This window comes from Prevotella fusca JCM 17724 (assembly GCF_001262015.1).
GTDB lineage: Bacteria > Bacteroidota > Bacteroidia > Bacteroidales > Bacteroidaceae > Prevotella > Prevotella fusca.
On record NZ_CP012075.1, the window covers coordinates 173,014 to 403,699 of the forward strand.

Sequence of the window (230,686 nt, forward strand, 5' to 3'; positions counted from 1 at the left end):
GACTTTATATCATTCAAATCATAAGACCAAGTGTATGCCTTAACCTTCTCCCAGCATTCTTCTTTTTTTGACCACTCGATATAATGTGAAACAGGTGATTCATTGAGAATGAATTCATTTATCTGTTTCATTAGCTCATAAATGAAATCAGAAAGTGCGTTAGAAAGGCATTGGTTCTTCCAAATCTTGTAGAGGTTTAGCTTTCCCTTCGTTATGGTAGTTAATAAAGAAATAGCATAAGGAACAACTACTTGTTTCAACTCACCAATATTATTTCCAGATACTTTGGTACCATATCTTTTATCGGCAGTTCTGAATAATATCGTTTTGGCAATGGCATCTTCATAATAGATGCTATTGAGGTTTTTAATATTTTCAGGTAAGTTATTATTTATGAACTTACTGTAGTTCTTTTCGTTACCACGTACCACGATAAACGGACCGATTGAAATCTTTTTCCCATCATACACTTCTTCGTATGCGTTTATATATTTGGCAAGTTCTACCTTCGTAATAACCTGCTTCTTGGGATATTTCAAGTCAAAGGCAGTTTGGCGAGATTTGGTAAACCCCTCCTTTTGACGGAGATTTTTATATTGGCCTCTTGCTCTTTCAAAGAACCAATATGTCTGGATGTTTGAATCTTCTGTTATTGGTGTCATGATATATCGTGATAACTTCTCAAACGCAATAAGATGGGCATTATTGGCTGTAAAATCAGCGTCATTCACCTTGTTTTGTGTATTTGCATATCGAGAAATGCGTGATACAATATCGGCAAATTCTTCTGCTCTTTTGATCACCGAGATTTTAGCTTGAACAAAAATTCCAGAGATGTCAGCCTTATCCTTTTTCCATGTATGGTAGATAGATGCAGTTGTTTGACCGCCATTTACAATCTGTAAATTAGAAATCTTGACAATGTTTCTGCCTATAGAATCTAATTCGATGTGATCAGCAGTAGCCGCTAATCCATTATTGAAGGCCAAGAACATATGTGGCTCTTTTTTAATTGTATCTCTGATACCTTTGTTAATTTTTCCCGTAAATTGGAGGAAAGAACGGACATTTTGTTCCAATAATCTGGCACCAAACCTTTCATATAAATTGGCCAAACATATTCCAGGTATAATAGCTACATATGCTTGATAGTCTGGGTTTTCAGAAGCTGCTGATAAACATGGGACAGTATAGCCTTCCTCCATAAAATTAATCTCAATAGGCACGCGTGACTCTATTGTAACTTGGTAAAGATAGCGAAGGTCAATCACTCGGACGAATACTTTATATCCACAGATTTCTATATTAGCAGGAATTTCCCCTTTATATTCTCCATTAGTTAGGATAAAGGCATTAACTCTTACCAAATTCTCTTTTAATTCTTCATATGAAGATAGAGTATTTGCGAACTCGAATATTTCAGATGATTCTGCAACTTCATTTGCATAATCACCATATACAGCCTTTCTGAAGAAATTAATAATTCTGGTAGCAGCTCTATCAATTTCAGCTTTAGGAGTTGAAGATATGCTTTCTTCACACCCAAAAATAGAAATAAATAAGTCAACAGTTTCATAATTATCAGCTATTGCATAGCCATTAATTTTATGTTGCTTTTTTGTTCCTAAGTCTTTTTCATCAAAAGCTACTGTTGCATTTTCAGTTTCTCCAGCTTCTGATAATACATCAAGAACATATCTAGTAAATGTTTGTTCTTGATTATCGCCATCTTCATTAGATAGTTGGCGGGTTGCAATCTCTTGAATGAGAGATAGATAATATTTATTTATGTCATTATTCATGTCACTTTATGGTATTAAATAAAACACTTTCAGGAACTAAATATTCATCGCACATGCCGATAGAAATAGCATAAACGACATTACTAACTCCGTTTCTAAGCTCATTCTCCATGATTCTTGGAAAATCGGCTAATACTTTATAGTACTTTTCGCTCCTTTTTTTATAAAAACGCTCAGCATATAAGGATTCATGACAAGATATGTACTTCGCTTCAATGAGCTTTTCTTCGAAGATACATAGTGCAGGTACATTGCCACTGAGAAGGACCTTTATTTCTGACACAATCATAGGCAAACTTTCTCCATTAGTTTTGGATACTTCTAAAACTAAATGATAAACAAATAAATGAGCGACAAGTGAATTATCAAGTTGTCGTTCTCCGTTTATAATTATGAATTGAGCATTATTGGTAGATGTTGTTTTTACTTCAACTGCCCAATTATCGCCTTGAAAGTCCTTATTTGTTTTCTCAACTCCAGTCCACAATTGTAAAGTAGAAACATAGGTATCATTTGAACTTCGATTTAACAATTTTCTAAGGAAAACCAATTCTCCGTATAAACCTTGCTGTTCTTCTTTTGATAATCCTTCGAATTTAAGTTTTCCGAACAAATCCTTCCATCTATGTAATTGATTTACAACCTCTTGAGCCATTTCTTTTGTAGAAGATAGTGGTTTTAGAGTAGTTATCAAATCTTCACACAATGCGGCGAAAACTCTTTGGTTTACATTTCTCATCAGTTGAACATGGAGCATCTTTTGTCCTAGCATTGAAGCATCCAAAAGCTGCCTAATTCTTAATTCGCTCAAATTGCTTAAAGACGAAATATCAATCTTGAATTCTTTCGAGAAAGAGACCGCTATCCCAACTATATCATCGGGATAGCTATATGTGGCATATACTTGTATTGGTAATGATGTGTCATACAATTTCTTCACAACCCCTATAGTTGCAAGGCTTTTTAATGAGCTCCACAACTCTATAATATGATATTTATTCTCCATACTCATTGTCGTTTTCATTATCGAAATTGTCTTCAATATCAGCATATTCTCCTACCATATTCACTTTATAATTTACAGCTATAGATGTATCTGTTGCAGGAAACGAAATAGCGAACCCTACAAAAGGATCATCACCTACTGTAAACACGGTTGAACCTTCAACGGGCACGTTATTCTTCATAACGTTGGCACCAATAGGATTTAATGGATATATAATTAGAAGTGGTTGAGCTTTGGGTCTGAAATTACTACGTACAACTAATGGCTTGGGATATGCCTTTGCCCAAGTTTTACCACTATTAATAGCCTCTTGCTTTGTTGCTTCAAGAGCTTCATTTAGCACATTCTTATCTAAATCCACAAATTCATCGGCTTGATTACCTACTATATGATTCTTTCGAATAAAGTAAGTTTTGTAATCGGTATCAATAGCTCTATTACGATAGAAACAATTAACTTTATATTTGTTACAGAAACAATATTCCTTATTCGGTCCACTACCAGCCGTTTTGTTCATTAGAACTACGCTCCAATTCGTTAATTCGCCATATCCTTGTAACTCATTAATATACTTAACTATCAACTCAAGATTTACCTTTTTGAGAGATTCTGCAACAGTAAATTCATTGAAATAATCAGAGATTTGGTTTGCTGGAACGTTCTTCCAAAGATAGTCTCCGTCTTTGATTAGCGGCTCACCTAAACCAGATAGAAGCTCTTTGGTTGCAACAAGGTTTCTATTCTTTAATCCCTTGTCAATTGGCAATTGATACGTTTCAATGAGGCGAGAAGCCCATGATACTTGAATTTCTTTGGTATTTCTCATTTTATTAAGAGCTGTAATCTGCAGGCATCCTGGATGCGTACGCACCTTAAGGGCATACTTATCAGGAGTACTTCTCGATTCTGCAAGGTAGTTGAACTCATCACGCAACTCAGCACTAGCAACAGCTATGTGTCGATACCATTCACTAAGTTCCGCACTTGTAAATAATCGGCATAAATCAACATATCCAGGACGATAACCAAACCATCTGCCCATCTGCATTAATGTGTCATACATTTTAGATGCACGTAGGAAATAGCTTATTGAAAGACCTTCCAAAGTTAGACCTCGAGATAGTTTGTCTCCGCCTATAGCAATTACAGAAACCCCATTTTTAGAATTCAGTTGATAATCAACAATATCACCTGAAGATCCGTTAATGGATTTCACTTCAATTTTCTGAACAACTTTGAAAAGCAAAGGCTTAATATCTTCCCACTGGTGGACTTGCAAGCAATGATCAATATTGGAAAGCGACGAATTTTTAATATTATTGGTTGTTTCAGTATAGTCATTCTCTAGCAAATCTTGAAATTCACTGAGCACAGATGAATCGTTTGCTTCTATCTCTTGCTTATAATAAGAAAACTGCTGAGCGACCAATTCTTTAATCTCATTTTGCCATAGCTGATAGCGAGAAACGTGGATAAGCATAGAGTTATGCTTGTTTTCTTGGCCTCTTGCTATACGTATAGCGCATGTCAATATAAAGCTCTTAATAGCCGTCTTTAATGACTCTGGTATATCTGCAAATGTTGGCTTGGGATCATTCTTTTTGTGCCCCTCTGGTATGAAAGTCAGATAATCGCTAATAGGAACCACAATTGGCAACAAGTCTTCTTCATCCTCAACGTCCATACTTGTCCCAAATACTTTTTCAGGACCAATATAATTAGTTGGTGCAGGTAGATTGATAATGAAATCACGTGGAAATAGATCTGATTCGTCTTGTGCTATAAATATATTAGCAAAAGGGGTGGCTGTATATCCAACATAGGCAGACCTATTGAATTGTCCAATCAGCGTTCTAATAGCTTTATTAATTGCTGTTGGGTCTAAATTCTTATCTTTCTTTGTATTGATTGAAGCATTATCAGCTTCATCATCAACTAGTAGCAACGATTTATTGGCAATCTTGTGACCCCCAGCTTGAGCTTTTAGCCAAGTGTTCAAGCGCTTTAATACTGATGCGTTCTTTTTTACAACCAAAATTATAGGTTGCGGTGCATTGAAGTTGAAGCCAGCTGTATTTGCTGCCCTACTATTGAAATCGCCAGAATCCAAACTTGTGGTATAGGAATTAGCTATAGCGGAATCAAAACCAGGAATCAGTCCCACACCGATTTTGGTAGTATTATTGATATTATATGCTCGTTCGTATTGGGTATCAAATCCTAAAAAGCCCTCATCTATTCTACTTTGAGTTTGGCTTCTCAGATTATTCAATATGCCAGCTAGTACAACGATAAAATTGAAGCCAGCATCAGCAGCTTTGCAAATTAAGCCTGTGTAATTAGCTGTTTTACCAGATTGAACTTGACCTACAACTAACCCTTTTTTATCAATTGTGATATTGGTCAGCTGTGGATTAAACAAATTATCTAAAATGCGGTCACTCATATCGTCTAATTTTTGAATGACAAGTGGAGCAAAGCCTTTTTGTTCAGACAGATATTGTTTATATCTCACCCAAAAGTTCCAAGTAGATTTGCGTTCAGCTTTGAAATCTCTAAGCCAAGGTTGTCTTCTTTCATTTCCTTCTAGAATTTGAAAATCCTGAATTCTTACTCCATACAAGGATAGTAATTCGTTTTTTACTTGCGCAATATCCATATTGGGAAAGATTAGTGATACCCTTGCTATAGTATCATTAATCTGATCGTCTGTTACAACAGCATTTGGTCCGATTAGGACTCGGCACATATTAATAATTTGATTCTGCATAGCTATAAATTTTCGATTAAATCCTCAAAGATATTAAATGGTTCTACTGTTTTTAGATATGCTTTGGCTTGTTCAGATGTCTTTCCCATTTTAATTTGGTTATCATACATCATCCGCATCATATCTGTTATGATTGAAGGATTGATACCTGTAAAAGGTTCAAGTTGAGACTCTTCACCTTTTGCTTCATTGATATAAATAGTCTTAGTTGGTAACGTTTCCTCAATAAAACTAAGGAGAGTGTTAATAGCCTTCTCTGGGTTATCATGAGCCATACTTTTAATTTGCTGAATCATATCATGTTCACGATTAACCACAAAAGACCATTTGTTATCTTTTTTCTTCTCGCACCATAGAGGTTGGAAAGATGTACCAGCTTTCTGCTTCAGAATCTTTCCTCTATGTCGATATACTTCACAGCCAATTGATCTTACAGCTTTAGCGTAAGATTCAAGTTGACTTCTATTTTGCATTGGAGGATAGGCTCTTGATTTTTTAATATCAATCTGCCATTCAGTGTCCAATGTATTAGGTAAATCTATCTTAATTCGCACTAATTTATAGTGTTCTTCCTTTCTAAATAGCCCAAGCCAATCACCTGCTAAAAGTAATCTTTTTCCTCTATACACATAGAATCCCTGCTGAGCTGCCCATCCATTTATACCTTCGGCTTTAGTATAGGCTACTTCGCTAGAGAAAGCACTTTTATGAGGCAAAACATACCCCTTGACAGATATTCCACCAATAATATTCTCGGTGGGTCTTATCTGCGTCTTTGGTTCATCTTCACAGAATGGATTCCAAGGTTCTATCTCATGTTCACACCAGAAAATCTTCACAACTTTTTCTTCAATAAAACGGTGAAAAGTCATTGAAATGTGTCGTTTCACCTTATCTAATTGTGAAGAAAATTTAGCCTTTGAGTTAATATCAATCTCACTTGTTTCTGGGTTAATGATTCGGTCTAAACCTGACCATACAACCAAAGTGCCATGAGAAACATCATCAAGAGCATTTATATATTCATCAGGAATCCATTGAAGAAGTTCCCATTGGTTTGTTTTTGCAACATAGTCTAAGTCCCAAGTCCAATAAACGGGCTTGTAATCAGCCTTTTTGCTATATACGGTAAGTCTTCTACATTGAGAGAATGAGGCGGTTTTTAGTCCCAAACCAAATCGTCCTAAATCACTTTTTGAACGTTCTTCCAAAGGATTTTGAGAACCCGGTCTCATAGCTTCAATCAGTTCTTGGTGGTTCATTCCAATACCGTCATCTTTAATAGTTATAATGGATTGGCCACCTTTCCAGATTCTTGAAATCCAGATATTATTCGCTCCAGCTGATATAGAGTTATCTAATATATCAGCCATTGCTGTTTCCAAACTATAGCCCATAGCTCGAAAAGTCTCAACCATAGACGCAGCAGCAGGTGTAGCATTAGCGGTTTTGAGTTCTTCGTAATTCATCTTCATGAGCTAATATTTTTTTTATCTCTAAAGCAATCTTCTCTGCAAGTACTACAGGGACAGCGTTACCAATTTGTTTAAATGCGGCAGAGCGACTTCCTTCAAAGAAGTAGTCATCTGGGAATGATTGTATTCTTGCAGCTTCACGTATTGTAATAGAGCGTACATTATCCGTAGTTGGATTAGGAGTTGGATATATGTAATAATGTCCATCCATAGCGATATGCGCTACAACGGTGTGACATACCCCGTTAGGATCTACCACACAAAACCTATTTAAGAATGTCTGCGTATTTTTATGTTTTTGCAGTGAAGGGTCAAGCTTATCATACCGTAAACGTTTCCCTTCATTCCATTGTTCAACCGCTTGCTTATAGATTTCTCTATCTGTAGGATTGTTAGGACGTGCAATGTGCTGAGTGGTAAAGCTCAAGACTCCTCTAATTCCTGATTTTTTAAGGTATTCCATATCATTTAAAGGCTTTGTGTAATGAACAATTCCACAAAGTGTACCTTCACCAGCTTTGATTATAGGCAAATCACAAAACAAATCCCTCATTATTTTGTATGGCATTTGCTCTTCAAGAAGGTACGGATAGTGATACGAGGTATCTTCTTGTGTGTCTCTTTTATTTTGCCAACCAACAATAATGACCCTATGACGTTTTTGTAAAACGCCATGCTGTGATGCTATCTGTTCACGAAATTCTATATTGTAATCCAACTCACGCACCAATCGAATAAGATCCCTAAATGGCTCTCCACCTTTAGCAGTAAGAATTCCCAAAACATTTTCAAATACAAACATTTTGGGCTTATAATGCTTAAGGAAATCTACATAGAATTTATATAAGTCATTACGAGGGTCTTCTTCTATTTTCTTTCCTAATCTGGCACGGCCAGCGACAGAATATGCTTGGCACGGTGGACCTCCAATTATCATATCAACGGGCTTCCCATTACAAAGTTTGTCAACTCTTTCAAAAAGGCTTGGCAATGTTTCTTTCCCTATAGCTTCTTGAATTACAGAGTCAATCACAGATTTAGGAACTTTATTCCAAAGCCAACTTCCATCTGTCTTTTCCTTCTTATTTTTGAGGTATTCTTCGTATATTTCAAGTTTTCCGTTCTCCTTTAAATAATGAAATGCTGCACGAGTTTTCAATGAATCACAAGCATAGTGATCCATCTCAATATGTGCTATGGGTTCATAACCAGCTCTGATAAAACCTTCTGATAGCCCACCAGCACCTGCAAACAAATCTATAAATCTGTACTTCATACGTTAATCATTTTGTTTTATTAAGCAGTTCTGATACATCAACATCTAAGAGATTAGCGATCTCTATCAATTGGTGGACAGAAGGTTGTGAGCGGTTAGTACACCATCTGGAAACCGTCATGTCTGATTTTCCTAATTGATCAGCAAGCCATTTGCTTGTCTTGTGATTATCTGCCAATGCGGCTTTTAATCTATTGGGTATTTGTTTAACGCTCATATTCTCTTCTGAATTCCTTCTATTAAAACGGCAAAAATACTCATTTATTGTTTATTTTCCTACAGATTTTTAATATTTAACCCTAATCAGCTTGCTTTTTTAAGCTCATAATGAACTTATACTCGTTGATTATGGCTGCAAAGTTCCTAATGAAATAGGCTTTAGATAGAATATTAAAATACCATTTTCTGGTAGTATAATACCATTTTACGTATTGATAATCAACGGTATAAAATATAAAGTAAGGTCCATCAGTGCAAGGTGCAAGACCTGTCTATATATATAGGCTTGCACCTTGCACTGAAAATTGTAGCCAAAGAATCTATAAAACATTTTCTATCAAATATTTGGAGCATGTTCATTTTTTAGTACTTTTGAACTCAAGAAACACAAGAGCGTGTTTCGAGCAGCAGTATCCACGTGTACTCTCAAAATACTCTGTTATGGCTACAATTTGGCTACACAGAAAAGAAGAAAGTTTATAAAGAACTATGATACAAGGAGATGCAAGGAATATTCATTTCCCTCTCTAACTTCATCTCACGACAAACAAAACGTATTCATTCCGTTCATATGTTGGTAGTACTAGTTGTACGTAGTCGTGTCGTAGTAATACGCACAAGTAACCATCAGCTACAACGTATTCCTTTCTTTTTCACCGTATTATCTTGTGTTGTAGTGATGTAGTAAGACAACAATGAAAGAAAAAGGATTGATACATTATTCAGTTATTGACATCCTTGCCATATATGATGATTGGGGTAAGTGCATTCCTTGGACGCATCAACTCACTGCACACATGCTTTCTGAACAGGTGGGCTTCTACGCTGTCAAGCAAGAAGGAAAGGGCGATAATTGTAGGTAATGGGTAGAGCAGTGCGTAGCTCCTTACCTCCTTATCCGTGACTATTTTCCTTTCGTCTGCGCCCCTTTCTTCTGGATGCAGGACGGATTCTTCGGTTATCGTCCGAAGTCTGCCATTGACTTTTCTCCATGTAACTCCGAAGAACCTTGCAAGCTCGCCCTCGGTCATGGCTACTTCGCCTTTTCCCCTGCGGATAACCTGCATACCATTTCCCCACTCGAAGTAGCTGCGCTCCGTGTCCAGACGGATTGCAGCCTTGGTCTTTATTCCATCTTCCGTATTCATGCCGTTTCCTCCATGCTTTTGTTTCTGCCTGTGTTGGCAATAGCCATTGTCCCTATGGTAATAGTTTCCTTTACCGTTACCTTATCATCCTCTTTGTTCTTTTCCTGATGTTTGGCGATGAGTCTGTCCATATCCTCCGAAATCTTGCAGTCCGTTACCTGCGCATAAATCTGCGTACTGGATATAGAAGCGTGTCCCATCATCTTTGCAATGCTCTCAATGGGAATACCTGCACTTAGGCACATCGTGCCGAAGGTATGCCTTCCCATGTGGTAGGACAGACGTTGCTTGATACCACAAGCCTTGCCTACGATGCTTAGCTTTGCTGCTAACACACTTCTACTGCAACAAGACAGAAAGATAAGACGATTATTCATATTCGTGTTATTGCTTTCTTCTTTCACCGCTTGTAGCTGCCTTTGTTGCTCGATAATCGCCTTGGCTATGGGGTGTAACGGCACAACAAATTCCACCTTAGTCTTCTGACGCTCCTTTCTTATATACATCTTCCCGTCCGCTGCGCTCTTGATATGCCCAAACGTCAAGTGTTCCATATCCGTAATGGCTAAACCTGTGAAGCAGGAGAAGATGAACATCCGCCTTGCAAGTTCGGCATCGCTATCACACATCTTTATTGCCATCAGGTTTGCTACATCACTCTTACTAAGAAAGCGGATAGCCTTTTCCACCTTTTCATATTCCGCATGTTCAAATGGGTTATAACGAATGATGCGCCGGCTTACTGCACGGAACATCAAACGACTCAGCCAACAAAGATAATTGTTGATAGAAGACCCTTTCAACCCTTTCTTTTTAAGAAAGAATCGGTATTCCTCAAACAGTTCCTCCGTTACGCTTTGGATTTCTATATCCTTACCTCCTAAGTCCTTTATAAACTCGCATAACATCCTATTTGCATAGCAAAGGTTAGTGTATGTACCTTCTGCCTTAGACTTGCCCACACCTTCCTTTACCGATTGTAGTTCTGCATTACTAAGCTCCAACAAAGTTGTAGGAGAAGTTGCTATGCCTTGCAATCTGTTTTTAAGCAGTTCAGCGCTTACTACTCTGTCTTTTAGGAGCAGTTCCCGATAAGTCTTCTCTACCAGTTGTCTGAATGATTGCAGTCGAAGATTGATTTTCTTATCCGTAGTTGTCCCCTGCTTTGAGTTCCACTCCGCAGGCTTACATTCTTCGTTTATGGTAATGACAGAGTTCTTGCCATCTATCGTGATACGGCAGAGTATGGACGTCAGACCATTTGCCTTGGTCTTTTGTCTGTTGATATAAAACAGTGTCTTAAATGTACTTCTCATCATGATTTTAGTTTTAATGCTTCTATTCTATGGCTAAATACTCATCTGCATATCCTCCGTGAAAGAAAGGAAACGCTCAAATTCCACAAATAGTTTTTGTGGCGTAACCTTTGCATATCGCTCGGTCATACTCACATTGCTATGCCCCAACATCTTGCTTACCGTTTCTATCGGTACGCCTTGTTCAAGGGTAATGAGTGTGGCAAAGGTATGCCTTGCCGTATGTGTGGCAAAAGGAAAGGCTATGCTAGCTCTTAAGCGCAATGCTTTAAGATACGATTGATAGGTGGCATATTTCATCTGTGGCAATAGGCTTTCTCTTTCATCGCTTCGATACTTCTCTATTATCCTGATGGCTTCGGGCAACAACTTGATACGGCAAAGTACGCCTGTCTTCTGCCTATTGAACTTCAGCCAAAGACTTCCCTCATCATCACGGACAAGATGTGTCTTTCTTAATCCCATCAAATCACAATAGGCTGCACCCGTATGGCAGGCAAAGACAAACAAGTCCCTTGCTGTTTCCATTTCCTCCTCCAACTCTCCAAACTGTATGTTCATTAGTTTGTCAAGCGAACACCTGTCAAGAGCTTTGGGTAGCTTCTTATCTCCTCTTGCTATTTTTGCATTAGCAAACAACAAGGTGTCAGCCAATCCCTCACGGTATGCCAACCTACATACGGTCTTTATTTGGGAAGCTGCACCATAGAAACTGCTCTCTTGAAAACCTAATGTCCCCAAGAAAAAATCCCTAAAATCAAAAATAAAGTTTTCAGATAGTTGTGAGAAAGCTAAATCCTCTACCTTATATTTCTCTTCGATGAATGTGCGAAGATTGCTTCGTGTAGAGTGATAATTAGATAGCGTATCTTTCTTAATATCTATTCCAACGTGTTCTTCTTTCTCCCTGATAAGCCTATCAAGGCGTTCTATAAGCATACACCGAGATTGTACGCTCCCTTGAAACTGCTCCTTGATGTCCGTGGCAGTAAATGCCTGTCCTTTGGACAGCAATGTTTGATAAGCGGACTGAATGGAAAGTACTAAACTATCCAGCTTTCCGTTCACTTCCACCGCCTCACGGCTCTTGCCCCTCATTCTACTCTCACGAGGACTCCACAAATCTATATCGCAAGATAGCTTGCAACTAAACTGTGCTATACTCCTTCCAAGTGTGATACGTCCCATAATGGGAGCTTTACCCTGCTTATCCTTTCCGCTCTTTTTGAGGTAGAGCAACACCTTCATCTTTTCTGTTTTCATACGCTTTAATTTTTATGGACAAATTTACCCGAATTAAAGCGTTCCTCACTTATGCAGAAAACTGCCGACCAAAGCAACAAACACACGAGAGAAACAATTTCAGTTACCTACATCTGCATTTAGTTACCTACTTCAAATCTTGGTAATGATTTAGTAACTGAACTTTTGCCTATATCTGCATATTTCTACCCTTTACAAATAGAGCAGTTTTATGCAAATTGCCTCGTTTCCACCTCATTACCAATTAGTTTGCATATCTTTCGATATTTCTTCATTTTCCTTGATTAGTTACATGCCAAAAGGGCATCTGTTGGAGGTCAATTAGGCGTCTTTTAGAAGCCAAAAGAGCATGTTTTAAAATTTACGATGTGAATTTTTATTACAAATATGCTTTTGTTTGATGCTGTATCGAATCTTTTGTTTTTTGATTAGTCATTCACTGTTTTTTGAATGGTGTTGTATTTGCTTTGGATTTAAGGTTTGTGTATTCTTTGAGCTGTTATATAAAAAAGCCGTTGCTTCCTCACGAAGCAACGGCTTTTATATGTTTGAGAGATAAATCTCTTACTTCTGGATTGCAGCTACACCTGGGAGTACCTTACCCTCGATAGCCTCGAGCATAGCACCACCACCGGTAGATACGTATGAAACCTTGTCAGCAAGACCGAACTTGTTAACAGCTGCGACAGAGTCGCCACCACCGACGAGTGAGTAAGCACCGTTCTCCTGAGTTGCCTGTGCAACAGTCTTGGCAATCTCGCCAGTACCCTTGGCAAAGTTCTCCAGCTCAAATACGCCAACAGGACCGTTCCAGAGGATAGTCTTAGACTCGAGAATAATCTTCTTCCATGCCTCGATGCTCTCCTCTGATGCGTCCATACCTTCCCACTCATCAGGAATCTGGTCGATCGGGAATACCTGACGCTCTGTGTCGTTAGAGAACTCCTTGCCGCAGACTGTAGCAACAGAGAGTGAAAGGTTTACGCCCTTCTCCTTAGCTGCAGCCATTACGTTCAATGCCTCAGGCATCAAGTCGTCCTCGTGGAGTGACTTGCCTATCTTACCACCCTGTGCCTTGATGAAGGTGTAACCCATACCGCCACCGATGATGAGGTTGTCAACCTTATCGAGAAGGTTCTTGATAACACCGAGCTTAGAGCTGACCTTTGAACCACCGATGATAGCGGTGAAAGGATGCTGAGCGTTCTTTAATACGTTATCAATAGCTGTAACCTCTTTTTCCATGAGGAAGCCCAGCATCTTGTGGTCAGCATCAAAGTAGTCAGCGATAACAGCTGTTGATGCGTGCTTACGGTGAGCAGTACCGAAAGCGTCATTTACATATACGTCAGCGTATGAAGCGAGCTTCTTTGCGAAGTCCTTCTGGCGGTCCTTCATCTCAGCCTTTGCAGCGTCGAACTCAGGAGTACCCTTTTCTACGCCTACGGGCTTGCCCTCCTCCTCTGGATAGTAACGGAGGTTCTCGAGCAAGAGAGCCTCGCCTGTCTTCAATGCAGCAGCCTCAGCCTCAGCGTTACCAGCGTCCTTAGCGAACTTAACCTCAACACCGAGAGCATTGCTTACGTTCTTGACAATCTGGCTCAATGAAAGCTCTGGCTTAACCTTGCCCTTTGGTTTACCCATGTGGCTCATCATGATGAGAGCACCACCGTCAGCCAGTACCTTCTTCAGTGTTGGCAGAGCACCACGGATACGTGTTTCGTCAGTTACATGACCATTCTCATCCAAAGGCACATTGAAGTCTACGCGGACGATAGCCTTATGTCCTGCGAAGTTAAAATCGTTAATTTTCATTTGTTTGTTTGTTATTTGTAACGTTATAATGTTCCTATCCGCAAAAATACTAATTTTTGATGGATTGGTGAAATCAAACACTATCTTTTTTGTAAATTTGCAGAAAAATAAGAAAGTAATGAAAGATTCGGTTATTATTGTCAGTGGTGGACTGGATTCCATCACGCTGCTTTATGATAAAGCGGAGTCAATCGCCTTGGCAATCTCTTTTGACTATGGGCAGAATCATGGGGCTAAGGAATTGCCCTTTGCTGCATATCATTGTGAGAAGCTGGGTATTCCTCATATTACGATTCCACTTTCTTTTATGCACCAGTATTTCAAGAGTTCTCTGCTTGATGGTGCTGAGGCTATCCCGGAGGGGCATTATGAGGAGGAGAATATGAAGTCTACGGTTGTTCCCTTTCGTAATGGTATTATGCTGTCGATTGCGACAGGTATTGCCGAGAGTCATGAGCTGAAGCGGGTGTATATAGCTAATCATGGTGGTGACCACACGATTTATCCTGACTGTCGCCCGGAGTTCATCCATGCGATGAATGGTGCTACGGAAGCTGGAACGTTTGTTAATGTGCGTGTTGAAGCACCTTATACGGAGGTGACCAAGGCTGAGATTGTTGCTCGTGGTGCTGCGTTGGGAATTGATTATTCCAGGACATGGAGCTGTTATAAGGGCTCTGATGTACATTGTGGTAAGTGTGGTACCTGTATGGAGCGGAGAGAGGCCTTTGAGAATGCCGGTGTGGATGATCCGACAACCTATTGCAAGGATTGAAAATATCTTCTTGTTATAGTTTCTCACTTGATTGTCTAAAACAAAACAGTCGGATTGAAACTTTCAATCCGACTGTTCCGTTAATTATGAATGATAGGCTTTAAGCCAGCAATTGTTCTGCCATATTTGCAGCAGCTCTTCTTCCGTCTCCCATAGCAAGGATGACCGTTGCTCCGCCACGTACAATATCACCACCAGCAAAGATTTCCGGCTGTGAACTCTGCATCTGTTCGTTGACAACGATAGTGTCTTTGCGACCTAATTCCAGTCCCTTTACAGACTTTGGTACCAATGGGTTAGGCGATACACCCACGGCAACGATAACTTGGTCGCAATCAACAGTGATAGTCTCACCTGTTAGCTCTGGACGGCGGCGTCCACTTGCATCAGGCTCTCCAAGTTTCATCACGTCTAAGACTGCAGCACATACGCGTCCCTTCTCATCTGCCTTATACTCCTGTGGGTTATGTAGTGTGAGGAAGTTAATTCCTTCTTCCTTGGCGTGCTTCACCTCTTCAAGACGTGCTGGCATCTCAGCTTCAGAACGACGGTAGACAAGCGTCACGTCAGCACCTAATCGTTTTGCCGTACGGCAGGAATCCATAGCCGTGTTACCACCGCCGATAACCAAGACTTTCTTGCCCATGATGATAGGTGTGTCGGTCTCCGGGTTAGCCGCATCCATGAGATTTACACGCGTCAGATACTCATTACTTGAAAGGATGTTGATGGCGTTTTCGCCAGGAATACCCATGAAGTTTGGCAGTCCGGCACCTGAACCAACGAAGATTCCCTTGAAGCCTTTTTCTTTAAGGTCTTCTATGCTGATGGTCTTACCCACGATGGTATCGGTCTGGAAGTGTACACCGATACGGCGGAGATTATCTATCTCGACATCCACAATCTTGTTCGGAAGACGGAACTCTGGGATGCCATATTTCAATACACCGCCAATTTCGTGCAGTGCCTCGAAGACATAAACCTCAAATCCACGCTTTGCCATGTCGCCTGCAAAGCTCAGTCCGGCAGGACCGGAGCCGATGACGGCAACCTTGATGCCATTAGATGGTGCTACGTCTGGCAGTGCCATGTGTCCGCTCTCACGCTCGTAATCGGCAGCGAAACGCTCAAGATAACCGATTGCTACGGCTGGTGAGTTCATCTTCAGATGGACGCAGCGGCTCTCGCACTGCTTCTCTTGTGGGCAGACACGACCACATACGGCTGGCAAAGCTGATGTTTCCTTGAGTATCTTGGCTGCTTCGAGGAAGTTGCCACGCTCAATATTCTTGATGAAATCAGGAATCTGAATGTTTACAGGACATCCTTCAACACAAGAAGGCTTCGGGCAGTCAAGGCAGCGTTTTGCTTCTTGCATAGCCATCTCAGGGGTCAGTCCGATATTTACTTCCTCCAGTCGGGTCTTCGCGCGATACTCTGGGTCAAGCTCCGGCATCTTCACCCGTTCAATAGCTATGCGCTCCTTCGGCTTGAGTGCCTTGCGCAATACGGTACGCCAATCGTCTCCTTGCATCTCTTCTGATAGGTGCCCAGTCGTATTTCCTTCTTGGCGGCTTGTTGCATCCTTTTCTGCATTACAACCAGCTCCTGCCTTTCCTTGACCCTCTTTTTCCTGCTTGTTTTCCGCCTGGCACTCCCCTCCTTCGGAGGGGTTGGGGGAGGTTTCAATCTCCTTGAACGTTCCCATTCGCTTGAACATCTCGTCCCAGTCAACGAGGTCACCGTTAAATTCTGGTCCGTCAATGCAGACGAAGCGAGTCTTTCCACCAATAGTCAGACGACAGGCACCACACATTCCTGTTCCGTCCACCATGATTGTGTTGAGTGAAACATCATTTGGAATACCGTACTTCTTTGCCAGAAGTGACGTGAACTTCATCATGATGGGAGGTCCGATGGCCAGTACTTTGTCCACATGCTCGCGCTGTATTACCTTCTCTACTCCTACGGTGATGACACCTTTCTCGCCGTATGAGCCGTCGTCGGTCATGATGATGACCTCATCGGAGTATTTCTTCACATCATCCACCATGATTACCAATTCCTTGGTGCGTCCGGCAAGAACGGATATAACCCTGTTGCCGGCTTGTTTCAGTGCTGTAAGGATGGGAAGGATGGCAGCAATACCGATGCCGCCACCAGCACATACAATCGTACCATAGTTCTCAATGTGTGATGGTGTGCCAAGTGGTCCGACGATGTCAGCCAGTTCATCACCAACATTCAGTTGGCAAAGTTTTGTGGATGAACGCCCCACTTCCTGAATAACCATGGTGAGTGTCCCCTTCATGGGGTCCGACTTAGCGATGGTGTAGGGTACACGTTCACTTTTTTTGTCAACACGCACGATGATGAAGTTGCCTGGACGGCAGCTCCGTGCAATGAGCGGTGCTTCCACTTCTAAGCAGAAGACCTTCTCAGAAAACTGTTGTTTGTGGATAATCTTGTTCATGGGTTGGTAATAGATAGATGATTTTCTCGCCCCCTTCTCTCTCTAAACTGAACGTTGACTGACCGTTAAGAAGTGTAGGAGAGGGAAGTATAATGTTTATAGGGTGAGGGTTTTATAGTTATTATTAGTTGTTCGCGATAGTCATGAAGCTGTGCCAAACTGCAAGGATGTATGGTTTGTTTGTCCGTATTTGACTTTTATTTACGAACGCACAATGCGTACACCCCTGCAGATTACAGCTGATAATCAGTTTGATACAGCTTCTTTTTCTAATTCATCTTGTCATCCAGCATCTCGAAGCCACAGTAAGGTACAAGTACCTTTGGGACACGGATGCCTTCTGGGGTCTGGTTATTCTCGATGATGGCTGCAACGATACGTGGTAGAGCAAGTGCTGAACCGTTCAGCGTGTGACAGAGTTCAATCTTCTTGTCATCCGCACGGCGGTAACGGCAGTGCAGGCGGTTTGCCTGATAGCTCTCGAAGTTTGAAACGCTTGAAACCTCCAGCCAACGCTCCTGTGCAGCACTCCATACCTCGAAGTCGTAGCAGATAGCAGAGGTAAAACTCATGTCACCACCGCAGAGACGGAGGATATGATAAGGCAGCTCCAGCTTCTTCAGCAGACCTTCCACGTGTACCAGCATCTCATCCAATGACTTGTAAGAGTTCTCTGGCTTGTCAATGCGTACAATCTCAACCTTGTCGAACTGATGCAGACGGTTCAGACCACGAACGTCCTTGCCATAGCTGCCTGCCTCACGACGGAAACATGCTGAGTAAGCACAACGCTTGACAGGCAGTTCCTGCTCATTAAGAATCTCGTCACGGAAGATATTTGTTACAGGAACCTCAGCTGTCGGGATGAGGTAGAGGTCGTCAAGATTTGCATGATACATCTGTCCTTCCTTGTCTGGCAGCTGACCAGTTGCAAGTCCAGACTCCTGGTTTACAACCAATGGTGGCTGTACCTCCAAATAGCCACTCTTACGGGCTTCGTCGAGGAAGAAAGCCTCCAAGGCACGCTGGAAGCGGGCCATCTTTCCGATGTAGAGCGGAAAACCGGCACCGGTAATCTTCACGCCGAGGTCGAAGTCTACCAAGTTGAACTTTTTGAGCAAATCCCAGTGGCACAAGGCGTCGGCAGGCAGGGCTGGTTTCTCACCACCTTCCTTTACAACAACATTGTCGTTGGCATCCTTGCCCTCTGGTACACTCTCGTGAGGAATGTTAGGAATAGTGAGCAGCACGTCCGTCATATCTTTCTGTGCCTTCTCCATAATCTCCTGAAGAGCCTTGTCGGCCGACTTCAGCTGTGCTACCTCTTCCTTTATATTGTCAGCTTCGTCTTTCTTTCCTTCTTTCATCAGTCCGCCGATCTGCTTCGAGAGCTGGTTCTGCTTCTGCTTGTTTGTGTCGAGCTTCTGTTGAGTCTCACGACGCAGGCGGTCATATTCCAATACTTTCTCAACTGCCTCACGTGCACCGCTGAAGTGTTTCTTCTCCAGTCCCTTGATGACGCGTTCAGTTTCTTCACTGATGAGCTTTAATGTAAGCATAACGTTTTGTTCTTTATTGTAATTTGTTTCTGAGAGCAAAGTTACGAAAAAACTTCTATAAGTCAAAGACATTTTTCTTACTTATTTTATCATGTGTTGAGCTGAGTGAACGACAGTTTTTGTCAGCTGGTATATCTGAAGATTTATTCTACTCGGTAATTATTCCCGGATTATGATGTTCAGGATGATTCTGTGCAGGGATGTTTCTGTGTTTTCTTGTTTTTCTTTTGATGAATTTTTATTACATAATTTGTCAATTGTCTGTGCTCAAAACTGACCTCTTGAAGGAGCTGTTTCTGTTTTTGTAATATCCAAATAGATAGGTGGTTACAGCTTTTTCAAAAGAAAAGGTGCTTAATTGGACTTCAATTAAGCACTAATAAACGCAGAAGGGATTACTACTGACCTCTATAAACGAGAAAACCGCAGGACAATGTCCTGCGGCCAATTTCTCTCTTTTTCTGTTCGTTCTCTGATTACTTAACAGAGTCAGCAGCAGCTGAATCAGCAACAACAGAGTCGCCACCAGCAACTGAGTCAGAGCTCATAGAATCTGTAACTGAGTCTGCTGTAGAGTCAGCGTTCTGAGCTGGCTTAGAGTTGTTACCACAAGATGCGAAAGAGATAGCTGCGATAGCTACGAACATTAAAACTAATTTCTTCATTTTCTTTGCTTTTTAAATCTGTAAAACAATCATTTGTTTGTTAAAACGTTGCAAAGGTAAGTACTTTTTTTATTCAACAATCATTTTTTAAGGACTTTTTTTATCTCCTTTTGTAACAAATATGTAAACTGCTGATAATCAGTGTTATATGAATGTTAAACAAATGTTAAAGTTATTTATGTGTGCCTGCACAGTTTTGTTTTTTATGTTTTTTGTGTAATTGGATAGAGCTTTCAGACGGGTAAAGATGTCTGTTTTGGGGATTATTTGTGGCATTTAGGATGAGTAAACGGTAGCTTTTCCTTGGTTTTGTCTTCATTTTACTGTAACTTTGCAAGTTATATGATAGATACAGCAGCATTTCAAGGCAAGACAGCCAAATTCTATACGTTGGGTTGTAAGCTCAATTTCTCAGAGACAAGTACTTTCGCGCGTACCTTATATAATATGGGCGTACGGGAAGCGAAGAAATCTGAGCAGGCAGACATCTGTCTGATTAATACTTGTTCGGTTACCGAGGTTGCCGACCACAAGTGTCGTCAGATCATTCATCGTATGGTGCGCCAGAACCCCGGAGCTTTTGTTATCGTTACAGGTTGTTATGCTCAGCTTGAGAGTGCGACTGTGGCTAAGATTGAAGGTGTCGACCTTGTATTGGGAAGTAATGAGAAAGCCGACCTCGTGCAGTATCTGAGTGATGCGTGGAATAAGATGGATGAAACCAAAGGGGAAGGAGCTTCACAGGGTGAGTACCACTCTGTCAAGACAAAGGATATTAAGACTTTCCAAGCAAGTTGCTCACGCGGTAACCGTACACGCTACTTCCTGAAAGTACAGGATGGCTGTAACTACTTCTGCACTTATTGCACGATTCCTTATGCCCGTGGCTTTTCACGTAATCCCACTATAGCCTCACTTGTCGGACAGGCAGAGGAGGCTGCGAGGGAAGGAGGCAGGGAGATTGTGCTGACAGGTGTGAATATAGGTGACTTCGGTAGGACAACTGGTGAGAGCTTCCTCGACCTTGTCAAGGCATTGGATAAGGTAGAGGGAATTCGTCGTTTCCGTATCAGTTCGCTGGAACCTGACCTGATAGATGACGAGTTGATAGAATATTGTGCACAGTCACGTGCGTTTATGCCACATTTCCATATCCCTCTTCAGAGCGGTTCTGATGAGGTGTTGAAGCTGATGCACCGTCGTTATGATACGGCACTCTTCGCCCATAAGATAAAGCTGATCAAGGCGAGGATGCCCAATGCTTTCATCGGAGTGGATGTAATGGTGGGTTCACGAGGTGAACGCCCGGAGTATTTCGAGGAATGTTTTAACTTCCTTGACTCCCTGCCCGTTACACAACTTCACGTCTTTCCATATTCAGAACGCCCGGGGACAGCGGCACTGTCCATTCCGTATGTGGTGGATGACCGTGAGAAGAAGCACCGTGCACACAAGCTCCTGAAGCTGTCGGACGAGAAAACCCGTGCCTTCTATGCTGCCCACATAGGGCAGGAGGCAGATGTCCTCTTTGAGAAGGCGGCACGTGGCAAGGCCATGCACGGCTTCACGGATAACTATATTCGAGTGGAACTGTCACCCGATCAGGCAAAGGAAGAGTATGATAATCAGATTATCCGTGTGCGTCTGGGCGGTTTCAATTTCGACCAAAGCTCATTAAAGGCAGAACTCTTATGAAAGTAGCAATCGTCATCTTGAACTGGAACGGACGGGGAATGATGGAGACCTATCTTCCTTCTGTGCTGAACTTCTCACGCAGTGAGGCTGAGGTTGTTATAGCAGACAATGCTTCAACGGATGATTCTGTGGCTTGGCTCAAGGCAAACTATCCTCATCTCCGTGTCATACAGTTGGATTGTAACTATGGCTTTGCAGAGGGTTATAACCGTGCACTCAAGCAGGTAGACAGTGAGTACTATGTGTTGCTGAACAGTGATGTGGAGGTGACGCATCACTGGCTAACACCGCTGATAGAGGAAATGGATGCACATGAAGATATAGCAGCTTGTCAGCCGAAACTGCTCTCCATTGCCAACCGTGATGCCTTCGAGTACGCTGGTGCTTCAGGTGGATTCATCGATCGTTATGGTTACCCATTCTGTCGTGGACGCATTTTTGACACAGTAGAGGACGATAATGGGCAGTATGATAACGCCGAGGAAATCCTTTGGGCAACAGGTGCCTGCATGATGATTCGTGCCAGTGATTACTGGGCTGCCGGTGGATTGGATGGCAGGTTCTTTGCGCATAACGAGGAGATTGACCTCTGTTGGCGTCTTCATCGTATGGGTAAGCGGATATTCTGTTTCCCTGAAAGTTACGTTTATCATGTGGGGGGAGGGACATTGCCTAAGTCGAATCCACGCAAGACTTTCCTCAACTTCCGCAATAATCTGACGATGTTATGGAAGAACCTGCCAGCGGAAGAATTGAATCATGTGATGCGTGTACGCTGGTTCCTGGACTATCTGGCTGCATTCCAGACCCTGATTATGAACCGGAACTGGGGCGATTTCAAGGCAATTTTCTCTGCACGTCGTGCTTTTAAGCAGTGGCGATACGAGTTTGAACGGGTGCCGGATGCTGCTGATAAGGCTGCAAAGCGCACTGCTGCTCTGGCTGGTTGCACGCATGACGGACGATGGAAATGTTCAGTTCTTTGGAAGTATTATGCAAAGGGATGTAAACAATTCAGTAGATTATCTGTGTGATAACAGGATATTATCGCATTTTGTTTTAACTTTTTTAGCATATTACTTGCTTTTGAAAATATTTTTTAGTAATTTTGCAGAGAATACTCAAATATTGTAAAAGAAGCCGGTGAGACATCTCTATTATATATTGTGTTTTGTTCTGCTTACCTGTGTCGGTTGTCAGTTCAAGCTGTCCTCTGATGATGAGAATGATAGTTCTCAGTTGTTAGTGATAGACCGCTATGACCGTTTGGAGTATCGTTATCTGACGACGGGTGACTTCTCTGCTCTGCAACAGATGAATACAGAGTATCCGATAGAGACCCGTACACTGATAGAAGACGTTGTAAAGATAGGCGAGATAACCGATCCGGATATTAATACTAAGTTCTTGAAGTTCTATCAAGATACCACATTGCAGTCTCTGATTGCTGCTGTGGAATCAGAGTATGCCAATACGGAAGACCTTGACCATCAGTTGAGCACTGCTTTCAAAAGACTGAAGCAGTCACTGCCTGGCATTGGAGTTCCGAAGGTCTATGCCCAGATATCCGCCTTGGATCAGAGTATTGTGGTGGGCAATGGTACGATAGGAATTTCACTTGACAAGTATCTTGGCTCCAATTATCCTTTGTATGCGAAGTTTTACTCACCTACACAACGCAAGCAGATGTCGCGTGAATACATCCTTCCTGATTGTCTGACGTTCTATCTTATGAGTATTTATCCCCTGCAGAACTTTGAGTCGCGTCCACAGTTGGAGCGTGATCTGCATATAGGAAAGATACAGTGGATAGTAAATCAGACGATGACGAAGCGCATCTATCACAGTCGCTATGAGGAGGCTGTGGAGACTTATATGAAGAAGAATCCCAAAACTTCTTATGAGGAACTTCTTCGTATGGCAGATTTCTCCAAGTTTAATGTCGTGGAGAATTAGAGGATACAGTTCGATAGAATAGAAATCATTTCATAATCCCCTCTCTGAACCAATGGTTATTGACCGTAAGAAAGGTTTTGGAGAGGGGATAATTGTATCTAATAGGTTATAGTGTTTAATCCCCAATAGACTTTTAAAGCCTAAGTGATTCCCAGCCAAGCTGTATATTACAAGGGAGTAAGCGCTCAGCACGAATGGTGCTAACCCTCCGCACCACCCGTGCTGGGCAAGAACACAATGGTTGATAACGAAATGTATGACTTGTTTGTGTCATTATCTTTATAGTAAAATACGACCGACAGACTTATACTTGAAGTGTTTGGCAGATAGCGTGAAACGATAGTCTTCTGCTAATAGCCTTAAACTTTTAACGGCGTATTTGTTGTGGATGATTAATATTATTGCTAAGTTCTGAAAAAATATCAGTTTGTTCTTGTTTATCTTCTTTTTTTTATATTTTTGTAGCAGAATCTTCTATAGACTAACGCTTAAATAATAATTTATGGAAAAAGGAAGAGAAATCTGTAAGGTATTGAAGAATGTTCGTCAGAAGATAGCAAATGAGAACGGAATAAGCTATCATCCTGAAGAGTGCCACCATAAGGGTGAATGTGCAGGTACGTGCCCTGCTTGTGAGGAAGAGATACGTTTTCTTGAGCGTGAGTTAAAAGTGCGCAAAGGTAATGGTTTCGGTATGAGGGTGGCTGGTATAGCAGCAGGAATCTGTGTTACGGTTATGCCTGTGACAGTTGCAGCGCAAAACGTTAGTCCTGATAGTGCATCTAAACCTTCTGTGCATACTACCAAGAATGATTCTGTAAAGGTCGTAGACTGTTCAGATGGTAATGCAGCTGCTGTGCTCGTACGTGGAATGGTAATAGGCAGTGATGATAAGGAACCATTGATAGGTGCTTCTGTCTTAATAGAGGGAACAAACAAGGGTGTGGCGACAAATATAGATGGTTTGTTTGCTTTGAAGTTGTTGCCAGATACTTCGTTGGTTATTTCATTTATTGGTTACAAGAAGAAAACGGTTAGTGTAAGTTCTCTTTTACGTTCTGATAATAATGTTATTATGCTTGAGGCTTATGATATGTCGGTGATAGCGGGAGGAGTTGGATATGTTTTACCAAACTACGATGATGTATATGGTCGTAGGACCTACAAGCCTAAGTCGCATAAGGAGAAGAATAAGAAGCGTAAGTAAATATTAAACTTATGACAAAAGGGAAGAGTACTTGTAAATTACTGAAGGATATTCGTCAGCAGATAGCAGATGCGAATGGTATCAGCTATCGGCCTAAGGAGTGTCACTATGAAGGTGAATGCTCTGGTACCTGCCCAGCTTGTGAGGAAGAGATACGTTATCTTGAGCGTGAGTTAAAGGCACGTAAGGGTAATGGCTTCGGTATGAAAGTGGCTGGTATAGCAGCAGGAGTCTGCGCTACGGTCATGCCCATGGCTGCTATGGTTCAAAGCGTTAGTTCTGATAACACATCGAATAGTTCTGTGCCTGCAACGATGAAAGATACAGCAAAATTTGTAGACTTTTCTAATGGTCGTGCTGGTGCCGTACTTGTTCGGGGACAAGTTATATTTGAAGATGATGAGGAACCTGTGATAGGAGCAAAAGTTCAAGTTATGGGTAGCGAGAATAGTGTTCTAACGGATTTGGATGGTATGTTTGCTGTTAAAGTTGTTCCTGATGCCTCGTTGCTCATTAAGTGTATAGGATGTGCTGACAGAATGGTTCGTGTAAAAGATCTATCTCATTCATCGATGAACTTTATTAAGTTGAGTAGTGAAGAAGTGATGTTGTTAGGAGAAGTCGTTTTCGTTAAGCCTAACTATGATGATGTGTATGGTCATAGGACAGACAAGCCCAAGTCACATAAAGAGAAGAGTAAGAAGAATAGATGAACTTTATATTAAGATTATGGAAAAAGGAAAGCTCACTTGTAAGATACTGAAAGGAATCCGTCAACAGATAGCAGATGCGAATGGTATCAGCTATCGGCCTAAGGAGTGTCACTATGAAGGTGAATGCTCTGGTACTTGCCCAGCCTGCGAACAGGAGATACGCTATTTGGAGACTCAGTTGAGAGAGCGGAACCGAAAGGGTTGGAGTATGAGGGTTGCTGGTTTGGCTGCAGGGCTTTGTGTGGCAACTGTTCCTCTTGCTTCTTGCAGTAATTCTTCAAAAACTGATAGTAAAGTACAGAAAACTCTTGATTCGACACTTCAAGAAGAAAATATAAATGAGGTGAAAGTCCTTAAACCAGATAAGAAAGATTCTGTCGTTATCAGTGGACAGACGGTGATGCAATTTTTAAATAACCCCCTTGATAATACCGTTGTTTGCAGATTAGGAGATAGAAGAGGGATAGTTTTGGGTGAGGATGGACGGTTTACCTTGAGAGTTAACCGCAGCGATACGCTTGTGTTCTCAAATTCAGGTTTTGAGGATTATAAACTGGTAGTTGATACAATTAAGAATCCAAATAATATCATTGTTTGTTTACAATGGGTTGATGGACCTGGAAAGTGTGGAGGCATCAGGGAGGAACCACTAAAATCAGAGAATGTTGATAATACCGGTCCCAAGTCACACAAAGAGAAATGCAATCAGAAATAATTGCACCGTTTATAGCTGTTAGCTGATACTGACTCACTATCGAATATTGTTCATTAAATGTATAGGATGTGCTGATAGAACAGTTTGAGTAAAAGAGCTATCCGATTTATTGATGAATTTTATTCATGTGGTAGTGAAGAAATGATGTTGTTTGGAGAAGTCGTTTTTGATAATATGGTCATATGACTGACAAGCCCAGGTCACATAAAAAGAAGAGTAAGAAGAATAGATGAACTTTATATTAAGATTATGGAAAGAGGGAAGCTCACTTGTAAGATACTGAAAGGTATCCGTCAGCAGATAGCAGATGCGAATGGTATCAGCTATCGGCCTAAGGAGTGTCACTATGAAGGTGAATGCTCTGGTACTTGCCCAGCCTGTGAACAGGAGATACGCTATTTGGAGACTCAGTTGAGAGAGCGGAACCGAAAGGGCTGGAGCATGAAGGTTGCTGGTTTGGCTGCAGGGCTTTGTGTGGCAACTGTTCCTCTTACATCGTGTCATAATTCTCCAAAATCTTGCAAAGTTGGGAATACAGTTCACAACTCTATTGATACGACAGTTAAAGGGGAACAGGTAAATGTACCAGAAGCATTTACATCAGAAATGAAAAACTCCATTGCCATTAGTGGACGTGTGATTAACGCTTTGACAGATAAGGTAGCTTCTGAGGTTTATGTTATGACATTGGGAGGTAAGAAGAAACTGGCTTTGGGCGAAGACGGAAGATTTGCCCTGCGGGTTAATCGCAATGATACCCTTGTGTTTTCATCGTATGGTTTTGAGGATAAGGTGATACCTGTTAAGTCTGTCCGTCACCCCAAGAATATAGAGGTTTGTTTAAAGCCCTCTCTTGAGTTAGTAGGAAAAGTAGATGTAAGGTGTTTAGAGGAAGAATTAGCCGACAGCACTGTCCCTCAATCACATAAAGAGAAATGCAATCAGAAATAATCGCACCGTTTATAGCCGTTAATCGGCACAGACTCACTACCGATGGGGAAGGCGTAACGACATTGGTTGCCTTCCACGGTTGTCCGCTCCATTGCCAGTACTGTTTAAATCCTCAGTGTTTGCAGGCTGATGGCGTATGGCGTAGGCTCACTCCCGGTGAGTTGTACAGTGAGGTGGAAATAGACGACCTTTACTTTATGGCAACGGGTGGCGGTATCTGTTTTGGAGGCGGTGAGCCCCTTCTTCGTTCAGACTTCATCAAGGCGTTTGCCGAGATAATGAACCCCGAATGGAAGTTAACGATTGAAACATCGCTTAATGTTCCACTTGAGAATTTAAAAGCTATCGTCTCGTTGGTGCAGATGTGGTATGTGGACATTAAAGACATGAGTTCTGATGTCTATAAGGCTTATACATGTAAAGAGAATAATCAGGTAATCAGCAATCTTGAGTGGATGGCAGCGAATGGTCATGCTGATAAGGTGATTATCCGTCTGCCCTTGATTCCTGAATATAATACGGATGAAAACCGCCGGCGAAGCCAGCAGCAGTTGGAGAAGATGGGTTTTACCGTTTTTGATCAGTTTAACTATATTGTGCGATAGTAAGATTAATGAGGGCTTACGTTATACGCAGGCAACAGTTTGAAAAATTATGACATAATTTCGGATAAAATATCTATAGATAAAGGCAAAAATACGTGTAAAAAGCAAGTTTGCAAGCAACAGTAAATCAGTTAGTTATAAAGTCATGCAAGAAAAGGTGCTTAGTTAGACTTCAAAAGGGCGTTAGTAGCATTGCAAAAGGGCATCTATTGGAAGGCAATAGGGCATCTTTTAGAAGCTAAGAGAGTATGTGTTGTGTTTGAGGTGTGCGAAAATAGTTTACAATACACTTTGTGTATAAGTGTGAATTTTAGTTCATCCGATATTTCACAAGATGTGTAGTTCTTTCAGTCTATAGAGTGACAAAGTTTACTAAAGTAATAAGAACATCTGTATGAGAGTTTGAAAACATTTTCTCTCACAGAATGACGCTCAATGTATAAACAATCTTTCGGGCTGGTGAAGACCTCTCTTTCCACCCGAATAGGGATTAGAGGTGAGGCTTCTTCTTATACAATATATCTCGCTCGTCTTTTGTTTTTTCCTTGAAAAGCATTATCTTTGCAATTAATATAAAAGAAATAAAGTATGAAAAAGTCACTTATTGTATTATCAATTATATTTTTGCTGTTGCCTGTTACAATAACTGCACAGAGCTTTGACGCATTGTGGAAGCAAGTTAATCAGGCACAGGAGAAGGATTTGCCCAAGACACAGATTAGTCTGTTGAAGAAGATTGAGAAGAAGGCACAGCAGGAGAAGGCTTATGGTCATCTCTTGGCGGCTGGTCTTCAGGCTTCTGAATTGCAGACCCAAATCTCTCCAGACTCATTAGAGGTGGAGATGAATAAGCTGAAGATTCAAGCAAAGGAGGCTGAACGGAAAGATGAAGTCTTGGGTGCTGTTTATAACTGCATTTTGGGTTCAATCCTCAGAAGTAAGAACGATAAGAATGCAGATGAATATTTCAAGAAGGCACTTGCTAATCCTTCTTTGTTAGCACGACAGAAGGCCGAAGACTTCAAGCCTTTGGTTGAAATTGGTGAGGATGATAGTATCTTTAATGGCGACTTGCTGCATGTCATTGGCATGCAGGTGGGCGACTATGAGAAGCTGACTCGCTATTATACAGAAAAAGGAAATCGTGAGGCTGCTTGCTATACGGCAATGATGGGAATTGACGAGGATGAGGAAAACGTCCCACGTCTTGATTCTCTGATACAGGTTTATGGTGACCTTCCTATCTGTGGTGAGGTGGCAGTGAAGCGATATAGATGTATGGACGAAGACGCTCCTGTAGCTGAGCGGATTGCCTTTATCGACAAGGCGCTTGCTCGCTGGGCATCTTGGAAAGGAATTACAGTGTTGCGTAATGTTCGCGAGAAATTGGTAAGACCGAAGTTTAATGTTAAGATGACTCGTCGAAGTGTGAGTTCATCGGAAGATAATAATAAGGTAAACCTTAATATTCGTAATTTATCCGATATAACACTCACGATAACTCGTACAACATTAGATGGCAATCACCTGTACAATCTTCGACATCCTGATGAATTGAAAAAGATAAAGGCAAGTCTGATTCCTTCAACCCAGCAGACGATTCGTCGTATTTTCTCTGGTCATGAGGATTACGAGGAGTTTGAAGACTCTTTCTTGATGCCAAAGCTGCCTTTAGGTGTTTATTTCGTTAAGGTAGAGACTTCTGATAAGCGTGTTGATGTTGATTATGGCTACTATTTTGTTAGCAATCTCTATGTAATGACAGAGCAGCAGCCTGACAATAAGTCGCGTTATGTTGTGGTAAATGTCGTTGATGGTCAGCCTGTAAGTGATGCTACGGTTCGGGTTAAGTATGCTGGTCGTTACGGGAAGGTCCCAATTGTCAAGACGGCTAAGACTGATAAGAATGGTGAAGTTCTATTTGTTTCTGAACCATCTACAGCTGATGTCTATGTCTATACGGCTAAGGATAAGGCTTTCTGTAGTACAAGTTTGAAGAGTTATTATAGTTTCAGTAACAATAAAGATGATGGAATTGTAACAAAGATCTTCACAGATAGGAGTATCTATCGTCCTTGTCAGACTGTTCACGCTTCTGTTATTGTTTACGAGAAAAACAAGGAAGGCTTTAAAACAAAAGCGCAGGTAGGGAAGACTTTTGATCTGATTCTGCGTGATGCTAACGGTAAGGAGGTAAGTAGGAAGTCGGTAACAACAGACCGTTTCGGTACTGCTGCAACAGACTTTGAACTTCCTGCAAGTGGTCTGACGGGGCGTTTCTCTATTTATGCTGATTATGCTTCAAAAGGGTTGAGGAGCTTCCAAGTTGACGAGTATAAGCGTCCAACCTTTGAAGTAAACTTTGACGAGTATAAGGAAAAGTATGCTATTGGCGACTCTATCAAGTTGGTTGGGCGTGCCAAGAGCTTTGCTGGTGTTCCTGTTCAAGGTGCAAAGGTACATTATGTCGTTACCCGCCACCCAAGTTATTGGTGTGGTTTCTATGAAAATAGTGAAGAGGTAAAGACGGGTGATGTTATGACAGATGATAAGGGAGAGTTCACTGTGACAGTTCCTTTTGTTCTGTCGGCTGATGTCATCAAGGAGATGAATTCTCCAAAGAGATATTATCCACGCTTCTATAATTTTGCTGTTGAGGCTTCTGTAACAGATGCTGCGGGTGAGACACGTGACGGTTATGCTTCATTGCCATTGGGAACAAAGGAGGCAAGGCTTTCTTGTTCTATTCCTGAAAAGAATCTGAGGGATAGTCTTAAAACTTTCAAATTCAATTATGTCAATGCAGCAGGTAATCCCGTTGAGGGTATGGTGAAGTATGTGATTGTGTCACAGCAGAAGGATAAGAGTAAGTATGTCTATAACAATTATAAGACGGTTAAGGCCAACGAGCCTGTTGTAGTGAAGGGATTGGACTCTGGTACTTATCGTATGCATGCTATCTGTGGAACGGATACTTTGGATACAGACTTCATTGTTTTCTCAATGGATGACAAACGTCCTGTTATAGAGACACATGACTGGTCCTATCTGAGTGAAACCACATTCCCACGTAATGGAGGACCTATCTATATGCAGGTGGGTTCTACCGATGATAATCAGCACGTTGTCTATTCTATCTATTCTGGTAATAAAGTGATTGAAACGGGTTCTTTCAATCAGAGCAATAGTATTCATACGCGCAAGTTCTATTATAAGGAAGAGTATGGAGACGGTATAACATTGAATTATGCTTGGGTGAAGAATGGTGAGTTATATAGCCATACTTGGTATATTTCCCGTCCGTTACCAGATAAGCGACTGATTGTGAAGTGGAAGTCTTTCCGTAACAAACTTATACCAGGGCAGAAAGAGGAGTGGACGGTAACGATTAATCGTCCTGATGGTAAGACTGTAGATGCACAATTGATGGCAACGCTTTACGACAAGAGTCTTGACGAGATAATGTCCCATTCTTGGAACTTCTCTCCCTCGTTCTCTCTTAATTATACAAGTGTAGATTGGAGATCTTCTTCTATCTCTGGTCTGTCGCTCTCTGCTTTGGCCTCTTTGAATCCTATGGATGTTTCAGATGTATCTATCTCACATTTTGATAATAGTTTCTTTATGTACTTCGATGAGGCGGATGTTGCGTTGTACAGTGCTATTAGTGAGAGAAATTTCGATGGGATGACACGTTCAGTGATGTCAAAGGCAGTGACAAAGGAAGAGGTTGTTACTATTGGTTATGGTTCTAAGAGTGTAGCGAGGGAGACTGCTTCAGACGTTCAATACGATCAGGAGATAAAGCTATCAGAAGAGAAGAAGAACGGAAAAGGAAAGGTCTCTATGCGTGAGAATCTTAACGAGACAGCCTTCTTCTATCCACAATTACAGACAGATGGCAAGGGGAATGTAAGCATCAAGTTTACGCTTCCAGAGAGTCTTACAACGTGGCGTTTTATGGGATTGGCACACGATGAGGATATGAACAGTGGTTTCCTTTCAGATGATATCATTGCTCAGAAGACATTGATGGTTCAGCCAAATATGCCTCGCTTTGTACGTATGGGTGATGAGGCGATGGTATCTGCTCGTCTGTTCAACCAGTCTGAGAAGGATATTAATGCAACAGCTAAGATAGAAATCCTTGACCCAGCAACTGAAAAGGTGCTCTTTAAAGATAGTAAAGCTGTGCTTCTCAAGGCTGATGGTAGTTCTTCAGCAACTTATAGCTTGGCTTCATTATTAGCAAAGAATGCCAATAAACTTACCGCTGACCAATCATTGCTGATTGTACGCTTCATGGTTGAGGGCAATGGTTTCTCAGATGGTGAACAGCATTATCTGCCCGTGCTTCAGAATCAGGAGTATGTGACGAACACATTTGCTTTCTCACAGAATGAAGCTGGTGTCAAGACGATTGATGTGAGTAAACTCTTTCCTAAGAAGAGTGTGGGGCAGAAACTTACAGTGGAGTATACCAATAATCCTAATTGGCTGATGATTCAGGCATTGCCTTATGTGGCGGATGCGAATGAGAAGAATGCTATCAGTCTTGTAACGGCTTATTATGTCAATAGCTTAGGTAAAAAGATTATCTCTACATCGCCAGCTATTAAGCAGACCATCGAACAGTGGAAGAAGGAGAGTGGTGCTGAAACATCAATGATGTCGGCTTTGGAAAAGAATCAGGAACTGAAGTCTCTGACACTTGAGGAGACCCCTTGGTTGCAAGATGCAAATAATGAGCGTGAACAGAAGCAGAAACTTGTTCGCTTCTTTGATGAGAATCAGTTGCAGAACAAACTGACGACAACGTTGACAAGTCTGAAGAAACTGCAAAATCCTGATGGTTCATTCTCTTGGTGGCCAGGTATGGATGGAAGTCTTTATATGACTGTTGCGGTGACAAAAACACTTGCCCGTCTGCAGAACCTTACAGGTCCAACTCCAGAGGTTACGAAGATGATCAATGCTTCTTTCCGTTATATGGATAAGAGGGTGGTAAAGTGTGTGGCTGAAATGAAGCGTGATGAGAAGAAGTATAATACTACATTATTCCCTGCTAATGAACTCTGTGATTATCTTTATACCAATGCTTTGTTTTACAATGATCGAGCAACAAATGATATAAAGTATCTCATCGATCGCTTGACGAAGAAGCCTGTAGATTTGACTATCTATGGCAAGGCAAACACTGCAGTGATTCTTCAGCAGTATGGTAAGGTTGACAAGGCGCGTGAATATCTCCAGAGTCTGAATGAATACACCGTATATAAAGAGGAAATGGGGCGTTACTTTGATACAAAACGTGCTTATTATAGCTGGCGTGATTACAAGATTCCAACAGAAGTGGCAGCTATCGAAGCTGTAAAAACGATTACACCGACTGATGGTAAGACGCTTGCAGAGATGCAGCGTTGGCTGTTACAGCAGAAGCGTACACAGGCTTGGGACACACCACTGAACTCGGTTGATGCTATTTGGGCTTTTATGAACAATGGTAATTGGTTGATGCAGAATGGTGAGCATACAAGTCTGATGCTTGATAACAAACCTTTGCAGACAACGCAGCCAACAGCAGGACTCGGCTATGTGAAGTCTACACAGCCTGTTGATTTCCACTCGGCTGAAAGTCATGATTTGGTTGTTAGCAAGGCAAGCACGGGTACAAGCTGGGGTGCTGTCTATGCACAGTTCTTCCAAACATCAACTGATATCTCGGATGCTGCGTCTGGTTTGAAGATTAAGCGTGAAGTTATGGTTGACAGCGTGCAATCAAAGAATGGTAAAGAGCTCAAGGTTGGTGACAAGGTGCGCATTCGTTTGACAATAGTTGCTGATCGTAATTACGACTTTGTGCAGGTTGTTGACAAGCGTGCTGCCTGCCTTGAGCCTGTAAGTCAGGTGAGTGGTTATCGTCGGGGATATTACATTGCTTCAAAAGATTACACGACTAATTACTACTTCGACCAAATGGCTAAGGGGAAGCATGTCGTAGAGACAGAATATTATATTGACCGTGCCGGTGTTTACCAGACTGGAACCTGTACAGCACAATGTGCATACGCACCAGAGTATAGCGGACGCACTGGTGCAACTGTGATTCAAGTTGATGAGTAGACGAGTTTATGAGTTGGCAAGTGAACAAGTTATGAGATAGCGTTATGGAGTAAGAGGTGTTGTCTTAACTCCCTCTCACTCCTTTATACAAAAAGAAAAAATGCTTCAAATAGAAATAGATAACGGCAGTGGCTTCTGCTTCGGTGTGACCACTGCCATTAAGAAAGCCGAAGAAGAGCTGGCAAAGGGCACAAGGCTCTATTGCTTGGGCGATATTGTACATAACAGCATGGAGGTGGAACGCCTTACTAAGAAAGGACTTATCACCATCAATCATGAGCAGATGCGAGAGCTTCACAACGTAAAGGTACTGCTGCGTGCACATGGTGAACCTCCCGAGACCTACGAACTTGCGAAGCGCAACAATATTGAGATTATCGATGCCACCTGCCCCGTGGTGCTTGCGCTTCAACGTCGTATCAAGACGCAGTATGAGAAAAGGCAGAATCCTGCTGATTGTTCTTTGGAAAGTAGCGAATCAGTTGTTACTCTTTCTTCAACGAATCAGACAATTGGGACAGGGCAAGGGAACGCTTGTTCTTCTTTGGAATCTACTTCTCCCGCCAATCAGAGAGGGATTGGCAGTGAGGCATCCATCGTCATCTTCGGCAAGAATGGTCACGCCGAGGTGCTCGGTCTTGTCGGGCAGACACATAGCCATGCCATCGTGATAGAGAAGTTTGAGGATGTGAAAGCATTGGACTTCAATCACGACATCTATCTTTATTCGCAGACTACGAAAAGTCTGGATGAGTTTCATAAGATTATTGAATATATCCAGAGTCATATTTCGCCGAATGCCAAGTTCCAAAGTTTCGATACTATCTGCCGACAGGTGGCTAACCGTATGCCGAACATCTCAGCCTTTGCAGCCCGTCATGACCTGATACTCTTTGTTGCTGGTCGTAAGAGCTCGAATGGTAAGGTTCTGTTCCATGAGTGTCTGAGTGTGAATCCGAACTCTCATCAGGTGGAGAGCGCAGATGAAATTGATATGAGTTGGTTTGCGGGTGTGCAGACAGTGGGTATTTGTGGTGCTACGAGTACTCCGAAGTGGCTGATGGAGGAATGCCGTGATGAGATACTGCGGCGTAGGGAATGAGTTGGCTGTAGTGGGGCGGATATGGATGCAGGTGATAGTCAGTGTGATATATCCAGTAGCTGGTTGTATCTTTTTAGATATATTGTTTGTTCTCTCCAAATGAGTTGACGACAGGAATGGTATAAGGGGACTGTAAGAGGATTGCTTCAATGCAGTCCTCTTTTTTAGGTTCTTCCGTTAAAATGCGTAGAGTGGAAACAAAATAAGGGCTTATACACCTGCATGGTATGACTATCCAAAATCAGATGGTTTCACAAAAAGGGATAAAGCGCAAGATAAAAATACAGAAAAGGCAAACAGAGACTATGTCTTTCCGTCTTCTACAAACAATTTATTCCCATGTCAACCAATGTTTGTAAACTATTTTCATGCAGTTCAAAGCTAACACATGGTCTTTTGGCTTCTAAAAGACGCCCAATTGGCTTGCAATAGATGCCCTTTTGAGGTCTAACTGACGCCCTATTGAAGTCCAATTAAGCACCTTTTCTTGCACTACCTTATAACTGACTGATTTACTGTCGGTTGCAGACTTGCTTTTTACACGTGTTTTTATCTTTATCTGCAGGTGTTCTATCCGAAATTATGTCATGATTTTTCAATCTGTTGTCTGTGTTTTCAAAGTATTGACATGAAAAGGTTTCCTGCATCGGAGGATGATAATAAAGTAGACAGCCAAGACAGTCTTGGCTATGTTTTTATTTAATAAATAACTCCGGTTCTTTCGTTAAAGCTATACGAAAAGTGTCCACTCATTTAACGGATGAACCTAAAGACAGAGGATGTAAAAGGGCTATGTGTATGCTATTTTAGTTTTAGATAACCAGATGGTTACATCATTATGGAACGAAGGGTATACTTAGTTTGACATCAATTAAGCATCACTTAGTCTTCAATTAAGCACCTGTTGGACGTCAATTAGTGTTTAGTTAGAGTGGTATTTACCATCAGCATCATTTTGATAGAGGAAATATTATTGCAAAACCCCTTCTGATGAGTTGGTTTGTTTTCATGATAGTATATTTGAAAATAAGAAAACAGACGTGTTAAAATGCAATGTTTACTTTTAATACGTCTGCTTTTGATTTATTGGCAAGAGGTTAAAGGAGTGAGAAGAGTTTAGATGACAATTTTGTTTTATGAGTTGTCTGGAGTTAGAAGGAGTTAAACCAAAACTTCGCGCCCAGCACTGTTACCTGTTAACTTGTTTACTTGTCAACTCGTTTACTCGTCAACTTGACCCTTATTTCTTTTTCTTGAACAGGCTGAATTTCTTGTTCAAGACACCGGCAGGTTGTTTTCCTCCAAACTTGCGGTAGAGCTTCCAGCCAAGGATAAGTCCGTCCAAAACACCTGCGCCAGTGCTGATCACACCCGAGAAGCGTTGTGTAGGTGTATTTTTGTCTTTCGGCTTATGCATGAGTTCATTCCACAACCCGGCAATCTTGTTGCTGTCCTTGGTCAGGTCGGTACGCAGCTGTGCCTTACGAAGGCGTATCTCGTCCAGTGACTTATAATTGGAATTAAAGAGAGTAGTCTGTTCAGTCATAAGCCTATTTTGACGTTAAGAGACTTCCCAGGAACCTTACTAACGGACGTTCAATGAGTTTATGACGTAGTAAGATAAAGATGAAAAGCAGTAGCAGATAGCCACCGCCGACGATGAGGAAAGCCCAGATGAGTGAACCCACCAGAGTCTGCAGTGCATAAACCGCAGCAAAGGAGAGGTATATAAGTGATATGAGGAGGATGATGCAGAATACTGTCACCACGGTAATCACCGTCAGCAGGCGCACCACCTTTTCAATTACATCGAGCTTCACGTATTCTGTTTGAAGCCCGATGTAATGTTTCAGCACCTCAATAAGCTGTGCTATTGTTTCTACGTTCTTGTCGTTTGAGAACATCCTCTATGAATTAGATAACTTCTGCAGCTGCGTCCTTGATATCTTCTACGAACTCGTCAGCTTCCTTGCGGCTGAGCTTGATGTCGTGTTTCTTGCAGAAATCATCAACAGCGTCAGCAATCTTTGTACGTGTATCAGTTCCCTTCTCTGGAGCCAACAGGAGTCCGAGAGCTGCGCCCGTGATGCTACCACAGAGGAATGCGCCAATGTAACCTAATGTCTTCATAATTCTTATTTTTTGTTGTTAGTAAAAACTTAACCTTTATCAATGGCAAATATAATCAAACTTTTGCATATCAGCAACACATATAAGTGTATTTTGTGTTAAAAAACTTGCAAATACTTTATTTAACAAACTTTAGAGGCGTTATTTTTTTACTTCTGCTTCTTATTTCGTAACTTCGCACGATAATTGATGTAGTAAATTAAAAGTATAATCAATAAATAACTAAGAGATTATGAAGAAGTTTATGGTTTTGGGAGCAGCTATGTGTGTTGCGATGGCTTTCACTGGTTGCAAATCAAGCGAGAGTGCATACAAGAAGGCTTACGAGAAGGCAAAGGCTCAGGAGCAGAGCTCTACAGATAATTACGACAATTCATCTCAGCAGGAGGCTGTTGTTGCACCTGTGGAGACACAGCCTGTTACTCAGGCTCCTGTTGTTGACAATTATGACAATGTACCTGTTCGCACTGAGACTGTTTCTGTTGTCGACGGAGCAGGTCTGAGATCTTACAGCGTAGTTGTTGGTTCATTCGGTGTTAAGTCTAACGCTTATGGCTTGCAGCAGCGTCTGAAGAATGCCGGTTATAATGCTCAGGTAGCTTACAATGCTGGTAATAGTATGTACCGTGTTGTTGCTGAAACTTTTGACAGTAAGGCTTCTGCCGTTCAGAGCCGCAATCAGCTTCGTGCTACATATGCTGATGCTTGGTTGCTCTACTCTCGTTAAATGAGCAGAATCTTAGCGATAGATTACGGAAAGAAACGTACGGGATTGGCAGTCACCGACCCATTGTGCATCATTGCCAATGGGTTGGCGACTGTTGCTACGTCTGAACTTTTCGAGTTTCTTACGCAATATACGGCAAAGGAAACGGTCAGTCAGCTTGTCATTGGCAAGCCGATGCAGCCCAATGGCAAGCCGAGCGAGAACCTTGCCCGTGTTGAGCAGTTTGTCAACCGTTGGCGTAAGGCGCACCCTGAGTTGCCCATTGATTATTATGACGAACGGTTTACATCGGTCATTGCCCATCAGGCGATGATTGCCGGTGGTGTGAAGAAGAAGGCACGCCGTGAGGACAAGGGGCTTGTTGATGAGATTTCAGCAACTATCATCCTTCAGGATTACATGAGGTCAAAGGGGCTTTAGATCGGCAAGTCCCCGTTTACCCTTGTCGGACTAAATTAAGAATAAAGACAAACAAATATGGTATTACCCATTTACACATACGGTCAGCCGGTGCTGCGTAAGGTAGCCGAGGATATTCCCCTCGATTATCCGAACCTTCAGGAGCTGATTCAGAACATGTTTGAGACCAACACTGCCAGCGATGGCGTCGGGTTGGCTGCACCACAGATAGGCAAGTCTATTCGTGTGGTTGTCATTGACTTGGATGTTCTTTCTGATACATTCCCTGAGTACAAGGACTTCCGCCATGCGTTCATCAACGGGCACATCCTTGAATTTGATGACTCCGAGACTGAGACGATGGAAGAGGGGTGCCTTTCCCTGCCTGGTATTCACGAGGCTGTTACACGTGCAAAGCGCATCTATGTGAAGTATCTTGACGAGAATCTTGTCGAGCATGAGGAGTGGATTGATGGCTATCTTGCCCGTGTCATCCAGCACGAGTTCGACCATCTTGAAGGTCGTGTGTTCACTGACCGTCTCTCGCCATTCCGCAAGCAGATGATCAGCAGCAAGCTCAAAGCCCTCTTGCAGGGTAAGATCCGATGCCATTACCGTGTGAAGGCTCCACGCAGGTAAGCCTATGTTGCGTGGTATCGTAGTGTCCTTGCTATGCCTGTTGGCATTGCCGTCCGCTGCCCAGTATAACATCAAGAAGATGATGGAGGAGGGGAGGCGGACGCTCGACCAGGGATACTACGTTACTTCCATGCAGATTTTCTCCCGTATTGTTGCCCTCAAGCCAAACCTCTACGAGGCGTGGTATTTGATGGCATTGTCAAAGTATCACCTTGAAGACTACAAGGGTGCTGGTGATGACTGTCGCCGTGCTTTGACCTTGCAGCCTTATATTGCTGACATTTACGAGCTTTATGGCATGACCAGCATACGTGTGGAGCGTTACGACAGTGCCATCATAGCTTATACCCATGCCCTTGATATAGCTCCCGATAACCGCGATTACTGGTTTAATCGCGCCTATTGTCTCTATCAGGTGGGCGATAGCAAGGCTGCTTTTCAGCAGTTGGATTATATCCTCAAACGGTGGAAGTCTTTTGATGCTGCCATCCAGCTACGTGCCGACATTGCTGCAGGTAGGAAGCCAAAGCAGCAACCAACGAAAGCTAACAATTTTCAAACCTATAAACTCCCCAGCCTTCGTGTAGAGAGCGACGACAAGCAGAATCCTATGAGGAATAAGCCCCTTCTGCATTTGCCACGTTAGGAAGGGTTGTTGGTAGTATAAATGTCAATGCGTATTTTATATTCTCACAAGGTTTCATTCTATGGTAACAGAGGAATATAGTTCTGCCTTTTGGGATTGCTTACAAATCTTGATAGGATTATAGTGTAAGAAATCTATTACTTATAGAACTACATTCATTTGTTACTCTGGCTATGATAGCACATTATACTATTGTTTCCTTGTAGTATCCATATCTTTATGTTATTCTGTCTTTGATAGAATTTTATATTATTCCGTCATTATTGTTTCCCTGTTATTATGTTATTTTATCTGAAGATTTTTCTTAAAGGTTATTGTCTAAAGGTATAAAAGTCTTACTTTTGCATTCAGTAACTGTTTTATGTTGCATACATTTATCTAAAAAATACTTAGGATGAAAGAAATTGATTATAAAGATTTGAGGTTCAACCCGTTCAACCTTTTAGGCAAGGAATGGATGCTGCTCTCTGCGGGTAATGAGCAGGATGGGTGTAACACGATGACCATTAGCTGGGGACATCTTGGCTGTCTTTGGGGACATAATGATCCGACAGCGGTTGTCTATATACGTCCCAGTCGCTTTACAAAGACCTTTGTAGACAAGGAAGAGTATTTTACGCTTTGTGTAATGGATTCGTCTTTCAAGAAGCAAATGGCTTATCTCGGTTCTGTTTCAGGTCGTGATGAGGACAAGATAGGGAAGAGTGGACTTACAAAAGTATTTGCTGACAACAGCGTCTATTTCAAGGAAGCCAAGTTGGTGCTTGTCTGCAAGAAAGAGTATGCAGCCGAACTGCAGGCAAGCGGTTTCATAGATAAGGATGTTCTCAAGCAGGCTTATCCAGCTAATGACTTTCATACAATGTATGTCGGCAAGATTGAGAAGGTTCTGGTGCGTGATGATGAGTATCTTAACAGATTGTGATTGTTTAATTTGTGTTTGGCAGTATTCTACCTAAATAGAATAAGCCATAATATGGTTATGAAAATAGGAGGATGTTTTGTTATCCTGTTCTTCCTTTCTTCGTGTAAGCCTTATGGGGACTATAAAGAACAGGGATGCTGGATGCAGTTGAAAGAGAATGAACGAATAGGTTTTTATTGGCGATATAATGATAGGATTTATGCAGCCTTAGGTGACTCGGCTATCCTTGTCAAGTATGTTAAGCCAATGGAGAGTATTGATATTAACAGTTTCTATGTGAATAAAGAAACTATTGATGGTATGGGGAACTACGCTAAGGATAAGAATAATGTTTACTATCCTTTGCGTATAATATGTGCTGATGCTGATACATACGGTTATGAGTATGCTACAGAGTCTATTGTAAAAGGAGCCTTTCCTTCTTCTTTCAGATATGTAGGGGAGGGGAAAGGGACGGATGGGTATACAATGTATAAATATGGTAGACCCGTTGATTAAAAAAAGTAAACGAGTAGACAAGTAAACGAGGTGCTTGTAATAAAAGATTATGTGTCATGATAAGAACATATTTTTTTATGCAAGCACCTCGTTTACTTGTCTACTCGTTTACTCGTCAACTTATTTAATATCGTCGTATGCACGGATAGCCTGAAGGAAACGTGCATTGATGTCATCGAAGGTGTATAGTCCATCAGCATTCTGGCTGAGACCTTTCAGTTTCAGAGAGAAAACCTGTGGAGCATGCTGGAGGTCGAGTAGGGACATCTGTTTAAGCTGGTCAGTGCTCTGATATACAAGGTTTATGGCTATATAAGCCTTTCCTGCAGCGTCAACCCACTTCTCAAACACAAGTTTAGAGCCGATAGGGGTCTTTTTCTCGATAGAGTTAGGTAGTGAATACTCTTCAACACCAAGTGCTGCATCTACGCTTGCAATGTTTGAATCGTGTCCACAGAGGAATGTAAACTTGCGGTCTTTGGCATTCAGCTCGTCGTACATATACTGCAGAAGTGGGTGAGCCACGTTTACAGCCACGATCGGAGCTGTGAAAAGTACATCACCATATACGTCCTTTACCTTTGCAATCTTCGTCCATTCGTCAAGTGTGAGTTTATGTCCGAAGCCTGCTTTTATGGCGTCAGGCTCTTCATAATACTGAAGAATAAACGCATCAGAGGCCGAGTTAGCATTCTTCAAAGACCCCTTCATGCCTGGTTCCTGGTTGAGTTCGAGCGTAATCCGGGTGTCATTATTAACGAAATCCTTTACTTCACCTTTCTTGTAGTATTCGCTCTGCTTCAAATCCAAAACCTTGGCAATGATGTCGTAGCTGTCGTTCAAACCCTTGTTTATTCCAACGAGTCCTTCCTTGCCACCCATGGCATTGATCTGCTTCATAGCCTCGGTACGGAAAGCCTCAGTGCTCTTGGTGAGACGTGGGAAGAATACAGGGTCCATCTTTGATGGTACGTAGCGGTGGTTTACACGCAGATTGGCTACAGGCATAAAGCCACCAGAGAAGTATTGTGCTGTGGCAATACAACGCTGCATGGAATTGGCATAGAGGCTCACCTCGTCAATTGTCGGTACATGATTATCCTTGAACAATCCTGCATCGATGGTCCATTTACGGAAGAACTGTCCCATCTCTGTCTCAAGGACACCACCTCTGAGTGTTAGTTCGCTGGCAGCTGATGACCAGTCAGTCCACTCGTGAGGAGTCATCTTGCTCAATGTAGAACCATTGGTAGACAGCGGTGAGCGTATGTTATGACGAGAGAGGATGACGACTTCTTTCAACTTATATTTTCCTTTGAAAGCATCAGAACGTTGAAGCTGCGCCTGTGCCAATGATGGGCAAACGATAGTCAGCACCAGAAGGATGAAGAGTGAATTAAGTTTTCTCATTGTAGCTGTGTTTTAGGTTTATGTTTGATTTTAGTTCAAAATTCACAATTATGATTGCCAGTGTTTGCTATAAAGGAGGGAGACGATCTGTCAGTAGTTAGTTGCTGATATGAATTCCGCAGTTAGCAACGATAGTAATCATAATTATGAATTTTGAGATATGAGTTTATTGGTGTCCGATAAAACTTCCCCATACAATATGGCTATCAGTGTCTTACTATATATTCTATAGTGAGAATAATAAACTTCTCTTCCCATCTTCAGCCGATGTGTTGTTGTCCAGCACAAGTGGTGTTGTTGGTAAACACCAATGGTGTCGAGTGCTGAACATCTTGCTGTATGTTGTCGGTGTAGAAGCAACTTGTTGTCAGAAAAGAGTTAGTATTGCCATAAGCAAATACGCCTTATTTTATTAAAAGGCTTACTTTCCCAAATCCAATGCGATATTGTCTGTTTAATATAGATTCCGCATTGGAGCGTATGCTATTCAAGTTTTATCGGACAGCATTGTTATGAATTATGAATTCACAAGAGTAATCATAATTATTAATTATGAAAGTTCTTTAGAATTTAATCTGCAGACGTGTCTCAAGGATAGAGAATGTGTTGTCGTTGAATGCAGAATTCTCTGTTGCACGTGTGATAGAGCCACGTACACGCCAGATCATGTACTTGTTCAGATAGTAGTTGAAGGTCAATGACCAGTCGCTGACCTTACCACCATAAATATTGGCATCCTTGTCAGTTAATAATATAGATTCCGCATTGGAGCGTATGCTATTCAAGTTTTATCGGACAGCAATGTTATGAATTATGAATTCACAAGAGTAATCATAATTATTAATTATGAAAGTTCTTTAGAATTTAATCTGCAGACGTGTCTCAAGGATAGAGAATGTGTTGTCGTTGAATGCAGAATTCTCTGTTGCACGTGTGATAGAGCCACGTACACGCCAGATCATGTACTTGTTCAGATAGTAGTTGAAGGTCAATGACCAGTCGCTGACCTTACCACCATAAATATTGGCATCCTTGTCAGTTAATGTTGAATAGTTGTAAGATGCAACAACCTCCATTGAGCCTGGGTCTGGGGTAGCAATACCAGCATTGGCCTTGGTGTATGTATAACCCTGACCGTTGAGCAGATAGCGTACGTTACCGTATGCACCCCATGCGCTATAGTTTGGCAAGGCGTTTTCACGCTTGATGCCAACATAGAAGTACTGTGCCTCAAGACCGAAGTTTCCACAAGCGTAGTTCATTTCTGGAGAGAACTTCCACAGTGCGGTAGCGTCAGTGATGGTTGCCTCCTGTGCCGATACGCTTGCAATACGTGTTGGGAATGGAGCCTTCAATGTGTATGACTTGTGGCTGATAGCAGCATTCTTGTTGTAACGTGGTGACTCGTAAGCACCGCTGATGCCAACGTGGAAAATGTTTCCGCGTTCTGTCATAGGACGCCATACCAGTCGTGTCATTGCACCCCATGCCTCATTGCCGAGCTTGTCAGAAGTCATCTTCATGGCATCATTCTCTGCAAAAACAGATGCTGTGGCGTGGAATTTCTCGCCAGCGTGAACGTACATGGCACCAAGCAGACGGCTGTTGAAGAAAGCCTGACTTGCCAGAGGCTCTTCCATTGAAATCTTGAAACTTGATGATGTACCACTCTGCAGACCATACTGATGGACGAAGTAACCCATACGGACCAGGTTCTCCTTATCGAAGTTATAGTCGATGTTGATGTCCTTCAGAGAAAGATTCTGGCGAGCATAGCCAACATCAATCTTTGCTTTCCACTTTCCGTATGTTGCGCCTAAGCCGACACGGAAGTCTGGAATGGCAACACCATCATTGAGTTTGTCATTGAGTGCATCGTCTGTTGAGTGCATCACACCTGCATCCATAAGGATACGACCAGATGGTTTAACAATCAACTTCGTCTCATCTTCCTGAGCGAAGGCACCTACGCAAACCATCAATCCGCAGGTTGCAATAAGGATAATTCTTTTCATAGACGTATGTATATTATCTATATTAATATTAGGTTTTTTCTTTTTTGAGTTATGAAGTTAAGAGAGTTGTAAAGAGTTAAGCAACTACTTCAGATGTGAATACAGACCATTTGGAAACAAAGCTGCTGTTTTAGCTTTCCTTGCCCGTGCTTAACTCCTTGAGATTAGTTTGATGCCTTGAAAGTACTCTTGGCAACCTTGCCCTCCTTCTGCAGCTTAGCAAATTCTTTCTTTGCTTTTGCCAACTGCTCCTGGAATGCTGGGTCAGCATGGAGGCGTGCTACAACTGCTGCACTTACGATGCGTGCTGCATCCACATCACTCTGCCAGTGATAACCGCAGATGACACGGCTCTGTCCCATCTGGTAACCACGTTCAAGGATTTCATTCTGACGGTCAATGTTGATTTCAGCGAGTACGAGAGCTGTAGCCCAACCGATTGCTGTATGACCGGACGGGAAAGAACCGTTGGTTGACAGTTCCTGCTGCTGCTCTGGGTTACAGGTCATTTCCTTATAGAAAGCAAATGGACGAACACGCATATAGTGATTCTTTGCACTACGTGTTGCCAGGTCACCTGCATCCTCACGCATGTTCAGCACGAGCTTATAGATTTCTGGAGTTGTCTCTTTGCTGATTTTTATACCGAATGCCTCTGAGAAAGCGTTAGGAACACCGTCACCACCTACACGTGCGTCTGATGCTGCCTGGTCGCCACGAGGAGTGTTGCGTTGCATCTTACCCCACTGGTACTGTGCTTCATCATATAAGAATTGTATGCTGCCAGGCTGTGGAGGAGCTGGAAGAAGGTCGAGTGAACTTGCCTGCTGGCCGTCCTGAAGGAAGAAGAGGTCAGGTTTCGTACGGACATCTTTGATTTTCGTTGCAGCTGTCTGTGCGAAAGTGGTTACTGAAAACATTGCCAGCAAACCGACTAATAAGGTTTTCTTTGTCATTGGTTGATTTTTTTAAGTTATATAAAGCTGTTTAATTCTAAGCAAGATAGTTATTTGTTGTTGCAAAGGTAGGAAAATGTTGGCTATAAAATAGTTGCATCCTGTTATTTACACGAAATAATAGGATGCAACTATTGTTAACTTGCTGATTTTCAAAGATTAGCTTTATTCTGATAATTTTAAGATATAATGCACTATACTTGCCGGATTTTGCCTGCAATATTCTGTGAGAGCAGTGTTGTTGTCGCCGATTTTGCTATGATAGAGCCGACTGACAACAGGGTTAAGGTTTCCGTAGATACCTAACATGCCCGGTAGGAGTGTGCGCTTTACACGGGGCATTGCCAATAGCAATATAAGCACACGTACCTGCTGGCTGCTGGCTGCCGTGAAATGAAATATTCCCTCACACACCTCTTTGTCAGTAGCAACAAACTTCTTGAAAAAGAGGTCTGAAGTTTCAGATATGCGGTCTGTAATATTTCGGGTGGCTGATTCAATGTCGGCGAAGAGCTTTGAGTTGAACTTCTTCATTCGTCGCTCCTCGTTCTCCTGTATGACACTATCGTGCACGGATGTATATTCCTGCATGAGCTGCTGCAGTGTTTTCAATTGTTGAATCTGCGTCATCCGGTCATCGATTGTCTGCAACAGACGGAGAAGGACTATGCGGTCACGGTTGTAGACATCTTTTTCTATTGACTGCAATTCATCCAGCAAGGCTTTTGTCATCAACTCATACCCTTCCTGCTGTTGCAGATAATTGATGCTGTCGGATATGTAGTTACGGATGGTCTTCAATCCTTCTGGTGTAAAGATATTCTCGTATTGTGTTTTGACAGCGATAAAGTCAGTATATACTTCTGCCATCGGGCGCAGCTTGCATTCATTAATAATATATTGGATGCGCTCTTTCATTCCGTCATTCAACCCCTTCAGCACAAGTGTATCCTGGGTTGAACGATGAAACTTCTCAAGTCGTTCCTTCAACTCCTGTATATGGTTGATCCATACCTCATTCCTTCGGCATTGTTCTATGATGACTTCAATCTTGTCAGTATTGCGTGCTTCTTCTGATTCATGTATCAGTATGTCACGTTCGTAGACCTCGAACTGCTGAATACGCCCTATCTGTTCGTTCAGGTATTTTACCATTTGGAGGGCTGTGTCTCTGTTCAGTTGGGCGATACGGGTTGATAGTGTCTTAAACTGTTCGTTGTTGGCATGCAGGCTTTGTGAGCTGATGTTAATACTGTCAATCTCATCGCCGATGCTGTCTATGGCATTGCGTTCGGCTTTAGTCAGCCTGTTCTTTAAGGTATCCAAGGCTGCCAGACGACGGTGAAGGTCGTCTTTGCTCATCTGAAGCTGGCGGTATGTCAATGTCCGATGACGGCGATAACTGATGAAAATGATACAGATGATGAAGATGACTGTGAATATGACGATACCGATAAGCTGCAGGCTGGGTACCTTGTCATCAAAGGTAACCCACTTGGTTGCATCTTCCTTCCCGGGTTCCAACTGCAGAATGCCGAGGTCGGAACCGATATGCAAGGTGTTGTTGTGTACAAATCCTGCCTGTGCATTGAAGTGAATGTCTGCAAAGAGACTGCCGCAATCAATCAGACGACCGTTTTTTATCTTGTACTTGTGTATGCCAGCTTCCGGTATAGTGTAGACAACGCTGTCATTGATGCAGAACATCCTGCTGCATCCATCGGCTCTGACAGAGTCTGAACCTTGAATCTGCAGGTGGTGGTTGGTGAGCAGGAGCAGGTGAGGATGTTGCTGACCGTAAGTAAGCAGGCTGCTGATAAACACCTTGTTCTGTGTTCCTGCAACACTCTGTATCTGTTTGTCATTCTCTACGAACACACCATGATTGAGCGTGGCTATATATATGTCTTCGCTGTTCTGTGTCTGATGGAAAGCCGTTGCATATTTGTTGTTCATCGCACTCACGGTGTCGGTCTTGTTGTTTTTCAAGTCGATAGACAGCAAATAGTCCTGTACACCAAGCAGTATTCTGCCCTGTGGGGCTTGAAGTGCCATTGACGTGATGCGTGTCTTGGGCTGTGCGAGTACATCCGGGCGCGCGAAGAGCTGATTGGTGAGGTAGTGGTTGCCGACGGTCAGTCTGCAAAGCTGGTTGTTGGTGTTGTAGTAATAAATGTCATCCCCTTTGGCATACATCTCTTTTGGGAGCTCGTCATTTTCAAAGTCGTATATCTTGGTTGCTGTTTGCTCTCCGGCTTTTTGGCGAAACAGTTCATGTCGGTTGTTTACATAGAAGAAGTCGTTGCCTGCCGAACATGCAGCAATGACTGGCGGATTGGCATTGAAGAAGCCGAGATGGTGGGGGATACGCCATACTGCATTCTTTGTGAGGAGAATGGAAAATCCATTTCCATCATCGGGAATGGATATCTTGTGCGGATTATCTGGAATGTTGTTTCTTAAAGGAATACTGACAAAACGCTCTAAGTTATCAGACAGCAGGATGCTTGATGCGGTTATGAAATAGTGTGTGGCACCTGCTTTGTAGAATGATAGTACGGGTTGGGGTAGTGGAAATGTCTTGGCATTGTTTCCGTCAAGCTGTTCTATTGTAAGCTGTTTGTCAGAAAGGATATGTAGTTTACCATCATAGATGGCAACGTTGCGTATGTTCTCACCTTTGTGACGGAGTGCTGTCTTTTGTGAAACTAAGTTTATACTTGCCAGTCCAGCCTGTGTTGCTGCAAATAGCCACTGATCTCCCGCATGACAAAGCTGGTTCACCAGAAAAGGTTTTCCCTCCTGGTCAGTGCAGCTGCCATTAGTAGGATAAACTGCTTTGAGTCCTTGCTGCCGGTAATCGAGCGGCATGGAGAAGAGACCCTGGGAAGTGGCAACAAGCAGACTGCTGTCTATGATGTCAATGTCATAGGGGGAATATCGGTTGCCTTTGCATGGTATGTTAAATGTCGCCTCATGGATGAGCGTGTCACCAACCATATTCCATAGTTGTAGTCCTTCATTACGTGCAGCAATCCATATCCTGTTTGTGCGGAGCGGGTCGCGTTCAATGTCATAGATGCGGTCCAACCCGGTATAAAAGCGTTTTCGGTTTTGTCCCTTGACATGCCATACAACACCCGTCTCACCCCCGATCCAATATCCATTCTTGTCAGTGGATAGGGCAGACAGCCGTTCATCGTAGTGGAATTCCCTCTCCGATAGCGACCTGGAAGCTGTTGTTTCCTTGCAGCTCGTGACGACAAGTAGTAATAACGTGCAGAACCAACCCACAAGAAGAAGGCTCTTGTTCCTTTTATTGTCTTTTATAGCCATTAGTTTCTTCTTTGTTTGCAAAGATAATGATTTCTTTGTTTATAAACTGCAAATCATGGTTGATACTTTTCCTTGTAATCCGTTTTTTCGTCTTGCCAGTAATAGTTCTGGGTCTTCAGGAATTTGGAGTGATAGTGTTTAATATCTGATTATCAATAACATTTATAATTTATATACTTTTATATCCCCTTTGTTTACTGATATTAAAGAATACAAAGTACTAATTTAAAGGTTACGAAAGTTGTTGTTGTATCACATGGGTTATACACGCTACAAAACGCTTATAATGAACTATTTACAAATTTTCTTTACTAACAAGTGGCATAAAGGACATCATCGCATCACTCCAAATTCCGGAAGAGCCATAGTTCTGGTAGGGTAGGAGCTGCGCTTTTCACGATAATCGCTTGTCTTTCATCGCTCGGTTTGGTATCCATGTGTTTGCACGTAAGCCTGTAGCGTGGCTGTTTATAGGGGGGGCTTTCCGTTAAATGCGTAGACGCCTCTACGCATATACATGGATATAGCCTCAAAGTGAAGTGTTCTTCATTTCTAAATCCATATCATTGAGACAACAAGGCTTTTATCTAAATTTGCAACTGTTCGCTTGTACCCTGTGAGATACAAAAGAAATACATTGGAAATATCTTGACAATTGTGCAGCTGTCAGGCTCAAAAAGACGTGCAAAAATGACAGATTTCAGCAACGTTGTAACCTACAGTGAATCAGATGTTTGTACAGTCTTGTTTCAAAAGGGCGTTAGTTAGGGTTCAAAAGGGCGTTAGTTGGACCTCAAAAGGGCATCTATTGCAAGCCAATTGGGCGTCTTTTCAAAGCCAGAAGAGCATCAGTTTGATTTCACGTTTTGAAATATTTGTACAAAAACGTTGTTTGGGTCACTATAAAGATACATAATGACAGCTTTTATACAAGCCGCTTCACCTATGAGTTGACCGATATGTGTGTCATTTCAGTTTGCGCCCCGACTTCTCTTGATGTCAGACCGTTGGACTTCAACAGTATGGCAGGCACGGCAAAGCATACGGAAGGCATGGCTCTTGCCATGGCGTAAGCCCTCTTCCAACTGTAGATGCTCTTTGTCTGTCAGGTCTATAACTTTAATCTTTCCGATAGTTGTATTGATTGTGTTACAATACTGATTTGCAGGAGTTTATAATAAAGACGGGGACAGTTGAAAAAGTCAACTGTCCCCGTCTTTGTTTTTCATCAGCCTAAAGAAACTACTGCAAATTCTTCTTACTTCCTGGAAAAGCTATCGCTGTTCTTCCCCGTTCCAGAATTCCCAGCTTGCGAAAGCCTGCAGAAGAAGCATCTCAAGCCCATTCTTTACAACTGCGCCACGTTCGCGACCTTTTGCCATGAACAGTGTTTCGTCCGGGTTGTAAAGCAGGTCATAAAGAAGTGTATGGCCGTCCATAGCCTCATAAGGGAGGGCAGGACATACCTCTGTGTTCGGATACATGCCAAGCGGGGTGCAGTTGATGATGACATTATACTCTCGGATTAACTTCGGGGTAATCTCATCATAGGTCAAAGTATCAGACCGCTTCGTGCGAGATACGAACTTCGTTTCCAATCCGAGCGACTTCAATCCATAGTTGATTGCCTTTGAAGCACCGCCAGTGCCGAGGATAAGAGCCTTCTTATGATGCCGTTCAAGCAGAGGTTCAATGCTGCGGGTAAAACCAATCACATCACTGTTGAAGCCTTTTAACAGTGTCTTGTTGCCCTTGTGTGTGACACGGATAACATTCACGGCACCAATGGCTTTTGCTTCTGGGCTGAGACTGTCAAGGTAGGGGATGACCTGTTCCTTGTAGGGGATGGTCACATTCAGTCCACGCAGTTCGGGGTTGGAGTCGACAACCTCGATAAAATTATCTATTGATGGGATTTCGAAATTGATGTATCGAGCATTAATGTGCTCGTTATCAAACTTCTCGTTGAAGTATCCAATAGAAAAAGAATGCCCCAATGGGTAGCCAATAAGTCCGTATTTGTCCATATCTTAACCTTGTTCTATAAATTATTTTTCTGCAAAATACATCGTACAGATACCGAAAGTCAGTCGGCGGAAAGAGCTTTTCGCAAAGCCTGCCTTATGAAATATCTCCATCATCCGTTCGCCCTGTGGGAATGCCTCGACCGTCTTGTTGAGATATTCGTAAGCGCTTTTATCCTTGGAAATGAATTTTGCGTAGTTGAGCAGCACTGTGTTGGAATAAATGCGGAAGAGCTGTTTCATTGGGAAACTGACAGGTGTGGTCAGTTCGACAATGCTAAGATGTCCGCCTTTCTTCAGCACACGGCAGATTTCGGCAAGCCCTTTGTCGAGGTTTTGGAAGTTGCGGATACCAAATGCCGCAGTCACAGCATCGAAAGTGTAGTCAGGAAAAGAAAGGTTGAGGCAGTCCTCCTTCTGGAAGGAAATCACCTCGCTAAGTCCGGCTGCTTTCACCTTTTCACGGCCGATAGCCATCATACCTTCAGAAATATCTGCACCGATAAGTTGTTCTGGTTTCAGCTCATTGGCGGCAAGAATGGCAAAGTCACCAGTTCCTGTGGCTATGTCAAGCATCTTCTTGGGACGGAACGGCAACAGCTGGCGGATAGCTTTCTTTCGCCATCCTTTGTCAATGTTTCCTGAGAGACGGTGGTTCAGTGTGTCGTAAGTCGGAGCGATATTGTCAAACATCTCTGCTATGAGTTTGCCTTTCTCGCCATCTCCGTCATAGGGTTTTATCTTCTCCTGGTCGTACATTGTCTTGTTTTGTTCATGATTCATAAACCTAAATTCATAATTATGATTACCATCTTTGGATATAGCACAAGTATTGTGGTAATATCAGATTAGATGTTTGTCAGTGAATAATATTAATCAAAATTATGAATTCAGGATTATGAATTTTGTATTTGTCTTTTACTTCCTTGAAGCCAGATACTGCTTTACGTTCTTCTCAATACGTGCAGCAATGTCGCCTTCTTCAACAGCCTTGTCAAATTTCTCGCCAGTGATATGCTCGTAAAGCTCAATGTAACGGTCGCTGACGCTTTCTGCATATTCATCTGTTATTTCAGGCATTGTCTGTCCCGGCTCGTTCATGAAGTTGTGTTCAATCAGCCACTGGCGGAGGAACTCCTTTGAAAGCTGCTTCTGTGGCTCGCCCTTTTCAAGTTTCTCCTCATAGCCTTCAGCATAGAAGTAGCGGCTTGAGTCAGGGGTGTGAATCTCATCAATGAGATAGCACTGACCGTCACGCTTGCCGAACTCATACTTTGTATCAACGAGTATCAGCCCCTGCTTTGCGGCAATTTCCTGACCACGCGCAAAGAGTTTGCGGGTCCAGTCCTCAATGATTGCATAATCTTCTGCAGAAACGATACCCTGCTTGATAATCTCTTCCTTGGAGATATTCATGTCGTGACCCTCGTCAGCCTTGGTTGTTGGGGTTACAATCGGCTCTGGGAAACGTTCGTTCTCACGCATGCCGTCAGGGAGCTTCACGCCACAGAGTTCACGGCAGCCATCCTTATATGCGCGCCATGCAGATCCCGTAAGGATAGAGCGGATAATCATTTCAACACGAAAGCCTTCACACTTCAGACCAACAGTTACCATTGGGTCGGGAGTAGCCAACTTCCAGTTAGGACAGATGTCGGTTGTCTGGTCAAGGAACTTGGCTGCAATCTGGTTCAAAACCTGTCCTTTGAACGGTATTCCTTTTGGCAGGACGACATCGAATGCAGAGATTCGGTCGGTAGCTACCATGACGATAAGATCGTCGTTGATGTCATACACATCACGTACTTTGCCGTGATACACACTCTTCTGTCCATCAAAATGGAATTCAGTCTTTGTTAATGCTTTCATTGTTTTTATGTTTATAGAGTCCTATCTCTTGTCCGCCTTATCGTATGCCTCGTAGGCGTTCACGATACGCGTAACTAACTTGTGCCTTACAATGTCTTTCTTGTCAAGATTGATAACAGAGATGCCATCCACGCCGCCTAAGATAGAAAGAGCTTCTTTCAGTCCGCTCTTTTCAGCATGCGGAAGGTCAATCTGTGTCAGGTCACCTGTTATGATCATCTTCGTGTTCCAGCCCATACGTGTGAGGAACATACGGATTTGTGCAGGTGTAGTGTTCTGTGCTTCATCAAGAATGACAACTGCATCGCTCAGTGTCCGTCCTCGCATGAAAGCCAATGGGGCAATCTGGATTATATGCTTGTCCATCATGTCCTGCAGTTTGACGGCGGGAATCATATCCTCTAAAGCATCATAAAGCGGTTGCAAATAAGGGTCAATCTTGTCCTTCATATCGCCCGGAAGGAAGCCGAGTTTCTCGCCAGCTTCAACAGCCGGACGCGAAAGGATAATCTTCTTTGCAGCCTTCTCCTTGAGTGCCTTTACCGCCAAGGCAATGCTAAGATAAGTCTTACCTGTTCCCGCAGGACCAACGGCAAATATCATGTCGCTCTTCTCAAAGGCATCAATGAGCTGCTGTTGATTCTCCGACCTACCTTTGATGGGCCTGCCCGATACGGAATAAACAAGGACGTCCTTTACCGCATCTGCTTTGGTCTTCCGACCTTTCACGATATCAAGGATGTCCTCTTCTGTAATGGTGTTATACCGTTCCACATGCTTGCGCATGGTTTCAATGTCTTCTTCAATCTTTACCATCTCTTCTTCATCTCCTAAGATACGGATAACGTTGTCTCTTGCAACTATCCTCAGCTTGGGAAAGAGCGACTTTATCATCTGGAGGTGACCGTTGCCAACTCCATAGAAGACCACCGGGTCTATGTCTTCAAGAACTATATGCTTTTCTATCAACTTTGTCTGCTTTATATTTGTTCGCAAAGTTACTATAAAATAGTGATACTTGCAAATTATTCTTAATTCATAATTCGCAATCATCAAAAACTTATTACCTTTGTATCAATGAAACGAAAAAGAAAGATAACAAAGAAGCGTTTTCTCTTGGGCTTCATCTCCATAACCCTTTTTTTAGCTGTCGTAAGAATACTGTTTCCATCCATAGCTCACGATAGGATAGTGGTGTTGTGTAAAACGGAAAGTGACAGTACTAAAGTAGTGGAAACTTCTGACTCCGTAAAAGTTAAGTCGCAGTCTACCACTGGTCAGATGCAGCTGTCTCATTTCTTCAGGGCAGACGGCTCTTTGAAGAAGAACAGGATTATCGGAGTAAGGGATTATGATGAGAGCTTCCCCGACTCCCAGTCGCAACAGTTGGAGGCAGCCTTGCGCTATGGCGTGAAACCAGTTGCCGACCGTGCTGGTGCGGAGAAGTGCAAGAGTGGGCTGGTTTATATAGGTAGTAATCCTTATTATAAAATGAAGAAACTGAACAGCAGCGTGCCTTATCTTGTGCCGCGTGCGGCTGTTTTGCTTCAGGACATTGCCCGTAACTTCATGGATAGTCTGCAGACAAAGGGTGTACCAGTAAACAAGCTGCTGGTGTCAAGCGTGCTGAGAACGAAGGAAGATGTTGAGAAACTTCGTCAGCACAACCATAACGCAACAGAGAACAGCTGTCATTTATATGGTACAACCTTTGATATAGCATACAATAAGTATGCCTCTGTTTCCCGCCCGGTAAGGGATGATACACTCAAGTGGGTGTTAAGCGAAGTGCTGAACGACCTACGTTCGCAAGGACGCTGCTTTATCAAGTACGAAAAGCGTCAAGGCTGCTTCCATATTACAGTAAGATGATGAGCGGTTTGGGCTAAACCCTATCTCCAGATAAAAGGCACAATGCAGTAAAATTGTCCGCAAAATACAGTTGCGATGTGTAATTTATGGTATGTGTATCAATATAATCATCAGATTATTTGGCTGTTAGAAAAAAAAGAAGTACTTTTGCAGCCGCTGTCACGAGATGGCAGCATTTAAATTCAAACCTTTAAATATTTATAAAATTTTATGGCAACAAAAATCAGATTGCAGCGCGGTGGTCGTAAGAACTATGCTTTCTACAGCATCGTAATCGCTGACGCTCGTGCACCACGTGATGGTAAGTTTACTGAGAAGATTGGTACTTATAACCCTAATACCAATCCAGCCACAGTAGATTTGAATTTTGATCGTGCTCTTTACTGGGTTGAGACAGGTGCTCAGCCAACAGACACTGCTCGCAACATCCTTAAGGGTGAGGGCGTTTACATGATGAAGCACCTCCGTGGTGGTGTTAAGAAGGGCGCATTCGACGAGGCTGCATGCCAGCAGAAGTTTGACGCTTGGAAGCAGGCTAAGGTCGCAGCTACAGAGGCTGTAGAGAAGCAGGTAACCGATGATAAGAAGAAGGCTGCTGCTCAGAACCTTGAGGCTGAGAAGAAGGTTAACGAAGCTATTGCTAAGAAGGTTGCAGACAAGAAGGCTGCTGCCGTTGCAGCAAAGGCTGAGGCTGAAGCAGCTCAGGCTGCTGAGGACACTGCCGCTGAGGCTCCTGCAGAGGAGGCGCCAGCTGAGGCTTAATCCTTCGTACCGTTAAAGTATAAGTCCATAGACTCTCCATGAGTTTATGGACTTTTTTGTTTTTAGCCCTTTGTGAAGCCATAGTCCTTTAAGGTTCAGTTAGGAAAAGATGGAGCACTGGCATTGAAAACTGGTGATAGTCTGTGTTGATTCAGTTATGCTATCTTGTTCTTTGCATGCGTTATGGAACAAGGTTTTACCGCTGAAAATCTTGAAATATGCTTACATGATTTGCTGTTGTTTCTGCTCGAAAGGTAGAAAAAGGGTTCTTCCGTTAAATGCGTAGATTGGAAACGGAATAAAGGCTTATACGCTTGCATGGTATGACTATCCAAAATTAGATGGTCTTACAAGGGGGGGATAAACTACAGAAAAGACAAATAAACACTTTGTCCATCCATTAGTATGCCTTTCCGTCTTCTACAAATCGTTCCCACACCAACCAATGTTTGTAAACTATTTTCACACACTTCAAAACCAATACATGGTCTTTTGGCTTCTAAAAGACGCCTAATTGACTTGCAATAGATGCCCTTTTGAGGTCTAACTAACGCCCTTTTGAAGTCCAATTAAGCACCTTTTCTTGCACGACTTTATAACTAACTGATTTACTGTTGGTTGTGAACTTGCTTTTTACACGTGTTTTAGCCTTTATCTGCAGGCATTTTACCCTAAATTATGTCATGATTTTTCAATCTGCTGTCTGCGATTTTCAAAGTATTAAAATGAAAAGGTTTTCTGTGTCGGAGGATGATAACAAAGTAGACAGCCAAGACTGTCTTGGCTGTCTATTTGTATAATGCATAACTACGGTTCTTTTGTTGAAGCTATACGAAAAGTGTCCACGCATTTAACGGAAGAGCCAGAAAAAAGGGGAGTTAACTTGGTGTAATTATAACGGTCAGATGTACAGTTGGTTAAGAAGCAGGTGCTTAATAGGACTTCAATTAAGCCTTAGTAAGGTTTTAACTAAGCACCTATTGGATGTCAATTAGTGCTTAGTTAGACCGTAGTTTATCGTCAATTAATTTTCAGAAGTGGAATTATTTTGATATAATTCGTTCTGAAACAGATAGCAGACATTGTGTGAGTCGTTCTTTTCCCTTTTACAGGCGATGTTCTCTTGGGCGGGCATATAGGTCTTGCCTTACTCTCTTTTTATGTTCGTCGGTTACTCCATCATCTACCAAACAGCTTACCCAAACAATGCTCTGAGTGCTTCTTCCACCTTTCTTACAGAGTGAAGCTGTATGTTGTATTTGCCAGTCAGTCCCGAAAGGTTATACTTGGGGATAATGATGTTACTGAAACCTAACTTTTCAGCTTCGGCAATACGCTGTTCAATACGGCTGACCGGGCGTACTTCTCCACTCAATCCAACCTCACCGCACATACACCATCCCTGTTCAATCGGTGTGTCAACATTCGATGAAAGTACGGCAGCGATGACACTTAAATCCATTGCCATATCTGTCACACGAAGTCCCCCGGCGATGTTCAGGAACACGTCTTTCTGCATGAGTTTGAATCCTACACGTTTCTCTAATACTGCAAGCAACATGTTCAGTCGGCGTTGGTCGAAGCCTGTAGCGGAACGCTGAGGCGTACCGTATGCAGCTGATGATACAAGTGCCTGTGTCTCAACAAGGAAAGGGCGTACTCCTTCAATAGTACTTGAAATAGCTACTCCAGATAATCCTTCATGGTCTTCTGTCAGCAAAAGTTCCGAAGGATTGCTTACTTGACGCAGTCCCTGCTGTTCCATTTCATAGATACCAAGCTCTGAGGTAGAGCCAAAACGGTTCTTGATACTGCGAAGGATACGGTACATGTAATGTTGGTCGCCCTCAAACTGGATAACGGTATCAACGATATGTTCTAATATCTTTGGACCGGCAATACTACCCTCTTTATTGATGTGCCCGATGAGTATGACAGGTACGCCACTCGTCTTGGCAAACCGCAGCAGGGCTGATGCACATTCACGTACTTGTGTGATACTGCCCGGGCTGCTGTCTACATCTTCTGTTGAAATGGTCTGGATAGAATCCACAACAACCAGTTCTGGCTGAACGTCACGGATATGTTCAAAGATATGTTCCAAAGACGTTTCCGACAAGATGATGATGTTTTCAGCGATGTTCTTGGTGATTCGCTCGGCACGCATCTTTATCTGATGGGGGCTTTCCTCACCACTGACGTAGAGCACACGCTGTGTCATGTGAAGAATTGTCTGTAACGTAAGCGTACTTTTGCCGATGCCTGGTTCACCACCGAGCAATACAATGCTGCCTGGTACCAGACCGCCACCTAATACCCGGTTCAGTTCGCCATCGTGCATGTCGATACGTGGCTCATCATGAGAAGATATGTCACGCAGGCGTTGTGGCTTGTTTGCCAATGCTGAAACAGAGCCTCCCGATGCCGCATTACGCAGCGTTGTAGCAGCGTTGCGGGCAGCCTGTGAACCCGTATCAGCTGCGATTCGAATCTCCTTGAACGTGTTCCACTGCCCGCAGCTGGGGCACTTGCCAATCCATTTTGTACTTTCCTGTCCGCAGTTACTGCAGACAAAAGCTATCTTGTCCTTTGCCATAGTGAGACAAAAGTAGTAAGTTTTTTCTTAGTTACAAAATTTATTCTTAATTTTGCAACTATATGAAACGTATTAATTACATACTCATACTGGCTGTGTTTGCACTTGTCAGCTGCGGAAAGAGCGACAAGGAACTGCAGGCTGAACGACAGAACCGGAAGTTGGCGGAGCGTGAGGCTTACCAGAAGGCCTACAAGGTGGCAGTCATGCCGACGATGGACTGTCTTCCTGCTTATCTCTTGAAGGACAGCTTGTTGTATGATACTGCTAAAGTGGATGTCAGACTTTGCAGGTTTAATGCCCAGATGGATTGTGACACGGCGATGGCAGGTGGAAGTGTACAGGCAGCCTTTACTGACCTTGTTCGTACAGAACGGTTGAAGCATAAGCGTAAGGTGCTGATGCACTACCTTACAGATACGAACCTCAATTGGCAACTTATAGCTGACAAGGGGTCAAAGTTGAAGAAGCTGTCCGACCTCAGTGATAAGATAATTGCTATGACCCGATACTCGGCGACAGACCTTTTGAGTGATATGGTTGTGAAGAAGGCAAAGCCAAAGTACCAGGTGTTTCGTGTTCAGATAAATGATGTGTTTGTGCGATTGTCTATGTTGCAGAATCATGAAATTGATGCTTATTGGTTTGCAGAGCCGCAGGCTACAAAGGCTTTGATGGGTGATAATAATGCTATCTTCAGTTCGGCTGATGCAGGAGTACACCTTGGTGTGGTCGCAATAATGGATAAGAAGCGTCGTAATGAGGAGGAAGCTGCCTTTGCTGCAGCATACAATAAAGCCGTAGAACTGATTGACAAGAACGGTGTGAAGTATTATGCTGATCTGATTAAGAAGTATATGAAGGCTGATGATGCTACAGTACGCGCATTGCCTGACATCAAGTACACGAAAGTCGGACCACCACGAAAGGCTGACTTGCTCATGGCACGCAACTATCTTACGGGTGGTAAGTAAGAAGACAGAACTGAATAGTAATTTAAATAGGACAAGACCGTGAAGGTAGAGGAGATTCTTAGCAAAGCTATAAACTGTTTGATGGACAAAAGGTTGGATAATGCTATTGAAGCATTAGAGCAACTTTATTCGCAACGTCCATCGCTTATGGGGCACAGTGAGTTTGATACCATCAAGAGCGATTATCAACTGATGGTGGACTATATGGGGAGAGGTTTTGCTGATAATCAGCGAGAGTCGCTCTACAAGACTTTGCTACAGAGACTCTACAGAGTTGCTGCCGACCTTGAGATAAGCTGGCGTTGCAAGAATATCGGTGCTTATGTTGATGCTTTCAGGGTGAGTGATCGTCTGAATACAAACCATGATTTCGTTCGTACTGTACTTGAAACATATGTTTCAGATGTTGCCATGCTTTCGCTTCAACCTGAATCAACAAGGGAACAGAAGAAGGCAGATGTTTATGATCGACACCTGTTGTTTATAGGCCGTCTCTTCAATGCTTTATGGACATCCTGCCAATGGACGGATGATGACTGTCTGTTCTATACGGAGCTACTCCTGTCTCCGACGGTCGTGTCAAGCGATCAGCAGATTATAGTTAGTGCTATCAGTATTGGCGCAATGAACCAGTTTGACATCAACAAGTTCAAGACTCTCGTCAATGTTTACCGACAGGCTACGGATGAACATGTTCGCCAGCGTGCACTGGTAGGATGGGTGTTGTCAGTGTTCGAAGGTATGGATATCTTCCCAGAACAGGATGCTGTCGTCCGTGAACTCTGTACCAACCCGGCCACTACACGTGAGTTGCTGACCTTGCAGATACAGTTCTTCTACAGTCAGGACGCTGAGAAAGACAACGACAAGATACAGCGTGATATCATGCCCGATATTATGAGCAACTCCAATCTCACCATCGGGCGACTTGGCATCATAGAGAAAGAGGAAGATGCGCTTGAGAATATTCTTCATCAAGATGCTGAGGACAAACGCATGGAGCAGCTGGAAGAGAAGGTGCGCAAGATGATGGACATGCAGAAGCAAGGCTCTGACATCTACTTTGGAGGCTTCAGACAGATGAAACGGTTTCCATTCTTCAACGATATGGTAAGCTGGTTCACACCTTTCTATTTGGAACATCCCGCCTTACGCCCTACGATCAAGAATTTAGGTGACTCTCAGTTCCTGCATATTCTTATGGAAAAAGGCAACTTCTGTGAATCAGACAAGTACTCCTTTGCGCTTGCTTTAGAGCAAATAGTCAATCAGTTACCTGCAAATATTAAAGAAGTAATGGGGTCAGAAGCAGCTTTGGGACCACTGGCGGCATCTGATGAGCCACAGGATGCCATCAGTATACGTCGCACCTATCTGCAAGATCTGTATCGTTTCTTCCGTCTGTACCGTACAGCCAATGATTTTATTAATCCTTTTGAGGATACTGGTAAGGGTGATTTCATGGCAGACACGTTCTTTTTTACCTACAAAACGTTTATGGGAACGGGGCTTGATGATGTTAAACTGAGACTGGCATTACATCTGTACAAGCACCAGCAAATGTCCGAACTTGCCGACCTGCTCACTACTTTCCAAAGCAATGATGCTCGATATGCAATACTTATGGGCTATACGAATATTAGTGTTGGCAAGCCGGAATTCGCTTATCAGTTCTTTGATTATGCCCTGGAGGTCGAGCCAGACAATCAATGGGCATTGAAGGGAAAAGCACGGGCTGCACTTGACTGCCAGGATTACGGCACTGCTGAAGAAGTTTATGCACGGTTGTTGAAGCTGGAACCAAGTCAAAAAGGTTATACTATGAACCGTTGTGTGGCTCTCTTGAAATTAGGCAGGACAGGTGAAGTGCGTGATGAGTTGTTCCGTCTTGATTACGAATATCCCGATGATATGAATGTGAAGCGTGTCCTTGCTTGGGCGATGCTGTCAGACAAGAGTCTTGATAAAGCCGCACAGCTTTACGATACCCTCCTTGCAGAATCACCAGCTCATGAAGATTATCTCAATGGCGGTTACTGTCAGTGGGCAATGGGTAACATACAGCGTGCTGCTGATTTGTTCCGCGAATGGATGACAAAGAGTGGGAAAGGTCGTGACCAGCTACTGAAAGAGTTTCATAGTGATACTGACACTTTAAGCAGGTATGGTATTACGGAAACAGATTGTTTTCTGATGCTTAGCATGCTAGGATAGAAGTGGTATGTTGTCGGTACAGTGTATGCTGATTCCAGCATAGTGACACTAATGATTATCAGCGTTTCCTCAAATGCACTAATGACTTTTTCATAAAGTTTAAAGAGGCTTGTGAGAATGACTCTGTAGTATATGATTTGTTCTCAAAGGCAGAACAGGAATATAAGTCTTCATAAATTCAATTCTTGATAGAATGCTGCTACATGTAAGCCATCATATTTGTATAGACTTCTCTGTGGCAAATGCAGCCCTTTCTGTCGTTGTTCTTTGGCTTTGAATTATATTTACATAAATTTGCTGTGGTATATTTGGAAAGTTGAAGAAAACGGGGGTTCTGAATGCAATTTGTAACGTTCAGATAATCAGGTGGTTGTAAGGTGGTGCAAGAAAAGGTGCTTAGTTGGACTCCAAGTAAGCCTTAGTTAGTCCTCAATTAAGCACCTTTTGGAGGTCAAGTAAGGCTTAATTAGAACGCAAGTAAGCATCAATAAATTTTCTAAAGTGAGCTTATTTTTACAAATAAAACGTTAAGGGCTGTTTTGTGGGTGGCTTAACTTACGGATTGATGAAGCTGCTTTCTTCAATTATGGTGAGTGGCTGGAATGTAATCTTAGGCGGGTAAAGAAGAGTATCTTGGAAAGTTATCTCCGCAAACGAATAGAGGCAACCTTTACGCAATGGTAAAAGTTGCCTCTATTCGTTAACTTTCAAAGCAATTATTTTCCAGTCATTACACCTTCTATATATAGACGTGTCATTTCCACTTTTCCGTTAGTCCGTACGGTGATGCTCTTCTTGAAGTGTCCGGGGAACTTACCAGTACCATTGTATGTTACGTCAATGCTGCTTTTCTGACCGGGAGCGATAGGACGCTTGTCATAGTTTGGAACGGTGCAGCCACAGCTTGCTACTATCTGGTTGATGATCAGAGGAGCCTTTCCTACATTGGTAAAAGTGAATGTTGCCTTGTGCACAGGATTGTCTTCTGAGAATGTGCCGAAGTCGTAAGTAACTTTATCAAATTTGATTTCTGCCTGATTCTGTGCTACTGCGAATGTCAGTCCGAAAACCAACAGCAGTGTCATTAATAAGAACTTTTTCATGTCGTTTCTTTTTAATTGATATCTTTTATGTTTGATGCAAAAGTAATCAGAAAGTTTATGGTTGCATGATTTTTTCACAATTATTAAGGAGAAATCGTTTAATAATGTTCTTTATGGCAGTTGTTTTGATTGAAAAGCTACTTATATTCCCTTATATTTTCATGAGCTGTTTCCCATATTTCATTTAAAGTTCGTACCTTTGCAGGAGATTAACAGAACTTGGCAAATGGAGGTGGAGCTTCCTTTTGTTGTTTTTGGAAGAGAAATATAATTAACATATTAAGATATGTATAGAACAAATACTTGTGGAGAGCTGCGCCTTTCGGATGCAGGCAAGGAAGTGACCCTCGCTGGCTGGGTACAGCGTGCACGTAAAATGGGAGGTATGACCTTTGTCGATCTCCGTGACCGCTATGGTATCACCCAGTTGGTTTTCAACGAGGCAGACGATGCTGCCCTTTGTGGTGAAGCCAACAAGTTAGGACGTGAATACTGCATTCAGGTGAAGGGTGTTGTCAGTGAACGTCAGAGTAAGAACAGTAAGATTCCTACAGGTGATATTGAGATTATCGCTAAGGAGCTGAACGTGCTCAGTGTTTCTGATACCCCTCCTTTCACAATTGAAGACAATACAGACGGTGGTGATGACCTCCGCATGAAATACCGTTATCTTGATCTTCGCCGTGAGGCTGTCCGTAAGAATATGGAACTGCGCCACCGCATGACAATTCTTATCCGTAACTTCCTCGATTCAGAGAAGTTCATGGAGGTGGAGACTCCTATCCTTATTGGTTCTACGCCTGAGGGGGCACGTGACTTCGTTGTGCCTTCACGTATGAATCCCGGTCAGTTCTATGCACTTCCCCAGAGTCCGCAGACCCTGAAGCAGCTCTTGATGGTAGCAGGTTTCGACCGTTACTTCCAGATTGCAAAGTGTTTCCGTGATGAAGACCTGCGTGCTGACCGTCAGCCGGAGTTTACACAGATTGACTGTGAGATGTCATTTGTTGACCAGGATGATGTTATCAATCTGTTTGAAGAGATGGCTCGTCATCTTTTCCGTGAGATTCGTGGTGTAGAGCTGCCGAAGCTCGAGCAGATGAAGTGGCACGATGCTATGAAACGCTTTGGTTCAGATAAGCCGGACTTGCGTTTCGGTATGGAGTTCGTCGAGCTGATGGATGACTTGAAGGGAACCGGGTCGTTCTCTGTGTTTGATGAGGCTGCCTATATTGGTGGTATCGTTGTCCCTGGTTGTGCTGAATATAGCCGCAAGCAACTTAATGAACTGACAGACTTTGTGAAGCGTCCGCAGATTGGTGCTCAGGGACTTGTTTTTATTAAGTATAATGCTGACGGAACGGTCAAGAGTTCTATTGATAAGTTCTATACAGAGGAGCAGTTACTGAAGGTTAAGGAAACAACAGGTGCCAAGGATGGCGACCTTGTGTTGATTCTTTCTGGTGACAATATCAACAAGACACGTGTGCAGCTCTGTGCTCTGCGTCTTGAGATGGGTGACCGACTTGGTCTTCGTGACAAGAATGTGTTTAAGTGTCTGTGGATAGTAGACTTCCCATTGTTCGAGTGGAGTGATGAGGAGCAGCGTCTGATGGCGACCCATCATCCATTCACTATGCCTCACCCGGATGATATTCCATTGCTGGATGAACACCCAGAGCGGGTTCGTGCCAAGGCTTACGATTTCGTATGTAATGGTATTGAAGTTGGTGGTGGCTCCCTCCGTATTCACGATACAAAGTTACAGGAGAGGATGTTTGAGGTTCTCGGCTTCACGCCAGAGCGTGCCAAGGCTCAGTTTGGTTTCTTGATGAATGCCTTTAAGTATGGTGCGCCACCTCATGCAGGTCTTGCTTTCGGTCTTGACCGTTTTGTAAGTATTATGGCTGGACTCGATTCTATCCGTGACTGCATTGCATTCCCAAAGAATAACAGTGGTCGTGATGTCATGTTGGATGCACCTTCTGTTATCGATCAGAAGCAGTTGGATGAGTTGGAAATCAAGTTGGATTTGAAAGAATAGCACTTTTAGTTGACTTATGTCAATAAATCGCATTTGAAGGAGTTAAATCATTCAATATCTTTGACTTTTTGTCGTAAGTATTTGAAACTTTGGATAATTTGATGTACTTTTGCAAAAAGTAAACTGCACACGACAAAATGAAAGCAGGTTTTCTATTGTGTTTGTTTGCATTACTTTTATATAAAATACTGATAAATTGTTATTCGATTGCTTGAACAAGACTTTAATTGTATAAAGATTATGACAGAAAAGAAAGAAGTTAAGTCTGCTCCTAAAGCAGCAAAGAAAGCCACAACAAAGAAGGCTCCTGCCAAGAAAGCAGTTGCAGCTGTAGCTATCAATGCAGAGAATGTCGGCTTCAAGGCTGGCGATGTTTACAATGCACTTGCTGCTGAGGCTAAGGCTCTCACGGTTGCTGAGATTGCAAAGGCTGCAAAGATCAGCTCTGAGGAGGTTTATCTTGGTATTGGTTGGCTCTTCAAAGAGGGCAAGATTAAGGATGAAGAAGGAAAGGTTACTCTTGCTTAAATCAGAGTAATTAATATAACACAGGAGGGGAGTCTGTATGAGAGAGTATAGGCTCCTTTTTTTTATGCAATACGATAAGGAGATATTACGTGTTCTTGCTGAGGCTGGTAACGAGGGACTTTCTGTGAGGAAAATCTCCCGTCATGTTTATAATGCGTGTAATTCTCTTTTCAATCCTATAGAGCAGGAGGAAGTTCACAGGTATGTTCAGTTATATCTTCTGAAGAACTGTAAAACAGTTGGGTCTATCTTTGAAAAGACAAGAAAGGGAGTTTATCGGTTGAACAAAGCTAACCAAACGACACAGCGGCATCTCCTCCTGTTCCGTGATGAAGAAGAAATAGCTGAGGAAAAACCCGTTGAAGATCAAAGTCTAAGTCTTTTTTAAACTTAGTACATTCAGAATTGAGGTGTATAGTGGGTGAATATATTTAGTTTGAGACATTATATTATTATGAAGGAGATAATCTTAAGCTAAAGTAATGGAATGTGCTACCGTTTGTATATAATCAAACTGTTCTTTTGATGAACGAGTTTGATAGTCCCTATATTTATCAGACATTTTCCTGTAAATACCACAGATAATGAAAAAGCATAATTTAAAATTGTTTTTATTCATTTTTATTTGTATATTTGCAATTACATTAATTTTTTGATATTTAACTATGGCACAAACAGATAATCATCTTGTCATTATGGCAGGCGGAGTTGGCAGTAGATTCTGGCCGATGAGTACAACGGATTGCCCTAAGCAGTTCATTGACGTTTTGGGGGTTGGTAAATCGCTCATACAATTGACGTATGACCGTTTTGCTGGTGTTGTTCCATCAGATAACGTCTGGGTTGTTACTAATCAGAAGTATGTTGGTCTGGTTCATGAGCAGCTGCCGGATATTCCTGTAAACCACATCTTGAGTGAGCCATGTCGTCGTAACACAGCACCTTGCGTGGCGTATGTAAGCTGGCGCATCAAGAAAGAGAATCCCAAAGCAAATATTGTAGTCTCTCCCAGTGATCATATTGTTGTGAATGATACAGAGTTCAGACGTGTTATTACAAACTGTCTGAAGTTTACTGCTGAGACTGATGCTATTGTAACATTGGGAATGAAACCTACACGTCCCGAAACTGGCTATGGCTATATTCAGGCAGACCTGTCAACCGCTTCTGCCCGAAACCGTGAGATATACCGTGTTGACCAGTTCCGTGAAAAGCCTGATTTAGAGACGGCTGAGCGTTATATAAAGCAGAATAACTTTTTCTGGAATGCAGGAATCTTTATATGGAGTGCCTCAACTATTGTAAATGCTTTCCGTATTTATCAGCCGAGTGTAGCCCGTGTCTTTGAGCGTATTATGGATGTTCTTGGTACTGCAGACGAGCAGCGTGTCATAGATGAGGTTTATCCAGAATGTGAGAATATATCAGTCGACTATGCCATTATGGAGAAGGCTGAGGAAATCTTCGTCTGTCCTGCAGACTTTGGTTGGAGCGATTTAGGTACATGGGGCTCTCTGCTTGCACAGACACAGCACGACATTTATGGTAACACTGTTATCGGAAATGATGTACATCTCTTCGACAGTAAGAACTGTATCGTTCATACTACGGAGGAACGCAAGGTCGTTATCCAGGGACTCGATGGCTATATTGTTGCTGAGCAAGATGGCAAGTTGCTTATCTGTCGTCTTTCAGAGGAACAGCGATTGAAGCAGTTTACAGGAGAAGGATGAATTGATTCAAACTCCTGAAGTATAATGTGGAGTATGTCTGCAGGCTGTTGACACAGAGTATTGGAATTAATGTGTTCTTCTGTCGTATGCCCATCTTGTTATCAAGGCTTTTGTCAAATAGTAATCTTTGACAAAATCGTAAGGACGCACGGTTCGTAATCCGTAAAGTAATCTTTTACTGGCGGAAGTAAGAACCGTGCGTTCTTGTTTTATATGATGTTTAAAAGATAGTATATACTCTATGTATCAGAGTATTTCATCATTGGATTATTGATGTTGAATTGTTATGACGATGAATCTTAAATTAAGAATTAGCCTTTTCTTTCTCTTTTCCCCACTTGTAATCCTTGCGCAGGCTCCACAGCTTGTCCGGGTTAATCGACAGCATCATTTTCAGAGTATAGTTCCAAAGGGAAATTACAGTGGACTGACGTGGCTGGGAGGTGATTCTTATGCTGTTGTTTCCGACAAGACACCGGAAAGTGGCTTTTTCGTCTTTCATATGCAGATGGATTCTGTCAGTGGGGATATTACCGAGGTACGCTTTGAGGGTTTTCGTTCTTCAGGAGAGGCGAATCATGATGAGGAAGGAATCGCTTTTTTCCAAAAGGACAGTACATTGTTAATCTCCCGTGAGGCGGATAACAGAATTCTGGAATATGGAATGAATGGTAAGCAGACGGGCAGGGGGCTGGCTGTACCATCCGTCTTCAGTACTGCGACGCCGCTATATGGTTTTGAAGCATTGACATATAATGCCCAGACACACCGTTTCTGGACAACTTCTGAAAGTACACTGAAGGCAGATGGCTTACAGGCTGATTCTAAGAATAAAGTGAAGAACCGTCTTCGTTTGCAGAGTTTTGATGAGGCTTTTATGCCCCAGGAACAGTATGCTTATCTGATGGATGCTGCAGATAGTCATCCTTCTGCATCTAATTATGTGATGGGAGTAGCGTCAATGGCAGCATTGGATGATGGCAGATTACTTGTGTTGGAGCGTGAATTTTTGGTGAAGCCGAGTAAGTTAGGTTCCTTTGTCATTAATAAAATCTTTTGCGTTAATCCTGCGCAGTCTGTACCAGTCAGCCTGGAAAAGGAACTTGATTCAGACAGTCCTTACATGGAGAAGAACTTGCTCGTGGAGTGGAAGACCTCATTGACATTATTCCGTCAGGACCTTGCAAACTATGAGGGAATGTGTCTCGGTCCACGCCTTGTAGACGGAAGTCAGGTTATTGTCCTCTGTGCCGATAGCCAGAATCAGTATGGTGGTGTTCTTCGCGACTGGTTCCGCACGATTGTGATTCGTTGAACGTTTGCGATAATTGAAGCTAAATATAAACCTATTGCAGTCTATATAATGTGTTTCTATGGTATGTTATACAAAAATGAAATTATGGTCCAGAATCTATTGATGCTTACTTGCATTCCAATAAGGCGTCGATTGACGTCTAATAGATGTTTAATTGAAAGCTAATTAGTGCTTAGTTGGAGTCCAATTAAGCACTTTTTTTGCTTCTTTCGTTAAATGCGTGGATATTCATCATGATGCTTGTATAAAAGCTGTCATTATCTATCTTTGTAGTGACTCGAACAATATTTTGTACAAATATTTCAAAGTGTGAAATCAAATTGATGCTCTTCTGGCTTTGAAAAGATGCCCAATTGGCTTTGAGAAGACGCCCTTTTGAGGTCTTATTAACGCCCTTTTGAACCCTAACTAACGCCCTTTTGAAACACGGGTGTGCAAACATCTGATTCACTGTAGGTTACAACGTTGCTGAAATCCGTCATTTTTGCACTTCTTTTTGAGCCTGACGGCTGCATAATTGTCAAGATATTTCCGATGTGTTTCTTTTGTATCTCACAGGGTACAAGCGAACAGTTACAGATTTAGATAAAAGCCTTGTTGTCTCAATGATATGGATTTAGAAATGAAGAACACTTCACTTTGAGACCATATCCATTGTATGCGTAGGCGTTTACGCATTTTACGGAAGAACCCTTTTTTTGTTGTTGATTATAGTCTTTTTAGCCAAAATGTAGCCAGATCATGTGTTTCAGATAGTGTAAAAGCGTTTTTGGATGAACTGATCAGACTTTTAGCAGACATCCCGTCGGGCTCTCCCCCTCCTTTGGAGGGGCTAGGAGAAGGTATCCTCATATCCTAATCTTTCCTACTAACTTCCTCTGTTTCCCCTCACCAATGATTGGTGCATGTGCATCTTCGGGAAAGAAGATGGTGAATTGACCTGGTTTGACTTTAAAGTATTCCTTAGCCTCTTGTGTATAGAAACCACAATCAGTGTCAGGGTTATAAGCTATGTCGGGTTCTCCCAGGTCGGATATTGAAGTCCAGCCCATTGTCTCTTCCTGCAGCAAAGGTACTTGTATGTCAATATACTTCCTATGAAACTCCAATCGCTGTTCTTCTTTAGATTTCAGTTCCCCCTCATCTAAATTAATGAACAGGTCATCGCCGTCAAGCGTGATGCGCCCTGTTTCCTGTCCACTGAAATCATGATGAAGAATATAGTCCATCAATTCCTTCATTCTTGCATGCAGGATGTAATATCGTTGGCATGCGTTCAAATCTGCTATTATCATCTTTCTGGATTTATTTAATTCGACACAAAAGCGATGCAAATGTGCACAAGGAATGGAATACTGTTGAGTGCTATTTGTTTTATGTAAGAGCACTGCAAACATACATAATTATTTCCTGATAGTAAAGAGATGTCCTGTAATAATGTGCGTTTAGCGAATGTATAGGAAAGAACTGCATGGTTCTTTAGATGCAGCAAATTTATATGCTGTGATTTCTTTTCATGAAGAAAAATATTTTTTTTCATGAAGAAAAATATTTCTCTTCACGTAAATAAATATTTCTTTTCATGAAGATAATTCGTTTGTGACGGTTGTTACAGGGAATTAACAGGCATAAAAGTTGCGTCAGTCCTCTTTGAAACTTTCATTTTTTATACCTGTTGATTATCAATAGTATAGTCTGTTTGTCAGTTGCTTACGAGTTTAGAGTCAAGTAAACCCCATCAATCAGTCAACTTCAAAGCAATCAGCTTGTTTACCTGTAAACTTGTTCACTTGTCAACTTTAAAACAGCCTACTTGTCAGCTTAAAAGCTACACCAGTTCCACTTTCTCCATTTCCTGTTCTTTGTCGCAGTAATGGCATTTGAGAATGCCATGTTCCTTGTCAACGACATGGAAGATGGTGCTCATGGGTTCGTTATTGGTGATACACTTCGGGTTATTGCATTTTACAATGCTCCGAAGCTCATCCGGCGTCACCACCTTCTTCTTCTCTACCACTTCATAGTCATTAATGATGTTCAACACCACGTTCGGTGCCACGACCGACAGACGGGAAATTTCATCATCAGTGAAGAACTTGTTGCTTACCTTGATGATTCCCTTTGTGCCTACCATCTTCGATGAGAAGTTATAGCCGATGGTGACAGGTGTGGAGAGCTTCTGGAGCTGTAAAAGGTTTACTACCTGAAAGGTCTTTTCAGCTGGAATATGGTCTATAACGGTGCCGCTCTCAATGGCAGCTACCAGGCGTTCTTTCTTTGACATGATTTTCTAAAGCCTCACTCTGTCTCCTCAATGTAAAGGAATGCCTGGCAGAGTGTTAGTGGGCAGTTTTACTTGTTCACTCATAGGCATTATGAGTATGTATTTTATTTTTCCTGAGTTATTCTTACTCTGTCAAAGGCATCATCTGCTCTTACCCCGATGGATAGCTTGCGTACTTTGCCAGTGGTGTTTGGTGTAACAGTAATAGTGAGTTTGTTTCCTGTTAATTCTGCAGAATACCATCCCCCTTGAATACCGGAACTGATAATTTTCTTTCCATATTGTACAGATGAATTGTCTGTGGTCATACTTGTAAATCGCAGAGTTTGATAGCTGTTACATACTAACTTGTAGTTTCCCCCTTCAGTGGGAACCGTTATATTCCTTGGGTCACCAGTGTAGTCTGATGTCCACTTCATAGGTGTCCAGCGACTTTCATCCTCTCGATTGGTACAATTAGATATCGTTGTCAAAAGAACCAGTACCAAGGCTGCCAAGTAAATGTTCTTCAGTTTACACATAAAATTCATTTTATTGATTGATTAAATAAATTATTATTATCGAAATATTTTTCGTTCTTTATCCCTCACCCTGTTCCCCTATGTAGAGAGGAATGCCTGGCAGAGTGTCAGTGGGCAGTTTTACTTGTTCACTCATAGGCATTATGAGTATTTATTTACCTTGTATTATCTCTATATAATCGAAGATGTCACCCGCTGTTACAACAATGGATAGCTTGCGTTCCTTGCCTGTTGCATTGGGTTGAAGAGTAATATTAAAAGTATTTTCTTTTACTGATACATCATACCAATCATATTTGATATGTCGGAAATCTTGGTCTTTGCTCCCGGAATAAATTGTTGTGTCAGCAGTTGTCACGTTGCTGATCCATGGTCCTCCGTAATTGATACACACTAACTTATATGTTCCTCCTTCAGCTGGAGCTGTAATCTTTCTTGGGTCACCAGGGCGGTCTGATGTCCACTTCATAGGAGCCCAGCGACCCTCCTCTTCTTGTATGCTGCAGCTGAATACAGCAGTCAGAAAAAATAGTAGCAGTGCGGCAAGCGAACTCTTTTTAAATCTACACATATTGGTTAAATAGGTAAAGTTTCTATATCAGGAAGGTCTTATCGTTCTTCACTTCCTCTAATGATATTCCGAGGCAGTGGCAGAAGATGGCTTCACGAGCAAAGAGACCATTACGGGCCTGCTCGATATAGTAAGCGTGTGGGCTGTCATCAACATCGTAAGCAATCTCGTTGACACGTGGCAGCGGATGAAGAATTTTCATGTTCGGGCGAGCCTGGGACAACATGTCACGACGGAGGATATAGACGTTCTTTACACGTTCATATTCCATCAGGTCAGAGAAGCGTTCCTTTTGTACGCGTGTCATATAAATTATGTCTGCATGGGCAATCACTTCCGGCGTGAAATCTTCATGCTCTTCAAAGCGGATGTTGTGCTCGCGGCAGTAAACCTTATATTCCTCAGGCATAGTTAGTTCCTTCGGAGCAATAAAGTGAAATGTCGGGTTGAAATGTCGCATTGCCATAAGGAGTGAGTGGACAGTTCTGCCGTATTTAAGGTCACCTACAAGATAGATGTTTAAGTTCTCTAATGTTCCCTGTGTCTGATAGATTGTGTAGAGATCAAGCAGGCACTGTGAAGGGTGCTGGTGCGCCCCGTCTCCGGCATTGATAATTGGTACTGGTGCCACTTCGGAAGCATATTGTGCTGCACCTTCTATATAATGTCGCATGACGATGGCATCCGCATAATTAGAGACCATAAGGATGGTATCTTTCAGTGTTTCTCCCTTACTGACGCTCGAAACCTTTGCATCGGTAAAGCCTATAACACGTGCACCGAGTCGGTTGGCAGCAGTTTCAAAACTAAGGCGGGTTCGTGTCGAAGGCTCATAGAAGAGCGTTGCAATGACCTTTCCCTTGAGCAACTCACGGTTCGGATGCTTCTCAAACTCTTGAGCCATCTCGATAAGGTAGAGCAGTTGTTCACGGTCTAACCCTTGAATATTCACAAAGTTATGCTTTTCCATATTCGTTTTGTGATAGTTTTTATTCTTTTCTGCTGGTAAAGATACATTTTTATTTTCTTTTCAACGAACCATGGAAAAGGAAATGTCCAGCTATATCAAAAAAACATCTATTTATTTTGCTTATCCATTGATTTACATTATCTTTGCATAATATTTTCACAATTTATGAGAAGACATTTTATACATTTCCTTTGGGGATTCCTTATTGCTGTATTAGGCTTCGTCTTCATATTCTTCATCTCGGTATGGAACGGATGGGTAGGATACATGCCTAATATGGAAGAACTGTCTAACCCTATAGATAAGTTTGCTTCGCAGGTCTATTCTTCTGACCAGCAACTCATTGGTACTTGGAATTCAGACAATAACAACCGCGTGGCAATTGACTATAACGGACTGTCGCCACATCTGGTTCATGCCCTTGTTGCTACTGAGGATGAGCGATTCTATGAACATTCAGGCATTGACTTCATCGCATTAGGACGTGCAGTAGTGAAGCGAGGTGTGATGGGGCAGGCAAGTGCCGGTGGTGGTTCTACGATTACGCAGCAGCTCGCTAAGCAGCTTTTCTCAGAGAAAGCACACAGCACAACGGAGCGTGTTCTGCAGAAGCCTATCGAGTGGATTATCGCAGTAAAGCTGGAACGTCATTTCACGAAGGAAGAGATATTGGCAATGTATTTCAATTATTTCGACTTCTTGCACAATGCCGTAGGTGTCAAGCGGGCTGCCAATGTCTATTTCGATAAGGAGCCACGCAATCTCACAGTTACAGAGGCTGCAATGTTGGTGGGGCTATGTAAGAATCCTTCAATGTTCAATCCACTTCGTTATCCGGAGCGTTGCATGCAGCGACGTAACGTGGTATTACAGCAGATGGTAAAGTCTGGCTACGTGACCAAAGGTGAATTTGAGGAACTGTCGCAACGCCCTTTGGGTCTCCATTTTACCAAATCAAAGCCGGTGAGTGGTGCAGGTGATTATTTCCAGGCATTCCTTCGTCAGTATATGATGGCAAAGAAGCCGGAACGTGAGAACTATCAGTCATGGCAGAACCGTCAGTTCGTACTCGACTCTATTGCCTGGGAACAGGATCCGCTTTATGGCTGGTGTAAGAAGAATAAGAAGCGTAGTGGCGAATCGTATGACGTAAACACGGATGGTCTGCGCATCTATACAACCATCGACACACGTATGCAGCAGTATGCTGAAGAAGCGGTGCGCAAGCATGTGGGAGGATACCTGCAGTCACAGTTCAATCTTGCCATGCGTTATAAGAAGAATGCACCGTTCTCATCAAAGATCTCTCGGCGTACGATAAAGGAAATTCTGAACCGTTCATGTCGGCAGAGTCTGCGCTATCAGCGTCTGAAGGAACAGGGAGCAACGCCGGAAGAGATCAGGCGCAGTTTCAGTACTCCACATGAGATGACGCTCTTCACTTATCATGGTGATATTGATACTGTTATGACACCAATCGACTCTATACGTTATTATAAGTCGTTCCTTCGTGCAGCGTTCATGAGTATGGACCCACATACGGGTGCTGTGAAGGCTTATGTGGGTGGTATCGACTATCAGCATTTCAAGTATGATGTCGTTATGGGTGGTCGTCGTCAGGTGGGCTCAACCATCAAGCCTTACCTTTATGCACTTGCGATGCAGAACGGTATGACCCCTTGTTCGCTTGCTCCGAACGTACAGCGTTCTTACGGTGGATGGACTCCCCGCAACGGTTCACGTGCCCGCTACGGTCAGGAAGTGCCATTGCGTTGGGCTCTGCAACAGTCTAACAACTGGATTTCAGCTTATCTGATTAATCTTCTCGGTCCGACTCAGTTCGTAAATATATTGCATGATTTTGGATTAAATAATCCTGATATCGAAAAGTATGCAAGTCCTGTTCTCTGCCTTGGACCATGTGAAGTCTCTGTCGGAGAGATGGCAAGTGCCTATACAACCTTTGCTAATGGCGGTATTCGTTGTGCTCCGCTCTTCGTTACGAAGATAGAGGATAGCCATGGTAATGTCATTGCTAAGTTCCAGCCATTGATGACTGAGGTTATCTCGGAGACAAGTTCTTATCAGATGATTGATATGATGCGTGCTGTAATCCAGGGCGGTACGGGTAGTCGTCTGCGTTATGCATATCATCTTACAGCCGATATGGGAGGTAAGACTGGTACGACGAATAACAACTCGGATGGTTGGTTTATGGGTATTACGCCAAACCTTGTCAGTGGATGTTGGGTAGGTGGAGAGGATCGCGACATCCATTTTGACCACACCTCAATGGGTCAGGGTGCTACAACAGCCTTGCCAGTATGGGCTTACTACATGCAACGTGTCTATGCGGACAAGCGATTAGGCTATAGTCAAAGCACGAAGTTTGTCATTCCTGCCAAGTTCAATCCATGTCAGGTAGCTGACACTATTAATATTAATGGTATACAGGAGGAGTACTTCTAAAGTCTGGTCAGTATAGAATCAACTAAGCCCATTTTGGGGGTATATTAGAATAAAACAGAGGCATACACATCGTGTGCCCCTGTTTTTTTGTGTCATGTTCCCAAGTAGTAGGATTGTATTTGTATGAAATTAGTACTGTCTGGTAAACATTTCCCGTATGAATTAGTCATTAATGAATCTTTTTCCCATTTTCAAACAATGTGTTGTTGGCAGACGCCAATGATGTTGATTGCTATACACTTTCCAATATGATGCCAGCGTGGAAATGATTTGTCATCAGGAAAGAGTTGCACTACCAAAAACAAACAAAACTTTTTTGATTAGAAGTCTTACTTTTCTCGAGCCAACACAATACTATCTATTTTATCGTTGAATAATGGCAAAAATGTTCCTGAATGATGCAAAATACTGGTAATTTCATACCTGAGTATGGGAATTGTTTGGTTCATCCGTTAAATGTGTGGACACTTTTCGTATAGCTTTAACAAAAGAACAAAAGTTATGCATTAAACAAAAACATAGCCAAGATTGTCTTGGCTACCTACTTTATTATCATCCTCCGATGCAGAAAACCTTTTCATGTTAATACTTTTAAAATCAGACAATGACTTGAAAAATCATGACATAATTTCAGGTGAAACACGTACAAATAAAGGCAAAAACACGTATAAAAAACAAGTTTACAACCAACAGTAAATCAGTTAGTTATAAAGTCGTGCAAGAAAAGGTGCTTAATTGGACTTCAAAAGGGCGTCTATTGCAAGTCAATTGGGCGTCTTTTCAAAGCCAAGAGACCATGTGTTAGTTTTGAACTGCATGAAAATAATTTACAAACGTTGGGTAATATGGAGACAGGTTGTTTGTAGAAGATGGAAAGACATAGCATCTGTTTGCCTTTTCTGCATTTTATCTTGTAATCTATCTCCCCTTGTAAGACCGTCTGATTTTGGATAATAATACCATACAGGTGAATAAGCCTTTATTCTGTTTCCAATCTACACATTTAACGGAAGGACCAATTGTTCCAGCAAATGTTTTCAGTGTTTGTTATTTGTTGCGCAGGTAAAGTGATGAAAATGAGCAACAAACTTTCAATTTTCATCCGGTTTTCTTGTTGCATTCACAAATTTTATATATCTTTGCAGCTGTTTATCACTATAACGACTGTGTGTAGACAGAGAGACGAGTAAATGTATTCATATTCCATCATGTATTATATTATAAGTATGTGTTGGTAACAAGGAGACAACAGCGTTCTTTGGCTCTCTTGATATTTCATGTGGGAGAAAACCTGATGTTTTGTTCATACACAGATGCTACGGGCATATTATTATCCAGACATTATGCAAGTATGCGGTTCATTAGTGCATATTTAAACTGGCAAGGGAGACTTTGGAAACCTCTCGTTTGACTTATGTGTTCTTTTTGTAAGTACACAAGGAGACAATTAGTTCACGACATACATCTATTATTAGAAGCTGTCTGACATTGTTGTATATTCAACGAAATGTGTGAGAGAATAATAGTATATTTAAAGAGTTATCTGTTCTGAAATGTAAGTAAGATGAAAGTTTTTTAGATGGTACAGAGGCTTTAAAGCTGTTTCTAAAAAAATGAATGGACATCTTCCGGACATTTTATGGAGGTCATTATGCCACTGGGGGGATGAAGTGCTGAAACGAAGGAAAGTTAGTTCCTTCCATGAAGGAAGCAATATGACTACAAGCCAAATATATTGGATGATTTAAAAAATTAAAAGTAACAAACAAAGAAATGAGAAAACAACATTTATGTATTTTGTCTGCTATGGCTTTGTTGTCATTGGGAAGTTGTTCCAATGACAATACAGTGCTGGATAGCAATGAGCAAGCAAACGGAACCACTACAGGTTTGATGGAGTTTGCAGTAGAGGAAACTCAGGGGCAAACCCGTACAATGGGTATTTATGACGGAAGTCGTATTAAATTCTATTGGACAGAAGGTGATAAGCTGTGGATTAATACAGACGGTACGACTCTGGTTCAAAGTGCAAAGGATGAGATTAATTCAGCGATGACAGCTCTTAAGGATACCAAAACACCGGATGCCAAGTTCTATTTTTCAGGTTTATATACAGCTGAAAGCTATCCTGTACGTTATACAGGTAATGGTAATGCGCATGGTGACAAGGTTACAATTAAGTCTGAACAAAGTCAGACAGAGCCTAATAATGCCAGACATCTTGGTACGGATGGTGACTGTGGTACGGCTACTGCTGTTAGAGAGAATGGAAAGTATAAGTTTACGCTCTCACACAAGGCGGCTTACATGACATTTACTCCTTATTACAGCTATGGTTTTGCTGATGATGTAAAGGTTACCAAAATCAAGATTACAGCAGATGAGGCACTTGCAGGAGAGTTCGGTTTCAATGACAATGGCATTGATGTTTCAAAACGTCCTGCGGCAGATGCTTCAAACTGCAGTATTACATTGAACCTCGGAAATTTTGCTATTCCTACTCAGGCAGAGATTTCCAAGAATGCTGCAATTCTGGTTCTTGCACCTGGTACATATCATAATTTCAAAGTAGAATATTTCCTTAATGACAGTAAGACAAATGTGTATGGCTCTGTAGTAAAGAACTATGGTACTTTGACATTTACTTCTGGGAAGAACAGGAGGGTTTCTGCAAACCTCGCTGTAACTCATTATGGACAGGATATCTTCTATATGTGGGATGCAACAGTAGGTCAGCATGCTTGGAAAGGACATGAAGGTAATCAGCCTTCTTTGAATGGTGATAAGAATGCTGCTTATCCAAAGGCAGGTGACCCACGATACTATAATGGAGTTAATCACCCAGCTTCTGCTTCACGTTCAGCAAAGGATTGTCCTAATGCCAATGAGTTGCACTGGTATACAAAGTATGGTAACCCTCATTGGGACGCTTCTATTTGGTGTTTCATGAAGCATTTGTATCAAGGTGGTATGTGGCTGAAGAAACTTGATGTCATTGCAAGAGAAACTGGAAAGAGTCTAGAGACAATAAAGAAGGAGGGACCTAATGGGATAGACTTTACGAAATCTTCTTCTGATCTAAAGATATATGATAAGTATAAGACTACAAATGAAAATATTACTGTAGGTAAACCAAGCAATCTGTCTGACTATTTATTCTTCCCTGCAATAGGTGATTATATTATTGACGGTGATGAAGGAAAGTTGGTTAATGTTGGCACGAGAGGATATTATTGGTCAAGTACGCCTCGTCCTGATGGAAATCTTAATTCTTATAATTTCTGTGTAGAAAGGAGCAAAGTTCATACAGGATATGGTGGTAAGATGAATTCCCATTGCCTGTGGCCGAAATAATATGTTGTGATACATCCTTCTGATTTTATAGCTTATGATGGGATATTTTACAGATGCCATTGTCATAGCTTTGAATTAAAATAACTTAATAGGATTGTAAGAAGCGTATAAAGAGTCCTTTTTAAGAGTTACAATAAGTAACTAAGCATATATGAAACAGTCAAATTGAAGCATACTTTGCTAAGATATGACTGTTTTTTGTATTAGAGTAGAGACCAGTAGTTGGTGATAATGATTTTAAGATACAGGAAAGGGCACTAACTTCTGCGTTGTTCTTGGGTAGAACATGTTTAGAAGCTGGTGCCCTTGGTGTATTATGCTTGGGTATGGATTGTATCTTTGTAGGGTAGGTTAAAAATACAAAGAACTGACTGCATTCATGGACTGAACCTTTCCGCATGAACTTCTTTAGAAGCTGCCTACAGTGTATGCCCGTCAAGATAGTTCTGAAGCGATGTCTTGTAACTGTCAGAGATTGGCAGGAAAGCATCGCCGATGACAATACGGAAACGGTCAATTCCGTCAATCTTCTTCATGTGAACAATATAGGAACGGTGAATGCGCATGAATTCTGGTTTGGGAAGTGATTCCTCAATCTTCTTCATGTTCATCAGACTCATGACAGGCTTGCGGTCATCAGTAAGATAGATCTTGACATAATCTTTCAGTCCTTCGATATAGAGAATATCATCAAACATGATTTTCACCAGCTTGTACTCGCTCTTGACAAATATAAATCGGTCGGCAGAGGTATTTTCAGTTTGTCGTACACTCTGGAACCATTCTAATGCCCTGTTGGCACCAGCCAGGAAGTCATCATAGCTGATAGGCTTCATGAGGTAGTCGATGGCATTTGCCTTGTAGCCGTCGACGGCATACTGGCTGAATGCAGTAGTAAAAATAATCTTTGTTTCCTTAGGTAGAATCTTTGCAAACTCGAGCCCGCTGAGTTCTGGCATCTGAATATCCAGGAATATGAGGTCAACCCTATTTTCACGGATGGCTCTAACGCCTTCTACTGCGCTGTTGAATACGCCAATCAGGTTCAAGAAAAGCGTTTTTTTAGCATAACTTGCAAGCAAGTCAGCTGCTAAAGGCTCATCGTCAATGATTATACAGTTTAGTGTCATAGATGATTATTTTTGATGAGTATATATTCTTGTTTTTGTCAAATCCTTTCTCCCATTTATACTTGCCGGGATAAGCAATTTCAAGTCGGCGTTCAACTTGTTTAAGTCCGATTCCGTGTCCGTTTCTTTCAGATTCCCTTTTGGGGTAGTTGCTGTTCTGAATGGAGAAAACGATATTGTCATTGTCAGCATCCAACTTTATGTGAATAAAGTTCTTGTGCTCCGGGCTTATGCCGTGTTTGAAGGCGTTTTCAAGAAGTGAAATGAATATCATCGGCGCAACATGGATCTGACAGTTTGATGGGATGTTGCATTCACGTGTAATCTCAACGTTGTCAGGTATGCGAATCATCATCAGGTCCACATAGTTCTGTAGGAATTCAACTTCCTCCTCCAAGCTCACATACGGCTGCTGATTATCATATAGAATATGGCGCAGCATCTTGGAAAGGTCTATGATAGCCTTCTGTGCTTTTTCCGTGTCAAAAACCGTGAGCGCATAGATGTTGTTCATTGTGTTGAGCAGGAAGTGCGGATTCACTTGCTGGCGAAGGTTCACTAATTCGGCTTTTGCCATGGCTGTCTCTGCCTTACGCCTCTCTTTTTCAGCTTTTGACCAACGTTGTGCCATCAGGACAGAAGTTGCTACACCTGCACAGATAGCAAGGGTGAATATGCCCCGAATGATGAAAAAGAATTGTGGGTTGAACTCCTTGCTCTCAACCAGTATTTGATAAGGCAATGTGATGATATGTTGCTCGTTTCCAGCATGGTAGAGCCATTCGTATTGTCCGATGGTGAGAAATACGACGAGTAATGTGTTGAGTGCCCAGAATTCTTTTTTCCGTCCTTTCAGCAAGGCAGGTGCAAGGATGAAGTAATTAATGTACGCAACAATCATCATGGAAAGGGGAACAATATACTGCGAGAGGTTGTTCTGCCATGACATGGTTCCGTGGAAGACATACATAATGGGAATGAGGAGAAGTGGAAACCAAATGATAATCTGGCTCCAAATAGTCTTGGATGTATAAATTTGTTTCCTCATTTATTACTTTTATGTTTGTTTGTATAATACAATTCTGCAAACAAAGGTAATAAAACTTTCTGTAAAATAAAATGTATTCTCAATTTATGTGAGTTTTTTTTACATCTCCCCATCTCAATACATATACAAAAACGATGTAATTAACTTATTTTTATATTATAAGGACGGGTAGTAACTATTCAGCGATAACCAATATATACAGTGCATATCAATTTATCAAACCTTAAATAAGGCTTGAATCGCATTATATGGAGTTTTGTGGTGCTTCTTAGCTGTTTCTACAATCGAATGAAGTTCAAGAAAAGCGTCTGCTCCGAAGTCGGACCGAAATGTACATGAGTTCTTCAGTTTGATTTTCAGCTTGCGTATTCCCCGTTCGCTTCCATTATTGTCAGAGGGTATCATCGGATTTTCAAGGAAACTGAAAATGTAGTCTCTGCATTTGACCAGGCCTTTTCTGAACGTAATGAACTTTTTACCAAGCCCCTCTATATTCTGTTTGAGTAGATTGTCTAAACGCCGGGTCCATGACACCTTGTCTATGACGTCGTTCGGATTGGCGTTCCGCTCGTGAATGGCTTCACGGAACAGACTGGTTACTTTCCCGGACCACTCCTGCTCGGTGTTCAACTCTGAAAGATATTGCAGTTCGCGAAGCAAGTGGGCAAGACATACCTGATGATTGAGGAAATGGAGTGCAAAGTATGCGCTATGGCGGTCAGTAACGGCAGTCATTCGTTCCAAGCTGTCGCCAAACCTGTCTGCCAATACCTTCGATCCTCTTCCATCAGCACGGAAAAGCAGTGTGTAATAAACTGTCTGTGCTATCCAGGCCCAATCGGGTCTTTTGTTACAGTACAAGCCACTCTCATCGAAACCAAATACTGCTGATGACTTGATATGTTCTTTGATCTTATCAATCACGGGGTGCGCATTTCTCCTTGCCTCATTCACCCGGTTCACCAGCGAGCCTTCACTTGGAGTGAGACCGAATACCTCACGCAAAAGACTTGCTATACGACCGTATGGAAGAAATTGCACGACACTCAGATAAACCACCAGAGCCTTTACGCTTGAATCATATACCACGTTGTCTGACCGCCGTCCCGGTGCCGTCCGAATACGTTCGCCACAGTTCTTGCATACCATCATACAGTGTCGGATTTCCTTGATTACGGGCTTGAACTCTGGAATGGAAATAACCTGAGTCACATAATCAAGTACACGCTCTGCGTCTGACAAAGATTCTCCGCAACGAGTACAATAGTCAGGTACCTCGTCGATTGTCTCGTCAGGTACGGAAGAGCAAGACAACTTATGCCCATCATGTCCCTTTTGTCCTCCCGGCTTCTTGCCACTTGGCTTACGGAGACTTCCTGTTCTTCTGACAACCTCATCCTTCATACGCTCCTTACTTGGCGGAGTGCTGCTGTTATTAGAGTTCTTGTCAGGGTTTTCATACTTGGCCAAGCGTTCCCGTAAGTTTGTAAGTTCCGTATCTTTCTTGCGGATTTGGAGGTTCAGAGCATTTATGTTATGGTTCAATTTGACATTCTCGGCATACTGCCGGTTGACAGTTTCACGCAACAACCGCATCTCTTCCGTCATGTCTTGTAACACTTTTGATATGTCCGTAACTTGCTCTTTCATAGGTATAAAGGTACAAAGTAAATCTGAAATACGCAAGAAAAACGAGCATCTTTATAGCCTTGATACGAAGATTTTAGAGGAGAGAATACAGACTTGTCAATACCGCTGAATAGTTACGACGGGTAAATACAAAGAGAGCGTATCATTTGATACGCTCTCTTTGTTATGTATAGTTGTTTGTTATTTTGATAGTTGTTTTTGTCGATGTAACTATCCGGACAGGTGTTGAAAACCTTATGATGAGAAGTTTTTTTATGTTTGCTGTCAGCTATTTGTGTCTTTATTGCTTATAGTGCAGCCCGCTAAAGATTTCCTTTATAGGTTAGTCAATTGGTGTATTACTATAATTATAATGACAATAACGAAGCTATCTTTTCTTTTTCTGCAGATGCGTTGTTACCCATCACACGTGGTGTTATTGATAAACACCAATGGTGTTAAGTACTAAATAGCTTGCAATATTTTCCCAGGATGCAAGCTGTTATCTATTAATAGAGATTCCGTTAGAGCATGGGAGCGTATGTAACTTTAGCTTATAGGACAGCAATAATTGTGCTTTTATGTGTCCTTAATAGCTTTCTCTTTCAGTAGAATAGTCTGTTATGCCGTTTCATGAAGAAAGTAACAGGTCGACTGAAAGGCAAGAGGCGTCAAAGGATTTTGTAAGAAACCTACTTTAGGTAAAGCGGTTCAAACGGGCAATATATTTCCCTAAAATGTCAAATTCGAGGTTCACTACCGACCCAATGGTGATGTCGGCAAAGTTTGTGTGCTCCCTTGTGTAAGGAATGATTGCTACCTTAAAGCTGTTGTCTGTCGGTTCACAAACGGTAAGGGATACGCCGTTGACCGTGACTGAGCCCTTGTCTACAGTGAAGTATCCGCGCTGTGCCATCTCACGGCTGTGTGGGTATTCAAAGGTGAAATAGGTACTTCCGTCTGCATCTTCCATATTGATACACTTTGCAGTCTGGTCAACATGACCTTGGACGATGTGCCCGTCGAGTCTTCCGTTCATAATCATTGACCGTTCTATATTAACATGATCCCCCACTTTGAGCAATCCTAAATTTGAACGTTCAAGGGTTTCTTTCATGGCAGTCACCGTGTAGCTGTCGTCTTTGAGCCGGACAACAGTAAGGCATACGCCATTGTGCGCAATACTTTGGTCGATTTTCAATTCGCTGGTAAACGAACAATGAAAGGTGAAGTGGATATTTTCCTGTTCATGCTCAATCCCTGTAAGGGTTGCCATTTCTTCTACGATTCCTGAGAACATTGCTATATATTTCTTTCTTTTATATCCTCTTAAAGGAAGCCTGTTGGTTGTTCCATAGGGTTTGCGGATTTTCTTTTGTATGATTCCGCAGGCTTACTTGTAAGAGGAATGGTTCTACTTATTATTAAAACTGTGATGTTCAGGTGTGACTTTTAGAACCTGTTTTAAATAAAAAGGGTGGGGAATCTCATTGGAAACCCCACCTCAATCCCCCTCTTTCAGGAGTGGGATATGGAAAAGTCGTACCGATGATGTGATGAAAAGTCCGAGTATCAATGATAAGAGAGCTCCTCGTCTTTGTAATCCACTGACCTTGCGGCTTAGTCGCTGAAATGCGATTTATGTGGCCCGCCATTAACAAAAGAAGTCATCTCGGGTTTTCTAATTTATTTGATGACTATCCCGATCGAATCGATACGACTAAATCTGTATCCTTTCTGTTTGCAAAGTTAGTATAAAGATTCTTATCTTCCAAACATTTTATACTTAAAAGTGTTTACTTCTGCAGGCAAATCTTTTAGTTCTTTATTCGGAAGGGTTTGAACTTGCAGTGTCTCTTTTTCAGTTTAAGGCAGGTTCTGAAACTTATCTTTTATGGAGTTTTCAAACCTGCCTTGGATGTCTATCCAGCCAGATGGTAATGTCATGTATGGGTGACCGCATCTTCCAAGACGATTAGATGAGGTCAGTCTCTTCAGATGAGTGCGTCCTGTAGAATCTCGCTCAGCGTAGGATGGATGTGTATAATGTCACGTATCTCATCCAGTTTGGCATCACGGTTCATCAGGGCTGATACCTCTTGGATGAGGTCAGCCGAGTGTGCACCATAGGCGTGTGCTCCTAAGATAGAGCCGTCCTCTCCGACCAATATCTTTATCATTCCTTCTGTTTCTTCCATGCTCAATGCCTTTCCATTTGCACGATAGAATCCTTTGCGGGTGGTGAATTTGATATTTTGGGTCTTACACTGGTCTTCAGTCTTGCCCACGCAGGCTGCTTCTGGATATGTAAAGATGGCAGATGGCATGATGTCAAGACGGATGTGATCCTTCTTGTCAAGAATATGATTGACGGCACGGAATCCTTGGAATGTTGCAGCATGTGCAAGCATCTGACGTCCGTTGACGTCTCCAATGGCATAAACGCCTTTCACGTTTGTTTCCATGTTTTCGTTGACCATAATGCCTTTCTGACTGAACGCTATGCCTGCTGACTCCAAACCGATGTTCTCTACATTGGCTTGCCGGCCTGTAGCAATCAGTACGAGGTCAGTCTCAACCTTCTCTTCTTTACCTTTCCTTTCGAAAAGCACGGTCGTGCAGTGTTCTCCATTTTCTGAAGTTGAGATGATTTGATTGACAGCACTCTGCATGTAGAAGGTAACACCTCTTTTCTCTAATGTCTTTCTCAATCGTTTGGCGATGTCACTATCAATAGGTGGGAGACATTCCTTCATGAACTCAATAACGGTCACTTCACTTCCGAACGCAGAGAAGGCTGAAGCAAATTCCATTCCGATAACTCCTGCTCCGATAATTGTGAGACGTTGAGGAATGCTTGGGATAGAAAGTAATTCAGTTGAGGTGACGATGTTCTTTGTAGTTTCGGACTGATTCGTAAAGTCCTCTTCGCTCATGAATGGTGGCATCTTTGAACGTGAGCCAGTGGCGATGATGATGTTCTCTGCTTCTATCTGTTCACCATTCACTTCGACTATATGGTCAGAGACAAAGCGAGCTTCGCCCTTTATTAAGTTGATTCCGGGTTGGTTAAGCAAGGAACTTACACCATCCCTAAGCTGACTGATTACCCCTTCTTTTCTTTCCATTACTTTTGTAAAGTCGAGTGGGGGAGTCGTGTTATAGTGTGAGGCAGCTATAAGCAGCATCTCAGCATCATGAGCAAGACATTTAGTTGGAATACATCCTGCATTGAGACATGTTCCACCTGGTTGTGCTTTCTCAATAATCGTCACTTCCAAACCATTCTGAGCAGCATAGGAAGCGGTTCGGTAACCACCAGGTCCCGAACCGATTATTAATAGATTTGTCTTTTTCATATTTAATCTCTATTGTAGAGTTACAGTGTATAATGTATAGGTTTGCTATAGTTACAGTCCGATAAATCCTAAATTACATACTCTCCCATATGTTTACTTTTGGTAGTACAACTCTTTTCTAACCACAAGTTCCTCCCGCCCTGACAACAAATTGCAAGGATTTAGCCATCAACACGACTGGTGCTTGCCAATAACACCACATGTGATGGGCATGAACACATCGGTAGAAACAGGGAAGAAAGGTTCATTGTTGTCATATTATAGTAAGATACTAATGACTAACCTGTATGGGAAATGTTACCGGACAGTACTATTTTGCTATACATTTTCTTGTATGTCGTTGATAAGCTGACGATAAGTAAGGATAGGATGCTTGGCAGCAAGGACATCATCCACACGACCGATAGGTGTGTTGTGTGGTGCTTCCTTGACAAGCTCTGGCGTCTCACGAGCCTCTTTGGCAATGATGTGCATAATCTCAATAAAGCCGTCAATAGTATCCTTGCTTTCCGTCTCAGTAGGCTCAATCATCATAGCCTCATGGAAAAGAAGAGGGAAGTATATTGTCGGCGCATGATAACCATAGTCGAGTAAGCGTTTGGCGACATCCATGGTTGTCACGCCTGTACTCTTATCCTTCAGGCCATCAAATACAAACTCATGCTTGCAAAGTGTGTCGATAGGAAGTTCGTAATCATCCTTCAGACACTCCTTGATATAGTTTGCATTCAGTGTAGCAAATGGTCCAACCTCCTTGATGTGCTTCTTGCCAAGAGTGAGAATATAAGTGTAAGCACGGAGAATGACGAGGAAGTTGCCAAGATACCCGCTTATGCGGTTGTTTGCAGTAGTATATTCTTCTGTCAACTCTGGGCTCTCAACAGCAAAGCCATCCTGTGTTTTGAAAACGTGGGGCTTTGGTAGGAAGGGAATCAATTTCTCGCATACACCAACCGGACCAGAACCTGGACCGCCACCGCCATGTGGTGTGGAGAATGTCTTGTGGAGATTGAGATGGATAACATCAAATCCCATGTCGCCGGGACGTGCAGTCCCCAGCAACGGATTGAGGTTGGCACCATCATAATACAGCAGACCGCCACAATCATGTACGAGCTTTGCAATCTCTGGAATATCCTTCTCAAATAGACCTAACGTGTTAGGATTGGTCATCATCATACCGGCAATGTCATCACCCAATAGAGGTTTTAAGTCGTTGACATCAACAAGTCCTTCTGGTGTACTCTTTACTTCTACAATCTCCAGTCCACATACTGCAGCTGATGCCGGATTAGTTCCGTGAGCCGAATCAGGTACGATAACCTTTGTACGCTTGGTGTCGCCACGCTGCTGATGGTATGATGTGATAATCATCAAACCAGTCAACTCTCCATGTGCACCAGCATAAGGGTTGAGCGTAACATCAGCCATTCCTGTGATGGATGCAAGTGCACGCTGAATATTGTATTCTACTTCCAGTGCACCTTGAACTGTTTCAATGGGCTGGCAGGGATGAAGGTCTGTAAAAGCAGGCATTGAAGCTATCTCCTCATTGATAACCGGATTGTATTTCATTGTGCATGAGCCCAGGGGATAGAAGCCATTATCAACGCCAAAGTTGTTTTCACTGTGATTGGTATAATGACGTACAACAGTCATTTCATCACATTCAGGCAGTTCTGCATCTTTAGTCCGTTTGTAAGACTCGGGGAGTGGATGATGCCCAAAACGGTTCTCTGGGAGACTGTAAGCACGTCTGCCAGGGTGTGACAACTCAAATATCAGATTGCCATATAGTTTATTGTTCATTGTTGCTTGGATTTTAAAAACGTTGTTCGACTATAATAATCCGACAAGTGTGTCAATCTCCTCTTTTGTACGTTTCTCTGTAACGGCAATGAGAAGTTTGTCGTCATCAACCTTGATGCCAGGGAGAATACCGTTCTTGATAGCTTTATCGAAGAAAGTATTACGGTCCTTTATCTGAACAAGGAATTCATTGAAGAACGGTTTGTTGTAAACGAGCTTTACTTTGCCTGTACCAAGGAGCTGCTCACAAAGATAGTGTGCACCGTCATAACTTGTCTGGGCAGCTTCCTTTATCCCTTCCTTACCCATTATGCTCATATAGATGGTTGCGTAAAGTGCCATCAGACTTTGGTTGGAACAGATGTTGGAAGTTGCTTTCTGACGACGGATATGTTGTTCGCGTGCCTGGAGCGTAAGGGCGAATACACGCTGTCCACGACTGTCGCATGTCTTACCCACAATGCGTCCGGGAAGTTTACGCATGAGTTTCTCGGTTGAACACATATAGCCAGCGTAAGGACCACCGAATGCCATTGGCAGACCAAGGCTCTGAATGTCACCAACGGCAAGGTCAGCACCCCATTCTCCCGGAGTCTTCAACAAAGCAAGGTCAGCAGCGACACTGTTGATAATGAACAATGCTTTCTTTTTATGGCAAGTGTCAGCAAAGTCTGTGAAATCCTCAATGATTCCATGTCGGTTAGGCTGTTGGACGATAACACCAGCTACGGCGCCAGCCTCCATCTGGTTCTTCAGGTCATCAAGTGAAGTTACACCATCAACAGTCTTGATAGCTTTAAGCGTGATGCCGTAGAAATGAGCGTATGTTTTCAGAACGCCGATGATGTTCTCGCATAATGCTTCAGAATAAAGCACGGTATCGGCTTTCTTTGCATTGTTGAAAGCCACCATCATAGCTTCAGCTGTGGCTGTTGTTCCTTCATACATAGAGGCATTGGCAATATCCATACCCGTAAGTTCAGCCATCATGCTCTGGAACTCAAAGATATAATGGAGTGTACCCTGTGATATTTCTGCCTGATAAGGAGTGTAGGACGTAAGAAACTCTGAACGGCTCAGAAGGTTAGGGATGACACTTGGTGCATAATGATCATACACACCGCCTCCGGCAAAGCAGGTGAGTCTGTTGTTTTTCTGACCGAGTTTCTCAAAGAAAGCACGTATTTCCAACTCGCTCATTGTCTCAGGAATATCGTAATCCCCCTTGAAGCGGATGCTTTCGGGCACCTCTGCATAAAGACCGTCAAGGTCCTTTATGCCGATGCGGTCAAGCATCTGCTGAATGTCCTCATTTGTATGAGGTAAAAACTTATGGTTCATTTGTTTAGGATTTTGTTTAGGTAATGTAGACCGTATGGCTACGATTAAGCGTTTATAAGCAATGATTGGCTTTTCTATCATTGCCTATTGGTACTTATAAACGCCTAACAGTTTTTAATTAGAACTTTATTCAGCACAGAACTCCTCGTATGCTTTAGCATCCATAAGATCCTTTAGTTCAGCAGTGTCAGAGAGTTCCACCTTGATAATCCAGTTCTCGAAAGCATCCTTATTAAGCAGGTCTGGCTCATCCTCCAATGCTTCATTAACTTCGATGACCTTGCCTGATACAGGAGACTTGAGGTCAGAAGCAGCTTTAACACTCTCAATAGCACCGAAATCCTCATCAATCTCGACCTCATCATCTACCTCTGGCATGTCAACGTAAACGATGTTGCCTAAGGCGTTCTGTGCATAGTCTGTGATACCGATATAGCCAATGTTACCTGCTACTTTAACGAACTCGTGTGACTCTGAATAGTAGAGCCCTTCAATAACTTTTGCCATAATATTTTTATTTTTATGATTGTTTGTTTTGTTGTATCTATTGCCTGAACAGCTTGTTGGTGCAGTATCAGAATATGGGGACGCACTGGTTGTACGTCCACCATTGGATATTATAGCCATGTGCATGGGATATGTGTCCTTGCAGATTGCCACTGGCAACTATACTGATACACCCCGACAGGCATTTAGTGCATGTTACTTCTTGTAGTGTTTCTCGTAGAACTTCTTTTTTACCACAGTGCCTGGGAATGTCTTTTTGCGAATCTGTATCTCAAGTCTGTCACCCATCTGGATGGAAGCATCTACTAAAGCCACAGCACAGCTCTTCTCAGTTGAAATCAGACGGTAGCCAGTGGTAACCTCGCCAACCTCTTTCCCATCTTTCAGAACCTTATATCCATGACGTGGGATAGCGTTGTCATCCAGTTCAATACCACGGAGACGACGTGCAACGCCTTCCGTCTTCTGGCGCAGGAGAGCCTCTTTGCCGAGAAACTCCTCTTTATCAAACTTCACGAACATGGACAATCCTGCCATGACAGGCGTGATCTTATCAGAAAGTTCATTGCCATAGAGGGGCATTCCTACTTCAAAGCGTAAGGTGTCACGACAGCCCAGTCCGCAAGGCTTTACACCAGCTTCCATGAGTTTGCCCCATGCTTCAACGATATATTCAGGTGTACCATAGACTTCAAAGCCGTCTTCACCTGTATATCCTGTACGGGAAACAATTACTTCGGTGCCATCCTTCTCAAGGCGTTTTACCTCATAGAATTTCAAATCCTTGCAGGCAAGTCCAAGTACGTTCTCGACCTTTTCTTCAGCTTCAGGTCCCTGGATTGCCAACTGCCCGTAAGCCTCGCTTTTATTGTCGATAACAACATCGAAACCTGTTGCGTTCTCTTCAATCCATGCAACGTCCTTGTCAATGTTGGAAGCGTTGATTGTCATAAGGTAGAGACGTTCATCGAGTTTGCAGATGCACGTGTCATCTACAACGCCACCATCAGGATAGCAGAGCATTCCGTAGAGTACTTTACCGGCAGAAAGCCCAGTGACATCATTTGTAAAGATATGATTAATGAATTTGTCAGCTTCAGGACCTGATACAATCACCTCGCCCATGTGGGAAACATCAAATACTCCGCAATGTTCTCGTACAGCATTATGCTCTTCGATGATTCCTGTGTACTGGATTGGCATGTCATAGCCAGCAAACGGAGTGATGAGTGCGCCTAATGCGACGTGTTTGTCATATAGGCAAGTTCTTTTATTTGTCATACAGTTTAGGTTTTAAGTTTTGGTTCTTCTCTTGGTAGTTTATCGTGTATGTTTAAGTTGGATTTAATTTCATAAGTCCGTTTGCAAATATAAGTAAAAGGGTTGAAGTCACAAAATATAATCTAACAAAATGATGTTAATAAAGTTAAAGTATGGATAAGCAATGTTATATGCATCTGGCAATAAGTCGGTTTTAGTATTTATTCGTAATTTTGTATTTCTCTAAATGAAAAGAGGTATTGGTTTTATGAAGCATTTACAGCAAATATTTATTCTTATTGCCTGCATATTGGTTGTGACAGCGGCAGCGGTACAGCGTGATGGTAAGTTATGGGGCAATCGTGTATTCAGTAATACGGAAAATGAAGCGAAGCTCCCGGCGGATACAGTTCGTACATTGGATGATGGGACGGTTGTTGTCAACACTACTTATTTGGCAAAGGGAGTAAAAGGCTATGGTGGTCCTCTTCCATTAGAGATTTATCTGAAGGATGGTAAGATACAGCAGGTTAAGACTTTGCGCAATTCGGAGACGCCTGATTTCCTTCTGGAGGCGAGTAGGTTGCTGGACCATTGGAACGGCAAGACACCTGAGCAGGCTCTGGCAATGAAAGTAGATGGCGTGACAGGAGCAACATACACTTCGCAGGCTATTATCAATAACATGAAAGCTGGTCTTCGATATGCTGTCAAGAATGTAAAGGATTCATCAATCTTCGATAAGATGGATTTCCGTGCGAAGACTATCATTGGTTTGATAGTTGTCCTTATGGCAGCTGTTATTCCGTTGTTTGTCAAGAACAGACGTTATCGGGTATTCCAGCTGTTAATGAATTTTGTCGTTTTGGGGCTTTGGGGAGGTACGTTTATATCCTTGTCGGTCATCATCAGTTTCATGTCAGGCGGCATCAATGTCTGGGTGTCATTGATTCCGATAGTGATGCTCATTACTGCATTTGTTTATCCAGTCTTTGGCAAGAAGAAGTACTATTGCACCCATGTCTGTCCTTTGGGCTCCGTACAAGAACTGGTGGGAATGACAAATCATAACAAATGGAATATGAGCAATCGAACTGTGCGGATTCTGGAACATTTCCGCAAGATTCTATTCTGGATTCTTATGGTTCTGATGCTTGCCGGTGTATGGTCGGAGTGGATGGACTATGAGCTCTTTGTTGCTTTTGTCTTCCAGTCAGCAGCCTGGGTGGTTGTTCTGATAGCTGTGGTATTCCTCTTGCTGTCATTTTTTGTGCCACGTCCTTATTGCCGCTTCGTCTGTCCAACAGGAAGTTTATTAAAGCTGTCTGCTACTGATGTGAAAAATTGGGTGTAAGACTGACTGAGTGACAAATCAACCTATCCTTTTGTTGTAAGTAAGCATCGCTTGCAATGCAAGGGTAAGCCTGTTCCATTCTGACTAACGTCTTTTTTCAATCCAGCTAAGCATCTTTTCTTGTACTGCTTTATAATCTGTTGATAGCTGACAGGATGCTTATTTGGGTTTTATCCCAGGTCATTGGGAGTTCTCACTATTCCAAAATGTTTCGAAATCCTATAGGATTAGCAGGAGAACACACACTTTTTTGTAATGACCCCAAATCTTTTCATGTAAATACTTTGAAATCGCAGACAACAGCCTGAAATATCATGACATAATTTCGAGTAAAATACCTACAAATAAAGGCTAAAACACGTGTAAAAAGCAAGTTTGCAACCAGCAGTAAATCAGTTAGTTATAAAGTAGTGCAAGAAAAGGTGCTTAATTGGACTTCAAAAGGGCGTCAGTAAGGCCTCAAAAGGGCATCTATTGCAAGTCAATTGGGCGTCTTTTCAATGCCAAAAGACCATGTATTGGTTTTGAGTTGTATGAAAATAGTTTACAAATGTTGATTGATATAGGAATAAGTTGTTTGTTGAAGATGGAAAGACATGGTATTTATTTTCTGCATTTTTTGTGCCTAAGTTTCTTCTTTCCTACTGTGTTTAATATCGACAACATCAAAGTGGTCGGCAAGTACATCTGGAAAGATGCAACGTAATAGTTGGTCACTCTTCATGATGCAAAGATAATAAATTCTTATGAAATTATGCGCTTAAGAGGATAGGCTTGCAACTGGGTTTTAGGACTGACCCGTTTCCTTCTTTCCTACTGTGTTTTATAGGGGTGCGGAGTTAGAAAACAAAAAGTCCCAGACTGTTGGTCTGGGACTGAAAGATTACTTGTCTCACGACAACTAATCTTCTAACCTTAATAATCTAATACCATGAAAAACACGTTGCAAAGATATCCATATTCTATTATAGTTCCAAATATATAGTGTTAAATAATACAAACTTTTAGCTTCTGTCATTTAACTTAGGACATTACTCTATATACGTGTTATGATTGGTCTGTATCAAGTTATTTTATACTGTTGAGCAGTCCAAGTTTGCCATCGTTTACCAGTTTGATAATGAGTTCGCCGAAGAGCGTATTTTGCCATGCAAACCACTCACGTGTGAACTTGTTAGCATCGTCCTTATAGAAACTTTCGTGTATGAAACCAGTTCCAGCGTCGGTGTTCATCAGCATTTCAATACACTGGCGGATTTCCTGATCATCTTTTGAGGTGAAAGCTCGCATCATGATGGACATAGGCCATATCATATCATTACCAATGTGTGGACCACCAATTCCCTCACCAGCCTTGCCACGGTGGAAATAAGGATTATCCACACTCCATACATAACGGCGGGTGTTCTGATAGATTGGGTCGTCAGAGCTTACATCACCAAGATAAGGCATTGCCAACAGACTTGGTACGTTGGCATCATCCATCAGGAAGTAGCTGCCAAAGCCATCTACTTCGTAAGCATATATTTTACCGTATTTAGGATGTTCATATACTGCATACTTCTGCAAGGCATCGCTGACCTCATTGGCAAGGTTGGCACATTGTGTGGCAAGTGCAGTATTTTTATTTACTTTGGTCAATATCTCCGCTGCTTTGCGTAGAGAAGATACTGCCATAAAGTTTGATGGTACGAGGAACTGTAATGTTGTTGTATCGTCTGAAGGACGGAAGGCAGAGGCAATCAATCCTACTGGCTTGACAGGTGCTCCCCATCCTGCATTGTTCATTGTGTCAAGTGCACGGTCTGTAACACGCAGGAACTTGTAGGTTCCTCTACCATCTTTCTTCTGCTGCTCACGGAAAGTCTTGAGGATATTCTCTACTGCTTTAATCCATTCTGAACTAAAGACACTTGTGTCGCCTGTCACCTTCCAATATTCAAAAGCAAGGCGGATAGGGTAGCAGAGTGAGTCAATTTCAAATTTACGCTCGTGCAACTCTGGCTTCATATCCGTTTCATCAGTCATCCAGCGGCCATTTGGATCTGGATAATGATTAAATGCATTAGCGTATGGGTCGATGTTGATACATTTAAACTGCCGGTTGATGACACCTGCCAGCATCTTCTTCAGTTTCTTATCCTTGCCTGCCAACTGTACGTAAGGCCAGACTTGCGCACCCGAGTCACGGAGCCACATGGCCGGAATGTCACCTGTGTAAACGTAAGTGTCAGGTGTTCCGTCAGCTTCTTCACCATAGTGAACGGTGGTGTCGAGTGTATTTGGAAAGCAATTCTCAAACATCCATGCCAGACGTTTGTTAGTCAACTTCTTTACGATGTTCTGTATTTCCTTCTCAACTGCTTCAGAACGGAAAAGGCGGTCAGCTTCCTTCGGGCGTTTAGATGTGAATGTCACCGCATCCGCAGGGCAGGTGAGTTGGCACACTGATACCTCATTGATATTATCTGCATTGGCAGGTTGCGCCTGTAATGCCATCAGTGCAATGAATGTTGATGTGACATAGGTAATCTTTATCATACGTTACTAGTGATGCAATAATTTTAAATTAAACTTCATATATCCCTTTATTAATAAGGGTTTCAGATCGTTCTTTGATTTTTTGATTTGAAAATGACAGCGTAACTTTGCAACCAAAACTGCATTGTTATGAACGTCGGTCGATATGTGTTTTCACAAGTTGTGAAGTACATACCTCGTTATCAGTTCGACAAGTGCGTGAAGAAGTACCGTGGCGACTGGCATGTCAAGGATTTGACTTGTTACAACCAGCTTCTGCACCTTTTGTTTGGACAGCTGACGAGTTGTGATTCTCTACGGGACATCTGCCTGTGTCTTGGTGCCCACAAGGACATCCTCTACCATCTTGGATTTGGCAACACGGTCAACCAGTCATCACTTTCCCGAGCTAACGACAATCGGGATTACCGCATCTATGAGGAGTTTGGCATCTATATGATAAATCTGGTAAGACCTTTATACACAAGGACCTCGATACCAGATGTCACTATAGACAACGTACTTTACTCCCTCGATTCCACGACCATCTCCACAAGTGTCAAACTTGCGACATGGGCTTTAGGAAGATACAACAAGGGGGCGGTGAAGATGCACACTCTGCTTGACTTGCGCGGGAGCATTCCAGCAAACATCCACATCACGGATGGCAGATGGCATGACAGCAACGAACTTGAACTGACTGCGCCGGAGCCTCTTGCCTTCTATATGATGGACAAGGCCTATGTTGACTTCGATGAGTTCTTTCGCTTCCATTTGGCTGGAGCCTATTGGGTTACCAGACCGAAGGACAACATGAAATACGAGATTATTGGTCATAGAAAAGACTTCTCCCGAGAGGATGGTATTCGAGGCGACTTTACCATTCGCTTGACTCAGCCAAAGACTCATGCACTTTACCCTGAGCCTTTCAGGGCAGTCTGCCACTATGATGAGGAGACGTGTGAAGAAATAGTGTTCATCACTAACAACTTCGAGATCAGCGCAGTGGAAGTGTCCGTCCTGTATAGGCACAGATGGGACATAGAGGTGTTCTTCAAGTGGATAAAGCAGAACATTGTCGTGAAGACCTTGTGGGGGTATTCCGAGAATGCAGTCCGAATCCATCTCTGGGTTGCAGTCATCGCCTATCTGCTTGTTGCAAGAATAAAGGCGGACAACAAAAGCCCATACACCATTACGGAAGTGGCAACGCTGATAAGAGTTTCTGCTTTGGAGAAAACTCACCTCAGAGATTTAATCACTAAGCCGAGAACCTCTGTCATTTACAATCAATATGTCAAAGAACTACCTCTATTTGATAATATGTAAAACTTAACGCGATTTTATCGCATCAGTACTAATCATACGTTATGATTTCGTTTTATTGATATTTATTGATTTGGTCTATGATGAACTGAACTTCTTCGTCGGTCATTGTTGGGTTGCAGGGCAGGGATAGTTCCTGTTGATGGATGAATTCTGTGATAGGATAATGCCGTTCGTTCCACTCCTTGTAAGCCTGCTGCTGGTATGGAGGAATAGGGTAGTGAATCATTGTTTCTATGCCACTGTCTTTTAGGTATTGCTGCAAACGGTTGCGTGATGGGCAGAAAATGGGGAAGATATGATGAACATTATCCCTGTCATTGTCTTTTGTCAGTGTTATCTGCGGGTTGTTGATATCCTCATGATAAGCCTTGGCAATCATCTTCCTGCGTTGGTTTTCTTCATTCAGATATTGCAGTTTTACATTCAATACAGCAGCCTGAATCTCATCCATACGGCTGTTTATTCCCTTGAATGTAAACTCATACTTGCGTGCTGAACCATAGTTGGCAAGGCTTTGGATAGTCTGTGTCAGTTGTTCGTCATCAGTTGTTACAGCTCCAGCATCACCTAAGGCGCCGAGATTCTTACCAGGGTAGAAGCTGTGAGCTGCAGCATTTCCAAGGCTTCCTGTGCGTTTCTCGCCATATTGACAGCCATGTGCCTGTGCATTATCTTCCAGTAACAGGAGGTTATAACGCTGGCAAATGTTGCTAATCAAGGACGTATAGGCACATCGTCCATAAAGGTGTACAAGCATAACAGCACGTGTGCGAGGCGTGATAGCCTGTTCAATCTGTTGTTCATCAATCTCTAACGTATTGATGTCAGGTTCAACAAGCACGGGCGTTAGCTGGTTTTCAGTGATGGAAAGAATAGTTGCTATATAGGTATTGGCAGGAACGATGACCTCATCTCCCTCTTTGAGAAGCCCTAACTCCCTATAGGCACGGAGAATAAGGCAGAGTGCATCAAGTCCGTTACCGCAAGTTATGCAGTGCTTTGTGCCGATGTATTGCGCATAATTCTCCTCAAACAACCTGTTCTGTTGTCCCTGCAGGTACCATCCTGAGCGTATGACACGCTCAACAGCTGTTGATATTTCGGTGTCGTGCAAGGCTGTTATGCTTTGAAGTGAGAGGTATTTTATCATTGTTTCTGTTTACTGTACTTATAAAGTGAATGCTGTTTGTGGGACAGTGGAAGTCTGTTTTTTCCTAATTCAGGGCGGACTAGGTCTCCCATTCATAGCAGTCGTAGCAGACTCCGCGTCCTCCAAAGCCTTCTTTCTGAAAGATAAGTGGAGCATTAAGCACTCTTCCTTCCTCTTCTGTACTCTTGCCAAAGTCGAAGAAGCCTTGGTGATTTGCATAAACTTCATTGATAACATAATCAAAGAGAAGGTCTAATGCACCAACAGATTTTCCTTCTTCTGAGGCTGATATGTACTGTGTGTGAACAACTTGTGGCATCTCATAAACCAGTGTGCCACCAATGGAAACACCTTTGTCGTTATATGCCATGAAAAGTCGGATGGACTTGGGGAAACGACTGTGGAGTAATTCTAATTCTTCAAGGGAGTGTACAGGGCGAGTTGCATACTTATGGGCAAGGTTGTTATTAAGGATTTCCCAAAAAGCAGCAAGGTCTTTACTCTCCTTAACAGTCACACCAGCACGAGAGGCTTTTCTGATTCCACTCTTTCGACTCTCTGCGAACTTCATTCGCCAGACAAAAGGTATACTGCTTGAAATGTCACGGTTTACCAGTTGTGTATGGCACACATTGATGATGGCATAGAGGTCTTCTTCTGCTGGATAGCTGTGATAAATCCACGGTGTAGGCTTGTATATAACTCGCTGTATTCCTGATTGATAAAGATATTCATTAATCTTAATGAATACATCACATATTTCTGCTGCTGTTGCTTGTTTATTGGTTATAAGTCCACCGTAGGTCAGTCCTTGATGAGAGTAAAGTACTTTGTCTACACGATTAGCTGGCAGGAGGGCGTAAAGTCGTCCTTTGCGGTAGACCATCAGCGAACAGTCTTGAAACCGGTCGGCATGATAATCCATGTAGGAACGGATGAAAAGAAACGTTCCCTGCTTTGAATGCTCAACAAACTGATCCCACTCAGTTGCCAGATTTTGTGTATATTTTCTTACTTCAAACATTCTGTTTTCGGATTCCTCCATAGGTGGCAAGCGATAAAGCAGCTCTTGTTCTTTAGAGGTAGATGTGTTTTTATCTTGTGATCTCTTGTAAACTCAATACGCTGCAAGGATAAATTCGGAAAGTAAAGGACACATATCCTCTTTTATTTAGTAGCTGTTTATGATAGTGTCAAGCCTTGAATAAGTTGTTTTTTATTTGCCTTTAGATGCCTTATAGTTCAGATATTCATTATAATCACGAATATAATCAGACTCATCAAAGGGGGATTCTGCCAGTACCAGGCATACAGCACCCGACGAGAAATCATCGAGTGTGCGCCAAGTGTCCGTATCTACCAATAGTCCTTGATAGGGGTGATTCAGTAGGAAAGACTGTTTATGAATTCCATCATCCAATGTCACGGTGAATGAACCACTTACTGCAATGATGAACTCACGGCAATGCTTATGTGAATGTCCACCACGGAAAGCCCCTGATGGCACATCATAAGTCCAATAGACGCGAGAGACATTGAACGGAATATCTTTCATACCCTCGGCTACGGAGAGATTGCCACGTGGGTCAACAATCTTCGGCAGTGATATAATCTTCCCTATAGAAGCCTTGTTTTCTTTCATTCTTTTATTTCTTTAGATACTGATTTAGCAGAATCAGTCAAGAGTACTCAAGGCATCATCAAACGCAACTGTTTTAATAATTTATGTCCAGTTGGGATTCTGTTAATGCCTACTTAATATTTAATTAACGCCTACTTGCATTGCAAGTAACGCCCAATTGAAGTCCAACTAAGCACCTTTTCCTGTATGGTCTTACAACGGTATGATAGTTAAAGACTTATGTCACCACTATAACTCATCGTCAGTAACGCCTGTTTTGCTATGTCTGAAAGCGTATTATTATATGGTATTTGTGTACAGAAAAACTAACTCAGGAACTTGAGTTACAGTCTCAAGCCTTTATTTCCTCATATAAGGATCTGTACCCAATACGGTTTCGGCAACTCGTTTAGCTTTGTCACGAAGAGCGTCCATGTCAGTACCTACTTCACCATAGCAGAGAGCTATACCCATACGACGACCTATGTGAGCAACCGGTTTGCCGAAGATGCGCAGGCGGGTGCAATCTTCCTTGCAGGCATCCATTAAGTTGTAAAACAATGGTTTATCTGATTCTATTGGAGAAAGGATTACAGCAGAACAACCTGCATGTTCAAGATGGATTGCCGGTATAGGAAGTCCCATTACTGCACGGAAGTGGAGTTCAAACTCGCTTAAGTTGGTTGTATGCGCCAATGTGACCATACCTGTGTCATGTGGACGAGGTGACAACTCAGAGAATATAACCTCTCCTTTCTTTGTCAAGAAGAACTCAACTCCCCAAATACCATATCCAGTGAGTGCACGTGTAACTTCATTGGCGATGTGTTCCGCCTTACGTAAAGCCTCTTCTGATATGGCGTATGGCTGCCAGCTCTCACGGTAATCACCACCTTTCTGTATATGTCCAATAGGTGGGCAAAAGAGGGTAGGACCATTCTTCTGTGTAACAGTAAGCAGAGTGAATTCGCTTTCAAAATCGATGAACTCTTCAATAATCACCTCCTTAACATCACCACGTGCACCTTTCATAGCATTCTCAAATGCTTCTTCCAGTTCCTTGTCATTGTGAACATAACTCTGACCATGCCCACTTGAACTCATCAGAGGTTTTACCACACATGGGAAACCAATCTCGTCAGCTGCAGCTTTGAATTCCTCGTATGTCTTGGCATAGAAGTATTTGGCTGTCCTTAATCCCAGATCTCGTGCTGCAAGGTCACGTATTGCGCGGCGGTTCATTGTGAAGTTCACAGCACGTGCTGATGGAGCGACCTTTATTCCACGCTGTTCATAGTCGAGCAGGCGTTCCGTACGGATAGCCTCAATTTCAGGAATGATGAGGTCAGGCTTATGGGAGTCAACAACTGCATCAAGCGCAGCACCGTCAAGCATGTCAATTACTTCATACTCATCAGCGACCTGCATGGCAGGTGCATTCGCATAGCTGTCGCATGCTATAACATACTGACCAGCACGCTTGGCTGCAATGACGAACTCCTTGCCCAGTTCACCTGAGCCCAATAACAAGATTTTTTTCATGTGGAGGTGTTGTATATATAATAAGAGGTGAGGATAATTGACGCCCTCATTTGTCCATTGTTATTAGCAGGACGGACAGTCGAGGGCATCTTTTATATATATTATCTGTTTTATAATCTTCCTTTCTGAGTGTACATCATGTCGTAATACTTCTGGTAATCTCCCGAAGTAACATCCTGAATCCACTCCTGATGCTCCAGATTCCAACGGATTGTCTTCACAATACCCTCAGCAAACATTGTCTCTGGATACCATCCTAATTCGTTCTTGATCTTTGTAGGGTCAATGGCGTAACGTGCGTCATGCCCAAGACGGTCAGGAACATGTGTAATCAATTCTTCATTGATCCAGCTGATGTCAATATCACCATTGCTGTCTTTCACTTGCTTTTTAAGAATAGAACGAAGGCTTTTGTCCTCTGCCATCATACCGTGGATAGTCTTGATAGTGAGCTTGACGATGTCGATATTCTTCATTTCGTTATGTCCACCAACATTGTAAACCTCCCCATCACGACCTTCACGTACAACCATGTCAATAGCCTTGCAGTGGTCTTCAACGTAAAGCCAGTCGCGGACATTCAGACCTTCACCATATACAGGAAGTTTCTTTCCTTCAAGGATATTATTGATAATCAATGGAATCAGCTTCTCTGGGAAGTGATAAGGACCATAGTTGTTAGAGCAACGGGTAATGGTTACAGGCATATGATAGGTGTCATGATAAGCCATTACGAAATGGTCTGCACTGGTCTTGCTGGCAGAGTAGGGACTGTGTGGGCAGAGTGGAGTCTGTTCCGTGAAGTAGCCCTCTGCTCCCAGTGAACCATATACTTCATCTGTTGACACCTGGTGATAACGCTTTCCAGCTTTCCAGGTAGGATAACCTTGCTCATTTTTTCCTGTCACCCATGCATGACGTGCCGCATCCATGAGGTTCTGTGTACCAAGGATATTTACGGAAAGGAAAAGCTGCGGATCTTCAATCGAACGGTCAACATGACTTTCTGCAGCAAAGTTGACAAGGTAGTCAATATCATATTCTGCGAAAAGGCGGTCAGCAAGTTCACGGTCACGAATGTCACCCTTCACAAAGATACATCGCTCGTCATCAATATCATCCTTGATGGTTCCGAGATTACCTGCATAGGTAAGGGCATCGAGGATTATCACCTTGATTTCTTCATTCACATACTTCTTATGAAGCAGATACTTAATGTAGTTAGCGCCGATAAAGCCAGCAGCACCAGTTACTAAATAGGTTTTCATATCTTTGTTGTTTATTGTTTATTGTTTCTGTTTTGTCAATGTGGAAGGTTTAATCTTTTTGTAAACGCCCTTAATTCACATATAGGAAACATTATGACATAGGATATAAACGCTTAGGGAAAGGTATTCTTTCCTTTACAATTCATATAGGTTTTTATTTATATTCTGGTTGTTTGTCTCCTAATGTTATAACTTCGCAATCAGTGAATTTATTGCCCTCTATGGTCAATCTCACCAAAGTTCTGTCTTTATGCCATCCACGCTGACCTGCAGCTCCGGGATTTATATGCAGCAGGTTCAATGTCTTGTCAAACTGTATCTTGAGGATATGAGAATGTCCATCAACAAAAAGATTGGGCGGAGAAGCATAGAGCATGCTCTGTACCGAACGGTCATATCGTCCGGGATAGCCACCAATATGTTTCAACAGCACATCAACATCCTCGCACTTGAAACGCAGAATATCACGGTAGCGATTACGCATAGTGTAGTCATCAATATTACCGCATACTGCACGGAAGATGGGGTTCATAGCTTCAAACTTATCCGCAACCTCCATTGAACCGATGTCACCGGCATGCCATATCTCGTCACATTCGCCAAGATAGTATTCATATTTATTATCCCAGTAGCCGTGGGTGTCAGAGATTATGCCGATACGCTTCATAGAAGATGCTTTCTTCTGATAAACTCTGCAATCAATTCCTTGGTCTTTTCCAAACCGAGAATACTTGCATTAATACAGAGATCATAACTTTCAGCTGCTCCCCAGGTCTTAGCCGTGTAGTAGTTGTAGTATTTGGCACGTTCATTTTCACCATTCTCAATTATTTTACGTGCTTCCTCGTTTGAACAGCTGCGCCGTTCGCAGATATTGGCGATACGGGTTTCCATGGATGCTGTTATGAAGATGTTTACGGTGTCTGGATTGTCCCGTAATACGTAATCAGCGGTTCTACCAACGAAGACACAGCGTGGGTTCTGTTTTACAACTTCACGGATAGCATCACTCTGGAACTGATAAAGGCTTTCCTGTGAGAAGTTACTCTTATAGAAGTTGTTGTCTCCCAGAAGTGGGAGATGTATGTGGAAGTGGCTCTTCATAAATCCTTTCTGTTCATCATTCTGCTCGAAGAACTTCTCAGAGAAGCCACTCTCTTTGGCTGCAAGATTGAGTATCTCACGGTCATAGAACTGACAGTCGAATTCATCGGCAAGCATCTTTGCGATGATACGACCGCCGCTTCCAATCTGACGACCAACGTTTATTATCAGTTTCTTTTCCATATTCAGATTGTAATTGATGGTTATACGTCTTGTTTATTAATAGCCTGCTGCTTCAGTCGGCGCATGTAGACAGTCATGATGATTGCAGCAACCAGTGATGCCGTTAAATCGCTTGATGGTAATGAAGCCCATACACCATCCACTTGGAAAAAATGCGGCAGTATGGCAAGCAGCGGAAGGAGGAATAACAGCTGGCGGGAGAGGGAAAGGAAGATACTTATCTTTACCTTGCCGATACACTGGAAGAAGTTGGTTATCACCATCTGATACCCTATGAGAGGATACATCATCATGTTTATCTGGATTGCCTTGATGGCTTGACGAATCAGTTCGGAATCTGTCGTGAACATACGTGCACAATAATAAGGGGCTATATGGGCTATCAGCCAGCCTGTAACCATGATTCCTGTTGCTGTAAGGATGGTAAGTTTCAGCACACGCATAAGCCGGTCGGTCTGCTGCGAGCCATAGTTATAACCAGCTATTGGTTGCATACCTTGGTCCAGTCCAATGACAAACATCACGAAAATCATAGCTATGCTGTTGGCTATGCCATATGCGCCGACAGCCATGTCTCCGCCATATTTTACCAGCTGATTATTCATGAAAATAACCACAATGCAGGCACAGACATTCATCAAGAAAGGTGAAATTCCAATGGAAATAATATTCTCCACCAGATGTTTTTTAAGTCGATAGATACCATATTTAAGATGAAGCAGCTCATTATGATTGGCAAACTGTTTCATCTGCCAGCAAAGTGCCAATGCCTGTGAAATGACAGTGGCAAAAGCTGCGTCACGGATTCCCCAATGCCATAATCTTATGAATACGAAATCGAGAAAGATATTCATCACGACAGTAAAGATAGTTGCCATCATTGCCTGACGTGGTTTGGAAGCGGCACGAAGTACGGCATTCATCCCAAAATACATGTGGGATATGACGTTGCCTGCCAAGATAACCTCCATAAAGCTGCGTGCATAGGGGAGTGTTGCGTCACTCGCACCAAAGAAACGTAAGATAGGATTAAGAAAGATAAGGCAGATTATCCCGAAGACACTTCCTATAATCAGGTTTAATGTTACAGTGTTGCCAAGGATGTTTTCTGCCGTCTCATAGTCGCGCTGGCCTAATTTCGCGCTGATAGCTGTTGAGGCACCTACTCCTACAGTAGCACCAAAGGCTGCGCCAAGATTGATAAAAGGAAAAGTAATAGCCAGACCGGATATAGCCATCGGACCAACAACCTGACCAATGAATACCCGGTCTATGATGTTATAGAGCGATGCTGCCGTCATGGCTATAATAGCCGGTAACGCATATTGTGCCAGCAACTTGCCTACAGGCTTTGTTCCTAATTCTAAGGTCGCTTTCTTATTATCCATCAAGATTCTATTACTAATCTATTTGCATATGAGATTCATCTCAACACTATGCTTGCAAAAGTACGAAAAAAAACTGATAAAACCTATTTGCTGATTGATGATTTATAGGTTGATAAACCATATTTTCTGCTACTTCTGCTACATAATTTTTGATTTATCTGTATGAAAATGCTGAATTCTTCTCATGAAAAAAAAGAATTCTTTTCATGAAGAAAAATATTTTTCTTCACGTAAATAAATATTTCTTTTCATGAAAAGAATTTGGAAAGGATGTTTTTCAAATTAATAGATAGGGGATGATTCCGCAGGATGAAACGGGCTGCACATCATAAACAAAGCCCGACTGTATGTGGATTTGCTGTGCGTTCCTGCATTACTGGTAATAAATAGCTTGTTGTTCTTTTATGGATAGATATGATTAAGGGACACACAAACAGTGTGTCCCTTGATCTTGATACAGCTTTTTACTGGAAAACTGTTGTTGGTTACGGGATACCCCGTATAAGAATTTACCTGTTGTTGCCAAGTAAGGATGAAGAATCTTTCACGTTTTCGTCTGGTTCTTTATTCTTTTTCCCAGCCATTATGCGAGTATTTGGGATTGACAGAAAACTCCGCTGCACCAATGTCGAGATCTCCACTGTTCGGAACCCGATATTGTCCCCATGCACATGGCTTGCTCTTTTTCGTCCTGTTACCTTGCCATGTTCCCACATACTGGTTGTTGCAATAAGAATCGGAATGGTCATCAATATCGTCATATACGATTTTATTGTCATGGGTTTCATACCAATAGAAGAACAGATAACCGGAGAATACACCACTTCCCCTCTGGTTGGAATCTTCTTCAAACCTGTATTTAGCGATACTGCATCCACGTCGTTTGAACTTTCCCTTCATAGAGTCGTCCACACCATACGTTGGATGGTTGAACTCCCTGTTTTCAATCACGTCGATTGTTCCATGGAAATTGCATCGGTTCCCCTTGACAACAGAAACGCCAGTAACATCATACAGGTTGTCATCTTTTTTCTGTACATTCAGGATGTCTATCTTGAGTTTCTGATAGTTTGAACCTATAAATCCAATATAAGGCACTCTTTTGTCAGATAGAATGTTTGAGAAATCTGTTTCAATCCCCGTGTTCTTGTTGTCTTCCACCATGGATAGAATCCATGTTGGAACATCATAAGCTACCTTTTTCTTCTGGCATCCTAAGAAAGGAATGGCAAACAGGAGAAGTATGAAAGGGTTTAATGTTCTCCTCATAATCTTCAGATATAAAATGCCTTATATTGTTCTGTCATTATCCTATGAAGTTGGCCTGTCCTATGAAGTAAAGCAGGATATAACCCAGTATGATTGAGACGATACCGCTGGTCAGTCCCACCTTGAGCATGTCATTGTGCTTGACGAGTCCTGTTGAATAGGCGATGGCGTTCGGCGGGGTAGAGATAGGCAGACACATAGCCGTAGAAGCAGCAATGGCAATACCGATGAGAATAGTGCTTGTGCCTCCGATTCCATCCAGCTTGTTGCCCATGCCACGGCATACTACGGCAAGGATAGGAACTAACAGGGCTGCAGTTGCTGTGTTAGAAATGAAGTTTGACAGGAAGTAACAGATCAGTCCGGATATGATAAGGATGATGATAGGACTCCAGTTGCCGAATGGAATACTCTCGATAGCTGCATCAGCCAATCCGGAACCGTTCATGCCCAGACCGATTGCAAAACCTCCGGCAACCATCCAGATAACGCTCCAGTTGATTTCCTGCATATCCTTTGCAGTTATTACACCTGTAACGGCGAAGATACCCATCGGAATCATAGAGACGGTGTTGGTGTCAATGCCGGTAATATCTTTTGGGATAATCCATAAGAGAATCGTGATGATGAAAGTAATGATGACCACCCACATGCGCCATCCACGATGCACTTCACCGTCAATCTTCAGCTGAATAGTCTTCTGCGTAAATGGGAAGAAATATAGGATAATTCTCCATGAAACAATTAGAAGGATGATTACAAGCGGAGCCATGAATGCCATCCAGTGCATGAAATCAATGTTCATGTTCAGTCCTTGTGGGTCATTGAGATATTTGAGTGCGATAAGGTTTGGTGGAGTACCGATTGGCGTTCCCATACCTCCAAGGTTTGCTGCAACAGGGATTGACATCGTCAGGGCAATACGACCTTTTCCGTTGGCAGGGAGAGCAGCAAAGACTGGTGCGAGGAAGGTAAGCATGAGGGCTGCTGTAGCAGTGTTTGAAATGAACATCGAGAAGATTCCTGTTATGAACAGAAAGCCCAGAAGAACATTCTCACTCTTGTTTCCAAATGGCTTGATAAGGTTACGTGCCAGCAATGTGTCGAGTCCCGATTTGGAAGCTGCAATCGCCAGGATGAATCCAGCAAGGAACAGCATGATGATCGGATCCGCAAAGGATGCCATGATTTCCTTTGAATCAAGGAGTTCTCCTATCCCGTCGCTCTTGAAGATGCCAAACGCATTCTTTGACACTGTGACGCACATGATGGTCATGATAGCCAGGGATGTAGCCCATGCCGGGATACATTCTGTCAGCCATGAAAGGGTTGCAAACACAAAGATTGCAATGATGCGTTGTTGTACTACGGTTAACCCATCAATGCCAAAGCAGCTTGTGGGCAGGTTCCAGATAATTGTTGTCACCACGAGAATGCCTAAGATTTCCCAGACTTTCTTCATTTCAACGTGGCTGCTAAGTGCATTAGACTTTTCTTCTGCCATGGTGTTAGTTGTTTAGTTTAATAATTTAGATTGTTTGGTAAATTAGGTGGCTAAAGTATAAAAAATATTCTTAACAAGCAAAAGAATGTATCTTTTTTTGTATTTTTGCATATTAAATTCTTGTTTATGCGTCAGTTATCGGTATTTACTCTTTGCCTTTTATTGTTTCTTTCCTGTAGTAACCCTCGAAAGAAGATGGTCCGTGAAGGGGAAAAGGGAACAAAAAAAGAATTAAAATACGCCCGGAATATCACTATTGAACGTACAAAGAGTTATGTGGTAGTACGTTTGTTGAACCCTTGGAAGAAGGGTGCTGTTCTGCATACTTATTATCTTGTTGGCTGTGGCTCGCAGGTGGATGTGCCTGAAGATGGTACAAAGGTTGCAATCCCACTTCAGAAAAGTGTTGTCTTTACGACGTCTCATGCCAACCTCATTGAAATGCTGCATGCACAGAAGGCTATTGCCGGAGTAGCAGACTTGAAGTACATGATTATCCCAGACGTTCAGAAACGTGCACGGATGAAAGGTGGAATAGTGGATTGTGGCTATGCAATGAAGCCTGACATTGAGCGGATTATTGACTTGTGTGCTGATGCTGTCCTGCTTTCTCCCTTTGAGAACAGTGGTGGTTATGGACGTCTGGAGCAGATAGGAGTCCCAATTATAGAATGTGCTGACTATATGGAACGTTCTGCCTTGGGACGTGCAGAATGGATGAAGTTCTACGGTTTGCTCTTCGGAAAGGAACACGAAGCCGATTCGTTGTTTGCTGTCGTGGAAGAGAACTATAAGTCTTTGAGTAAGAAAGCAAGACAGAGTAAGGTGACACGTAGTGTACTGCCTGACAGGAAAGTAGGTGCGGTATGGTATCTGCCAGGTGGTGAGAGCAGTGTCGGTCTGTTATATAAGGATGCGCACGGCTCCTATGCCTATGCAGCAGACAAGCATAGCGGAAGTCTTTCAATGCCTTTCGAAACTGTTTTGGACAAGTTCGGACAGAGTGATTTCTGGGTTTTATGTTATAATGGAGACTTTAATTGTAGTCTGTTGTTAGCTGAATATCAAGGTTATGCAAAGTTGAAGCCTTGTCAGACAAAGGAAATCTATGGCTGTAAGGTAGACAGCAAACCCTACTTTGAGGAGGTGAGCTGGCGACCAGACTGGCTGCTGGCTGACTTGATTCAACTCTTTCATCCTGACTTGCATATTGCTCCCATGCGTTATTACCAGAAACTGACAGATTAAAAGATAGAGAAGATGAGACAGAATATCTTTATATTTCTGGCGATGGGTATCGTACTGTTGTTCGGGCTGAACCTTCTGACGGGTTCTGTTCAGATACCGTTTGCTGATGTTGTGGATATTCTCTTTAATCGTTTTGACGGAAAGGAAAGCTGGCGGTATATTGTTTTGGAGAACCGACTCCCACAAACCTTAACCTCCATGCTCTGTGGTGCTTCACTGGCAGTTTGCGGTTTAATGCTACAGACGGCGTTCCGTAATCCCTTGGCAGGGCCAGATGTGTTTGGTATCAGTTCAGGGGCAGGATTAGGCGTAGCATTAGTGATGTTGCTGTTAGGTGGTAGCGTGTCTATATCAACGTTCACGGTGTCAGGCTTCTTTGCTATTCTTACGGCTGCTTTTATCGGTGCAATCGGGGTGACAGCACTTATCCTGTTTCTCTCAACTCTGGTGCGTAACAGCATTTTGTTGCTGATAGTCGGTATAATGGTCGGCTACGTTTCTTCATCCGTCGTTTCCCTTTTGAATTTCTTTGCAACCGAAGACGGCGTGAAGAGTTATATGGTTTGGGGGATGGGGAACTTTGGAGGAGTTCCGATGAACCACATGCCACTCTTTGCATCGCTCTGTCTGGCAGGTGTTGTTGCGTCTTTCTTCTTGGTAAAACCACTGAACATTCTGCTTTTAGGACCGCAATATGCAGAGAGCTTAGGCATTAGTACCCGTCAGATGCGCAATATACTATTAGTGGTAGTAGGACTTTTGACGGCTGTTACAACAGCTTTCTGTGGTCCTGTGTCATTTATAGGATTAGCTATTCCCCATGTATCCCGCTTGCTGTTCCGCACAGAGAATCATCAGACACTTCTTCCCGGAACCGTGCTTAGTGGGGCTTTGATAGCTTTGTTGTGCAACTTTATCTGCTATCTTCCCGGTGAGTCAGGTATTATCCCACTTAATGCAGTCACACCACTTATTGGTGCACCTGTTATAATATATGTGATACTTAAGCGTCGATAATTAATCAAGTTCCGAGTGTATTATTAAGGAGTAATAATTAAGCCAATAACCTTCATGTTGTCTATAACAAGAAACGATGTTGAAGGCTATTGGCTTAATATTTTCTGCTCTCTGGAGCTTTTGTTTCTTCTTAAGGACTACTTTTCCCCTGTTAGCCTTTTCTGTATGGGATATTGTTTGTATGAAGAAAGTCTGCTATATGTAAAGTATAGCTTTAGTAACCCATATATTGCCCCATGAAACAGATGTTGTTGTACTTGTCAAGAATGTAATAAAGGAAAGGATGGTCAGCCTTGAAGGTGAACTTTGTAGGGTGAACAGCTGCCGATAATGTCTCTATTTGTGTAACTTGAACAGCTTTTGCACTGACTCCATTCTCGTTAACAGTCAGGCTTATCTGCTGGAATACATCATCAATAACCAGTGGTTGAGAACTCATTTTGCTGATATCAGCCTCAGAAGAGAAAAGATTACCTAAGCCCATTTCGCTATACAGTTGCTTCATAGGAATATTCAATGAAGTGGTAAAGCGTGGGAAAAGGATGTCTACACAATCATATACTTTGGTGCTTTGAGATATCTTTTGCAGGTCTTTGACCGTTAATTTGCTGATGATAGCTTGCAAGTTGTTTTTCTTCAGAGGAAGGATGGCATACATTTGAAAGCCATTTTCTAACGGCATACGTAGTACTTGATAATCCTTTCCCGTATATCCTTGATATACTTGCTTAGAATCATAGTTCTGCATCATTTCAACTTGTTTTGTTTTGCCATCCGATGTATAGAATGTCATAGGTTTTGTTTCCTCCTTTTCAAAAGGTAAAGCCCATGCAGCTTTGAGCGTTACAGCATTAATAAGCTGTGCCGCTTGAAGGCCAGTAAATTTAATTGGCAAGGTCTGAATCTGCCCTTTGGTTATCGTTTTACAGAGTCTATTAGCTTTTTCTTTGCCTTTCGAAGTGTTGGCAGATTCGATTATATTGGTAAAATAATAGTGTTCTAACGCTTCTTGGAAGTCGGGTAGGACCTTAGTTTGCTCGTGAAGTGTCAGGAAATTCGCAGTAATCATATATCCCTGAGATTCATTTTGTTCGATGGTATTTTCCTTTCTCTGACCAATAAGCATCTTTCTATCAAGTGAATTAATACTCTGAAGGTCTTTTACCGAGTAGCCAAGAGCTTTTGAAATGACTTCCTGTGTCTTTCCATCTGCACCATTATTAAGCATGTTCAGCGAATAAATCACTGCCATAGGTGAGAAAGCCATACTCTCCTTGTTCTTTTTGCTGGATAACAGTTGGAAGAACTTCAGGCTGAAGGTGTTAGAACTTGATACTAATCTTGTTTCTTCTTCTGTTAGCTGATAGTCAGGTTCAGCCTCTTTAGCAGCCATTTCAAGAGTTTGAGGAGTTTTGTTAGGTTGTTTGTTAGATTGGATACAACTTGCCAATAAAAGTAAAATTGGAAAGTATAGAAGTTTTTTAGCCATAGTGAATTGGTTTGATTTAAAATAAAAAGTGTCATCAAAGGTACAAAAAGAATTGCTTTGAAATGTATAAATGATTTCTTTTTCTATCAAAAAGACATTTTTTCTCCTTTTTTAACCACAATAATGCACATTTTTTTATACTTTTGTAGATTGAATTCATATTAAGACATCTCTGATAATTACTAATAAAAATCATTCATTACATGGGTAATTTAGAACTATCGCCGGTGCGGAAGACCATAGTGGGAGTGCAATTCCTCTTTGTAGCTTTCGGTGCCACTGTTCTCGTCCCTTTGCTCGTGGGACTTGACCCGGCAACAGCGTTATTCACAGCAGGTTTAGGAACATTTATCTTTCATTTGGTTACGAAAGGTAAGGTTCCTATTTTTTTAGGCTCTTCCTTTGCCTTCATTGCTCCGATTAAGTTTGCTTCTGACCATTGGGGTATGCCTGGAACATTGGCTGGAATAGCTGGTGTGGCACTTGTTTATTTTGTGATGTCAGCATTGATTAAATGGCAGGGCAAGAAGCTGTTGGATAAGCTCTTCCCACCAGTTGTTATCGGTCCAGTCATCATTCTGATAGGTCTTTCTTTATCAAAGGCGGCAGTTGATATGGCTAAAACAAACTGGACTATTGCGTTTATTTCATTGGGTGTGGCAGTGACTGTTCTCTCAATGGGACGTGGTTTGATGAAGTTGGTGCCTGTTATTTGTGGAATTGCGGCAGGATACATTGCCGCAGTTTGTATGCATGAGGTTAACTTCGGGCCGGTAGATGCTGCACCTTGGTTTGCTTTACCGCCAGCATTAGCAAATTTTCATTTGCCACAGTTTGATTGGGAGCCTTTCCTTTATATGATTCCTGTGGCGATAGCTCCTGTGATTGAGCACGTGGGTGATGTCTATGTGGTAAGTGCTGTTGCGGATAAGGACTTTACGAAGTCTCCTGGTTTGCATCGTACAATGTTGGGTGATGGCTTGGCTTGTCTGGCAGCTTGTTTGTTTGGTGGTCCTCCAGTGACGACTTACAGTGAGGTGACGGGTGCAATGAGTATTACAAAGGTAACTCATCCTCAGGTAATCCGTATTGCTGCAGCAACAGCAATCGTCTTCTCGGTAATAGGTAAGTTGAGTGCTCTCTTGCAGAGTATTCCTGCAGCAGTCTTAGGAGGTATCATGTTGCTGCTCTTTGGTACAATTGCATCTGTAGGTATTCAGAACCTTATTCAGCACAAGGTAGACTTCAACCGCACACGTAATATCATTATTATATCTGTTACGCTGACGATGGGTATTGGTGGTGCTGTTCTGCAGTGGGGGAGTTTCTCTATGGGAGGTATTGGGCTTTCTGCTATGGTGGGTGTTATCTTGAACCTGATATTGCCACCGGCAAAGGAGAAAAAGAAAGCTGAAAAATAAAGATATATAGTTGGGCTAATTAGTATGACAAGGCTAATTAGCCCATTTTTTGTAACAGCGAATCGTTACTTACCAAGTGTTTCCTTGTATTGCTGCTTGATTTTTTCTTCGAGTTGCTCTAATGTCTGCTTGCTATTGAGCATACTCTTGACGAGTCGATATCCGAGCCATATCAGAACCATGCCGATGAGGGCAAGGAGATACTGGAGAACGATACCGTTTACGAGGGTCTTTGTGTAGTTTTCGCAGATAACAAAGCCCACTATGAAGATGATATAGTCAATCCATCCCCAGCTGTTATAGCTTCGGGCGATGCGTTGATACTCTTCGTTGTTGGCAAGAACTTTGTTACGGTTCTCTTTCCATTTCTTTTCAAATTCTTCGTTGGTCATTTGTTAGATGTTGAATGTTAGATGTTAAATGTTGGACGTTGAATGTTGATGATTATTGATGATATATTTAGTGCTGTCTGGCAAACATTTGTCGTGTAAGTTAGTGTCATGCTATCTATTATACCGAATCTTTTTTCTCATTTTCTACCGATGTGTTGTTGCCCATCAAATGTGGTGTTGTTGGTAAGCACTACTGGTGTTGTTGGTAAGCACTACTGGTGTTGAGAGCTAAACACCTTGCAATATGTTGTAGGACCGAGAACAAACTGTTGTCAGGAAAGAGTTGTGTTGTCAAAAGCAAACAAACATATTTGATAAGAGACTTGCTTTTCCAAATATAAATAGGAATTTATTTGTTTAAAAGAGCATGGGAGGCTATGCTGTTTAAGTTTTACCAGACAGCGGTAGACACATTTACACCTTCATTAAATCGCTCATTATGGAATCGCTGACATAGATGCCGTTACGGGTGAGGTGGATCCAGCCGTTGTCCTCTTTTAATAAGCCCTGTTGTAACAATGGTGTTGCAAGGCACATGAGATACGTTCGGTATTCGGCAGAGATCGTTGACAGTTCTATTCCTTCACATGTACGGAGCGCAGTCATAACCGTATCGTTGTAATGTGTGTCTGCATCTATTACTTCCGCTTCACATGGTAGTCTGTCTTCTCGGATTGCATTTATGTAAGTCTCTGTGTCCGCCACATTCCAGCTTCTCTTTCCATTGCCGTATGAATGGGCGGATGCTCCGGTGCCTATGTAAGGAATGTTGTGCCAATAGGAACTATTGTGCTGAGAACGGAAAGGACTGGGGGCTTTGAACTTTGAGCTTTGAACTTTGAGCTTTGGACTTTTGGGGGTGAGTTTGGCGAAGTTGCTGATTTCGTATTGCTCATAGCCGGCATCGGCAAGACGGTCGATGAGCATGTCGTACATCTGTCGGTAAAGTTCATCATTTATTTCTTTGACCTTTCCGGCCTGGAGAAGTCGGTAGAGTGGGGTGCTCTCTTCATACATAAGACTGTATGCGGAGATATGCTCAACGTCCAAGGCGAGAAGTCGCTCGATGTCATCTTCCCATTCTTCAAGTGTCTCGTTCGGGAAGCCAAACATGAGGTCTACGGATATATTCCTGATACCTACAGTCCTTAAACGACTTACTGCTGTCTCAACTTCGTTAGCTGTGTGGCGACGATGAAGAAACTTCAGTCGTTCATCAGAGAAAGTCTGTGCACCCATTGAGATGCGGTTGACAGGCAGTTGGCGCAGATTCTGTGCGAACTCTTCCGTTACATCATCTGGATTGCATTCCATTGTGATTTCGATAGGAGTCGCTGTGGTGCCAGTGTTGTTCTCTATATTCCGTTCTAAACCAATGTGATATACCTTGTTTATCGTCTGGAATATCTTCTGTAGGCTCTCGAAAGAAAGCTGAGAAGGGGTTCCACCACCCAAATAGATAGTTGACAAACTACTTGTTCTTCCAGCAGACATATCACATTTCTTCTCCGTGCGCAGTTCCATCTCATGGCAGACAGCATTCACATACTGTTCTTCTACAGAAAGTCTTTCGTTCTTTTTCTTTGCGGGTACAGTAGAATAGAAGCCGCAGTAAATACAGCGACTGGCGCAGAAAGGAATGTGAATGTATAATCCAGGCATGATAATCGAATATGCGTATATATTAATGTATGTGTTGTGAGAAGCAATGCAAATGTACTAATAAGTTTTAAAAGATTACGCTTTTTTCGTAAGAACTTTTGGCACTTTCAATGAAAATGTCTAACTTAGACCGCTGAAAGGGCAATCTTTGGTTTGTCCCTTGAAAGGAATAGACAAATTATTACTAACAGCTTAAATCTATCAAGATATGAGAGTATATCAGACAAACGAGATTAAGAACATTGCCTTGGTTGGCAGTGCGGGTAGCGGCAAGACTACTCTTGCCGAAAGTATGTTGTTCGAAGCTGGTGTCATTAAACGCCGCGGTTCAGTTGAAGCCAAGAACACGGTCAGTGATTACTTCCCTGTAGAGCAGGAATATGGTTACTCTGTGTTCCCGACGGTATTCCATGTAGAGTGGAACAACAAGAAGCTGAACATCATTGACTGTCCAGGTAGCGACGACTTCGTGGGCGGAGCTATTACTGCACTTAACGTAACCGATGAGGCTGTTATCCTTATCAATGGTCAGTATGGACCGGAGGTAGGTACGCAGAACAACTTCCGTTATACCGAAAAACTCAAGAAGCCCGTTATTTTCTTAGTTAACCAGTTGGATTCTGAAAAGTGTGATTTTGATAACCTCATCTCGAACATGCAGGAGATTTACGGGTCAAAGTGTGTACCTGTACAGTATCCTGTTGAGACTGGTCCAGGTTTTAACAGCTTGATTGATGTCCTGTTGATGAAGAAATACAGTTGGAAACCCGAAGGTGGTGAGCCGATTATTGAGGATATTCCAGCTGACCAGATGGATAAGGCGATGGAACTGCATAAGGCACTTGTTGAGGCTGCTGCCGAGAATGATGAGGGCTTGATGGAGAAATTCTTTGAGGAAGAGACACTTACTGAGGATGAGTTGCGTACAGGTATCCGCAAGGGACTTGTCACTCGCTCCATTTTTCCTGTTTTCTGTGTATGTGCAGGCAAGAGTATGGGTGTCCGCCGTTTGATGGAATTCCTCGGTAACGTCGTTCCTTTCGTTGACGAGATGCCGAAGATTCACAACACCCGTGGTGAGGAAGTTACACCTGACAGCAATGGTCCGGAATCGCTTTACTTCTTCAAGACTGGTATGGAGCCACATATCGGTGAGGTAAGTTATTTCAAGGTGATGAGTGGCTGTGTGAAGTCGGGCGATGACCTGACAAACTCTGACCGAGGCTCAAAGGAGCGTATGGGGCAGCTTTATGCCTGTGCAGGTGCGAACCGTATTGCCGTTGACCAGCTGAATGCCGGAGACTTAGGTTGTACTGTGAAGCTGAAGGATGTGAAGACTGGTAATACTTTGAACGGAAAGGGGCTTGACCAGCGTTTTGACTTCATTAAGTATCCTAATTCCAAGTACTCTCGTGCTGTTGAGGCTAAGAGCTCACAGGAGACTGAGAAGCTCATGGCAGCCTTGCTGAAGATGCGTCAGGAGGATCCTACATGGGTTGTTGAGCAGAGCAAGGAGCTGAAGCAGACCATCGTTCATGGTCAGGGTGAGTTCCATCTTCGTACGCTCAAATGGCGTCTGGAGAACAATGAGAAGTTGCAGGTGACATTCAAGGAGCCTAAGATTCCATATCGTGAGACAATCACCAAGCAGTCAAAGGCTGAGTATCGCCATAAGAAACAGAGTGGTGGTGCCGGTCAGTTCGGCGAGGTCCATTTGATAGTTGAGCCATACGCAGAAGGTATGCCTGATCCGACAACCTATAAATTCAATGGACAGGAGTTCAAGATGAACATTAAGGGACGTGAAGAGCGTGACCTTCCTTGGGGTGGTAAGCTCGTGTTTATCAACTCAGTTGTAGGTGGTGCTATTGATGCCCGCTTCATGCCTGCTATATTAAAAGGTGTAATGGATTGCATGGAGCGTGGCCCGCTGACAGGAAGTTATGCACGTGATGTACGTGTGATTGTCTTTGATGGTAAGATGCATCCGGTTGATTCCAATGAGCTTTCTTTCACCTTGGCAGCCCGTCATGCTTTCTCTGATGCCTTCAAGGCAGCTGGTCCTAAGATTCTTGAGCCAATTTATGACTTGGAAGTATTCGTGCCGGGAGACTATATGGGTGATGTAATGAGCGACTTGCAGGGACGCCGTGCCATGATTATGGGTATGGATTCTGAGGCTGGTTATCAGAAGCTGCAGGCAAAGATTCCTTTGAAGGAACTCGCAAACTATAGCATTTCATTGAGTTCTCTCACTGGCGGTCGTGCAAGTTTCACAACGAAGTTTGCAAGTTATGAGCTTGTTCCAAATGACATCCAGCTGAAGCTGATTGCTGAGCATGAGGCTGAAGTGAAGGAAGATGAAGAGTAATTCCCCTGTTTTAGATAATTAAATTAAAGAGGTTGATTCGAAGGTAGCTGATTATATCCTTTGGGTCAGCCTCTTTTCTTTTTATGACTAAGGGATGTCTTGTTTGTCCCTATGTTATAGTATGATAGCTCTTAAGTTTTAGAACACTTAAAGCAGTCGTTTATAATACTTTTTTCAGCTTTGCGAAATTCGTTTCATGAAAAGAAATCTTTTTTTCGTGAAGTAAAATTAGATATAAGACTTGATATAGAGGGAAAGAATGGGGTATCGTAATGGCAATGCATTGTGCGAATGGAAGGCTTGTTTTTTGTTTTATAATTAATAATTATAATCCTTGTAATGAATAATTAGTTAATAAGTCTGAATTCAACCTATTTAATTAACTTTTATATGTTAAGGTTTTAAGAAATTCTTATCTTTGCATCCACGAATTTGATATAAGGTGTTGCAAGTGGGTTGTTTCCATGTCACACATGAATATAAATAGCGGATAATGAAGAAGAAAACAATTTGGACAATAGCGGTAATCATGGGACTTTCGTTCCTTGGCTTGCTTCTGCTCCAGCTCAACTATATTGAAGAAATGGCTGAGATGAAGAAGGAACAGTTTGACGAGTCCGTCAACCGTGCCCTTTATCAGGCTTCTCGCAATATGGAGTTGAATGAAACTCTTCGCTATTTGGAAGATGATATAGACAAGAAAGAACGTACGCAGGATAAGGAAAATGCAACGGAAAAGGATACTTCGTCCGCAGCTCACCAGGCTCCTGCAACAGATGATCAGGGTGAAGCATATACTTCCTTTGAGGCAAAACTGCTTCAGTCAAAACCTTCGCTGACACCGAAAGCGATGATTCTGCGTAACGACAGCAGCAGTCTTTCTGCTACAAAGCGTAACATGCAAGAGATTGTCCGTAACCGTTATGTGTATCAAAAGGCAATGTTGGAGGAGGTGATATACAATATTCTTTACTCAGCTTCAGACAAGCCGCTGCGTGACCGTATCAACTTCAAGCTGCTTGATCAGGACTTGAAGGCGGAGATGATGAACAACGGAATCAATATTCCTTACCATTTCACGGTGACGACACAGGATGGACGCGAGGTGTATAAGTGTCCGGACTATGTGAGCAACGGTGAGGAGAATACCTATTCGCAAGTATTGTTCCGTAATGACCCAGTAAACAGGATGGGCGTTGTGAAGGTTCACTTCCCGGAGATGAACAACTACATATTCTCGAGTGTACGCTTTATGATTCCGTCAATCATCTTTACCTTCGTCCTTTTGGTGACCTTCATCTTCACGATTGTGACCATCTTCCGTCAGAAACGGTACAGCGAGATAAAGAATGACTTTATTAACAATATGACGCATGAGCTGAAGACGCCGATTGCAAGTATTTCGCTGGCTGCCCAGATGATGAACGACAAGAGCCTGCCGAAGACACCAAAGATGATTGAACACTTGGGAGGTGTTGTCAATGATGAGTCGAAACGTTTGCGTTTCCTTGTTGAGAAAGTGCTACAGATGAGTATGTATGACCGCAAGAAGGCTGTGTTGAAGAAGAAATATACCGACCTTAACGAGATGGTGGAGACGGTTGCCCATTCGTTCTCGCTGCGTGTTGAGCATACAGGTGGTAAGGTTTATACGGAAATTGAAGCAGTTGATTCGACGATGTATGTCGATGAAATGCACTTCCAGAACGTCATTTTTAACCTCTTGGATAATGCCGTCAAGTATGCAAAGCCCGACCAGCCGCTGGATGTTTATCTGAAGACTTGGAATACGAATGATTTTCTCTATCTTTCAGTCCGTGATACAGGACAGGGTATCAAGAAAGATAATCTGAAGAAGATATTTGACAAGTTCTATCGTGTTCATACAGGAAACCTCCATGATGTGAAAGGTTTTGGACTTGGGTTGGCGTACGTGAAGAAAATGGTTGACCTGCATGAAGGAGAGATAAAAGTGCTGAGTGAGTATGGTAAGGGGACGAAGTTCGTTATCAAGCTCCCGGTGATTCATGATGAAGAGTACGAAGGAATAGAATAGATTTATAAAGTAAAAACAATTTAATACGTATAGATTATGGATGATAAATTGAAAATTCTGTTGTGTGAAGATGATGAGAATCTCGGAACACTGTTGAGTGAATATCTGCAGGCTAAGGGCTATCAAGCTGACCTCTGTCCTGATGGTGAGGTAGGTTATAGAGCTTTTCTGAAGAGTAAGTATGACATCTGTGTGCTCGATGTCATGATGCCAAAGAAGGATGGCTTTACGCTTGCACAGGAGATTCGTCAGGCTAATGCGGAGATTCCTATTATCTTCCTTACTGCAAAACAGCTGAAGGAGGATATTCTGGAAGGTTTCAAAATCGGTGCTGATGATTATATTACCAAGCCATTCTCTATGGAGGAACTTGTGTTCCGTATTGAGGCAATCCTCCGTCGTGTAAGAGGAAAGAAGACCAAGGAGTCTACTATGTATAGTATTGGTCGCTTCACTTTCGATACACAGAAGCAGTTGCTTACATTGGACAATAACCCGGAGAAGGCAACGAAACTTACTACAAAGGAGAATGAACTACTTGCCTTGCTTTGCGCACACTCTAATGAAATTCTCCAGCGTGACTATGCTTTGAAGACTATCTGGATTGATGACAACTACTTCAATGCCCGTTCAATGGATGTTTACATAACCAAGTTGCGTAAGCATTTGAAGCCGGATGCTCAGATTGAGATTATCAATATCCACGGCAAGGGCTATAAGCTTATCGTTCCAGATGAGGAATAAGAAAACTGTATTCTGATGGTGCAGCATATTGGAATTGTAAACAGCAACGCTATTCTCTCCCAACAGGGAGCAGGGTAGCGTCGTTTTCTGTCAGTCTTAATGATTTAAATTCAGCTTTACGACCTGTATTACAGTATTTTTTATTAATTTTGCATCGAATAATTGGACAATATCAGAAGAAGGCATTTATGATACACAAATTCGATTTCCTGGTTATCGGTGGCGGTATTGCGGGAATGAGTTATGCCCTGAGTGTGGCTAATAGTGGCAAGGGAAAGGTTGCCCTTGTATGCAAGACTTCTTTGGGTGAAGCGAATACGGCTAAAGCACAGGGAGGAATAGCTGCTGTAACCAATCTCGCTATAGACAATTTTGAAAAGCACATCCACGACACGATGGTTGCTGGTGATTATATTTCCGACCCTGAGGCGGTAAAGCATGTTGTATGTAATGCGCCTGAAGCTATAAGAAAGCTCATCGGGTGGGGTGTTAACTTCGACAAGAACGGTGACGGGACATACAATCTTCACCGTGAAGGAGGGCACAGTGACTTTCGCATACTTCATCACGCTGATGATACGGGCTTTGAGATACAGCGTGGACTGATGGAAGCAGTGAGGACAAATTGTAATATAACAGTGTTTGAGAATCATTATGCTGTTGAGATTATCACGCAACACCATTTGGGGATAAAGGTTACACGCAGGACGCCGGATATAGAGTGTTACGGTGCTTATATCCTCAATCCCGATACCAAAAAGGTTGATACGTTCCTGAGTAAGGTTACACTTATGGCTACAGGAGGTGTGGGAGCGGTCTATGCAATGACATCCAATCCTGTGATTGCTACCGGCGATGGCATCGCAATGGTCTATCGTGCCAAGGGAACTGTAAAGGATATGGAGTTCGTACAATTCCATCCCACAGTCCTTTATAATCCATCGGAAACCCATCCGGCGTTTCTGATTACTGAAGCAATGCGTGGATATGGCGGTGTGCTGAGATTGCCGGATGGTAAGGAGTTCATGCAGAAGTATGATAAACGTCTTTCCCTTGCTCCTCGCGATATAGTTGCACGGGCAATTGACCATGAGATGAAAATTCACGGACTTAACCATGTATGTCTTGACTTGACACATAAGGATGCAGAAGAAACAAAGCGTCATTTCCCGCATATCTATGAGAAGTGTTTGAGCGTTGGCATAGATATAACGAAAGAGTATATCCCCGTCTGTCCCAGTGCCCATTACATCTGTGGTGGCATTAAGGTCGATTTGAATGCGGAAAGTTCCATCCACAGACTTTATGCAGTCGGAGAATGTTCATGTACGGGATTGCATGGAGGAAACCGACTTGCCAGCAACTCATTGATAGAGGCAGTAGTATATGCACAGTCGGCTTCTGCGCATTCTCTTCAGACGATTGATAACTACGACTTCAATACGAATGTCCCTGAATGGGATGATGAGGGAACTATGACCAATGAAGAGCATGTTCTGATAACACAGAGCATCCGGGAAGTAGGCGAAATCATGAGTAACTATGTTGGTATTGTGCGGAGTGATTTACGCTTGAAACGTGCATGGGCAAGGCTTGACCTTTTGTATGAGGAAACAGAAAGCCTCTTTAAACGAGTTACAGCAACCAAGGATATCTGTGAACTCCGTAATATGATTAACGTCGGGTATCTAATAACAAGGCAGGCTATAGAGCGCAAGGAAAGCCGGGGGTTGCACTACACGGTAGATTATCCTAAGCATGCTTATGACCAAAAGTAGCTAAAAGAATACAGACTGAATATACGAGATACACAATTATCATTGTCTTCTCGTTTTATAACTAAGAACAAAATGATAGACGAAAAGTGGATGGGACAGGGTTTCATAGACGAACCTATCCCAGAGAGAATAGATGTCAAGGCTGAAATACGCAGGATGTGCAAGGAAAAGAATGCGCTGATTATGGCACATTATTATACAGAAGGTGTAATTCAGGAACTGGCAGATTTCGTAGGAGACAGTCTGGCACTGGCACAGAAGGCTGCAACAACAGATGCCGACATCATCGTCATGTGTGGCGTCCACTTCATGGGTGAAACGAATAAGATTTTATGTCCGGAGAAGACAATACTCGTTCCTGACCTGAATGCTTCCTGCTCCTTGGCAGAAAGCTGTCCTGCTGATGAGTTTGAGAAGTTCGTAAAGGCTCATCCCGGTCATACCGTAATAAGCTATGTCAATACAACGGCTGCAACCAAGGCGGTGACCGATGTCGTGGTAACGAGCAGCAATGCAAGACAAGTTGTAGACTCTCTTCCGAAAGATACACCTATTATTTTCGGACCAGACAGGAACTTGGGAGGTTACATCAACAGGCTTACTGGACGGAAGATGCTGTTGTGGGACGGTGCTTGTCACGTTCATGAGAAGTTCTCTGTAGAGAAGATTCTACAGCTGAAGCGCGAACATCCTACAGCCAAGATACTGGCTCATCCCGAATGCAAGGAGTCTGTTACCAGCCTTGCTGACAAGGTCGGCAGTACGGCAGCCTTGCTGAAGTACAGCATTATGGATGAAGCACAGGAGTTTATCGTGGCAACGGAGAATGGTATTCTGGTCGAAATGCAGAAGTCGGCTCCACAGAAAACCTTTATCCCTGCTCCTCCCGATGGCAGTACTTGTGCCTGTAATGAATGTAATTATATGAAACTTATCACACTGAGTAAGTTGTATAATTGCCTGAAATATGGATGGCCTGCTATTGAGGTAGAACCAACGGTAGCCAAGAAGGCTGTCAAATCCATTCATAGAATGTTGGACATATCCGAACGTTTAGGTTTATAAATTTTATTTTTATTATGTTATCAGTAGAAGAACTCAACGACAAACTTATCGAACTCGCTTTCAGTGAGGATATTGGTGACGGTGACCATACAACACTTTGTTGCATCCCTGCAGATTCCATGGGCGAAAGCAGATTGCTTATCAAGGAAGAAGGAATCCTGGCAGGAGTAGATGTTGCCAGAAGAGTATTCCATCTTTTCGACCCGGAACTGCAGGTGGATGTCTATGTAGAAGACGGTACGCATGTCAAGCCGGGAGATATTGTGATGAGTGTAAAGGGAAGAACCCGAAGCCTGTTGCAGACAGAGCGTCTCATGCTCAATATTCTACAGCGTATGAGTGGTATAGCTACAATGACGCATAAGTATCAGCAGGCACTTGTTGATGCTGGTACCAAGACACGCGTTCTTGATACACGTAAGACTACACCTGGAATGAGAATGCTGGAAAAAGAGGCTGTCAAGATTGGTGGTGGTATGAACCATCGTATCGGTCTTTTTGATATGATTCTCTTGAAAGACAATCATGTAGATTTCTGTGGAGGCGTGCATAATGCAATCTCTATGGCAAAGCAGTATTGTAGGGAGCATGGTAAAGAAGACCTCAAGATTGAGTGTGAGGTGCGAAACTTTAAGGAACTGGAAGAAGCGTTGGATGAAGGATGTGACCGCATTATGTTCGACAATTTCACGCCTGAGGCAACACGCAAGGCAGTTGAAATGGTCGGCGGACGCTGTGAGACGGAGTCAAGTGGCGGAATTACCTTCGATACCATGATTCCTTATGCACAGGCTGGTGTTGATTTCATCTCTTTTGGTGCGCTAACACATAGTGTTAAGGGACTTGATATGAGCTTCAAGGCGGCAACGGGAAACAGTTGATTGGCAGCAGATAGTCAACAGCTCCAATTCTTCTTCATGAAAATAAATATTTATTCTCATGAACCTTAATTCCGCAGCATAATTTCTTGTGAGAAATCCAAGTGCCTGAGAAACAAAGTCCTCAAAACACTTGGACATGTCAGGATTTTCACCTATCTTAGTGCTATCAAAATAATAAACAAGCAAAAATCTGACATGACAAAGGTAGCAATTAAAAACGAAAATATCACTTCCTTCGGAGGAATTTATCACATCATGGACGTTTTTTCAAAGTAGGGCTTTGAAAAACTTACCGAATCCGTGTTGGGCAGATGCGGATGCAGCAGCAAGGCATTCAGCCATGGAAGCATTCCAGGCTCTTTCTTCTTCAGCTACCTTTGTGGTGAGGACTGTCTTGAGGACATCAATTCGCTTACAGGACAGTTCAGGCAGAGACCAGGCGCGCTGTTACCCGGTGCCGACACTGTGGGGCGCGGACTGAAGGAGCTTGCCGAGAAGAATATTGTCTACAGGAGCGAGACATCAGGAAAGTCCTACAGTTTCAACACTGCAGAGAAGCTGAACACCTTACTTTTACGGATGATACGGAGAATGGAGCTTATAAAGGGTTCTTCCATTAAATGCGTGGATGTTTTTCGTATAGCTTTAAAGGAAAAACCGGAGTTGTTCATTTAAAAACATAGCCAAGACTGTCTTGGATACCTACTTTTGTTATCATCCTCCGACACAGAAAACCCTTTCATTTTAATACTTTGAAAATGCAGACAATAGATTGAAAAATCATGACATAATTTCGGGTAAAATACCTACAGATAAAGGCAAAAACACGTGTAAAAAGCAAGTTTGCAACCAACAGTAAATCAGTTAGTTATAAAGTGGTGTAAGAAAAGGTGCTTAATTGGACTTCAAAAGGGCGTCAGTTAGACCTCAAAAGGGCATCTATTGCAACTCAATTGGGCGTCTTTTCAAAGCCAAAAGACCATGTGTTGGTTTTGAGTTGCATGAAAATAGTTTACAAACATTGATTGATATGGGAATAAGTTGTTTGTGGAAGATGGAAAGACATGGTATTTGTTTGCCTTTTCTGCATTTTTATCTTTTACTTTATCCTCCTTTGTGAGACCGTCTGATCTTGGATAGCCATACCATACAAGCGTATAATCCTTTGTTCTGTTACCAATCTACGCATTTAACGGGAGAACCTTATAAAGGCGGGCAGCCATGTTGACCTGGACTTTGACCACCAGTTTATTCCAGCTTACAAGTTCGATGCAAAGTATTCCTACAAGCAGGATTTTGGCTATTTCCCGGGCTGGGCTTCCATCGGGGGCATCATAGTCGGAAGTGAGAACCGTGATGGAAACACCAATGTGAATAACTGGAACATATGCCCTTTTCCCTCATGGCTGAGAACATGGTTTTCATGATGGTTACCGCCATGCTGAAGAACTTCTATTTCTATCTTGTCCGCCATATCAGCGAAAAGGTCAAGCCGTTGAAAAAGACAAGCAGGCTGAAAGCCTTTATCCTGCATTTTGTCAGCGTGCCGGCAAAATGGGTGCGAACGGGAAGGAGGAACGTTCTGAACCTGTATACAAACAAAGCATACTATTCTGAAGTATTCCTTGAATAAGCAGCATTTCTTTGTGGTTCTCATATTCCTCATTGGTTTGGGTGGGGGATTTCATGCCCAGGCAAGACCCTAGAAGCCCGAAAGTCCTCATAACAACATATAGAGCCCAAAAAGACATCTCAACATATAAAATCGCCTCACAAGGAAAAACGCTGCGGAATTGAGGATGAAAATAAATGGATAAAGATTGTATCAGGATGTAGGGGAGGGGGCTTTTACCTGTCCTTGCACGCTGCTTGCTTATCATGGAAAGCCACCGTGTTTAGTCTTATAGGTGTTTCTTTTCTTGAAATTGCACCTTGATTGATGACAAAGGAACTATTACTGTTCCTTTTTCTTACTGTTCGAGGAATGGAAAGAGGTAAGACTTTCTCCCTTGACGAATGTAATAACCCCACCTAGAACCAGTGACAGTCCGCAGAAAAGGAGTGTGTTTCCATTAAAGCGGATGATCAGGTGGAGTACGAACAGAAGAAGACCTATGATGATAGCTGCAATGCCTAAGTATTTGATATATCTTTTCATGCAAATGTGTAATAATACTGTATTTAGACGCAAAAGTACTAAAAAAATTTGGTCAATTGCATAAAAAACAGTACTTTTGCATCGCATTTTGTGAAAGCAGATGCAGTTTAATTCACATTTTATATTTTTAAGTAGTATGAATCAATACGAAACCGTTTTCATTTTGACTCCCGTTTTGTCTGACGAACAGATGAAGGAAACGGTCGCTAAATTCAAGAAACTGCTCACCGATAACGGCGCTGAGATCTTGAACGAGGAGGCCTGGGGTCTGAAGAAGTTGGCTTACAACATCCAGAAGAAGTCATCAGGCTTCTACGCAATGTTGGAGTTCAACGCAGAACCATCAGTTATCAATACTCTCGAGACCGGCTTCCGTCGTGACGAGAAGGTTATTCGTTACATTACCGTTAAGCAGGACAAGTATTCTGCAGTTTATGCTGAGAAGCGTCGTGCTAAATGGGCAGCTAAAAAGGAGGCTTAAAACATGGCAGAGCAGAAATCAGAAATCCGTTATTTGACCGCTCCTTCTATCGACACAAAGAAGAAGAAGTATTGCCGTTTCAAAAAGAGCGGTATTAAGTACATCGACTATAAGGATGGCGAGTTCTTGAAGAAGTTCCTCAACGAGCAGGGTAAGATTCTCCCTCGTCGTATCACAGGTACTTCTCTGAAGTATCAGCGTCGTGTGGCACAGGCTGTTAAGCGTGCTCGTCAGATTGCGCTCCTTCCTTATGTAACCGATTTGATGAAGTAAAAAGGAGGTCATTAGATGGAAATTATACTGAAAGAAGATATTATCGGTCTTGGATACAAGAACGATATCGTTAATGTAAAGAACGGCTATGGCCGTAACTACCTTATCCCAACAGGTAAGGGTGTTATCGCTTCTCCATCTGCTAAGAAGCAGTTGGCTGAGAACCTGAAGCAGCAGGCTTCCAAGCTCGCAGCTCTCAAGGCTGAGGCTGAGAAGAAGGCAGCTCAGTTGGATGGTGTAGAGCTTGTTATTGCAACAAAAGTTTCTGCAACTGGCGTAACTTACGGTTCAGTTAACGCAGCTACCGTTGTTGAGGAGCTTGCTAAGCGTGGTATTGAGATTGATCGCAAGATCGTTACAATGCGTGATATGAAGGCAGTTGGTACTTCTGAGGCTACTGTTCACTTCCACAAGGAGGTTGAGGTTAAGGTTCCTGTAACTGTTGTTGCAGAGAATCAGCCAGCACCTGCAGTTGAGGAAGCTCCAGTAGAGCAGCCTGCAGAGGCAGCTGTAGCTGAGGAGGAAACTCCAGCAGCTGAGTGATTCAATATTGACATTTTTGCACTGTAAAGCAGTAATGTTAGATAGTAATCCCTTTCACTTTCGGGTGGAGGGGATTTTTTAGTCCATTATGAAACGAATTGTACTTACCGGCGGTCCTTGTGCCGGAAAAACGACAGCACTTGTCAAGATTATCGAGCACTTCTCAAGTCTTGGTTACAAGGTGTTTATCATTCCAGAAGTTCCAACGCTCTTCAGTCAGGCGGGTATGGATTATCTTACGGATAATCCTGCATTCTTCTATGAGGGAGAGAAGGCTACATTGGAGATGCAGCTTGCCTTGGAAGACAAGTTTACCTGTATGGCTGAAACCATTGATAAACCTACGATTATTGTCTGTGACCGTGGTACTATGGACATCTCTGCTTATATGAAGCCGGAGATGTGGAAGGAAATAACGACTGGTGCAGGAACTTCATCAGAAGACCTTCGTGCCCGTTATGACGCAGTTCTTCACCTAGTAAGTGCTGCTGATGGTGCTGAACAGTTCTATACCACAGCTAACAATGCCGAGCGTACAGAGGGACTTGAACTTGCCCGTGAATTGGATAAGAAGGTTATTCAAGCATGGTCGGAGCACCCGCATCTGCGTGTAATCAACAATCATGAGAACTTTGACACAAAGATTAATCGTGTGCTTCAGGAAATCTCCAATGTACTGGAGATCCCCCAGCAGGTCATTGAAGAACGCAAGTATATTGTCCGTCTTATAGGAGAAATACCCGATGCTATTGAAAGTGAAATCAAGCAGACTTACCTTACTTCTGAGCCACGCAGTGAAGTCCGACTCCGTCGCCGTACATTGAATGGTGTTTCTGTCAATGTCCGTACAACGAAGAAGACCTTGCCGAATAATGAGCAGGTTGTTACGGAGCGACAGATTGACAACAATCTCTATGAGTCGCTGATGCGTCAGGCTGATCCTTACCGGCAGTCAATACACAAGGTTCGCAAAACCTTTATATGGCGTGGACAGTTTTTTGAATTAGATACTTACATTGCTCCAACTTCGGATCTTCAAATCTTGGAGACGAAAGGAATTGTTGATCATGAGGATGTTAATTTTCCACCGTTCCTTGAAGTTATCGAAGATATTACAGGTAAGACAGAGTTCTACAATTATAATCTGGCTTTAAAGAGGTAAAGTTTTTTTGTTGTTGTCTGGGAGAAAGTACAAACTCTTTTCTGTCGGTTTCAATCTCAAAGCAAAGATTAGTTCCCACATACTTAATAGTTAAACTTTCCCACTTGTGGTGTTAGGCTATCCCGGGTATATTATGCTAAGCATATATTCCTTAAAATCGTTGGTCTAATATAGGGTCAAAGATCGTTAATCCTTTTTTGCGGACTCTTCCGTCAGCTGGCTCATCATGGCTATCATCTTTTCTGTGTCCGTATTGCCCCGTGCCAGCCTATTCATCGTTCTGAAAATGTTAATTATCAGGTATTCTGGGGCTATAATGTTTCGTGTGGGTAATAGGATTCTGATTTGCTCGTAACAGAATATATCACTACCATAAAGTTTTCCGTTTAGTTATACCTTTCATACTCTCTTATTTGCTGGTAAACTCATGATTCTGAAATTCCCTCGAAATATTGGATAAATCAGAACTATTCTGTTTTAATAATTCCAGTAGTTCCGATATATATGTTGTTAAGAGTATGGTCGTGTGATAACAAAAAGAGGGTATGCCAAGACGGCATACCCTCGTGAAAATAATAATTGATAGTTGTTGAGTGTCTGTGATGACAATAACCAATCTGGTATTTTTTACCAGATTGTTCAGTCAGATAATTTATTCAGCTGGAAATCACTTGTCCCCAAACATCCCAAATCGTTACTCAATGACAACCAATGGGTCGTCCTCAAGCACAGCCTGGCCGACCTTCACCGCAATAGCAGTCACCTTGCCATCCTTCTCAGCTTCGATGTTGTTCTGCATCTTCATTGCCTCGAGGACAACAACTGTGTCGCCAGCCTTCACCTCCTGACCAACAGTCACTTCAACGGATGTGATAGTTCCTGGCAGTGGAGCCTTAACAGCAGCAGAACTGTTGATAGCAACAGCAGGAGTAGCCTCCTCACTTGCCTCAGCAGCAGCTGGCTTACCAAGCTCAACCTTCTTCTTCTCTGGTTCAGCAGGCTGTTCCATCTGCACTGCATACTGCTCACCGTTGACAGTTACTTCTGCAACATTCTCGGCATTAATCTCACCAATCTCGACTTTATATTCCTTGCCGTCGATAGTATATTTGTATTCTTTCATTGTTGTCTATTATGGTTTCTTTGTCATTATCTCGAACTTAGCATCCCACATTGTCTGCTTTGGCAGAATAGTGATAATGCCCGGCTCGTTGTCGTGAACATTGTTGCCGGCAAACTCATAGAGTGCCATTGCAATTGCTGCATATACGTTTTTATCCATAGTCGCGTGCCTCCTTATTACATTGGCATACATCCATGCTTCTTAGCTGGCAGGTCCTGCTTCTTATGAGCCAACTGAGCTAAGCCGCGGCAGATGCGGAAACGAGTGTTGCGTGGTTCGATAACATCATCAATGTAGCCAAACTGCGCTGCCTGATATGGATTAGCAAACTTCTCTGAGTACTCCTCTTCCTTTTCAGCGAGGAACTGCTTAACGTCGCCACCCTGCTCCTTAACTTCCTTAGCTTCTCTACCACAGAGAACAGCAACTGCACCAGATGCCCCCATAACGGCAATCTCAGCACTTGGCCATGCGAAGTTGAGGTCAGAACGGAGCTGCTTACAACCCATAACGATATGAGAACCACCGTAGCTCTTGCGCAATGTGATAGTAATCTTTGGAACGGTAGCCTCACCGTAAGCGTAGAGCAACTGTGCACCGTGAAGGATGACAGCATTGTACTCCTGACCTGTACCTGGGAGGAAGCCCGGTACGTCAACAAGTGAAACGATTGGAATGTTGAAAGCATCGCAGAAACGAACGAAGCGTGCACCCTTACGGCTTGCGTTTACGTCCAATACGCCAGCGTAAGCTGATGGCTGGTTAGCTACGATACCAACGCTCTGACCGTTGAAACGTGCGAAACCAGTGATGATGTTCTTAGCAAACTTTGGCTGAACTTCGAAGAACTCTCCGTTATCAGTTACAGCCTGAATTACCTTGTACATATCGTATGCCTGGTTTGGATCGTCTGGGATAATCTCGTTCAAGAGGTCTTCCTTACGGTCGATAGGGTCGGTGCACTCAACGCGTGGTGCTTCCTCACGATTGTTTGAAGGAATGTAAGAGAGGAGCTTCTTGATAAGATCCATCGCTTCCTCCTCAGTCTTGGCTGTGAAGCTGGTCACACCGCTCTTTGAAGCGTGAACGCTTGCGCCACCGAGGTGCTCAGCGTCGATATCTTCACCTGTTACGGTCTTTACAACCTTAGGACCAGTCAGAAACATGTAACTCGTCTGCTCCTTCATGATGATGAAGTCTGTCAATGCTGGAGAGTAAACTGCACCACCGGCACAGGGACCAAGGATGCTTGAGATCTGTGGGATGACACCAGAAGCGAGGATGTTACGCTCGAAGATTTCGCCGTAACCTGCCAAAGCAGAGATGCCCTCCTGAATACGTGCACCACCAGAGTCGTTCATACAGATGACTGGTGCACCGTTGGTCATAGCCATGTCCATTACCTTGCAGATCTTCTGAGCCATTGTTTCAGAAAGTGAACCTCCGTTTACGGTGAAGTCCTGCGCATAGAGGTAGACGAGGCGACCGTCGATAGTTGCTGAACCAGCAACAACGCCATCACCGAGGTACTGCTTCTTCTCCATACCGAAGTTATGGCAACGATGGAGTTTGAACATATCGTATTCCTCGAAGCTGCCCTTGTCAACCAGCATTTCAATACGCTCACGTGCAGTGTACTTTCCGCGCTCATGCTGCTTGTCGATGGCCTTCTGACCACCACCTAAGCGTGCCAACTCGCGCTTCTCCACGAGTGCCTTGATCTTTTCTGTTTGCTTACTCATAATTTGAATTTATTTTCTTATTTATAGCTTCTTTTTCTTTCTGGTCAGTAGATATTTCTGGTTTTTTTTGTTCTGATTTAAGCTGAAAAATCCTTCTGACAGAATTAAATGCAAAATTACTAAAAAAGGTGGAGATAGTTATCTTCACCTCTTTAAATATTGTTAAGGTTTTACGTTTAACAGTTCCAACTAAAGTCTAATTACTAAAGTTTGCCACTTGTGATATTATACCATCTCAGGCATATTATACTAAGCATATATGCTCTAACCGTTGGTTTAATATGGTGTCAAAGTTTGTTAATCCGCTTTTGCAGATTCTTCCGTCAGCAGGTTCACGATGGCTACCATCTTCTCTGTGTCCGTATTGCCCCCCCCTGCCAGCCTGTCCATCGTTCCGAAGATGTCAATCATCAGGTGTTCTGCCAGGGCAGCCAGCAGTCTTTCTATTATTGAGTAGATTATTTTCCTTAAGGTTGTCATAAGCAGCGACTCCCTTTCCTCCCGGAAGAGGTTTCCCATGGTCTCGTGTTCACCGAATCGCTTTTCAAGCGTGAGCAGCATATACGTCATCATGCACAGAGTGTTGTCTGCAATCTGTACATCAAAGTCTGTGCCCTGATAGCTTCCCGGGCACAGATACGAGTCCATGAGTGCATATGGCAGCCGTATCCCCTTGTTCCATGCACGTCTGATAGTTCTTTCCTGTTTAAAGCAAATCGTAGAAGCAGGCATTATACATACTTCCGACCGTCGTATAATATGCCTGAGATGGTATAATATCACAAGTGGGAAACTTTAGTAATGGATATAGCCTCAAGGTGAAGTGTTCTTTATTTCTAAATCCATATCATTGAGAAAATAGGGCTTTATCTAGATTTGCAAATGTTCGCTTGTACCCTGTGAGATACATAAGAACGCATTGGAAATATCTTGACAATTGTGCAGACGTAAGGCTCAAAAAGAAATGCAAAAAAGACAGATTTCAGCAACGTTGTAACCTGCAGTGAATCAGGTCTTTGCACAATCGTGTTTCAAAAGGGCGTTAGTTAGGGTTCAAAAGGGCGTTAATAAGACCTCAAAAGGGCGTCTTTTCAAAGCCAATTGGGCGTCTTTTCAAAGCCAGAAGAGCATCAATTCGATTTCACGCTTTGAAATATTTGAACAAAATGTTGTTTGGGTCACTACAAAGGTACATAATGACAGCTTTTAAACAAGCATAATGATGAATATCCACGCATTTAACGGAAGAAGCTATAAAATTGTCTCACAAGGAAAATGCTACGGAATTGAGGGAGGTTCAAGGGGAAACGACATAATATGTAACACCTCTCACGGAATTTGTAAGTATATTCGCAGCCATTACCTTTGGCATATTCAAATCAGCATAATACTTAGTCCTGACGGATTTCCCTGCATGAAAAAGGATATTCCCTAACTTCTTTTAGGAAAAATCCATATCGGTTATGGATTTTTCCTGTTATCTTTGCAATCATAAAATAATGATAATAAAAGAATAGAAAGGATGATTATGGAAAAGATGAACCTAAACCGCCAGCTTCGCCACGGTTGTGTAGTACTTATGGCAATATTTGCGCTCAGTGCTTCAGCACAGTCTTCACGTCAGGTGCGACCTTACTCCTTTAACAAGAGAGGGGTGTACTATGGTCGACAGCCTGTTATGGGAATTGACATGCGCACTTTCGTTGACCTTGGATACGGCTATGCAAAAGACAGATATAACGTGTATTTCGAGGGGCAAATCCTACCTTTTGTCGACCCGCTGACATTCCGACTAAAGGTTCCTGGTAATGTTTACCCAGGTGATTATCCTATTGAACCACATGATGGTTACGATCCTTATTACTCAGAAGGCTATGTCGTTACCTCTAATGCCGTTCTTTTCGATGGAAAGAAGATCAGCGACTGCGCAAAAAGTTTTCAGGACTTAGGCTGGGGATATGGGAAAGATACGTTTGATGTCTATTACATGGGCAAAAAGGTGAATGGTGCCATCAGTTCCAGTTTCAAGGTACTGAAAGATGGATATGCAGAAGATACGTTTGAAACTTATTACCGAGGAAAAGTCGTAAAGTAATTTTTTCACTTATGATAGACCAGATACTTTCTTATAACCAAAGGTTCGTAGCCGAAAAGAGCTACGAGCCTTTTGTAACGTCTGGACAACCTGACATGAAGTTGGCAATAGTCAGCTGTATGGATACAAGGCTGACACAACTGCTGCCGAATGCTCTCGGCTTGAAAAACGGAGATGCCAAGATTATCAAAGTGGCGGGCGGTACGATTCTGACACCTTATGATTCGGTGATTCGCTCGCTTCTCGTGGCTATCTACGAGCTGGATTGCAAGGAAATTATGGTTATCCATCATTCTGGTTGCGGTGCCTGCAACATGGAAGCTAACCATTTTCTGCATCTCATGTGTGAACGTGGAATTACAGACGAGGCTATCCGTGAAGCAGAACAGCATGTTGACTTGCATGAATATCTGGATGGTTTTCATGACACAGAAGCAAGTGTTCGTCGCACTGTGAAAGCCATCGAGCAGCATCCACTCACCCCAAAGGACATCATCGTCCGAGGATTTATTATTGATTCACATACAGGTAAGCTGACAGTGGTATCTTGATAAAGAAATAAGTACTGAGAGCCTCTTCTAAAATTTCTTATTTCAGGCAAGGGTCTCAGTACTTATCATGTGCTGATATTTATACAAAATGTCTGTAAAAACTCAGTCATTTGTAGATTAAGATCATCTTCTTTTAGTTAGTTCTATGTCTCTTTCGATATTCTGTTGCAAAGATATGCAAAACTATTTGAATAACCAAAAAACATTCTATATTTGTTATACTTTTATAAACGCCTTTCTTTTTCATTCTTATTAACCCGGTAATCATGAACGTAAGAGTACGATACCCGGCGTCATTCCATGCACAACAACATCTATCCAAGCTAATTTCAACGGGAAAGCATCATAAATATAACCAATTTCGAGTACGGACACACGGTCCATGTATCCATACTCAAAACAATCTACAAATCCTATATTATTCAGACACAACCTGCTCTACTATCTTAACTTAAAACTGATAGGCAGAGTGTAATACACAGCAACAGGCTTTCCATTTTGTTTACCGGGATTCCATTTGGGCATTGAAGAAATCACGCGAAGTGCTTCTTTGTCAAGCGAAGGAGATACAGAACGGATAATCTGGGGCTTTTGCACTTCCCCTGTTGGTGATATTATAAATTTAATAATAACACGTCCTTCTTCTTTCTTCTTGACAGCAGCTGCTGGATACTTCACTTTCTTAGACAGCCATAAGTTCACGTTCTCTCTAAAGGTTGGCATAATCTCTGTTACGGTGTACACCTCTCCTGACTGTTGCTGTTTTTTATTCCTCTGTTGCTCTACACTGGTTTTTACCGTCGCAATATTATTCTTAACTTCAGTTACACTGCGTGCAACCATCTCAATATTGCTCACAACAAGCAACATTGCTACCAACGGAATGTAAAGTGCATATTTCATCTTTACCAATCCCTTTGTTTTCTTCTTGTTCATCATTTTGATTCGTTTTTTAAGAGGTAAAACATTAAAATTATTTGATATTGTAGCTACATTCTTCCTGTATGTCAACCCAAGCAGATGGTATTGATACTCCTTACTGTCTTTCCCGCTTGCCAGCACATTGCTATCAGCAAGATACTCAAGATTTAATCGTACTTCTCGCTTCAACAACCACACAAAAGGATTAATCCAAAAGAAAACAACAAACAATTCTGCAAAGAGAACATCTATGGAGTGTAATTGCCTGCAATGCGCCTGTTCGTGCATCAATATTTCATCAAGTTCTCTTCTGTTATGCTTCTCCGGATTAAGAAATATCCATCTGAAGAATGAGAACGGATTTTCATTACCTTCCAGTAAGTAAACCTCTGTACCGTTAACATATCCTATCTGGCATTTATTCCTCAGCCTTATTATAGAAACCAGTTGCCATGAAAAACACAGCAATAACACACTGACAACCATACAATAAATTGCCAAGGCTACTATTTCCCAGTCCACTACAGTCCCTTTCTCTGACGTAACAGATACAGCAGGCAGAATAATTGAAGCATAATCACTTGCCATTGAAGCCATTCCTGGATGATTGTTTACCCAGTCAGAACAGTCAAATCCCGGTATCAACATTGCGATGAAATACATTCCTATCAGTGTAGCTCTGCGCCAAGAGAAGAATGTATCACTTGAAAACATCAACTTATAAAAGCAGAAAAGTAGGATAAGCGATATATTTAGTTTTAAAAAATACATTATCATATTCATTACATATTAAGTGAATACTTCAGATTATACCGGCACAAAAGCACTTCAGATTATTCTTCTTTCCCTTTTTCTATTTCATTGATAATATCTTTCAAGTCATCTGGAGAAATCTTTTCTTCCTTTGCAAAAAAAGATACCATTTCACGGTAAGATTTCTTAAAATACTTATCAACAAACCCACTCATGAAATCTGCCTTATACTCAGATTGTTCTATCCTTGGCGTGAAGTGATAGGTCAAGCCTTTCTGTTCCGCATCTACATATCCTTTGCGTTTCAGATTATTCATGACAGAAGCCACTGTTGTATAGGGAGGTTTGGGCATTTCCAACTTCTGTAGCACTTCTTTAATAGTACAACTGCCCAGCCGCCATACTTGCAACATAACTTCCTCTTCTTGTTTAGTTAGTTTATCCATATTTAAATCCATACTTAATTCTGCTGCAAAGCTACGATTATTTCGTAACAAAGTCAAGTATATAATATTAAAAAATATTAATCAAATGACTTTATTACACTATACACCAAACTAATACGAAATTTAAGTAATATAAGAAAAGCCTGTCATAGAACTATATTTTGCCATTCAATAAAACATTAAAAAGTTATTTTTCGAAGAACAAGAAGAAAGGTGATAAGACTCTAAGTAGATGTTGAAACATAACTTATTTCATATTTTCTTGTGTTTCTTTGTGTAAGTACATAATTGAATTTTGACGCGAGATATAGAGACGTATAAGGAAACGTCCCAAAGGGAAACCCTCGTCGCAGTTCTATGCGTACAAGAGAGAAAAGCAGCAAGAACTCGTACAACAGGAAAAAGAACGATCTCATAGACCTTTACTATAGTGATGAGAGTCATATCTGCACTGATGGATATGTGCCATACGGATGTTAGGTCCGTGGTGTGGATATCTACATCCCCTCTGAAAGAGGTCTCCGGCTTAACATATTTGGTATGATAGACCGTAATCACAAACATGAGGGATTCACTACGGCAGAGAATATGACTCCAGATAAGGTCGCTGACTTTCTTGACCGAATGTCGCTCCGTATCAGCAAAAGAATCTTTGTATTCCTTGACAACGCAAGCGTACACAGATGCAGATTTGTGCGGGAGTTTCGTCCCATATGGGAGAAGCGGAGGATGTTTCTTTTCTTTCTCCCTCTTTATAGCCCACATCTTAATATTGCTGAGACTCTTTATCGCATCCTCAAAGGGAAATGGCTCAGACCTATGGATTATTTTCCATAGAATCCCTGCTCTATGCCACCAACAGAGCCTTGGCGGCAATCGGTCCTGGGCTTAAAATCAATTTTGCTCATGTGGCTTGTATAATTATTTTTCACGAGTAACTATTCAGCGATAAGGCGTATAAGCCACTATTGATTATCAAGAAGTTACATAAACAGACACATACAAATTTTGGTAAAGAATGTCATTTTGAGCCTTTTTTCGCAATATCACGTTTATAAGTTCTTGATATTCAATGTTCATTACCGCTGAATAGTTACGGCTTTTGGGTGAAAACTTAATAAACTGCAAAAAATTAACGGACTATTGATAATAATTTTATCTGATTTATTTTCTTGTTATTGATATTTTAGTTATCTTTGCATCGTCAATGACTGAATATAGCATTGATAAAAATAGTCTATTATACCAATTTTACGTTCTGCAGCGCATAAGTAAAGCGACTGCGAACTTGATATTAAGACCTAAAATCTATGTCCAAAAAGATTATCCTATTGAGTCTAATGCTATTGTTGCCTGTAATGATATGGGCACAGGATTGTGTTGAATTTGATTTCTCAAGTTCTTCTCCAAATGATGTTGTGCCGGCAACTATGGTGAAGGATGGAATTTACTTGAAGTTTAGTGTTTCTAAGGAAGGTGGTGCTCTACCTGTATATAAAGTTAATAATAAAGCTAAATGTTTGAAGATAGACGCTGATGGAGTGTTGACGATAGAAGGTGATAATCGTAAAATAACATCTATTCAATTTGTTGCCTCTAATAGAAGGGATGAGTTGAAGTTTTATTCGGACGAAGTGGGGAAGATTACGAAAAGAACTATTCGAGAGACTTTTGTAAGTACATGGAAGGGTGAGGCTTACATCCTATCATTTACTCCTCGAGCTTCAGGTGGATTTCATGTAAAATCAATAAAAGTATTTTATGAGAAAATACGTCCTAATGATGTTCTTGTAACAGTTTCTTCTGCTGGGAGAGCTACGCTTTATTATAGCGACAGGTCTTTTAAAGTTCCTGAAGGTGTTGTTGCATGTACCTACAAGATTGTTGGGAATCTTCTTTCCCGAAGTAAGGTATATAATACAGGTGCTGTCCTGCCGAAAGGAACTGCTGCAGTTCTGGAAGCAGAAGGAGGTAAGTATCTTTTTGAGGAAACGATGGAGAAGGGTGTGCCTGATTTGGATAATTCTTTGCGTGGTTCGGATGATATAAGCGTGACTACCGGAGGGGAGGTGTACTATATGTTTGCAAAGGGCAGCAATGGTGTCGGCTTTTACTGGAAGGAACCAGATGGCAAGCCATTTACAACGGAGGCGCACAAAGCATATCTTGTTTATTCTCCATCTACTGTCTCACAGGCAAAGAGCTTTCTCGGATTTGACGTCTCTTTAGGGGTTTATGCTGCTGAAAAGAATAATGCGTCTGACCAGAACAGGCCTGTTTATAACCTTGCAGGGCAACAGGTTGGCAGAGACTATAAAGGAATAATAATAGTGAATGGTAAGAAGTATCTGAACAGATAGAGTTCTTGCAGTTTTACATTATGCCATGATAATTAGTTGATTTTAAATAGTAGAACATGAAAACATACATTAAACCTTTAATGAGGGAACATCACGTTTTCTCCTCTTCCTGTTTGTTGAGTGGTTCGCCAGGAAAGACCGGAAGTGCTAATCGTACGTTAACGGATGAGCAAGGTCTGGTTCATAATCAGTTTGAGCAAGGTCTTCAGCAGCTTATCAAAGAAAACCTTTTCTCTGATTTCATGCCATGCAATGATGAGCGTCCAACATTCAAGTCGCTTTGGGACGAATAATTTAACCTGACTATTACTAATTTAAACATTCGATGATATGAAAAAACAAGTAACCTGGATTTGGATTTTGCTGTGTATTCTTTTGTTTGCAGCTTGTGAGAAGCCAGTTTTGGAAAACTATGATGGTGGGAAAAAGACGGGTAAAGGCAAAGATAAGTTGACCCGTGTAGTTCGCATCCGCCCGACAGAGCTGCGTGTAGAAACCATTGACGAGCCTTTGGAGACGAAAGGGCAGCTGCTGAGCAGAGGTATGACAGACAACGAAAAAGGTAAGAAAAGGCTTTATGCAGTCAATGTCTATGAGAAGAAACCCAATGATGAAGGCTATTCCATGTATGCTTATGGCTTGTTTACCAATCCTTCGAAGATAGCTGTAAAGATGAATGTGGAGAATCTTTATAAGGTGGAATGTCTGATAGTTGAGGAAGGAGCGGATAAGCTCTATTCCAGTGATGAAGGCTATTCTGCACCGTTAACACATGGCGCAAAGAAGGCTACAAAAGCCAAAAATAGCTTTGTTTTCTCAAAAGAGGAGAATTTTAATGAGATAAAGAAGGGTGAAACAAAGATTGCAGATGCAAGAACTATTCTTTATCCCCGCCTTGTCAAGCTCTATGGTAACTTTGAAGGGTTCAGTCCGAAAGCAACAAAAGACCTGACGGTAGACATGAAACGCACCGTTTTCGGTCTGCGTTTTAAGGTGACACCGCCAGATGAAGGAAAGTTGGTAATTGATTATGTCGGCTGGCGGATAGCTTTGGATAGTACCAGTCCTGCATATGATGACATGGCTACTTATTCTTTTTACAATATAGAGAAGGCATGCCAGGACGGTTACCAGTCTACTGTTGAAGTCAAAATAGTATGGACAAAGGCTGATGGGACTGTTGAACAGGAGAGTAAGCAGCTGACACTGAAGCGCAATGTAATGACAGTTGTTGATATCAAGGTTGAAGGACCTAAGGCTCGGAATATCATGTTTAAAGAAGAGGCTGCAGAGATGACAACAGAGAATGTAGATTGGCGTCTGACATTATAGCGTATACCAACTATGTTGCTGTCTGATAAAACTTAAATAGTATTTGCTCCAATGCAGATTCTCGTTTTAGTAGATAATATTGTGTTGTCTTTGGAGAAGCAATCCCTCTAATCAAATAACTTTTGTTTACTTTTGGTAGTACAGTTCTTTTCTTACAATAACTTGTTGCCATTCCAGCAACATATTGCAAGGTATTTAGTACTCAACACCATTGGTGCTTACCAATAACACCATCTGTGTTAGGTCACAGCACATTGATTGAAAACGGCAAGAGAGGTTTATTATAGCCAATGATGATATATAGTAATACACTAAAGACTAACTTATCCGTGAAATGTTTGGCGGACAGCACTAATATCAATACACCCCGAAAGCTGTCACAATGATTTCTTTTCGGGGTGTTGACTTTGGTGTGTTCTGTAAATATTCTTTGTGAGGTTAAGCTGTTTAGCCCCAGCTGGTCATTGAAGTAGGGGGTATCAGAGGATTGTTTGTAACTCATGACCCACCTGTTTATATACCATAATCTTCCTGACGAACGATTTAGAGGTATCAAGTTTCTTGCATAGTAATTGACTGTTAGCAAGAAGGGACAACGTCTTGGGCTTAAAGCTGTTGAAGATAAGCCGAGACCATCTCTGCACATCGCTCCCCGTCAATACCGGCGCTGACGATTCCACCGGCATAACCAGCGCCCTCCGCACAAGGGAAAAATCCTTCAAGGCGTACATGCATGAGCCGGTCACGGTCACGAAGAATACGGACAGGAGAACTGGTGCGGGTCTCGGAAGCTATCATTACCGCTTCATTCGTAAGGAAACCATGTGCCTGTCTGCCAAAGATCTTAAAGGCCTCTTGGAGACGTTTCGTGACAAAGGAAGGCATCCAGAAATGCAGTGGGCTGGAAATAAGCCCTGGTGCATAGCTTGACTTGGGAAGATCATACGACAAGCGGTTGTTTACAAAGTCTGCCATACGTTGTGCCGGAGCCGTCTGTTTGCGGTTCCCCTGCTGCCATGTGTCCCGTTCCAACTGCTCCTGATAGTGCATGATGCGCAGTATGTCATCGCCTTCAACATCCTCTGGGTTCAACTGAACAACCATACCCGAGTTCGACCATTGAGTGCCACGGTTGGCAGGACTCATTCCATTGGTAACAATCTGTTCCGGACCTGTAGCTGAAGGAATAACAAAACCACCGGGACACATGCAGAAAGAATATACACCACGTCCATGTGCTTGTGTTACAAAAGAGTACTCTGCAGTGGGGAGATACTTCCCTTTTCCATTTTTATTATGGTACTGTATCTGGTCTATCAAGTGGGATGGGTGTTCCAGTCGTACACCAACAGCAATTCCCTTTGCTTCCATTTCAATCCCGGTTTCAGCAAGATAACGGTAGACATCACGTGCAGAATGCCCCGTGGCAAGGATTACCGGACCATGAAACTCACGCTTTACGCTTACTGCAGTACGGTTATCAACAGCCTCGACACCAATAACCTTATTGCCTTCGAGAATCAATGAGGTCATCTTTGTCTGGAAATGAACCTCACCACCACACTCAAGTATCGTGTTGCGCATGTTCTCGATTACACGTGGAAGTTTGTCTGTACCAATATGAGGATGGGCATCTGCAAGGATAGAAGGTGATGCCCCATGCTGGCAAAAGACATTCAGAATCTTGTCTACAGGACCTCGCTTCTTGCTTCGTGTATAGAGTTTGCCATCCGAATAAGCACCCGCACCACCTTCGCCAAAGCAATAATTCGACTCAGGGTCAACCTCTTGTGTCTTCGTAATCAGCGCCATGTCCAGCTTGCGGTCACGCACATTCTTTCCACGTTCGAGGACTATCGGGCGTAAGCCTAACTCTATGAGCTTCAAGGAAGAGAACAGACCGGCCGGACCTTCACCCACGACAATGACTGAAGGGCAGCTGCTTACGTCCTGATATTTAGTCTTTGCATAGGGCTCGTCTTGCGGAAATTCGTTAATATATACGCGAACTTTCAGGTTAACATATATGTCGCGATGGCGTGCATCAATAGAACGCTTCAAAACCCGAACACGATAAATTGTACGCTCATCCAGCCCTTTTTCCTTGGCAAGGTATGCCTTCATGTTGTTTTCATTATAGGCAACCTGCGGCAAAACACGTAACTGATATTCCTCTGTCATATATAGTATTTCTTCTTCTTTTTGCCACAAATTTAGTCAAATATATCGAGAAAAACGTTGGCTATTGCAATATTTCTTATTATTTTTGCTCTCAAGTTTTGCATTTCCCCCATTGTAAAGGGGATGCTGAATAATAACAAAAAAGTATCAGGAATGAAAGTATTAAAATTTGGTGGAACATCCGTAGGTTCTGTTTCGAGTATTTTAAATCTGCAGAAGATTGTTGAAAAGGAGGCCAAGCGTCAGCCTGTCATTGTGGTTGTAAGTGCCTTGAGTGGTATAACTGATCAGCTCATAGCTACATCTCAACTTGCCTTGAAAGGTGATGAGGGGTGGAGGTTAGAGTTCGATACAATGGTTGAACGGCATCATAAGATGATAGATGCCATTATTACCGACCCGCATGATCGTGAGGTGCTGTTCAAGAAAGTTGACAGCCTCTTTGAACAGCTTCATTCCATCTATTACGGTGTATTCTTAATCCATGACCTCAGTCACAAGACGGAGGATACGATTGTAAGCTATGGAGAACGTCTGAGTTCAAACATTGTGGCAACGCTCATCCGTGGAGCAAAATGGTTTGATGCCCGTGAATTTATCAAGACAGAGGAGAAGCAAGGCAAAAGAAGTCTCGATTCGGAACTCACCAATAAACTTGTATCAGATACATTCGAAGACCTTTCCCGTATTTCCCTTGTTCCGGGTTTCATTGCGCAAGACCGTGAATCGGGCGATATTACAAACCTCGGTCGTGGAGGAAGTGACTACACGGCTGCTATCCTTGCCGCATCACTCAGTGCAGAAGTGCTGGAAATATGGACGGATGTAGATGGCTTCATGACCGCCGATCCCCGTGTCATCAAAGGCGCATACACCATCAATGAGCTTTCTTATGCGGAGGCGATGGAGCTTTGTAACTTTGGTGCAAAGGTGGTCTATCCTCCTACGATATATCCTGTCTGTGTTAAGAATATACCGATCAAGATAAAGAATACCTTTAACCCAGAGGGGCAGGGTACGGTTATCAAGTCATATGTTGAGAACAATCAGAAACCCATCAAAGGTATATCGTCTATCAAGGGAACTACACTTATTACCGTGACTGGTCTTTCGATGGTGGGTGTCGTTGGTGTCAACCGCCGCATCTTCAGTTCTCTTGCCAACAATGGAATCAGTGTTTTCCTTGTATCGCAGGCTGCATCGGAAAACAATACGTCCATCGGTGTGAAGGATGAAGATGCTGCCAATGCCGTGAAGGTTCTCAATGAAGAGTTCCGACTTGAAATAGAAGATGGACGTATGTTCCCAATGTACGCAGAAAGCGGACTGGCAACAGTGGCTATTGTCGGTGAGAACATGAAGCGTACATCTGGTATCAGCGGTAAGCTCTTCGGTGCACTCGGCCGTTCGGGAATCAGCATCATCGCTATAGCACAAGGTGCATCAGAGATGAATATTTCGTTTGTTGTGAAGGGATCTGATTTAAGAAAGTCGCTGAATGTCCTACATGATTCGTTCTTCCTGTCTGAGTACAAGGTGCTGAATCTCTTTATATGCGGTATCGGCACAGTAGGAGGAAAACTCATCGAACAGATCAAGAGCCAGTATGAAGAGCTGAAGCTGAATTCTAATTTAAAACTGAAAGTAGTGGGCATAGCCTCATCCAAGAATGCTATCTTCGATCGTGACGGCTTAAACCTCGATAATTATCGTGAAGAACTCAAGGAGAGTGAACCGTCAACCCCGGAGCACTTGCGTGATGCAATCCTCAATATGAACATCTTTAACTCGGTATTTGTTGATTGTACAGCCTCCAGGGACATTGCTGCTTTATACCAGTCTTTGTTGGAGAATAATATATCAGTGATTGCTGCTAACAAGATTGCTGCATCCAGCGCATACGAGAACTATTATCGTTTGAAGCAGACCGCTCTCCTGCGTGGTGTCAAGTTCCGTTTTGAAACGAATGTAGGTGCTGGCTTGCCTATCATTGGAACAATCAATGATTTACGTAATTCGGGAGATAAGATACTTAAGATTGAGGCAGTTCTGTCGGGAACACTTAACTTTATCTTTAATGAAATCGGTGCTGATATTCCGTTCTCAGAGACTGTCAGGCGAGCAAAAGAGCAAGGTTATAGTGAACCAGATCCACGTATTGATCTCAGTGGAACAGATGTGGTTCGTAAGTTGGTAATCCTTACGCGTGAGGCAGGATACAAGGTTGAACAAGAGGATGTTGAGAAGCATCTCTTTGTTCCAGACGATTACTTCCAGGGTTCAGTGGAAGATTTCTGGAAACGTCTTCCTGCTCTTGATGCCGACTTTGAGCAACGCCGCCAGAAACTTTCCAATGAGGGTAAACGCTGGCGTTTCGTTGCGACAATGGAATACGGAAAGACAAATGTTGCGCTAAGAGAGGTCAGCGCCAACCATCCTTTCTATAATCTTGAAGGCTCCAACAACATAGTTCTGCTCACCACCGACCGTTATAAGGAGTATCCTATGCAAATCCAAGGTTATGGTGCAGGCGCATCAGTTACTGCAGCTGGGGTATTTGCCAATATCATGAGCATTGCCAACATATAGGGTCATGTCCTGTAAATTCTGCGTCGTGACAATTATCCTGTAAAGCCATCCTTACCCCTTTGCGTAGTATTCTCTCTTCGGTCAGTAGAGCTTTATATTTGCAACAAGGCAAGACTATAGGTTGTATTTACCTCCTGTTAAGGTAGAAGTCCGCTGCAACTTGCATTGTGTTTTGGTGATTTGTGGTTTTGAAATATTTTGACATGAATTGTTTGTATCCGTGCTTGAAAACAGGATAGTATTCTTTTTTTATTCGTATTTGCAACATTCATATAATCAATGTGTTATAAGAAGGTGCAAGAAAAGGTGCTATATTGGGCTTCAATTAAGCCTTAGTTGGACTTCAATTAAGCACCTATTGGAACCCAGTTGGTGCTTAATTGGAATGCAATTCATCGTCAATTGCATTGTAAGGGGTGAAGTATCTTTACAAAAAAAAGCCTTGTTCCTTTGTGTTCTTTTGTTTGGATAGAAGTAATGAACACTGCGGTTTCCTGCAAGTTTAGAGGGTGGTGTCTTTCTCCTTTTGGTCTTTACAAGGAGGGTTCAGGGTGTTTTGAAAGAAAGCCTTTCGGGCTGCCCCCTTTATTTCTTACCCATATAGTTGTGAAGTTATAAATGGATAAGAATATATTGAATATCAATGATTTGATACCTGTTAGATAAAGTTTCCCTTAGTCTAAGTCACCAGGTGCAAAGGTTGTTGTATTCCAGTCACCAGTTTCAATACCTTTCTTCAGCCAGTATATACGCTGTTCGGAAGTTCCGTGTGTGAATGTTTCGGGCTGTGCATAGCCACGTGCTTTCTTCTGAAGATAGTTATCGCCAATCTTCTCAGCACAGTCTATCGCTTCTTCAAGGTCACCGTCTGAAAGGCTTTGGTACTTCTCATTGTCATAATGTGCCCAACAGCCTGCATAGTAATCGGCAAGGAGCTCTAATTTTACGCTCAGTTTGTTGGCTTCTTCCTTATTCAGACGAGCCATCTTAGCGTGACATTTTCCAAGAATACCACGGAGATATTCCACGTGGTGTCCCACTTCGTGTGCTATGACGTATGCGTATGCAAAGTCGAGGTCACCCTTTGCCTGTATTCCAAGCTCTTTACGCATGCCGGAGAAGAAACTTAGGTCGAGGTAAAGTCGTTGGTCAGCCGAGCAATAGAATGGTCCCATTGCTGCAGACCCATTGCCGCATGCGGTCTGGACAGCATCCGTGAAGAGGACGAGGGTGGGGTATTGGTACTTCATTCCGTGCAGCCGGAACTGTTCGCTCCATACATCTTCTGTACCTGCCAGAATCTGTTTTGAGAAGTCTGCGAGTTTCTCTTCCTCTTCCGTAAACTGCCGTTGGCGCCCGTTGGTTGATGAAGTTGTCTGTTCTTGGAATTCCTGTTGAAGGACATTGTTTACCACATCCCCCATGTCTCCACCGCTCAGAAGGGTGAAAAGGGCAATGACGATAATGCCTCCAATGCCACCAATACCAGCTTTTGCCCCCATGCCCATGCCACGGCGGTCTTCCACATTATTACTTTCTCTACGTCCTGTAAGTCTCATATTGTACTTTGTTTTAAATCCTGTTTTGCATTGGCAAAGGTAAATGATTATCCTGACATCTGCAAGTACCACCGTTTTAACTTGTGATCTTAAGGATCTGTATTGTGGTCATTTGTTGTTTCAAAGGCAGTGTTTATGTGAAAAACCAATAACATAAAGTTATCAAGCTGTATTTTTTCGTTCATGATGTATGGCGTTGTTTTTCTTCATTATGATTATTGAAACGGTGAGTTCCTCCTTGATATAATGGCTTTTTTCTTTTATCCTTTTGCCATGTCTGATATTTTTCGTAAATTTGCATGTATTTTTGGAACAAACAATATATCTATATAATGAAGATTTCATACAAATGGCTTAAGGAATACGTTGACTTCAGCCTGACACCAGAGGAAACAGCAGTTGCGCTGACCTCGACAGGTTTGGAAGTAGGCGCACTGGACGAAGTTGAAACGATACGAGGCGGACTGAAAGGCCTGTATGTCGGCAAGGTGCTGACATGTGAGGCTCATCCGAACTCAGACCATCTTCACGTAACAACTGTTGACTTTGGCAAGGGAGAGCCACAGCAGATCGTGTGTGGCGCACCGAATGTGGCAGCAGGGCAGAAGGTGGTTGTTGCTGATTTGGGTTGTGTGCTCTATGATGGCGATAAGGAATTTAAAATCAAGAAAAGCAAGCTGCGTGGTGTGGAAAGTCTTGGTATGATTTGTGCCGAGGATGAGATTGGTGTTGGTACTGCCCATGATGGTATCATTGTGTTGCCAGAGGATGCACCTGTCGGTCAGCCAGCATCAGAGTATTATCACTTGGACAGTGACTGGCTGATTGAAATTGACATCACAGCTAACCGTGCCGATGCGTTGAGTCATTATGGTGTGGCACGTGACCTCTATGCCTGGTTGAAACAGAACGGTTACAAGACTTCGCTTCACCGTCCTTCTTGCGATGCTTTCAAGGTTGATAATCATGATCTTCCTATTGATGTGACCATTGAGAATACTGATGCTTGCCGTCGTTACGCCTGTCTGAGCATAACGGATTGTGAGGTGAAGGAAAGTCCGCAGTGGTTGAAAGACAAGCTGAATGTCATCGGCTTGCGCCCAATCAATAATATTGTAGACATTACCAATTATATCATGATGGCATACGGTCAGCCTATGCACTGTTTTGATGCAGACATGGTTAAGGGCAATCATATCATCGTTAAGGACAAGAACGAGGGTAAGAAATTCGTTGCTTTGGATGGTGAAGAACATATACTTGGCGAACATGACCTTGCAATCTGCAACGAGGAAGCCCCTATGTGTATTGCCGGTGTCTTCGGAGGAAAGGGTAGTGGAACTTATGAAACTACAAGAAACGTGGTCTTGGAGAGTGCTTATTTCCATCCAACATGGATTCGTAAGAGTGCCCGTCGTCATGGTCTTTCTACTGATTCCAGCTTCCGATTCGAGCGTGGTATTGACCCGAACGGAACCGTTTATGCACTGAAGCAGGCTGCAATTCTTTGTAAGGAACTGGCAGGTGGCAAGGTAAGTATGGAGATTCGTGATGAGTATCCTAAGAAGATGGAAGACTTCCCAGTACGTCTGAACTATGAATATTGCGACCGCCTCATTGGCAAGAAACTTGGCAATGAAACAATCAAGAGTATTGTTGAAAGTCTTGAAATGAAGGTGCAGAAGGAAGATGCTGAGGGGCTTGACCTCTTAGTTCCTCCTTATCGTGTTGACGTACAGCGTCCTTGTGATGTTGTTGAAGACATCCTTCGTATCTACGGATACAATAATGTGGAGATTCCTACAGAACTGAAGTCTTCATTGACAATAGCAGAAGATGCCGACAGGAACTATCATCGTGAGAACATCATCGGTGAGCAGTTGGTAGGTGCAGGCTTCTCTGAGATTATGAACAACTCTCTCACTAAGAGTTCTTACTATGAGGAGACAGCTCTCAATGCCTATCCTTGGGAGAATACAGTGAAGGTTATGAACCCGCTTTCTGCTGATTTGGGGGTGATGCGCCAGACCCTTCTCTTCGGTGGATTGGAGAGTATTGTACGCAATGTAAACCGTAAGGCACAGAACCTTCGCTTCTTTGAGGTTGGTAATATCTATAGGTATAACAAGGAACTATGGACAGAAGAAAGCCCTATCAATGCTTATGCACAGGGCTATCACATGGCTCTCTGGGTAACTGGTAAGCGTGTACAGGGTTCATGGGCGCATCCTGATGAGGACAGTACATTCTATGAACTGAAGGCATACGTTGAGAACATTCTCCGTCGCATTGGTATTCCTCAGGGCTTGCTTCACAGCTGTAAGTCTGATAACAATATCTTTGACAAAGCAATTGCATTGAAGAAGCCTGTAGCAAAGATGGTCAGGGAGAGAGGTGAAGTAGTGGTCGAGATGGGTATTCTCAGCCATAAGCTCCTGAAGAGTTTTGGTATTGAACAGGATGTTTATTATGCCGAGTTGAATTGGGCTGGGCTGATGAATGCTGTTCGCAAGAACATACTTGAGTTCCAGGAAATATCAAAGTATCCAGCAGTAAGCCGTGACCTTGCCCTGTTGATTGACAACAATGTTGAGTTTGCACAGATTGAGGAAATTGCCCGTCAGACAGAAAAGAAACTCTTGAAGCGTGTAGAACTCTTTGATGTCTATCAGGGCAAGAATCTCCCGGAAGGCAAGAAGAGCTATGCTGTCAACTTCATTCTCCAGGATGAGACCAAGACACTCAACGACAAGGCTATTGATGCCATCATGCAGAAATTAATCAAGAATTTAACAAATAAACTCGGAGCAGAACTCCGTTAACAGACAAATCCAATGGGTAGAGCATTTGAATATCGCAAAGCAAGTAAGCTCAAGAGATGGGGGCACATGGCCCGTACGTTCACTAAGTTAGGTAAGGAAATCGCAATTGCCGTTAAGGCTGGTGGACCTGAGCCTGAGAACAACCCACGCCTTCGTGCCATTATTGCAACATGTAAGCGTGAGAACATGCCGAAGGACAATATCCAGCGTGCTATCAAGAACGCAATGGGTAAGGACCAGAGCGACTACAAGGAGGTAACATACGAGGGTTATGGTCCTCACGGAATTGCTGTGTTTGTTGATACATTGACTGATAACACCACACGTACCGTGGGTGATGTCCGTTCTGTATTCAATAAGTTCAACGGTAACCTTGGTACACAGGGGTCTCTCAGCTTCCTCTTTGACCACAAGGCAGTATTCAGCTTCAAGAAGAAGGACGGCTTGGATATGGAAGAGTTGATTCTCGACTTGATTGATTACGGAGTAGAGGATGAGTTCGACGAGGATGAAGAAGAGAACGAAATCACTATCTATGGTGAGCCAACAAGTTTTGCTGAGATTCAGAAGCACTTGGAGGACAACGGTTTTGAGATTACTTCTGCTGAGTTCACTCGTATTCCTAACGACTTGAAGGACGTTACTGCAGAGGAGCGTGAGACAATCGACAAGATGGTTGAGCGTCTGGAAGACTTCGACGACGTGCAGAATGTCTACACTAACATGAAGCCAGCAGAGGACTAATCTCGTTCTTCAGTACGCCTATATATAATAAGGTGTAATTAGTTTTAAGAACATAGAAAGAGACTATTTCAAGAATGTAGTCAGGGCTATTGGATGGAAAGCACGGTTGTGCTTCCATATAAGCCGCTACTGACAGACATGCAGATTGTGTGTCCCTACATTTTTGTAATAGTCTCTTTTTGTTTTTGTTTATTGAGGATTTTGTCTTTTTAGTTCTTGAACAAGAACGTGATAGATGTTTGTTTTGTCCTGTTTTTTTACATCCTTGTTTTTAATCTATGCTTAAAAGCATTCGAATTAAGGCTTAATAGCCGTCCAATAGATGCCCTTTTGAAGCCTAACTAACGCCCTTTTGAAGGCTAACTAAGCACCTTTTCTTGTAAGCTCTTGTAACCTATTGATTTCCTGTAAGTTGTAGGTGCATGAGAGTTAGAGTTGAAATCTGTTTTTATATGGTGAATAGAAGAATTATATGTAAAGATATTTCAGGTGTTTCAATGTTTTTTCTTACGTAGATTCTAATGATAGAAGGATGACAAAGTAAAAGGGAATTTCGTTTCTTTTGTAAAGACTTTAACAGTCAGCCTTTTCTTTCTTTTTATCCATTTAGCATATTATTTCTTGCACAAACTATTTGTTAGTGTGCAGAAAAATGTTTATCTTTGCACGCAAATTATATTTTTGTGTAATGGAATCTATAAAAAGTTTTAATGCGTGCATAGAACAGAGCATCAAAGATAACTGGGATAAAGATGCTCTGACGGATTATCTTGGTGCTACACTTCAATACCATGACGTAGCACGTAAGATAGAGAAATTACACATTCTCTTTGAGAACAGTGGCTTGAAGAAGGGTGACAAGGTTGCGCTTTGCGGTAGGAACTCCTCTTCATGGGCAGTTGTATTCTTTGCGACACTCGCTTATGGAGCTGTAGCAGTACCTGTCCAGCATGAGTTCAAGCCAGAACAGATATATAATATTGTCAATCATTCAGAAGCAAGGCTTCTCTTTGTAGGCGACGTTGTTGCTACAACTATCGACGGGGAACAGATGCCCCAGCTTGAAGGAATCGTCTATTTGCCTGATTTCTCATTGCTCCTTTCGCGTTCAGAGTCTTTGACGCATGCTCGTGAAAACTTGAACGCACTCTTTGGAAAGAAATATCCAAAGTTCTTCCGTTCAGAGGATGTAAACTATTTCAAGGATGAGGCTGACGACCTTGCATTGATTAATTACACCAGTGGAACGACAGGTTTTTCAAAGGGAGTAATGCTGAGTTACCGTTCTCTACGTAGCAACTTAGGATGGGCAGAAGCCGATTTGAAGCCACATATCAAACCAGACAGCAAAGTTCTTTGTATGCTTCCGATGGCACACATGTATGGTATGATTTGCGAGTTTGTCTGTCAGTTCAGCTTTGGTAGTCATCTTTATTTCCTTACCCGTCTGCCAAGTCCTTCTCTTATAGCTCAGGCTTGTGCAGACATTCATCCTGCCATCGTCGTGGCTGTGCCCATGGTTGTGGAGAAGATTATCCGCAAGAATGTCTTTCCTAAGGTTCAGAGTACGGCAACCCGTATGTTGTTGAAGATGCCCGTTGTCAGCAAGAAGGTGAAGCAGAACATCCGTTCCGTTGTCATGGAGGTCTTTGGAGGGAATGCTTACGAGATTATTACAGGTGGTGCTGCCCTTAACAAGGAAATCGAGGACTTCCTGACAAGTATTGACTTCCCTGTTACCAGCGGATATGGTGCTACGGAATGCGGTCCGATGATTACTTATAGTGATTATAAGGACTTTGTGCCCGGTTCCTGTGGTACGGCCGTTGTAAGCATGGAGGTAAGGATTATCAGTCCTGATCCTGCAAACGTTCCAGGTGAGGTAATCACTAAAGGCGAGAATGTAATGCTTGGGTATTACAAGAATGAAGAAGCCAGCAAAGCCGTTCTTGACGATGATGGATGGTATCATACGGGGGATCTTGGAACGATGAGTGAGGATGGTCATTTGTTTATTCGTGGTCGTATAAAGAACATGCTTTTAGGTTCAAATGGTCAGAATGTTTATCCAGAAGAGATAGAAGATAAGCTGAACTCTATGACGATGGTCAGTGAGTGTATTGTCATTCAGCGTGATGACAAGCTGGTCGGGTTGGTTTATCCGGATATGGATGAAGCTAAGGAATTGGGCTTCTCTCCGTCGGATTTGCAGGATGTCATGGAACAGAACCGTATGGAACTGAATGGTATGCTTCCGTCTTTCTGTCATCTTTCCGCCATTGAATTGCGTGATGAGGAGTTTGTAAAGACACCGAAGAAGAGCATTAAACGTTATCTTTACCAGGAGAAGTAAGGCTGTGGTTCATAAGTTACAGCTATCCAGACGGTATTTTATCAATCCGCTATCTGTTACGATAACTGACACAGTACTCACTTACTGCACATAAAAGGATATGGGAGAGGATAAATGCTTATCAACAAGCAGTAAATAAGCCAGCAGTTGTGAAATATAATTTCTAAGTAGTGTGGTTGCTTAGGCTCTTTGAAACGATATTTTTACGTCTTTCCCATATTATTATTTCCATCAGTTCTGATACTTTCATTAGTATTGACTGTTTCCAATAAGATTGTCAGAAGTTTCTGAAAGTCGTTTTTTTGATGTACTTTTGTAGAACTTTTATGTCATTCCTTGCCTCTTGATGGCATGGAAGTCGGAGAATAGAGCTTATTAATTTATAAAGACAGTAGAATAATGAACGAACAAATACATGAACAACTAAAGGAGATAAAACGGTCTTTCCGTCTGCTGATGAATGGCGTGGCATCACATTCCATGCGTCAGAAGGGCGTTTCGTACAAGATAAACTGGGGTGTTCCTATTCCTGATTTGCAAAAGATGGCGGCAGAATACGGCAAGAACTATGAACTCGCCATAGAACTTTGGAAAGAAGATATACGTGAATGTCAGGTGCTTGCAACGCTTATTATGCCTGCAGAGCGGATGGATGAAGACCTCGTTGAGGTATGGATGGAGCGCCTCCGCACGCAGGAAATGGCAGAGCTGTTAGCCTTCCACCTGCTTCAGTATCTTGATTTTGCGCCTGCCCTGGCATATAAATGGATAGCATCCGACTGCAATATGTATCAGCTTTGCGGCTATCAGCTGCTTGCCCGTCTGTTTGCCCGTGGTATGGAACCCAATGAGCGAGGTATCAATGAGTTCCTTGATCAGGTTCATGTCACGTTGGCAGGGGAGAGTCTCCCGTTAAGGCACGCAGCTTATAACTGCGTTCTCAGCTTCTGTGACTTAGGTGCTGACTTTGATGTCATTGCGCAGAAAGCACTTGCAGACCTCAATATTCTTTAAGGTGTGCAAAGAACAAGCCGGTAGATTTTTCAATCTACCGGCTTGTTCTTTATCTGTCAGCTGCCAATTATTGTCGACAGTGTTCGATTTAATTTTCTGGTCTTTTGTCTGATTTGCAGTTACTTAATCAAGATTAATCTTCTTTGATACAATCAGTGCTTCTGCAATTACGGCTGCTACGATTGTTACGATACCGAATGTAAACATAATGTTATCCTTTCTTCTTTTGTGCTGAACCCCATTGGTTCTGCGGTTATTACTTATTTTTCTATGGAAATTCTATGCAAAGGTACAAAAGTTATATGTGACTGCCAATCTTTTTCATTGCATCTATTGTAATACAAGTGCATATTTGATATAGGTCAAAAGCATTGATGATAATCAAAAAGCAACTGTATTCAGTATAAAAAATACGTATAAATGTGTTACAATTGATTGGAAGAATGTATCTTTGCACACGATTTCGTATTTAAGATAACAGTACAATTATGGAAAGACTGATTATAAAAAACCAGGAGTTTGACAGCTGCATGGATGCTCGTTTCCTTGAGATTCAGAATGCTCGTCGTGAGGCTTTGGCGCGTAAGGCTAAGAAGCACTAAAAGAACGAATCGCCTTCATAAGTATTCTGACAGTTATTCTGCCGCTTTGAAGATGCGTACTACAAATTAGAATGAGACAAGATTAACAGGACAAGAAGAAGACCCAGCCGACTGAAATCGGTGGGTCTTCTTCTTGTTTAGTGCTGTCTAAGAGAGAATGGGAGAGTATGCAATTTAAGTTTTACCAGACGATAAAATTTCTTATTATAGGCTGATTTTAAAGGTTCAATGCTGAAAGGTTCATTTGATGAATGCGATCAGCTCTTTATGTATTCTTGCTTTTTGCGGCATTCTTTGCTTTCTTTTTCAGTCGTATAGCCTGCTATGCGCCTTTATGAAAAAAGTAAAAACGGCTCGGTTGCAAGGCAAAAAATCATCAAAGGTGGTTTTTAGAATCTGCCTATACTATATTTTTAACGTTTGACTATAATGCGGATATGCTTGTTTAGAAGTCTTCTTCTTCTCCAACTTCATCTGCCTGCATCTCCAGTTCTTCTGGGTTGGTGTCGAAAGTGGTACGATAGCTTTCTTCAGTGAGCTTATCTTCGTCGAAGTCGTCATCGTCTTCTTCGTCCGTGTTCTTTGTCTCCTCAGGCATGTCCTCGTCATCATCATCAAGGTTGACCAGTACGTTTTCTTCTTCAGCCATTTCATCAGGCATCGGGAATTTAGTATGGCTTACGCTTGCCATAGGCTTCTCCTTGGCAAAGATAGCTTCAGTCCATGAGCCCTTGGAAATCTCAAGTACTTCAAATCCGTCTGCTACCTTCTTTTCATAAAGACCACCTGGCTTTTTCAGTCGTGCCGTAGGTAGGGTGGTTGTGCTTATGTCAAATCCACTCAGTATAATATCCTGTACGCTCTGTGGAAGGCTTTCCCAGCCCCCGCCGAAGTTGCGTTCAAGTACCTCTATCAGCTTCTGAGCCGACACATGATGGATGTTCTCCCATGTGAGGTCGGTTACTCGTTGGATAGGTTTCTTCTTCAAAGCCCACTTCACAGTAGTACCTTCATCGAGTCTTACCTGCCCAACCTGGCATCCCCGTGCTTCGTATTTCTTGATAACCTCGGGTTTGTCAATATTGACTTCCTCAATGGTAAAGGCACTCTTGATAACGTCAATGTAGTGACGCTCGTTATCCCTTAGATCAGCGTCACGCTCAGCTTGTGCCCAAAGGCGGAAGACATCGTTCTCCTGAATGTCCCAGACATTACTCTTTGTTAGATTCTTTAACGATAATGCTTGTCCTTGTCGCTTCATATAATATGTAATTTTTCAATTTGCTTTTTGGTATAACCGTATGTAGGGGGTGTGCCCTCAGAATTGCTGCAAAAGTATATACTTAAACGTAAATCTCCAAACTTTTTTGCTTAAAAGTTATCGTAATGGCGCAAAACTGTGCAATTTAAAATTGCATTTTACTTAGATGGGGCACGCAGTTCCTTATCTCTATGGGTAATGCTGTAGTTTTACAGTCTTTTTGGGTGATAGACAACTTTACTATGCAAGCCCGTGTGTTGGCTGGTTTTCGTTGGTCGAAGATGAAGTTTCCTATGCCATAATAGATAGGTTTTCCCCGATAAGTCTCAATGGTCTGGAGTGTGTGGCTGTGGTGTCCGATGATAGCATCAGCTCCAGCATCAATCAGTCTGCGTGCATCCTCACGCTGCTGTGGGGTGGCTTTGAGATGATGTTCCCATCCCCAATGCAGCAGAATGAGAATATAACAACGGGCATCTGCTGCCCGTAGGCGTGTAACACGCACCGTCAGACTATCAATATTCTCCTGATTGACACAAGGTTTCTTTGGCAGATAGGGAAAGTTCTCTAACGGTAATCGTAGTGAAGGAATCAGCCAGATATGTCGAGGAGTGGTGGAAATAAGTATGGGCTCGGCAGCTTCCTCCATGTTCCTGCCAGCTCCGACAGGTATCATACCTGCTTTTTTCACCTGCTCCTGCGTGTCTAAAAGTCCACTTCTTCCTTGGTCTATGCTATGGTTGTTGGCTAAGTTAAGGTGAGTGATTCCATGACGCCGTAATGTCGGTAACCATTCGGGTTCACCTCTGAAGATGAAACGTTTGAACACACGCTCCCTGATTTTGGTCACAGGGCACTCTAAATTGGCTATGACAAAGTCAGAAGAAAGGAACACTGAATCAATAGCAGATGTGAAAAGACTATCCACTCCCGCCATATCAATCTTCTGTCTTACCCCTCTGTCAAGCAGAAGGTCACCCGTGACAACAATATGCAGAGTATCATCTGCCACTTTGGAAACAGTGATCTGCTTTCCAGTACAGTCAACTCCTATCCCGCTGAAGGATAGTAGGATAGGAGTTGAAAGGCATAGGATGGCTTTAACAGCCCGAGCTATAGAATGTTTCTTCATCATCAGCATTCATTCCCTTAACAGGAGCTGTAATTTCTTGCATCCATGATGGCGTTCCGCCAGTTGGTGTTTTTTTAAGTTCCTCTTGCCATTCTTCATCCGTCATACGTGGGTCAGAAGTCACTCGAGTGAACTCACGATAAGAGAAAACAGAGCCACGTGTAAGATACAAGGAACCTTCAATTTCCACGACTACGTATATTTCGTAGGCAGGACCAACACCTTCGTAAAGTACACACATATCTTTTGTAGCCACGTTTTCGCCAGTAGCTGTGAATACATCAGCAACAACTGCAACCTTCTTATCAGTGCTAACCACATCTGACCAGCCCTGCAACATCTGGTTGTCTTCGCTGACTAGTTCCAAAGAAATGTTCTCTACGGTTGAACCGATATTCTCTATATCGAAATACTCTTGTTCGCTATTTTTTTCTCCAGCCAGTTCTTTCTTGCTGATATCTCGGCAGAATTCAGCCATATCCTTTATGCGTTCATATACATTCTTAGCCTTTTCAGTCTGTAAGCCGTATGTGGTAAGGACTTTATCCATCCTTGTTACAAGTGCAATAGCTTTTTCCCAGAACTTTACGTTAGGCTCGACATAACCTTTCACAACAGGTGCTTCCGGACCTCCGGAACCACACTCTGCCAGCATAGGCTGCTTGGCATAGAGGATGGCATCGTGCTTCAGCTCTGCCCAGGATGCAAGTGCAGTATTCAGATTTTTCTTCTGCCACTGTGGTGTTTGCATGAAATAAGGCATTGTCTCTGAAGTTTCATCCAGTGTCTGGAGTGAATACATCCATTGATTAGCCATACAGGCATCCCACTGTGTGTCAGCTGTTTTCTTGCGAGCATCGGCTAATGCCTTTGGGAAATCCGACCACTTCTGTGCTTCCTTCAGCTCGTCCATGAGGATGCGCTCTGCACCCTGCAGCCCCATTACAGCCATCCAGTCGAGTCCCTTCGGGCATGGGCGGAGAGAAACTGGACTATCCTGGTCAGTAGTTGCAATCAATGCCTCTGCATCAGGTTGATAACGCTGTGGCATGATGTCTACGACATATTTGGTCCCATGTGTTTTCTTCAGTTCGATACGCATCTGTTTCTTTGCCATCTTCTCGATGTCCTCTGTCAGTTTAGCCATGTCTTTTTTTGAAGACAGCAGCTTCTCTATAGGTAAGTCCATCTCCTTGATGCGTTCTGCAACCTGTAAGAGGGTAACGTTGTCAGGTGTTCCCATAAGGTAAGTGATAGGTTCGTTTACCTTATTATATATAGTCCTCAGCTTCGGCTGCTGGTTGAAGACATTGGCAATAAGTGCTATCTGTTTCATTTTAGCTGGCTTATCCGTGCCGAAGTGGGCTGTCTGTAACCACATCATACCACGGAAATAGCGACCGCAGACTTTAGAACGGGTGTAATGACCACGTGGACGGAAGAGCGAATAACCAAACATCTCTACTGGAAAAGAATACTCAAGCATCTCAGAATAACCATTCTCAGCTTCAAAAGCCTTAGCGATCTCTTCCATTACCATCTTTTTGTATGCTTCAGGAACATTCAGTGCAGCGGTTGAAGCAGGTGCTTTGTCATGACTGAAGAGCCACGAAGCCACAGCAAACCATGCCTGATCATATTCAGCAGCAGCCTTCACTTCTGCATTCTGGCTGCTTACAAGTGTTTTCATTTCTGCTCCCATTTGGGAAGAGAAGACTATCATCAGGGAATCCAGATGCTTTTCCTCCACATCACGCAGTACGCAATCAAAATACAGATGGAAAAGTTGCAGGAAGAGATCGGTCGTAACAAAATTTGGAAAATCAGCATAATCATTCTTTTCATATACGTGGAAAAGCTGGTTATGCTCTGCTGGAACAATGGCAAAACCATACTGTCCCAACATACTATGTAGTTTCGGGTCAAATTCTGTCAGCTGGAACGGGTTAATCAGATTATCCATGTTGACCAGTTTCTTGCTGTCCTTTGGCTTGAAGTTCAGTTTCCGCAATTCAGCTTCCCTTGTACGGATGCGTTCTGCAAAGGCAAGTTGTTCTTTTGTATAGCGTGGTGAAATGGTCCTGCCAGCCTTTTCTTCTTTTTCCCAATGCTTCCAAAGTGCATCATTATACCACGTTGTCGTGCTGTACATTGCACGCAGTATGGCATCCTTGAAGGCATATCCCTGCTGGGCAGCAAAAGCATTCCGCAGTGCACGCAGTTCAGCGAGATTGAGTTGGGAAATATCCATCCGTGTGTCAATCTTTCCCTTCAGCTTCTCCACATTGATTTTTCCGGTACCGGGGAGGATAAGTGGTGTCTTCTTTTCTTTAGTTCGATCAATATAAGCATCACCTGTGTAGTCGTCAGTTTTGTCGTTTTGTGCCCACACGGTGGGGACGAAGAGCAGAAGTAACAGTATAACAGCCATACTTCTCAGGGTCTCTTCTCGCAATAGATTGTGATAGGAAATGTGTTTCATTTTGTCTGTTCTTTTAATGTAATAATTTTTTTCATTCGTCAGAAGTAAATCGTTCAGTGGCTTCTTCATAGCTGACAGCCTTGGTAAGATATCGTACGAAAGAAAGTCCGAAGTCATCCCAGACGTAGTCAGCCACGACATATTTCTCGTCAGTTGTTGCTTGCAGCGTGCGGACATAGGGTTTAATAAAACGGAAGTCGCATAGGATTCCACCTACACGGGAGCCCATCCACATGGGGCGTATCTTGCCGTTCACCTGCTTGAAAATGAAGAGCCGGCGTGCAGGCTGTGGATAGAAACGGGTCGGCTTGATAACACCGACAAGTGCTTCTTCTTTCCCGTCACCGTTAACATCACCTGTTGCCAGTTGGTAGACAGGGTAGGGGAGTTTCCATTTTGCAATTGCCATCATGCCTTTTCCCTTTCTGCTGTGCCCTGTCTTTGCAGTTTCCACTTCAGTTGCAGGAATCAGGCATAGCCATGAAAGTGAATCGTTAACAGTTTCCAGCCCAAAGGTCAGGCGCTGCTGTGACATGCTCTTGCCCGCAGTGAGGACAAGGAAAAGCAGGCAGATGAGCCGCTTGTATCTATTCTTAAACATATCTGGGTACGAAGATAAGCATTTAAAAAGATAAATCAAAATTTTTAAAACAAAAAATCCTGATTCCACATGTGTGGAACCAGGACTGGCTGATAGCTCCCGAAAATCTACGCATACTTATGCGATAAACATCGGGACAAGATTGTTATCCCTTACCTTAAAAACTACCCCGTAATCCTTAGAACCGTAGTTAGCGTTAACTATCCTTGAGCGATAGACGCACAACTAAACAGCCAATATCTTGTATTTGGAAGTTTGCGTGATAATAACTTTTCTCCCTTTCATCCTTTATAAACAGTTTGATTTTATCTTATAGAATTGTCGATATTAATTCAGATTTTATCATTTGTTTTCTATATTCAGTCTGTGTTATGTTGTTGTTATCAACCTCATGATTTATATATGCAAAGGTAAGAATGAATATGCAAACAGGCAAGTTTTTTATTCAAATAAGTATTGCTTTAACATTTAATTAACGAATAGAAGGCTGAACACACATTCGTCGTGCAGTCTTCTACAGTGTGTCGGTGTCTTTAATTAGTCGAGCTTTTCTTCTTTCTTCTTGCAAGAGCATTGCAGACTATGCGATTGAAAGAGAAAGAACAAGATACCGATAAAAGCAAAGAGACACAAAGAGTAGAATGTGTCTATGACTATTTCCCCTTTATGAGGATTTTTAAGAGCATACCTATATCTTTTTTAGCGAAGAGGCTGGTCTCTTACGGAATGTCTCAGAACTGCTTTTTTGTCACACAATATGGAATTATTTACGTGAACAAAAATATTTCTTTTCATGAAGAAAAATATTTCTGTTCACGTAAATAAATATTTTTTTTCATGAAAATAATTCCTAATCTATACTTTCTTTGGATTAAAAAAGCATATAAACATGTGTGTTGAAGCATGTCAGAATCTTTTAAACTTGTGTCTGTTTTCTTGGTTTTACAATCTGATAGTGATGTAGAAGAGGGGTGGATGGTGTCTAATTTAGCAGAACTTCATCGAAAGTAAAGTGCAACTTTAATCTTGTTTTTACGTCAGTGGAAAGTGTAGTCAGGTTGAAAAACGTTATTAAGGAGGGGTATATCTCCTTAAAATTATGTATCTTTGCAGAAATGAAATTTGCAATTATTGCAGCTGGTGATGGTTTAAGACTGGCGCAGGAAGGTATTGTTGAGCCCAAACCGTTAGTAAAGGTCAGGGGAGAACGACTCATAGACAGGTTGATAAGAATTTTCATGGCAAATAATGCTACGGAGATTGTTGTTATCTGTAATGAGCACATGACTGATGTGGCAGGTCATTTGGATGACATTCAGGGTAATGGACTGAATGGTCAGCCTGTTCCGCTGCGTTTTGTGGTCCAGTCAACTCCCAGCTCTATGCACAGTTTCTATGTGTTGCGTGATTTTCTTCGGGATGAGCCGTTTGTGCTGACAACTGTTGATACAATCTTTGATGAGCGTGAGTTTCACGATTACGTCTTGTCCTTTCAAGACAGAATAGCTCATGGGGTGGAGGCATTGATGGGCGTAACCGATTATGTCGACGATGAGAAGCCACTCTATGTGGGCGTTGATGATACCCTGAGTGTCAATGGCTACTATGATGCCGCACAGGCGGATTCACGTTTTATCTCGGCAGGTATCTATGGTTTAACGCCATCAACGCTCTCAGTTCTTGAAAGTTGTGTGGAGCAAGGCGAGAGCAGGATGCGCAACTTCCAACGGGCATTGGTTGCTGCAGGCTTACAGATTGAAGCCTATCCTCTGACACAGGTGTTTGATATTGATCATGCAGAGGATATAAGGAAGGTGGAAACGCAAGTAGATTGCCCAAGCATTCTCCATTTGAAAGAGGAGAAGGCTACAACCAATTTCTGTGGCAGGTCTTATGAAGAGTATCTGCTTGTACAGCGTGCAGCATGCTATTCGCCTAATTCAGAAGATAAAGATCTGGCGGTTCTGCATGCTGTGGGACGACTTTTGGGAAACGCAAGGATTATCAGCGAGGAAGAATTGGTAGAAAGTTTCGGTTCTCATGCGGAGTCTGCTTCTTCAGACCAGTCTGGAATATTCCACGGCTACTGTCATGTTTTCTCAATGGCTCGCAGTCCCGAGGCTTTGGATTGTCTTGGACAGTTGGAGCAGAAAGGTATGCTGGTTTTGAATTCACCAGTTGGTGTGCGGGCTTGCAGACGGAGCAATATTGATAAAGTGATGAGAGAGAATCACCTGCCTGTCCCACCTGATGATGACAGCAATGGTTGTTGGGTAAAGCGGGGAGATACCACTGCACAGAGTAAGGAGGATGTGTGCTTCTGTCGGAACAAGACGGAACTGGAAAAGACAAAGGCAGACTTTGCCAGGCGTGGTATCACAGATGTTGTTGTACAGGCACATGTAAAAGGCGATGTCGTGAAATTCTATGGTGTTGAAGGCACTGGCTTTTTCCGTTATTACTATTCTGGTGATGACAGTGAAACAAAGTTCGGTGATGAACAGAAGAACGGGAAACCACGGTATTATCCGTTTTCTTCTTCCAGCTTGCAAGCTGATGCAGATACATTGGCACGTCTGCTGTATACCCCTATATATGGAGGCGATGCCATTGTGCAGGAAAATGGTGATTATGTCATCATTGATTTCAATGACTGGCCCAGTTTTTCAAGATGTAGGGACGAAGCTGTGAGGGCAATAGTGCAGGTTTTTTCTTCCTTTTCTTCCTCTCGAAGAGAGGGGCGTGTATCAGTTGAGGATGGTTGTTAGTTGGGGATTGTCCATCCCTTGCTATATTCCCGTAACTATCCATCCCCGCTCATAATGATTAAGAAACAATGACAAAAGAACAACAAAATAAAGAATCATATCTTCATCAATCAGAGGGAAATCCCCATTTGACGGAGCATTCCGTTTCTCCCTCCTTGGGTGAAGGAGAAGATGGTGGGAACAGCTTCCGCACCCTTCTCCGTGCCTCTTTCAAGTCAATGGATACCGAGGAGTGGCTTGATGTTTACTTCACCCGTTCTATTGGACTTGCCTTTGCCTTGTTGTGGCATCGGCTGGGAGTCACTCCTAATGCCATTACCATTCTGTCCATCTTCCTTGGAGTGGGTGCCGGGGTAATGTTCTTCTTCACTGATACCTTATACAATGTCTTGGGAATAATACTGTTGATGTTGGCTAATTTCTGTGATTCAACCGATGGACAGCTTGCAAGACTCACCAAGCAACAATCAATGAAAGGACGTTGTCTGGATGGATTTGCAGGTGACGTGTGGTTCTTTGCCATCTATCTGGCGATTGTCTTCCGACTCTGGAATCAGTCAATGCCCGGCACATCAGAAGTGTGGGGTTTCTGGGGATTGGCATTAGTTGCCGTTGCTGGTCTGCTGAGTCACTCTCCCCAAAGTTCATTGAGCGATTATTATCGACAGATACATCTCTATTTTTTGAAAGGCAAGGAAGGGGCAGAACTTGATTCATACGAACGGGAACACATCATTGCGGAGAGCCTGAAAGGGAAAAAAGGGGTCTTTTGGGATCGTGCTTTTCATAGTAATTATCAACGATATTGCAAGAGCCAGGAACGCAGGACTCCTATGTTCCAGAAGTTCCACGCTGCATTGATGGAGGAATATGGCAATATTGACAAGGTTTCGCAGAATATTAAAGACCGTTTTCTGTCAGGTAGCCGACCATTGATGCCTTACACGAACTTCCTGTCTTTCAACAGCCGTGCTATTCTTATCTATGTCACTTGTCTGCTGAATTGTCCGTGGGTCTATCTCTTATTTGAGATAACGATATATAATATTCTGTATGTCTATATGCATAAACGGCATGAGGATCTGTGCAGGAGTCTTACTCCGAAGTAGTCATCAGCCTGGATTCTTTCTTGCAGGAAACGCAGAGATGATTGTAGAAGGAATGCTTGGAGGACTCTGATATTGTTGCTTACAACTGCACATGACAGTCTGTCATTGGTTAAATCATTCATAATGAATAAGGAATCAAACGATATATTATCAACTTTAAAAACTGAATCTTACCCTCAGGGTGGAGAGAAGAAGGGGATTGCTCTTCTCTTTGACTTCGGCGGTACTCTCGATACTGTAGGCTGTCACTGGGGAAAGATGCTGTGGCATGCTTATGAGAGAAAAGGTGTTCCAGTAACAGAAGAGCAGTTTCGTGAAACTTATGTATATGCCGAAAGAACCTTGGGGAAGCAACCAGTCATACAGCCGCACTATACTTTCCTGTTAATGTTGATGGCAAAGTTGAGGATAGAGTTTGAATTCCTGATGTGTCGTGGCTGGCTGTCTGACGACAAGGAAATGGCTGGTAGGATGCAAACCTCTCTGGTAAATGATGTGTACGGTAAGGTGAAAGCCAATATTGAAGAGAGTCGGAAAGTACTTGTAGAGCTGAAGAAAGAGCATAAGTTGGGATTGGTAACCAACTTTTATGGCAATATGCCTGTTGTTCTTGAGGAGTTTGGCTTGTCTTCTCTCTTTGATACTGTTACGGAGAGTGCCGTTGTTGGTGTGCGAAAGCCTGATCCGCAAATATTTAAATTAGCTGTGGAGTCTTTGGGAGTAAAGGCGGAAGAGGTTGTCGTTATTGGTGACAGCTATACGAAAGACATACTTCCTGCCCATGAAACGGGCTGCCGGACGGTCTGGTTAAAGGGCGAAGGATGGACTGATGAAGACCCGTCATCCTGTGTTGCAGACCATATTATCAAAGATTTAGGCGAACTACTATCTATAATAAGACAATATACGCCATTCAATTGCGTTAAATAAATATTGCAGTAATAATCACATGAAGCAGACAAACGTTAAGCCTGCAGAAGGCAAATTAGGAATAATGGTCGTTGGTTGCGGCGCAGTTGCCACGACTTTCATGACCGGAGTGTTAATGACACGCAAGGGTCTTACGAAGCCTGTCGGCTCTATGACTCAATACGATAAAATCCGTGTCGGACGCGGAGTAGACAAGAAATATCTTCATTATAAGGATATTGTTCCATTGGCAAAGCTGGAGGATATTGTCTTTGGCACGTGGGATGTATATCCTCAGAATGCTTACCAAGCTGCTGTATATGCTGAAGTCTTGAAGGCAAAGGATATTGAACCAGTACGAGAGGAACTGATGGCTATCAAGCCAATGAAAGCTGCATTTGACAGAAATTACGCCAAACGGCTGGATGGTGACAATGTCAAAGACTGCAAGACACGCTGGGAAATGGTGCTGGAATTGCAGAATGACATCTGTAACTTCAAGGAAGTAAATGGTTGTGAACGCATTGTTGTCATCTGGGCTGCTTCCACCGAAATCTATGTTCCTTATGACGAGCAGTATCACAAGACGCTCAATCAGCTGGAAACGGCAATGAAAGCGGATGATAGAGAGCATATTGCGCCATCTATGTGCTATGCTTATGCGGCATTGACAGAGGGATGTCCGTTCATTATGGGTGCTCCAAATACGACAGTCGACATACCTGCTATGTGGGAACTGGCGGAGAAGATGCGTATGCCTATTGCCGGCAAGGACTTCAAGACAGGTCAGACACTGGTCAAGTCGGGCTTTGCGCCCATCATCAAGACCCGTAACCTCGGATTGGCAGGATGGTTCTCGACCAACATCTTGGGCAACCGTGACGGATTGGTTCTTGATGAGCCAGCCAATTTCCATACCAAGGAAGTGAGCAAGCTGTCAACACTTGAGACAATCTGTAAGGCTGAAGATCAGCCTGATCTTTATGGTAATATCTATCATAAGGTGCGCATCAACTATTATCCTCCTCGGAATGATGACAAGGAAGGGTGGGATAATATAGATATATTTGGTTGGATGGGTTATCCGATGCAGATAAAGATCAACTTCCTCTGTCGTGACTCCATCCTTGCTGCTCCATTGCTTCTTGACCTCACGTTGCTGTCCGATCTTGCTGCTCGTGCCGGTCGTTATGGTATTCAACGCTTCTTGAGTATATTCCTCAAGAGTCCAATGCACGACTTTACACGTGGTGAAAAGGCTGTCAACAACCTCTTTGAACAGTACACAATGCTCAAGAATGCCATTAGAGAAATGGGTGGATACGAAGCCGATGAAGAGATTGATTAGAAGTTTCCTCACTCCCATTGCATAGTCTCTCAATTTCTTGTGGAAGGATGGGAGTCCTTTTGGTGCAGGACAGCTGTTATTGGCTGTTCTGTATTGTCCTAAAACAAAGTAAGATATGAATAAATCATCAAAACTTGATAGATGTGTTACCTCGCTTCTTTCCTCTTTCAGGCAGAGGGAAGAAATGCGGATAATGGAAAGGATTACCCTGTCCTTTCTCCTTCTTTTTCTTGTCTCTTTTACGGCACAGGCATATTCTTTTCGTAGTTGGTTTATAGTTTCAGACACCTTACCTGTGCGTAATGATTCTTTGAAACTGGGGAAGGATTCCCTCCTGTTGGCTACTGATTCGATGGCTTTAGCTACCAATTCTCTCATTCAGATGATGGATTCACTGGCAAAAGAAGCAGCTAAACCAGCTATAGTTGACAGTAACTTGCTGCAGTGTTATGTGGTTGATTCACAGACAGGAGACAGTATACCATACGCAAATGCTGTTTATCGGAACCTTAAACTGGGTGTGTCAAGCGATGCTGACGGACACTTCTCGATAGCACGAAAGCCGGGTGAGCAGCTTACTGTGACTGCTGTCGGTTATAAGCCACGCCGTATTAAGATAACGTCAGATACTCCTAACATGCTACATGTGACACTTATTTCCGATTCCAGGCAGTTGCAGGGAGTTGTGGTAAAGGCAAAGCGGCGTCATAAATACTCACGAAAGGACAACCCTGCAGTAGAACTCATGCGGCGTGTCATCGCTGCAAAGAAGCAGACTCACTTGGAGAACCACGATTATTATCAGTATGATAAGTATCAGAAGGTGACAATGGCAATCAATAACCTTACACCAGATGAACTCGAAGGTTCAATGTTCAAGAAGGCACCGTGGCTCCTCGAACAGGTAGAGGTCTGTCCTTATAACAAGAAACTCATCCTACCGATTTCTGTGGATGAAACCCTTACGCAGCATCTCTATCGCAAGAGTCCACGTGATGAGAAGGATATTGTGTTGGGACAGTCTACTAAAGGTATTTCAAAACTTATACAGACAGGCGAGGCACTGAATACGATTGTCAAGGATCTCTTCAAGGATATCAATCTCTATGATGACCAGATAGACCTCCTTCAGAAGCGTTTCCCTTCGCCAATAGGCTCTACTGCCATTTCGTTCTACCATTTTTATATAGACGATACCGTCTATGTGAACCAGAATCAGTGCATTCGTTTGCAGTTCATGCCAGCTAACCAACAGGATTTCGGCTTCCGTGGTGAGCTGTACATATTGAATGACAGTTCGCTTCATGTGAAGAAATGCGACATGCAGCTGCCTGCCAATACGGGTGTAAATTTCGTGGATGCCATGAAATTTGAACAGGAATTTACCAAGCTGGATAATGGTGACTGGGCTCTGACAACCGACAATATGATAGCAGAGCTGAAGCTCACAGACCTCCTGCAGCGTGCTATCGTCATCCGTACAACGGGTATGACAAACTATTCCTTCAATCCTATTGATACCAAACTCTTCAAGGGGAAGGCAAAGATAACCTATGATGTCAATGCCAAGATGCGTGACAACGACTTCTGGGCAGCACATCGAACTACCCAACTGACGAAGAGTGAGGCGGGTATGGATTCATTCATCAAGCGTATGGCTAAGACCAAGCATTTCAAATGGGTAATGTTTGCATCGAAGGCTCTCATCGAAAACTTCATCGAAACAGGTTCAGAGAAAACACCAAGTAAGGTTGACCTGGGTCCTGTCAACACATTTGTTTCAAAGAACTTTGTTGACGGTATTCGTCTGCGTGCTTCAGCACGTACTACAGCCAAGTTCAATCCTCACTGGTTCTTCGAGGGTTACTATGCTTACGGTACGAAATCGCATCGCAGTTATTATGACGCAAAAGTGACTTATTCGTTCAATAAGCCTGATTATCAGCCTATCGAATTTCCGGTCCGTACAATATCTGTTGAGTCGAGCAGAGATGTTGAGTCACCTTCAGACAAGTATCTAAAGCATAACAAGGATAACATCTTCATGACATTCCGTCCTGTAAAGGTTGAACAGATGTACTTCTATGACCGTCAGAAGATTAGCTTCATGTGGGAAACTAGCTATGGCTTGGCAACTAGTCTTGAGCTTCGGACGGAAAGCAATCAACCGACAGGCAAACTGGTTTATGAGAAGATGGATGGTACGTTGGTTGACAAGCTACGTATGACGGAGGTCATCCTTGGATTTAATTTCCGTCCGGGACAGACTTATGTGAACTCAAAGCAGAAGCGTATGGAGGTGAATCTTGATGCGCCAGAGTTCAAACTGACACATACCATGGGTGTTAAACACTTCTTAGGAGGTAACTTCAACAGTAATCTGACAGAAGTGTCGGTTTATAAACGTTTCTGGCTTGGTAGCTGGGGACATTTCGATACACGTGTGCAGGGTGGTGCACAGTGGAATAAGGTGCCCTTCCAGTTCCTTATCACGCCACCAGTAAATACCTCATATTTCGAGCATCAGGGAACGTTCAACCTCATGCAGAGTCTTGAATTCCTTAACGACCGTTATGCTCAGTTTAATCTTGCATGGGATTTGGAGGGTAAGATCTTCAATCGTGTTCCGCTTATCAAGAAGCTGAAGTGGCGTGAATATGTCTCTTTCAAGGGTATGTGGGGACATCTGACGGATAAGAACAACCCGTATTTACTGCAGAATATCAATGACCCGGACCTGTATAAGTTCCCAGAGGGCACACGCATTATGACGCACGACCCTTACTTGGAGTTTGTCGTTGGCGTACATAATATCTTCAAGTGCTTGGAGGTTGATTATGTTCGTCGCCTTACTTACACGCATGCTCCGGGTATATCGAAGAGCGGTATCAGATTCGGATTCAATCTGGTGTTCTAAGTCTTGCTTCCATAAAGCAGTGATAAGTAAGAGGGGCGTTCGGTTTGTGTATCCGACAATGTTTTTTATAGTTGTGCGTATGACCCGTGCGTCTCTACAGTTTGCAGCCGATAGGGAACTATATTTGTCTCCTTAGGAATCGTTTTGCAACAAAGATGTTTGTTAGTGTGTGATAATTATAATTTTATTTGTGTAATCTTGAATTACGCATTTTGATTTAGAATGTTTAAGGATATTATCTTAGTAGGTATTGGTAGCTTTGCGGGTGGAAGTCTGCGGATGGTTATTTCAAAGTATGTTCAGTTGGCAGTAGCAGATTCTTTTCCATTGGGCACTATGGTGGTGAACGTACTTGGCTGTTTCCTGATAGGTGTCTTCTCCTCGTTACCCAGCGATAATGGGGGATTAAACCCTGCTGTCAGGCTCCTGCTTACTACAGGCTTCTGTGGTGGCTTTACAACTTTCTCAACCTTTATGAATGAGCATGTAACGTTGGTGAAAGCTGGTGATGACTTTACTGTTTCAGCACTTTATGTCATAGCTTCCCTTGCCTTGGGCTTCATTGCAGTATTGGCTGGTCGCCAGCTTGTAATGTCCTTACGATAATCAACAGCTGCCGCATGGGCATAAAAGCTCTTATCAGCTTGTAAAATAATTGTTTGAACAGAAAATATAAGTCAGTTTGCTCCTGGTTGCTGTTCTTGTCTGCTAAATTATTTACATGAAAAGAAATATTTATTTTCATGAAGAAAAATGTTTCTTATTGTGAAGAAAAATATTTCTTTTCATGAAAATAATTTGTGGGCAGTGGTTTTTCAGTATATAAAAAGGGTATGCAGACAACATTGAATGTTGTCATGACAAATTAAATCGAGGCTGTATCAGATGCAAAAGCGTATGGCTTGCTTTTGATACAGCCTCGTATTTTATTCTAAAAGGAACCTCCTAACTCCTTAGTTCGTTAACTTGTTTACATTTCAACGATGAACAACCACCTTGTCCACTCGTTAACTTGTCTACTTGTCAACTATAAATCGTGATTTCACCCGCAATTGACTGATTCATGTATTTTCGGATAGTTTCTGTGTCATCATATTGTGCCTGCAGATACATCAACTTTGTTACGGCAGCTTCAACAGTACTGTCATATCCACTGATAACGCCAGCATCCTTGAGTTGATACCCAGTATCATAACGGTTCATCTCAACCTGTCCGCTGATACACTGGCTGATATTCACTACTACCACATCCCGCTCTGACACCTTGTGCAGTATGTCCATAAGCCAAGTTTGTTGCGGAGCATTTCCACTTCCATAAGAACGCATTACGATACTTCGCAACTCTGGTGCGTCAAACATGTGATGAATCAAGTGCTCTTCTATACCTGGGAAGAGAGAGAATATGATAACATTATTGTCCAGTTCAAAGTGAGGAACCATCGGTTTCGTGAAGTCGGGCTTCAGGATATGATGCTCGTCAAAGGTGAAGTTGACACCAGCCTCACAGAGGTGGGGATAATTAAAGGAGTCAAAAGCATTGAATTCGTCAGCGTTCTGCTTCGTCGAACGGTTACCTCGCAGCAGGTGACCACTGAAGTAGATACACACCTCCGGTACCATTGGCGTGCCATCTTTGTGATGTGCAGAAGCCAGTTCGAGACTCGTCATCAGGTTCTCCTTTCCGTCAGTACGAAGCTGACCGATAGGGAGTTGAGAGCCAGTGAGGATGATTGGCTTTGTAAGGTTCTCAAACATGAATGACAATACGGATGCAGTATAGGACATCGTGTCCGTACCGTGCAGTACCACAAAGCCGTCATAGTCGTTATAACGGTCTGATATGACTTTCACTAACTGCTTCCATCGCAGAGGTGACATGTCCGAAGAGTCGATGGGAGGGTCGAACTGATAGGTGTCAACTTTCGTCGGGATTAGTTTGAACTCAGGAACGTTTTCAACAAGATGACTGAAGTCTAATGGCTCCAATGCGCCTGTACGTTGATTATGCCCCATGCCAATGGTGCCGCCAGTGTAAATAAGCAAAACTTTGTTGGTTCTGTTCATCGTGCATTAGTTTGTTACTTTTGCAAAGATAACAAAAACATTTTACTCACATAGTATATCTCACATAATTATTTTATGGCAGGTTTCAAAAATTACCGTTGATGTATTCCTGTCTTTTTGGAGATAAGTTTTTGCGTTCGTCTTGAAAGCGAATAGTGGGCTGTATGACTGATGAAACTGTTGGAATAACGGGAGAACTTGGATATATCGGTAGAGCAGGGGAGAAAAAGGAAGCAGCATAGACTGCTTTTATTATTGAACACTTAACTTAGGATGAACCTTTCTGCGTAGAATATTCAGAATCAATCTTGTATATATTAATAGGTGTTTTTGACTATCTTTTAGGACGTTGCGGCCCCTGCATGCTTCGTAATCAACAAGATTTTTCCTTGGCAACGTTTGGTTATCTCTGTTTTTATGCTTATCTTTGTGTTTCAAACATAATCAATCATAATAATTACCAAATTATCTTTCAACTATGGAGAAGAAATATTTTGCCCCCTCGGAATTGATTGTCAATGAAGACGGAAGTATCTTTCACTTGCACCTGAAGCCAGAGAACCTTGCTGACAAGGTGATACTTGTTGGTGATCCTGGTCGTGTAGCACTCGTTGCTTCTCACTTTGAGGACATTGAATGTGAGGTGTCAAATCGTGAGTTCCGTGCTATAACAGGAACTTTCCAAGGAAAACGAATTACGGCATTGAGTACAGGTATTGGATGCGACAATATAGATATTGTTGTAAACGAATTGGATGCACTGGCAAACATTGATTTCAAGACACGTACTGAGCACGATAAGTTGCGCCAGTTGACACTCGTGCGCATCGGTACTTGTGGAGGATTGCAGCCTTACACGCCAGTTGGTACTTATATTGCATCAGTTAAAAGCATCGGTTTTGATGGCTTGCTGAACTTCTATGCCGGTCGCAATCAGGCTTGTGACCTTGATTTTGAGGAGCAGTTCAAGAAGCAGGTGGAATGGGATTCACAGTTGGGTAATCCTTACGTAGCCTGTGCTGACAAGGAACTGCTTGACCGCATAGCTGCTGATGACATGGTACGCGGAGTGACCATTGCCTGTGGAGGTTTCTTCGGACCACAGGGGCGTGAGCTTCGTTTGCCTTTGCAGGATCCTAAGTTGAATGAAAAGATAGAGAACTTCTCCTATAATGGCATGCAAGTGACAAACTTTGAGATGGAATCCTCTGCCCTTGCTGGTCTTGCAACGCTTATGGGTCACAAGGCAGTAACTGTCTGTATGGTTATTGCTAACCGCCTTGCAAAGGAAGCCAATGCAAGCTACAAGAATACTATCGACGGCTTGATAGAGAAGGTGCTGGAAAGAGTATAAGAAGAATAAGAGGAGGATAAGATGTAGGGACGTATGAGCTGTGTGCCATTAATAAAGTTTATTGGTGGACACATAGGTTGTACATCCCTACTTGTTGCTGACAGTTTATGTTGATGCGCCTTTGCGCTTACTGTTGTTGGCTGCTTATCATCGTTTAGTATCATTAATCACTGCTTATGAATAAACAAACAGATAAGGTAGAGCAATCAATAATGCACACGTCCCGGTCTGTTCTTTCGGGAGGTGAAGCTATCTGTTCTCTTGCAACGCAGTCTGGTGGTGCCATCGGGGTTGTGAGAGTTAGCGGTAAGCAGGCTATAGAGATAACAGATAGAGTATTCAGAAGTGCCGGTAAGAAGGAACTTTGCAACGCTGAAGGGAACACTCTTCACTATGGTGAAATCCTCGATAGGAAGGGGAAGACCATTGATGATGTTCTTGTCAGTGTCTTCCGTGCCCCTCACAGCTATACTGGTGAGAACAGTACGGAAATATCTTGCCATGGTTCAGCTTATATCCTTGAACAGGTCGTAAAGGCTCTCATTGATGCCGGTTGCCGGCAGGCACAGCCGGGTGAATATACACAACGGGCTTATCTGAATGGGAAAATGGATCTCAGTCAAGCGGAAGCTGTTGCTGATCTCATTGCAGCTTCCAACCGTGCTTCACACCAAGTGGCACTCAGTCAGCTCAAAGGTCATTTCAGTTCAGAACTATCACTCCTGCGTGACCAACTTTTGAAGATGACGTCCCTATTGGAACTGGAACTGGATTTCTCTGATCATGAAGAACTTGAGTTCGCTGACCGTGCTGAATTGAAGGCTTTGGCAGAGAAGATTCATGAGAGAATTACAGTCCTTACCGAGTCCTTTAAAGCAGGTAAGGCGTTGAAGAAAGGTGTGCCTGTTGCTATAGTTGGTAAGACAAATGTGGGTAAATCAACCCTCCTCAACTGTCTTCTGCATGAGGAGAAGGCCATCGTGTCGAATATTCATGGTACGACCCGTGATGTCATTGAAGACACAACAGAAATCAATAGAATTACTTTCCGTTTCATAGATACAGCTGGTATCCGCCATACTGATGACCATGTGGAGCAGTTAGGTATCAAGCGTGCTTATCAGAAGTTGGATGAAGCTGCCATTGTACTGTGGGTTGTTGATCAAGAACCTACGGCGGAGGAGTGTGCTGATATGTTGCGACTGACAGCTGGAAAGCATCTGATTACCATTTTCAACAAGATAGATTGTGCAACGTCAAAGCCAAAGTCTGCCGTACATGACTTGCGAACTATCAATATTTCTGCAAAGTTGAAGCAGAATATCGCTGAGCTGGAAGCTGCCATCTATGAAGCTGCTGACATTCCCGAGATTAACGAGAATAGTGTAATTATTACTTCTGCCCGTCATTATGAAGCCCTTACCCATGCAGATGAGTCCATTCTTCGTGTCATTGAAGGTCTCAACTTTAACCTTAGTGGTGACCTTGTCAGTGAAGACCTACGCATCTGCCTTGACCAACTTGCCGATATTACAGGCGGACAGATAACCCCTCATGAAGTACTTGGAAACATTTTCAAGCACTTCTGCATCGGAAAGTAGAGTCTGTGTAGCATCGGTTTTATTTGTCCCGAAAGGTGTTTTAATGATTACTGTTTTGCCATGGTTGGTATTCTGAAATGTTTTTACAAAGAATATTGTTGTCCATCCTTAAAGCAAGCATAAAAACCCTTTTGTCTTGTATCTGTAGCTAACATCAGTTCTGTATGTTACAATGTTGTGCAAGAAAAGGTGCTTAAAACACAGTAGGAAAGAAGGGTCAGTCCTAAAACCCAGTTGCAAACCTACTTCTCTTAAGCGCATAATTTCATAAGTATTTATTACCTTTGCATCATGAAGAATGACCAACTATTACGTTGCATCTTTCCGGATGTACTTGCCGACTACTTTGATGTGGTCGATATTCAACACAGTAGGAAAGAAGATACTTAGGCACAAGAAAAAAATGCAGAAAATAAATACCATGTCTTTCCATCTTCAACAAACAACTTATTCCCATATCAACCAATGTTTGTAAACTATTTTCATGCAATTCAAAACCAATACATGGTCTATTGGCTTTGAAAAGACGCCCAATTGACTTGCAATAGATGCCCTTTTGAGGTCTAACTAACGCCCTTTTGAAGTCCAATTAAGCACCTTTTCTTGCATGGCTTTATAACTAATTGATTTACTGTTGGTTGCAAACTTGCTTTTTACACGTATTTTTGCCTTTATCTGTAGATATTTTATCCGAAATTATGTCATGATTTTTCAAGCTGTTGTCTGCAATTTTCGAAGCATTAACATGAAAAGGTTTTCTGCATCGGAGGATGATAATAAAGTAAGTAGCCAAGACCGTCTTGGCTATGTTTTGCTTAATGAATAAGCTCGGTTCATCCTTTAAAGCTATACGAAAAGTGTCCACGCATTTAACGGATGAAGCGATAAAATCCCTCACCTGTTTTCTACTGAACCATACCCCCCTGTTTTCTACTGAGCCGAAACTTATAGCATATTCACATAGAAAGCATAACACAGAATTCTCTCACTTATGTGAAAGTGGAAGAAAGAGGAATTCTTTTGTCATATTTTTCCTCCGTAAAAAAAACATTGATGGTTAATTGCGCTCCAACTAAGCACTAAATGAAGTCCAATAGGTGCTTAATTGAAAAACCTTACTAAGGCTTAACTGAAGTCCAACTGGGCACATCTTTCTTTACATAACAGGATAAACAGCTGACTATATGACAGTTAAACAACTTGCAAAAATAGCTTATCAATCTGTATTTTACAAGTAAAATGGATGGCAATTGATGTGATAAAATTTCAGAATTGCGAAAAAAAAAATCTTATCCAAGTACAATATGAAAAGCCAAAGGCGGCATTGACTGTCTAACCTTACAGCCGTCTCATCTCATTCTTACCTATAACTGAACAAAAAGCATATATAATTGTACTTGGAAAACATAAAACCAACAGGGGAAATAAATCCCAACAATAGTCTTGCTTCTTATCCCGCTACTCTTATCTTCCCCTACTGCCCCGTTGACGTTAACCCTCTCCTTAAAAAAAACGCCAACAGTTCTAAGGTGCATAATAATATGCAGCATAACTACCAGCCCTATAAGGAGCTTTAAGTTTTAAGCCTTTCAGTTTAAGAGAGTATATTTTATAAGCCTCCTTGTAGTAATGCGGTCGAAGACTGTCATTTGGATAATACTGCGGAAGATAGCGCGCAAAGTCATGAAGATTACGATCCAGCAGGAAACCCGTCAACTGATAATTAGCTGAATTACGAGTAGCCTTCAACAGAACACTGTCAGGCTGTAACCATGAATGAACTCTCCCTGGACGCAAGGTGCGTGATTCGCCGACCAAAGGGTAATGGAAAAGGCTGTCTGCTAAATGACCTCTGCGTGCAACAGCATAGACCGTAAGCATCGAAGTTACCGAGTCAGTATGTGGCATGGTACACACCACATTTAATGCACCAGCATAATCCTTCTTATCTATCAATGCTTCGACTTTGGCGCGCTGATGGAAATACCTGTCAGTATTGCTAAAGAGTCCCGTAAATAAGAAGAAAGAAAGAAAAAGCAAGAGGTTTGTCCATATCAGTTGGGAAAATGGACCGTAACTCCGTAGTTCTGGCTCGTAAGGCTCAAAGCGTTTGACCGCAACCATCACAAAAGCATAGACAAGCAGAAGCAACGGAGCTATCCATATCCAGTTGCCAAACGTTATGCTTTCAGTTGTCGGACGAAGGTCGGAGATAACAGTAAGGACAAGAAAAGATGGAAAGTAAGTAAGCCCATAGCCTCGCTTGCTTAATTTAACCAGTGAACTGATGCCCATCTGGAGTAGCTTTAGCGTAAGCGTTATCAAGACTGCACCTAACATCGGATTATAGAAGGTCTGCCTTCCAGAAGCCAAATGCTGTACTACTGTCATTACATCTGCCTGAAAAAAAAACAGAAAGCAGAATGTGAAAGAACAGAACAGTACCGTGCAGACTGCACGCATAAACTTACTTTCCATCATGAATTTTACTTCTTTCTCAAAACAACAGCACTACGGGCTGGGATATAGAGTTTGAGCCATCCTTTATGATCTTTCTCATAAAGTGGGTCAGCATTCGTGAAATGCTCCACTGTATCATCAGCAAAGCCATAACCGCCGTATTCTTTGGCATCGGTATTTAATACTACATTATAGGAACCCTCTGGCACAAGGAAACCGTAATCAGAGTAAGAACGTGAGGGTGAGAAGTTGAATACGAAGATAAGTTCTCCCCTACTAAACGCCAAGATTTGATCACCGTCATTATGCCATATCTCCTGAATCGGAGTCTCGTTGAAATTCTTTTCACTCGTAATTACTTCCAGCATGTTGCGGTCGAAGTCGCCAAGCTGATGATAACATAAGTCCTTGTTGTCAACTAAGTTCCACTGTCTGCGAGCATACTTATGACTCCATCCGTTGCCTTCACGTGGGAAATCAATCCATTCCGGGTGTCCGAACTCATTACCCATGAAGTTCAAATATCCACCATTAATGGCTGCTGCTGTTGCAAGTCGAATCATCTTGTGCAGAGCTATACCACGGTGAACCATCTCAGTTTCGTCTCCCTTGCGGAAATGCCAGTACATATCGGCATCTACCAATCGGAAAATTATGGTCTTGTCACCCACTAATGCCTGATCATGTGACTCACAATAAGATATCGTCTTCTCGTCTGAACGACGGTTCTTTATCTCCCAGAAAATAGAAGATGGCTTCCAAGCCTCATCGGGCAACTCCTTGATAGTCTTAATCCAATAGTCTGGAATATTCATTGCCATACGGTAGTCAAAGCCGTATCCGCCATCCTTAAATTTAGCAGCTAAGCCCGGCATGCCTGATACTTCTTCTGCAATGGTGAGGGCATTCTTGTTTACTTGATGGATAAGGCAGTTGGCAAGTGTCAGATAACATATTGCATTATCATCCTGATGACCGTTAAAGTAATCACCATAATTGCAGAATGCTTCGCCTAAACCATGACTATAATAGAGCATTGATGTCACACCATCAAAGCGGAAACCATCAAAATGGTATTCCTCTAACCAATATTTACAGTTGGAAAGCAGGAAATGAAGAACCTCATCTTTACCATAGTCAAAGCACAGAGAGTCCCATGCCGGATGCTCATGGCGGTCACCAGGATAGAAATACTGGTTAGTATCACCTGCTAAATTGCCCAATCCTTCAACTTCGTTCTTCACAGCATGAGAGTGGACAATGTCCATGATCACAGCAATACCATTCTTATGCGCCTCGTCGATAAGTGCTTTCAGCTCTTCAGGAGTACCAAAGCGTGAACTTGCTGCAAAGAATGAACTTACGTGATAACCGAAGCTACCATAATAAGGATGCTCCTGGATTGCCATAATCTGAATGGCATTGTAGCCATCCTTGACGATACGTGGCAATATATTCTCACGAAATTCATTATAAGAGCCAACCTTCTCCTCATCCTGTGCCATACCAATGTGGCACTCATAGATCAAGAGTGGAGAGGTCTGTGGTTTGAATGTCTTTTTCTTCCATACGTATGGCTTAACAGGTGCCCATACCTGTGCAGAGAAAATCTTGCTTGTATCATCCTGTACAACTCGCTGTGCCCAAGCAGGGATGCGTTCACCTTCTCCCCCATCCCAATGTACACGCATCTTGTAGAACTGCCCATGCTGCATTGCGTCATGCGGAAGTGTCAGTTCCCAATTACCAGTACCCTTGATTTTATGACATTGATAAGCTTTCTGCTCGCTCCAGTCATTGAAGTCACCAACGAGATAAATCTCCGTTGCATTAGGTGCCCACTCACGGAACACCCAGCCATCAGCCGTCTGGTGTAAGCCATAGTAATTATGTCCATTTGCAAAGTCCGAGAGTGTCAGCTTACCATTCTGCGTAAGCTGGTTCATCTTCCAAAGAGCATGTTCGTGACGTCCACGGATTGCATCCTCATAAGGAGCCAGATAGGAATCATTCTTAACGAGTCCTATAGGAGACAGCTCCTTGACTTTTGAAACTCTTGTCTTCTTGACCGGAGCCTTCTTTGTTGTGGTCTTCTTTGTTACCATGGTAGAAAAGCTTTATTTTGTTTGTTATATTCTGTAAAGACTAATTTGTATAGCGTTTGCCGTTTTCATAATAACCGCTTGCAGTTACATTGCCGTTCTTGTCACGCTCTATGAACTTTCCGTCACGGCGGTCATCGCGGTAGCTTCCTTCAAAACGTACCCCACTGGCAGACTCCTCAACAGCTGTTCCATTGCGTTTGCCATTATGATAGCTACCACGGAACTTACCACCATCGGCATAGTGAATGATTACAAGTCCTTCAACTACACCGTTTCTGAACTGCCCTTCATATACATCCTTGTTTTTCTTGGTCAGTTTTCCCTGACCATTCTGCATATCTTTCTCCCAGTAACCAGTATAGATGTCGCCATTGCGCCATGACATTGTACCGAATCCGGACTTGACTCCTTTAAGGAAATGCCCTGAATACTGGTCACCGTTCTTATAGCGGAAAATCCCCTGCCCTGTACGTTCTCCATCCACATATTCACCCTCATAGCTCTCGCCATCCTTGAACTTATAGATACCTTTCCCGTTCTGCAAATCATTCTTCCACTCACCATTATACTCGTCACCGTCAGCATAAATGTAAATTCCTCTGCCTTCTTTCAGATTATTAACCCAGTTTCCTGTGAATGACGAGTTATCCGGCCATTTAAAGCTACCATGTCCGTTCTTCATATCATTCTTCCATGAGCCCTCATAGAGAGCGCCATTGGCAAAGATATACTTTCCCTCACCACTGCGTTTATCATGTTCCCAGTTGCCTATGTACTTGTCACCATTGTAATAATACATTGTTCCTTGCCCCTGCTGATAATCCTTATACCATAAGCCGTCATAGCGGTTGCCATTGGCAAAATAATAAACACCTTGTCCGTGCTGTTGGTCCTGGAACCACTGACCGATATATTTCTCTCCATCAACGAAAGTATAGGTACCCTCGCCCTGGCGTAATCCCTTCATATACTCTCCTTCATACACATTACCTTTCTTATAGACGGTTTTTCCTCTACCATTAGGTTTCCCACGGAACATCTGCCCCTGATAGCTGCCTCCATCCTTGGTCGTACATGAACCCGTCTCTATCTTCTGTGCAAAAAGACAAGCAGGGATAAAAAATAACAATATGATGATATATTTATTTCTCACGTCATTCATTTTTTAAGTTTATGATTAAAAATAACCTATATGCAAAGATACCGATTTCCACTAAGAACAACAAATTTATAAATCTTTTTTAAGGCATCTTCTAAAAATATATTTGAGGAATTAAACTGACAAGTAATATTCTACTTCATGCTTTCAGAAAACACTTTGGTTTTTTATTCTTTTTCCTTTCTCCTATAACAATCCAAATACTTCTACACATCTTACGTTACCCCAAACGGGATTGAAAAAGGACTTTCTGTAATAATTTTCCTCTACTTCAAAATAACTGATGATTAATAGCATTCAAACTAAGCACTAATTGACGTCTAATAGATGCTTAATTGAAGTCCAATTAACGCCTAATTGAAGCCTAACTTATCACTCCTCTCCTCAATATAATTCATGACACACTGAATAACAAGAGGTTAACTGTTAAACAAAAACTCCTCATCATCACCTATATTTCCAAGCAAAATTGACAACAACTTATGTAAAGATAATTCAAAGACAACGAACATAAGAATGAACTTGAAATATCACCGATTATTATCAATCAATATGCTCTTTTCACATCCAGAGAACTGTACCAGACTACTTATAACAGGTCAGTCTTCCTCTGGAGTATTAAGAATAATACTCGTTGCACCGATGGTGAAGAGTGTTCCCCCTTTAATGACTCGGCGTTCACGGTCGCCAAGAATCTCATTATCGACAAAAGTACCCGTATAAGAGGGACCGTCACGCAAAACATACTGCAGCTTGCCTTTCTTATTCTGGCTGACAGTAATGGTGCAGTGAGTCATGTCAACACTTGGGTCAACAGTCTCAATCGGACAGTTGATAGGATTACCTTTCATGTATCGCCCTATAACGTTGTCACCCATTTGCAGGGGGATAATCTGACGGAAGTGAAAAACGTTTTCGATAACATGAAGTGAACCATATTGACTTTCTGTTTCACCGCCTTCCGGAGCATTGTTCTCTTCTTTCTGGGTCTTGCGAAGTTTGGAAACACCAATGCGGATTCCAAACTCCTTGCTACATTGGGGACACTGAAAAACAAGACGCTGTCCCGACTTATATTTTGTTTCATCAAAGGTGATAAAGTTATCACACTTCGGACATCTAACACGCTTCATATAAAAAAAAGTAATTCAAACAAAAATGCCCCTTACCTCAAAAGAGGAAAAGAGGCTCTTATAGGGAAATGAACAAGACAAAACATATATAAACGACTGCAAGCATTCTCATAAACTTTATTGTGGTTTTCTCCCTGCAAGGAAAGTATTTGCCTCCACAAATTACGACATCATTTAAAGAATCTGTGGAAGATTTTACTTTCCAATCTCAATTATCCATGCCTCCTTGAACTCGGTTGTGGAATTGATAGCCTTCATCTTCTCATGAGCCTCCTTCTGACTTGAGAAGTAGCCGTAAAGAACCTTTGTGCTTTCAGTCCCTTCATAGACACGTGAATCTTCAAGACCACTCTTCTGCAATCGGGCAACAAAAGCACGTGCATTACTTTCCGTAATGTGGCTTGCCATAACGATAGCCCAATAGTGAGATGAGGTTGTAGGGGCAGCCTGATGATGGTCGAGAGCCGAAACCTGACTGGTAGCCCTCAACGGCTTGCTCTGTTCAGAGGCATTTGGCGTATCGCTGGAGTCGAAGATATTGTAAAGTACGCCGCTCTTGACTTGCTGTTCGGGCATTCCCTTACGGGTACTTGTAGGAAAAGCAACGAGAAGCACAGCGGTGAGGAATACAGCTGCCGCAGCAATGTTACGCACCGCACGCATACTGATACTGAGACGCTTGTTATTGCCATCAGAGTCATCTACATAGATAACTCCATGCTTCTGCGATTTTACATCAACTATTGTTGGCACTCCATCCTCACTATTGCCGGCAACATTCTTGACAAAGTCGAAACTACTCAAACCATAATATAAAGGTGTGAGAATACCGCTTTCAAAGGGTTCAAACTCTAAGTTCCCCTCGCTATTCCTGAAGAGTCGACCGAGGTCATTCAGTTCAAACGAACCCTCTTCACCCAATGTATGATAAATTTCATCAACCTCATGCTCTATTGTCCGCAGAGCTTCAGGATAGCTTAAATCGTATGCATCCACATACGACTGTGCCAGCAACGAGTCGTTCATCCTTAGCTGTGCATTAAAGCCAAGGGTACGATAAGGCGGCAGGAACAAGCCATCCCGCTCATCATATCTTGCAGAAACATGATGGGCAACAAAGCCTCCTAACCCTGGAACAATGACACAGTCATTCTCCAACAAGAGTATCTCAATATGTCGGTCGAGTTTTATCACGCTTGCAAAATTAAATATTTTATTTGGAAGTGGCAAGTCTCAAACATTAAAATCTTGTTTGAATAATGAAAAAGATAATATTCTTTCCTATATTCAATAATTCTTGTTATCTTTGCAATTAAGATAAAAATAAAACTATGGAGTTCATTAAGACAAAAATTGATGGAGTTTGGATCATAGAGCCCAAGGTTTTTAATGACGCAAGAGGTTATTTCTTTGAGTCATTCAAGCAGGCTGAATTTGACGAACACATTGGGCATCATGTTAATTTTATCCAGGACAACGAGTCAAAGTCAAGCTATGGTGTCCTGCGTGGTCTGCACTATCAGCAAGGTGATTATTCGCAGGCAAAGCTGGTACGGGTAATCAAGGGCAAGGTTGTTGACGTTGCAGTTGATTTGCGCAAGAGTTCTCCGACCTTTGGTAAATATGTAATGGTGGAACTGTCTGAAGAAAACAAGCGGCAGTTCTTTGTCCCACGTGGCTTCGCACATGGCTTCCTTGTACTTTCAGACGAGGCCATCTTCACTTATAAAGTTGACAACATCTATGCTCCACAGAGTGAGGCAAGTATCCGATGGAATGATGAAACTGTAGGCATAAACTGGCCTATTGACGCCAAGGACGTTATTCTTTCAGACAAAGACCTTAATAAAGGTTTGGCATTGAAGGATGCCGAATTGTTTGAATAGAGTGCAAAAAGGAATCTAAATGCAGGGCACACAACAGTGACCGATATAATACATTGTATTTACAGATGTGCAAACCGCACATCATTCATGTTATCCTTGAAGATGAAACAGAAGATAATAGTCTGCATATCAATGCTACTGATACTTTTGGCTGCCTGCCATAATCGTGGAACAGATTATCAGCAGTTGCATGAAGACAAGCAGGCAAAGGAAATGTTACAAGGCTTATGGACCAATGGGGAGGGCAGTGACCCAGCCATGTTGGTAAAGGGGGACAGCATCTTCTATCCTGATTCAGCCAGTATGCCTGTGCGTTTCTGGATTTATCAGGACACACTTTATCTACAGGGGCAGAACCTTCATGGATATAAAATAGAGAAACAGGCTTCTCATCTGCTGAAATTTGCCAATCAGAATGGGGACGAAGTAAGGCTGGTGAAGAGTGGTGACAAGGCACTCTATTCTGCTTTCAATTACCATGTCTATGCGATGAACACCTTCCTTGAACAGTCACAGGACACGATTATCCGTACGGACTTAGGCTACTTTGAAAGTAAAGTGCACGTAGAAACAACATCCGACAAAGTTATCAAATCTACCTATAATGATAATGGTGTAGAGGTTGACAACATGTATCTTGATAATGTTGCCTTATTACGATTATACAATCACGGGACACCAGTCTTCGCACACGATTTCCGCAAGCAGGAATTCCAGTCACTTATCCCAAAGGACTTCCTATCCCGCAGTATCCTTCGAAAGATGTACTTTACACATGCTGATGCAAAGGCTCTATATTATTATGTTATCATTGGAATCCCTGATGCCGATACAACATACGTTATTGAATTGAGAGTGACACCAAATGGCAGGATGAGTAAGAAGTTGAAGTGATACTTCCCTATAAACAACACCATCCCCTTAGTTCGTTATATCAAAAGAATTAAAGTAAATCCCAATGGTTATTGTTTTCCAGCTGTTGTGAGTTTTTTCACATAAAGGAGTGAAAGACCATGGCTGCAAACATGAATTATCTTTACACAAATTCTCCATCACTTATTCTTTAACCTCAATTCCGCAGCGTTTTTCCTTGTGAGTCGATTTTATATGTTGAGATGTCTTTTTGGGCTCTATATGTTGATATGAGATTTTTCGGGGCTTCTTGGGTCTTATCCAAGCATAAAATTCCCCACCAAACCAATGGAGAATATGATAACCACAAAGAAATGCTGCCTATTCAAGGAATACTTCAGAGTAGTATGCTTTATTTGTATACAGGTTCAGAACGTTCCGCCTTCCTGTTCTCACCCATTTTGCCGGCACGCTGACAAAATGCAGGATAAAGGCTTTCAGCCTGCTTGTCTTTTTCAACGGCTTGACCTTTTCGCTGATATGGCGGACGAGATAGAGATAGAAGTTCTTCAGCATGGCGGTAACCATCATGAAAGCCATGTTCTCAGCCATGAGGGAAAAGGGCAGATGTTCCAGTTATTCACATTGGTGTTTCCGTCACGGTTCTCACCTCCGACTATGATGCCCCCGATGGAAGCCCAGCCCGGAAAACAGCCATGGTCCTGCTTGTAGGAATACTTTGCATCGAACTTGTGGGCTGGAATAAACTGGTGGTCAAAGTCCAGGTCAACATGGCTGCCCGCCTTTATAAGGCTCTCCCGTTAAATGCGTAGATAGGAAACAGAACAAAGGCTTATACACCTGTCTGGTATGACTATCCCAAAACAGACGGTCTCACAAAAAGGGATAAAGCACAAAATAAAAATGCAGAAAAGGCAAATACTTACCATATCCTTCCGTCTTCTACAAACAACTTGTTCCCATATCAATCAAAGTTTGTAAACTATTTTCATGCAACTCAAAACCAATACATGGTCTCTTGGCTTCTAAAAGACGCCCAATTGGCTTGCAATAGACGCCCTTTTGAGGTCTAACTGACGCTCTTTTGGAGTCCAATTAAGCACCTTTTCTTGCATGACCTTATAACGAACTGATTTACTGCTGGTTGCAAACTTGCTTTTTACACGTATTCTTGCCTTTATCTGTAGGTGTTTTATCCGAAATTATGTCATGATTTTTCAATCCGTCGTCTGCCTTTTCAAAGTATTGACATAAAAAGGTTTTCTGCATCGGAGGATGATAATAAAAACATAGCCAAGACCGTCTTGGCTATGTTTTTATTTAATGCATAACTTCAGTTCTTTCATTAAAGATATACGAAAAACATCCACGCATATAACGGAAGAGCCCTTTATAAGCCCCATTCTCCGTATCATCCGTAAAAGCAAGGTGTTCAGCTTCTCTGCAGTGTTGAAACTGTAAAACCTGCCGGATGTCTCGCTCTTGTAGGCAATATTCTCTTCGGCAAGCTCCTTCAGTCCGCGCCCCACGGTGTCGGCACCAGGTAACAGCGTACCAGGTCTCTGCCTGAACTGCCCAATAAGCGCATTGATGTCCTCAAGACAGTCCCCACCGCAAAGGTAGCTGAAGAAGAGGGAGCCCAGGATGCTTCCATGGCTGAATGCCTTGCCGCTGCATCCGCGTCTGCCCAACACGGATTCGGTAAGTTTTTCAAAGCCCAGCTTTGAAAAAACGTCCATGATGTGATAAATTCCTCCGAAGGAAGTGATATTCTCGTTTTTAATTGCTACCTTTGTCATGTCAGATTTTTGCTTACTTGTTATGTTTGTTGCACTAAGATAGGTGAAAATTCTGACATATCCAAGTGTTTTGAGGACTTTGTTTCTCAGGCACTTGGATTTCTCACAAGAAATTATGCTGCGGAATTAAGGTAGAACTTGCAAAAGTTATTGATAATCAGATATTAAACACTATCACTCTAAATTGCTGAAGACCCTTTTTTATGCCTCTTTTTCAAAAACTTATGGTAAGGTTTTATACAAGTGGGAAACTTTAGTTCATCATTTAAGTAGCTTATCCTTCCCAGTTGCCATAACAGAGTTTTGCTTATGCAGAATATCTATTAGTTCGTTAGCAAGATGATTATCAGACACCTTAATCATATAATCTTCCTCTGACGCATAGCCAAGAGCGTTGATAGCACCATACCAAACAACTGTTTTGTCGATGATGGTGGTATATAATGAAAGCTCTGGGATCACCATTACAGACAGCCCCTTGGATTGGATAAACTTTGTTTGTTCGTCCCCTGCAGCTGTAGTAATATGAACAACGAGTCCTCGATGAGACTGTTCTGCCAACAGGTCAATCAAAAAATTTTGGTCTGTTTTATATAGCTTTGGCGAAGAAATTACAATGGAGTGTCTTGCCTTTGCCAAATCAGAAGCGTAGGGACGGAAGAAGGTTAATCCATTAAAGATTTGACCATCACGCATCGAGAGGGCTGCATCGTTTATGTTGTCAAACAATGTTGGCTGTCCTGTTACGAATGTTTTGTATCCTATGGAGGCGTAACCTTTGAGGCGTTTCCTGTACATACTGTCGCAAACAGGCTCATGGATGTCAATATAGTCATAGATACGTACATCCTTTTTCCCTTCATTTTCGCGGTGTAATCGACCGGCATACTGGGCAACAAGCCCTTTCCATGAGATTGGTAGCGCAAGAAACAGGGTGTCAAGACGGGGATAATCAAATCCTTCCCCAATATATTTTCCAGTTGCGACAATAACCAGTTGTTCATCTGGCGACATGGTCTGCAGATGTTGCAATGCCTCTCTCTTTTCTTTTGCCGTACAAGTTCCAGTTAGTGAGATAACGTTTTGGATAGTGGCTTTCAACTTTTCAGCCAAGACAGACACGTGTGCAGTCCTGTTAGTCAGAACAATAGGTGTTCTTCCTGTGTTGACGGTCTTGCGGATGTCTTCTACGATAAGATTGTTGCGCATCTCATCATCGGATAGGGACTGATATAAAGAAGCAATTGATTGCTTGTTCTCTGATACTGAGCGATATGATGTGAATCTTGGAATGAGAAACCTGTCAAATGACTGCTTAGCTATCTGACTCTTAGCATCAGCTGTAAATCGTATCGGACCACATTGCATGAAGATTATTGGTTGATGTCCATCTTTACGGATAGGAGTGGCGGTTAAACCATATACGGTGTGAGCTTTGATGGATTTCAAAACCTTTTCAAAGGTTACGGATGAAACGTGGTGACATTCATCGACAATAACCATTCCGTAATCCTGTACGAATGGTTTTACTCCCTCATCATCCAGACATGATTTTACGAGGGCAATGTCGATGATGCCGTGAAGTGTATTTCCCGATGAGTCGAGGCATCCGATGGGAGAGAACGCTTTGCATCGACCATGTTTCTTTTGTTCTTCAGGTTCCGGATAGTCTATATTAAGAAACCCAGTTAAACGTTCATGCCACTGTGTGAGCAACGCCTTTGAGTGGACAAGAACAAGCGTGTTTACTTTCTTACGGGCGATGATGGCTGCAGCTGTGACTGTTTTTCCAAAGGCAGTAGTGGCATGTAGTACACCGTTAGTATAAGGTAATAGTGCATTGACGGCTTCCCGCTGTTCTTCCCTTTCTTCCCCTTGAAAAGATACTGAGAACTTTTTGCCATAGTTTGTTTTGTCTGCGATAGAGTACGCTACGGCATTGTCTTCAAGAAAGGACAGGACGGAATCCTCACATCCACGAGGCAGGGCAAGATACCCGTCCGTAATATCAAAACAAGAGATGATGCGTGGAATGGAATATGTAGAAAGCCGTAATGCCTGCTTACTGTAAAACTCCGGGTTCTTGAAGGCTGCAATTCTTTTCAGATGATTCAGTACTTTTGCAGAAAGGGCTTCCAATGGGATATAGAGCTTGTCTGTTTTTACTATCCCGACCTTGCTGTGGAAGTCTGCTTTCGTGATGTTTTGTGGCAAAGGAGCAGCCCATGGTTTGCTTTCCGTTGACGTAACCAGTGCTCCCAGTTCTTCTTGAAGATGGAGGGTGAGTAGCTGGTCGACGGTGGATTCCTGTACCTTCTTCATGTTATATAGAAATGCCCACTGGTCTTTGTGCGCAAGGAATTCATCGTCAACAAACACACTATTCATTTTTTCGTGCTTGCCCTTGTAGCGGGAGTGCTACGAGATGACCAAAGCCCCCTTCCGACAGCCGGTCCTGATTGGGGAAGAAGCGGTCATAGGAATTGAACGACATCCGCCCATTACGAGACATGGCTTCCGTAAGTATGGCGTTTCCTAATCTCCTTGCCTTGAATGCCGGCAGGGGAAGTTCAAAGAAAATCCACACATGGGCACCATTACCCGACCTTGAGCGTTCTATGGCATAGGGAATCTGCCACTCTCTGCATACTCCCACAAAGGCGAGCACGTCGTCTTTGTAACCATGCTTACAGCTCTTGTCATCAAAGTCGGTGCAAAGAAAAGCACAGTTATTGTCAGGCATAATGGGGTAGAGTCCCACTACATCACAGCAGTTTACGTCTTTTCCTTCCAGATGGCGGTAAATATCCTGAGACGTTAGTGGTGCAAAGTTTCTGTTTGGACATTCAACACACTTATACTTCTTCTTGTCACAGACCCCTCGTCTCCACTCATTGATGCAAACAGGCTGATACCCAGCCTTACCTGTGGTCGTGCTGAACCATCTCCGTGCAAAGATATCTTCCCTCCCTTTGAACAAGGACTGGAAGAGTATTACACGCTCATCAAGCAAAAGTCTGACTACAGGAACTGCGACTGGAGAATATATGGGTCCATTCACTTCTTCTTTCTGTCTTGGCTGGTATTCAATGCCGTGAACACTAAGAAGTGACTTCAATGCTTCATTCTCTTTGCGCAGCACCTCACACTGCCTGAGGAGTTGGTCATATCTTGTCAGAATGTCATCCATATCATCAGATGGTTTTGTCACTCATCATTTCCTTGCCTATACATGCAGGTGCTCAATCTTTAAGACATGTAAGTGGTATAACTTTCACATTGTCTGAGCCTGTGTAAGTTCCCTCCTACATATATATTTGCGTCCTTAGCCATCTGTGGCTTAGTAATGTTTTTATACACCATTTTGCCCCTTGCCAACTTGTGTTGATAGTAGAATATATGTGAATCAATACTCATTCTCCTTAATCCCACAACTAAATACGTATTTTATTGTTAATATGTTTTGTAAGTTTCTTGGGAAAAGTAAGTTGCTCAGAGTTTTGCTATCCTTAGAATTTTCACTAACTTTATGGTGAAAAGAATATAGCACAATTCTACGTAGCATGGCAAAGGTAGCAATAAAATAGGAGAACATCGTCTCTTATGGCGGGATTTTTTATGTGATGAACGAATTTAAGCGCACAGGGCTGGACATACTGGTAGACCTTTCCGACTGGCACCTGTGCCTTGTCGTGCAGTGTACTAGGATGGGCACGGAGCAAGGAGAACAGTTCCTGCCAGGTATGAAAAAATCCCATTCTGACAGAATGGGATTTTGCTTTGCGGTTTCATTTTATTTTCCAACAGAATCATTGTATCAATTTGTTAGTCAGAAGATTACATAAGGTCGGTTGTTTTGTATACCGCAAAGGTACGATTTTTCAAGCAAATCACAACCAGTTCCTTGATGCAAACGACTTTAGTAAGTTGTTTTGTATACCGCAAAGGTACGATTTTTCAAGCAAATCACAACCTATCTCCAAACTTTCTATATTCCCATACAGTTGTTTTGTATACCGCAAAGGTACGATTTTTCAAGCAAATCACAACACCAGATTTGTTAACAAAAATTCAATAATTGTTGTTTTGTATACCGCAAAGGTACGATTTTTCAAGCAAATCACAACATATTGGATAAAGGTGTTATGAATGCCTTGGTTGTTTTGTATACCGCAAAGGTACGATTTTTCAAGCAAATCACAACGTTGATTTGGTTTGTTCTCTTTTCAACTTGTTGTTTTGTATACCGCAAAGGTACGATTTTTCAAGCAAATCACAACTAATTTATAACATTGTATTATTATGAACGAGTTGTTTTGTATACCGCAAAGGTACGATTTTTCAAGCAAATCACAACAAGTATCCAGAAAAGGTATTTAATATTGCGTTGTTTTGTATACCGCAAAGGTACGATTTTTCAAGCAAATCACAACCATTGATTGTGAGATTCTCTGGCTTATATAGTTGTTTTGTATACCGCAAAGGTACGATTTTTCAAGCAAATCACAACAGAACCTAAGAAAGAGGAAGCAGTGGAAGAGTTGTTTTGTATACCGCAAAGGTACGATTTTTCAAGCAAATCACAACAGTACTAACCGTCCAAATAGTACAGCAGGGGTTGTTTTGTATACCGCAAAGGTACGATTTTTCAAGCAAATCACAACTATTGCTGTTATCTATATTTTAGCAGCTTTGTTGTTTTGTATACCGCAAAGGTACGATTTTTCAAGCAAATCACAACTTGCAACGGAGTTCTCAAAGATGGGGTATGTTGTTTTGTATACCGCAAAGGTACGATTTTTCAAGCAAATCACAACAGGTAGGTAAGGCTTATACTAAGTCTACATGTTGTTTTGTATACCGCAAAGGTACGATTTTTCAAGCAAATCACAACAGTCTGATGGTGTCTTAGCTAGGGAACATAGTTGTTTTGTATACCGCAAAGGTACGATTTTTCAAGCAAATCACAACCAACAATAGAACAAAACCTACGTAGCCATGGTTGTTTTGTATACCGCAAAGGTACGATTTTTCAAGCAAATCACAACACCCATAATTGCAAGTGTTCTCATAAATCAGTTGTTTTGTATACCGCAAAGGTACGATTTTTCAAGCAAATCACAACTAAAGGTACATTCTAATCTATCACAGGAACAGTTGTTTTGTATACCGCAAAGGTACGATTTTTCAAGCAAATCACAACGCGCAACGCTTCGTCTATATTTTCTATTTTGTTGTTTTGTATACCGCAAAGGTACGATTTTTCAAGCAAATCACAACAACTTCTCTCAACTGCTGCGAGTTGGTAGGGTTGTTTTGTATACCGCAAAGGTACGATTTTTCAAGCAAATCACAACGGCTGGGATAAATTAAAAATCAGTGAAGAGTTGTTTTGTATACCGCAAAGGTACGATTTTTCAAGCAAATCACAACAGTTTTCAAAGTCGACCGCAAACGAATAAAGTTGTTTTGTATACCGCAAAGGTACGATTTTTCAAGCAAATCACAACCCCTTGTGCAATTTCAGAAACTCGTTAACGTTGTTTTGTATACCGCAAAGGTACGATTTTTCAAGCAAATCACAACCAGCCAATCAGAAGAAGTATTTTGATTTGGCGTAACTATTCAGCGATAATCGATATATACAGTGCATATCAATTTATCAAACCTTAAATAAGACTTGAATCGCATTATATGAAGTTTTGTCGTTCTTCTTAGCTGTTTCTACAATCGAATGAAGTTCAAGAAAAGCGTCTGCTCCGAAGTCGGACCGAAATGTACATGAGTTCTTCAGTTTGATTTTCAGCTTGCGTATTCCCCGTTCGCTTCCATTATTGTCAGAGGGTATCATCGGATTTTCAAGGGAACTGAAAATGTAGTCCCTGCATTTGACCAGGCCTTTTTTGAACGTAATGAACTTTTTACCAAGCCCCCTCTATATTCTGTTTGAGCAGATTGTCTAAACGCCAGGTCCATGACACCTTGTCTATGACGTCGTTCGGATTGGCGTTCCGTTCGTGAATGGCTTCACGGAACAGACTGGTTACTTTCCCGGACCACTCCTGCCCGGTGTCCAACTCTGAAAGATATTGCAGTTCGCGAAGCAAGTGAGCAAGACATACCTGATGATTGAGGAAACGGAGTGCAAAGTATGCGCTATGGCGGTCGGTAACGGCAGTCATTCGTTCCAAGCTGTCGCCAGACTTGTCTGCCAATACCTTCGATCCTCTTCCATCAGCATGGAAAAGCAGTGTGTAATAAACGGTCTGTGCTATCCAGGCCCAATCGGGTCTTTTGTTACAGTACAAGCCACTCTCATCGAAACCAACTACTGCTGATGACTTGATATGTTCTTTGATCTTATCAATCACAGGTTGCGCATTTCTCCTTGCCTCATTCACCCAGTTCACCAGCGAGCCTTCGCTTGGAGTGAGACCGAATACCTCACGCAAAAGACTTGCTATACGACCGTAAGGAAGAAATTGCACGACACTCAGATAAACCACCAGAGCCTTTACGCTTGAATCATATACCACGTTGTCTGACCGCCGTCCCGGTGCTGTCCGGATACGTTCACCACAGTTCTTGCATACCATCACACAGTGTCGGATTTCCTTGATTACGGGCTTCAACTCTGGAATGGAAATAACCTGAGTCACATAATCAAGTACACGCTCTGCGTCTGACAAAGATTCTCCGCAACGAGTGCAATAGTCAGGTACCTCGTCGATTGTCTCGTCAGGTACGGAAGAGCAAGACAACTTATGCCCATCATGTCCCTTTTGTCCTCCCGGCTTCTTGCCACTTGGCTTACGGAGGCTTCTTGTTCTTCTGACAACCTCATCCTTCATACGCTCCCTGCCTGGCGGAGTGCTGCTGTTATTAGAGTTCTTGTCAGGGTTTTCATACTTGACCAAGCGTTCCCGTAAGTTTGTAAGTTCCGTATCTTTCTTGCGGATTTGGAGGTTCAGAGCATTTATGTTACGGTTCAATTTCACAATCTCGGCATACTGCCGGTTGACAGTTTCACGCAACAACCGCATCTCTTCCGTCATGTCTTGTAACACTTTTGATATGTCCGTAACTTGCTCGTTCATAGGTATAAAGGTGCAAAGAAAATCTGAAATACGCAAGAAAAACGAGCATCTTTATAGCCTTTATACGAAGATTTTAGAGGAGAGAATACAGACTGATCGATACCGCTGAATAGTTACGTTTTTAAGTGACTATTCAGCGACAAGGTGTATAAACTATTATTGATTATCAATAAGTTACATAATGTAGGTACAGACAAATTCTAATAAAGAATGTCATTTCGAGCCTTTTTGACAGAATGTTAAGTTTATAAGTTCTTGATTTTCAATGTTTATTATCGCTGAATACGTTACGTTTTTAATAGAGAAACTTAATAAAGTTTAAAGTAATGAACATTTCGTTATACTGATAATTTACTTTATTATCTAATATTTCGGCAGAACCTGAAAATCTTAAACATGATAGGCAAATAGGTAGATTGTTATATTTTTTACAAGATTTAGGATATAAAATTAGTGATAGGTCGCTGCAGCTGAATAGTTTTCTGTTTATATTAGCATTTTGACATCTTAACAAAGTTTTTGTTTTGTAATTTTTTATAAATACTCGTAATATTATTTGTCTTATAGAGTTTTTATATATATATTTGCATTTGTTCTTACACTAATGTTAGTATCCCATGTATATTATAGGTAAAGAAGTCACATATACGAAAGCCTCAGAATCTAGGATAGGTAACGAGTATACTCCCACGCTTCTTTCGTATATTGATATTACATCTAAATTATTTAACAAGATTCTATGGGAGTAGGAATTGTAATCTAATTATTAATATGGTTCTGCTGGATTTAGTGTGAATTAACTTATGTCTAGCCCACCGTAGAAAAATAGAATAGCAATCCTGTACCTCTCGGCAGTTCCATATCCTCTGCCGATGGTCTTTATCTCTTGAATGGAGCCGTTGGTTCTTTCGGCTTTGCCGTTATTTGCACCTGTGACCATGGCTCTGACAATGCCTTTAAGGTGTCTCTTGAACATGAAGACCACCCCGTTGATTTCCTCTATGTTGTACTGCAATGCATCATCCATCTGGCGCAGCAACATTCCGTAAGTTTCCATGTCACCATGGTACTTGAGATGTAGGAGGTCACGAAAGAGTTCTTTGACTTTCCAAGCCTGCGAAACCTCATATTCCGCATCTTCAAGCTTGTTGAAACGAGCCTGGTCGTTGGTGGTATATTTGGACTGGTCCTTTAACCACAAATATTTGGTGTGTCTCAGTTCCGGGAAGTGCCTGACCTCACGTTTGCGAACTTTGTCAACGGCGTCGTTCAGATAGGTGACACGGTGGTACATGTCGTGGCAGTGGCTGGCGTTAGGGAAGTACTTCTTCGCTCCGTCAATGAAGGCGTCCCACATGTCCGTGCATACGGTCTTCACACCAGCCCTTTGCTCTTCAGTGAGAGCCTTGGTGCACAGATTCTCAACACTTTTCCTGGTGCGCCCGCCCTCTACTTCGATGACATTTCCTGTATCTCCGTCATAGAGCATACTCACATACTCATGCCCCCGTCGGATTGACTTCTCATCCATACAGACATGCTCATGGATGTGCCTGTCGTCACGCCGATTCAATCCCCGTTCAACAGCTCGTTGCATCACTCCATGCACTTGGTCAAAGGACAGGCGAAGAAGACGTGCAGTCTTTGTCTGATTCTTGGTGGACAGTAATGTTTCTACCGTTTTTTTTCCATCAACCAAGATAGCCGGGAGTTCGGCATTGCCCACGGAACGGGGACGCTCTTGATCCCATCTCCATCCCGGTATCGGGGGACTCGGGCTTCAAGAATCGTCTTGTACTGCCACATGTCCAAGTGCCTCCAACTCCGTTCGTGACGGAAGTCAAATATAGGGAATTCCTTCCCATCAACATGGATGGTGTCATGGCGATATTTGAGGGTGATGTGTATCTCATCAGCGGAGTCATCACATGTCACACGATCGATTTCCCAGTCATCATTGTTTTGGAGGAGCAGCTTGGTCAAGATGTCTTCTGGTCTCTTCATAATGACCACAAAGATACGAATTCCGCGCTGTTTTATGCAAGAGACGGCATGTTAATTCACACTAAATCCAGCAGAACCAAAAAAGGAAACACATGAGCCATTATAATATCCTAATAATCAATACATTACACTTTTATATAAATAAAGGTCCTTAATTCGACTCCAACTAAGGCTTAGTTATGCTTCAATTAGGCATCTATTGGACGTCAATTAGTGCTTAATTGGAATACAAGTAATCATCATTTGAAGTATATGGAATGAAATTTTATGACATAAATCCTACCGTTTCCTCTCAAATAAGCACATTAGAGGATTTGGAAGAATGATTATCACCAATTACATCCATTAGACTATGTATGTCTAAAAGTGTAAATACTATATCTTCCCTATAGATTTCGTGAATGGTTCTTTTAGCCTTGTACTTTTTAAAGTCATCATTATTTTTTCCTGTCTTATTCATACAGAAAAAGCCCACTCAACTAATGAGCAGGCTTTATTTCTATTACTTGTAAATCTGATTACTCGTCAACTAGCTTGAAATCATCCTTACCTACACCGCAAAGAGGGCAAACCCAATCCTCAGGAATATCCTCAAACGCCGTACCTGGCTCAATGCCACTGTCTGGATCACCAATCTCTGGGTCATAGATGTAACCGCAAGTTTCGCATTCGTATTTCTTCATAATGCTTTTATAATGTTTAATTTTACTTTTGTTGAACTATATCGATTGCAAAGATACAAGTATCCTGAAATTATTACAAGTATAATCCGTTAAAAAATGTATTTTACCCTCAAATATTTGATATATATGTAGAATATTGGGAAATAGTATATGGATAAACATGCAACATCTTCGGCTATAAAAGCACAAGTTTAAACATTCAAACCATATTCCTTACTTCTCGTAAAGGTAAACTTTACGTTAACTCAAACATTTCGCTCGGTATCTTACGCTTCAGCACTTCAAGCATAAAGTCCTTACCTGCAATAATCCCACTGTCACGAAGTACAGCCTCTATGGTCTTCTTTGCCAGCTCTGGATGATTATTCTCATCGCTCAGATGGCACAGCCATACATGACGCAAAACAGGAGAAGCATTCTCGACAAGTGCTTTTGCACAAGCCTCATTGCTCAAATGACCGCTAGGTCCACTGATACGTACCTTCAGATGGCGTGGATAAGGACCTGCAGCCAACTTCTCTGGTTCATGGTTTGCTTCTATTACCAAGTAATTTGAAATAGATATATAGTGTGCTATATCCTCGGTAATATGCCCGCAATCAGTGACCAATGTAAACCGTGTACCATCATGCTCTATGGAGTAACCGACACAGTCTGTACTGTCATGTGGAACACCGAAGGATGTTACTTTGAACTCACCAATAGAGATTTCCTCACCTTTGGTCAGGTTTCTAACCAACCGGCTATCAATCTTACGTCGCACACACCAGTTCTGACTGATTCCTCGATGGATATCTTCTGTTGTATATACAGGTATTTGCAAATCACCGCTTATAGAACCAACAGACTTCACATGATCAGCATGATCATGGGTGATAAGCACATTATGAACCATACTTAATCGCAGACCGTAATTGTGAAAATGCTTCTTTAGAGAACGAATACCGACACCGCAGTCAATCATCAGACAATCGTTGTCAGTATAAAGAAGATAGCAATTTCCACTACTACCACTGCCGAAAGATAGAAACTTCAGCATTATACTTTTATTTTAAGGCAAATGTAATAAAAGAATTTTGATAGATAAAACCATTGATTATATTTGCCAGATATTTAACCTCGATTTTATAAATAATTAACTAAAGTTTCCCACCCTGTAACTATTCAGCGATACCCGATATATATAGTGCATATCAATTTATCAAACCTTAAATAAGGCTTGAATCGCATTATATGGAGTTTTGTCGTTCTTCTTCACTGTTTCTACAATCGAATGAAGTTCAAGAAAAGCGTCTGCTCCGAAGTCGGAACGAAATGTACAGGAGTTATTCAGTTTGATTTTCAGCTTGCGTATTCCCCGTTCGCTTCCATTATTGTCAGAGGGTATCATCGGATTTTCAAGGAAACTGAAAATGTAGTCCCTGCATTTGACCAGGTCTTTTTTGAACGTAATGAACTTTTTACCAAGCCCCTCTATATTCTGTTTGAGCAGATTGTCTAAACGCCGGGTCCATGACACCTTGTCTATGACGTCGTTCGGATTGGCGTTCCGCTCGTGAATGGCTTCACGGAACAGACTGGTTACTTTCCCGGACCACTCCTGCTCGGTGTTCAACTCTGAAAGATATTGCAGTTCGCGAAGCAAGTGGGCAAGACATACCTGATGATTGAGGAAACGGAGTGCAAAGTATGCGCTATGGCGGTCGGTAACGGCAGTCATTCGTTCCAAGCTGTCGCCAAACCTGTCTGCCAATACCTTCGATCCTCTTCCATCAGCACGGAAAAGCAGTGTGTAATAAACTGTCTGTGCTATCCAGGCCCAATCGGGTCTTTTGTTACAGTACAAGCCACTCTCATCGAAACCAAATACTGCTGATGACTTGATATATTCTCTAATCTTATCAATCACAGGTTGCGCATTTCTCCTTGCCTCATTCACCCAGTTCACCAGCGAGCCTTCACTTGGAGTGAGACCGAACACCTCACGCAAAAGACTTGCTATACGACCGTATGGAAGAAATTGCACGACACTCAGATAAACCACCAGAGCCTTTACGCTTGAATCATATACCACGTTGTTTGACCGCCGTCCGGATACGTTCACCACAGTTCTTGCATACCATCACATAGTGTCGGATTTCCTTGATTACGGGCTTCAACTATGGAATGGAAATAACCTGCGTCACATAATCAAGTACACGCTCTGCGTCTGACAAAGATTCTCCGCAACGAGTGCAATAGTCAGGTACCTCGTCGATTGTCTCGTCAGGTACGGAAGAGCAAGACAACTTATGCCCATCATGTCCCTTTTGTCCTCCCAGCTTCTTGCCACTTGGCTTACGGAGACTTCTTGTTCTTCTGACAATCTCATCCTTCATACGCTCCCTGCCTGGCGGAGTGCTGCTGTTATTAGAGTTCTTGTCAGGGTTTTCATACTTGGCCAAGCGTTCCCGTAAGTTTGTAAGTTCCGTATCTTTCTTGCGGATTTGGAGGTTCAGAGCATTTATGTTACGGTTCAATTTGACTTTCTCGGCATACTGCCGGTTGACAGTTTCACGCAACAACCGCATCTCTTCCGTCATCTCTTGTAATACTTCTGATATGTCCGTAACTTGCTCTTTCATAGGTATAAAGGTACAAAGAAATCTGAAATACGCAAGAAAAATGAGCATCTTTATAGCCTTTATACGAAGATTTTAGAGGAGAGAATACAGACTGGGCAATACCGCTGAATAGTTACTTTCACGAGTAACTATTCAGCGATAAGGTGTGTAAACTATTATTAATTATCAATAAGTTACATAAATAGACACATACAAATTCTAATAAAGAATGTCATTTCGAGCCTTTTTGCCACAATGTTACGTTTATAAGTTATTGATATTTATTGGTGTCCGATAAAACTTTTTGGGGGCTATCTGTGTTAGTTAAAATAGACTTAAACTTATTATTTCCCTTAATTCCGCAGCATAAAATCTTGCAAGAAATCCAAGTGCCTGAGAAACAAAGTCCTCAAAACACTCGGATATGTCAGAATTTTCACCTATCTTAGTGCAACAAACATAACAAGTAAGCAAAAATCTGACATGACAAAGGTAGCAATTAAAAACGAGAATATCACTTCCTTCGGAGGAATTTATCACATCATGGACGTTTTTTCAAAGTTGGGCTTTGAAAACTTACCGAATCCGTGTTGGGCAGACGCGGATGCAGCGGCAAGGCATTCAGCCATGGAAGCATTCCAGGCTCTCTCTTCTTCAGCTACCTTTGTGGTGGGGATTGCCTTGAGGACATCAATGCGCTTATTGGGCAGTTCAAGCAGAGACCTGGTACGCTGTTACCCGGTGCCGACACCGTGGGGCGCGGACTGAAGGAGCTTGCCGAAGAGAATATTGTCTATAAGAGCGAAACCTCCGGCAGGTCTTATAGTTTCAACACTGCAGAGAAGCTGAACACCTTACTTTTACGGATGATACGGAGAATGGGGCTTATAAAGGGTTCTTCCATTAAAAGCGTGGATGTTTTTCGTATAGCTTTAACGGAAGAAGCTGAAGTTATGCATTAAATAAAAACATAGCCAAGACCGCCTTGTCTACCTACTTTATTATCATCCTCCGATGCAGAAAACCTTTTCATGTAAATACTTTGAAAATGCAGACAAGGGATTGAAAAATCATGACATAATTTCGGATAAAATATCAACAGATAAAGATAAAAATACGTGTAAAAAGCAAGTTTGCAACCAGCAGTAAATCAATCAGTTATAAGGTAGTGCAAAAAAGGTGCTTAATTGGACTTCAAAAGGGCGTCAGTTAGACCTCAAAAGGGCGTCTTTTGCAAGTCAATTGGGCGTCTTTTAGAAGCCAAGAGACCATGTATTGGTCTTGAACTGCATGAAAATAGTTTACAAACATTGATTGATATGGGAATAAGTTGTTTGTAGAAGACGGAAAGACACGGTATCTGTTTGCCTTTTCTGCATTTTTATTTTGTGCTCTATCCCTTTTTGTGAGACCGTCTATTTTTGGATAGTCATACCAGACAGGTGTATAAGCCTTTGTTCTGTTTCCTATCTACGTATTTAACGGGAGAGCCTTATAAAGGCGGGCAGTCATGTTGACCTGGACTTTTACCACCAGTTTGTTCCTGCCCACAAGTTCGATGCAAAGTATTCCTACAGGCAGGACCATGGTTATTTCCCGGGCTGGGCTTCCATCGGGGGCATCATAGTCGGAGGTGAGAACCGTGACGGAAACACCAATGTGAATAACTGAAATATATGCCCTTTTCCCTCATGGCTGAGAACATGGCTTTCATGATGGTTACTGCCATACTGAAGAACTTCTATCTCGTCCGCCATATCAGCGAAAAGGTCAAGCCTTTGAAAAAGACAAGCAGGCTGAAAGCCTTTATCCTGCATTTTGTCAGCGTGCCGGCAAAATGGGTGCGAACAGGAAGGCGGAACGTTCTGAACCTGTATACAAACAAAACATACTATTCTGAAGTATTCCTTGAACAAGCAGCATTTTTTTTGTGGTTCTCATATCCCCCATTGGTTTGGGTGGGGGATTCCATGCTTCGGCAAGACCCAGGAAGCCCCGAAAAATCCTCATAACAACACATAGAGCCGAAAAAGACATCTCAACACATAAAATCGCCTCACAAGGAAAAACGCTGCGGAATTGAGGTCTTACATCAGAAATAAACCCAAATCCGTCATTAGAGTCTAAAAGATTTTTTCATTGTCGAACAGATTGACTGTTTTTGTAACACAGGCGTAGCGGGCTACGCCAAGTCATGAAGACAGACAAGGTGCCGAAAAGAAAATAATAGATGCTAGGAAACAATACAAAATTAAGAGTTTTGGAACATTGTGGTTTAATGATTTGGGTTAAAGTTTCTATCCTAAAGACAAAAAGACTCTCCCCGACAGATCATGCACTACACAAACTAGTATATCTTGCCTATTGCAATATTCGAAAGAAATGGACAAAGCCATTGCCAAACTATGAACTAACAGTTCAACAGTTAAGTATAAAATTTGGAAAACGTTTCAAGAACATGTAACTTTGCGATTCCGTAGGCTTCTCGTCAACGAAACGCAATTATAAATCACATCCTGACGACCGAGGTTAAACCCTAACGGAAAGCAATATGACACTGTTGAACGTTGACTAATCCTTAGACATTAAATATCATTTTTTATAACAGGTTTTATCACCTTTTTTCCCTTATATTTCTTTCCAAGTGCTAGTATAAACTCCTTCCAATCATCTCGGAGTTCTATTTTAACCATATCTTCACCCATATAGCGTTTCTTTAGCCTTTTCTCACATTCTTCCATATATGCAAAATCTGCTTTGATACATTCGGTAGGATTACTTTTGCCAAGAATAATGCAGTCTCTAAATAATACAATAACTTCTGAATTTAATTCTAATTCTTCAACAATTTCTTTAGGTTCCCAAAAGAAAAATTTCTTTCTTAAAGATTCATTTCTATCCTTAGTTTTTCTTACTCTTAAGCGATAATCCTCTATCTGTTGAATATACATATCAAATTCATAATGTGAGATTTCTCTATCTTCTATTAGATATGCGAGATTACAGCCTTTACGTACGTCTTCTATAGCAACTTCGTTAATTATATAACTATCTGTCAGATTCGAATATTTGTTATAAGGGATATCAAAGTGGGGTTTTTCAGGGATTGGCTTGGAAAAGAATAACTCTTCCGTTATTTTTTCTGTTGAATAATCTTGTAGAACGCCAGATGCAAGCCCTTTTAGTCCTTTCATTGTAATGGAATACTTAATTCCCATTATCACATCTTGCTTAGTCATATAAGAAGCTATAAAATAGTCATCAATTTGAACGTCCAAATCATAATAGTCACGAGATTCTGAAACCCTGAAGGCAATATACCTATCGTTTGTCAGCTCTCTTACAGTAAACTTATAAAGATTAATTTCAAATGCTTTACCTATTTGTTTTTCTGCAAAAGCTTTTTTCTTTTCTATCAAAGAGTCTGACAAACTACCATTTTCTAATTCTTCTTTTGTACAATACTGTACTTCAATAGTTGAGTAAAATGTATATAACTCTTCACTATCCTCTTTTTCTGCGAATATCATTTTTATTTTAGGTTCTGCTGGATTTAGTGTGAATTAACTTATGTCTAGCCCACCGTAGAAAAATAGAATAGCAATCCTGTACCTCTCGGCAGTTCCATATCCTCTGCCGATGGTCTTTATCTCTTGAATGGAGCCGTTGGTTCTTTCGGCTTTGCCGTTATTTGCACCTGTGACCATGGCTCTGACAATGCCTTTAAGGTGTCTCTTGAACATGAAGACCACCCCGTTGATTTCCTCTATGTTGTACTGCAATGCATCATCCATCCGGCGCAGCAACATTCCGTAAGCTTCCATGTCACCATGGTACTTGAGATGTAGGAGGTCACGAAAGAGTTCTTTGACTTTCCAAGCCTGCGAAACCTCATATTCCGCATCTTCAAGCTTGTTGAAACGAGCCTGGTCGTTGGTGGTATATTTGGACTGGTCCTTTAACCACAAATATTTGGTGTGTCTCAGTTCCGGGAAGTGCCTGACCTCACGTTTGCGAACTTTGTCAACGGCGTCGTTCAGATAGGTGACACAGTGGTACATGTCGTGGCAGTGGCTGGCGTTAGGGAAGTACTTCTTCGCTCCGTCAATGAAGGCGTCCCACATGTCCGTGCATACGGTCTTCACACCTGCCCTTTGCTCTTCAGTGAGAGCCTTGGAGCACAGATTCTCAACACTTTTCCTGGTGCGCCCGCCCTCTACTTCGATGACATTTCCTGTATCTCCGTCATAGAGCATACTCACATACTCATGCCCCCGTCGGATTGACTTCTCATCCATACAGACATGCTCATGGATGTGCCTGTCGTCACGCCGATTCAATCCCCGTTCAACAGCCCGTTGCATCACTCCATGCACTTGGTCAAAGGACAGGCGAAGAAGACGTGCAGTCTTTGTCTGATTCTTGGTGGACAGTAATGTTTCTACCGTTTTTTTTCCATCAACCAAGACAGCCGGGAGTTCGGCATTGCCCACGGAACGGGGACGCTCTTGATCCCATCTCCATCCCGGTATCGGGGGACTCGGGCTTCAAGAATCGTCTTGTACTGCCACATGTCCAAGTGCCTCCAACTCCGTTCGTGACGGAAGTCAAATATAGGGAATTCCTTCCCATTAACATGGATGGTGTCATGGCGATATTTGAGGGTGATGTGTATCTCATCAGCGGAGTCATCACATGTCACACGATCGATTTCCCTGTCATCATTGTTTTGGAGGAGCAGCTTGGCTAAGATGTCTTCTGGTCTCTTCATAATGACCACAAAGATACGAAATCCGCACTGTTTTATGCAAGAAACGGCATGTTAATTCACACTAAATCCAGCAGAACCATATTTATGATGTCGCATATAGCCCTTGTGTTCACAGAACTCAATTTCTTTAAGTATTACCATCATGATTTATTATTTAACATACAAACAAATATCTTTAAAAGATTTTATGCCTATTGTGTCTACTATGATAAAGAAAACTATTCATAGTAACATAAAACTAACCAATATAGAAAACAAAAATATTTTTCTAACAACTTGTTTAGATTTTGATTAAAATCTCTGTTTACTCATTCCATTTAAAGGTTTTTATAGACTGGAAGAGGTTATTAAAAGTGAGTGAATCTTTGTCATGATACGAAATCATCATTTTTACCATCTTATCATAATTCTGCATAATAAAGATATGAACTGATACTGGTCCATTACCAGTAAGTCCCTTTCGTCTATAAAATGTATCCAGATAGTATGTGCTAGTAAATCCATTATCCGTGCTGGGCATTTGATTTGTTTCAGAACAATCATAGAATGGTCCATTAAGGATTAAATCAGGATTCTTTATTTCTGCATCAACCATTTTATCAAGTAACTTATACACCTCACTGACTAAAATATATTCATTTCGTTTTGCAAATGTACCTTGTTTCTCTCTAAAGTAGTCTATCGCCACACGGGAATAAAAATATTTCTTACTATCAGTTGTATCATTAAATGAAAAAGTTGTACCTTCTGACTTGTCTATAAAATTGGTTCTGCTGGATTTAGTGTGAATTAACATGCCGTCTCTTGCATAAAACAGCGCGGAATTCGTATCTTTGTGGTCATTATGAAGAGACCAGAAGACATCTTGACCAAGCTGCTCCTCCAAAACAATGATGACTGGGAAATCGATCGTGTGACATGTGATGACTCCGCTGATGAGATACACATCACCCTCAAATATCGCCATGACACCATCCATGTTGATGGGAAGGAATTCCCTATATTTGACTTCCGCCACGAACGGAGTTGGAGGCACTTGGACATGTGGCAGTACAAGACGATTCTTGAAGCCCGAGTCCCCCGATACCGGGATGGAGATGGGATCAAGAGCGTCCCCGTTCCGTGGGCAATGCCGAACTCCCGGCTGTCTTGGTTGATGGAAAAAAACGGTAGAAACGTTACTGTCCACCAAGAATCAGACAAAGACTGCACGTCTTCTTCGCCTGTCCTTTGACCAAGTGCATGGAGTGATGCAGCGAGCTGTTGAACGGGGATTGAATCGGCGTGACGACAGGCACATCCATGAGCATGTCTGTATGGATGAGAAGTCAATCCGACGGGGGCATGAGTATGTGAGTATGCTCTATGACGGAGATACAGGAAATGTCATCGAAGTAGAGACCGGGCGCACCAGGAAAAGTGTTGAGAATCTGTGCTCCAAGGCTCTCACTGAAGAGCAGAGGGCAGGTGTGAAGACCGTATGCACGGACATGTGGGACGCCTTCATTGACGGAGCGAAGAAGTACTTCCCTAACGCCAGCCACTGCCACGACATGTACCACTGTGTCACCTATCTGAACGACGCCGTTGACAAAGTTCGCAAACGTGAGGTCAGGCACTTCCCGGAACTGAGACACACCAAATATTTGTGGTTAAAGGACCAGTCCAAATATACCACCAACGACCAGGCTCGTTTCAACAAGCTTGAAGATGCGGAATATGAGGTTTCGCAGGCTTGGAAAGTCAAAGAACTCTTTCGTGACCTCCTACATCTCAAGTACCATGGTGACATGGAAACTTACGGAATGTTGCTGCGCCGGATGGATGATGCATTGCGGTACAACATAGAGGAAATCAACGGGGTGGTCTTCATGTTCAAGAGACACCTTAAAGGCATTGTCAGAGCCATGGTCACAGGTGCAAATAACGGCAAAGCCGAAAGAACCAACGGCTCCATTCAAGAGATAAAGACCATCGGCAGAGGATATGGAACTGCCGAGAGATACAGGATTGCTATTCTATTTTTCTACGGTGGGCTAGACATAAGTTAATTCACACTAAATCCAGCAGAACCCCTTTTTTAATCGCTTTTTTAGCAATAAACCTTTAAAGTTATGTAAGTATTTTTCATGTACAACCGTATGGTATCTTTCCCTGAATTCAATATGAATTAATGAGGGATGCCGTTGAAAGAATCATCTTATTGCTTTCTCTTTATAGTTCTGCCTTCAGGCTTATGCGAAAGAAATAATGTATCAAAAAGACTTTATCGAGAAAAAAAAGTTATCTTTGCAGAAAATAAGCTACGTTCGGCAAATAGAAAACAAGTTTTCTTTGCTCTCACTTGCATTATTTTTGTAGAAAATAAGCTGCGTTCGGCAAATAGAAAACAAATTTTCTTTGCCAGTTCGTTCATAATCTCACATATAGATAATAAAATGATATGGCAATGATAGAAGTCAAAGTAAAAGATAGCGATATACGCAAAGCCGTTGAAGAAGGAATGGATAGCTTTGTCCAGGTCTTCATTGATGCTATTGATAAAGCAATAGATGGTAAACTGGCTTTGGAAACAATGCAGCAGCTCAGTGCTGACCAGATAACGTTACTGGCATGGAGCTATCTTCATCAGGAAGTGATGGATGGTGGGTATGTCCAACTGATATACAATGGTTATGGAGCATTTATCTTCAAGAATCCTTTTGCAGTTGCTATGCGTAACTGGGGCGTTCGTGAACTATACACACATATCCGTCATGGAAAGAAGTATTACGAAAAGTATCATGAGGCGATTGAAGCAGTAGAATCTGATGAAGATTTCATGGCTTTATACGAGCAGATGCCTGAGTTTGATGAGTTTGATGATGAATTTGTGGTTAATGAGGAGCGTTGGACAGAAATGATAGCAGCTTATATTGATGACCATATTGAGTATTTCGCAACAATTGAAGAATGAATAAGGAACAACAAGAAAGACGGAAGAAATCACCTGTACAGATAAGGAACAAGAAAGCCTCATTTGAGTATTTCTTTGTCGATACATTTACGGCAGGAATTGTTCTTACTGGTACCGAGATTAAGTCAATCCGTGCCGGTAAGGCTTCATTGGTTGATTCTTACTGTTATATAAATAAAGGTGAAATGTGGGTGCAGGGGATGAATATATCTCCTTATTTCTATGGCTCTTACGCCAACCATGAAGCCAAACGTCCCCGTAAGCTCCTGTTAACAAGAAAAGAGATACGCAATCTTGAAGCTGAGTCGAAGACTCCAGGCTACACTATTATCCCCACGCTTATCTTTATAGATGAGAATGGGCGCGCAAAGGTTGATATTGCATTGGCAAGGGGTAAGAAGGAATATGACAAACGGCAGACGCTGAAGGAAAAGGAAGACCGGCGGGAAATGGATCGGGCAAGAAAACATTATTAAAAGATGAAAGATGAGGTTAAGGGATAACATAAAAGAGAGGATTCTGATTCTGGATGGTGCAATGGGTACCATGATTCAAGGATATGACTTGACGGAGAAGGATTTCCGTGGCAACCTTGAACTTTTGCAGATGCTCAATTATCAAGGTAACAATGACATGTTGAACCTTACACGTCCTGATATAATAAAAGACATCCACCGTCGCTATTTAGTCGTTCCTTAAATACATTATATTATACTGATTTACAGTTAATTATCTCTCTATTTATTTGTATATTTCTGCAAGTTTTTGTACCTTTACAGTATAAAACTTGCAGAAATATATGTTAAAAAGGACCTCTAATCAATTATCATTATTCTCTTCCTTAGAGGATATGCTCAATCACAATCACCCCCTTTATACGCTTGGTAATAAAATCAACTGGCGTAGATTTGAAAACTCCTTCTCTCGTTTGTATTGTAGTACAAATGGTCGCCCTGCGCATCCTATTCGTTTGATGTGCGGACTTTTAATCTTGAAACACTTGCGTAATATCTCTGACGAAAGTGTTGTTTTACAGTGGAGTGAAAATGCTTATTATCAGTATTTCTGTGGTCAACTGGAGTTTCTTCCTAAAGAACCTTGCGAAGCTTCTGATTTGGTTCACTTCCGCAATCGTATAGGCGAAGAAGGAATTGAAGTCATTCTTGCTGAGAGCATCCGTGTCAATACTGAGAATGATAATGAGGATCATTTTAACACAGCTTTTATAGATTCTACGGTACAGGAGAAGAATATCACTTACCCAACGGATGCGAAGTTGCATAAAAAGATAATCAATCGAGTGCTCAAAATCGTTCGTGAGAAGAAACTTCCTTTACGTCAGAGCTACCAAAGGACACTGAAAGCAATCTCTCGCAACCAACGTTTTCGCAATCACCCCAGGAGTCACAGGAAGGCTGTCAAGGCTGACCGGAGTCTGCGCACCATAGCCGGTCGTTTGGTCAGAGAACCTGACCGTAATCTTCCTGACAGGAAAGGCTATGAAAAGATGTTTGAGCTCTTCTATAAGGTCCTTTCTCAAAAACGTAACAGTCGTAATAAGATATATTCTCTTCACGAGCCTGAAGTACAATGCATCAGTAAGGGTAAGGAACATAAGAAGTATGAGTTTGGCAACAAAGCTTCCTTTATCCGTTCGCTATCAGGAATTATTCTTGCTGCCGTTTCTTTTAGGAATGAATATGATGGGCATACCATAGAAGCATCCTTACAACAAACCGAAAGAATGACAGGCAAGCGCATTGATAACTTGGCAGGAGACAGAGGATATAGAGGAACAGATCTGGTTGGAACAACAAAAATACTCATACCACAAGCCCCTAAAGACAAAGATAGTTACTATCAAAAGAAAAAGAAACACAAACTGTTTTGCAAGCGGGCAGGAATAGAGCCTACCATAGGACATCTTAAAAGTGATTACAGATTATCTCGCAACTTTTATAAAGGTGTGAAAGGGGATGCTATGAATATAATGCTGGCAGCTGCAGCATATAACTTCAGAAGAGCTATGAGAGCTCTTTTGTGCTTTACAAAAACTATCATCGAAAAGTCAGTTTTGGTTGACTTTTCGACAAAATGGGCTTTTTAAGGAACGACTACATAAGGGCGATAAGGTTCCATAATGTCATCAGCAAGGCAATAGGCGTTATACCTGTTATGATGATGGATACCTAAAGTAGGTAGTAATCCACTTCCTACCAATGCTCGGGCTATTATGGCTCGAAGTATAGCATAGCCATAGTTTAAGAGATTATTGGGAGGAATTCCTTCCCGGTCTCTTACAAAGTTTGGATATTCTGTAAAGAGATTCTTCCAATAGTAGGCGGCTGCTCTTGCTTCAAGATTGTCAGGGTCTCCACTGCGTACGTCATTAGACCATACACGCATACAGTTGGTTTCTTTATCAGTGTTTATGCGCAATGTATGTTCTTGATTGAGAATCTTTTGTTTTATAGTCTGTTGCCAGAGTTGTTTTCGTAAAGGTAGAGAAGCCTCTAACTGTGAGCGGAAGCGTTCGTTTTGTATGGTGTTCCCACTTAGAGGAAGAAGTAGCCCTATGGGCATGCTTTTTGGGTTACAAGTGATAACGGCACAGTTGTTCTCAAGCAAAGCCTCCATTACTCCAGAGGTTATGGTAATACGCCTGTTGTCGAGAATTACCACCCCGATATCTTCTATCGGGATGGTACGTTCTGCTTCTTTTTTCATAGCTTCAGGCAATGTTTTATTACTTTCAACTTCAGGTAAGTGCAAAACTAATTGTGCATTTCGCAAACTTAAATAGATTGGATTGCTGAAGCATAGGGTTTTCTTTATCATAAGCAAAAGGATTTTACTTTATAATCTTAAGAATGTTGCCTAACCGGTCTACTTCAAGTTTCCAACAGACAGCTTTTATCATTTCGCCAGTTAAGGCACGCCCCATTTTATTTTTAGCCTCGTACTCAAATTTATCATATATGGGTTTTGCAGTAGTGTAAGGTATGAAATGACATTCGTTACTAGTCGAACTAACCATCTTATAAATTCGTTCTTTGCTGAGTTTGCATTCATTTGATAGCTTTTCTTCTTCTGTTGGAACATAAACCAAATCATTAGGTGAAAGATAAAATTTCAATGAAATCCCCTTTTCGTTCTTCTCTGGCACAGGTGATAGACCTTGCTTCAATCGTTCTGCAACCTCATTTAATGGAATGGTGTTGTAAGATCGATTACCGTCTTTGTCTTCATAGATTGCAAAGTAAAGATTCGTTCCTTTTTGAGCCTCAACGAACTTCTTTGTTTTATTACCAGTTTCTCCCACTTGGTATTTAGCCCCCTTAGGTTCTGAAACTCTTACTTTCAGAATAGGTTGATGTTGCTTACCATTGTTATAATCAATGATATGCTTATTCATTTCTGCTATTCCTTCTGGAGTAAAAGCAACATTGGGATCATTGCCTTTTGACTTCAGGTATTTGCAGAGAATCTGTTGTATTCCTGTATCGGTAATTGTATCAATGCGTTTAGCATCAAATGAAATGTCGATAGCCTTGCGAGTAGCAACCATCGGTTCTTTCTCGTCACTGAAAACCCAAATGCCAACCTTATTGACAGATTTCATATTTAGCCGATAATTGATACTTTTGAAGTGTGCTAGCATTTGTTTCGTATTGAACTTTTTCGCTATTAAATCATTGACATAGTCACGTAGTGCCTTGTCGCAGATAGCAGGAATATTCTCAAGTGCATCTTTCAGTTTAACAGTAACTTTGCGTCGGAGGTTGACTTGCCCAAACACAGTCTCTTTGTGCATAGGTTTTCTAATAGCCCACATATCTTGCCCTTTCTGTTCTGCCATTCCTTTCTTGCCACTCTCATCATATTTCTCATAATAGTTTGTTGCTTTGTTGATAACACGGACATAATTCTTAAAACTAACTACTACATCCTCAAGAGCAGTGCGAGCATCCTGAGTGAAGGTTTCCCAAGGTTTACGTATAATACGATTCTTGTCGCAAAGTTTCTTTCGTAAGTCCTCCCTCTGCTCTTGACTTTTAGCAGACTCGTTGTTGAGGTAATTGATAATATTACGTGATGCACAGGCTATAACGAGTGCGTCCATAGCATGATGGCGATGGTCTATACGTTTCTTGCTGAAGCCTCTCTGGAGTTCTAAGGGTAGCGATGTCTGGAAAACCTGTTTTCCTTCTTTGTTCTCCCAGCGTCCAAAGGCTTCTGTCTGGGTGAGTTTATTGAGGCGTTCAAAACGAGGGTAAACAATGCTGTTCCATACATCATTCAGTCCCCAATCCTGTTTCAGACGGTCTGTTATGCCACCAGAACATGAAACTACAAACTTAGAGTTAGTTTCTTGCTCATCTTCTTCACGTACGATATTAGAAAGGATTGCCATCACTTTCTTGCTGATATATCGACTATCATTCATCTGACGATTGAGGAATTCCTGCGGTATATCTTCCAACAAGAGTTTCTCTTTTTTACGCCTGTTATTGGCATAATGCTCTGTTACGAAGTTATAATATTCCTTTGCGTCAAGTATCTTTACGTCACCTATAGTCGTACAATGCACAATCTCGCCACTATGCTTCTTGATGAATTCATAGCCTAACATATTACTCTTGAGTTGATTTACCTCGGTCTCACAGATTACTTTATTCGTGAATGAATCATCAAAGTAACGGCTCTGTGGGATAATATGTTCTATTTGATAAGCTGATGTGAATAGTTTTGACAGGGAAATAGGCTTGCCAGTATATGGTGAACAATACTTCTGCTCCAGCCAAAGTCTATATTTAAGTAATTCTTTGGCAGAAGGTTGTGCCATTTGTGAAATCTTAGATATCTCTGGATATTGGGCATCTTCTTTCGTTAATTCCTGCAAGGCTCCCTCCTCATATATTCTTAGGATTTCCTGTTGCATTGGTGAATAGGGGCGTACATTCTCGATTTCTTTTGCATTCTTCAGTTCCATCAAGAGGCTCTTGATACGCAGGTTGGTATTCTCATTTTGCAAAATACTTTTAGACATGCGTGCACGCTGGTCAGCTGTACTCTTCATACTCCTGCCTAACTCTACATGAATCTCATCAATATGTCCTGCTTCTTTCCATATATCATGAACTGTTCTGAGGGTCTCAAGGATACACTGCTCGACGATAGGATTACGAAGTGAATGTTGCTTGAAACCATTGATATACGCCATCAGGTTTTCTGGCTTTGTCCATCGTTGTATATCTGTAGCTTCGGAGTGTCTGCCATATACAACATAACATGCTAACCATTCAGGAAGCCCCTGGAAGTCGGATAATTGACAGAAAGTGCGACCCATCCGTTCTTTTATCTTCTCATCAATTTCCCCTTTTATGATGCTTTGAATCCTATTTCTTGTTTGTTCACAAATATCAGTCTCATTCCATAGACCTCCCATACGCATTATAGCCAGCAGCTTCTTTACGGCTTTCTCGGAATAAGCACCATAGTCTTTCTTAAATGGCTTTACTTTTAAGAAAGCGTTTACAAAGTCATCATTATCTTTAAGTTTTCTCAAAGCTCCTTCTGCTTCTTCCTTGGACTCTACGGAATAGAGAAGATGCCAAAGCCGGTAGAATCGTTCTTTATCATCTAACCAACTATGGTCTATGCCAGCCTTGTCTAATGCAGCAAGCAGTTCGTGACGTGTTTCGTTACAAGGATACTTCTTTTCTTTGTCTTCAATATAGTTCCAACGAATAGGAAATTCCTTTTCCATACCCATTTTGACTTTCTTCTGTTTGAAGAAGTCTTTTAATAGGGTCTCTTGATTAATGTCTTTTCTGTCGTTGAGATATGTAAACAGCTTGGTGTAGTCTTCCATAGAAGACAAATACTCAGAGGTGACTTCTTTATCATCTGTCCTGTCAAAAAGACGAAGGTTGATGATAAATTGCCATAAACGGAACTCCTGATAATAAGGATTTGATTTTGCGATACATTTGATACCTTGCCGCTTGATTTCTCCCGTCTCCTTTATAGTATATTCATAATACTCGTATGGGCAGTCTGCTATCAGAGACTTCTTGCTCTTTAGAGGTCTTTGGTAGAAAATTAAGTCTGTAATCAAAAGATAGGTCATATCCTTTTTCATCAAACTGTCTTGATGAGGCTTGTTGCTTTGATATAGTTCTTTGATACAGGCAATTAGCGTATTTTGATCCTTTAGCTCCTTATGATGTTTTGTTTGTTCGAGCAGGATAGCTTCCAGTTCTTTCTTGTAGTACTTTCTTTCAATAGTACGGATAAAGTTACCTCTGATTTTGTCAGTAGGTTCCGAGAGTATATGGTCGTAGATAAAAGCTCCAACAGTCTTGCCAGAATCCTCTAAGAGACTTTCTGTTCGTTTCTTACGCAGTCCCCAATCATCTTCACTTGGTGCTCGGAACGAACGTTTGACTTCTCCGTTTTTATCCTTTTTGATGGTAACTCCATCTTTTTCATATTCTGTAGTTACAATAAACTGTCTGGTTTTCCCAACCCAGTCATGCAGTTCTACCTTGCTCTGTCGACGATATATCCAGCCGTTCTCTAATGTAACATTATACCACGTGTTACCACCTTTTCCTTCCTCGGCAGCCTCCACGCTGACAACCTTCAGTTCATGATATTCCTCACGTTTAGCTGGATTCTCTTCGTCTTCCTCTCCACGCAACTGGTAGTAGCCGCGTTTTTGGTTGAAATTGAGCAGTATCCAAGCTAATTCTTCTTTTCTGATAGCTTGTGTAAGTGCCTTCTTACGCAGATAATAAAGTGTCCAGTCCAAAGGAATCTTTTTTCCGCCAGCAACCAGTCCTGGTTGAGATTCAGCAAAGTCAGCCATCATCTCATGGAAAGAATCCATAAAGAGGAAACGCATAGAGCCATCCTCCTGTTTCTCCCAAGCCAACTTAGGCTCTCCATGATTAAGAAACTTGCCATACGTTGTGGCTTCTTCTCGATTCCATCCAATGGCATTTTCATAGTGTGGAGGAAGAAACTTCATTACATGTAACACTCTGTGTAAGCGTTCGCGTCTTTGCAGTGCACGTTCTCTGATTCTTCTTACACCTCGGAATCCTGTCCGTGCAGCCGTCGGAGAATCTGTCACTCCCTTGTCAAAATTGCCAAGCGTGTCCTGACTCATTGGGATGATACGACTACCAAGTTTAATGTCACGCAGGTAGTTTCCGTCGTTGTCAACGCAGACTTTAGCCCAACCAATACTATTGGTTCCCAAGTCTAATCCAAGAATTGTTTTCATTTTTTTCTTGTTTTGTTTGGTTCTTAGTTATTTTCTTTCTATATTTGCAGAAGATTTTTTCAAGCAAGTCACAATAAGGATTATTCCGTTGTGAAAACAAACAGAGCGGGGCAACTCGCTCTTTTTTTGTTTTATAGTGCCAAAGATACTATTAATCTTTTTAATCACCAAAGTATATTGTCAATATTTCCTAAAGACTAAGAAAGAAATATAACAATCACCTGTCAAGCGTCTGTTAGCAATGTTCCTTCTCGATATAAGTAAGCCGTTGTTACTCCTTACAACTTGCATTTCTGTGTTTCCATACGACTACATTCTCCCTATCACAATGATGTGCGAAATATCCTTGCAGAAACAAGTGCGTTGTTAGTATGGAAATATGCATAAAACACATTTATTTAGAAGGCGTACAATACACAGTTAATCAAATGATTACAACGTAGCACAAGAATAAGGTGGCTATTTGGGCTCTAATTAAGGTTTATCCGTTAAATGCGTGTACACTTTTCGTATAGCTTTAACGGAAGAACCGAAGTTGTTCATTAAACAAAAAAATAGTCAAGACGGTCTTGGCTGTCTACTTTATTATCATCCTCCGACACAGAAAACCTTTTCATGTTAACGCTTCGAGAACTTGCAGATAAGATATTGAAAAATCATGACATAATTTCGGATAAAACATCTACAGATAAAGGTAAAAACACGTGTAAAAAGCAAGTTTGCAACCAGCAGTAAATCAGTTGGTTATAAAGTCGTGCAAGAAAAGGTGCTTAATTAGACTTCAAAAGGGCGTTACTAAGGTCTCAAAAGGGCATCTATTGCAAGTCAATTGGGCGTCTTTTCAAAGCCAAATGAGCATGTGTTGGTTTTGAGCCGCACGAAAATAGTTTACAAACATCGGTTAGTATGGGGATAGGTTATAGATGACGGAAAACTTGTTAGTAGATAGACAAAATTTTTTATTTGTCTTTTCTACATAACATCTTGTAACTTGTTCCCCTTTGTAAGACCATCTATTTTGGGATAGTCATACCATGCAAGTGTATAAGCCTTTATAGATGCAATCTATGCATTTAACGGAAGAATCCTAATTAAGCACTAATTGTCATCCAATAGATGCTTACTTGAAGGTTAATTAGTGCTTAGTTTGGATGCAAGCAATCATCAATGGCGTTCAAGCCCAATGAATTTATTTTGCATAAGCCACACACTGTACTTTCCTTTTTCAGACAGCACACGATGAAGATTGATGCTGTCATGAATATTACATTCAAGACGAAAGTCATTTCAGAAGCAGTGGTATCAAGGTGAAATAACCCATATTGTCAGTATTAGCTGTCTGTTGATTCCTAAGCAATGGTACAAAAAAGTAGGAAGAAAACCTGATAGTCTTCTTCCTACTCTTATTCTATAATCCTCTACTTGGATTTCTTATTTGCTTTTCAATTCAGCAAGACTTGCTTTCAAAGTAGCAATCTTCTCCTCAGAGTCGCTCTGCTTCTTACGCTCACGCTTGATAACAGCTGCAGGGGCATTTGCCACGAAGTTCTCGTTTGAAAGTTTCTTCTTTATACCTGCGAGGAAGCCTTCAAGGTGCTTGAGTTCCTTCTCTTGCTTCTCAATCTCAGCCGTAACATCAATCAAGTCGCCCACTGGAACAGCGAAACTGTCGGTGCCAACCATGAAACCAGATGCGTCACCGCTCTTCTCTGTTACCACTTCAATAGCCTTCAAGTTAGCCATCTTGATGATTACACTGTTATAAGCCTCATAGTTGTTCTGACCGATTACGTTCAAGTCGAGTTCAACCTTTGGAGCAATGTTCTTCTGGTTACGTACGGTTCTTACGCCGCTGACAATCGCCTTAACCTGCTCAATTGCTTCGATAAGAGTCAACTCATCCTTGCTTGGAGCATCGAGCTTGAGTTCATCACGCATAATACTCTCGCTGTCTTTACGGGTGTAGATGTGCTGCCACAACTCCTCTGTAATGAAAGGCATGAATGGGTGGAGCATCTTTAACAGTGCATTGAAGAACTTCAGCGTTGCTTCGTAAGTCTGCTTATCGATTGGCTTACCATATTCTGGCTTAATCATCTCCAAGTACCAACTTGAGAACTCGTCCCAGAAGAGGCGGTAAACTGTCATCAAAGCCTCTGATATACGATAGCTCTTGAACTGCTCGTTCATCTCTGCATTCACTTCCTTCAACTTAGCATCGAACCATTCAACAGCAATCTTACTTGCCAATGGCTGCTCTGCATCAGTTGTATCCCAACCCTGAACGAGGCGGAAAGCATTCCAAATCTTATTGTTGAAGTTACGTCCCTGCTCACAAAGTGTCTCATCGAAGAGGATATCATTACCTGCAGGTGCAGAGAGCATCATACCCATACGGACACCGTCAGCACCATACTTCTCGATAAGCATGATCGGGTCTGGTGAGTTACCAAGACTCTTACTCATCTTACGACCGAGCTTATCACGTACAATACCTGTGAAATAGACATGCTTGAATGGGAACTTGCCACGATACTCATAGCCTGCCATAATCATACGTGCTACCCAGAAGAAGATAATATCTGGACCTGTAACGAGGTCGCTGGTAGGGTAGTAGTAGTTAATCTCTTCGTTGTCAGGGTTATTGATACCATCGAACACAGAGATAGGCCACAACCAACTTGAGAACCAAGTGTCCATACAATCACTCTCCTGCTCAAGGTCGGCAGCTGCAACAGAAGGATTGATTTCTTGTGCCAACTTCAATGCTTCCTCAGTAGTTTCAGCTACAACGGTAGCATTCTTTCCCTCAGCATCCTTGAAGTAATACGCAGGAATGCGATGACCCCACCACAACTGACGGCTGATACACCAGTCCTTGATGTTCTCTAACCAGTGACGGTAAGTGTTCTTATATTTCTTTGGATAGAACTCAATATCATCATCCATAACAGGAGGAAGAGCAATGTCAGCAAAGTGCTGCATTTTCAAGAACCATTGAGTAGAGAGCTTTGGCTCGATAGGAACGTGTGTACGCTCAGAGTAACCCACCTTATTATCATAGTCCTCAACCTTCTCCATCAAGCCTGCAGCTTCCAAGTCCTTTGAGATCTGCTTACGTACATCCATACGGTCCTGACCAACATAGATGCCAGCTGCTTCAGAGATAGTACCGTTATCATTAAAGATATCAATCGTCTCTAAGCCGTGCTTCAAACCAAGCGCATGGTCGTTTACGTCGTGAGCAGGAGTTACCTTCAAACAACCAGTACCGAATTGGATATCAACGTATGAGTCTTCAACTACTGGAATCACACGGTTTACCAATGGAACTACGACACGAAGACCTTTCAGCCATGTATTCTTAACATCCTCTGGATTGATACACATAGCCGAGTCACCCATGATAGTCTCTGGTCGAGTAGTAGCTACTACAGCATAGTAGCCCTTCTCATCCTTGTGCATTACGTTGCCTTCATCCTTACGTTCAACCTTTGTCTGGTCTTCTTCTGCAACATAATATTTAAGGTGATAGAGCTTTGAATGTTCATCCTTATAAATCACCTCTTCATCAGAAAGAGCGGTCTGCGCCTGTGGGTCCCAGTTAACCATGCGTACACCACGATAGATGTAACCCTTCTTATAGAGGTCGCAAAATACTTTAATAACGCTTTCGCTGCGGGTATCATCCATAGTGAAAGCTGTACGGTCCCAATCACATGAGCAACCAAGTCGGCGCAACTGCTTGAGGATGATGCCGCCATGTTCGTGTGTCCAATCCCATGCATGTTCAAGGAACTGCTCACGTGTGAGGTCGGTCTTCTTTACACCTTGCTCAGCGAGTCGGTTCACCACCTTTGCTTCGGTAGCAATACTTGCGTGGTCAGTACCAGGAACCCAGCAAGCATTCTTGCCCTCCATACGGGCACGTCTTACAAGAATATCCTGAATAGTATTGTTCAGCATGTGCCCCATGTGAAGCACACCCGTTACGTTTGGTGGTGGGATAACCACGGTGTAAGGCTCACGGCCATCAGGCTTAGAACTGAAAAGCTTGTTGTCCAGCCAATACTGGTACCATTTTGATTCCACAATCTGTGGATCATACTTGCTTGCTAATTCCATTGTCTCGTATATTATTATTTCTTTATTATCTTTAAAATTGCGATGCAAAAGTACAAAAAATCCGCCTAAAAAGTGTATCTTTGCATCAATAATAGTACACTGATGAGTACTTTAACGTTTATCTTTAACTTTAAACATCAAGACATTGCATACTAAAGAAGAGAAACTGAAAGCTTTTGCCCGACTTTTAGACATTCAAGAGCGACTCCGAAAGGAATGTCCGTGGGACAGAAAACAGACCAACGAAAGCCTCCGTCCCAACACGATTGAAGAAACATTTGAGTTGGCAGATGCGCTCTTGAAAAATGACTCAAAAGATATCTGTAAGGAACTTGGTGACGTGATGGAGCACGTTATCTTCTATTCATTGCTTGGTGAAGAAAAAGAAGATTTCGACGTTGCTGATGTCTGCAATGCTCAATCCGACAAACTTATGTTCAGACATGATTTTATCGACTGGACAGGTTGGAGTGTGACACGTTCTGACATGGTTGTTAATGCTTCTGGACAAGTCGTTTACAAGGATGAAGAATCGTCCATCAACAACACACAATCATCAACCCCCAACACTGCTTCCCAAGTGGAATCTACCTGGGAACAACGTAAACAACGTGAACGTGACGGTAACACCTCGGTACTCTCTGGTGTGCCAAACTCTCTACCCAGCCTTATCAAGGCTTATCGCATTCAAGACAAGGCGCGAAATGTCGGCTTTGATTGGGAAGAAAAAGAGCAGGTTTGGGACAAGGTCTATGAAGAATTAGGAGAGTTAAAGAACGAGTTGAAGAAAGAAGATAAGCAACGTTCAACAGAAGAACTTGGCGACTTCCTGTTCTCTCTCATCAATGCAGCACGACTCTATCATCTGAATCCTGACAACGCCCTTGAATATACTAATCAGAAGTTCATCAAACGATTTAATTATATAGAGGAAACTGCTAAGGCAAAAGGAGTTACAATAAAAGACTTAACTCTTGCTGAAATGGATGAACTGTGGGAGCAAGCTAAGGCTGTCAATAAATAAAATTACTATAGAAATTAAGGAATATAAATATGAGAAAGACCTTTTATTTTATCATGTCTTTGTTTATTCTTGCTGTAGCAATCTCTTGCAAGGATAGCAAACCTAAGTCTGTCATGTCTCAGATAAACGGGACTGAAGACTCAGTATCTACAAACGATAGTACGATATATGGTACTATGGTTGATGGTGGTATGAACTCTATCATCCTACTTACTGACAATGGCGACACTGTTGAATACCTTGTAAACCCTGACGATACCCTCGAAGTTGTCAAGGGTGGCAAGATTAATGGCGACCGCTTTGCTATTATCGGCTATAAGGAATATGGCGATTATTTCATGCGTTCAGCTATCAACCTTACTTCGTTATTAGGTAACTGGACAAGCCTTGACCGCAACTTCGAGATAAAAGAAGGTGGAACGGTCAGCTCTACGCTTCAGTCGGAGAAGAACCCTTGGACTGCCTGGAAAGTATGGAATGGCAAACTAATTCTGTCAAAAGACACATTCACTGTTGAAAATCTTGGTGCTGACTCTCTGGCCTTGGAGAACAAAGCTGGTATCTTTGTATTTACAAGAGGGAAATAAGGCGGAAGTTTCTTCTCCGACAGCCATACCTTTCCCAAGACGAGGTGGATTGAACAGAATTTTATTTGCTGACACTTTGCTGACAACAGGGGATTTCCCTTTATCAAAATCCCTCTCTGTCTGGAGAGGAATAAGATTTCATGCTCCCTTTTTCTGAGCATCAATGCGTGGTCGGCTATTTGATTTTTACATGTATGGAACCTTTCAAAGTACGTATTCTTGGTTGTGGCAGTGCCTTGCCTACCTTACAGCATTATCCTTCCTCTCAGGTAGTTGAACTCAGGGACAAGCTCTTCATGATTGATTGTGGGGAAGGAACACAAATTCAACTCCGTCGCCTGCGCGTACATTTCTCAAAGATTATCTCTGTTTTCATCAGCCACCTTCATGGCGACCATTGCTTTGGTCTGCCCGGCATGATTTCAACCTTTGGTATGACAGGGCGAACTGCTCCTTTGCATATCTATGCACCTGCTGCGTTTGAGCCAGTGCTCAAGCAGACGCTCAACTTCTTTTGTCAGGGCTTGGAGTTTGAAGTAGTTTTCCATTCTGTAGACACAACACAAAACAAGGTTGTTTATGAAGACAGAAGTCTGACGGTTGAAACAATTCCTTTACAGCATAGAATCGAATGTTGCGGATATCTTTTCCGGGAAAAACAAATTCTGCCACACATACGACGTGACATGATTGACTTCTATAATATCCCTGTTAGCCAAATCAACAACATCAAGGCTGGGGCTGACTGGACGACACCAGAGGGGGATACCATTCCCAACAATCGTCTTACAACACCTGCTGCACCTGCTCGCAGTTATGCCTATTGTTCTGATACACGGTACATCAAAACCCTACATAAATTGCTTCAAGGCGTCAACACGCTCTATCACGAAAGCACATACGCTGCCGAGGATGCTGATCGTGCACGTCTCTACTGGCACAGCACGTCGCAGCAAGCTGCACAGGTAGCCCGTGATGCTGCTGTAGACAAGCTCCTTCTGGGGCATTATTCTGCACGCTATGGCAATGAGGAGAAACTGCTAGAGGAAGCAAGAGAGGTGTTCCCCAATACCTTTCTCTCACAGGAAGGAAAGACATTTGATATATAGGTGGATACGCCACATCAGTTAACTGCCAACATGTTTAAGCCTGATTTCCAGACAGTCTGCCAGCATGAAGAAGGAGTATAACAGGCTGCGTAACTGATGTCAGAGAACGGAATGGTGAAAAGTAACTATTCAGCAGTATTGCCCAGTCTGTATTCTCTCCTCTAAAATCTTCGTATAAAGGCTATAAAGATGCTCATTTTTCTTGCGTATTTCAGATTTTCTTTGTACCTTTATACCTATGAAAGAGCAAGTTACGGACATATCAAAAGTGTTACAAGACATGACGGAAGAGATGCGGTTGTTGCGTGAAACTGTCAACCGGCAGTATGCCGAGAATGTCAAATTGAACCGTAACATAAATGCTCTGAACCTCCAAATCCGCAAGAAAGATACGGAACTTACAAACTTACGGGAACGCTTGGCCAAGTATGAAAACCCTGACAAGAACTCTAATAACAGCAGCACTCCGCCAGTCAGGGAGCATATGAAGGATGAGGTTGTCAGAAGAACAAGAAGTCTCCGTAAGCCAAGTGGTAAGAAGCCGGGAGGACAAAAGGGACATGATGGGCATAAGTTGTCTTGCTCTTCCGTACCTGACGAGATAATTGATGAGGTACCCAACTATTGCACTCGTTGCGGAGAATCTTTATCAGACGCAGAGCGTGTACTTGATTATGTTACGCAGGTTGTTTCCATTCCAGAGTTGAAGCCCGTAATCAAGGAAATCCGACACTATGTGATGGTATGCAAGAACTGTGGTGAACGTATCCGGACGGCGGTCAAACAACGTGGTATATGATTCAAGCGTAAAGGCTCTGGTGGTTTATCTGAGTGTCGTGCAATTTCTTCCATACGGTCGTATAGCAAGTCTTTTGCGTGAGGTATTCGGTCTCACTCCAAGTGAAGGCTCGCTGGTGAACTGGGTGAATGAGGCAAGGAGAAATGCGCAACCTGTGATTGATAAGATCAAAGAACATATCAAGTCATCAGCAGTAGTTGGTTTCGATGAGAGTGGTTTGTACTGTAACAAAAGACCCGATTGGGCCTGGATAGCACAGACAGTTTATTACACACTGCTTTTCCGTGCTGACGGAAGAGGATCGAAGGTGTTGGCAGACAGGTTTGGCGACAGCCTGGACGAATGACTGCCGTTACCGACCGCCATAGCGCATACTTTGCACTCCATTTCCTCAATCATCAGGTATGTCTTGCCCACTTGCTTCGCGAACTGCAATATCTTTCAGAGTTGAACACCGGGCAGGAGTGGTCCGGGAATGTAACCAGTCTGTTCCGTGAAGCCATTCACGAGCGGAACGCCAATCCGAACGACGTCATAGACAAGGTGTCATGGATTGAACGTTTGGATAATCTACTCAAACAGAATATAGAGGAGCTTGGTAAAAAGTTTATTACGTTCAGAAAAGGCTTGGTCAAATGCAGAGATTACATTTTCAATTTCCTCGAAAATTCGATGATACCATTTGACAATAATGGAAGCGAAAGAGGAATACGCAAGCTAAAAATCAAACTGAAGAACTCCTGTGCTTTTCGTTCAGACTTCGGAGCAGACGCTTTCCTTGAACTTCATTCGATTGTAGAAACAGCTAAGAAGCACGACAAAACTCCATATAATGCGATTCAAGCCTTATTTAAGGTTTGATAAATTGATATGCACTGTATATATCGATTATCGCTGAATAGTTACAGCAAATCACAACTAATCACCACTCCTTAAATTTTCTCAATTTGTTGTTTTGTATACTGCAATGGTACGATTTTCAAGCAAATCACAACTCCACAGGGCATGATAACAAACACTCCCAATGCATCAAGTGGGATGCTACAACCTCCTATACCTAAGCCGGAAACCTCTGGGTGGGGGACTTACTTGGATAATGCTGGGATGAATGGTTTTAGCGACATATCCAAGAATTTGGGCTATGTCATTGCCATGTTGCCGGACATGCTTATCGGAATGTTCACCGGCAAGACCTCTTCGTTTACGGTGGGTAACAATATTCTGCCACTGGCGGCGATAGCGGCAGGACTGTTCAGCAAGAACCCACTTTTAAAGCTCATGTTCATGGGATTCGGAGGCATGAATCTCTTGAACAATGCCGGTCATGAGATATTAGGTGTTTCCACACCCGCCGCACCATCAAGGAAATACAAGCAATATGCTGACGAACCTCTCAATCCACGATTAAACAATATAGCCATAAGAGGGCGTTCGATGATAGCAGATATTGACAATCTGCCAGTCGTCATTAATATTTCCGACCAAGCTATTGACGCATATGAAAAAAAAGCTATACCTTTGAACACGCTTGCAAATGCGGTGTTGAGAAAGTATGACGAAAACAGGTCGGCAGCTGCAAACAGCTATGACAGGAATATGTCTTCAGCTGAAGTACAAGAGTCGCAGCGAGGTTATGGATTAAAGTAGATTTATTTTCTATCACATACTTGTTAGCGGGCCCTGCTGGCGTAGTTGATTGCGTCGGTGGGGCTTTTTTATATAAAAGAAGTGGAGAAGAACAAGAGTTCATCCCCACTGTATTCTAATGCCTCATTTCCGCAGCGTTTTTCCTTGTGAGTCGATTTTATATGTTGAGATGTCTTTTTGAGGCTCTATATGCTGATATAAGGCTCTTCGGGGCTTCCTGGGTCTTGCCTGGGCATGAAATCCCCCACCCAAACCAATGGGGAATATGATAACCACAAAGAAATGCAGCTTATTCAAGGAATACTTCAGAGTAGTATGTTTTATTTGTATACAGGTTCAGGACGTTTCGCCTTCCTGTTCTCACCCATTTTGCCGGTACGATGACGAAATGCAGGATAAAGGCTTTCAGCCTGCTTGTCTTTTTCAACGGCTTGACCTTCTCGCTGATATTACGGACGAGATAGAGATGGAAGTTCTTCAGCATGGCGGTAACCATCATGAAAGCCATGTTCTCAGCCATGAAGGAAAAGGGCAGATGTGCCCATCCGAAGTCATTGTTCTGTATGTCGAAGTTCTTTTCGCTCGCTCCACGTTCATTGTAGAATGTGATGATGTCCTTCCCGGCAGATGTCCGGTTGTTGGTAAGGATACAGCGGTATGTGTATATCACTCCGAACATATCCGTCTGTTCCCTGCCGTGCCTGTCTTTCAAGGGAGTACGCTGTACGACAAGCCTGTATGACTTTCCTTCGATGAGGTCGTCCATGCTGACGGAGGTGACATCGCATCTCTCATAGCCAACCTCAACGCTCTTCCATCCTTCCAGCTGGCGGAAGTCCCCGCACCGGCTGCCGCAGTTGGCAGCACGTATATAGAACGTGTTGCAGCGCTGCTCTACGGTTCGGATGATTTCCTTCGAGAACGACCCGCAGTCGGCACGGAAACGCTCTGTCACAACACCAAGCTCGGAGGTCACACGGTCCATAATGCGGCGAAGCGTGTCCTCCTGATGGAATTTCACATTGGTGTTTCCGTCACGGTTCTCACCTCCGACTATGATGCCCCCGATGGAAGCCCAGCCCGGGAAATAGCCATGGTCCTGCTTGTAGGAATACTTTGCATCGAACTTGCGGGCTGGAACAAACTGGTGGTCAAAGTCCAGGTCAACATGGCTGCCCGCCTTTATAAGACCCATTCTACGTATCATACGTAAAAGTAAGGTGTTCAGCTTCTCTGCAGTGTTGAAACTGTAGGACTTGCCGGAGGTTTCGCTCCTGTAGACAATATTCTCTTCGGCAAGCTCCTTCAGTCCGCGCCCCACGGTGTCGGCACCGGGTAACAGCGTACCAGGTCTCTGCCTGAACTGCCCAATAAGCGCATTGATGTCCTCAAGGCAATCCCCACCGCAAAGGTAGCTGAAGAAGAGAGAGCCCAGGATGCTTCCATGGCTGAATGCCTTGCCGCTGCATCCGCGTCTGCCCAACACGGATTCGGTAATTTTTTCAAGGCCCAACTTTGAAAAAACGTCCATGATGTGATAAATTCCTCCGAAGGAAGTGATATTCTCGTTTTTAATTGCTACCTTTGTCATGTCAGATTTTTGCTTGCTTGTTATGTTTGTTGCACTAAGATAGGTGAAAATTCTGACATATCCAAGTGTTTTGAGGACTTTGTTTCTCAGGCACTTGGATTTCTCACAAGAAATTATGCTGCGGAATTAAGGCTCATTATCATTCTCAGTATTGACACGGATGCTCTCAGCAAGAATGACTTCCATTCCTTCTTCGCCTATACGATTGCAGAAGTGAACCAAATCAGAAGCTTCGCAAGGTTCTTTAGGAAGAAACTCCAACTGACCACAGAAATACTGATAATAAGCATTTTCACTCCACTGTAAAACAACACTTTCGTCAGAGATATTACGCAAGTGTTTCAAGATTAAAAGTCCGCACATCAAACGAATAGGATGCGCAGGGCGACCATTTGTACTACAATACAAACGAGAGAAGGAGTCTTCAAATCTACGCCAGTTGATTTTATTACCAAGCGTATAAAGGGGGTGGTTGTGATTGAGCATATCCTCTAAGGAAGAGAATAATGATAATTGATTAGAGGTCCTTTTTAACATATATTTCTGCAAGTTTTATACTGTAAAGGTACAAAAATTTGCAGAAATATACAAATAAATAGAGAGATAATTAACTGTAAATCAGTATAATATAATGTATTTAAGGAACGACTAAATAGACTTGAAGGGTTGACCGTATTCATAAAACGAACCTTTCAACATGGACTTTCATGACTAACCTAAATATAATAGAGTAGGGGAGATTATATTTTTATTCGTTAATGAAAGGACGGATAGTGTTTGCCCAAACCTCATAGCCTTTATCGGTAAGATGGAGACCGTCACGGCAATACTCTGCGCGCATAGCTTTAGGATGTGAGCCCAGGAGTGGGGTATAGAGGTCGACAAAGGGGATTGCCTGACTGTTGCAGTAGCTTTTCAGTCTGTTGTTAAGCTGAATTATCATATCTTCTTTGCCTTTGAGAAGTCTCCAGACACCTACTCTTTCATTCAGCGGTAATAGACTTTGCACGTAGAGTTTGGTCTGTGGTACCTGCCTGCGAATAGTTTCTATGATATTGACAATTCCTTGAAAGGTACGCTCAACTGACCATCCGTGGCTCAGATCATTTGCGCCACACTCAAAGAAAATCTTGCTTGGTTTATAAGGTAAAATCTGGTTTAACCGTTTTAGGATGCCCCGACTGTCATCACCGATAATTCCACGGTTTATAATCTTTTTAGCATTGGGGAAGAAGCGATTCCAGTTTTCACCATATTCGGAATGGCTATCTCCCAACATTATGATGGCATTTGCGGGCAAAGAACCCTCTTTGTTGAATTGATTTACTTTGATATTATAGTGTTTTGAGCCATGAAATGTAACATTCTGAGCTTGTGCCGAAAAGCTGCTGAGGTAAAGAAAGAGAAACGAAAGGAGGTATTTCATCATATATACTTGTATATTATATTTCTATTTGTTCATTTTTTTGATTTTATTAAATCTATCCAGATATATCGAAAAAAATATCTGAAATATCCCAGGCATCAGCTAAATCACTAATTGTATTACAATCAAGCACTGTTTCCCTACAAGTTGTCCTTACGTATAAGTCCCCTATGCAGAAATAAGCGACGTCTGAATTCTAAGTTTTCATTGCTTTAATTCAATTGCAAAAGTAAGAAAAAAGATACAGACAGGAAAGGAAAAGTCCGGTTATCTGACCCGAAGGAAAAGATAGCCGGACTTTTTAATAAGAGGACTCTTAAATCATTTGTCTGTCAATTAATTCATCTGACGCATTACCTTACGGAGATAAGCCTGTGTCTTTGACACACTGTAACGAATACCACCACTCCATAAACGAATAGCTTTTTCGATGTTGTTCAGCGGATTATGGAAGCTCTGAATGATGACGAACATCTCCTTAGACTTTGTTGCACTGTAGCGATCAGAAAGTGAATAGCGTTTCTTGCTACCAGAACTCTTGAGAATGTTATTGCATTCTTTTACTAAAACAGGTGAAATCTGCAGTACACCAACATAAGGACCATTTACAGCTGCAGCGTTACCCTTACTTTCAATCTGAATGATTGCGTCCATCACTGGTTCCCAATTAAATCCGTCATTCTTGGCAGATGCTTCAATGTGTGAAGCCAAAATCATTAAGAAACAAATACTTACTACTTTTAAAATTCTCATCATTAAAAATTTTCCGAAACCTTGGAAAGTAGCTTAACCAAGCTGCTCTCTGCGGCGTGTTCCTATGTGAGAATGAGTTACCACCACGCCTCAGTTTCATATTAACGGTGCAAAGGTACAAAAAATAATCCTGACAGACAACACTTTAACAATAAATGTGTAAAGTTAGAGATGAGTTAAAGGAACAGTAGGAGAGGAAATAACTGTGGGTATAAGCTGTCAATAGTCGATGAAATCTTATCTTTTAAAAACTTCAGCTATTTGGGACTATGAAAAAGAATGTTTACCTTTGCGATGTTTATTTGTCTTATAGGTCTAATCCAAATCTCATTAGAAGAGATGGAGCTATCATAGATTCCATAAATATTGAATGACAAGATGGTAAAGCGGAGACGCAGGCGCAGCAAACGAATGCGCAATAACAATAGGATATGGTGGTGGGTGACTGCTGCTTTTGTGGCACTGGTCGTAATACTTGTTATCGATCTAAAGCCATGGCGTAAACAACATGCTGCGGTCAACGACCAATGGCCTTATTATGATATGACAAAAGGAACTTATACTAAAGACTTTGACGGACTTGACATCTCTCGCCATCAAGGTAAGATACACTGGGACGAATTGGTAGAGGAGAATCAACAATTACGTTTTGTCTATATCAAGGCAACAGAAGGCAGCTCATTAGTAGACCCTTTTTATAAGCGGAACTTCAAGGCAGCAAAAGAACGCGGATTACTGGTAGGATCGTATCACTTCCTTACCAATCGTACTTCTATGGAACGACAGGTAGATAATTTCCTTTCAAATATTGATTTGAACCAGCAGGACTTACTCCTCCTTGTTGATATTGAAAAGGATGGAACACGTAATTGGAAACGAGATATCATTCAGAAGAATCTTGCTGAATTTATCCGATTGGTAAAGGAACGCACAGGACATTCACCAATGATATATACCAATGAATCTTATTATCATTTGAATCTCTATCCAGAGTTCAATCACTATCGGCTGTTCATTGCAAACTATAATCTTCCTCCGAAACTACCTGATGCCAAGTATGATATATGGCAGTCAAGCAAGAAGGGGAGAGTGCGTGGCATCTGGACTTATGTAGATATTGACCAGCTTCGTGAAGGAGTATCTGTAGATGACTTCAAGATGCCAAAGTAAAAGATACTTTTCATATTATGTGCTATTGGCAATCAATAGCTGTTTTGTTGACGATTCGGATGGATTCAGTTGACTTGTAGGTTGTTTTTCCCAATTTACTGAAATCAATTACATTACGATATATACTTGAGAAAGCAACGAGTTTATTCCCCTTTAAAAAAAGAAGCGTGCAAATACTATCATATAAGGTGTTATCGAGTATTGCATCCCGATCACCTGCATATCCCATATCAATTTTCTCATCCGAAGCAGTTCGACTGTCATACGGCTTGATGACAATCATCGTGTCCCAATCTTCATCTTTGTAAAGTTCATGAACAGCAAGACATGTTCCTGACTTCTGAATTGATTTCAGGTTATCAGTTACATTCACCTCCTGATAGGGTATGTTGATACACCAGATGATTGCTACAAGAAGTATAACAGTAAGAATGGTCAGTAGTATTTTCTTCTTTTTCATAAATATTTTTTCATCGTATGGCAGAAGTTGTCGGGATATTTAAGTGAGAGAATCTTGCCTGGAAAGAAGTCCTGATTTATAGAATCTGGAACTTCTAAAGAATAGAATCTATAATTTATAGAAGACTTATCCTTCCAGGCAAGTTAAATAATTTAAGCAATACTCAAATCAATATCGCTAAGCCAATCCTTCTATCTGACCGCGAACAATATCAATTCTTTCAGCCTGTGGAACCTTGGGCAATCCTGGCATACGCATAATGTCACCAGCAATAGCAACAATCATTTCGGAACCTCCATTGATAACAAAATCACGGATCGTAATATCGAAGTTCTTGGCTACTCCTACCTGTTTGGGGTCCTCACTGAATGAGAACTGCGTCTTGGCAATGCAAACGGGGAAGCGATCCATTCCCCACGCATGAATGCGGGCGAGTTTATTCTGAGCTGATTTTTTGAGAATGACAGAGCGTGCACCGTAAATATTCTTGGCAATCTTATTAACTTTCTCTTCAATGCTGTCGTCATCAGCGTATGTCATGTGTATTTCTTTAGCTCCTTGTTTTTCAATCGTCTCCACAACAAGGCGAGCCAGTTCTTCTGCACCTTCGCCGCCCTTCGTGAACACATTGTTTTCTGCAAAACCTACTCCCAACATCTTACAGTGCTCAGAAAGAAGTTTAATCTCTTCCTCGGTATCATCACCATATCTGTTCAGTGTAATAACAACTGGCTGACCGAAACGTTGCATGTTCTCAACATGGCGGTCAAGATTAGCAAAGCCATCAACGAGTGCCTGCCGTTCCTGCTCTCGAGAATCGCCATCAACAAGTCCACCATGCATCTTCAAACCACACAAGGTTGTGACAAGTACTGTAGCACGAGGATGAATCTCTGCTTTTCTACACTTGATATCCAGGAACTTCTCGGCACCAAGGTCAGCACCGAAGCCAGCCTCCGTAATCGCATAGTCACTCAATGACATTGCCAGTTTTGTAGCAACCAGACTGTTACATCCATGGGCTATATTTGCAAACGGACCACCATGAACCAGAGCAGGTGTCCCTTCTAGTGTCTGAACAAGATTAGGCTTAATCGCATCCATCAGCAGTACTGTTATCGCTCCGGCCACACCAAGATCACGCACAGTGAAAGGCTTATCATCAAAGGTAATACCTAACACCATATTTTCAATACGACGACGAAGATCTTTCTCACTGTCTGCAAGACATAATGCAGCCATAATCTCGCTGGCAGGAGTTATATCAAAGCCCGATTGTGCTGGCAAACCATCCGTTGACGCTCCCAGACCTGTAACTACATTACGAAGACTGCGGTCATTTACGTCAAGTACACGTTTCCATAGAATCTGTTTTAAAGTAAATCCTTCACTCCGATGCTGATAAATATAGTTGTCAAGCAATGCTGCAATCATATTGTGTGCACTTGTGATAGCATGGAAATCGCCGGTGAAGTGGAGATTGATTTTCTCCATAGGTACAACCTGAGCATATCCACCACCAGCTGCACCGCCCTTCATACCAAAACAAGGACCAAGACTCGGTTCGCGCAGGGCAAGTACCGAACGCTTGCCAATACGGTTAAGAGCCATGGACAGACCGATACTAACCGTGGTCTTACCAATTCCAGCACGAGTAGGAGAGATGGAACTAACGAGAATGAGGCGGTTGCAGGCAACACGATCTTCATTAATCAATGAAAGAGGAACCTTTGCCATATACTTACCATAACGTTCCAGCGCATCAGCAGGAATGCCTACTGTAGCAGCTACTTCCTCAATTTGCTTCATGTTACATGAGCGTGCAATTTCGATGTCAGATTTCATAGTTATATTCTTTTAATTAAGTTGTAGTCGCAAAGATAGAAATTAATTTTGAATATAACCATTTCTGAAGAAAAAAGTTTTGTACTTTTCAAATTCAACTTAAAAAAGAATTTGTCGGAGAAAACTGAATATAGGCAAATAGTAGCTAAAGAAAAACTATTATCATTCTACTATAATAAACTTAATTAAAGTTCAAATAGGAGTACTTAGGACAACTTCATAGATGTTAATTTAAATGCAACAAATTAATATAAAACTCAGGAAAGGGATGTTGTCTCCATATTTTTAAATATTTATTTTGCACAACTCTATTTATCATAACTGCCATTAGCTTTTCAAAATGCCAATAAATAGAAAGTAAGCTTTCACAAGTTTCAAATTATTCATGGTGATATGGTTCACCTTTTATAATTGTGCAGGCACGATAAAGCTGTTCTGTAAAGATAAGTCTGACCATCTGATGTGAGAATGTCATACGTGACAATGAGATTTTCTCATTAGCACGTGTGTAAACATCTGGCGAGAATCCATACGGTCCGCCAATTATAAAAACAAGTCGACGGGACGTATTCTGTTTTTGTTTCAACCATTTAGCATACTCAATAGAACGAAATTCCGCACCATGTTCGTCTAACAGTACGACAGTATCAGATGGCTGAATTTCCTTCAAAATCAGTTCACCTTCTTTCTGCTTTTGTTGGTCTTCTGAAAGACTTTTCGTATTTTTCAATTCAGAAATTGTCGTAATACTAAACGGCATATAATGTTCAATACGGCTGACATAGTCATCTATACCAACCTTAAAAATCTTATTCTGCGTTTTCCCGACAAGGATGAGGATTGTTTTCATATTAAAATTTCTTTAATTCTTCCCACAATCTTTGCACGGGCAACCCCATGACGTTGAAATAACTTCCGCTGATAGATGTGACTCCAACATAACCTATCCATTCCTGAATACCATAAGCCCCTGCTTTATCAAAAGGCTTGTAATGCTCTATGTAATATGCAATTTCATCATCTGACAACTGTTTAAAAGTAACGTCAGTTGTCACTGAAAAAGAATGTTCCATATCACTTGTCAACAAGCAGACACCAGTAACAACCTGATGCGTCCTGCCACTGATGAGCTGGAGCATACGTCGTGCATCCTCCGCATCCTTTGGCTTACCAAGTACTTCTTCGTCAACAATCACCACAGTATCTGCTGTAATAACAAGGTCACTCTCCCCTATCAAAGCACGATAGGGGGCTGCCTTTTCACGGGCAATAAAGCCAGCTACACCAGTAGCAGGTAGGTTGTCTGGGTAAGACTCTGCTATATCGGGCAACACTTTTACTTCAAAATCCAGACCCAATCCTGCTAAAAGCTCACGACGACGTGGTGAATTACTGGCAAGTATAATATGCTTCATCTCTTTAATGTTTACCAGCCAAAAGCCTTTTCATTCAACACCCATTTCCCCTGTGCCTTCATTACCTGCTCAAGAATATCACGTGCTACTCCATGACCACCCTCGCAGTCACTTACATAGGTGGATATATCTTTAATCTCAGCACACGCATCTTTTGGACAACAAGGACAGCCGGCACGCTTCATCACTTCGTAATCAGGGATGTCATCGCCGACATATATGATTTCTTCTTCCTTCAAATCATATTTCTTGAGGAACTCTTCCCATGTGCGTATCTTCATAGAACAACTGATATAAACATCTTTGATACCAAGATACTCATAGCGTGAACGGACATTCTCATTATGTCCGCCAGTCATAATAGCAAGCTGTATTCCATGCTTGACAGCTAACTGTATGGCATAGCCATCCTTGATATTAATCGTGCGAAGTGGGTCTCCCTTCTCATCCATCTGAATCGTTGATGCAGACAGAACACCGTCAACATCAAAGACTACTGCCTTAATCTTCTGTAAATCGTAGTTTATCATATAAGTATGAATAATCTAGTAATGATACAACTAATTATTTTATAATAAGTTATAGCAATATATTAGAGCTTATTTTTAATTATTTTTATCTAAAACAGGATTACCAATAAGCGGGTTAATACCCTGTGAAAGTATCCTATAAAGTTCTTGTAAATCTCCCCTGCCATTCATCAACTTCAGTTGCTGGCTCATTACGTTCCGGTCTCCACGCACTGCAGGTCCAGTCTGTGCATCCTTCGGACTGATTTTGTGAATCTTCTCTGTTGTTTCATTAATCAATGGCAACATAACATTGAATGGAATACCGTGCTCACTAAGTATATCGGACGCAACGCTATAGCAGTAATTAGAGAAGTTACAAGCCCATACTGCTGCCAAGTGCAGGTACTTTCTGTCAGCTGAAGACAAGGTAATCACCCGCTTGGACAGCTTACCGGAAAAACGTCTGATAATACTCTCCGTTCCTGCTGAGTCTCCCTCAATGAATACCGGGATTTTTTCAAAGCTGACATCCTTTGTCTTAGAGAACGTCTGCATAGGATAAAACACGCCGTAATGCTGTGCCACCCCCGCAAAACAAGTCATTGGCATAGAGCCTGCCGTATGGAGAAACAGCTTGTCTTCCCTACCCTTACAGATCTTTGGAATTAACTCACACAGGGCACTGTCCTTCACTGAAAAGATGTATATATCAGCCTCGTCATTCAGTAGTGTAACATCTGTCAGCCACTCGGTATCAAGCAGTTCGCCCAATATCTTGGCTGACGATTCAGTACGACTATATACCTGACAGATTATGATGCCAGCTTTCTTCAGCGACTTACCTAACTGTGTGGCGAGATTGCCAGCACCAATCAATGTAACCTTCATCATGCCAACAAATTTAATACTTTTAAAGGAAATATGTCGGGAAGTCATTGCCTTTTTAATAAAGATTTACTACTTTTGCGCATACTGACACGTCCGTTGGACTGTATATTGAACTTTAAAAGAACAGATACACGTATGAGATTTATTGGAATTATCCCAGCTCGTTATAGTTCCTCACGCTTTCCGGGCAAGCCTCTTGCAATACTTGGAGGAAAAGCTGTAATAGAACATGTTTACAGACAAGTAAGTAGTGTAATGACAGATGTCTTTGTTGCCACAGATGACCAGCGTATCTATGATGCTGTAGAGGCTTTTGGCGGCAAGGCTGTAATGACTCGCACTGACCATCAGAGCGGCACTGACAGAATCTGTGAAGCGCTTGACAAGGTGGGTGGAGACTTTGATGTTGTCATCAACATACAAGGTGATGAGCCTTTCATACAGAAAAGTCAGCTTGAAACAGTCATGCAATGCTTTGACGATCCACGCACACAGATTGCAACACTTGGCAAACCTTTTGAGTCAATTGAGGCTGTGCGGAATCCTAATTCACCAAAGATTGTACTCGACAATGATGGTTATGCACTTTATTTCTCTCGCTCGGTCATTCCTTTCGTCCGTGGCAAAGAAAGCGAAGAATGGCTGTTACACTTCCCATTCCTTAAGCATATCGGTCTCTATGCCTACCGCACAGAAGTACTTCGTGAAGTAAGTCGTCTGCCACAATCGTCACTTGAATTGGCAGAAAGTCTTGAACAACTACGTTGGTTGCAGAATGGTTACAAGATAAAAGTCGGACTCACGGATGTGGAAACTATCGGCATTGATACGCCGGAAGACCTTCAGCGTGCTGAAGAGAAGTTATCCAGCCTATAAAGATAAGGTAAGTTACGCAACCTTATTTATCTTATATAGCTTTTTCCGCAATCCATCATATACTTTTGTCCGAACGCAGCCTCCAAGTTTTCTTGTCAGTTCGGACAAAAGCATCCTTTCATCCCTATATTATATAAGTTACAGGCAAAGATGGAAAGAATGAGCTGTTAGATGATTATTTCAACAGCATGTTCATTCATTTATGCTGAACTATTATGAAACTTTTTTACCAATTAATATTGGATTTTCATTACAAAACTCATCTTTTTTTACCTTTGAATCCGTAAAAGTAACTATAAAATAAAATTCATCTAACAACCAAATAAACAGTAAT

171 protein-coding genes, 14 pseudogenes and 1 CRISPR repeat array (1 of these 186 cut by a window edge) are annotated in these 230,686 nt (G+C 42.2%); of the genes and pseudogenes, 84 read left to right on the forward strand and 101 right to left on the reverse strand.

Annotated features, from left to right (window positions below; all coding sequences use genetic code 11):
• From ADJ77_RS08045 to ADJ77_RS08090, 10 genes are all read right to left on the reverse strand, one after another.
• Window positions 1–1,802, reverse strand: partial view of an AIPR family protein gene (locus tag ADJ77_RS08045; RefSeq protein WP_025077434.1) — the 5' portion only. The gene continues 547 nt to the left of window position 1, outside the view; the window shows 1,802 of its 2,349 coding nt (coding positions 1–1,802); its start codon is at window positions 1,800–1,802; its stop codon lies beyond the left edge, outside the window.
• Between the two features lies 1 nt (window position 1,803).
• Complete coding sequence (locus ADJ77_RS08050; protein WP_025077435.1) at window positions 1,804–2,808, reverse strand: PD-(D/E)XK motif protein; 1,005 nt, start codon at window positions 2,806–2,808, stop codon at window positions 1,804–1,806.
• Window positions 2,798–5,578: a Z1 domain-containing protein gene (locus ADJ77_RS08055; protein WP_025077436.1), complete on the reverse strand. Its 2,781-nt coding sequence runs from the start codon at window positions 5,576–5,578 to the stop codon at window positions 2,798–2,800. Before ADJ77_RS08055 ends, ADJ77_RS08050 begins: the two co-directional genes overlap by 11 nt.
• Before the next feature lie 2 nt (window positions 5,579–5,580).
• Window positions 5,581–7,053, reverse strand: coding sequence for an ATP-binding protein (locus ADJ77_RS08060; RefSeq protein WP_025077437.1), 1,473 nt, complete (start codon window positions 7,051–7,053; stop codon window positions 5,581–5,583).
• On the reverse strand, window positions 7,019–8,329 hold the full coding sequence (locus ADJ77_RS08065; RefSeq protein ID WP_025077438.1) for a DNA cytosine methyltransferase: 1,311 nt from the start codon (window positions 8,327–8,329) through the stop codon (window positions 7,019–7,021). The genes ADJ77_RS08060 and ADJ77_RS08065 overlap by 35 nt, the downstream gene beginning before the upstream one ends.
• 7 nt (window positions 8,330–8,336) lie before the next feature.
• Complete coding sequence (locus ADJ77_RS08070; protein ID WP_006045720.1) at window positions 8,337–8,546, reverse strand: helix-turn-helix transcriptional regulator; 210 nt, start codon at window positions 8,544–8,546, stop codon at window positions 8,337–8,339.
• A gap of 724 nt (window positions 8,547–9,270) precedes the next feature.
• Window positions 9,271–9,696, reverse strand: a complete 426-nt coding sequence (locus ADJ77_RS08075; protein ID WP_025077439.1) for a hypothetical protein — start codon at window positions 9,694–9,696, stop codon at window positions 9,271–9,273.
• Window positions 9,693–11,015 (reverse strand): site-specific integrase, encoded by a 1,323-nt coding sequence (locus tag ADJ77_RS08080; RefSeq protein ID WP_025077440.1) that lies wholly within the window; start codon window positions 11,013–11,015, stop codon window positions 9,693–9,695. The genes ADJ77_RS08075 and ADJ77_RS08080 overlap by 4 nt, the downstream gene beginning before the upstream one ends.
• Before the next feature lie 30 nt (window positions 11,016–11,045).
• Window positions 11,046–12,275, reverse strand: a complete 1,230-nt coding sequence (locus ADJ77_RS08085; RefSeq protein ID WP_025077441.1) for a site-specific integrase — start codon at window positions 12,273–12,275, stop codon at window positions 11,046–11,048.
• 564 nt (window positions 12,276–12,839) lie between these two features.
• The gene (locus tag ADJ77_RS08090) at window positions 12,840–14,090 is read right to left on the reverse strand and encodes a phosphoglycerate kinase (protein WP_050696262.1); all 1,251 of its coding nucleotides are present in this window, start codon (window positions 14,088–14,090) and stop codon (window positions 12,840–12,842) included.
• Between the two features lie 118 nt (window positions 14,091–14,208).
• On the opposite strand from ADJ77_RS08090, the gene queC reads away from it, so the two are divergent.
• Window positions 14,209–14,865, forward strand: coding sequence for a 7-cyano-7-deazaguanine synthase QueC (gene queC / locus ADJ77_RS08095; RefSeq protein ID WP_025077442.1), 657 nt, complete (start codon window positions 14,209–14,211; stop codon window positions 14,863–14,865).
• Window positions 14,866–14,965: 100 nt separating this feature from the next.
• Here queC and ADJ77_RS08100 read toward each other — a convergent pair whose 3' ends face one another.
• The 3 genes from ADJ77_RS08100 to ADJ77_RS08110 all read right to left on the reverse strand — a co-directional run bounded on the left by ADJ77_RS08100 (window position 14,966) and on the right by ADJ77_RS08110 (window position 19,562).
• A complete protein-coding gene (locus ADJ77_RS08100) occupies window positions 14,966–17,338 on the reverse strand; it encodes a bifunctional dihydroorotate dehydrogenase B NAD binding subunit/NADPH-dependent glutamate synthase (RefSeq protein WP_025077443.1) in 2,373 nt (790 codons plus the stop codon).
• Between the two features lie 269 nt (window positions 17,339–17,607).
• The gene (serS, locus tag ADJ77_RS08105; protein WP_050696263.1) at window positions 17,608–18,897 is read right to left on the reverse strand and encodes a serine--tRNA ligase; all 1,290 of its coding nucleotides are present in this window, start codon (window positions 18,895–18,897) and stop codon (window positions 17,608–17,610) included.
• 476 nt (window positions 18,898–19,373) lie between these two features.
• Window positions 19,374–19,562, reverse strand: coding sequence for a PG1828 family lipoprotein (locus ADJ77_RS08110; RefSeq protein WP_025077444.1), 189 nt, complete (start codon window positions 19,560–19,562; stop codon window positions 19,374–19,376).
• A gap of 342 nt (window positions 19,563–19,904) precedes the next feature.
• On the opposite strand from ADJ77_RS08110, the gene mtaB reads away from it, so the two are divergent.
• The 10 genes from mtaB (at window position 19,905) to ADJ77_RS08160 (ending at window position 34,629) form a co-directional block, all read left to right on the forward strand.
• Window positions 19,905–21,257: a tRNA (N(6)-L-threonylcarbamoyladenosine(37)-C(2))-methylthiotransferase MtaB gene (gene mtaB, locus ADJ77_RS08115; protein WP_050696264.1), complete on the forward strand. Its 1,353-nt coding sequence runs from the start codon at window positions 19,905–19,907 to the stop codon at window positions 21,255–21,257.
• Window positions 21,254–22,291, forward strand: a complete 1,038-nt coding sequence (locus ADJ77_RS08120) for a glycosyltransferase family 2 protein (RefSeq protein ID WP_050696265.1) — start codon at window positions 21,254–21,256, stop codon at window positions 22,289–22,291. Before mtaB ends, ADJ77_RS08120 begins: the two co-directional genes overlap by 4 nt.
• Window positions 22,292–22,400: 109 nt before the next feature.
• The gene (locus tag ADJ77_RS08125) at window positions 22,401–23,213 is read left to right on the forward strand and encodes a gliding motility protein GldB-related protein (protein ID WP_025077445.1); all 813 of its coding nucleotides are present in this window, start codon (window positions 22,401–22,403) and stop codon (window positions 23,211–23,213) included.
• Between the two features lie 502 nt (window positions 23,214–23,715).
• Window positions 23,716–24,420 (forward strand): carboxypeptidase-like regulatory domain-containing protein, encoded by a 705-nt coding sequence (locus ADJ77_RS08130; protein WP_025077446.1) that lies wholly within the window; start codon window positions 23,716–23,718, stop codon window positions 24,418–24,420.
• Between the two features lie 11 nt (window positions 24,421–24,431).
• A complete protein-coding gene (locus tag ADJ77_RS08135; protein ID WP_050696266.1) occupies window positions 24,432–25,133 on the forward strand; it encodes a carboxypeptidase-like regulatory domain-containing protein in 702 nt (233 codons plus the stop codon).
• Between the two features lie 16 nt (window positions 25,134–25,149).
• Window positions 25,150–25,848: a membrane receptor RagA gene (locus ADJ77_RS08140; protein ID WP_025077447.1), complete on the forward strand. Its 699-nt coding sequence runs from the start codon at window positions 25,150–25,152 to the stop codon at window positions 25,846–25,848.
• Between the two features lie 249 nt (window positions 25,849–26,097).
• Window positions 26,098–26,799, forward strand: a complete 702-nt coding sequence (locus tag ADJ77_RS08145) for a peptidase associated/transthyretin-like domain-containing protein (protein ID WP_025077448.1) — start codon at window positions 26,098–26,100, stop codon at window positions 26,797–26,799.
• Window positions 26,784–27,404 (forward strand): radical SAM protein, encoded by a 621-nt coding sequence (locus ADJ77_RS08150; protein ID WP_050696267.1) that lies wholly within the window; start codon window positions 26,784–26,786, stop codon window positions 27,402–27,404. Before ADJ77_RS08145 ends, ADJ77_RS08150 begins: the two co-directional genes overlap by 16 nt.
• A 588-nt stretch (window positions 27,405–27,992) precedes the next feature.
• Window positions 27,993–33,527 carry an alpha-2-macroglobulin family protein gene (locus ADJ77_RS08155; protein WP_050696268.1) on the forward strand — a complete coding sequence of 1,845 codons (5,535 nt, stop codon included), beginning with the start codon at window positions 27,993–27,995 and terminating at the stop codon, window positions 33,525–33,527.
• A 100-nt stretch (window positions 33,528–33,627) separates the two neighbouring features.
• Entirely contained in the window at window positions 33,628–34,629 is a 1,002-nt protein-coding gene (locus tag ADJ77_RS08160; protein ID WP_025077449.1) for a 4-hydroxy-3-methylbut-2-enyl diphosphate reductase, read from the forward strand.
• Between the two features lie 1,240 nt (window positions 34,630–35,869).
• On the opposite strand, the gene ADJ77_RS08165 is transcribed toward ADJ77_RS08160, so the two are convergent.
• From ADJ77_RS08165 to ADJ77_RS08175, 3 genes are read right to left on the reverse strand one after another with little or no spacing between them, the layout of a single operon-like run.
• Window positions 35,870–36,175: a hypothetical protein gene (locus ADJ77_RS08165; RefSeq protein WP_025077450.1), complete on the reverse strand. Its 306-nt coding sequence runs from the start codon at window positions 36,173–36,175 to the stop codon at window positions 35,870–35,872.
• 4 nt (window positions 36,176–36,179) lie between these two features.
• Window positions 36,180–36,533, reverse strand: coding sequence for a phage holin family protein (locus tag ADJ77_RS08170; protein WP_025077451.1), 354 nt, complete (start codon window positions 36,531–36,533; stop codon window positions 36,180–36,182).
• A gap of 10 nt (window positions 36,534–36,543) precedes the next feature.
• Entirely contained in the window at window positions 36,544–36,759 is a 216-nt protein-coding gene (locus ADJ77_RS08175) for a YtxH domain-containing protein (RefSeq protein ID WP_025077452.1), read from the reverse strand.
• 232 nt (window positions 36,760–36,991) lie between these two features.
• Here ADJ77_RS08175 and ADJ77_RS08180 point away from each other — a divergent pair, with 232 nt between their 5' ends.
• From ADJ77_RS08180 to ADJ77_RS08205, 6 genes are all read left to right on the forward strand, one after another.
• The gene (locus tag ADJ77_RS08180; protein ID WP_050696269.1) at window positions 36,992–37,486 is read left to right on the forward strand and encodes an SPOR domain-containing protein; all 495 of its coding nucleotides are present in this window, start codon (window positions 36,992–36,994) and stop codon (window positions 37,484–37,486) included.
• Entirely contained in the window at window positions 37,487–37,906 is a 420-nt protein-coding gene (ruvX, locus tag ADJ77_RS08185) for a Holliday junction resolvase RuvX (RefSeq protein ID WP_025077453.1), read from the forward strand.
• 57 nt (window positions 37,907–37,963) lie between these two features.
• Window positions 37,964–38,524, forward strand: coding sequence for a peptide deformylase (gene def / locus ADJ77_RS08190; RefSeq protein ID WP_025077454.1), 561 nt, complete (start codon window positions 37,964–37,966; stop codon window positions 38,522–38,524).
• 4 nt (window positions 38,525–38,528) lie between these two features.
• The gene (locus tag ADJ77_RS08195; RefSeq protein ID WP_025077455.1) at window positions 38,529–39,170 is read left to right on the forward strand and encodes a tetratricopeptide repeat protein; all 642 of its coding nucleotides are present in this window, start codon (window positions 38,529–38,531) and stop codon (window positions 39,168–39,170) included.
• Window positions 39,171–39,564: 394 nt separating this feature from the next.
• Window positions 39,565–40,095 (forward strand): flavin reductase family protein, encoded by a 531-nt coding sequence (locus tag ADJ77_RS08200; RefSeq protein ID WP_025077456.1) that lies wholly within the window; start codon window positions 39,565–39,567, stop codon window positions 40,093–40,095.
• 57 nt (window positions 40,096–40,152) lie between these two features.
• Entirely contained in the window at window positions 40,153–40,593 is a 441-nt protein-coding gene (locus ADJ77_RS08205) for a hypothetical protein (protein ID WP_025077457.1), read from the forward strand.
• A gap of 120 nt (window positions 40,594–40,713) precedes the next feature.
• Here the strand turns inward: ADJ77_RS08205 and ADJ77_RS08210 are convergent, their stop codons facing one another.
• The 9 genes and pseudogenes from ADJ77_RS08210 to ADJ77_RS08255 all read right to left on the reverse strand — a co-directional run bounded on the left by ADJ77_RS08210 (window position 40,714) and on the right by ADJ77_RS08255 (window position 53,172).
• Window positions 40,714–42,003, reverse strand: a complete 1,290-nt coding sequence (locus ADJ77_RS08210) for a histidine-type phosphatase (protein WP_025077458.1) — start codon at window positions 42,001–42,003, stop codon at window positions 40,714–40,716.
• A gap of 563 nt (window positions 42,004–42,566) precedes the next feature.
• A pseudogene (locus ADJ77_RS08215) lies at window positions 42,567–42,752 on the reverse strand (ATPase); the annotation flags it as partial.
• A 108-nt stretch (window positions 42,753–42,860) separates the two neighbouring features.
• Window positions 42,861–44,018 (reverse strand): OprO/OprP family phosphate-selective porin, encoded by a 1,158-nt coding sequence (locus ADJ77_RS08220; RefSeq protein WP_025077460.1) that lies wholly within the window; start codon window positions 44,016–44,018, stop codon window positions 42,861–42,863.
• Window positions 44,019–44,182: 164 nt separating this feature from the next.
• A complete protein-coding gene (locus tag ADJ77_RS08225; protein ID WP_025077461.1) occupies window positions 44,183–44,974 on the reverse strand; it encodes an acid phosphatase in 792 nt (263 codons plus the stop codon).
• Between the two features lie 165 nt (window positions 44,975–45,139).
• Complete coding sequence (locus ADJ77_RS08230) at window positions 45,140–48,310, reverse strand: coiled-coil domain-containing protein (RefSeq protein ID WP_244148572.1); 3,171 nt, start codon at window positions 48,308–48,310, stop codon at window positions 45,140–45,142.
• 1,274 nt (window positions 48,311–49,584) lie between these two features.
• Window positions 49,585–50,337: a shikimate dehydrogenase family protein gene (locus ADJ77_RS08240; protein ID WP_050696270.1), complete on the reverse strand. Its 753-nt coding sequence runs from the start codon at window positions 50,335–50,337 to the stop codon at window positions 49,585–49,587.
• A 21-nt stretch (window positions 50,338–50,358) separates the two neighbouring features.
• Window positions 50,359–51,093, reverse strand: a complete 735-nt coding sequence (gene ubiE / locus ADJ77_RS08245; protein WP_025077464.1) for a bifunctional demethylmenaquinone methyltransferase/2-methoxy-6-polyprenyl-1,4-benzoquinol methylase UbiE — start codon at window positions 51,091–51,093, stop codon at window positions 50,359–50,361.
• A gap of 159 nt (window positions 51,094–51,252) precedes the next feature.
• A complete protein-coding gene (locus tag ADJ77_RS08250; protein ID WP_050696271.1) occupies window positions 51,253–52,203 on the reverse strand; it encodes a phosphoribosylaminoimidazolesuccinocarboxamide synthase in 951 nt (316 codons plus the stop codon).
• A 21-nt stretch (window positions 52,204–52,224) separates the two neighbouring features.
• On the reverse strand, window positions 52,225–53,172 hold the full coding sequence (locus ADJ77_RS08255) for a PhoH family protein (protein ID WP_025077465.1): 948 nt from the start codon (window positions 53,170–53,172) through the stop codon (window positions 52,225–52,227).
• A gap of 108 nt (window positions 53,173–53,280) precedes the next feature.
• Between ADJ77_RS08255 and ADJ77_RS08260 the strand changes: the two genes are divergently transcribed.
• Both ADJ77_RS08260 and ADJ77_RS08265 read left to right on the forward strand, forming a co-directional pair.
• Window positions 53,281–54,075 carry a DUF5715 family protein gene (locus ADJ77_RS08260; RefSeq protein ID WP_025077466.1) on the forward strand — a complete coding sequence of 265 codons (795 nt, stop codon included), beginning with the start codon at window positions 53,281–53,283 and terminating at the stop codon, window positions 54,073–54,075.
• A 210-nt stretch (window positions 54,076–54,285) separates the two neighbouring features.
• A complete protein-coding gene (locus tag ADJ77_RS08265; RefSeq protein WP_025077467.1) occupies window positions 54,286–54,837 on the forward strand; it encodes a 30S ribosomal protein S16 in 552 nt (183 codons plus the stop codon).
• A 1,195-nt stretch (window positions 54,838–56,032) separates the two neighbouring features.
• Here ADJ77_RS08265 and radA read toward each other — a convergent pair.
• Complete coding sequence (radA, locus tag ADJ77_RS08270) at window positions 56,033–57,433, reverse strand: DNA repair protein RadA (RefSeq protein WP_050696272.1); 1,401 nt, start codon at window positions 57,431–57,433, stop codon at window positions 56,033–56,035.
• 62 nt (window positions 57,434–57,495) lie between these two features.
• Here radA and ADJ77_RS08275 point away from each other — a divergent pair, with 62 nt between their 5' ends.
• Window positions 57,496–58,407, forward strand: coding sequence for an ABC transporter substrate-binding protein (locus ADJ77_RS08275; RefSeq protein WP_025077468.1), 912 nt, complete (start codon window positions 57,496–57,498; stop codon window positions 58,405–58,407).
• A 39-nt stretch (window positions 58,408–58,446) separates the two neighbouring features.
• A complete protein-coding gene (locus tag ADJ77_RS08280; protein ID WP_208595993.1) occupies window positions 58,447–60,621 on the forward strand; it encodes a tetratricopeptide repeat protein in 2,175 nt (724 codons plus the stop codon).
• 716 nt (window positions 60,622–61,337) lie between these two features.
• On the opposite strand, the gene ADJ77_RS08285 is transcribed toward ADJ77_RS08280, so the two are convergent.
• Window positions 61,338–61,724 carry a DUF1573 domain-containing protein gene (locus ADJ77_RS08285; protein WP_025077469.1) on the reverse strand — a complete coding sequence of 129 codons (387 nt, stop codon included), beginning with the start codon at window positions 61,722–61,724 and terminating at the stop codon, window positions 61,338–61,340.
• A gap of 286 nt (window positions 61,725–62,010) precedes the next feature.
• On the opposite strand from ADJ77_RS08285, the gene aspS reads away from it, so the two are divergent.
• From aspS to ADJ77_RS08310, 5 genes are all read left to right on the forward strand, one after another.
• Window positions 62,011–63,768 (forward strand): aspartate--tRNA ligase, encoded by a 1,758-nt coding sequence (gene aspS, locus ADJ77_RS08290; RefSeq protein WP_025077470.1) that lies wholly within the window; start codon window positions 62,011–62,013, stop codon window positions 63,766–63,768.
• A gap of 240 nt (window positions 63,769–64,008) precedes the next feature.
• Window positions 64,009–64,296, forward strand: a complete 288-nt coding sequence (locus ADJ77_RS08295; RefSeq protein ID WP_050696274.1) for a winged helix-turn-helix domain-containing protein — start codon at window positions 64,009–64,011, stop codon at window positions 64,294–64,296.
• Between the two features lie 64 nt (window positions 64,297–64,360).
• A complete protein-coding gene (locus ADJ77_RS08300) occupies window positions 64,361–64,684 on the forward strand; it encodes a hypothetical protein (RefSeq protein WP_025077471.1) in 324 nt (107 codons plus the stop codon).
• A 277-nt stretch (window positions 64,685–64,961) separates the two neighbouring features.
• A complete protein-coding gene (locus tag ADJ77_RS08305) occupies window positions 64,962–66,029 on the forward strand; it encodes a mannose-1-phosphate guanylyltransferase (protein WP_025077472.1) in 1,068 nt (355 codons plus the stop codon).
• A gap of 286 nt (window positions 66,030–66,315) precedes the next feature.
• Complete coding sequence (locus ADJ77_RS08310) at window positions 66,316–67,344, forward strand: esterase-like activity of phytase family protein (RefSeq protein ID WP_025077473.1); 1,029 nt, start codon at window positions 66,316–66,318, stop codon at window positions 67,342–67,344.
• 848 nt (window positions 67,345–68,192) lie between these two features.
• Here the strand turns inward: ADJ77_RS08310 and ADJ77_RS08320 are convergent.
• The 5 genes from ADJ77_RS08320 to pyrB form a co-directional block, all read right to left on the reverse strand.
• Window positions 68,193–68,639: a YhcH/YjgK/YiaL family protein gene (locus tag ADJ77_RS08320; protein ID WP_025077475.1), complete on the reverse strand. Its 447-nt coding sequence runs from the start codon at window positions 68,637–68,639 to the stop codon at window positions 68,193–68,195.
• A 533-nt stretch (window positions 68,640–69,172) separates the two neighbouring features.
• Window positions 69,173–69,628, reverse strand: coding sequence for an aspartate carbamoyltransferase regulatory subunit (pyrI, locus tag ADJ77_RS08325; RefSeq protein WP_025077476.1), 456 nt, complete (start codon window positions 69,626–69,628; stop codon window positions 69,173–69,175).
• A 104-nt stretch (window positions 69,629–69,732) separates the two neighbouring features.
• Window positions 69,733–70,149, reverse strand: a complete 417-nt coding sequence (locus ADJ77_RS08330; RefSeq protein ID WP_244148573.1) for a hypothetical protein — start codon at window positions 70,147–70,149, stop codon at window positions 69,733–69,735.
• Window positions 70,150–70,300: 151 nt separating this feature from the next.
• Complete coding sequence (locus tag ADJ77_RS08335) at window positions 70,301–70,720, reverse strand: BACON domain-containing protein (protein WP_208595994.1); 420 nt, start codon at window positions 70,718–70,720, stop codon at window positions 70,301–70,303.
• A 22-nt stretch (window positions 70,721–70,742) separates the two neighbouring features.
• Window positions 70,743–71,690 carry an aspartate carbamoyltransferase gene (gene pyrB, locus ADJ77_RS08340; protein WP_050696276.1) on the reverse strand — a complete coding sequence of 316 codons (948 nt, stop codon included), beginning with the start codon at window positions 71,688–71,690 and terminating at the stop codon, window positions 70,743–70,745.
• Between the two features lie 165 nt (window positions 71,691–71,855).
• On the opposite strand from pyrB, the gene ADJ77_RS08345 reads away from it, so the two are divergent.
• The gene (locus ADJ77_RS08345; protein WP_050696277.1) at window positions 71,856–74,159 is read left to right on the forward strand and encodes a transglycosylase domain-containing protein; all 2,304 of its coding nucleotides are present in this window, start codon (window positions 71,856–71,858) and stop codon (window positions 74,157–74,159) included.
• Between the two features lie 1,773 nt (window positions 74,160–75,932).
• Window positions 75,933–77,513: a hypothetical protein gene (locus ADJ77_RS08350; RefSeq protein WP_050696278.1), complete on the forward strand. Its 1,581-nt coding sequence runs from the start codon at window positions 75,933–75,935 to the stop codon at window positions 77,511–77,513.
• Window positions 77,514–77,932: 419 nt separating this feature from the next.
• Here the strand turns inward: ADJ77_RS08350 and ADJ77_RS08355 are convergent, their stop codons facing one another.
• From ADJ77_RS08355 to gcvT, 9 genes are all read right to left on the reverse strand, one after another.
• Entirely contained in the window at window positions 77,933–78,643 is a 711-nt protein-coding gene (locus ADJ77_RS08355; RefSeq protein WP_025077478.1) for a LytR/AlgR family response regulator transcription factor, read from the reverse strand.
• Window positions 78,618–79,691: a sensor histidine kinase gene (locus ADJ77_RS08360; RefSeq protein ID WP_050696279.1), complete on the reverse strand. Its 1,074-nt coding sequence runs from the start codon at window positions 79,689–79,691 to the stop codon at window positions 78,618–78,620. The genes ADJ77_RS08355 and ADJ77_RS08360 overlap by 26 nt, the downstream gene beginning before the upstream one ends.
• Window positions 79,692–79,907: 216 nt before the next feature.
• Window positions 79,908–81,341 carry an IS66 family transposase gene (gene tnpC, locus ADJ77_RS08365; RefSeq protein WP_050696280.1) on the reverse strand — a complete coding sequence of 478 codons (1,434 nt, stop codon included), beginning with the start codon at window positions 81,339–81,341 and terminating at the stop codon, window positions 79,908–79,910.
• A gap of 676 nt (window positions 81,342–82,017) precedes the next feature.
• Window positions 82,018–82,620: a riboflavin synthase gene (locus tag ADJ77_RS08370; protein ID WP_025079150.1), complete on the reverse strand. Its 603-nt coding sequence runs from the start codon at window positions 82,618–82,620 to the stop codon at window positions 82,018–82,020.
• Window positions 82,621–83,314: 694 nt separating this feature from the next.
• Entirely contained in the window at window positions 83,315–84,679 is a 1,365-nt protein-coding gene (gene lpdA / locus ADJ77_RS08375; protein ID WP_050696281.1) for a dihydrolipoyl dehydrogenase, read from the reverse strand.
• Between the two features lie 318 nt (window positions 84,680–84,997).
• Window positions 84,998–86,488 (reverse strand): aminomethyl-transferring glycine dehydrogenase subunit GcvPB, encoded by a 1,491-nt coding sequence (gcvPB, locus tag ADJ77_RS08380; RefSeq protein WP_025079151.1) that lies wholly within the window; start codon window positions 86,486–86,488, stop codon window positions 84,998–85,000.
• Window positions 86,489–86,518: 30 nt separating this feature from the next.
• Complete coding sequence (gene gcvPA / locus ADJ77_RS08385; protein WP_025079152.1) at window positions 86,519–87,829, reverse strand: aminomethyl-transferring glycine dehydrogenase subunit GcvPA; 1,311 nt, start codon at window positions 87,827–87,829, stop codon at window positions 86,519–86,521.
• A gap of 126 nt (window positions 87,830–87,955) precedes the next feature.
• On the reverse strand, window positions 87,956–88,336 hold the full coding sequence (gene gcvH / locus ADJ77_RS08390; protein WP_025079153.1) for a glycine cleavage system protein GcvH: 381 nt from the start codon (window positions 88,334–88,336) through the stop codon (window positions 87,956–87,958).
• 195 nt (window positions 88,337–88,531) lie between these two features.
• Window positions 88,532–89,617, reverse strand: a complete 1,086-nt coding sequence (gene gcvT, locus ADJ77_RS08395; protein WP_025079154.1) for a glycine cleavage system aminomethyltransferase GcvT — start codon at window positions 89,615–89,617, stop codon at window positions 88,532–88,534.
• 247 nt (window positions 89,618–89,864) lie between these two features.
• Here gcvT and ADJ77_RS08400 point away from each other — a divergent pair, with 247 nt between their 5' ends.
• Window positions 89,865–90,950, forward strand: a complete 1,086-nt coding sequence (locus ADJ77_RS08400; RefSeq protein WP_025079155.1) for an FMN-binding protein — start codon at window positions 89,865–89,867, stop codon at window positions 90,948–90,950.
• Window positions 90,951–92,018: 1,068 nt separating this feature from the next.
• On the opposite strand, the gene ADJ77_RS08405 is transcribed toward ADJ77_RS08400, so the two are convergent.
• A complete protein-coding gene (locus tag ADJ77_RS08405) occupies window positions 92,019–93,491 on the reverse strand; it encodes a glycoside hydrolase family 125 protein (RefSeq protein ID WP_025079156.1) in 1,473 nt (490 codons plus the stop codon).
• Between the two features lie 129 nt (window positions 93,492–93,620).
• On the opposite strand from ADJ77_RS08405, the gene ADJ77_RS08410 reads away from it, so the two are divergent.
• A complete protein-coding gene (locus ADJ77_RS08410) occupies window positions 93,621–94,799 on the forward strand; it encodes an IS4 family transposase (protein ID WP_025079277.1) in 1,179 nt (392 codons plus the stop codon).
• A 52-nt stretch (window positions 94,800–94,851) separates the two neighbouring features.
• On the opposite strand, the gene ADJ77_RS08415 is transcribed toward ADJ77_RS08410, so the two are convergent.
• The 10 genes from ADJ77_RS08415 to ADJ77_RS08460 all read right to left on the reverse strand — a co-directional run bounded on the left by ADJ77_RS08415 (window position 94,852) and on the right by ADJ77_RS08460 (window position 105,828).
• Window positions 94,852–95,949 (reverse strand): DegT/DnrJ/EryC1/StrS family aminotransferase, encoded by a 1,098-nt coding sequence (locus ADJ77_RS08415; protein WP_025078972.1) that lies wholly within the window; start codon window positions 95,947–95,949, stop codon window positions 94,852–94,854.
• Between the two features lie 79 nt (window positions 95,950–96,028).
• Complete coding sequence (locus ADJ77_RS08420) at window positions 96,029–96,973, reverse strand: GNAT family N-acetyltransferase (protein WP_025078973.1); 945 nt, start codon at window positions 96,971–96,973, stop codon at window positions 96,029–96,031.
• Between the two features lie 192 nt (window positions 96,974–97,165).
• On the reverse strand, window positions 97,166–97,591 hold the full coding sequence (locus tag ADJ77_RS08425) for a sugar 3,4-ketoisomerase (RefSeq protein WP_025078974.1): 426 nt from the start codon (window positions 97,589–97,591) through the stop codon (window positions 97,166–97,168).
• A gap of 339 nt (window positions 97,592–97,930) precedes the next feature.
• Window positions 97,931–99,112, reverse strand: coding sequence for a formate-dependent phosphoribosylglycinamide formyltransferase (purT, locus tag ADJ77_RS08430; RefSeq protein WP_025078975.1), 1,182 nt, complete (start codon window positions 99,110–99,112; stop codon window positions 97,931–97,933).
• 110 nt (window positions 99,113–99,222) lie between these two features.
• Window positions 99,223–100,380, reverse strand: coding sequence for a dTDP-glucose 4,6-dehydratase (rfbB, locus tag ADJ77_RS08435; protein WP_025078976.1), 1,158 nt, complete (start codon window positions 100,378–100,380; stop codon window positions 99,223–99,225).
• A 154-nt stretch (window positions 100,381–100,534) separates the two neighbouring features.
• Window positions 100,535–101,047: a metallophosphoesterase family protein gene (locus ADJ77_RS08440; protein WP_025078977.1), complete on the reverse strand. Its 513-nt coding sequence runs from the start codon at window positions 101,045–101,047 to the stop codon at window positions 100,535–100,537.
• Complete coding sequence (locus tag ADJ77_RS08445) at window positions 101,044–101,667, reverse strand: cytidylate kinase-like family protein (protein ID WP_025078978.1); 624 nt, start codon at window positions 101,665–101,667, stop codon at window positions 101,044–101,046. Before ADJ77_RS08445 ends, ADJ77_RS08440 begins: the two co-directional genes overlap by 4 nt.
• A 20-nt stretch (window positions 101,668–101,687) precedes the next feature.
• On the reverse strand, window positions 101,688–103,055 hold the full coding sequence (locus ADJ77_RS08450) for an MATE family efflux transporter (protein ID WP_050696282.1): 1,368 nt from the start codon (window positions 103,053–103,055) through the stop codon (window positions 101,688–101,690).
• A gap of 564 nt (window positions 103,056–103,619) precedes the next feature.
• Window positions 103,620–104,324: a hypothetical protein gene (locus tag ADJ77_RS08455; RefSeq protein ID WP_025078979.1), complete on the reverse strand. Its 705-nt coding sequence runs from the start codon at window positions 104,322–104,324 to the stop codon at window positions 103,620–103,622.
• A gap of 37 nt (window positions 104,325–104,361) precedes the next feature.
• The gene (locus ADJ77_RS08460) at window positions 104,362–105,828 is read right to left on the reverse strand and encodes an SLC13 family permease (RefSeq protein WP_025078980.1); all 1,467 of its coding nucleotides are present in this window, start codon (window positions 105,826–105,828) and stop codon (window positions 104,362–104,364) included.
• A 126-nt stretch (window positions 105,829–105,954) separates the two neighbouring features.
• Between ADJ77_RS08460 and ADJ77_RS08465 the strand changes: the two genes are divergently transcribed.
• Both ADJ77_RS08465 and ADJ77_RS08470 read left to right on the forward strand, forming a co-directional pair.
• On the forward strand, window positions 105,955–107,076 hold the full coding sequence (locus tag ADJ77_RS08465) for an ABC transporter substrate-binding protein (protein WP_025078981.1): 1,122 nt from the start codon (window positions 105,955–105,957) through the stop codon (window positions 107,074–107,076).
• A gap of 12 nt (window positions 107,077–107,088) precedes the next feature.
• The gene (locus ADJ77_RS08470) at window positions 107,089–108,093 is read left to right on the forward strand and encodes an iron ABC transporter permease (RefSeq protein ID WP_025078982.1); all 1,005 of its coding nucleotides are present in this window, start codon (window positions 107,089–107,091) and stop codon (window positions 108,091–108,093) included.
• A gap of 214 nt (window positions 108,094–108,307) precedes the next feature.
• Here ADJ77_RS08470 and ADJ77_RS08475 read toward each other — a convergent pair whose 3' ends face one another.
• Complete coding sequence (locus ADJ77_RS08475) at window positions 108,308–109,672, reverse strand: serpin family protein (RefSeq protein ID WP_316931914.1); 1,365 nt, start codon at window positions 109,670–109,672, stop codon at window positions 108,308–108,310.
• Window positions 109,673–109,785: 113 nt separating this feature from the next.
• On the opposite strand from ADJ77_RS08475, the gene ADJ77_RS08480 reads away from it, so the two are divergent.
• The gene (locus ADJ77_RS08480) at window positions 109,786–111,003 is read left to right on the forward strand and encodes a uracil-xanthine permease family protein (protein ID WP_050696283.1); all 1,218 of its coding nucleotides are present in this window, start codon (window positions 109,786–109,788) and stop codon (window positions 111,001–111,003) included.
• A gap of 65 nt (window positions 111,004–111,068) precedes the next feature.
• Here ADJ77_RS08480 and ADJ77_RS08485 read toward each other — a convergent pair whose 3' ends face one another.
• Window positions 111,069–111,395 carry a positive regulator of sigma(E), RseC/MucC domain protein gene (locus ADJ77_RS08485; RefSeq protein WP_025078984.1) on the reverse strand — a complete coding sequence of 109 codons (327 nt, stop codon included), beginning with the start codon at window positions 111,393–111,395 and terminating at the stop codon, window positions 111,069–111,071.
• A gap of 414 nt (window positions 111,396–111,809) precedes the next feature.
• On the reverse strand, window positions 111,810–113,057 hold the full coding sequence (hemW, locus tag ADJ77_RS08490; RefSeq protein ID WP_025078985.1) for a radical SAM family heme chaperone HemW: 1,248 nt from the start codon (window positions 113,055–113,057) through the stop codon (window positions 111,810–111,812).
• Window positions 113,058–113,265: 208 nt separating this feature from the next.
• Here hemW and ADJ77_RS08495 point away from each other — a divergent pair, with 208 nt between their 5' ends.
• The 9 genes and pseudogenes from ADJ77_RS08495 to ADJ77_RS14550 all read left to right on the forward strand — a co-directional run bounded on the left by ADJ77_RS08495 (window position 113,266) and on the right by ADJ77_RS14550 (window position 123,585).
• Entirely contained in the window at window positions 113,266–115,428 is a 2,163-nt protein-coding gene (locus tag ADJ77_RS08495; protein ID WP_050696284.1) for an elongation factor G, read from the forward strand.
• Window positions 115,429–115,921: 493 nt separating this feature from the next.
• Window positions 115,922–117,484 carry a sensor histidine kinase gene (locus ADJ77_RS08500; protein WP_025078986.1) on the forward strand — a complete coding sequence of 521 codons (1,563 nt, stop codon included), beginning with the start codon at window positions 115,922–115,924 and terminating at the stop codon, window positions 117,482–117,484.
• Between the two features lie 36 nt (window positions 117,485–117,520).
• Window positions 117,521–118,228, forward strand: coding sequence for a response regulator transcription factor RprY (gene rprY / locus ADJ77_RS08505; protein ID WP_025078987.1), 708 nt, complete (start codon window positions 117,521–117,523; stop codon window positions 118,226–118,228).
• Between the two features lie 188 nt (window positions 118,229–118,416).
• Window positions 118,417–120,006, forward strand: a complete 1,590-nt coding sequence (gene nadB, locus ADJ77_RS08510) for an L-aspartate oxidase (protein WP_050696285.1) — start codon at window positions 118,417–118,419, stop codon at window positions 120,004–120,006.
• A gap of 72 nt (window positions 120,007–120,078) precedes the next feature.
• Window positions 120,079–121,071 (forward strand): quinolinate synthase NadA, encoded by a 993-nt coding sequence (nadA, locus tag ADJ77_RS08515; RefSeq protein ID WP_025078988.1) that lies wholly within the window; start codon window positions 120,079–120,081, stop codon window positions 121,069–121,071.
• A gap of 14 nt (window positions 121,072–121,085) precedes the next feature.
• A complete protein-coding gene (gene nadC / locus ADJ77_RS08520) occupies window positions 121,086–121,952 on the forward strand; it encodes a carboxylating nicotinate-nucleotide diphosphorylase (RefSeq protein ID WP_025078989.1) in 867 nt (288 codons plus the stop codon).
• A gap of 195 nt (window positions 121,953–122,147) precedes the next feature.
• Window positions 122,148–122,567: pseudogene (locus tag ADJ77_RS08525) on the forward strand (IS1380 family transposase); the annotation flags it as partial.
• Window positions 122,568–123,178: 611 nt separating this feature from the next.
• Window positions 123,179–123,325: pseudogene (locus ADJ77_RS14545) on the forward strand (IS1380 family transposase); the annotation flags it as partial.
• Between the two features lie 14 nt (window positions 123,326–123,339).
• Window positions 123,340–123,585, forward strand: a complete 246-nt coding sequence (locus ADJ77_RS14550) for a hypothetical protein (protein ID WP_244148575.1) — start codon at window positions 123,340–123,342, stop codon at window positions 123,583–123,585.
• 321 nt (window positions 123,586–123,906) lie between these two features.
• Here the strand turns inward: ADJ77_RS14550 and ADJ77_RS08535 are convergent, their stop codons facing one another.
• A complete protein-coding gene (locus ADJ77_RS08535) occupies window positions 123,907–124,110 on the reverse strand; it encodes a hypothetical protein (protein WP_025078547.1) in 204 nt (67 codons plus the stop codon).
• Between the two features lie 136 nt (window positions 124,111–124,246).
• Between ADJ77_RS08535 and rpsF the strand changes: the two genes are divergently transcribed.
• The 4 genes from rpsF (at window position 124,247) to ADJ77_RS08555 (ending at window position 126,569) form a co-directional block, all read left to right on the forward strand.
• Window positions 124,247–124,591, forward strand: a complete 345-nt coding sequence (gene rpsF / locus ADJ77_RS08540) for a 30S ribosomal protein S6 (RefSeq protein ID WP_025078546.1) — start codon at window positions 124,247–124,249, stop codon at window positions 124,589–124,591.
• Between the two features lie 3 nt (window positions 124,592–124,594).
• Window positions 124,595–124,864 carry a 30S ribosomal protein S18 gene (rpsR, locus tag ADJ77_RS08545; protein ID WP_004353605.1) on the forward strand — a complete coding sequence of 90 codons (270 nt, stop codon included), beginning with the start codon at window positions 124,595–124,597 and terminating at the stop codon, window positions 124,862–124,864.
• A gap of 15 nt (window positions 124,865–124,879) precedes the next feature.
• Window positions 124,880–125,407, forward strand: a complete 528-nt coding sequence (rplI, locus tag ADJ77_RS08550) for a 50S ribosomal protein L9 (RefSeq protein ID WP_025078545.1) — start codon at window positions 124,880–124,882, stop codon at window positions 125,405–125,407.
• An 88-nt stretch (window positions 125,408–125,495) separates the two neighbouring features.
• The gene (locus ADJ77_RS08555) at window positions 125,496–126,569 is read left to right on the forward strand and encodes an AAA family ATPase (RefSeq protein WP_025078544.1); all 1,074 of its coding nucleotides are present in this window, start codon (window positions 125,496–125,498) and stop codon (window positions 126,567–126,569) included.
• A 694-nt stretch (window positions 126,570–127,263) separates the two neighbouring features.
• Here the strand turns inward: ADJ77_RS08555 and ADJ77_RS08560 are convergent.
• The 4 genes from ADJ77_RS08560 to ADJ77_RS08570 form a co-directional block, all read right to left on the reverse strand.
• Window positions 127,264–127,692 (reverse strand): biotin/lipoyl-containing protein, encoded by a 429-nt coding sequence (locus tag ADJ77_RS08560; protein WP_050696286.1) that lies wholly within the window; start codon window positions 127,690–127,692, stop codon window positions 127,264–127,266.
• Window positions 127,693–127,701: 9 nt separating this feature from the next.
• Window positions 127,702–127,851 (reverse strand): hypothetical protein, encoded by a 150-nt coding sequence (locus ADJ77_RS14030; protein WP_004353441.1) that lies wholly within the window; start codon window positions 127,849–127,851, stop codon window positions 127,702–127,704.
• A gap of 17 nt (window positions 127,852–127,868) precedes the next feature.
• The gene (locus tag ADJ77_RS08565) at window positions 127,869–129,434 is read right to left on the reverse strand and encodes an acyl-CoA carboxylase subunit beta (RefSeq protein ID WP_050696287.1); all 1,566 of its coding nucleotides are present in this window, start codon (window positions 129,432–129,434) and stop codon (window positions 127,869–127,871) included.
• 297 nt (window positions 129,435–129,731) lie between these two features.
• Window positions 129,732–130,082 carry a hypothetical protein gene (locus ADJ77_RS08570; protein ID WP_148301602.1) on the reverse strand — a complete coding sequence of 117 codons (351 nt, stop codon included), beginning with the start codon at window positions 130,080–130,082 and terminating at the stop codon, window positions 129,732–129,734.
• Window positions 130,083–130,962: 880 nt separating this feature from the next.
• Between ADJ77_RS08570 and ADJ77_RS08575 the strand changes: the two genes are divergently transcribed.
• Window positions 130,963–131,529 carry a DKNYY domain-containing protein gene (locus ADJ77_RS08575; protein WP_025078542.1) on the forward strand — a complete coding sequence of 189 codons (567 nt, stop codon included), beginning with the start codon at window positions 130,963–130,965 and terminating at the stop codon, window positions 131,527–131,529.
• Window positions 131,530–131,540: 11 nt separating this feature from the next.
• The gene (locus ADJ77_RS08580) at window positions 131,541–132,080 is read left to right on the forward strand and encodes a beta-class carbonic anhydrase (RefSeq protein WP_025078541.1); all 540 of its coding nucleotides are present in this window, start codon (window positions 131,541–131,543) and stop codon (window positions 132,078–132,080) included.
• Between the two features lie 441 nt (window positions 132,081–132,521).
• Here the strand turns inward: ADJ77_RS08580 and ADJ77_RS08585 are convergent, their stop codons facing one another.
• Both ADJ77_RS08585 and ADJ77_RS08590 read right to left on the reverse strand, forming a co-directional pair.
• Complete coding sequence (locus ADJ77_RS08585) at window positions 132,522–133,778, reverse strand: M56 family metallopeptidase (protein WP_025078540.1); 1,257 nt, start codon at window positions 133,776–133,778, stop codon at window positions 132,522–132,524.
• Window positions 133,779–133,834: 56 nt separating this feature from the next.
• Window positions 133,835–134,200, reverse strand: coding sequence for a BlaI/MecI/CopY family transcriptional regulator (locus ADJ77_RS08590; protein ID WP_025078539.1), 366 nt, complete (start codon window positions 134,198–134,200; stop codon window positions 133,835–133,837).
• A 540-nt stretch (window positions 134,201–134,740) separates the two neighbouring features.
• Here ADJ77_RS08590 and ADJ77_RS13350 point away from each other — a divergent pair.
• The 4 genes from ADJ77_RS13350 (at window position 134,741) to ADJ77_RS08605 (ending at window position 137,892) form a co-directional block, all read left to right on the forward strand.
• Window positions 134,741–135,037 carry a transposase gene (locus ADJ77_RS13350; RefSeq protein WP_234398126.1) on the forward strand — a complete coding sequence of 99 codons (297 nt, stop codon included), beginning with the start codon at window positions 134,741–134,743 and terminating at the stop codon, window positions 135,035–135,037.
• A 473-nt stretch (window positions 135,038–135,510) separates the two neighbouring features.
• Window positions 135,511–136,560, forward strand: a complete 1,050-nt coding sequence (locus tag ADJ77_RS08600; protein ID WP_025078537.1) for a hypothetical protein — start codon at window positions 135,511–135,513, stop codon at window positions 136,558–136,560.
• 56 nt (window positions 136,561–136,616) lie between these two features.
• Window positions 136,617–136,853, forward strand: coding sequence for a hypothetical protein (locus tag ADJ77_RS13355; RefSeq protein ID WP_051539302.1), 237 nt, complete (start codon window positions 136,617–136,619; stop codon window positions 136,851–136,853).
• A 37-nt stretch (window positions 136,854–136,890) separates the two neighbouring features.
• On the forward strand, window positions 136,891–137,892 hold the full coding sequence (locus tag ADJ77_RS08605; protein ID WP_025078535.1) for a hypothetical protein: 1,002 nt from the start codon (window positions 136,891–136,893) through the stop codon (window positions 137,890–137,892).
• 606 nt (window positions 137,893–138,498) lie between these two features.
• Here ADJ77_RS08605 and ADJ77_RS08610 read toward each other — a convergent pair.
• Window positions 138,499–140,073 carry an NAD(P)/FAD-dependent oxidoreductase gene (locus ADJ77_RS08610; RefSeq protein ID WP_050696288.1) on the reverse strand — a complete coding sequence of 525 codons (1,575 nt, stop codon included), beginning with the start codon at window positions 140,071–140,073 and terminating at the stop codon, window positions 138,499–138,501.
• A gap of 153 nt (window positions 140,074–140,226) precedes the next feature.
• Between ADJ77_RS08610 and thrA the strand changes: the two genes are divergently transcribed.
• Complete coding sequence (thrA, locus tag ADJ77_RS08615) at window positions 140,227–142,662, forward strand: bifunctional aspartate kinase/homoserine dehydrogenase I (RefSeq protein WP_050696520.1); 2,436 nt, start codon at window positions 140,227–140,229, stop codon at window positions 142,660–142,662.
• 674 nt (window positions 142,663–143,336) lie between these two features.
• Here thrA and ypfJ read toward each other — a convergent pair.
• Window positions 143,337–144,221 (reverse strand): KPN_02809 family neutral zinc metallopeptidase, encoded by an 885-nt coding sequence (gene ypfJ / locus ADJ77_RS08620; RefSeq protein ID WP_025078534.1) that lies wholly within the window; start codon window positions 144,219–144,221, stop codon window positions 143,337–143,339.
• A 332-nt stretch (window positions 144,222–144,553) separates the two neighbouring features.
• Here ypfJ and pheT point away from each other — a divergent pair, with 332 nt between their 5' ends.
• From pheT to ADJ77_RS08640, 4 genes are all read left to right on the forward strand, one after another.
• Window positions 144,554–147,043 carry a phenylalanine--tRNA ligase subunit beta gene (pheT, locus tag ADJ77_RS08625; RefSeq protein ID WP_025078533.1) on the forward strand — a complete coding sequence of 830 codons (2,490 nt, stop codon included), beginning with the start codon at window positions 144,554–144,556 and terminating at the stop codon, window positions 147,041–147,043.
• A 12-nt stretch (window positions 147,044–147,055) separates the two neighbouring features.
• Window positions 147,056–147,787, forward strand: a complete 732-nt coding sequence (locus tag ADJ77_RS08630) for a YebC/PmpR family DNA-binding transcriptional regulator (RefSeq protein ID WP_050696289.1) — start codon at window positions 147,056–147,058, stop codon at window positions 147,785–147,787.
• 688 nt (window positions 147,788–148,475) lie between these two features.
• On the forward strand, window positions 148,476–150,140 hold the full coding sequence (locus ADJ77_RS08635; RefSeq protein WP_025078532.1) for an AMP-binding protein: 1,665 nt from the start codon (window positions 148,476–148,478) through the stop codon (window positions 150,138–150,140).
• 399 nt (window positions 150,141–150,539) lie between these two features.
• A complete protein-coding gene (locus ADJ77_RS08640) occupies window positions 150,540–151,154 on the forward strand; it encodes a DNA alkylation repair protein (RefSeq protein WP_025078531.1) in 615 nt (204 codons plus the stop codon).
• Between the two features lie 1,047 nt (window positions 151,155–152,201).
• Here the strand turns inward: ADJ77_RS08640 and ADJ77_RS08650 are convergent.
• From ADJ77_RS08650 to ADJ77_RS08665, 4 genes are all read right to left on the reverse strand, one after another.
• A complete protein-coding gene (locus ADJ77_RS08650; RefSeq protein ID WP_025078530.1) occupies window positions 152,202–153,017 on the reverse strand; it encodes a hypothetical protein in 816 nt (271 codons plus the stop codon).
• A 145-nt stretch (window positions 153,018–153,162) separates the two neighbouring features.
• Window positions 153,163–154,152, reverse strand: a complete 990-nt coding sequence (locus tag ADJ77_RS08655; RefSeq protein WP_025078529.1) for a CapA family protein — start codon at window positions 154,150–154,152, stop codon at window positions 153,163–153,165.
• Window positions 154,118–156,580 carry a DUF3160 domain-containing protein gene (locus ADJ77_RS08660; RefSeq protein ID WP_394330600.1) on the reverse strand — a complete coding sequence of 821 codons (2,463 nt, stop codon included), beginning with the start codon at window positions 156,578–156,580 and terminating at the stop codon, window positions 154,118–154,120. The genes ADJ77_RS08655 and ADJ77_RS08660 overlap by 35 nt, the downstream gene beginning before the upstream one ends.
• Before the next feature lie 82 nt (window positions 156,581–156,662).
• The gene (locus ADJ77_RS08665) at window positions 156,663–157,232 is read right to left on the reverse strand and encodes an FG-GAP repeat protein (protein WP_050696290.1); all 570 of its coding nucleotides are present in this window, start codon (window positions 157,230–157,232) and stop codon (window positions 156,663–156,665) included.
• Window positions 157,233–158,347: 1,115 nt separating this feature from the next.
• On the opposite strand from ADJ77_RS08665, the gene ADJ77_RS08675 reads away from it, so the two are divergent.
• The 6 genes from ADJ77_RS08675 to crcB all read left to right on the forward strand — a co-directional run bounded on the left by ADJ77_RS08675 (window position 158,348) and on the right by crcB (window position 166,889).
• The gene (locus ADJ77_RS08675) at window positions 158,348–160,000 is read left to right on the forward strand and encodes a sugar phosphate nucleotidyltransferase (RefSeq protein WP_050696291.1); all 1,653 of its coding nucleotides are present in this window, start codon (window positions 158,348–158,350) and stop codon (window positions 159,998–160,000) included.
• A 68-nt stretch (window positions 160,001–160,068) separates the two neighbouring features.
• On the forward strand, window positions 160,069–161,109 hold the full coding sequence (locus tag ADJ77_RS08680; RefSeq protein WP_025078526.1) for a CDP-alcohol phosphatidyltransferase family protein: 1,041 nt from the start codon (window positions 160,069–160,071) through the stop codon (window positions 161,107–161,109).
• 123 nt (window positions 161,110–161,232) lie between these two features.
• A complete protein-coding gene (locus tag ADJ77_RS08685) occupies window positions 161,233–162,039 on the forward strand; it encodes an HAD family hydrolase (protein ID WP_025078525.1) in 807 nt (268 codons plus the stop codon).
• A 19-nt stretch (window positions 162,040–162,058) separates the two neighbouring features.
• A complete protein-coding gene (locus tag ADJ77_RS08690; RefSeq protein WP_025078524.1) occupies window positions 162,059–163,366 on the forward strand; it encodes an inositol-3-phosphate synthase in 1,308 nt (435 codons plus the stop codon).
• Window positions 163,367–163,481: 115 nt separating this feature from the next.
• The gene (locus ADJ77_RS08695; RefSeq protein ID WP_025078523.1) at window positions 163,482–166,283 is read left to right on the forward strand and encodes a DUF5686 and carboxypeptidase-like regulatory domain-containing protein; all 2,802 of its coding nucleotides are present in this window, start codon (window positions 163,482–163,484) and stop codon (window positions 166,281–166,283) included.
• A 222-nt stretch (window positions 166,284–166,505) separates the two neighbouring features.
• On the forward strand, window positions 166,506–166,889 hold the full coding sequence (crcB, locus tag ADJ77_RS08700; RefSeq protein WP_025078522.1) for a fluoride efflux transporter CrcB: 384 nt from the start codon (window positions 166,506–166,508) through the stop codon (window positions 166,887–166,889).
• A 417-nt stretch (window positions 166,890–167,306) separates the two neighbouring features.
• On the opposite strand, the gene ADJ77_RS08705 is transcribed toward crcB, so the two are convergent.
• Complete coding sequence (locus ADJ77_RS08705) at window positions 167,307–168,347, reverse strand: asparaginase (protein ID WP_050696293.1); 1,041 nt, start codon at window positions 168,345–168,347, stop codon at window positions 167,307–167,309.
• Window positions 168,348–168,825: 478 nt separating this feature from the next.
• On the opposite strand from ADJ77_RS08705, the gene ADJ77_RS08710 reads away from it, so the two are divergent.
• The gene (locus ADJ77_RS08710; RefSeq protein ID WP_025078521.1) at window positions 168,826–169,701 is read left to right on the forward strand and encodes a nucleoside phosphorylase; all 876 of its coding nucleotides are present in this window, start codon (window positions 168,826–168,828) and stop codon (window positions 169,699–169,701) included.
• A 212-nt stretch (window positions 169,702–169,913) separates the two neighbouring features.
• Window positions 169,914–171,302: a tRNA uridine-5-carboxymethylaminomethyl(34) synthesis GTPase MnmE gene (gene mnmE / locus ADJ77_RS08715; RefSeq protein WP_025078520.1), complete on the forward strand. Its 1,389-nt coding sequence runs from the start codon at window positions 169,914–169,916 to the stop codon at window positions 171,300–171,302.
• A 1,524-nt stretch (window positions 171,303–172,826) separates the two neighbouring features.
• On the opposite strand, the gene ADJ77_RS08725 is transcribed toward mnmE, so the two are convergent.
• From ADJ77_RS08725 to ADJ77_RS08745, 5 genes are all read right to left on the reverse strand, one after another.
• The gene (locus ADJ77_RS08725; RefSeq protein ID WP_025078518.1) at window positions 172,827–173,783 is read right to left on the reverse strand and encodes a hypothetical protein; all 957 of its coding nucleotides are present in this window, start codon (window positions 173,781–173,783) and stop codon (window positions 172,827–172,829) included.
• Between the two features lie 5 nt (window positions 173,784–173,788).
• Window positions 173,789–175,867: an alpha amylase C-terminal domain-containing protein gene (locus ADJ77_RS08730; protein WP_050696294.1), complete on the reverse strand. Its 2,079-nt coding sequence runs from the start codon at window positions 175,865–175,867 to the stop codon at window positions 173,789–173,791.
• A 40-nt stretch (window positions 175,868–175,907) separates the two neighbouring features.
• The gene (locus ADJ77_RS08735; protein WP_050696521.1) at window positions 175,908–177,020 is read right to left on the reverse strand and encodes an MORN repeat-containing protein; all 1,113 of its coding nucleotides are present in this window, start codon (window positions 177,018–177,020) and stop codon (window positions 175,908–175,910) included.
• A gap of 605 nt (window positions 177,021–177,625) precedes the next feature.
• Window positions 177,626–178,159, reverse strand: coding sequence for an FHA domain-containing protein (locus ADJ77_RS08740; RefSeq protein ID WP_025078517.1), 534 nt, complete (start codon window positions 178,157–178,159; stop codon window positions 177,626–177,628).
• A 195-nt stretch (window positions 178,160–178,354) separates the two neighbouring features.
• Window positions 178,355–179,353 (reverse strand): HU domain-containing protein, encoded by a 999-nt coding sequence (locus ADJ77_RS08745; protein WP_456238382.1) that lies wholly within the window; start codon window positions 179,351–179,353, stop codon window positions 178,355–178,357.
• A gap of 137 nt (window positions 179,354–179,490) precedes the next feature.
• Between ADJ77_RS08745 and rfbC the strand changes: the two genes are divergently transcribed.
• Window positions 179,491–180,045 (forward strand): dTDP-4-dehydrorhamnose 3,5-epimerase, encoded by a 555-nt coding sequence (rfbC, locus tag ADJ77_RS08750; protein WP_025078515.1) that lies wholly within the window; start codon window positions 179,491–179,493, stop codon window positions 180,043–180,045.
• A 102-nt stretch (window positions 180,046–180,147) separates the two neighbouring features.
• Window positions 180,148–180,939, forward strand: coding sequence for a DUF4738 domain-containing protein (locus ADJ77_RS08755; protein WP_025078514.1), 792 nt, complete (start codon window positions 180,148–180,150; stop codon window positions 180,937–180,939).
• Between the two features lie 339 nt (window positions 180,940–181,278).
• Here the strand turns inward: ADJ77_RS08755 and ADJ77_RS14555 are convergent, their stop codons facing one another.
• The 10 genes and pseudogenes from ADJ77_RS14555 to tnpC (ADJ77_RS14565) form a co-directional block, all read right to left on the reverse strand.
• Window positions 181,279–181,509 (reverse strand): hypothetical protein, encoded by a 231-nt coding sequence (locus ADJ77_RS14555; protein WP_042741109.1) that lies wholly within the window; start codon window positions 181,507–181,509, stop codon window positions 181,279–181,281.
• Window positions 181,510–181,538: 29 nt separating this feature from the next.
• Window positions 181,539–181,685 (reverse strand): annotated as a pseudogene (locus tag ADJ77_RS14560) (IS1380 family transposase); the annotation flags it as partial.
• Window positions 181,686–182,282: 597 nt separating this feature from the next.
• Window positions 182,283–182,717 (reverse strand): annotated as a pseudogene (locus tag ADJ77_RS08765) (IS1380 family transposase); the annotation flags it as partial.
• 261 nt (window positions 182,718–182,978) lie between these two features.
• Window positions 182,979–185,907 (reverse strand): annotated as a pseudogene (locus tag ADJ77_RS08770) (TOTE conflict system archaeo-eukaryotic primase domain-containing protein).
• A 660-nt stretch (window positions 185,908–186,567) separates the two neighbouring features.
• A CRISPR array of direct repeats spans window positions 186,568–188,303; the repeat unit is 47 nt; unit sequence GTTGTTTTGTATACCGCAAAGGTACGATTTTTCAAGCAAATCACAAC.
• Between the two features lie 76 nt (window positions 188,304–188,379).
• A pseudogene (tnpC, locus tag ADJ77_RS08780) lies at window positions 188,380–189,814 on the reverse strand (IS66 family transposase).
• A gap of 796 nt (window positions 189,815–190,610) precedes the next feature.
• Window positions 190,611–191,540: an ISL3 family transposase gene (locus ADJ77_RS08785; protein WP_167336714.1), complete on the reverse strand. Its 930-nt coding sequence runs from the start codon at window positions 191,538–191,540 to the stop codon at window positions 190,611–190,613.
• A complete protein-coding gene (locus tag ADJ77_RS08790) occupies window positions 191,489–191,818 on the reverse strand; it encodes a transposase family protein (RefSeq protein WP_154663391.1) in 330 nt (109 codons plus the stop codon). Before ADJ77_RS08790 ends, ADJ77_RS08785 begins: the two co-directional genes overlap by 52 nt.
• Window positions 191,819–192,336: 518 nt before the next feature.
• Window positions 192,337–192,501: a rubredoxin gene (gene rd, locus ADJ77_RS13370; RefSeq protein ID WP_081784468.1), complete on the reverse strand. Its 165-nt coding sequence runs from the start codon at window positions 192,499–192,501 to the stop codon at window positions 192,337–192,339.
• 235 nt (window positions 192,502–192,736) lie between these two features.
• Window positions 192,737–193,540 (reverse strand): MBL fold metallo-hydrolase, encoded by an 804-nt coding sequence (locus tag ADJ77_RS08795; RefSeq protein WP_025079261.1) that lies wholly within the window; start codon window positions 193,538–193,540, stop codon window positions 192,737–192,739.
• Window positions 193,541–193,702: 162 nt separating this feature from the next.
• Window positions 193,703–195,125: pseudogene (gene tnpC / locus ADJ77_RS14565) on the reverse strand (IS66 family transposase).
• 462 nt (window positions 195,126–195,587) lie between these two features.
• Here tnpC (ADJ77_RS14565) and ADJ77_RS08805 point away from each other — a divergent pair.
• The 4 genes and pseudogenes from ADJ77_RS08805 to ADJ77_RS14420 all read left to right on the forward strand — a co-directional run.
• Window positions 195,588–196,021: pseudogene (locus ADJ77_RS08805) on the forward strand (IS1380 family transposase); the annotation flags it as partial.
• Between the two features lie 598 nt (window positions 196,022–196,619).
• Window positions 196,620–196,766, forward strand: a pseudogene (locus ADJ77_RS14485) (IS1380 family transposase); the annotation flags it as partial.
• Between the two features lie 14 nt (window positions 196,767–196,780).
• Entirely contained in the window at window positions 196,781–197,116 is a 336-nt protein-coding gene (locus ADJ77_RS14490) for a hypothetical protein (protein ID WP_244148580.1), read from the forward strand.
• 287 nt (window positions 197,117–197,403) lie between these two features.
• Window positions 197,404–197,568, forward strand: a pseudogene (locus ADJ77_RS14420) (IS256 family transposase); the annotation flags it as partial.
• 121 nt (window positions 197,569–197,689) lie between these two features.
• Here the strand turns inward: ADJ77_RS14420 and ADJ77_RS08815 are convergent.
• The 4 genes from ADJ77_RS08815 to ADJ77_RS08830 all read right to left on the reverse strand — a co-directional run bounded on the left by ADJ77_RS08815 (window position 197,690) and on the right by ADJ77_RS08830 (window position 200,671).
• Window positions 197,690–198,634: a hypothetical protein gene (locus ADJ77_RS08815; protein WP_050696299.1), complete on the reverse strand. Its 945-nt coding sequence runs from the start codon at window positions 198,632–198,634 to the stop codon at window positions 197,690–197,692.
• A gap of 33 nt (window positions 198,635–198,667) precedes the next feature.
• Window positions 198,668–199,597, reverse strand: a complete 930-nt coding sequence (locus ADJ77_RS08820) for an ISL3 family transposase (protein ID WP_167336709.1) — start codon at window positions 199,595–199,597, stop codon at window positions 198,668–198,670.
• Window positions 199,546–199,875: a transposase family protein gene (locus ADJ77_RS08825; protein WP_154663376.1), complete on the reverse strand. Its 330-nt coding sequence runs from the start codon at window positions 199,873–199,875 to the stop codon at window positions 199,546–199,548. The genes ADJ77_RS08820 and ADJ77_RS08825 overlap by 52 nt, the downstream gene beginning before the upstream one ends.
• A 304-nt stretch (window positions 199,876–200,179) precedes the next feature.
• Window positions 200,180–200,671, reverse strand: coding sequence for a hypothetical protein (locus ADJ77_RS08830; protein WP_082224155.1), 492 nt, complete (start codon window positions 200,669–200,671; stop codon window positions 200,180–200,182).
• 48 nt (window positions 200,672–200,719) lie between these two features.
• Here ADJ77_RS08830 and ADJ77_RS13390 point away from each other — a divergent pair, with 48 nt between their 5' ends.
• The 6 genes and pseudogenes from ADJ77_RS13390 to ADJ77_RS08860 all read left to right on the forward strand — a co-directional run bounded on the left by ADJ77_RS13390 (window position 200,720) and on the right by ADJ77_RS08860 (window position 204,938).
• Window positions 200,720–201,109, forward strand: a complete 390-nt coding sequence (locus tag ADJ77_RS13390; protein WP_154663392.1) for a transposase family protein — start codon at window positions 200,720–200,722, stop codon at window positions 201,107–201,109.
• Window positions 201,099–201,926 (forward strand): ISL3 family transposase, encoded by an 828-nt coding sequence (locus ADJ77_RS08835; protein ID WP_244148592.1) that lies wholly within the window; start codon window positions 201,099–201,101, stop codon window positions 201,924–201,926. The genes ADJ77_RS13390 and ADJ77_RS08835 overlap by 11 nt, the downstream gene beginning before the upstream one ends.
• A gap of 398 nt (window positions 201,927–202,324) precedes the next feature.
• On the forward strand, window positions 202,325–202,831 hold the full coding sequence (locus tag ADJ77_RS08845) for a DMP19 family protein (RefSeq protein WP_025079275.1): 507 nt from the start codon (window positions 202,325–202,327) through the stop codon (window positions 202,829–202,831).
• Window positions 202,828–203,307: an SsrA-binding protein SmpB gene (gene smpB / locus ADJ77_RS08850; protein WP_025079274.1), complete on the forward strand. Its 480-nt coding sequence runs from the start codon at window positions 202,828–202,830 to the stop codon at window positions 203,305–203,307. Before ADJ77_RS08845 ends, smpB begins: the two co-directional genes overlap by 4 nt.
• Window positions 203,308–203,317: 10 nt before the next feature.
• A pseudogene (locus tag ADJ77_RS08855) lies at window positions 203,318–203,518 on the forward strand (homocysteine S-methyltransferase family protein); the annotation flags it as partial.
• A 112-nt stretch (window positions 203,519–203,630) separates the two neighbouring features.
• Complete coding sequence (locus ADJ77_RS08860) at window positions 203,631–204,938, forward strand: IS5 family transposase (RefSeq protein ID WP_050696302.1); 1,308 nt, start codon at window positions 203,631–203,633, stop codon at window positions 204,936–204,938.
• Here ADJ77_RS08860 and cas1 read toward each other — a convergent pair.
• The 3 genes from cas1 to ADJ77_RS08875 form a co-directional block, all read right to left on the reverse strand.
• A complete protein-coding gene (gene cas1, locus ADJ77_RS08865; protein WP_050696303.1) occupies window positions 204,935–205,669 on the reverse strand; it encodes a type II CRISPR-associated endonuclease Cas1 in 735 nt (244 codons plus the stop codon). The genes ADJ77_RS08860 and cas1 overlap by 4 nt on opposite strands.
• A 13-nt stretch (window positions 205,670–205,682) precedes the next feature.
• Window positions 205,683–210,125: a type II CRISPR RNA-guided endonuclease Cas9 gene (cas9, locus tag ADJ77_RS08870; RefSeq protein ID WP_050696304.1), complete on the reverse strand. Its 4,443-nt coding sequence runs from the start codon at window positions 210,123–210,125 to the stop codon at window positions 205,683–205,685.
• A gap of 1,431 nt (window positions 210,126–211,556) precedes the next feature.
• Window positions 211,557–214,250, reverse strand: coding sequence for a valine--tRNA ligase (locus tag ADJ77_RS08875; RefSeq protein WP_025079147.1), 2,694 nt, complete (start codon window positions 214,248–214,250; stop codon window positions 211,557–211,559).
• Between the two features lie 145 nt (window positions 214,251–214,395).
• Here ADJ77_RS08875 and mazG point away from each other — a divergent pair, with 145 nt between their 5' ends.
• The 5 genes and pseudogenes from mazG to ADJ77_RS08900 all read left to right on the forward strand — a co-directional run bounded on the left by mazG (window position 214,396) and on the right by ADJ77_RS08900 (window position 219,416).
• Complete coding sequence (gene mazG / locus ADJ77_RS08880; protein ID WP_025079146.1) at window positions 214,396–215,274, forward strand: nucleoside triphosphate pyrophosphohydrolase; 879 nt, start codon at window positions 214,396–214,398, stop codon at window positions 215,272–215,274.
• Between the two features lie 29 nt (window positions 215,275–215,303).
• Window positions 215,304–215,861 carry a lipocalin-like domain-containing protein gene (locus tag ADJ77_RS08885; RefSeq protein WP_025079145.1) on the forward strand — a complete coding sequence of 186 codons (558 nt, stop codon included), beginning with the start codon at window positions 215,304–215,306 and terminating at the stop codon, window positions 215,859–215,861.
• A gap of 194 nt (window positions 215,862–216,055) precedes the next feature.
• The gene (locus tag ADJ77_RS08890) at window positions 216,056–216,970 is read left to right on the forward strand and encodes a ribonuclease Z (RefSeq protein ID WP_025079144.1); all 915 of its coding nucleotides are present in this window, start codon (window positions 216,056–216,058) and stop codon (window positions 216,968–216,970) included.
• A 238-nt stretch (window positions 216,971–217,208) separates the two neighbouring features.
• Window positions 217,209–218,630 (forward strand): annotated as a pseudogene (gene tnpC, locus ADJ77_RS14570) (IS66 family transposase).
• Window positions 218,631–218,774: 144 nt separating this feature from the next.
• Complete coding sequence (locus tag ADJ77_RS08900) at window positions 218,775–219,416, forward strand: hypothetical protein (protein WP_025079267.1); 642 nt, start codon at window positions 218,775–218,777, stop codon at window positions 219,414–219,416.
• A 289-nt stretch (window positions 219,417–219,705) separates the two neighbouring features.
• On the opposite strand, the gene ADJ77_RS08905 is transcribed toward ADJ77_RS08900, so the two are convergent.
• The 4 genes and pseudogenes from ADJ77_RS08905 to ADJ77_RS08920 all read right to left on the reverse strand — a co-directional run bounded on the left by ADJ77_RS08905 (window position 219,706) and on the right by ADJ77_RS08920 (window position 223,189).
• On the reverse strand, window positions 219,706–221,007 hold the full coding sequence (locus tag ADJ77_RS08905; protein ID WP_050696305.1) for an IS1380 family transposase: 1,302 nt from the start codon (window positions 221,005–221,007) through the stop codon (window positions 219,706–219,708).
• Window positions 221,008–221,139: 132 nt separating this feature from the next.
• Window positions 221,140–221,544 (reverse strand): annotated as a pseudogene (locus ADJ77_RS13400) (transposase); the annotation flags it as partial.
• A gap of 211 nt (window positions 221,545–221,755) precedes the next feature.
• The gene (locus ADJ77_RS08915; RefSeq protein ID WP_025079061.1) at window positions 221,756–222,436 is read right to left on the reverse strand and encodes a GDSL-type esterase/lipase family protein; all 681 of its coding nucleotides are present in this window, start codon (window positions 222,434–222,436) and stop codon (window positions 221,756–221,758) included.
• 333 nt (window positions 222,437–222,769) lie between these two features.
• Entirely contained in the window at window positions 222,770–223,189 is a 420-nt protein-coding gene (locus tag ADJ77_RS08920) for a hypothetical protein (RefSeq protein ID WP_025079060.1), read from the reverse strand.
• 375 nt (window positions 223,190–223,564) lie between these two features.
• Between ADJ77_RS08920 and ADJ77_RS08925 the strand changes: the two genes are divergently transcribed.
• On the forward strand, window positions 223,565–224,356 hold the full coding sequence (locus ADJ77_RS08925; RefSeq protein ID WP_025079059.1) for a glycoside hydrolase family 25 protein: 792 nt from the start codon (window positions 223,565–223,567) through the stop codon (window positions 224,354–224,356).
• A gap of 22 nt (window positions 224,357–224,378) precedes the next feature.
• On the opposite strand, the gene ADJ77_RS08930 is transcribed toward ADJ77_RS08925, so the two are convergent.
• The 6 genes from ADJ77_RS08930 to ADJ77_RS08955 form a co-directional block, all read right to left on the reverse strand.
• Window positions 224,379–224,816: a hypothetical protein gene (locus ADJ77_RS08930; protein ID WP_025079058.1), complete on the reverse strand. Its 438-nt coding sequence runs from the start codon at window positions 224,814–224,816 to the stop codon at window positions 224,379–224,381.
• A gap of 177 nt (window positions 224,817–224,993) precedes the next feature.
• Window positions 224,994–226,661, reverse strand: a complete 1,668-nt coding sequence (locus ADJ77_RS08935) for a formate--tetrahydrofolate ligase (protein ID WP_050696307.1) — start codon at window positions 226,659–226,661, stop codon at window positions 224,994–224,996.
• A 379-nt stretch (window positions 226,662–227,040) separates the two neighbouring features.
• The gene (gene rlmH / locus ADJ77_RS08940) at window positions 227,041–227,511 is read right to left on the reverse strand and encodes a 23S rRNA (pseudouridine(1915)-N(3))-methyltransferase RlmH (protein WP_025079057.1); all 471 of its coding nucleotides are present in this window, start codon (window positions 227,509–227,511) and stop codon (window positions 227,041–227,043) included.
• A 1-nt stretch (window position 227,512) separates the two neighbouring features.
• Window positions 227,513–228,076, reverse strand: a complete 564-nt coding sequence (locus ADJ77_RS08945) for a Maf-like protein (protein ID WP_025079056.1) — start codon at window positions 228,074–228,076, stop codon at window positions 227,513–227,515.
• Between the two features lie 11 nt (window positions 228,077–228,087).
• On the reverse strand, window positions 228,088–228,606 hold the full coding sequence (locus ADJ77_RS08950; protein WP_025079055.1) for a KdsC family phosphatase: 519 nt from the start codon (window positions 228,604–228,606) through the stop codon (window positions 228,088–228,090).
• A 75-nt stretch (window positions 228,607–228,681) separates the two neighbouring features.
• Window positions 228,682–229,479, reverse strand: a complete 798-nt coding sequence (locus ADJ77_RS08955) for a Rossmann-like and DUF2520 domain-containing protein (protein ID WP_025079054.1) — start codon at window positions 229,477–229,479, stop codon at window positions 228,682–228,684.
• Window positions 229,480–229,611: 132 nt separating this feature from the next.
• On the opposite strand from ADJ77_RS08955, the gene kdsB reads away from it, so the two are divergent.
• Window positions 229,612–230,352: a 3-deoxy-manno-octulosonate cytidylyltransferase gene (gene kdsB / locus ADJ77_RS08960; RefSeq protein ID WP_025079053.1), complete on the forward strand. Its 741-nt coding sequence runs from the start codon at window positions 229,612–229,614 to the stop codon at window positions 230,350–230,352.
• The last annotated feature ends 334 nt before the right edge of the window (window positions 230,353–230,686 follow it).

What these genes read in the sequence shown, in the direction of transcription:
- rlmH (WP_025079057.1), bottom strand. Translation starts at nt 227,511, where the DNA reads ATGAAAACAATCCTCATCCTTGTCGGGAAAACGCAGAATAAGATTTTT.
- ADJ77_RS08935 (WP_050696307.1), bottom strand. Translation starts at nt 226,661, where the DNA reads ATGAAATCTGACATCGAAATTGCACGCTCATGTAACATGAAGCAAATT.
- rfbC (WP_025078515.1), top strand. Translation starts at nt 179,491, where the DNA reads ATGGAGTTCATTAAGACAAAAATTGATGGAGTTTGGATCATAGAGCCC.
- tnpC (WP_050696280.1), bottom strand. Translation starts at nt 81,341, where the DNA reads ATGAAAGAGCAAGTTACGGACATATCAAAAGTGTTACAAGACATGACG.
- purT (WP_025078975.1), bottom strand. Translation starts at nt 99,112, where the DNA reads ATGAAAAAAATCTTGTTATTGGGCTCAGGTGAACTGGGCAAGGAGTTC.
- ADJ77_RS08140 (WP_025077447.1), top strand. Translation starts at nt 25,150, where the DNA reads ATGGAAAAAGGAAAGCTCACTTGTAAGATACTGAAAGGAATCCGTCAA.
- ADJ77_RS08330 (WP_244148573.1), bottom strand. Translation starts at nt 70,149, where the DNA reads ATGTGTAAACTGAAGAACATTTACTTGGCAGCCTTGGTACTGGTTCTT.
- cas1 (WP_050696303.1), bottom strand. Translation starts at nt 205,669, where the DNA reads ATGATAAAGAAAACCCTATGCTTCAGCAATCCAATCTATTTAAGTTTG.
- ADJ77_RS08285 (WP_025077469.1), bottom strand. Translation starts at nt 61,724, where the DNA reads ATGAAAAAGTTCTTATTAATGACACTGCTGTTGGTTTTCGGACTGACA.
- ADJ77_RS13390 (WP_154663392.1), top strand. Translation starts at nt 200,720, where the DNA reads ATGAAGAGACCAGAAGACATCTTGACCAAGCTGCTCCTCCAAAACAAT.
- ADJ77_RS08090 (WP_050696262.1), bottom strand. Translation starts at nt 14,090, where the DNA reads ATGAAAATTAACGATTTTAACTTCGCAGGACATAAGGCTATCGTCCGC.
- ADJ77_RS08170 (WP_025077451.1), bottom strand. Translation starts at nt 36,533, where the DNA reads ATGTTCTCAAACGACAAGAACGTAGAAACAATAGCACAGCTTATTGAG.
- ADJ77_RS08755 (WP_025078514.1), top strand. Translation starts at nt 180,148, where the DNA reads ATGAAACAGAAGATAATAGTCTGCATATCAATGCTACTGATACTTTTG.
- rd (WP_081784468.1), bottom strand. Translation starts at nt 192,501, where the DNA reads ATGAAGAAATACGAATGCGAAACTTGCGGTTACATCTATGACCCAGAG.
- ADJ77_RS08725 (WP_025078518.1), bottom strand. Translation starts at nt 173,783, where the DNA reads ATGATGGAAAGTAAGTTTATGCGTGCAGTCTGCACGGTACTGTTCTGT.
- ADJ77_RS08175 (WP_025077452.1), bottom strand. Translation starts at nt 36,759, where the DNA reads ATGAAGACATTAGGTTACATTGGCGCATTCCTCTGTGGTAGCATCACG.
- ADJ77_RS08570 (WP_148301602.1), bottom strand. Translation starts at nt 130,082, where the DNA reads ATGGACTCGTATCTGTGCCCGGGAAGCTATCAGGGCACAGACTTTGAT.
- ADJ77_RS08955 (WP_025079054.1), bottom strand. Translation starts at nt 229,479, where the DNA reads ATGATGAAGGTTACATTGATTGGTGCTGGCAATCTCGCCACACAGTTA.
- ruvX (WP_025077453.1), top strand. Translation starts at nt 37,487, where the DNA reads ATGAGCAGAATCTTAGCGATAGATTACGGAAAGAAACGTACGGGATTG.
- ADJ77_RS08070 (WP_006045720.1), bottom strand. Translation starts at nt 8,546, where the DNA reads ATGAGCGTTAAACAAATACCCAATAGATTAAAAGCCGCATTGGCAGAT.
- ADJ77_RS08480 (WP_050696283.1), top strand. Translation starts at nt 109,786, where the DNA reads ATGGGTAATTTAGAACTATCGCCGGTGCGGAAGACCATAGTGGGAGTG.
- ADJ77_RS08240 (WP_050696270.1), bottom strand. Translation starts at nt 50,337, where the DNA reads ATGGACAAATACGGACTTATTGGCTACCCATTGGGGCATTCTTTTTCT.
- ADJ77_RS08660 (WP_394330600.1), bottom strand. Translation starts at nt 156,580, where the DNA reads ATGGCTGTTATACTGTTACTTCTGCTCTTCGTCCCCACCGTGTGGGCA.
- ADJ77_RS08605 (WP_025078535.1), top strand. Translation starts at nt 136,891, where the DNA reads ATGAAAAAACAAGTAACCTGGATTTGGATTTTGCTGTGTATTCTTTTG.
- ADJ77_RS08225 (WP_025077461.1), bottom strand. Translation starts at nt 44,974, where the DNA reads ATGACAAAGAAAACCTTATTAGTCGGTTTGCTGGCAATGTTTTCAGTA.
- ADJ77_RS14030 (WP_004353441.1), bottom strand. Translation starts at nt 127,851, where the DNA reads ATGGATAAAAACGTATATGCAGCAATTGCAATGGCACTCTATGAGTTT.
- ADJ77_RS08075 (WP_025077439.1), bottom strand. Translation starts at nt 9,696, where the DNA reads ATGAATACGGAAGATGGAATAAAGACCAAGGCTGCAATCCGTCTGGAC.
- ADJ77_RS08815 (WP_050696299.1), bottom strand. Translation starts at nt 198,634, where the DNA reads ATGATATTCGCAGAAAAAGAGGATAGTGAAGAGTTATATACATTTTAC.
- ADJ77_RS08210 (WP_025077458.1), bottom strand. Translation starts at nt 42,003, where the DNA reads ATGAGAAAACTTAATTCACTCTTCATCCTTCTGGTGCTGACTATCGTT.
- gcvPA (WP_025079152.1), bottom strand. Translation starts at nt 87,829, where the DNA reads ATGAACCATAAGTTTTTACCTCATACAAATGAGGACATTCAGCAGATG.
- rpsF (WP_025078546.1), top strand. Translation starts at nt 124,247, where the DNA reads ATGAATCAATACGAAACCGTTTTCATTTTGACTCCCGTTTTGTCTGAC.
- hemW (WP_025078985.1), bottom strand. Translation starts at nt 113,057, where the DNA reads ATGCCTGGATTATACATTCACATTCCTTTCTGCGCCAGTCGCTGTATT.
- gcvPB (WP_025079151.1), bottom strand. Translation starts at nt 86,488, where the DNA reads ATGAACAATAAACTATATGGCAATCTGATATTTGAGTTGTCACACCCT.
- ADJ77_RS08455 (WP_025078979.1), bottom strand. Translation starts at nt 104,324, where the DNA reads ATGAGGAGAACATTAAACCCTTTCATACTTCTCCTGTTTGCCATTCCT.
- ADJ77_RS08310 (WP_025077473.1), top strand. Translation starts at nt 66,316, where the DNA reads ATGACGATGAATCTTAAATTAAGAATTAGCCTTTTCTTTCTCTTTTCC.
- ADJ77_RS08640 (WP_025078531.1), top strand. Translation starts at nt 150,540, where the DNA reads ATGAACGAACAAATACATGAACAACTAAAGGAGATAAAACGGTCTTTC.
- ADJ77_RS08370 (WP_025079150.1), bottom strand. Translation starts at nt 82,620, where the DNA reads ATGTTCTCAGGAATCGTAGAAGAAATGGCAACCCTTACAGGGATTGAG.
- ADJ77_RS08945 (WP_025079056.1), bottom strand. Translation starts at nt 228,076, where the DNA reads ATGAAGCATATTATACTTGCCAGTAATTCACCACGTCGTCGTGAGCTT.
- cas9 (WP_050696304.1), bottom strand. Translation starts at nt 210,125, where the DNA reads ATGAAAACAATTCTTGGATTAGACTTGGGAACCAATAGTATTGGTTGG.
- ADJ77_RS08905 (WP_050696305.1), bottom strand. Translation starts at nt 221,007, where the DNA reads ATGACAAAGGTAGCAATTAAAAACGAGAATATCACTTCCTTCGGAGGA.
- ADJ77_RS08080 (WP_025077440.1), bottom strand. Translation starts at nt 11,015, where the DNA reads ATGATGAGAAGTACATTTAAGACACTGTTTTATATCAACAGACAAAAG.
- ADJ77_RS08580 (WP_025078541.1), top strand. Translation starts at nt 131,541, where the DNA reads ATGATAGACCAGATACTTTCTTATAACCAAAGGTTCGTAGCCGAAAAG.
- ypfJ (WP_025078534.1), bottom strand. Translation starts at nt 144,221, where the DNA reads ATGAGACTTACAGGACGTAGAGAAAGTAATAATGTGGAAGACCGCCGT.
- ubiE (WP_025077464.1), bottom strand. Translation starts at nt 51,093, where the DNA reads ATGTACGACCAGGAGAAGATAAAACCCTATGACGGAGATGGCGAGAAA.
- ADJ77_RS08440 (WP_025078977.1), bottom strand. Translation starts at nt 101,047, where the DNA reads ATGAAGCGTATCGGCATAATCTCTGACACCCACGGCTACTGGGATAAT.
- ADJ77_RS08300 (WP_025077471.1), top strand. Translation starts at nt 64,361, where the DNA reads ATGCAATACGATAAGGAGATATTACGTGTTCTTGCTGAGGCTGGTAAC.
- ADJ77_RS08950 (WP_025079055.1), bottom strand. Translation starts at nt 228,606, where the DNA reads ATGATAAACTACGATTTACAGAAGATTAAGGCAGTAGTCTTTGATGTT.
- ADJ77_RS08590 (WP_025078539.1), bottom strand. Translation starts at nt 134,200, where the DNA reads ATGGATAAACTAACTAAACAAGAAGAGGAAGTTATGTTGCAAGTATGG.
- ADJ77_RS08265 (WP_025077467.1), top strand. Translation starts at nt 54,286, where the DNA reads ATGGCAACAAAAATCAGATTGCAGCGCGGTGGTCGTAAGAACTATGCT.
- ADJ77_RS08350 (WP_050696278.1), top strand. Translation starts at nt 75,933, where the DNA reads ATGAGAAAACAACATTTATGTATTTTGTCTGCTATGGCTTTGTTGTCA.
- ADJ77_RS08055 (WP_025077436.1), bottom strand. Translation starts at nt 5,578, where the DNA reads ATGCAGAATCAAATTATTAATATGTGCCGAGTCCTAATCGGACCAAAT.
- ADJ77_RS08180 (WP_050696269.1), top strand. Translation starts at nt 36,992, where the DNA reads ATGAAGAAGTTTATGGTTTTGGGAGCAGCTATGTGTGTTGCGATGGCT.
- ADJ77_RS08795 (WP_025079261.1), bottom strand. Translation starts at nt 193,540, where the DNA reads ATGCTGAAGTTTCTATCTTTCGGCAGTGGTAGTAGTGGAAATTGCTAT.
- rfbB (WP_025078976.1), bottom strand. Translation starts at nt 100,380, where the DNA reads ATGAAAACCTATTTAGTAACTGGTGCTGCTGGCTTTATCGGCGCTAAC.
- ADJ77_RS08345 (WP_050696277.1), top strand. Translation starts at nt 71,856, where the DNA reads ATGAGAAGACATTTTATACATTTCCTTTGGGGATTCCTTATTGCTGTA.
- ADJ77_RS08405 (WP_025079156.1), bottom strand. Translation starts at nt 93,491, where the DNA reads ATGATAAAGATTACCTATGTCACATCAACATTCATTGCACTGATGGCA.
- gcvH (WP_025079153.1), bottom strand. Translation starts at nt 88,336, where the DNA reads ATGGCAAAAGTTATTGAAGGGCTCTACTATTCAGAGTCACACGAGTTC.
- ADJ77_RS08465 (WP_025078981.1), top strand. Translation starts at nt 105,955, where the DNA reads ATGCGTCAGTTATCGGTATTTACTCTTTGCCTTTTATTGTTTCTTTCC.
- ADJ77_RS08535 (WP_025078547.1), bottom strand. Translation starts at nt 124,110, where the DNA reads ATGAAAAGATATATCAAATACTTAGGCATTGCAGCTATCATCATAGGT.
- rpsR (WP_004353605.1), top strand. Translation starts at nt 124,595, where the DNA reads ATGGCAGAGCAGAAATCAGAAATCCGTTATTTGACCGCTCCTTCTATC.
- ADJ77_RS08930 (WP_025079058.1), bottom strand. Translation starts at nt 224,816, where the DNA reads ATGAAAAAGAAGAAAATACTACTGACCATTCTTACTGTTATACTTCTT.
- ADJ77_RS08410 (WP_025079277.1), top strand. Translation starts at nt 93,621, where the DNA reads ATGAACGTCGGTCGATATGTGTTTTCACAAGTTGTGAAGTACATACCT.
- rprY (WP_025078987.1), top strand. Translation starts at nt 117,521, where the DNA reads ATGGATGATAAATTGAAAATTCTGTTGTGTGAAGATGATGAGAATCTC.
- ADJ77_RS08145 (WP_025077448.1), top strand. Translation starts at nt 26,098, where the DNA reads ATGGAAAGAGGGAAGCTCACTTGTAAGATACTGAAAGGTATCCGTCAG.
- ADJ77_RS13355 (WP_051539302.1), top strand. Translation starts at nt 136,617, where the DNA reads ATGAAAACATACATTAAACCTTTAATGAGGGAACATCACGTTTTCTCC.
- ADJ77_RS08790 (WP_154663391.1), bottom strand. Translation starts at nt 191,818, where the DNA reads ATGAAGAGACCAGAAGACATCTTGACCAAGCTGCTCCTCCAAAACAAT.
- nadA (WP_025078988.1), top strand. Translation starts at nt 120,079, where the DNA reads ATGATAGACGAAAAGTGGATGGGACAGGGTTTCATAGACGAACCTATC.
- ADJ77_RS08305 (WP_025077472.1), top strand. Translation starts at nt 64,962, where the DNA reads ATGGCACAAACAGATAATCATCTTGTCATTATGGCAGGCGGAGTTGGC.
- ADJ77_RS08085 (WP_025077441.1), bottom strand. Translation starts at nt 12,275, where the DNA reads ATGAAAACAGAAAAGATGAAGGTGTTGCTCTACCTCAAAAAGAGCGGA.
- mnmE (WP_025078520.1), top strand. Translation starts at nt 169,914, where the DNA reads ATGCACACGTCCCGGTCTGTTCTTTCGGGAGGTGAAGCTATCTGTTCT.
- ADJ77_RS08875 (WP_025079147.1), bottom strand. Translation starts at nt 214,250, where the DNA reads ATGGAATTAGCAAGCAAGTATGATCCACAGATTGTGGAATCAAAATGG.
- ADJ77_RS08730 (WP_050696294.1), bottom strand. Translation starts at nt 175,867, where the DNA reads ATGGTAACAAAGAAGACCACAACAAAGAAGGCTCCGGTCAAGAAGACA.
- nadC (WP_025078989.1), top strand. Translation starts at nt 121,086, where the DNA reads ATGTTATCAGTAGAAGAACTCAACGACAAACTTATCGAACTCGCTTTC.
- ADJ77_RS08150 (WP_050696267.1), top strand. Translation starts at nt 26,784, where the DNA reads ATGCAATCAGAAATAATCGCACCGTTTATAGCCGTTAATCGGCACAGA.
- ADJ77_RS08295 (WP_050696274.1), top strand. Translation starts at nt 64,009, where the DNA reads ATGACAGAAAAGAAAGAAGTTAAGTCTGCTCCTAAAGCAGCAAAGAAA.
- ADJ77_RS08585 (WP_025078540.1), bottom strand. Translation starts at nt 133,778, where the DNA reads ATGATAATGTATTTTTTAAAACTAAATATATCGCTTATCCTACTTTTC.
- ADJ77_RS08685 (WP_025078525.1), top strand. Translation starts at nt 161,233, where the DNA reads ATGAATAAGGAATCAAACGATATATTATCAACTTTAAAAACTGAATCT.
- ADJ77_RS08260 (WP_025077466.1), top strand. Translation starts at nt 53,281, where the DNA reads ATGAAACGAAAAAGAAAGATAACAAAGAAGCGTTTTCTCTTGGGCTTC.
- ADJ77_RS08445 (WP_025078978.1), bottom strand. Translation starts at nt 101,667, where the DNA reads ATGGAAAAGAAACTGATAATAAACGTTGGTCGTCAGATTGGAAGCGGC.
- ADJ77_RS08900 (WP_025079267.1), top strand. Translation starts at nt 218,775, where the DNA reads ATGATAACAAACACTCCCAATGCATCAAGTGGGATGCTACAACCTCCT.
- ADJ77_RS08250 (WP_050696271.1), bottom strand. Translation starts at nt 52,203, where the DNA reads ATGAAAGCATTAACAAAGACTGAATTCCATTTTGATGGACAGAAGAGT.
- ADJ77_RS08450 (WP_050696282.1), bottom strand. Translation starts at nt 103,055, where the DNA reads ATGGATAATAAGAAAGCGACCTTAGAATTAGGAACAAAGCCTGTAGGC.
- ADJ77_RS08710 (WP_025078521.1), top strand. Translation starts at nt 168,826, where the DNA reads ATGGAGAAGAAATATTTTGCCCCCTCGGAATTGATTGTCAATGAAGAC.
- ADJ77_RS08460 (WP_025078980.1), bottom strand. Translation starts at nt 105,828, where the DNA reads ATGGCAGAAGAAAAGTCTAATGCACTTAGCAGCCACGTTGAAATGAAG.
- ADJ77_RS08705 (WP_050696293.1), bottom strand. Translation starts at nt 168,347, where the DNA reads ATGAACAGAACCAACAAAGTTTTGCTTATTTACACTGGCGGCACCATT.
- ADJ77_RS08120 (WP_050696265.1), top strand. Translation starts at nt 21,254, where the DNA reads ATGAAAGTAGCAATCGTCATCTTGAACTGGAACGGACGGGGAATGATG.
- pyrI (WP_025077476.1), bottom strand. Translation starts at nt 69,628, where the DNA reads ATGTCAAAGAAAGAACGCCTGGTAGCTGCCATTGAGAGCGGCACCGTT.
- ADJ77_RS08495 (WP_050696284.1), top strand. Translation starts at nt 113,266, where the DNA reads ATGAGAGTATATCAGACAAACGAGATTAAGAACATTGCCTTGGTTGGC.
- ADJ77_RS08355 (WP_025077478.1), bottom strand. Translation starts at nt 78,643, where the DNA reads ATGACACTAAACTGTATAATCATTGACGATGAGCCTTTAGCAGCTGAC.
- ADJ77_RS08335 (WP_208595994.1), bottom strand. Translation starts at nt 70,720, where the DNA reads ATGTGTAGATTTAAAAAGAGTTCGCTTGCCGCACTGCTACTATTTTTT.
- ADJ77_RS08130 (WP_025077446.1), top strand. Translation starts at nt 23,716, where the DNA reads ATGGAAAAAGGAAGAGAAATCTGTAAGGTATTGAAGAATGTTCGTCAG.
- def (WP_025077454.1), top strand. Translation starts at nt 37,964, where the DNA reads ATGGTATTACCCATTTACACATACGGTCAGCCGGTGCTGCGTAAGGTA.
- nadB (WP_050696285.1), top strand. Translation starts at nt 118,417, where the DNA reads ATGATACACAAATTCGATTTCCTGGTTATCGGTGGCGGTATTGCGGGA.
- ADJ77_RS08630 (WP_050696289.1), top strand. Translation starts at nt 147,056, where the DNA reads ATGGGTAGAGCATTTGAATATCGCAAAGCAAGTAAGCTCAAGAGATGG.
- ADJ77_RS13350 (WP_234398126.1), top strand. Translation starts at nt 134,741, where the DNA reads ATGATAGACCGTAATCACAAACATGAGGGATTCACTACGGCAGAGAAT.
- smpB (WP_025079274.1), top strand. Translation starts at nt 202,828, where the DNA reads ATGAATAAGGAACAACAAGAAAGACGGAAGAAATCACCTGTACAGATA.
- ADJ77_RS08485 (WP_025078984.1), bottom strand. Translation starts at nt 111,395, where the DNA reads ATGACCAACGAAGAATTTGAAAAGAAATGGAAAGAGAACCGTAACAAA.
- ADJ77_RS08825 (WP_154663376.1), bottom strand. Translation starts at nt 199,875, where the DNA reads ATGAAGAGACCAGAAGACATCTTAGCCAAGCTGCTCCTCCAAAACAAT.
- ADJ77_RS08360 (WP_050696279.1), bottom strand. Translation starts at nt 79,691, where the DNA reads ATGAGGAAACAAATTTATACATCCAAGACTATTTGGAGCCAGATTATC.
- ADJ77_RS08100 (WP_025077443.1), bottom strand. Translation starts at nt 17,338, where the DNA reads ATGAACAAGATTATCCACAAACAACAGTTTTCTGAGAAGGTCTTCTGC.
- ADJ77_RS08110 (WP_025077444.1), bottom strand. Translation starts at nt 19,562, where the DNA reads ATGAAGAAATTAGTTTTAATGTTCGTAGCTATCGCAGCTATCTCTTTC.
- ADJ77_RS08555 (WP_025078544.1), top strand. Translation starts at nt 125,496, where the DNA reads ATGAAACGAATTGTACTTACCGGCGGTCCTTGTGCCGGAAAAACGACA.
- ADJ77_RS08135 (WP_050696266.1), top strand. Translation starts at nt 24,432, where the DNA reads ATGACAAAAGGGAAGAGTACTTGTAAATTACTGAAGGATATTCGTCAG.
- ADJ77_RS08925 (WP_025079059.1), top strand. Translation starts at nt 223,565, where the DNA reads ATGGTAAAGCGGAGACGCAGGCGCAGCAAACGAATGCGCAATAACAAT.
- pheT (WP_025078533.1), top strand. Translation starts at nt 144,554, where the DNA reads ATGAAGATTTCATACAAATGGCTTAAGGAATACGTTGACTTCAGCCTG.
- ADJ77_RS08690 (WP_025078524.1), top strand. Translation starts at nt 162,059, where the DNA reads ATGAAGCAGACAAACGTTAAGCCTGCAGAAGGCAAATTAGGAATAATG.
- thrA (WP_050696520.1), top strand. Translation starts at nt 140,227, where the DNA reads ATGAAAGTATTAAAATTTGGTGGAACATCCGTAGGTTCTGTTTCGAGT.
- lpdA (WP_050696281.1), bottom strand. Translation starts at nt 84,679, where the DNA reads ATGAAAAAGACAAATCTATTAATAATCGGTTCGGGACCTGGTGGTTAC.
- ADJ77_RS08160 (WP_025077449.1), top strand. Translation starts at nt 33,628, where the DNA reads ATGCTTCAAATAGAAATAGATAACGGCAGTGGCTTCTGCTTCGGTGTG.
- ADJ77_RS08610 (WP_050696288.1), bottom strand. Translation starts at nt 140,073, where the DNA reads ATGACAGAGGAATATCAGTTACGTGTTTTGCCGCAGGTTGCCTATAAT.
- ADJ77_RS08650 (WP_025078530.1), bottom strand. Translation starts at nt 153,017, where the DNA reads ATGAAGCGACAAGGACAAGCATTATCGTTAAAGAATCTAACAAAGAGT.
- gcvT (WP_025079154.1), bottom strand. Translation starts at nt 89,617, where the DNA reads ATGACAAATAAAAGAACTTGCCTATATGACAAACACGTCGCATTAGGC.
- ADJ77_RS08600 (WP_025078537.1), top strand. Translation starts at nt 135,511, where the DNA reads ATGTCCAAAAAGATTATCCTATTGAGTCTAATGCTATTGTTGCCTGTA.
- ADJ77_RS08560 (WP_050696286.1), bottom strand. Translation starts at nt 127,692, where the DNA reads ATGAAAGAATACAAATATACTATCGACGGCAAGGAATATAAAGTCGAG.
- ADJ77_RS14550 (WP_244148575.1), top strand. Translation starts at nt 123,340, where the DNA reads ATGCCCTTTTCCCTCATGGCTGAGAACATGGTTTTCATGATGGTTACC.
- ADJ77_RS08065 (WP_025077438.1), bottom strand. Translation starts at nt 8,329, where the DNA reads ATGAAGTACAGATTTATAGATTTGTTTGCAGGTGCTGGTGGGCTATCA.
- ADJ77_RS14490 (WP_244148580.1), top strand. Translation starts at nt 196,781, where the DNA reads ATGCCCTTTTCCCTCATGGCTGAGAACATGGCTTTCATGATGGTTACT.
- ADJ77_RS08830 (WP_082224155.1), bottom strand. Translation starts at nt 200,671, where the DNA reads ATGTTAATTCACACTAAATCCAGCAGAACCAATTTTATAGACAAGTCA.
- ADJ77_RS08665 (WP_050696290.1), bottom strand. Translation starts at nt 157,232, where the DNA reads ATGTTTAAGAATAGATACAAGCGGCTCATCTGCCTGCTTTTCCTTGTC.
- ADJ77_RS14555 (WP_042741109.1), bottom strand. Translation starts at nt 181,509, where the DNA reads ATGGCTGAGAACATGGCTTTCATGATGGTTACCGCCATGCTGAAGAAC.
- ADJ77_RS08915 (WP_025079061.1), bottom strand. Translation starts at nt 222,436, where the DNA reads ATGATGAAATACCTCCTTTCGTTTCTCTTTCTTTACCTCAGCAGCTTT.
- ADJ77_RS08575 (WP_025078542.1), top strand. Translation starts at nt 130,963, where the DNA reads ATGGAAAAGATGAACCTAAACCGCCAGCTTCGCCACGGTTGTGTAGTA.
- ADJ77_RS08400 (WP_025079155.1), top strand. Translation starts at nt 89,865, where the DNA reads ATGAAGCATTTACAGCAAATATTTATTCTTATTGCCTGCATATTGGTT.
- ADJ77_RS08635 (WP_025078532.1), top strand. Translation starts at nt 148,476, where the DNA reads ATGGAATCTATAAAAAGTTTTAATGCGTGCATAGAACAGAGCATCAAA.
- ADJ77_RS08415 (WP_025078972.1), bottom strand. Translation starts at nt 95,949, where the DNA reads ATGATAAAATACCTCTCACTTCAAAGCATAACAGCCTTGCACGACACC.
- ADJ77_RS08200 (WP_025077456.1), top strand. Translation starts at nt 39,565, where the DNA reads ATGAAAGAAATTGATTATAAAGATTTGAGGTTCAACCCGTTCAACCTT.
- ADJ77_RS08675 (WP_050696291.1), top strand. Translation starts at nt 158,348, where the DNA reads ATGAAATTTGCAATTATTGCAGCTGGTGATGGTTTAAGACTGGCGCAG.
- mtaB (WP_050696264.1), top strand. Translation starts at nt 19,905, where the DNA reads ATGATAGATACAGCAGCATTTCAAGGCAAGACAGCCAAATTCTATACG.
- ADJ77_RS08425 (WP_025078974.1), bottom strand. Translation starts at nt 97,591, where the DNA reads ATGAAAGAAAACAAGGCTTCTATAGGGAAGATTATATCACTGCCGAAG.
- aspS (WP_025077470.1), top strand. Translation starts at nt 62,011, where the DNA reads ATGTATAGAACAAATACTTGTGGAGAGCTGCGCCTTTCGGATGCAGGC.
- ADJ77_RS08680 (WP_025078526.1), top strand. Translation starts at nt 160,069, where the DNA reads ATGACAAAAGAACAACAAAATAAAGAATCATATCTTCATCAATCAGAG.
- ADJ77_RS08205 (WP_025077457.1), top strand. Translation starts at nt 40,153, where the DNA reads ATGAAAATAGGAGGATGTTTTGTTATCCTGTTCTTCCTTTCTTCGTGT.
- ADJ77_RS08050 (WP_025077435.1), bottom strand. Translation starts at nt 2,808, where the DNA reads ATGGAGAATAAATATCATATTATAGAGTTGTGGAGCTCATTAAAAAGC.
- ADJ77_RS08320 (WP_025077475.1), bottom strand. Translation starts at nt 68,639, where the DNA reads ATGATAATAGCAGATTTGAACGCATGCCAACGATATTACATCCTGCAT.
- ADJ77_RS08695 (WP_025078523.1), top strand. Translation starts at nt 163,482, where the DNA reads ATGAATAAATCATCAAAACTTGATAGATGTGTTACCTCGCTTCTTTCC.
- queC (WP_025077442.1), top strand. Translation starts at nt 14,209, where the DNA reads ATGAAAGATTCGGTTATTATTGTCAGTGGTGGACTGGATTCCATCACG.
- rplI (WP_025078545.1), top strand. Translation starts at nt 124,880, where the DNA reads ATGGAAATTATACTGAAAGAAGATATTATCGGTCTTGGATACAAGAAC.
- ADJ77_RS08885 (WP_025079145.1), top strand. Translation starts at nt 215,304, where the DNA reads ATGAGAAAGACCTTTTATTTTATCATGTCTTTGTTTATTCTTGCTGTA.
- ADJ77_RS08195 (WP_025077455.1), top strand. Translation starts at nt 38,529, where the DNA reads ATGTTGCGTGGTATCGTAGTGTCCTTGCTATGCCTGTTGGCATTGCCG.
- ADJ77_RS08845 (WP_025079275.1), top strand. Translation starts at nt 202,325, where the DNA reads ATGATAGAAGTCAAAGTAAAAGATAGCGATATACGCAAAGCCGTTGAA.
- ADJ77_RS08230 (WP_244148572.1), bottom strand. Translation starts at nt 48,310, where the DNA reads ATGGCTATAAAAGACAATAAAAGGAACAAGAGCCTTCTTCTTGTGGGT.
- ADJ77_RS08920 (WP_025079060.1), bottom strand. Translation starts at nt 223,189, where the DNA reads ATGATGAGAATTTTAAAAGTAGTAAGTATTTGTTTCTTAATGATTTTG.
- pyrB (WP_050696276.1), bottom strand. Translation starts at nt 71,690, where the DNA reads ATGGAAAAGCATAACTTTGTGAATATTCAAGGGTTAGACCGTGAACAA.
- radA (WP_050696272.1), bottom strand. Translation starts at nt 57,433, where the DNA reads ATGGCAAAGGACAAGATAGCTTTTGTCTGCAGTAACTGCGGACAGGAA.
- ADJ77_RS08890 (WP_025079144.1), top strand. Translation starts at nt 216,056, where the DNA reads ATGGAACCTTTCAAAGTACGTATTCTTGGTTGTGGCAGTGCCTTGCCT.
- kdsB (WP_025079053.1), top strand. Translation starts at nt 229,612, where the DNA reads ATGAGATTTATTGGAATTATCCCAGCTCGTTATAGTTCCTCACGCTTT.
- ADJ77_RS08655 (WP_025078529.1), bottom strand. Translation starts at nt 154,152, where the DNA reads ATGATGAAGAAACATTCTATAGCTCGGGCTGTTAAAGCCATCCTATGC.
- ADJ77_RS08565 (WP_050696287.1), bottom strand. Translation starts at nt 129,434, where the DNA reads ATGAGTAAGCAAACAGAAAAGATCAAGGCACTCGTGGAGAAGCGCGAG.
- ADJ77_RS08165 (WP_025077450.1), bottom strand. Translation starts at nt 36,175, where the DNA reads ATGACTGAACAGACTACTCTCTTTAATTCCAATTATAAGTCACTGGAC.
- crcB (WP_025078522.1), top strand. Translation starts at nt 166,506, where the DNA reads ATGTTTAAGGATATTATCTTAGTAGGTATTGGTAGCTTTGCGGGTGGA.
- ADJ77_RS08420 (WP_025078973.1), bottom strand. Translation starts at nt 96,973, where the DNA reads ATGTTTGAAGTAAGAAAATATACACAAAATCTGGCAACTGAGTGGGAT.
- ADJ77_RS08060 (WP_025077437.1), bottom strand. Translation starts at nt 7,053, where the DNA reads ATGAAGATGAATTACGAAGAACTCAAAACCGCTAATGCTACACCTGCT.
- ADJ77_RS08155 (WP_050696268.1), top strand. Translation starts at nt 27,993, where the DNA reads ATGAAAAAGTCACTTATTGTATTATCAATTATATTTTTGCTGTTGCCT.
- ADJ77_RS08860 (WP_050696302.1), top strand. Translation starts at nt 203,631, where the DNA reads ATGTTAAAAAGGACCTCTAATCAATTATCATTATTCTCTTCCTTAGAG.
- ADJ77_RS08500 (WP_025078986.1), top strand. Translation starts at nt 115,922, where the DNA reads ATGAAGAAGAAAACAATTTGGACAATAGCGGTAATCATGGGACTTTCG.
- serS (WP_050696263.1), bottom strand. Translation starts at nt 18,897, where the DNA reads ATGCTTACATTAAAGCTCATCAGTGAAGAAACTGAACGCGTCATCAAG.
- ADJ77_RS08275 (WP_025077468.1), top strand. Translation starts at nt 57,496, where the DNA reads ATGAAACGTATTAATTACATACTCATACTGGCTGTGTTTGCACTTGTC.
- ADJ77_RS08740 (WP_025078517.1), bottom strand. Translation starts at nt 178,159, where the DNA reads ATGAAGCGTGTTAGATGTCCGAAGTGTGATAACTTTATCACCTTTGAT.
- ADJ77_RS08220 (WP_025077460.1), bottom strand. Translation starts at nt 44,018, where the DNA reads ATGAAAAGAATTATCCTTATTGCAACCTGCGGATTGATGGTTTGCGTA.
- ADJ77_RS08470 (WP_025078982.1), top strand. Translation starts at nt 107,089, where the DNA reads ATGAGACAGAATATCTTTATATTTCTGGCGATGGGTATCGTACTGTTG.